General features: G+C 62.3%; 193 protein-coding genes, 5 tRNA genes and 1 pseudogene (2 of these 199 cut by a window edge). 112 read left to right on the top strand and 87 right to left on the bottom strand.

From position 1 onward, the window contains the following. The 3 genes from ACJA3S_RS19435 to gcvA (ACJA3S_RS19425) all read left to right on the top strand — a co-directional run. On the top strand, positions 1-436 hold the final stretch of the coding sequence (locus ACJA3S_RS19435; RefSeq protein ID WP_406819658.1) for a tetratricopeptide repeat protein. Its footprint begins 887 nt before the window's first position; only the last 436 of its 1,323 coding nucleotides appear in the window; the start codon falls outside the window, past its left edge; its stop codon occupies positions 434-436. An 81-nt stretch (positions 437-517) separates the two neighbouring features. Further along, positions 518-1,750 carry an MFS transporter gene (locus tag ACJA3S_RS19430; RefSeq protein ID WP_406819657.1) on the top strand — a complete coding sequence of 411 codons (1,233 nt, stop codon included), beginning with the start codon at positions 518-520 and terminating at the stop codon, positions 1,748-1,750. A gap of 42 nt (positions 1,751-1,792) precedes the next feature. Next, positions 1,793-2,743: a transcriptional regulator GcvA gene (gene gcvA / locus ACJA3S_RS19425; protein ID WP_406819656.1), complete on the top strand. Its 951-nt coding sequence runs from the start codon at positions 1,793-1,795 to the stop codon at positions 2,741-2,743. Here gcvA (ACJA3S_RS19425) and ACJA3S_RS19420 read toward each other — a convergent pair. The 5 genes from ACJA3S_RS19420 to ACJA3S_RS19400 form a co-directional block, all read right to left on the bottom strand. After that, positions 2,728-3,843, bottom strand: coding sequence for a flavin monoamine oxidase family protein (locus ACJA3S_RS19420; RefSeq protein WP_406819655.1), 1,116 nt, complete (start codon positions 3,841-3,843; stop codon positions 2,728-2,730). The two genes, gcvA (ACJA3S_RS19425) and ACJA3S_RS19420, sit on opposite strands and share 16 nt — an antisense overlap. Then, on the bottom strand, positions 3,843-4,514 hold the full coding sequence (locus tag ACJA3S_RS19415; protein ID WP_406819654.1) for a cupin domain-containing protein: 672 nt from the start codon (positions 4,512-4,514) through the stop codon (positions 3,843-3,845). Before ACJA3S_RS19415 ends, ACJA3S_RS19420 begins: the two co-directional genes overlap by 1 nt. Positions 4,515-4,560: 46 nt before the next feature. Beyond that, entirely contained in the window at positions 4,561-4,902 is a 342-nt protein-coding gene (locus tag ACJA3S_RS19410) for a carboxymuconolactone decarboxylase family protein (RefSeq protein ID WP_406822277.1), read from the bottom strand. A 56-nt stretch (positions 4,903-4,958) separates the two neighbouring features. Next, positions 4,959-5,240, bottom strand: coding sequence for a hypothetical protein (locus tag ACJA3S_RS19405; RefSeq protein ID WP_406819653.1), 282 nt, complete (start codon positions 5,238-5,240; stop codon positions 4,959-4,961). A gap of 74 nt (positions 5,241-5,314) precedes the next feature. Then, entirely contained in the window at positions 5,315-6,088 is a 774-nt protein-coding gene (locus ACJA3S_RS19400) for an SDR family NAD(P)-dependent oxidoreductase (protein WP_406819652.1), read from the bottom strand. A gap of 299 nt (positions 6,089-6,387) precedes the next feature. Between ACJA3S_RS19400 and gcvA (ACJA3S_RS19395) the strand changes: the two genes are divergently transcribed. The 6 genes from gcvA (ACJA3S_RS19395) to ACJA3S_RS19370 all read left to right on the top strand — a co-directional run bounded on the left by gcvA (ACJA3S_RS19395) (position 6,388) and on the right by ACJA3S_RS19370 (position 12,605). Next, the gene (gene gcvA / locus ACJA3S_RS19395; protein WP_406819651.1) at positions 6,388-7,302 is read left to right on the top strand and encodes a transcriptional regulator GcvA; all 915 of its coding nucleotides are present in this window, start codon (positions 6,388-6,390) and stop codon (positions 7,300-7,302) included. A gap of 264 nt (positions 7,303-7,566) precedes the next feature. Next, positions 7,567-9,648, top strand: coding sequence for a carbon starvation CstA family protein (locus ACJA3S_RS19390; protein WP_406819650.1), 2,082 nt, complete (start codon positions 7,567-7,569; stop codon positions 9,646-9,648). Beyond that, on the top strand, positions 9,638-9,841 hold the full coding sequence (locus ACJA3S_RS19385) for a YbdD/YjiX family protein (RefSeq protein ID WP_406819649.1): 204 nt from the start codon (positions 9,638-9,640) through the stop codon (positions 9,839-9,841). Before ACJA3S_RS19390 ends, ACJA3S_RS19385 begins: the two co-directional genes overlap by 11 nt. A gap of 109 nt (positions 9,842-9,950) precedes the next feature. Next, positions 9,951-11,297, top strand: a complete 1,347-nt coding sequence (locus tag ACJA3S_RS19380) for a cache domain-containing protein (RefSeq protein ID WP_406819648.1) — start codon at positions 9,951-9,953, stop codon at positions 11,295-11,297. Between the two features lie 30 nt (positions 11,298-11,327). After that, positions 11,328-11,960: a response regulator gene (locus tag ACJA3S_RS19375; RefSeq protein ID WP_406819647.1), complete on the top strand. Its 633-nt coding sequence runs from the start codon at positions 11,328-11,330 to the stop codon at positions 11,958-11,960. A gap of 126 nt (positions 11,961-12,086) precedes the next feature. Beyond that, positions 12,087-12,605, top strand: coding sequence for a carboxymuconolactone decarboxylase family protein (locus tag ACJA3S_RS19370; protein WP_406819646.1), 519 nt, complete (start codon positions 12,087-12,089; stop codon positions 12,603-12,605). Between the two features lie 143 nt (positions 12,606-12,748). Here ACJA3S_RS19370 and ACJA3S_RS19365 read toward each other — a convergent pair whose 3' ends face one another. The 7 genes from ACJA3S_RS19365 to ACJA3S_RS19335 all read right to left on the bottom strand — a co-directional run bounded on the left by ACJA3S_RS19365 (position 12,749) and on the right by ACJA3S_RS19335 (position 22,154). After that, complete coding sequence (locus ACJA3S_RS19365) at positions 12,749-14,047, bottom strand: aromatic amino acid transport family protein (protein WP_406819645.1); 1,299 nt, start codon at positions 14,045-14,047, stop codon at positions 12,749-12,751. A 529-nt stretch (positions 14,048-14,576) separates the two neighbouring features. Next, on the bottom strand, positions 14,577-15,773 hold the full coding sequence (locus tag ACJA3S_RS19360; RefSeq protein ID WP_406819644.1) for an MFS transporter: 1,197 nt from the start codon (positions 15,771-15,773) through the stop codon (positions 14,577-14,579). A gap of 110 nt (positions 15,774-15,883) precedes the next feature. Next, positions 15,884-16,681, bottom strand: a complete 798-nt coding sequence (locus ACJA3S_RS19355) for an AraC family transcriptional regulator (RefSeq protein WP_406819643.1) — start codon at positions 16,679-16,681, stop codon at positions 15,884-15,886. A gap of 76 nt (positions 16,682-16,757) precedes the next feature. Next, on the bottom strand, positions 16,758-18,008 hold the full coding sequence (locus tag ACJA3S_RS19350; protein WP_406819642.1) for a MalY/PatB family protein: 1,251 nt from the start codon (positions 18,006-18,008) through the stop codon (positions 16,758-16,760). Between the two features lie 274 nt (positions 18,009-18,282). Beyond that, the gene (locus ACJA3S_RS19345; protein WP_406819641.1) at positions 18,283-19,635 is read right to left on the bottom strand and encodes a c-type cytochrome; all 1,353 of its coding nucleotides are present in this window, start codon (positions 19,633-19,635) and stop codon (positions 18,283-18,285) included. Positions 19,636-19,646: 11 nt separating this feature from the next. After that, entirely contained in the window at positions 19,647-21,419 is a 1,773-nt protein-coding gene (locus ACJA3S_RS19340; RefSeq protein ID WP_406819640.1) for a GMC family oxidoreductase, read from the bottom strand. 3 nt (positions 21,420-21,422) lie between these two features. After that, positions 21,423-22,154, bottom strand: coding sequence for a gluconate 2-dehydrogenase subunit 3 family protein (locus ACJA3S_RS19335; RefSeq protein WP_406819639.1), 732 nt, complete (start codon positions 22,152-22,154; stop codon positions 21,423-21,425). Between ACJA3S_RS19335 and ACJA3S_RS19330 the strand changes: the two genes are divergently transcribed. Continuing rightward, the gene (locus ACJA3S_RS19330; RefSeq protein ID WP_406819638.1) at positions 22,153-22,323 is read left to right on the top strand and encodes a hypothetical protein; all 171 of its coding nucleotides are present in this window, start codon (positions 22,153-22,155) and stop codon (positions 22,321-22,323) included. The genes ACJA3S_RS19335 and ACJA3S_RS19330 overlap by 2 nt on opposite strands. Before the next feature lie 299 nt (positions 22,324-22,622). Continuing rightward, a complete protein-coding gene (locus ACJA3S_RS19325) occupies positions 22,623-23,813 on the top strand; it encodes a mandelate racemase/muconate lactonizing enzyme family protein (RefSeq protein ID WP_406819637.1) in 1,191 nt (396 codons plus the stop codon). A 160-nt stretch (positions 23,814-23,973) separates the two neighbouring features. Here the strand turns inward: ACJA3S_RS19325 and ACJA3S_RS19320 are convergent, their stop codons facing one another. From ACJA3S_RS19320 to ACJA3S_RS19310, 3 genes are all read right to left on the bottom strand, one after another. Beyond that, a complete protein-coding gene (locus tag ACJA3S_RS19320) occupies positions 23,974-24,306 on the bottom strand; it encodes a carboxymuconolactone decarboxylase family protein (RefSeq protein WP_406819636.1) in 333 nt (110 codons plus the stop codon). Between the two features lie 457 nt (positions 24,307-24,763). Continuing rightward, positions 24,764-25,312 carry an OsmC family protein gene (locus ACJA3S_RS19315; protein ID WP_406819635.1) on the bottom strand — a complete coding sequence of 183 codons (549 nt, stop codon included), beginning with the start codon at positions 25,310-25,312 and terminating at the stop codon, positions 24,764-24,766. A gap of 408 nt (positions 25,313-25,720) precedes the next feature. Beyond that, a complete protein-coding gene (locus tag ACJA3S_RS19310; RefSeq protein ID WP_406819634.1) occupies positions 25,721-26,827 on the bottom strand; it encodes an SAVED domain-containing protein in 1,107 nt (368 codons plus the stop codon). A gap of 287 nt (positions 26,828-27,114) precedes the next feature. Between ACJA3S_RS19310 and ACJA3S_RS19305 the strand changes: the two genes are divergently transcribed. The 3 genes from ACJA3S_RS19305 to ACJA3S_RS19295 all read left to right on the top strand — a co-directional run bounded on the left by ACJA3S_RS19305 (position 27,115) and on the right by ACJA3S_RS19295 (position 28,488). Next, a complete protein-coding gene (locus tag ACJA3S_RS19305; RefSeq protein ID WP_406819633.1) occupies positions 27,115-27,474 on the top strand; it encodes a histone-like nucleoid-structuring protein, MvaT/MvaU family in 360 nt (119 codons plus the stop codon). A gap of 152 nt (positions 27,475-27,626) precedes the next feature. Then, positions 27,627-27,830, top strand: a complete 204-nt coding sequence (locus ACJA3S_RS19300) for an AbrB/MazE/SpoVT family DNA-binding domain-containing protein (protein WP_286110975.1) — start codon at positions 27,627-27,629, stop codon at positions 27,828-27,830. 106 nt (positions 27,831-27,936) lie between these two features. Beyond that, positions 27,937-28,488 carry an exonuclease domain-containing protein gene (locus ACJA3S_RS19295; RefSeq protein ID WP_406819632.1) on the top strand — a complete coding sequence of 184 codons (552 nt, stop codon included), beginning with the start codon at positions 27,937-27,939 and terminating at the stop codon, positions 28,486-28,488. Here the strand turns inward: ACJA3S_RS19295 and ACJA3S_RS19290 are convergent, their stop codons facing one another. The 4 genes from ACJA3S_RS19290 to ACJA3S_RS19275 all read right to left on the bottom strand — a co-directional run bounded on the left by ACJA3S_RS19290 (position 28,489) and on the right by ACJA3S_RS19275 (position 33,160). Next, positions 28,489-28,971 (bottom strand): Mov34/MPN/PAD-1 family protein, encoded by a 483-nt coding sequence (locus tag ACJA3S_RS19290; RefSeq protein ID WP_406819631.1) that lies wholly within the window; start codon positions 28,969-28,971, stop codon positions 28,489-28,491. Continuing rightward, a complete protein-coding gene (locus ACJA3S_RS19285) occupies positions 28,968-30,755 on the bottom strand; it encodes a ThiF family adenylyltransferase (RefSeq protein WP_406819630.1) in 1,788 nt (595 codons plus the stop codon). The genes ACJA3S_RS19290 and ACJA3S_RS19285 overlap by 4 nt, the downstream gene beginning before the upstream one ends. Beyond that, positions 30,739-31,992 carry a nucleotidyltransferase gene (locus ACJA3S_RS19280; protein WP_406819629.1) on the bottom strand — a complete coding sequence of 418 codons (1,254 nt, stop codon included), beginning with the start codon at positions 31,990-31,992 and terminating at the stop codon, positions 30,739-30,741. The genes ACJA3S_RS19285 and ACJA3S_RS19280 overlap by 17 nt, the downstream gene beginning before the upstream one ends. Before the next feature lie 685 nt (positions 31,993-32,677). Further along, positions 32,678-33,160: a hypothetical protein gene (locus ACJA3S_RS19275; protein ID WP_406819628.1), complete on the bottom strand. Its 483-nt coding sequence runs from the start codon at positions 33,158-33,160 to the stop codon at positions 32,678-32,680. 143 nt (positions 33,161-33,303) lie between these two features. Between ACJA3S_RS19275 and ACJA3S_RS19270 the strand changes: the two genes are divergently transcribed. Then, entirely contained in the window at positions 33,304-33,582 is a 279-nt protein-coding gene (locus ACJA3S_RS19270) for a helix-turn-helix domain-containing protein (RefSeq protein WP_406819627.1), read from the top strand. Positions 33,583-33,724: 142 nt separating this feature from the next. Here the strand turns inward: ACJA3S_RS19270 and ACJA3S_RS19265 are convergent, their stop codons facing one another. The 3 genes from ACJA3S_RS19265 to ACJA3S_RS19255 all read right to left on the bottom strand — a co-directional run bounded on the left by ACJA3S_RS19265 (position 33,725) and on the right by ACJA3S_RS19255 (position 38,640). Beyond that, complete coding sequence (locus ACJA3S_RS19265; protein WP_170031641.1) at positions 33,725-34,975, bottom strand: ribonucleotide-diphosphate reductase subunit beta; 1,251 nt, start codon at positions 34,973-34,975, stop codon at positions 33,725-33,727. Positions 34,976-35,491: 516 nt separating this feature from the next. Further along, the gene (locus ACJA3S_RS19260; RefSeq protein ID WP_256665967.1) at positions 35,492-35,623 is read right to left on the bottom strand and encodes a hypothetical protein; all 132 of its coding nucleotides are present in this window, start codon (positions 35,621-35,623) and stop codon (positions 35,492-35,494) included. Between the two features lie 137 nt (positions 35,624-35,760). Beyond that, positions 35,761-38,640, bottom strand: a complete 2,880-nt coding sequence (locus tag ACJA3S_RS19255) for a ribonucleoside-diphosphate reductase subunit alpha (RefSeq protein ID WP_170031639.1) — start codon at positions 38,638-38,640, stop codon at positions 35,761-35,763. Between the two features lie 833 nt (positions 38,641-39,473). Between ACJA3S_RS19255 and ACJA3S_RS19250 the strand changes: the two genes are divergently transcribed. Together ACJA3S_RS19250 and ACJA3S_RS19245 are read left to right on the top strand one after the other, a co-directional pair. Continuing rightward, a complete protein-coding gene (locus ACJA3S_RS19250) occupies positions 39,474-40,172 on the top strand; it encodes a response regulator (protein WP_406819626.1) in 699 nt (232 codons plus the stop codon). Then, positions 40,169-41,776, top strand: a complete 1,608-nt coding sequence (locus ACJA3S_RS19245) for an ATP-binding protein (RefSeq protein ID WP_406819625.1) — start codon at positions 40,169-40,171, stop codon at positions 41,774-41,776. Before ACJA3S_RS19250 ends, ACJA3S_RS19245 begins: the two co-directional genes overlap by 4 nt. Before the next feature lie 3 nt (positions 41,777-41,779). Here ACJA3S_RS19245 and ACJA3S_RS19240 read toward each other — a convergent pair whose 3' ends face one another. Then, positions 41,780-42,481: a 4'-phosphopantetheinyl transferase gene (locus ACJA3S_RS19240; RefSeq protein ID WP_406819624.1), complete on the bottom strand. Its 702-nt coding sequence runs from the start codon at positions 42,479-42,481 to the stop codon at positions 41,780-41,782. Positions 42,482-42,547: 66 nt separating this feature from the next. Further along, positions 42,548-43,339 (bottom strand): dienelactone hydrolase family protein, encoded by a 792-nt coding sequence (locus ACJA3S_RS19235; RefSeq protein WP_406819623.1) that lies wholly within the window; start codon positions 43,337-43,339, stop codon positions 42,548-42,550. Positions 43,340-43,469: 130 nt separating this feature from the next. On the opposite strand from ACJA3S_RS19235, the gene ACJA3S_RS19230 reads away from it, so the two are divergent. The 4 genes from ACJA3S_RS19230 to ACJA3S_RS19215 all read left to right on the top strand — a co-directional run bounded on the left by ACJA3S_RS19230 (position 43,470) and on the right by ACJA3S_RS19215 (position 47,918). After that, a complete protein-coding gene (locus tag ACJA3S_RS19230; RefSeq protein ID WP_406819622.1) occupies positions 43,470-44,075 on the top strand; it encodes an outer membrane protein in 606 nt (201 codons plus the stop codon). Between the two features lie 150 nt (positions 44,076-44,225). Continuing rightward, the gene (locus ACJA3S_RS19225) at positions 44,226-44,903 is read left to right on the top strand and encodes a response regulator (protein ID WP_406819621.1); all 678 of its coding nucleotides are present in this window, start codon (positions 44,226-44,228) and stop codon (positions 44,901-44,903) included. Further along, positions 44,900-46,246: an ATP-binding protein gene (locus ACJA3S_RS19220; protein ID WP_406819620.1), complete on the top strand. Its 1,347-nt coding sequence runs from the start codon at positions 44,900-44,902 to the stop codon at positions 46,244-46,246. The genes ACJA3S_RS19225 and ACJA3S_RS19220 overlap by 4 nt, the downstream gene beginning before the upstream one ends. A 349-nt stretch (positions 46,247-46,595) precedes the next feature. After that, positions 46,596-47,918, top strand: coding sequence for a dicarboxylate/amino acid:cation symporter (locus tag ACJA3S_RS19215; protein ID WP_225778889.1), 1,323 nt, complete (start codon positions 46,596-46,598; stop codon positions 47,916-47,918). A 201-nt stretch (positions 47,919-48,119) separates the two neighbouring features. On the opposite strand, the gene tsaA is transcribed toward ACJA3S_RS19215, so the two are convergent. From tsaA to rimO, 5 genes are all read right to left on the bottom strand, one after another. Next, a complete protein-coding gene (tsaA, locus tag ACJA3S_RS19210; protein WP_406819619.1) occupies positions 48,120-48,812 on the bottom strand; it encodes a tRNA (N6-threonylcarbamoyladenosine(37)-N6)-methyltransferase TrmO in 693 nt (230 codons plus the stop codon). A gap of 6 nt (positions 48,813-48,818) precedes the next feature. Then, positions 48,819-49,280 carry a DUF1456 family protein gene (locus tag ACJA3S_RS19205; RefSeq protein WP_406819618.1) on the bottom strand — a complete coding sequence of 154 codons (462 nt, stop codon included), beginning with the start codon at positions 49,278-49,280 and terminating at the stop codon, positions 48,819-48,821. Positions 49,281-49,329: 49 nt separating this feature from the next. After that, positions 49,330-50,040, bottom strand: a complete 711-nt coding sequence (locus ACJA3S_RS19200; protein ID WP_406819617.1) for an rRNA pseudouridine synthase — start codon at positions 50,038-50,040, stop codon at positions 49,330-49,332. A gap of 77 nt (positions 50,041-50,117) precedes the next feature. Then, complete coding sequence (locus tag ACJA3S_RS19195) at positions 50,118-50,570, bottom strand: GNAT family N-acetyltransferase (protein WP_406819616.1); 453 nt, start codon at positions 50,568-50,570, stop codon at positions 50,118-50,120. Positions 50,571-50,699: 129 nt separating this feature from the next. After that, positions 50,700-52,031: a 30S ribosomal protein S12 methylthiotransferase RimO gene (rimO, locus tag ACJA3S_RS19190; protein ID WP_170031602.1), complete on the bottom strand. Its 1,332-nt coding sequence runs from the start codon at positions 52,029-52,031 to the stop codon at positions 50,700-50,702. 234 nt (positions 52,032-52,265) lie between these two features. Between rimO and ACJA3S_RS19185 the strand changes: the two genes are divergently transcribed. Continuing rightward, on the top strand, positions 52,266-54,176 hold the full coding sequence (locus ACJA3S_RS19185; protein ID WP_406819615.1) for a potassium transporter Kup: 1,911 nt from the start codon (positions 52,266-52,268) through the stop codon (positions 54,174-54,176). Between the two features lie 253 nt (positions 54,177-54,429). Here ACJA3S_RS19185 and ACJA3S_RS19180 read toward each other — a convergent pair whose 3' ends face one another. The 5 genes from ACJA3S_RS19180 to ACJA3S_RS19160 form a co-directional block, all read right to left on the bottom strand. Further along, positions 54,430-55,722 (bottom strand): virulence factor family protein, encoded by a 1,293-nt coding sequence (locus ACJA3S_RS19180; RefSeq protein WP_406819614.1) that lies wholly within the window; start codon positions 55,720-55,722, stop codon positions 54,430-54,432. Then, a complete protein-coding gene (gene mprF, locus ACJA3S_RS19175) occupies positions 55,722-58,364 on the bottom strand; it encodes a bifunctional lysylphosphatidylglycerol flippase/synthetase MprF (RefSeq protein WP_406819613.1) in 2,643 nt (880 codons plus the stop codon). Before mprF ends, ACJA3S_RS19180 begins: the two co-directional genes overlap by 1 nt. A gap of 261 nt (positions 58,365-58,625) precedes the next feature. Next, positions 58,626-58,702, bottom strand: a tRNA-Met gene (locus ACJA3S_RS19170). A 123-nt stretch (positions 58,703-58,825) separates the two neighbouring features. Next, positions 58,826-58,902, bottom strand: a tRNA-Met gene (locus tag ACJA3S_RS19165). Between the two features lie 136 nt (positions 58,903-59,038). Continuing rightward, positions 59,039-59,115: transfer RNA gene (locus tag ACJA3S_RS19160), tRNA-Met, on the bottom strand. A 220-nt stretch (positions 59,116-59,335) separates the two neighbouring features. Between ACJA3S_RS19160 and dinB the strand changes: the two genes are divergently transcribed. Then, positions 59,336-60,394 carry a DNA polymerase IV gene (gene dinB, locus ACJA3S_RS19155; RefSeq protein ID WP_170034257.1) on the top strand — a complete coding sequence of 353 codons (1,059 nt, stop codon included), beginning with the start codon at positions 59,336-59,338 and terminating at the stop codon, positions 60,392-60,394. Positions 60,395-60,554: 160 nt separating this feature from the next. Here the strand turns inward: dinB and ACJA3S_RS19150 are convergent, their stop codons facing one another. The 3 genes from ACJA3S_RS19150 to ACJA3S_RS19140 form a co-directional block, all read right to left on the bottom strand. Beyond that, positions 60,555-61,508, bottom strand: coding sequence for a hypothetical protein (locus tag ACJA3S_RS19150; RefSeq protein WP_170031591.1), 954 nt, complete (start codon positions 61,506-61,508; stop codon positions 60,555-60,557). A gap of 20 nt (positions 61,509-61,528) precedes the next feature. Further along, on the bottom strand, positions 61,529-63,244 hold the full coding sequence (locus tag ACJA3S_RS19145; protein WP_170031588.1) for a proline--tRNA ligase: 1,716 nt from the start codon (positions 63,242-63,244) through the stop codon (positions 61,529-61,531). A 160-nt stretch (positions 63,245-63,404) separates the two neighbouring features. Beyond that, positions 63,405-64,709 carry an OprD family porin gene (locus ACJA3S_RS19140; protein WP_406819612.1) on the bottom strand — a complete coding sequence of 435 codons (1,305 nt, stop codon included), beginning with the start codon at positions 64,707-64,709 and terminating at the stop codon, positions 63,405-63,407. Between the two features lie 679 nt (positions 64,710-65,388). On the opposite strand from ACJA3S_RS19140, the gene ACJA3S_RS19135 reads away from it, so the two are divergent. Together ACJA3S_RS19135 and ACJA3S_RS19130 are read left to right on the top strand one after the other, a co-directional pair. After that, positions 65,389-65,808, top strand: coding sequence for an HIT domain-containing protein (locus ACJA3S_RS19135; protein ID WP_406819611.1), 420 nt, complete (start codon positions 65,389-65,391; stop codon positions 65,806-65,808). 1 nt (position 65,809) lies between these two features. Continuing rightward, positions 65,810-66,016 carry a SlyX family protein gene (locus ACJA3S_RS19130; RefSeq protein WP_406819610.1) on the top strand — a complete coding sequence of 69 codons (207 nt, stop codon included), beginning with the start codon at positions 65,810-65,812 and terminating at the stop codon, positions 66,014-66,016. A gap of 68 nt (positions 66,017-66,084) precedes the next feature. On the opposite strand, the gene ACJA3S_RS19125 is transcribed toward ACJA3S_RS19130, so the two are convergent. After that, a complete protein-coding gene (locus ACJA3S_RS19125) occupies positions 66,085-66,678 on the bottom strand; it encodes a cold shock domain-containing protein (protein ID WP_186687957.1) in 594 nt (197 codons plus the stop codon). Positions 66,679-66,954: 276 nt separating this feature from the next. On the opposite strand from ACJA3S_RS19125, the gene ACJA3S_RS19120 reads away from it, so the two are divergent. The 18 genes from ACJA3S_RS19120 (at position 66,955) to ACJA3S_RS19035 (ending at position 80,620) form a co-directional block, all read left to right on the top strand. Beyond that, a complete protein-coding gene (locus ACJA3S_RS19120; RefSeq protein WP_170031573.1) occupies positions 66,955-67,428 on the top strand; it encodes a Dps family protein in 474 nt (157 codons plus the stop codon). Between the two features lie 236 nt (positions 67,429-67,664). After that, the gene (locus tag ACJA3S_RS19115; protein WP_170031570.1) at positions 67,665-67,994 is read left to right on the top strand and encodes a ribbon-helix-helix domain-containing protein; all 330 of its coding nucleotides are present in this window, start codon (positions 67,665-67,667) and stop codon (positions 67,992-67,994) included. Between the two features lie 92 nt (positions 67,995-68,086). Then, complete coding sequence (locus tag ACJA3S_RS19110) at positions 68,087-68,308, top strand: FmdB family zinc ribbon protein (RefSeq protein ID WP_003254776.1); 222 nt, start codon at positions 68,087-68,089, stop codon at positions 68,306-68,308. 93 nt (positions 68,309-68,401) lie between these two features. Then, a complete protein-coding gene (gene aspS / locus ACJA3S_RS19105) occupies positions 68,402-70,177 on the top strand; it encodes an aspartate--tRNA ligase (RefSeq protein WP_015271474.1) in 1,776 nt (591 codons plus the stop codon). A gap of 114 nt (positions 70,178-70,291) precedes the next feature. Further along, positions 70,292-71,038 (top strand): YebC/PmpR family DNA-binding transcriptional regulator, encoded by a 747-nt coding sequence (locus ACJA3S_RS19100; RefSeq protein ID WP_170031567.1) that lies wholly within the window; start codon positions 70,292-70,294, stop codon positions 71,036-71,038. A 138-nt stretch (positions 71,039-71,176) separates the two neighbouring features. After that, positions 71,177-71,701, top strand: coding sequence for a crossover junction endodeoxyribonuclease RuvC (ruvC, locus tag ACJA3S_RS19095; RefSeq protein ID WP_406819609.1), 525 nt, complete (start codon positions 71,177-71,179; stop codon positions 71,699-71,701). Between the two features lie 109 nt (positions 71,702-71,810). After that, positions 71,811-72,428, top strand: a complete 618-nt coding sequence (gene ruvA, locus ACJA3S_RS19090) for a Holliday junction branch migration protein RuvA (protein ID WP_170031565.1) — start codon at positions 71,811-71,813, stop codon at positions 72,426-72,428. Continuing rightward, positions 72,425-73,471 carry a Holliday junction branch migration DNA helicase RuvB gene (gene ruvB / locus ACJA3S_RS19085; protein ID WP_170031562.1) on the top strand — a complete coding sequence of 349 codons (1,047 nt, stop codon included), beginning with the start codon at positions 72,425-72,427 and terminating at the stop codon, positions 73,469-73,471. Before ruvA ends, ruvB begins: the two co-directional genes overlap by 4 nt. Before the next feature lie 125 nt (positions 73,472-73,596). Then, positions 73,597-74,049 carry a tol-pal system-associated acyl-CoA thioesterase gene (gene ybgC, locus ACJA3S_RS19080; RefSeq protein WP_170031559.1) on the top strand — a complete coding sequence of 151 codons (453 nt, stop codon included), beginning with the start codon at positions 73,597-73,599 and terminating at the stop codon, positions 74,047-74,049. Positions 74,050-74,051: 2 nt separating this feature from the next. Next, a complete protein-coding gene (tolQ, locus tag ACJA3S_RS19075; protein WP_406819608.1) occupies positions 74,052-74,747 on the top strand; it encodes a protein TolQ in 696 nt (231 codons plus the stop codon). Positions 74,748-74,761: 14 nt separating this feature from the next. Continuing rightward, positions 74,762-75,214 carry a protein TolR gene (gene tolR, locus ACJA3S_RS19070; RefSeq protein ID WP_003254760.1) on the top strand — a complete coding sequence of 151 codons (453 nt, stop codon included), beginning with the start codon at positions 74,762-74,764 and terminating at the stop codon, positions 75,212-75,214. Continuing rightward, the gene (tolA, locus tag ACJA3S_RS19065) at positions 75,214-76,323 is read left to right on the top strand and encodes a cell envelope integrity protein TolA (protein WP_170031552.1); all 1,110 of its coding nucleotides are present in this window, start codon (positions 75,214-75,216) and stop codon (positions 76,321-76,323) included. The genes tolR and tolA overlap by 1 nt, the downstream gene beginning before the upstream one ends. 26 nt (positions 76,324-76,349) lie before the next feature. Continuing rightward, positions 76,350-77,621: a Tol-Pal system beta propeller repeat protein TolB gene (gene tolB / locus ACJA3S_RS19060; RefSeq protein WP_189665511.1), complete on the top strand. Its 1,272-nt coding sequence runs from the start codon at positions 76,350-76,352 to the stop codon at positions 77,619-77,621. Between the two features lie 53 nt (positions 77,622-77,674). Next, positions 77,675-78,175 carry a peptidoglycan-associated lipoprotein Pal gene (gene pal, locus ACJA3S_RS19055; RefSeq protein ID WP_015271469.1) on the top strand — a complete coding sequence of 167 codons (501 nt, stop codon included), beginning with the start codon at positions 77,675-77,677 and terminating at the stop codon, positions 78,173-78,175. Positions 78,176-78,181: 6 nt separating this feature from the next. Beyond that, positions 78,182-78,988, top strand: a complete 807-nt coding sequence (gene ybgF, locus ACJA3S_RS19050; RefSeq protein WP_406819607.1) for a tol-pal system protein YbgF — start codon at positions 78,182-78,184, stop codon at positions 78,986-78,988. A 160-nt stretch (positions 78,989-79,148) separates the two neighbouring features. Next, entirely contained in the window at positions 79,149-79,796 is a 648-nt protein-coding gene (gene queE / locus ACJA3S_RS19045; RefSeq protein WP_406819606.1) for a 7-carboxy-7-deazaguanine synthase QueE, read from the top strand. 13 nt (positions 79,797-79,809) lie between these two features. Next, positions 79,810-80,484: a 7-cyano-7-deazaguanine synthase QueC gene (gene queC, locus ACJA3S_RS19040; protein ID WP_406819605.1), complete on the top strand. Its 675-nt coding sequence runs from the start codon at positions 79,810-79,812 to the stop codon at positions 80,482-80,484. Positions 80,485-80,544: 60 nt separating this feature from the next. After that, a tRNA-Lys gene (locus ACJA3S_RS19035) sits at positions 80,545-80,620 on the top strand. A 231-nt stretch (positions 80,621-80,851) separates the two neighbouring features. Here ACJA3S_RS19035 and ACJA3S_RS19030 read toward each other — a convergent pair. The 3 genes from ACJA3S_RS19030 to ACJA3S_RS19020 form a co-directional block, all read right to left on the bottom strand. After that, the gene (locus tag ACJA3S_RS19030) at positions 80,852-81,811 is read right to left on the bottom strand and encodes a cation diffusion facilitator family transporter (RefSeq protein WP_406819604.1); all 960 of its coding nucleotides are present in this window, start codon (positions 81,809-81,811) and stop codon (positions 80,852-80,854) included. A gap of 152 nt (positions 81,812-81,963) precedes the next feature. Then, positions 81,964-84,027, bottom strand: coding sequence for a methyl-accepting chemotaxis protein (locus ACJA3S_RS19025; RefSeq protein ID WP_406819603.1), 2,064 nt, complete (start codon positions 84,025-84,027; stop codon positions 81,964-81,966). 66 nt (positions 84,028-84,093) lie between these two features. Then, positions 84,094-85,446, bottom strand: coding sequence for an APC family permease (locus tag ACJA3S_RS19020; protein ID WP_406819602.1), 1,353 nt, complete (start codon positions 85,444-85,446; stop codon positions 84,094-84,096). A 445-nt stretch (positions 85,447-85,891) separates the two neighbouring features. Between ACJA3S_RS19020 and ACJA3S_RS19015 the strand changes: the two genes are divergently transcribed. Beyond that, a complete protein-coding gene (locus tag ACJA3S_RS19015; RefSeq protein ID WP_406819601.1) occupies positions 85,892-87,400 on the top strand; it encodes a YdgA family protein in 1,509 nt (502 codons plus the stop codon). 327 nt (positions 87,401-87,727) lie between these two features. Next, positions 87,728-88,786: a quinolinate synthase NadA gene (gene nadA, locus ACJA3S_RS19010; RefSeq protein ID WP_170031525.1), complete on the top strand. Its 1,059-nt coding sequence runs from the start codon at positions 87,728-87,730 to the stop codon at positions 88,784-88,786. Positions 88,787-88,894: 108 nt separating this feature from the next. On the opposite strand, the gene ACJA3S_RS19005 is transcribed toward nadA, so the two are convergent. Then, positions 88,895-90,331 carry a M48 family metalloprotease gene (locus ACJA3S_RS19005; RefSeq protein WP_406819600.1) on the bottom strand — a complete coding sequence of 479 codons (1,437 nt, stop codon included), beginning with the start codon at positions 90,329-90,331 and terminating at the stop codon, positions 88,895-88,897. Positions 90,332-90,453: 122 nt separating this feature from the next. Between ACJA3S_RS19005 and ACJA3S_RS19000 the strand changes: the two genes are divergently transcribed. Both ACJA3S_RS19000 and ACJA3S_RS18995 read left to right on the top strand, forming a co-directional pair. After that, on the top strand, positions 90,454-90,693 hold the full coding sequence (locus ACJA3S_RS19000) for a sulfurtransferase TusA family protein (RefSeq protein WP_012273752.1): 240 nt from the start codon (positions 90,454-90,456) through the stop codon (positions 90,691-90,693). A 19-nt stretch (positions 90,694-90,712) separates the two neighbouring features. Beyond that, on the top strand, positions 90,713-91,783 hold the full coding sequence (locus tag ACJA3S_RS18995) for an AI-2E family transporter (protein WP_170031519.1): 1,071 nt from the start codon (positions 90,713-90,715) through the stop codon (positions 91,781-91,783). Positions 91,784-91,899: 116 nt separating this feature from the next. Here ACJA3S_RS18995 and ACJA3S_RS18990 read toward each other — a convergent pair whose 3' ends face one another. Together ACJA3S_RS18990 and ACJA3S_RS18985 are read right to left on the bottom strand one after the other, a co-directional pair. Next, on the bottom strand, positions 91,900-92,373 hold the full coding sequence (locus ACJA3S_RS18990; RefSeq protein ID WP_406819599.1) for a peroxiredoxin: 474 nt from the start codon (positions 92,371-92,373) through the stop codon (positions 91,900-91,902). A 9-nt stretch (positions 92,374-92,382) separates the two neighbouring features. Next, a complete protein-coding gene (locus tag ACJA3S_RS18985; protein ID WP_013973793.1) occupies positions 92,383-92,943 on the bottom strand; it encodes a glycine cleavage system protein R in 561 nt (186 codons plus the stop codon). Between the two features lie 259 nt (positions 92,944-93,202). Between ACJA3S_RS18985 and dapA the strand changes: the two genes are divergently transcribed. The 5 genes from dapA to ACJA3S_RS18960 all read left to right on the top strand — a co-directional run bounded on the left by dapA (position 93,203) and on the right by ACJA3S_RS18960 (position 96,908). After that, positions 93,203-94,090, top strand: coding sequence for a 4-hydroxy-tetrahydrodipicolinate synthase (gene dapA / locus ACJA3S_RS18980; protein ID WP_406819598.1), 888 nt, complete (start codon positions 93,203-93,205; stop codon positions 94,088-94,090). A gap of 15 nt (positions 94,091-94,105) precedes the next feature. After that, the gene (bamC, locus tag ACJA3S_RS18975) at positions 94,106-95,227 is read left to right on the top strand and encodes an outer membrane protein assembly factor BamC (protein ID WP_170031511.1); all 1,122 of its coding nucleotides are present in this window, start codon (positions 94,106-94,108) and stop codon (positions 95,225-95,227) included. Continuing rightward, on the top strand, positions 95,228-95,986 hold the full coding sequence (locus tag ACJA3S_RS18970; RefSeq protein WP_406819597.1) for an MBL fold metallo-hydrolase: 759 nt from the start codon (positions 95,228-95,230) through the stop codon (positions 95,984-95,986). A gap of 30 nt (positions 95,987-96,016) precedes the next feature. Next, positions 96,017-96,727 (top strand): phosphoribosylaminoimidazolesuccinocarboxamide synthase, encoded by a 711-nt coding sequence (purC, locus tag ACJA3S_RS18965; protein WP_004375217.1) that lies wholly within the window; start codon positions 96,017-96,019, stop codon positions 96,725-96,727. Positions 96,728-96,818: 91 nt separating this feature from the next. After that, a tRNA-Ser gene (locus ACJA3S_RS18960) sits at positions 96,819-96,908 on the top strand. Positions 96,909-97,007: 99 nt separating this feature from the next. On the opposite strand, the gene ACJA3S_RS18955 is transcribed toward ACJA3S_RS18960, so the two are convergent. From ACJA3S_RS18955 to ACJA3S_RS18945, 3 genes are all read right to left on the bottom strand, one after another. Further along, the gene (locus tag ACJA3S_RS18955; RefSeq protein ID WP_406819596.1) at positions 97,008-97,355 is read right to left on the bottom strand and encodes an addiction module antidote protein; all 348 of its coding nucleotides are present in this window, start codon (positions 97,353-97,355) and stop codon (positions 97,008-97,010) included. Between the two features lie 230 nt (positions 97,356-97,585). Further along, positions 97,586-97,858: a DUF3077 domain-containing protein gene (locus tag ACJA3S_RS18950; RefSeq protein ID WP_406819595.1), complete on the bottom strand. Its 273-nt coding sequence runs from the start codon at positions 97,856-97,858 to the stop codon at positions 97,586-97,588. Positions 97,859-97,993: 135 nt separating this feature from the next. Continuing rightward, positions 97,994-98,257 carry a hypothetical protein gene (locus ACJA3S_RS18945; protein WP_406819594.1) on the bottom strand — a complete coding sequence of 88 codons (264 nt, stop codon included), beginning with the start codon at positions 98,255-98,257 and terminating at the stop codon, positions 97,994-97,996. A gap of 461 nt (positions 98,258-98,718) precedes the next feature. Here ACJA3S_RS18945 and ACJA3S_RS18940 point away from each other — a divergent pair, with 461 nt between their 5' ends. Beyond that, entirely contained in the window at positions 98,719-98,910 is a 192-nt protein-coding gene (locus ACJA3S_RS18940) for a YhfL family protein (protein ID WP_046616491.1), read from the top strand. A gap of 96 nt (positions 98,911-99,006) precedes the next feature. On the opposite strand, the gene ACJA3S_RS18935 is transcribed toward ACJA3S_RS18940, so the two are convergent. Continuing rightward, on the bottom strand, positions 99,007-99,246 hold the full coding sequence (locus ACJA3S_RS18935; protein ID WP_406819593.1) for a hypothetical protein: 240 nt from the start codon (positions 99,244-99,246) through the stop codon (positions 99,007-99,009). Here ACJA3S_RS18935 and mqo point away from each other — a divergent pair. Continuing rightward, positions 99,239-100,876, top strand: a complete 1,638-nt coding sequence (gene mqo, locus ACJA3S_RS18930; RefSeq protein ID WP_406819592.1) for a malate dehydrogenase (quinone) — start codon at positions 99,239-99,241, stop codon at positions 100,874-100,876. The genes ACJA3S_RS18935 and mqo overlap by 8 nt on opposite strands. Positions 100,877-101,044: 168 nt before the next feature. On the opposite strand, the gene ACJA3S_RS18925 is transcribed toward mqo, so the two are convergent. Next, on the bottom strand, positions 101,045-101,380 hold the full coding sequence (locus ACJA3S_RS18925; RefSeq protein ID WP_406819591.1) for an ArsR/SmtB family transcription factor: 336 nt from the start codon (positions 101,378-101,380) through the stop codon (positions 101,045-101,047). 50 nt (positions 101,381-101,430) lie between these two features. Here ACJA3S_RS18925 and xenA point away from each other — a divergent pair, with 50 nt between their 5' ends. Continuing rightward, positions 101,431-102,522 (top strand): xenobiotic reductase XenA, encoded by a 1,092-nt coding sequence (gene xenA / locus ACJA3S_RS18920; protein ID WP_406819590.1) that lies wholly within the window; start codon positions 101,431-101,433, stop codon positions 102,520-102,522. A 321-nt stretch (positions 102,523-102,843) separates the two neighbouring features. On the opposite strand, the gene ACJA3S_RS18915 is transcribed toward xenA, so the two are convergent. The 5 genes from ACJA3S_RS18915 to ACJA3S_RS18895 form a co-directional block, all read right to left on the bottom strand. Beyond that, a complete protein-coding gene (locus ACJA3S_RS18915) occupies positions 102,844-104,091 on the bottom strand; it encodes an NAD(P)/FAD-dependent oxidoreductase (protein WP_406819589.1) in 1,248 nt (415 codons plus the stop codon). 2 nt (positions 104,092-104,093) lie between these two features. Further along, entirely contained in the window at positions 104,094-105,671 is a 1,578-nt protein-coding gene (locus ACJA3S_RS18910; RefSeq protein WP_406819588.1) for an aldehyde dehydrogenase (NADP(+)), read from the bottom strand. 151 nt (positions 105,672-105,822) lie between these two features. Continuing rightward, a complete protein-coding gene (locus ACJA3S_RS18905) occupies positions 105,823-106,770 on the bottom strand; it encodes a dihydrodipicolinate synthase family protein (protein WP_406819587.1) in 948 nt (315 codons plus the stop codon). 42 nt (positions 106,771-106,812) lie between these two features. Then, a complete protein-coding gene (locus tag ACJA3S_RS18900) occupies positions 106,813-107,739 on the bottom strand; it encodes a 4-hydroxyproline epimerase (RefSeq protein ID WP_406819586.1) in 927 nt (308 codons plus the stop codon). A 23-nt stretch (positions 107,740-107,762) separates the two neighbouring features. Then, a complete protein-coding gene (locus ACJA3S_RS18895; RefSeq protein WP_406819585.1) occupies positions 107,763-109,373 on the bottom strand; it encodes an APC family permease in 1,611 nt (536 codons plus the stop codon). 343 nt (positions 109,374-109,716) lie between these two features. Between ACJA3S_RS18895 and ACJA3S_RS18890 the strand changes: the two genes are divergently transcribed. After that, on the top strand, positions 109,717-110,499 hold the full coding sequence (locus ACJA3S_RS18890) for a helix-turn-helix domain-containing protein (protein WP_406819584.1): 783 nt from the start codon (positions 109,717-109,719) through the stop codon (positions 110,497-110,499). Here the strand turns inward: ACJA3S_RS18890 and ACJA3S_RS18885 are convergent. Then, positions 110,487-111,374, bottom strand: coding sequence for a LysR family transcriptional regulator (locus tag ACJA3S_RS18885; protein ID WP_170031471.1), 888 nt, complete (start codon positions 111,372-111,374; stop codon positions 110,487-110,489). The two genes, ACJA3S_RS18890 and ACJA3S_RS18885, sit on opposite strands and share 13 nt — an antisense overlap. 140 nt (positions 111,375-111,514) lie before the next feature. Here ACJA3S_RS18885 and moaB point away from each other — a divergent pair, with 140 nt between their 5' ends. Further along, positions 111,515-112,054, top strand: coding sequence for a molybdenum cofactor biosynthesis protein B (gene moaB / locus ACJA3S_RS18880; RefSeq protein WP_170031469.1), 540 nt, complete (start codon positions 111,515-111,517; stop codon positions 112,052-112,054). Positions 112,055-112,207: 153 nt separating this feature from the next. Here moaB and ACJA3S_RS18875 read toward each other — a convergent pair whose 3' ends face one another. Further along, positions 112,208-113,107 (bottom strand): bestrophin family protein, encoded by a 900-nt coding sequence (locus ACJA3S_RS18875; protein WP_170031466.1) that lies wholly within the window; start codon positions 113,105-113,107, stop codon positions 112,208-112,210. Positions 113,108-113,127: 20 nt separating this feature from the next. Continuing rightward, a complete protein-coding gene (gene moaA, locus ACJA3S_RS18870; RefSeq protein WP_406819583.1) occupies positions 113,128-114,132 on the bottom strand; it encodes a GTP 3',8-cyclase MoaA in 1,005 nt (334 codons plus the stop codon). Between the two features lie 214 nt (positions 114,133-114,346). Between moaA and ACJA3S_RS18865 the strand changes: the two genes are divergently transcribed. Further along, a complete protein-coding gene (locus ACJA3S_RS18865; protein WP_406819582.1) occupies positions 114,347-116,677 on the top strand; it encodes an FdhF/YdeP family oxidoreductase in 2,331 nt (776 codons plus the stop codon). Positions 116,678-116,761: 84 nt separating this feature from the next. On the opposite strand, the gene ACJA3S_RS18860 is transcribed toward ACJA3S_RS18865, so the two are convergent. Next, positions 116,762-117,220 carry an Lrp/AsnC family transcriptional regulator gene (locus tag ACJA3S_RS18860; RefSeq protein WP_170034253.1) on the bottom strand — a complete coding sequence of 153 codons (459 nt, stop codon included), beginning with the start codon at positions 117,218-117,220 and terminating at the stop codon, positions 116,762-116,764. 92 nt (positions 117,221-117,312) lie between these two features. On the opposite strand from ACJA3S_RS18860, the gene ACJA3S_RS18855 reads away from it, so the two are divergent. Continuing rightward, on the top strand, positions 117,313-118,497 hold the full coding sequence (locus ACJA3S_RS18855) for a trans-sulfuration enzyme family protein (RefSeq protein WP_406822276.1): 1,185 nt from the start codon (positions 117,313-117,315) through the stop codon (positions 118,495-118,497). Positions 118,498-118,637: 140 nt separating this feature from the next. Here the strand turns inward: ACJA3S_RS18855 and ACJA3S_RS18850 are convergent, their stop codons facing one another. After that, a complete protein-coding gene (locus ACJA3S_RS18850) occupies positions 118,638-118,874 on the bottom strand; it encodes a YdcH family protein (protein ID WP_170031457.1) in 237 nt (78 codons plus the stop codon). A gap of 115 nt (positions 118,875-118,989) precedes the next feature. On the opposite strand from ACJA3S_RS18850, the gene ACJA3S_RS18845 reads away from it, so the two are divergent. The 5 genes from ACJA3S_RS18845 to ACJA3S_RS18825 all read left to right on the top strand — a co-directional run bounded on the left by ACJA3S_RS18845 (position 118,990) and on the right by ACJA3S_RS18825 (position 123,743). Continuing rightward, on the top strand, positions 118,990-119,355 hold the full coding sequence (locus ACJA3S_RS18845) for a 5-carboxymethyl-2-hydroxymuconate Delta-isomerase (protein WP_406819581.1): 366 nt from the start codon (positions 118,990-118,992) through the stop codon (positions 119,353-119,355). A 163-nt stretch (positions 119,356-119,518) separates the two neighbouring features. Beyond that, positions 119,519-121,156: a phosphoethanolamine transferase gene (locus ACJA3S_RS18840; RefSeq protein WP_406819580.1), complete on the top strand. Its 1,638-nt coding sequence runs from the start codon at positions 119,519-119,521 to the stop codon at positions 121,154-121,156. A 228-nt stretch (positions 121,157-121,384) separates the two neighbouring features. Then, a complete protein-coding gene (gene rnd, locus ACJA3S_RS18835) occupies positions 121,385-122,518 on the top strand; it encodes a ribonuclease D (RefSeq protein WP_170031448.1) in 1,134 nt (377 codons plus the stop codon). Then, positions 122,515-122,808, top strand: a complete 294-nt coding sequence (locus tag ACJA3S_RS18830; protein WP_170031445.1) for a YcgL domain-containing protein — start codon at positions 122,515-122,517, stop codon at positions 122,806-122,808. Before rnd ends, ACJA3S_RS18830 begins: the two co-directional genes overlap by 4 nt. Positions 122,809-122,810: 2 nt before the next feature. Continuing rightward, positions 122,811-123,743, top strand: coding sequence for a D-2-hydroxyacid dehydrogenase (locus ACJA3S_RS18825; RefSeq protein ID WP_406819579.1), 933 nt, complete (start codon positions 122,811-122,813; stop codon positions 123,741-123,743). 70 nt (positions 123,744-123,813) lie between these two features. On the opposite strand, the gene ACJA3S_RS18820 is transcribed toward ACJA3S_RS18825, so the two are convergent. Further along, a complete protein-coding gene (locus ACJA3S_RS18820) occupies positions 123,814-124,407 on the bottom strand; it encodes a nitroreductase family protein (RefSeq protein WP_406819578.1) in 594 nt (197 codons plus the stop codon). A gap of 144 nt (positions 124,408-124,551) precedes the next feature. On the opposite strand from ACJA3S_RS18820, the gene ACJA3S_RS18815 reads away from it, so the two are divergent. After that, positions 124,552-125,001: a YcgN family cysteine cluster protein gene (locus ACJA3S_RS18815; protein WP_170031436.1), complete on the top strand. Its 450-nt coding sequence runs from the start codon at positions 124,552-124,554 to the stop codon at positions 124,999-125,001. Positions 125,002-125,040: 39 nt separating this feature from the next. Further along, on the top strand, positions 125,041-126,246 hold the full coding sequence (locus ACJA3S_RS18810) for a hypothetical protein (protein WP_406819577.1): 1,206 nt from the start codon (positions 125,041-125,043) through the stop codon (positions 126,244-126,246). A 131-nt stretch (positions 126,247-126,377) separates the two neighbouring features. Here ACJA3S_RS18810 and ACJA3S_RS18805 read toward each other — a convergent pair whose 3' ends face one another. From ACJA3S_RS18805 to ACJA3S_RS18795, 3 genes are all read right to left on the bottom strand, one after another. Then, positions 126,378-126,719, bottom strand: coding sequence for a DUF2892 domain-containing protein (locus ACJA3S_RS18805; protein ID WP_406819576.1), 342 nt, complete (start codon positions 126,717-126,719; stop codon positions 126,378-126,380). A 62-nt stretch (positions 126,720-126,781) separates the two neighbouring features. After that, a complete protein-coding gene (locus ACJA3S_RS18800) occupies positions 126,782-127,252 on the bottom strand; it encodes an RNA methyltransferase (protein ID WP_028693028.1) in 471 nt (156 codons plus the stop codon). Between the two features lie 70 nt (positions 127,253-127,322). Then, positions 127,323-127,694: a YajD family HNH nuclease gene (locus ACJA3S_RS18795; RefSeq protein WP_003259546.1), complete on the bottom strand. Its 372-nt coding sequence runs from the start codon at positions 127,692-127,694 to the stop codon at positions 127,323-127,325. Between the two features lie 132 nt (positions 127,695-127,826). On the opposite strand from ACJA3S_RS18795, the gene ACJA3S_RS18790 reads away from it, so the two are divergent. Beyond that, complete coding sequence (locus ACJA3S_RS18790; RefSeq protein ID WP_406819575.1) at positions 127,827-128,105, top strand: hypothetical protein; 279 nt, start codon at positions 127,827-127,829, stop codon at positions 128,103-128,105. A gap of 94 nt (positions 128,106-128,199) precedes the next feature. Here ACJA3S_RS18790 and ACJA3S_RS18785 read toward each other — a convergent pair whose 3' ends face one another. Continuing rightward, positions 128,200-130,242, bottom strand: a complete 2,043-nt coding sequence (locus ACJA3S_RS18785) for a S9 family peptidase (RefSeq protein ID WP_406819574.1) — start codon at positions 130,240-130,242, stop codon at positions 128,200-128,202. 92 nt (positions 130,243-130,334) lie between these two features. Here ACJA3S_RS18785 and ACJA3S_RS18780 point away from each other — a divergent pair, with 92 nt between their 5' ends. The 3 genes from ACJA3S_RS18780 to ACJA3S_RS18770 are packed head-to-tail and all read left to right on the top strand — an operon-like array spanning position 130,335 to position 132,151. Further along, positions 130,335-130,832, top strand: a complete 498-nt coding sequence (locus ACJA3S_RS18780) for an MFS transporter (protein WP_186687855.1) — start codon at positions 130,335-130,337, stop codon at positions 130,830-130,832. Positions 130,833-130,846: 14 nt separating this feature from the next. Next, positions 130,847-131,620, top strand: coding sequence for a class II glutamine amidotransferase (locus tag ACJA3S_RS18775; RefSeq protein WP_406819573.1), 774 nt, complete (start codon positions 130,847-130,849; stop codon positions 131,618-131,620). A gap of 9 nt (positions 131,621-131,629) precedes the next feature. After that, positions 131,630-132,151, top strand: coding sequence for a DUF2937 family protein (locus ACJA3S_RS18770; protein ID WP_170031417.1), 522 nt, complete (start codon positions 131,630-131,632; stop codon positions 132,149-132,151). 188 nt (positions 132,152-132,339) lie between these two features. On the opposite strand, the gene ACJA3S_RS18765 is transcribed toward ACJA3S_RS18770, so the two are convergent. After that, positions 132,340-133,251, bottom strand: coding sequence for a LysR family transcriptional regulator (locus ACJA3S_RS18765; RefSeq protein WP_225778818.1), 912 nt, complete (start codon positions 133,249-133,251; stop codon positions 132,340-132,342). Positions 133,252-133,379: 128 nt separating this feature from the next. On the opposite strand from ACJA3S_RS18765, the gene ACJA3S_RS18760 reads away from it, so the two are divergent. Genes ACJA3S_RS18760 through ACJA3S_RS18745 form a run of 4 tightly spaced genes read left to right on the top strand, consistent with a single transcriptional unit; the run spans position 133,380 to position 137,052 of the window. Further along, a complete protein-coding gene (locus ACJA3S_RS18760) occupies positions 133,380-134,666 on the top strand; it encodes an MFS transporter (protein ID WP_406819572.1) in 1,287 nt (428 codons plus the stop codon). A gap of 9 nt (positions 134,667-134,675) precedes the next feature. Further along, on the top strand, positions 134,676-135,455 hold the full coding sequence (locus ACJA3S_RS18755) for a 5-oxoprolinase subunit PxpA (protein WP_406819571.1): 780 nt from the start codon (positions 134,676-134,678) through the stop codon (positions 135,453-135,455). After that, positions 135,452-136,138 carry a 5-oxoprolinase subunit PxpB gene (gene pxpB, locus ACJA3S_RS18750; protein WP_406819570.1) on the top strand — a complete coding sequence of 229 codons (687 nt, stop codon included), beginning with the start codon at positions 135,452-135,454 and terminating at the stop codon, positions 136,136-136,138. Before ACJA3S_RS18755 ends, pxpB begins: the two co-directional genes overlap by 4 nt. Beyond that, on the top strand, positions 136,135-137,052 hold the full coding sequence (locus tag ACJA3S_RS18745) for a biotin-dependent carboxyltransferase family protein (RefSeq protein WP_406819569.1): 918 nt from the start codon (positions 136,135-136,137) through the stop codon (positions 137,050-137,052). The genes pxpB and ACJA3S_RS18745 overlap by 4 nt, the downstream gene beginning before the upstream one ends. Positions 137,053-137,166: 114 nt before the next feature. Here the strand turns inward: ACJA3S_RS18745 and ACJA3S_RS18740 are convergent, their stop codons facing one another. The 3 genes from ACJA3S_RS18740 to ACJA3S_RS18730 all read right to left on the bottom strand — a co-directional run bounded on the left by ACJA3S_RS18740 (position 137,167) and on the right by ACJA3S_RS18730 (position 140,508). Then, the gene (locus ACJA3S_RS18740; protein ID WP_406819568.1) at positions 137,167-138,345 is read right to left on the bottom strand and encodes a vWA domain-containing protein; all 1,179 of its coding nucleotides are present in this window, start codon (positions 138,343-138,345) and stop codon (positions 137,167-137,169) included. Positions 138,346-138,358: 13 nt separating this feature from the next. After that, on the bottom strand, positions 138,359-139,204 hold the full coding sequence (locus ACJA3S_RS18735; protein WP_225778812.1) for a MoxR family ATPase: 846 nt from the start codon (positions 139,202-139,204) through the stop codon (positions 138,359-138,361). A gap of 224 nt (positions 139,205-139,428) precedes the next feature. Further along, complete coding sequence (locus tag ACJA3S_RS18730; protein WP_406819567.1) at positions 139,429-140,508, bottom strand: DUF748 domain-containing protein; 1,080 nt, start codon at positions 140,506-140,508, stop codon at positions 139,429-139,431. 134 nt (positions 140,509-140,642) lie between these two features. Here ACJA3S_RS18730 and cysK point away from each other — a divergent pair, with 134 nt between their 5' ends. Next, positions 140,643-141,617: a cysteine synthase A gene (gene cysK / locus ACJA3S_RS18725; RefSeq protein ID WP_406819566.1), complete on the top strand. Its 975-nt coding sequence runs from the start codon at positions 140,643-140,645 to the stop codon at positions 141,615-141,617. Positions 141,618-141,789: 172 nt separating this feature from the next. Then, positions 141,790-142,725, top strand: a complete 936-nt coding sequence (locus ACJA3S_RS18720) for an aspartyl/asparaginyl beta-hydroxylase domain-containing protein (RefSeq protein WP_225778809.1) — start codon at positions 141,790-141,792, stop codon at positions 142,723-142,725. Between the two features lie 224 nt (positions 142,726-142,949). On the opposite strand, the gene ACJA3S_RS18715 is transcribed toward ACJA3S_RS18720, so the two are convergent. After that, on the bottom strand, positions 142,950-144,602 hold the full coding sequence (locus ACJA3S_RS18715; protein WP_406819565.1) for a cyclic peptide export ABC transporter: 1,653 nt from the start codon (positions 144,600-144,602) through the stop codon (positions 142,950-142,952). 27 nt (positions 144,603-144,629) lie between these two features. After that, a complete protein-coding gene (gene azu / locus ACJA3S_RS18710; RefSeq protein WP_406819564.1) occupies positions 144,630-145,079 on the bottom strand; it encodes an azurin in 450 nt (149 codons plus the stop codon). Between the two features lie 181 nt (positions 145,080-145,260). Between azu and ACJA3S_RS18705 the strand changes: the two genes are divergently transcribed. The 5 genes from ACJA3S_RS18705 (at position 145,261) to ACJA3S_RS18685 (ending at position 175,887) form a co-directional block, all read left to right on the top strand. Further along, positions 145,261-146,244: a TauD/TfdA family dioxygenase gene (locus tag ACJA3S_RS18705; protein ID WP_406819563.1), complete on the top strand. Its 984-nt coding sequence runs from the start codon at positions 145,261-145,263 to the stop codon at positions 146,242-146,244. Between the two features lie 181 nt (positions 146,245-146,425). Then, on the top strand, positions 146,426-152,893 hold the full coding sequence (locus ACJA3S_RS18700) for an amino acid adenylation domain-containing protein (RefSeq protein ID WP_406819562.1): 6,468 nt from the start codon (positions 146,426-146,428) through the stop codon (positions 152,891-152,893). Position 152,894: 1 nt separating this feature from the next. Further along, the gene (locus ACJA3S_RS18695; protein ID WP_406819561.1) at positions 152,895-160,718 is read left to right on the top strand and encodes an amino acid adenylation domain-containing protein; all 7,824 of its coding nucleotides are present in this window, start codon (positions 152,895-152,897) and stop codon (positions 160,716-160,718) included. A gap of 1 nt (position 160,719) precedes the next feature. Next, a complete protein-coding gene (locus tag ACJA3S_RS18690) occupies positions 160,720-164,064 on the top strand; it encodes an amino acid adenylation domain-containing protein (protein ID WP_406819560.1) in 3,345 nt (1,114 codons plus the stop codon). Between the two features lie 12 nt (positions 164,065-164,076). Continuing rightward, positions 164,077-175,887 carry an amino acid adenylation domain-containing protein gene (locus ACJA3S_RS18685; RefSeq protein WP_406819559.1) on the top strand — a complete coding sequence of 3,937 codons (11,811 nt, stop codon included), beginning with the start codon at positions 164,077-164,079 and terminating at the stop codon, positions 175,885-175,887. 188 nt (positions 175,888-176,075) lie between these two features. Here the strand turns inward: ACJA3S_RS18685 and ACJA3S_RS18680 are convergent, their stop codons facing one another. Continuing rightward, positions 176,076-178,535 (bottom strand): TonB-dependent siderophore receptor, encoded by a 2,460-nt coding sequence (locus ACJA3S_RS18680; protein WP_406819558.1) that lies wholly within the window; start codon positions 178,533-178,535, stop codon positions 176,076-176,078. Between the two features lie 126 nt (positions 178,536-178,661). Further along, a complete protein-coding gene (locus tag ACJA3S_RS18675) occupies positions 178,662-179,522 on the bottom strand; it encodes a formylglycine-generating enzyme family protein (RefSeq protein WP_406819557.1) in 861 nt (286 codons plus the stop codon). 279 nt (positions 179,523-179,801) lie between these two features. Here ACJA3S_RS18675 and ACJA3S_RS18670 point away from each other — a divergent pair, with 279 nt between their 5' ends. Further along, on the top strand, positions 179,802-179,966 hold the full coding sequence (locus tag ACJA3S_RS18670) for a hypothetical protein (protein ID WP_289131046.1): 165 nt from the start codon (positions 179,802-179,804) through the stop codon (positions 179,964-179,966). A gap of 116 nt (positions 179,967-180,082) precedes the next feature. Continuing rightward, on the top strand, positions 180,083-180,964 hold the full coding sequence (locus ACJA3S_RS18665) for a DMT family transporter (RefSeq protein ID WP_406819556.1): 882 nt from the start codon (positions 180,083-180,085) through the stop codon (positions 180,962-180,964). Between the two features lie 3 nt (positions 180,965-180,967). On the opposite strand, the gene ACJA3S_RS18660 is transcribed toward ACJA3S_RS18665, so the two are convergent. Both ACJA3S_RS18660 and ACJA3S_RS18655 read right to left on the bottom strand, forming a co-directional pair. Beyond that, entirely contained in the window at positions 180,968-181,426 is a 459-nt protein-coding gene (locus ACJA3S_RS18660; RefSeq protein ID WP_406819555.1) for a DUF4265 domain-containing protein, read from the bottom strand. A 13-nt stretch (positions 181,427-181,439) separates the two neighbouring features. Then, positions 181,440-182,315 carry a DMT family transporter gene (locus ACJA3S_RS18655; protein ID WP_406819554.1) on the bottom strand — a complete coding sequence of 292 codons (876 nt, stop codon included), beginning with the start codon at positions 182,313-182,315 and terminating at the stop codon, positions 181,440-181,442. 247 nt (positions 182,316-182,562) lie between these two features. Here ACJA3S_RS18655 and aceK point away from each other — a divergent pair, with 247 nt between their 5' ends. Continuing rightward, a complete protein-coding gene (aceK, locus tag ACJA3S_RS18650; protein WP_406819553.1) occupies positions 182,563-184,278 on the top strand; it encodes a bifunctional isocitrate dehydrogenase kinase/phosphatase in 1,716 nt (571 codons plus the stop codon). A gap of 95 nt (positions 184,279-184,373) precedes the next feature. Here the strand turns inward: aceK and ACJA3S_RS18645 are convergent, their stop codons facing one another. Further along, on the bottom strand, positions 184,374-185,267 hold the full coding sequence (locus tag ACJA3S_RS18645) for a DUF6279 family lipoprotein (protein ID WP_406819552.1): 894 nt from the start codon (positions 185,265-185,267) through the stop codon (positions 184,374-184,376). 131 nt (positions 185,268-185,398) lie between these two features. Between ACJA3S_RS18645 and ACJA3S_RS18640 the strand changes: the two genes are divergently transcribed. Beyond that, positions 185,399-186,235, top strand: coding sequence for a S1 RNA-binding domain-containing protein (locus ACJA3S_RS18640; protein WP_186690556.1), 837 nt, complete (start codon positions 185,399-185,401; stop codon positions 186,233-186,235). Here the strand turns inward: ACJA3S_RS18640 and ACJA3S_RS18635 are convergent, their stop codons facing one another. Beyond that, on the bottom strand, positions 186,236-186,616 hold the full coding sequence (locus tag ACJA3S_RS18635; RefSeq protein WP_406819551.1) for a hypothetical protein: 381 nt from the start codon (positions 186,614-186,616) through the stop codon (positions 186,236-186,238). A gap of 198 nt (positions 186,617-186,814) precedes the next feature. Here ACJA3S_RS18635 and ACJA3S_RS18630 point away from each other — a divergent pair, with 198 nt between their 5' ends. The 3 genes from ACJA3S_RS18630 (at position 186,815) to def (ending at position 188,638) form a co-directional block, all read left to right on the top strand. Next, a complete protein-coding gene (locus ACJA3S_RS18630) occupies positions 186,815-186,994 on the top strand; it encodes a CsbD family protein (protein WP_114168292.1) in 180 nt (59 codons plus the stop codon). A gap of 151 nt (positions 186,995-187,145) precedes the next feature. Then, positions 187,146-188,105: a YihY/virulence factor BrkB family protein gene (locus ACJA3S_RS18625; protein ID WP_406819550.1), complete on the top strand. Its 960-nt coding sequence runs from the start codon at positions 187,146-187,148 to the stop codon at positions 188,103-188,105. Beyond that, on the top strand, positions 188,102-188,638 hold the full coding sequence (gene def, locus ACJA3S_RS18620; RefSeq protein WP_406819549.1) for a peptide deformylase: 537 nt from the start codon (positions 188,102-188,104) through the stop codon (positions 188,636-188,638). The genes ACJA3S_RS18625 and def overlap by 4 nt, the downstream gene beginning before the upstream one ends. Here the strand turns inward: def and ACJA3S_RS18615 are convergent. Further along, positions 188,593-188,961: a GNAT family N-acetyltransferase gene (locus ACJA3S_RS18615; protein WP_406819548.1), complete on the bottom strand. Its 369-nt coding sequence runs from the start codon at positions 188,959-188,961 to the stop codon at positions 188,593-188,595. The genes def and ACJA3S_RS18615 overlap by 46 nt on opposite strands. A gap of 353 nt (positions 188,962-189,314) precedes the next feature. On the opposite strand from ACJA3S_RS18615, the gene ACJA3S_RS18610 reads away from it, so the two are divergent. The 8 genes from ACJA3S_RS18610 to ACJA3S_RS18575 all read left to right on the top strand — a co-directional run bounded on the left by ACJA3S_RS18610 (position 189,315) and on the right by ACJA3S_RS18575 (position 193,684). Continuing rightward, positions 189,315-189,572 (top strand): DUF2790 domain-containing protein, encoded by a 258-nt coding sequence (locus ACJA3S_RS18610; protein ID WP_289131037.1) that lies wholly within the window; start codon positions 189,315-189,317, stop codon positions 189,570-189,572. A gap of 160 nt (positions 189,573-189,732) precedes the next feature. Continuing rightward, positions 189,733-189,960: a type II toxin-antitoxin system HicA family toxin gene (locus ACJA3S_RS18605; protein ID WP_406819547.1), complete on the top strand. Its 228-nt coding sequence runs from the start codon at positions 189,733-189,735 to the stop codon at positions 189,958-189,960. Continuing rightward, positions 189,957-190,289 carry a type II toxin-antitoxin system HicB family antitoxin gene (locus ACJA3S_RS18600; protein ID WP_406819546.1) on the top strand — a complete coding sequence of 111 codons (333 nt, stop codon included), beginning with the start codon at positions 189,957-189,959 and terminating at the stop codon, positions 190,287-190,289. The genes ACJA3S_RS18605 and ACJA3S_RS18600 overlap by 4 nt, the downstream gene beginning before the upstream one ends. A gap of 75 nt (positions 190,290-190,364) precedes the next feature. Beyond that, positions 190,365-190,991 (top strand): LysE family translocator, encoded by a 627-nt coding sequence (locus tag ACJA3S_RS18595; RefSeq protein WP_406819545.1) that lies wholly within the window; start codon positions 190,365-190,367, stop codon positions 190,989-190,991. Between the two features lie 135 nt (positions 190,992-191,126). Beyond that, positions 191,127-191,552, top strand: coding sequence for a YybH family protein (locus ACJA3S_RS18590; protein WP_406819544.1), 426 nt, complete (start codon positions 191,127-191,129; stop codon positions 191,550-191,552). A gap of 43 nt (positions 191,553-191,595) precedes the next feature. Beyond that, the gene (locus tag ACJA3S_RS18585; protein ID WP_170031347.1) at positions 191,596-191,940 is read left to right on the top strand and encodes a YciI family protein; all 345 of its coding nucleotides are present in this window, start codon (positions 191,596-191,598) and stop codon (positions 191,938-191,940) included. A 20-nt stretch (positions 191,941-191,960) separates the two neighbouring features. Beyond that, positions 191,961-192,446 (top strand): SRPBCC family protein, encoded by a 486-nt coding sequence (locus tag ACJA3S_RS18580; RefSeq protein WP_170031345.1) that lies wholly within the window; start codon positions 191,961-191,963, stop codon positions 192,444-192,446. After that, positions 192,446-193,684: an RNA polymerase sigma factor gene (locus tag ACJA3S_RS18575; RefSeq protein WP_406819543.1), complete on the top strand. Its 1,239-nt coding sequence runs from the start codon at positions 192,446-192,448 to the stop codon at positions 193,682-193,684. The genes ACJA3S_RS18580 and ACJA3S_RS18575 overlap by 1 nt, the downstream gene beginning before the upstream one ends. 125 nt (positions 193,685-193,809) lie before the next feature. Here ACJA3S_RS18575 and ACJA3S_RS18570 read toward each other — a convergent pair whose 3' ends face one another. Both ACJA3S_RS18570 and ACJA3S_RS18565 read right to left on the bottom strand, forming a co-directional pair. Further along, on the bottom strand, positions 193,810-194,280 hold the full coding sequence (locus ACJA3S_RS18570) for a MaoC family dehydratase (RefSeq protein ID WP_406819542.1): 471 nt from the start codon (positions 194,278-194,280) through the stop codon (positions 193,810-193,812). A 34-nt stretch (positions 194,281-194,314) separates the two neighbouring features. After that, positions 194,315-195,259, bottom strand: a complete 945-nt coding sequence (locus ACJA3S_RS18565; RefSeq protein ID WP_406819541.1) for an alpha/beta hydrolase — start codon at positions 195,257-195,259, stop codon at positions 194,315-194,317. A gap of 216 nt (positions 195,260-195,475) precedes the next feature. On the opposite strand from ACJA3S_RS18565, the gene fadD2 reads away from it, so the two are divergent. Together fadD2 and fadD1 are read left to right on the top strand one after the other, a co-directional pair. Continuing rightward, positions 195,476-197,164, top strand: a complete 1,689-nt coding sequence (gene fadD2, locus ACJA3S_RS18560; protein WP_406819540.1) for a long-chain-fatty-acid--CoA ligase FadD2 — start codon at positions 195,476-195,478, stop codon at positions 197,162-197,164. Positions 197,165-197,522: 358 nt separating this feature from the next. Further along, complete coding sequence (fadD1, locus tag ACJA3S_RS18555; RefSeq protein ID WP_406819539.1) at positions 197,523-199,220, top strand: long-chain-fatty-acid--CoA ligase FadD1; 1,698 nt, start codon at positions 197,523-197,525, stop codon at positions 199,218-199,220. A 103-nt stretch (positions 199,221-199,323) separates the two neighbouring features. Here fadD1 and ACJA3S_RS18550 read toward each other — a convergent pair whose 3' ends face one another. Further along, positions 199,324-200,631 (bottom strand): NAD(P)/FAD-dependent oxidoreductase, encoded by a 1,308-nt coding sequence (locus tag ACJA3S_RS18550; RefSeq protein WP_406819538.1) that lies wholly within the window; start codon positions 200,629-200,631, stop codon positions 199,324-199,326. 24 nt (positions 200,632-200,655) lie between these two features. Further along, positions 200,656-202,020 carry a glutamine synthetase family protein gene (locus ACJA3S_RS18545; RefSeq protein ID WP_406822275.1) on the bottom strand — a complete coding sequence of 455 codons (1,365 nt, stop codon included), beginning with the start codon at positions 202,018-202,020 and terminating at the stop codon, positions 200,656-200,658. A gap of 534 nt (positions 202,021-202,554) precedes the next feature. Here ACJA3S_RS18545 and hrpA point away from each other — a divergent pair. Both hrpA and ACJA3S_RS18535 read left to right on the top strand, forming a co-directional pair. After that, positions 202,555-206,460, top strand: coding sequence for an ATP-dependent RNA helicase HrpA (gene hrpA / locus ACJA3S_RS18540; protein WP_406819537.1), 3,906 nt, complete (start codon positions 202,555-202,557; stop codon positions 206,458-206,460). Positions 206,461-206,647: 187 nt separating this feature from the next. Beyond that, a complete protein-coding gene (locus tag ACJA3S_RS18535; protein ID WP_406819536.1) occupies positions 206,648-207,769 on the top strand; it encodes a beta-ketoacyl-ACP synthase III in 1,122 nt (373 codons plus the stop codon). A gap of 198 nt (positions 207,770-207,967) precedes the next feature. Here ACJA3S_RS18535 and ACJA3S_RS18530 read toward each other — a convergent pair whose 3' ends face one another. Beyond that, complete coding sequence (locus ACJA3S_RS18530) at positions 207,968-209,212, bottom strand: putative porin (protein WP_289131027.1); 1,245 nt, start codon at positions 209,210-209,212, stop codon at positions 207,968-207,970. 262 nt (positions 209,213-209,474) lie between these two features. Between ACJA3S_RS18530 and ACJA3S_RS18525 the strand changes: the two genes are divergently transcribed. Next, the gene (locus ACJA3S_RS18525) at positions 209,475-210,602 is read left to right on the top strand and encodes a GNAT family N-acetyltransferase (RefSeq protein WP_406822274.1); all 1,128 of its coding nucleotides are present in this window, start codon (positions 209,475-209,477) and stop codon (positions 210,600-210,602) included. A 125-nt stretch (positions 210,603-210,727) separates the two neighbouring features. Here ACJA3S_RS18525 and ACJA3S_RS18520 read toward each other — a convergent pair whose 3' ends face one another. The 4 genes from ACJA3S_RS18520 to ACJA3S_RS18505 all read right to left on the bottom strand — a co-directional run bounded on the left by ACJA3S_RS18520 (position 210,728) and on the right by ACJA3S_RS18505 (position 214,923). Then, a complete protein-coding gene (locus tag ACJA3S_RS18520) occupies positions 210,728-212,560 on the bottom strand; it encodes an ABC transporter ATP-binding protein (RefSeq protein ID WP_406819535.1) in 1,833 nt (610 codons plus the stop codon). 62 nt (positions 212,561-212,622) lie between these two features. Continuing rightward, on the bottom strand, positions 212,623-213,180 hold the full coding sequence (locus ACJA3S_RS18515; RefSeq protein WP_170031323.1) for a peptidylprolyl isomerase: 558 nt from the start codon (positions 213,178-213,180) through the stop codon (positions 212,623-212,625). Further along, on the bottom strand, positions 213,174-213,986 hold the full coding sequence (locus ACJA3S_RS18510) for an alpha/beta fold hydrolase (protein ID WP_406819534.1): 813 nt from the start codon (positions 213,984-213,986) through the stop codon (positions 213,174-213,176). The genes ACJA3S_RS18515 and ACJA3S_RS18510 overlap by 7 nt, the downstream gene beginning before the upstream one ends. A 13-nt stretch (positions 213,987-213,999) precedes the next feature. Continuing rightward, positions 214,000-214,923, bottom strand: a complete 924-nt coding sequence (locus tag ACJA3S_RS18505) for a LysR family transcriptional regulator (protein ID WP_170031319.1) — start codon at positions 214,921-214,923, stop codon at positions 214,000-214,002. A gap of 48 nt (positions 214,924-214,971) precedes the next feature. Here ACJA3S_RS18505 and ACJA3S_RS18500 point away from each other — a divergent pair, with 48 nt between their 5' ends. The 4 genes from ACJA3S_RS18500 to ACJA3S_RS18485 all read left to right on the top strand — a co-directional run bounded on the left by ACJA3S_RS18500 (position 214,972) and on the right by ACJA3S_RS18485 (position 218,656). Further along, positions 214,972-215,286 carry a 3-phosphoglycerate kinase gene (locus ACJA3S_RS18500; protein WP_406819533.1) on the top strand — a complete coding sequence of 105 codons (315 nt, stop codon included), beginning with the start codon at positions 214,972-214,974 and terminating at the stop codon, positions 215,284-215,286. Between the two features lie 108 nt (positions 215,287-215,394). Further along, positions 215,395-215,994 (top strand): FMN-dependent NADH-azoreductase, encoded by a 600-nt coding sequence (locus ACJA3S_RS18495; protein WP_170031317.1) that lies wholly within the window; start codon positions 215,395-215,397, stop codon positions 215,992-215,994. A gap of 319 nt (positions 215,995-216,313) precedes the next feature. Then, a complete protein-coding gene (locus tag ACJA3S_RS18490) occupies positions 216,314-217,189 on the top strand; it encodes a carboxylate/amino acid/amine transporter (protein ID WP_406819532.1) in 876 nt (291 codons plus the stop codon). A 78-nt stretch (positions 217,190-217,267) separates the two neighbouring features. Then, positions 217,268-218,656: a purine-cytosine permease family protein gene (locus ACJA3S_RS18485; RefSeq protein WP_406819531.1), complete on the top strand. Its 1,389-nt coding sequence runs from the start codon at positions 217,268-217,270 to the stop codon at positions 218,654-218,656. 34 nt (positions 218,657-218,690) lie between these two features. Here ACJA3S_RS18485 and ACJA3S_RS18480 read toward each other — a convergent pair. After that, positions 218,691-219,107, bottom strand: a pseudogene (locus ACJA3S_RS18480) (mechanosensitive ion channel family protein); the annotation flags it as partial. A 197-nt stretch (positions 219,108-219,304) separates the two neighbouring features. Between ACJA3S_RS18480 and ACJA3S_RS18475 the strand changes: the two are divergent. The 7 genes from ACJA3S_RS18475 to ACJA3S_RS18445 all read left to right on the top strand — a co-directional run. After that, on the top strand, positions 219,305-219,769 hold the full coding sequence (locus tag ACJA3S_RS18475) for a hypothetical protein (RefSeq protein WP_406819530.1): 465 nt from the start codon (positions 219,305-219,307) through the stop codon (positions 219,767-219,769). A gap of 377 nt (positions 219,770-220,146) precedes the next feature. Next, positions 220,147-221,631, top strand: a complete 1,485-nt coding sequence (locus ACJA3S_RS18470; protein WP_406819529.1) for an AAA family ATPase — start codon at positions 220,147-220,149, stop codon at positions 221,629-221,631. Next, positions 221,628-222,263 carry an HNH endonuclease gene (locus ACJA3S_RS18465; RefSeq protein ID WP_406819528.1) on the top strand — a complete coding sequence of 212 codons (636 nt, stop codon included), beginning with the start codon at positions 221,628-221,630 and terminating at the stop codon, positions 222,261-222,263. The genes ACJA3S_RS18470 and ACJA3S_RS18465 overlap by 4 nt, the downstream gene beginning before the upstream one ends. 125 nt (positions 222,264-222,388) lie before the next feature. Next, positions 222,389-223,441, top strand: coding sequence for a ComEC/Rec2 family competence protein (locus ACJA3S_RS18460; protein WP_406819527.1), 1,053 nt, complete (start codon positions 222,389-222,391; stop codon positions 223,439-223,441). 64 nt (positions 223,442-223,505) lie between these two features. Next, the gene (locus ACJA3S_RS18455; RefSeq protein WP_406819526.1) at positions 223,506-224,735 is read left to right on the top strand and encodes an ABC-three component system protein; all 1,230 of its coding nucleotides are present in this window, start codon (positions 223,506-223,508) and stop codon (positions 224,733-224,735) included. Further along, on the top strand, positions 224,719-225,267 hold the full coding sequence (locus ACJA3S_RS18450; RefSeq protein ID WP_406819525.1) for a hypothetical protein: 549 nt from the start codon (positions 224,719-224,721) through the stop codon (positions 225,265-225,267). The genes ACJA3S_RS18455 and ACJA3S_RS18450 overlap by 17 nt, the downstream gene beginning before the upstream one ends. After that, positions 225,248-227,059, top strand: the 5' portion of a protein-coding gene (locus tag ACJA3S_RS18445) for an AAA family ATPase (RefSeq protein ID WP_406819524.1). 1,317 nt of this gene lie beyond the right edge of the window; the window shows 1,812 of its 3,129 coding nt (coding positions 1-1,812); the start codon lies at positions 225,248-225,250; the stop codon falls past the right edge of the window. Before ACJA3S_RS18450 ends, ACJA3S_RS18445 begins: the two co-directional genes overlap by 20 nt.

Raw genomic sequence — 227,059 nt, 5'->3', positions numbered from 1 at the left:
CTGGGCCGATGCTGCACGTTATGCATCAGGCTATTTCCAACAGCCAGGTTTCCCCTTTGCTGATTTCCATATGGCGATCGTCGACGCCGCATCAGGTAATCAACAAGCACTTGAGCGCCGTGCAGAAGGCCTGAGCACCTTGGTGCTGAATGGTGCCCTACAAGCAGGTGAAGTTGTCCCGGTGCTATGCCATGCCGTTCAAGCGTTCGCGAATGGAGAATATGCTCGCTGCACTCGAATCCTTGAGCCACTCGCTCATGAGGTTGTGAGAATCGGTGGAAGTGGCGCTCAGCGTGAGATAGCTCAGGATATGTTGCTGGTAGCCATGATGCGTTCTGGCGAGGTGGATAAAGCACGGAGGATTTTGGACGAGCGCCTTCACCGCCGACCGTCTCCACGTGACAGCCGTTGGTTAACCGAACTTGCTGCCGTTTGACTCAATTGCTGGGGAGCCTGACGCAGATCTATCCGCCCCCGCACGCAGCCAACCTATCCCCCGCCTGATGGGAAAAGTCTCATGAGTTTGATTGTAAGCGCCAGTTCCTCTGGCGCCCGCGGCTTGTTGCTGCGAACGCTGAGCCCGGTGGCCATTATTGCCATCGCTCAGCTTTTTGGAACCTCCCTGTGGTTCAGCGCCAATGGGGCCGCCGAGTCATTAATGGCCTCATGGCACGCGACGGCCGCCGACATCGGTTGGCTAACCAGCGCAGTTCAGCTGGGCTTCATCATCGGTACTTTGACTCTTTCACTAAGCGGCGCGGCCGATCGCTTTCGTGCGAGCACGCTGTTCGTGATTAGCGCGATTTCTGGAGCTTTGCTCAACCTAGCATTCGCTTGGCTCGCCGATGATCTGCTGATTGGTGCAGTGTTTCGCTTCGGGGTGGGCATCACACTGGCAGGGATCTATCCGATGGGCATGAAGCTAATCGTCGGCTGGGCCCCAGAGCGCACCGGACTCGCATTGGCGCAACTCGTAGCGATGCTCACCCTCGGCACCGCGCTACCCCATGCGTTGCGCTACGCCGGCGCTGACTGGTCCTGGCAATCAGTTATTACGGCATCGTCCGTACTGGCCACCGGAGGCGCTGCTCTGGTTGGGCTGCTAGGAGAGGGGCCGCATGCACGTAAAGGGATGCAGTCGGCACTTCCTTTGCTCAAGCGCGCTGGAGCGATACTAGGCGCATTTCGCATTACCAAGTTTCGTGCAGCGACCTTGGGTTATTTTGGTCATATGTGGGAACTCTACACATTCTGGACGTTGGTTCCCTTGATCATCAGCCGCATCGGGCTAGATACGGTATATCCCAATCTCGGCGTGTCGGGTTTATCTTTTTCCATCATGGCGTTAGGGGCGCTAGGGTCTTTGCTTGGGGGGCTGCTTTCGCATCGCGTGGGGAGTGCAACCGTCGCCCTGTCGGCGCTCTCTATTTCTGGCCTATGTGGCCTGATCTTCGTTGCTTTTGAGTCATCTTTGCCCGTTTGGGGGCAGTTAATTCTGCTCGGGGTCTGGGGCGCGGCAGTGGTCGCGGATTCTCCTCAATTCTCGGCGTTAGCAGCCAAGGCATGCCCTCAGGAGTCGGTGGGCAGTGCACTGGCAATTCAGAACAGCATTGGTTTTGCCATCACCGTCGTATCGATTGCGGCTACAACCTGGTTGTTCAAAAGTGCAGGGATCAATGCCTTGTGGCTGCTGCTGCCGGGCCCAGTATTAGGCCTTTTCGGATTCGCCCTTGCTAACCGGGCTCGTTGATGGCTGTAGCGATTTTACAGTTCACTGAAAATGGAGCCTCAGATGGCAACCCCGGCTTACCTGAATGCGTTACGTGCATTTGAAGCGGCTGCTCGGCATGGCAGCTTCACTGCTGCGGCGGTTGAACTGAATGTTACGCCTGCGGCAGTGGGGCAACAGGTTCGCAATCTAGAGGCCTGGTTGGGAACGCCCTTATTCGTCCGAGTAGGTCGGGGAGCGGCGCAGCTTGAGCTGACGCCCAACGCAGAGAGTGCTCTACCGGATATTCGCGGAGCATTTGAGCGTCTCGCTGTCGGCCTTTCACGTTTGAAAGAAAGCGGGTTGCGTAAGAGGCTGAACATCACGGTCAGTCCCGCTTTCGCCGCCAAATGGCTGTTACCTCGACTCGAGCGCTTTCAACAAGCCTGCCCGGCTTTAGATGTCCGCGTTGATACCAACGCCCGCTCAGTGGATTTCACTGCAGAGCGGGTCGACATTGGGGTGCGCTATGGAAATGGACACTGGACCGGCTTGACTGCCATAAAGCTGCTCAGTGAAACCTTGTTCCCTGTCTGTGCGCCGAGTTATCCGGGATTACAGAAAGGGACTCTCAGTGCCCATGCAATAGCGAACGGCACGTTGATCCATGATCTCTCCATGATTATCGATCCCAACTTCCCTGACTGGCGATCTTGGCTTGATGCCGCGGGATTGAGGAGTGTCAATGCGCGGCACGGGTTGGGCATCAATAATTCCGCTGCGGTGCTTCAGGCAGCCATTGAGTGCCAGGGCATCGCACTGGCGCGGAGCGTGATGGTGCAAGACGATCTCCAGACTGGGCGATTGATTCGACCAGTACTCGAGATGGGGGGCGATCTGCCCCTGGCCCAAGCTTATTACATCGTATACAGGCCCGAGTCCGCTGATGCTTCTCATATTCAAGCATTTCGCAATTGGCTACTCAAAGAGGCAGGATTTGGCGCGGTGGGAATTGATCCTCAGCGGTACAGCTGAAGGCCTCGATCCACAGCATCAATCGCGCCGGCCACGTATCCAGGGAATTGAGGTGACCATTCACTGCCGATACCCACGAGACATTGTTCCCATGGCCCACATGACACGGAAGCAGGAGGGGCAATTGCATGCTCTCCGGCGCCGACAAGATCTGCTGCAACTGCCGTCTGTACATCCATTGCCCAATCTTTGAAGAACTCGGCTTTGGGCACAGCCGCTTGCTGACCGAACATGTGTGTCAGTTGTGCTCGGCACAGCGCTCGGAGCTCGTTTTCGTGGACCGTACGACGGAAAGCGGCTGGCACGCCGACGAAGCCGAAAAGAGCGGCGCTTCCTTGTGGTATCGAGGCGTCATGAATCTCCACTAACGGTCCGACGGAGCTTCGAGCCGATCCTGACAAACCTTGTTCTCGCCAAAATGGTATTTCGTAAATGGCGAAGTATTTGGCATGCGGGGCCATCCACGTGGCAGTTTTTTTCCAGCTCTGGGAAAGCGTTGCCGGCAAGGCGGGCGTAAATTCGATGGAAGCCTGGACCAGCCGTGGGGGCATGGCAAGCAAGACGTGATCCACACTCCAGTTGGTAACAGTTCCCGTAGTGGCCTGAGAGGTGATTTCAACGGCTCTTTCCGAACGCTGTATGTGGGTGACGAGCTGGCCAGTGTGGATTCGATTAGGGTCAAGGTGCGCTTGCAGCGCTGAAACCACGGCGGCCATTCCGCCGCCTATGCGCATGGATGGAGGTGAGCTGCGATACCCGTTCATGCGACTGACGGGCAGCTCGCGTGACCGCTCGACGATCATGTCGCCAGTCTCGTACTGTGGGTAACGTTTCAGTCCTAGCTCGTGAATTACCTCACTCAGGCGAGGCTGATAGCCGGGCCAAAACCAGGAAGGCCCCAGGTCAAAAGCATCTGCAGCGGCATACACCTCGCTTTTCAAGGATGGAGACTGCCCGGGGAAAACGGTATGAATTCTTCCGCCTAAGGTTTCTCTAGCCTCTAGAACCACGTAATCCCAGATACCGCGTTTCTGAAGGGAGTAGGCCGCGTACAAACCGCTCAAGCCGCCGCCAATGATTGCAAACTTCGCCTTGTGCATCACACAGTTACTCCGGGGGAGTCGTTCAAGTGTCCGGTTTTGAGATATACCGTTGCGCCTTCACGCCCGGCTGTGAATCCGGGATTGAGACCTTGGGGCAAGCGCATCCAGCTGCCAGACTTCAATGACTGTTCGCTGCTCTCCACGCAGCCGGCGATTACTAGAAACTCAGCGCTCACGCCTTGTGGAAATTGGATGGCTTCACCAGGTAACAGAGCCTCTAGGCATACCTGTTCCGAGTCGTTCTCGAACAGTCGGCAGGTGCGCCGTCCCTCCAGGTATTGCCAGTTGGATAAGTCTCGAGTGTCGATGCGTACCGAGTCCTTCTCGTCCGGCTTCATCTGCCAGAGTTTTACGAAAATCGTTGCGCCTTCCAAACTTGAGGGTTGATGACTCGAACCGGGTGGGTTTCGGAGGTAGTAACCGGCTGGAAAATTTTCATCCCCCTCCGAAAACGTTCCTGACAGCACAAGAATTTCCTCGCCCCCGGGGTGAGGGTGCTCCGGGAAAAACGATTGAGGGGCGTAGCGTACGATGCTCGTTGCGCGGGCTTTTTCACCGCCACGTCGATCCAGCATGACGCGCTCTACCCCTGCTTGCGGGGAGGCTACCCATTGATAATTTTCAACAGCAACAAGAGCTGGTTGGGAGAAGTCCGCGTTTACGAGCATGTTTGTTTCCGAAAATGGTTACGGGGCCACGAAGGCCCCATAAGATTCAAACTTCAGGCAGTTGGGCATGGGCCTCAAGGACCCGGGCCGAGTACACCAGTGCTGCCCCAGCGTTGAGGGCGATAGCAACACCGAGAGCTTCAGTGATTTCCTCTTTGGAAGCACCCAGCTCCACCGCTTTTTTGGTATGAACGGTGATGCAGCCGTCGCAGCGGGTCGTGACTGCTACTGCTAGGGCAATCAGTTCATGGATCTTAGGCTGCAGATGGCCCGTTTTGGCGGCTGCACCGTCGATCGTACTCAGGCCTCGGACGATGTCCGGACTCTGTTTGGCCAAGTCACCTACGCGCTCGAGCAGGTCGGTGCGGTAGCCATTCCAATCCTTCATCATTGGGAATTACCTCAAAATGAGGTCGAGTGCCTGTGGCGCTCGACCTTCATTGGTCAAGCAGTTTGATAGATACGTACGTCGGGAGCAGCTTCGAGCAACGGTTTCAGGTTCGCTACAACATCGGCGGTGAAAAGATCGCTTTGCAGATACGCGGCAGCATGCTGGGCATTATCAAAGCCGTGCATTACCTGCACATCCTCGTCGCGGACCAGGAGCTCCTTGGATTTGGCGCCTGGAATGGTGTTGAGGAATGACGCTTTGTACTTCTCGTAAACACCTGCTGCAGTGCCACGATTAGCCGGGGCGATCTGAAGGGTGATTTGCAGATATACCATTTGCGTTTCTCCTGAAAAGTTGGGTGACATAACCAACGGGGTCGGTCTGACTGCAATGACGTACGTACTGTGTTTTAGTTGCGGCCAGCCATCACGCCGCCGTCGACATCCCAAATCGCGCCGGTCACCCAGCTGGATTTGTTGGACAGCAGGAAGGCGACGACTTCAGCTACATCCTCAGGGGTACCGACGCGGCCGATCGGGTGGAAGCTGTTGAAACCTTGAAGGGCGCTGTGCACTTCTGCCTTAGGAATGAAGCCTTCGTAGATCGGGGTTTGCACGACCGCTGGCGATACGGCGTTGACGCGGATGTTCTTCGGCGCCAGTTCCATCGCCAAATGCTGAGTCAGGGAGTGCAGACCTGCTTTGGCCATGGAGTAGGCCGAAGATGGGGTGGCAGCAATGGCTTGCTTCGCCCACATAGAACCGATGTTGACGATCGAGCCAGCGCGCTCGTTAGCGACCATGTTCGCGGCGACCTTCTGAGTGATGAAGAAGAAGGCGCGATTCAGCTTCATGTATTGGTCGTAGTCGGCGCCCTGGTGCTCAAGGAACGGTTTGGGGAAGAAAACACCTGCGGCATTCACGAGCAGGTCGATGTCCGCGTGTTCTTTACCGATCGTTTCGATCAGCTTGGCGACTCCTTCCTCATTGGTCAGGTCTGCAGTCAGCGCGGTCACCTGGCCAAGCGCGGACAGATTCTTACGCGCTTCTTCGGTTTTCTCAGGGCGGTTGCCTACGATGACGGCACTGCCGCCACCGGCGAGTACCATACGGGCTGCTTCCAGCCCCATGCCACTGGTGCCACCAACAACCAACAGTTTTTTACCCTTGAATTCATTGCTCATGTCGAACCTCTTTGCACCTTATGATTGGCAAGGTGATGATGGAAAGCTGAACCAGAGCGCTATGCTTTTGCCGGAGGGAGACCCGGTGAACTGGCTAGCGTCTGAATACGGTAGGGTCTTGGCGGGGTGAGAGAGCTGTGCTGGTTCGGAGTGATAGGAAAACTTTTTCAATCTGACCAGGCTCTAACGAAAGAAGCTTCACACCGGGCTGTTTCTACCTTGGCGTCGATTATTCGCGGCATCAGGTGCAGCGACAAACGATATAAAATGTCAGCCATGGAAAGAAAAAGTTTATCGATATGAAGATACCTATACACCTCAATGCCTTGCGTGCTTTCGAGGCAAGTGCTCGCCATCAGAGCTTTTCCGCTGCCGCTGCAGAACTGAATGTCACGCCAGCAGCAGTCGGCCAACTGGTCCGTTCTCTGGAAGACACGCTCGGCAGGCCTCTCTTTCACAGAGCGACCAGTGGTCGGGTCCGGCTGATTGCGACAGAGGCGGCAGAGCACGCTTTGCCGGATATAAGAGCCGGCTTTGATCGGCTTAGCTTGGGTTTGGAAAGATTGAAAGAAGGCACCACGAGTGGGGTGCTCACGGTGACCGTCAGCCCCGCTTTTGCGGCCAAGTGGCTGCTGCCTCGCATCGAGAGCTTTCATGCCGCTTGGCCCGATATGGACGTACGCTTAGACACCAATCTGCGTGTGGTTGATTTCGTCGCTCAGCGGATCGACATCGGCGTGCGTTACGGGGCAGGCCACTGGCAGGGTTTGATGGCCGAGAAATTGATGGAGGAGGAGGTCTATCCGGTCTGTTCTCCTAGCTTGTTAGCAGATCAGAACAGGCTGAAGTCACCAGAGGATCTGGCTCGGGAAACGTTGATTCATGATCAGTCGATGGATGACCGTTCTGACTTCCCGACCTGGACTGCCTGGGTGGAGAAGGCTGGAGTGAGCTGCATCGCGACTGCACGTGGTTTGCAAATCAACAACTCCGCCGCGGTCTTGCAAGCAGCCATTGACGGCCAGGGTGTTGCCTTGGCTCGTAGTGTGATGGCTCACGATGATGTCGCTGCGGGCAGACTCATCAGGCTCTTCCCTGAGATCAAGTTCCAGTCAGCCTTGGCCTACTACGTGGTGTACCGGGAAGAATGTGGAACTCTCCCAAAACTGAAAGCGTTTCGTGACTGGCTCTTCGAAACCGCTGCAAAGCGATGAGGTCTGCTCCGCGCGCGAGGGCAAGGCTGCTCCGAGACTCCTTCGTGCGATCTCGAGGTTCGTTGACTGACTTGGCAGCGATTGGAGTACCGAACGTTTTCACGTAGGGTGGAATCGGGTCAGTAGTACTACGTAGATGCACCCGCGTAGTACTGCGAATTTCCTTATTGGCTTGCGGCGGGGAAAGTGTTGGCGTCCCGAAATGGGCACGAACAACAACAAAAGCCGCCGTCGCCTCTGTCGCCACGGCAGGAGAAAATTCAAATGACCCAATTGGCTACCCGAATTGCCTGGTTCGCCGTTGCCCTGCTTGGCGCATTTGCGCTGGGCACCCTTGCCTTACGTCGTGGAGAGTCCATCAACGCGCTATGGATCGTGACTGCTTCCGTCGCGATCTACTTAGTTGCATACCGCTATTACAGCCTGTTCATTGCTAACAAGGTGATGCAGTTGGACCCAGCGCGAGCGACGCCTGCGGTCGTGAACAACGATGGCTTGGACTATGTTCCAACGAACAAGCACATCCTGTTTGGCCACCATTTCGCTGCCATTGCCGGTGCTGGGCCGCTGGTGGGACCGGTCTTGGCGGCACAGATGGGCTATCTACCGGGAACTCTTTGGCTGATTGCCGGCGTGGTTTTGGCCGGCGCAGTACAGGATTTCATGGTCCTGTTTATATCCACGCGCCGCAATGGCCGCTCTCTGGGTGAACTCGTGCGTGAGGAAATGGGTTCTATTCCTGGCACCATCGCCTTGTTCGGTGCTTTCCTGATCATGATCATCATCCTTGCGGTGCTCTCGCTGATCGTCGTGAAAGCGCTGGCCGAGAGCCCTTGGGGCATGTTCACGGTCATGGCGACGCTACCCATTGCGGTCTTCATGGGTGTCTACATGCGTTATCTGCGGCCCGGGCGGATTGGCGAAATTTCTGTGATCGGGGTAGTGCTGCTACTCGGTTCGATCTGGTTGGGCGGTGTCGTTGCAGCTGATCCGGTATGGGCGCCTGCTTTCACCTTTACCGGTTTGCAGATCACCTGGATGTTGATCGGCTATGGCTTCGTGGCCGCAGTTTTACCTGTTTGGCTCATTCTCGCCCCCCGTGATTACCTTTCTACTTTCTTGAAGGTTGGAACTATCGTGGCGCTGGCGGTTGGCATTCTGTTCATCGCTCCAGAGCTGAAAATGCCTGCCGTCACTCAGTTCATCAATGGATCTGGACCAGTCTGGAAGGGAGCTCTCTTCCCATTCCTGTTCATCACTATTGCCTGCGGTGCGGTCTCTGGCTTCCATGCACTGATCAGCTCAGGCACTACACCGAAGCTGCTTGCCAGCGAGGGGCATGCGCGATACATCGGGTATGGTGCAATGCTCATGGAGTCCTTCGTCGCGATCATGGCGATCGTCGCCGCTTCGGTGATTGAGCCAGGTGTTTATTTCGCGATGAACAGTCCGGCCGCAGTGGTCGGAGCGGATGTTTCAAGTGTGGCCGCCACGGTCAGCAGTTGGGGCTTCGCCATCACCCCGGAAGTACTGCAACAGACAGCCCACGATATTGGCGAACACACCATCCTTGCGCGTGCGGGCGGCGCCCCCACCCTGGCAGTAGGGATCGCCCAAATTCTGCACCAGGCATTGCCTGGCGAGAACACCATGGCTTTCTGGTACCACTTTGCAATTCTGTTTGAAGCGTTGTTCATTCTGACTGCTGTCGATGCGGGTACCCGTGCGGGGCGCTTCATGCTGCAGGATCTTCTGGGTAACTTCGTCCCGGCACTGAAGAAGACAGACTCTTGGACTGCCAACCTCATCGCTACTGCAGGGTGCGTAGCAATGTGGGGTTGGCTGCTGTACCAAGGGGTCATTGATCCGTTGGGCGGTATCAACACCCTGTGGCCACTGTTTGGCATCTCCAATCAGATGCTGGCTGGTATCGCACTGATGTTGGGTTGCGTCGTGCTGATCCGCATGAAGCGTCAACGATATGTCTGGGTAACCTTGATTCCAGCTGTATGGCTGCTGATCTGCACCACTTTCGCGGGCCTGATCAAGCTCGTCGACAAAGACCCGGCAATGGGTTTCCTTGCTCTTGCGAAGAAATACAGTGATGCCGCCGCTGCAGGTCAGGTGCTCGCACCAGCGAAGGATTTGGCACAAATGCAGCACGTGGTGTTCAACGCGTACACCAACGCTGCTTTGACTGCACTGTTCCTGTTCGTGGTACTGAGTATCTTGTGTTTTGCTGTTCAGGTTGGGCGCCGTGCTTGGATGAATGAAGAGCGCAGCGACAGCGAAACGCCATTCCAGCCGCTGCCTAGCGTCGTCGGAGCTCAGGCTGATGTTCAATGATCTGAGCAAGATGGGTAAGTATCTGGGACAGGCCGCGCGAATGCTGGTGGGTATGCCTGACTACGATGCCTACGTCGAGCACATGCAACTCAAACATCCAGGTAAGCCGGTGATGTCTTACGAAAATTTTTTCCGTGAGCGTCAGGAGGCCCGCTACGGCGGGGGAAGCGGACGTCCAATACGTTGCTGCTGATGATTTACTTGCAGGAGGAGCGCCACGATGATCGTGGCGCTTTTTCTTTCAAGCAGGGGCAGGCGACTGTCAATTTCAACGCGCTGTCCTAGCGCGTGACGGAGTGGTCATGCAACTCAAACACAAGATCGTCACCCTCAGTGTTCTGCCACTGATCATCTCGGTGTTCTTCATCTGCGTGCTGGTCTTCGCCCAAAGTCGCAAGCTGGAGGAGGATCAGGCACGACTGGTGGAAAGCAGCATCATGGCGGCCAAAAAAATGGAGTTGCAGAATTACCTTGGACTGGCGATGAGCCTGATTGAGCCGCTGTACGATGCTCCCCACGGTAGCGAAGAGGTAAAGCAGCGTGCACTCCAGATCCTCTCCCGAGCCAATTTCGGAGTCGATGGCTACTTCTTCGTTTATGACCAGAACGGCAAAAACCTCATGCACCCAAGACAGGCTGATTTGGTGGGTAAAGAGCTTATCGGTATGACAGATAAGAATGGCTTACCGGTCATCCAGGCGCTGCTGAAGAGTGCCCGGGGAGGCGATGGTTACCAGCTCTATGATTGGCAGAAACCTTCCACTGGCAAGGTTACGGGCAAGCTCGCCTACGTCATGATGTTGGACAAGTGGGGGTGGATGCTGGGGACCGGGATCTACATTGACGATGTAGAACTCGCGACCTTGAAATCAAGACAAGAGGTTGCATCCGGCGTACTCACCACGGTGCTGGCGATCGCGTCCTTTTCGCTGATAGCGGTCCTGGTGATTTTCGCGGGTGGACTCATGCTCAACGTAAGCGAACATCGGTTGGCCGACCGAAAGCTGTCTTCGCTCAATCAACGGATCGTAGGTCTCCAGGAGGATGAGCGCTCACGAGTGTCTCGAGAGCTGCACGACGGCATCAGTCAGGAGCTAGTCTCGATCAAATTTCAATTCGAGCTCGCGGGGATGGAATTAGCGAGTGGTCGGCCTGGAGGTTTGGACAATCTGCGCAAGGGGACGGCCAGGCTGGGAGCGGCGATTGGTGAAATTCGCCGAATTTCTCATGATCTGCGGCCGTCACTGTTAGACACCCTGGGCCTGTCCCCGGCAATTGAGCAGCACATGCGGGATTTCGAGCATAGGACCGCAATACGTACGCAGTTCGACTGTGGGCTGGATGCCGCTGGGGTCAATGCCGATCTGTCGCTTACATTCTTCCGTATCATTCAAGAGGCGTTGGCGAACGTCGAGCGTCATGCGAAGGCGAGCGCCGTTATTGTTTCGCTATCAAGACACCAAACCATGATGACGTTGAGGGTAGAGGACAACGGTGTCGGTTTTGATGTCAGTGTTGTCGATGAAAGCCACGGTATCGGGCTGAGAAACATTCGTGAACGTGTTGATCATCACCACGGCACATTCTCCATTGTCTCATCCTATGGACGGACGGAGTTGCAGGTACAGATACCACTCCCTGTTGTTTAAATACCGCTGCAGCGCGCATCTGAGGAGCTCATGAGCATTTCCCATCCCATTAAAATCGCACTGGTGGATGACCATGTGCTGGTTCGCGACGGCGTTAAGGCGCTACTCGGGGCGATTCCATACTTCGAAGTAGTGGGCCAGGCCGAATCAGGACAGGAGGCAATCCAACTGGTCAGCTCATGTGCGCTGGACATCCTGCTGGTAGACGTAGGTCTCCAAGACATGAATGGGCTAGAGCTGACGCGACAGCTGCGCAGCCTACACCCCGACATCAAGATTTTGATTCTGAGTATGTACGACAATCAGGAGTATGTTCGCTCCTCCATCACCGCAGGAGCGCTGGGTTACGTGCTGAAAAACGCTCCTTCCACTGAACTGGTGGCCGCCATTGAAGCCATTTCGGCTGGCGGGACGTTTTACAGCCCGGAGATTGCTCGCAAACTGGTGAGCAACCACCGGGATGAGAACGACCTGACACCCCGCGAGCTCCAGGTACTTTCGATGATTGCTAAGGGCTACAACAGCAAGGAGGCAGCGCGCGAGCTCGCGATCAGTGTTCGCACGGTTGAAACGTACCGTTTGAGTATCCGGCGCAAGCTCAATATCGATTCGCCTGCTGCCCTCGTGAAATATGCCTTGGAGCACGGTCTAGTCGCTCTGTAGGGAAAGCTCAAACCCGAGCGGGTGTGAAAGCATAGCTATACCGGGAGTAAAGAATAACTAGATTGTTTGATGGCGAGCGATCAATGAGCATTTCCAATTCACTGAAAAGTGTCTATTGGAGGCACCATGAATGAAGTCAGGGTTACACCGTGGCAGGATGGCGAGCCAGTGCCTGCCGAGCTGCTTTCTGCAATCAGAGCACGTCGTCCCAAGGGCGAACTGATCGGAATTGACAGGGTACTGCTCAAGAGCTTTCCGCTGGCAACAGGATGGAACGAACTACTGGGGCGAGTACGGGCAGAGTTCACATTGCCGTTGGTGCTTCGTGAGATGATCATGCTGCGTGTTGCAGTCTTGAATCAGGCAGAGTTTGAGTGGCATGTCCATTATCCGGCGTACATCCAGGCGGGAGGCACTCCTGCTAAAGCTCAAAAACTGCTTGATAGTGAGATTGCTGACGTTTTCGATGAAAAGGAAGCGGCGTTGCTCCGTCTGACTGATCAGTCAACGCGTAGGGTTGCAGTGGATGAGGTAGTGATTGAGGAGGTGAAGCAGGCTTTTGGCGAACAGCAAACGGTTGAAGCGGTAGCTACTGTGGCCGCTTACAACATGGTTTCCCGTTTCCTTGTGGCGCTTAATATTTGAGTCAGCCGCCTGCTGCAACCATGCCGAGAGACTGAATCTTGGTTTTAAGGTCCAACGAATAGGGCCGACTGTGAGGTCGGCCCTAAGTGTTATGCAACAGCTGTTTGACTGCTAGACGTACTGGCTCTCTATGGATCTAAATTTTAGTTCTCAAAGAGTTTGAATAGTGGTGAGATGAACAGAATCACACCCATGAATGTCACGTAGCTGACACTCAAGCTCTTGTATTTGTTAAGTGCCGGGACACGATACACCAAGTAGCATGGAATCAGGCACGAAACCAGTGCGAATGTGCCCACTGTCCACTGCAGGAAGGCCATGGTGTTGATGTTGGACATTACCCAGCACCACAGCACGCTTACTGCGATGATCTTTACCATCCACGGCACCAAGGCATTGAATGCGTCAGTACGTTTCATGTAGCGATCCGCGATATTGATGATAATCCCCGATAGGGCATCGTTGAAGCCAAGATAGATGCCGAAGAAAGACGTCATGATCGCGGAAATACTCAGCATCACCGAAAGGAATGGAAGAATATGCCCGGGGATGACTTGAGCTACCAACGCGAGTGCGGAAGTATTTTGCGAAATACCTGACCTGGCCTGCTCCTGAGTGATGGAGAACATGAAGGAAAAAGCAAAGAACAGAATGGCTACGAGCAAAATCAGATAAGCAACACGACTAGCACGCAGTGCGCGGTAGGTTGCAACACTCGGGTCGGCCTCGATTTTTCTGTACGCCACGTTCATCGGGTTCAGTACTTGAATGAACACAATGGAGAACAAGGCGAACGGGAGCGACACAATAACGTCACGCACCAGACTGAAAGCGCCTCCATCCACGGAGAAATTCACATTGCTGATATCCCAACGAGGGATCATCAATGCACCGATGGCCACGATCACCAGCAGTTTGAAGACAATGAATGGCGCAGACACCTTGAAAAGCAGGCGCTCGCCACGAGAAGCAATCAATACGAGCGCAGTCAGTAACGCCAAGGGATACCACCAGGAGTCCGACAGCATGCTGGATGTGACGCCAAAATGATGCAAATAGGTAGCTGTGTCGTGGGTGATGGTTGCCGAGTAGCCCAACATTCCCTTGAGCGTGGTAAAGAAGTAGAAACAGCTGAGGAAGGCGCCCCAGTTCTTGCCTAGGTACTGACTAATGATGCCAGCATAGTCACAGCAGTTTTCAGATTTTGAAAGCGAAGCGATATAGAGCTTGGTGAGGTAATAGACTGCAGGGTAAGCGATCAGAAGCGATATTGCTGATGCCCAGAACCCTTTCACTCCCATTTGTAGGGGCATGAAAACAATGCCTGAGCCGATCGCCATCCCGATGCACATCACAACCCAGCCGGCATCATATAGCGTGAAAGGGATTTTATTTGTTTCTACGGACGTAGAGATCTTGGGTAGCGCTTGAGTGCCTATCATTGTGTACTCCGCTAATTTCGCCAGCTTTTGTTTTTGTTAGGAGCTGCAAAGGTTGCCCTTAAGATTGTTTATTTAATTACCTCAGGCAGGCGCTTATTGCCCGTGAATCGGGCTGTCAGCAGGTGTGGATAAGCGATTCAGAAGCCCGGCGATAAATATTGATCAAGGCGGGGTGTCCGTCGCGGTACATCTGAATTGATGTAGTTCAATAATTAAAGCGTGTTTCACATCGGCTGGCTTACGACGAAAGGCCATTATGTGTAGAGCACCTGACATTTTTCTAATGATTGTCAGTAGGCTTCCAGCTCTAAAATCGAGGGGATGAGATGCAAGTGATGAGGGTGTGAAAACCTCTGCTGTAATCATCATTGGCAGACCTCCATCGAAAGAATGGTCTTGAAATAGCCAACCAGGCAGCAGTGCGGTGGGATAAATATCGTCCTGGAAAAACGCCGATCCTTCTCTACCTGGACCTTCAGGGTTAAGACGTGGCCGCCCGATGGGGCGTCGTGACGGCCACTGCTCTACGTTAGGAAGAGACTTGTATCGCACTCATTTGGCGTTGTTGGCGTTGCAGCCACAACAACCCGACAATGGCGATGACTACGGGCGGGAACAGCAGGCCCGACACAGTCGTCCAGCCATAAGCAGCGAGCAGTCCGCCTGAGATGAATGAGCCGACAACCATGCTCCCAAACACGACGAAATCGTTGATTGACTGGATCCGCGGGCCATCTTCAGGGGCGTGGCAACTGAGAACCAGCGCGGAGGCACCAAGAAAACCAAAGTTCCATCCAACGCCAAGCAAAACCAAGGCCAGCCAAAAGTGGCTGATGCTCATCCCCGTCATGCCTACTACTGCGGCAAGCCCTGTCAGTACTAGTCCGCATTGAATAATGATTGGAGCTCCGAAGCGGCTAATCAAACGTCCTGTGAAGAAACTTGGGGCATACATCGCCACGACATGCATCTCAATCCCGAAATTTGAGTGCACGCGCTCGATGCCACACAAGTCCATAGCAAGAGGTGCAGTGGTCATCATGAAGTTCATGGTCATGTAGCTGACGACGCCACACAGCATGGCAATCAGGAACTTGGGCTGCATGACTACTGCACCGATTGGGCGGTGAACCGACGGTTGAGCGCTAGGCTTGCGGTTAGAGAACTTGACGCCCATCAGAATAATGCCTGAAACCACTGCCAGGGCGGCAGAGGCAAGGTACGTCACGGTGTAGGTGTGGGCCGACATATCCATGGTCGAGCTCACCAACTGCGGACCCAAGATCCCAGCGGCTACCCCGCCGGCGAGTACTGTCGACAGCGCTCGAGGTTTTTGAGCAGGATCCACGCACTCAGCCGCAGCAAAGCGGAACGTCAGAACCACGGCGGCGTAGGCGCCACCGAACAACATTGCGATGCAGAACAGAGTGAAGGATTGCAGCTTTAGCGCATAGGCGGCCAAGAGCCCGACAATCACTCCGCAAGTGTTACCCGTCAAGAATGCAGTTCGGCGCCCGAAACGGCGACCGATGTAGCCCATTGGCAATGTGGCAAGCGCCATGCCAATGACAAACACCGAGACTGGAAGGGTGGCGAGTGAAGCCTTAGGTGCCAGCATGTGGCCGATGATGGCGCCGGTGGCGTACACGACTGTGGAGTTGGCGCCTGCGAGTGCTTGGGCAATCGCGAGGCGCACCACGTTGGGGTTGACGCGTGATACGGACATTGTCGAGTTCCTACGGACGTCTGGAGCGTACGATGGCCATTTTTCGCTCAGGAAATTGCTTGTCGCAAAGCAGAAAACGTTTCGATTACGCGAAGAAAAAGTTGCGGAGGTTAGTGAGTGACATGGTGGCTATCCCCTCGCATGTAGGCTTGCGGACTACGTCCAAGCTCTTGCCGAAAGGCGTAGATGAAAGCTGACGTTGAGCCGTATCCTAATTCCAGTGCAGTACGAGTCACATCGAGGCCCCCGCCTAAGAGCTCGATTGACCTAAACAGGCGCAACCTTCTACGCCAGGTCCGCAGACTCATGCCTGTTTCGCTAACGAAGCGACGCGCCAAGGTGCGTTCCGACATGCCTAGCTTTTTGGCCCATGTATCCATCTCAGTCGGATCCGACGGGTCGGCATACAGTGCCTCGCACAAGTTGACCAATGCTCCCGTGCGCGGCCAGGGCAGGGCGGTGGAAACGGGCGTGGCTCGTTGGAGTTGATCAAGAATCAGTTGAGTGATTCGACCAGCATATGCTTCGTCCCTTTCTTCCTCCTCAATTCGCGCAGCCTCGATGATCAGTGCCTTAAGCAAAGGTGAGACACCAAAGAGGGTCGGATGGGAATCAGGCAAGCCAGATGGGATGCTGTCGCTGATCCACAAGCTGCGGAACTCAGCGCCGAACATCGACCCAACTACATGGTTCAGTCCTGTCGGCAGCCACGCTGCTTGTTCGGGAGAGATGACGAATGATCCAGCCGATGTATTGACGGTCAGAACACCTGAAATGGCATAGACCATCTGATGCCAATCATGCGCATGCTCAGGGAAGCTGTGCCGCGCTGGGATGGACTGCGCCCGTACTTTTAATGGAGCAGGGGGTGTCAACCCATGTGGTGCTTCAATAAGATCCCATTTCATTGTTGTTCTCGGGCAATTCGGGATGTCGACTGGTAATGAAGACAACGCCAGTTGTCATCATACCCCCGGTCCATCGTCAGAGCTTTTGAACGGCAAGACTGATACGTCGAACAGCCTCGCTCACTGTACTGCGGCTGCAGCCCAGGTTAGCGCGCATGAAGCCGTATCCCTCGAGCCCGAATTTGTCTCCGCGGTCTAGCCATACCTGAGCCTCAAGCAGCATGAACCGGTTGAGCTCTTCAGGTGACATGCCCAGCGCTGTGCAGTCCATCCACGCTAGGTAAAGCGCATCTGTGGGCAGGACCTTAATTTTTGTGGTTGCAGCATGAATCTCGGCGGCAAAGTAGCTGTGATTACCTCGGATATACTGCAGCAGCTCTTCCAGCCAAGGTTCGCCGTGGCGGTATGCTGCTTCTGTCGCAATCATGCCTAGCGAATTGACGGTCTTGTATACGTTACGGTCGTACTGGCTAGCCATTCGCTCCCGTAGGAAGGCATTGGGAATAATGACGTTGGCAATCTGCAACCCGGGCAGGTTGAAGGTTTTGCTGGGAGCAGTGCACACGATGCAGTTGTCTGCGAATTTCCCACCCAGTGAAGCGAACGGCACATGCTTTTTTTCTGTCGTGAGGATGATGTCCTGGTGAATTTCATCCGATACCACGAGCACATTGTGGCGTGCGCAGATCTCACCCATCGTCCGGAGCTCATCGGCGGACCACACGTTTCCAGTTGGGTTGTGAGGATTGCTCAGGATGAATAAGCGGGTATTCGGCCGGATGGCCTGCTCAAATTTGCCAGCGTCGAACACGTAGCGTTCGCCATCACGTTGCAGTGGTGCATACGCCAGATGCCGGCCATTGACAGTGACATCGTCGTGGAAATGGGCATAAACAGGCGTCTGAATCAGAACCGAGTCGCCTGGCGCCGTGAATGCTTGAATCGCTGTCTTGAGTGCGGTGATGACGCCTGCGGTTTGCATGAGCCATTGAGTGGATACATTCCAGTCAAAGCGCTTTCCCTGCCACTCGGCGACAGCTTGGAGGTAGCTCTTGCTCGGCCCGCCGGTGTAGCCGAATACACCGAAGTTCACGGCCTCAGTGAGCGCATCGATAACAGGTTGAGGAGCTTTGAAATCCATATCTGCCACCCACATGGGCAATGGCGCTGCGGCATGGAAATCTTCGCTGAGAAAACGATCATGATTCCACTTCATCGAGTGGGACTGAGTTCTGTCAATGACAGTGTCGAAGCGGGATTGGCCCTCTGCTGGGCCGCGCAGGGAAGCACCGGTACCGCTGGTGGCGGCTGCAGTTAACTCGATCATCTTGCATCATCCGTTCTGAGAAAGCCCGATACAAAGAATCACGACGTCAAAAAAGGTGTCTGAAGTCGTGAGCCTCGATCCTCGCTGCTGGCAGCATGGTCCGAAGAGATGCAGACCCTGTGAGGCGCAGTGAGGTCTAAAAGCGCACAGCACCAGGCAGTGATGCCAAGTGCTGCGTCTTCATTTAAACGGTTTTACTAGCGTCTGGCTTTCGATCAAAAGCCAAAGCATGTAGAGCAGCGGTCAGCTTGTTGGTGCTGCTCTGTGTCATGAGTCACTGCACGCCGCGTGACAAGACGGCGCCCTCATGTCGATCGAAGTCAGCAGTCTCTAGCATGTCTGCTGGGAGGCTTTGGCGAACTTTCGCTACATCCCCGGGCTTCACCGCTATGCCGTGGTTTCCCCAACCTTTTTGAATGAAGGTAGCCACAGCTGCAACTTCCTCGTCGTTCAGGCGCCAGCCAAAGCCAGGCATGGTGTAGGAGGTTGGGGCTGTCTGAGTGCCTGGTAGCGTGTATCCGCCGAGGATGATGCGAACAGTCGACGTCGCATCTTGAGTGTTAACCACGCCATTTTGACCCAGCGCCGGGAATGTTTGCGCATAGCCTTTACCATCGCTGCGATGACAGGCCATGCAGTTATCGGCATACACCCGAGCGCCAAGGTTGTCGGCGACCTGTAAATTGTGAAGCGTGTTGCTGGTCGGTTCGGATACAACCTGCTTGGCTTGTTCAGCTGAGGCGCCGGAGGGACGGCTCGGAGGCAGTTGCTTCAAGTAACGGGCGATGGCTGTCAGGTCATCGTCTGAAAGATGCTGCAGACTGTGCTCGACTACCTCGCTCATACCTCCAAATGCTGCGCTGAAGTCGTTCCGGCCAGTGCGGAAAAACTGCACTAGATCCGCTTCACTCCAGCGTCCCAGGCCATCATCGTTGTCGCCGCGGAGATTTTTCGCCACCCATCCTTCGAGCGGTGCTCCGCCTGCAAGGTAATGCAGGCTTTCGTCATCATCTAGCGCCTTTTCTTGCATGGTAATGGCCCGGGGCGTGTGGCAAGTGCCACAGTGGCCAAGCCCCTCAACAAGATAAGCGCCGCGTGCTGTCACTGGGTCCGTGGATACCTTCGCAGTTGTCGGAACAACGGCTGGGGCGAACATCCAACGCCAAGCTGCTAATGGCCAACGCATGGACAGCGGCCAGGGAATATCGCTTGGATGGTTCGGTTGCTGGACGGCAGGTACGCCTTTCATGAAATACGCATATAGCGCTTGCATGTCCTCGTCGGTGATCCGCGCATACGATGGATAGGGCATTGCGGGATACAACGAGTCGCCATTCGCCGCGATGCCATGGCGCACAGCTTGATCAAATTGTTCAAAGCTGTACCGGCCAATACCGGTATCAGGATCGGGTGTGATGTTGGTTGTGTAGATGATGCCGATTGGTGTTTCCATCGGCAGCCCTCCAGCGAAGGATTGGCCATGCTTCGCGGTGTGGCACGCCACGCAGTCACCTGCCCGGGCAACATATTCACCTTTCTTGACCAGTGAGGCTTCAGGCGTCTCCGCAGCAAAGAGGGCAGGGGCGGCGACGGTCAGGGTAAGCAGAGCGATAACGGACGTTTTCATCAGCGCGCTCCTCATGCCTGAACCATCGGGCCGGGGTTCTTCAGATACTGGCTACGAATGTTTGCCACCGACCAATAGGTCAGTCCCGCAACCAAGCCTGTCGGGTTGTAGCCGATGTTTTGCGGGAAAGCGCTCGCACCGGTGACGAATACGTTATGAACGTCCCACGATTGAAGGTAACGGTTCACCACGCTGGTCTTCGGGTTTTCCCCCATGATTGCGCCACCAGTGGTGTGAGTGCTCTGGTAGGCGCGGGTATCGAAGTGTGTCCCAGCTTGCCGTAGGTTGACCTCGACTTTGCCTCCCATCGCCTTTCCGATTTCTTCAACTTTTCCAATGACGTGCTTCATCATGGCGAACTCATTGGCGTGCCAGTCAAAGGTCACACGAAGTAAGGGTTGGCCGTTCGCATCTTTGTAGGTCGGATCAAGGCTCAAGTAGCTGTCGCGGTACGACATTACGGAGCCTTGAGCACCGATACCCATGATGCGCTGGTAGCCATCCTGGACTGCAGCCTTCCAACCTTGTCCCCATTGAGGACTGCCTTTTTCTGTTGGGGACTGTTGGATAGGGCGACCGCCGGTCCGCACATGGCGCACAGCCGCGCCGCCGATGAAACCGAGAGGGCCGTGATCGAAGTTATCGCCATTGAAGTCTTCGATCCCGCTGCCTGACGCGCCTGCACCTACGAATGGGTTGAGCTGTGTACCTTTCGGCAGGACTACGTTTACGCCGCTGTTGAGTTGGTAGGCGTAGTTTTTGCCTACTACTCCTTCACCGCTGACAGGGTCATATGGTTTTCCTATGCCTGAAAGCAGCAGGAGGCGCACGTTGTGTAGCTGGAACGCGCAGAGAATGACCATGCGCGCCGGCTGCACGATTTCCTGCCCTTGCGCGTCAACATAGGTAACCCCAGTCGCCAGCTTCCCAGACGAGTCAAGGTTTACCTTCAGGACTTGAGCGCGAGTCTTCAGTGTGAAATTCCGCTGTTGCTTCAGCGCCGGAAGGATGGAAGTTTGCGGGGATGCCTTGGAATACATGTAACAGGCGTATCCCTCACAGAATCCGCAAAAGTTGCATGGGCCGAGCCGCACGCCATAAGGGTTGGTGTACGGTTGTGAGGCATTGGCTGCGGGAACGGGGAACGGTTGATAGCCCAAGGATTGGGCCGCCTTGTTGAACAGCGTAGCGCCATACACGTCTTTGAGCGGTGGCAGCGGGTATTCCTTGGAGCGAGGCGGCTCGTATGGGTTTCCCCCTTGTTGACGTATGCCTTTGATGTTGCCGGCCTTGCCCGACACAGCTGCAACCTCTTCCCAGCGGGTAAAGTGCGGTTCCAGCTCTTCGTAGCTTACCCCGTGGTCCTGAATGGTCATCCCCTCAGGGATGAAGCGCTTGCCATACCGTTCCTCATAGTGGCTACGCATTTTAAGATCAGCGACCTGGGCCCGATACGATAATCCGTTCCAGTGGAAGCCAGCTCCACCGACGCCTGTACCTAACAAGACAGCGCCGTGTTGGCGATATGGCACTGCTACACCACTGACGCTATGGCGGATGGTGAAGGTTTCTTGAGACAGGTCCTGGAACAGCTTTCCGCGAACGCTGTAAGCCAACTCGTCAATAGCGTTCGGGTAATTGCCGGTTGTGGGCGTGTCCTGCATCTCACCACGTTCCAGAGCGAGGATCTCTAGGCCTTCATCCGCCAGCTCTTTGGCCATGATCGCGCCTGTCCAACCGAAGCCGACAATTACTACATCTACAGGTTTATGTGTGACGGACATGGGTTAGCCTCGCTCGCCGTTAATAGATACTGGGCCCAGCGGGTAACGCTGATTGGGGTGATCGATCCAATCCATGTAGTCGGCACGAGCGCCGGGGAAGCCGATCATCTTCCAGCCGGTCATATGGCGGTTGCCCCCGTAGATCGGGTCAGCGAAGTAGCCTTCCTTGCTGTTTTTCAGCAAATAAGCAAAGAAAAGCGGGGACTTCAGTTCCGCGATGGGCACTTCACCGGCCTCCAGCTTACGAAGTACCGCGACCTGTTCGGATGCTGACAGCTGAGAGAAGGTCCGACTGTAGGTTTTCTTGCACCAGGCATCACAACCTTTGATCCCGAAGCGATAGATATCCCGCGGCGTGTGTTTCTGCTGGTAGCCCAGTTCTGGAGCTTGATCGGTGATGAAAGGGCCTTGCATGTACCACAGGCCTCCATGGCCATAGCGGGTATCCATCTGTCGATCGATGAACTCGGGAATGCCGCAATCGTTGGCCCCGGGTCCCAGGTCGTCAGCTGGGATCAGTTGCTCCGTTGCAGCACAAAGGAATGCCCATTCGTCTGAAGAGAAAAAGCGGGGTTGATAGGTCTTGCCTGAACGGGCAGGAGCTAGATGATCATTATTGTTGGAGGACGTGGGTGTCGCGGCTTCAACGCTCAAACCTTGGCTTGCAAGTCCCACAACTGGGATCAATGTTAGTCCGGCTTGTAAAAAGCGTCGACGGGAGGCGTTCTCAGTCATGCACGGTTACCTGAGTTTTCTGGTTATTTTGAAATGGCGCAGGGGCAAGGTTCAGCAGCATTCAGCAGCATTCAGCAGCATTCAGCACATGGCAGTGGTGACCCTTCAAGGCTTGCACATTGTGCGTAAAGATAAAATTTGGGGACACGAAGATATTATTTCCCTATGACAAAGATTTTCTTCTTTGTCAGACGCTTATCACCCGAGTTATCAGTGGATGGCGGGCATTCAATAAGGGCTATTTCTTCATGGCAGACCGCCTTAAAGGGGCCTCCTTATAAGTTTTAGTTTGTGCACTTCAGAAGGTTTAATCACTTTCAGCAGCGTTGGCATGCAGTGAGAAGGGGATGGCTGCTGTTCGATGCAGAATGGCAAGTAGTCGAAATTCAGTCAGGACTTCCGTGCGATAGCATCGAAAGAGGCCCGATTCGAAAAGGGCTCCGTTTATCTCAGCAAGGAGTCACCGTAATGAAAATAACTAAAGTAGAAACCTTGGAAGCGGATCTCTCGGGGCAGGATGGCATCCAGGTTTGGCGGCCGATCCTAGTTCGGGTCTATACCGACGAAGGCATCACGGGTATGGGTGAAGCGGGCCTGGCTTATGGGGCGGGTTCGGAAGCGGTTGCTCCGATGATTCGAGTGCTGGCGGAACGCTTTCTCCTTGGAAACGATCCTCACGATACTGAAACCATTTGGGAGCAGATGCTGAGGCGCTCGTTCTGGGCGCTCGGTGGGGGACCGGTTGTATTTGGTGCGATGAGTGCCCTCGATGCTGCTTTGTGGGACATCAAGGGTAAAGCGGCAGGGCTACCCGTTCACCGGCTCCTGGGCGCTAAGACGCCTGAGCAACCACTGCGCTGCTACGCCAGCCAGATGCATTTCGGATGGGGGCCGGTTCACGCCATGCACGATGCTCCTGAGCTCTATCTCGAAACCGCGCAAATGGCTCGAGAGCAAGGTTATGACTGCGTGAAGGTCTGTCCGGTCTATGTAGCTCCGGGCGGACAGCGTTCAATCAACCATGGCATTTTCACGCCAGCGGAGCGCAAGCTTGCGCGAGCGCGTATGGAGGCTATTCGTGAGGGGATTGGCGCCGATGCCGATATCATACTCGAGCTGAATGGCATTACTTCTGCACCAGGCGCCCTGCAGCTGGCGAACCTTTTCGAGGACTTGGACATTCTCTTCATCGAAGAAGCGACCCATTACAACAGTCCTGAAGCTCACATCAAGGTGTCGCAACGATCACCAATTCCCATGGCGACTGGAGAGCGGCTATACACTCGGTGGGGGTATCTGCCCTACCTACAAGCCGGTGCAATTGACATGATCCAGCCTGATATCGGGCTCGTTGGGGGCATCTCTGAAGGTATCAAGATTGCGCACCTGGCACATGCCTATGATGTGGGCGTTCAAGCGCACATCTGCGCTTCACCGCTGGCCACGGCGATTGCTCTTCAGTTCGAAGCTGCAATCCCCAATTTTGTGATTCACGAGCACCATACCTATAACCTAAAGGCATGTAACCGAAATCTTTTCGAGGAGGATCTGCAGCCGGTTAAAGGCAAGTTCTCGATTCCTACAGCTCCGGGCTTTGGTATGACCCTTAATAAAGATGCTGAGGCGCGTATGCAGAAGGCATCGGTCAGTTTGAAATGAATTAATACAGCTGTCGGGCTAAGCTTGTCACAGCTGGTGGTGGTGAATAAAATCCAGGCCGAAGTGCCTGGTTTTTATTCACCATTGTGTAATTTGCATATGCATTTATCGGGCATAAAAAAACCTTGATCGTAGACCAAGGTCTTTCGCAGCGAAAAAATTACTTGTCGAATGCGTCAACTGCGTCAAGGACGCGAGCGGTGTAAACAAACGCTGCGCCAGCGTTCAAGGCGATCGCGGTGCTCAATGCTTCTGCGATTTCTTCGCGGGTAGCACCATGTTTCAGAGCAGCTTGAACATGAGAGCCGATGCAACCATCGCAACGAGTGGTTACTGCGACGCTCAGGGCAATCAGTTCGTGCATTTTAGGAGACAGGTGCTTCTGAGGAGCACTGCCAAGTGCACGGAATCCACTCATGGCCTCAGGTGCAAGGGCGCCGAACTCACCAGCACGAGCGCGAACGCTCTTCGAATATTCATTCCAGTCCAGCATGATACAACTCTCCTTCTTTGAGAAGTTACCGGCGTAAAGTCACCGGTGTGTGATTGCAATGAGATCGATATGCAGTACTTTTTAATTGAAGCGATGCTTTTGTATAGCTACTCCATCATGGAGTCGCAAGGTTGAATAGCGCTCGATGAGCGTGTAATCAAATATACTAGTGCGTCGCTGAGCTAATTAAATTACGTTTTGGAGGGGGCGTCTCTAGACTATGGGTCAAAAGATGTCGATTAACAGACATTTCACGCTTGACGCCATTTGCGTGCGCATTCTGGTTTGTACTGGCCCAATCAGCAGGTGAGTGTCAAGGGCATCATCGCGATGCGTTCATTGTGGCCGTCGCTGCTGGGATGCGTTTGCGCAGGTATACGTTGATATACCAGGCAGGCCGAAGCGCCATGAATGCTCATGGCGCTTGAATTCAGACTCTTCGGAACTGAGAGTCGTATCAGACAATTTCCAAAGTCGAGTTCATTCGAATAGCTTTGGAAAAATTGGCTAGGTTAGGAGAAGTTTTTGTCACAGCCTGATGCAGTTGCATCACGCGTTCATGGGTAGCGTCGGTGCTGATACGGACCACGTATCGAACATTGTCATAACCGGCGTTGATGCTCTCGTCCAGCCCGAGGAACCCACGAAGATCAAGCTTGCCGTCGGTTTCGATTTCCAGGCTGTGGACAGTGATTCCCATTGCTGCGGCATTCGCTACGTACCCTACGCTCAGACATGCATTGAGCGCTGCCATGAGAAGCTCCTGCGGATTCGGCGCTGTGTCGGCTCCAAGCAGTTGAGGCGGTTCGTCTGCAACGATCTCGAATTTTCGCTGATGGGTCTCGTCGCCCAAGGTAAAGTGATTGACCTGACCTACGGTCCGGGTCTGCCCCTGCCATTGGGTTTTCACATTGAAGTGAACCTGGCCAGTTGCCGGGTTGTTGGCAACCGACTCAGAAAAATGCTTCAGGGCACTGACATCAATGCCGTTCAGTTGGGTATTCATTGCACGCTCCATTGAGGGACCTTCAGGTGACTGCACATCGCGTAGCAAGCACCGGTGAAGCATGTTGAAGCGAGCGTGAGTCTCCGACAAATCAGCATAACTTTCTGTGCGCGACAGAAAATCTTTGCATTCGAAGTGCATGTGCGCATCTCAGACGCCGCTATGGGCTTACTGATTACGCCGGCTGAAATCGTCCTATGGGCACGGGTTCATGCTCGTGCTCATCCCGATCGAGGCACACTGACACGCATTGGTAGCAAGCGAGCCTAGATAGAGATTTGGCTTGAGGATGCTCAATTGTAGGAAGGCTCTCCCTGCGGATGGCATTGCTGTATGGTTGGCCGAATGCGTGAGCGCAAATTAGCTTGCCAGTCGGCCAACATACTCTTGGGAACTCACTCGTGTAATTTAAGAAGCTTGTGTCGCCTCATGTCGAAATATTGAGGGCTCGACTTGGGCGTGGGAGGGAAGGGCAACACCCCAGGGATAGGCCGGACTGGATGACCGTTCGTATTGATAAACAATTGCCGAAGGTAGCAGCCGGCGATCATAGATACGCCCAAGATTGAATACCACGCTGTTTGGCGCGGCGATGATGAGATGAATTGTCTTAGCCCCTTTAGCTGACAGTTCCTTGAGGACTTGCAGGAACTGTTCTGCCAAAGCGCCTTGCTTTTCAAGGGACCAGTGGGCGTTGGACGAAAGATCGTTCATTTTCATGTGCAAAACGGGCAACCCTGGAAAGGTGGTTGCGATGCCGGCCTCGTCCACTGGATAGGAAATCGAAAGCGCCAGGACAACTTCTTCTACCTTGCCGGCGATTGTAGATACGGTTTGAAGTCGCTGATTGTCGTCCACACCGTTCTGAATCAAGCGCCATTGTCCGGCTCCCAGACGGTCCCAATCGAAAACCCTAATTTTGCCTCCCCCGTCATCAATCAGGCAGCCCGTCAAAAACGTGAATGGGACGGCCATGAGTCCGCCATAGACGATCTCAATATCGTTTTGGTTCTGCCCATCAAGGCGTCGGACCAGATCGCCTCTGCCGTCTATCACCTTTTTCAGGGCGGCCTCTGGGTTGGTAATGCGACCCTCGGTAATTCCTTCGCGAATGTCGACAAGGATGGTGTCGACGTTGCCTCCGATGGTGTCCCTTACTGCGGAGTCCAAAGGGCTATCAATTTTGAAGAGTCCTTTCTGCTCGAGGATGATGACGCGTTGTCGAGCTAACTGCTTACGGTCCTGCAGGTTGAGGAAAATCCCTGCCAAAATCATCAGTACGCCAATGCCAAAGGCAGTCAGGCTGATCCAGGTAGCAGGTCCTCCTGACGTGTCTAAGCTGGCTTGTAGCTGGGTAGAGTCGCTTTTATACGCAATCTGTCCGGCTATTCCGCCGGCTAGCGAGAGCCCTATCACCACGGCGCCGTTGCGGATCAGTGTTACGCCTAGATTTTTGGGGCGGACAAACCAGTCGACTAGCTTTCTTCCCCAGTTCAGCAATTCTTCCTTAAGCATAAGTACATCCTTACGTCTGATGGGATACTGCAGTCGCACGACTGACTACAGGTGATTAGTTGATCGAGAGTAAATACAGTGAGCCAATAAAAATTTAACATCCCAACGGCTCGGAAAATCTGTAAGCGCTGGCAGCGCATAATATCAAACTGTCCTCATAGTTACGATGTTTTGCAAGCCTTGGACACGGCTTGTTTCCGTCGGTCGTAAATGGGGACTGCGTCGGCTTGACATGCTAAGCAAGCTAATGATTGAATGTTTTCACTTACTCACTAAAGGTTTTTCCCATGTCTAAACTCGCTGAATTTCGCGCTCTTGAGCAGAAGCTTGCGGCACAGCTGGCCGAGCTGGAAAGCTTGAAAAATGACAACGCGTTGAAACAAGAGATTGAGTTCGAAGGAAAGCTGCGTACTTTGTTGGGAGAGTACGGTTATAGCTTGCGCGACGTGATTCAGATTTTGGACCCGAGCGCTCGCGCAGAAGTAGCCGTCTTGCCGGCCAAAAATGCTCGGAAACCTCGCCAGGTGAAGGTCTTCAAAAACCCCCATACGGGAGAAGTGGTTGAAACCAAGGGCGGGAACCACCGTACATTGAAAGAATGGAAAGCTCAGTACGGCGCCGGCACGGTAGACTCCTGGCTTTCCTGAGTCCCCCACTGATGCTGTTTTCAGCAGAGGGGCCGGATGGGCAGCGGCCCCTGTACACTTCGAGGTTTGAGTGCTGATGCGTTGGTAGAGTCAGGCGCTGAGCAGGACAGGTGTTGTAGGATTTCTAAGGCGTGGCGGGGTTTGGAGTGACGATGAATACCCGATTCAGAGTAACCATTGAAGACTGGGATGGAGACGGAGCAGTCCGTATACCTGATCAAGCCTTGCAAGAGCTTGGCGTTGACGTTGGGGACTCCCTCTATCTGATTGAAGAATTCGTCGGCACCAGTCGCTGTTTGGTCCTGTCGAAGACGCCAAAAATTCCTGATCGGGTGGACGAGCTGTTTGGCGCTTAAATAAATATTGCCATATTTCTGAACGCTCGAATGCTAGCCATTTTTTCTAGTAGGATAGTGAACTGGGCCGCACAGATCGTTAGATTTCTATCCAGGGGGTAGGGGAATGAGTAGTGAAGAACTTTATATTTCTGTAGATATCGAGGCTTCAGGACCAATCCCTGGAGAGTACAGCATGCTTTCCCTTGGGGCGTGTGTTGTCGGGCAGCCAGATCAGGCTATCTACCTGGAGCTAAAGCCAGAAAGCCCAAGACATGATCCTGAAGCGTTGGCTGTAACGGGATTCGATCTGAAGGAGTTGGCAGTTACAGGAACTGCCCCTGCGAAGGCGATGCAGGCGCTTGCAGAATGGTTGGCCGATGTCAGCTCGCCCGACCAAAGAGCGGTATTTGTCGGTCTGAATGCTCCCTTTGATTGGTCGTTTGTCAATTATTACTTTCATAAGTATGTGGGTGAGAACCCCTTCGGGTTTGCGGCGCTTGATATCAAGGCGTATTACATGGGGGCTTTCAATCTCGATTGGAAGCAGACCAAGTCATCACACATGAGTGCAAATTTACTACCGCAGACATCTGCCACACATAACGCGCTAGATGATGCACGCTACCAGGCAGAGCTTTTCCAACTGATGCTGCAGCGCAGGGCTACGCTGGTCTGATCAGTTAGCTAGGGCGGCTTCCACGCACTTTCCATCACGGAATAACCACGCCTTGATGCCGTCGGGGTTGGGGGACAGGCCCACAATCACTGCGATCGGGTGGGGTAGTTCCTGCGCGTAGCGTGCTGCGAATCGAGAGAAGCTTGCTATGTCCGTCGGTGAAATAGCCGGGACGGTTTGTGGGTGAGTATGCCAATACCCCACAAGCCGGAGCCCTTGTGAGTTGGCCAATTCAATTTCTTTCCGGCAACGGTTAGCGTCGAGTTCCAGCCAGGTCCATCCCGCGCGGTCTGTTGCATGTGGCGGTGTGGCGAGGCTCATCGTCAAACCCTCGGGGTTGGCTAGGTCGATAAACAGTTGGCCACCTTGTTCGGTCCTCCACGTCCGTTGCCTGTACTGATCGAGTACATCGGCAACAGCATGCGAAACACGCAAGCGAACATCAATGCCAGGCCATTGCCATGTCCACGCTATCGCACTCACTCCTTACCACTCTCCGCATTTGGCCATTCGCGTTCTAGCACGATGTGTTGGACGCCATCAGCCAAGGTTGGCCCACTGTAAGTGCCCCCATGCTCAGGAATGTCTTGAGGCCGATAAATACTTGTGGTCCACACAGGCATGTCGATCTGCCCAGTCAGCGCCCTCAATGCTACCTGCGTAACCAGAGATGCCACGTTGGCCATACCTGAAGCGTTTCCAGGGATGAAGGTTTGGCCACACGCCGGCAGTGAAACCACTCCGCCACCGTTCGGCCACTCGGTGTACTTGAAGTTGAAATTCCCAGCGTCATCGAACAAGGACCGTCCATCATGCTCACCTTTGGGTGCCAAGAGCGCATGACCAACAAATGAGTGGGGCTCGCTCCACGCTTGCAGGAGACTCCAGCCTGCAGCTTGCGCCTTGCGGAACCAGAGTGCTACTTCCGATGACCAGTCTGCGGTGGTGACGATTACCATGTCTGCGTTTTCGAAAATCTCCGGCATCCTGAGCAGCATGAGTTCAGCGAAATCCATGAAGGCCGTGACCTTAACGGTAGGTAGATCATGCGTAATTTTCTGGGCGAGAGCAGCCGCTTTTGACTGAGCGAGATCGTCTGTGCCCAGTACGTGGCGCCCTAGATTCGCCGACTCTAGGATGTCAGGGTCAATGAGTACGAGCTCTCCTACCCCCGAGCGGGCGAGTTGTAAAGCAACAGTACTCCCTAGAGAGCCGACGCCGACCATCACGACCTTGGACTTTTCCAAGCTCTTCGCAGTACCGCTGAGGTCACGGGAAAGGATCTCGTTCCGATCCAACACATTGAGGAAGGCCCCTCTCACCAGAACAGGCGAGTGGGATGGCTGGTTCTTCCCTGACCATCGCCGAGCTGAGCGGAAACCATACCAGCGGCCATGGTCTGGCTGTTTGCTGTAAGAGCGGACATCTAGGCAGTACAGGGGCGCACCCGAGGGGCCTGGCAGTTCAATTACAAGCCACCGATTAGCCAGTGAGCCCTTACCGGAGAACCAGGCCAGGAATTTCTTGCTATCGTCTGGGCTAAGGTGCGGTGTCAACCATTCCAGTAAGCGATCAGGTTCTGGGAATCGGATATCGGGATAGGTCAGCAACTTCAGATAGAAGCCCGCGACCGCCGGCGCTTGGATTTTCGCGCTTAACTCAAGCGTCCGTTTGCTATGCGTTCTGAGTAATTGCACATCTGGTGCAAGCCAGGCGGTACGGGTGCGTCGGGCTGGACGGGGGTCGCTAGTTGCAAACAGTACTGATGCCGCCTTAGGCCTCTCCAACAGCAAGACATCTTGAGGAGAAACATCAAGCTGCATGTTCCAATACGAGGTAAATTCGTTTTGGAACTCGGCATCACGCAATGCGGGATCTGCATCTGTTCGAACAAACTCAAGAATTGCCCCAAGCCGGACGAGGCAGTCCTGTACCACTGTTTCTGGATCTCCTGTAATTGGCCGCTCTCGGAAACCGTGCAGACAGAGCCCTGATTTCGTGGCATGCGGCCATGCGAGCCAGGGGGACGGCTCGACTTGGATCCTCAGCGAGACTAATGGAAACTGGTTTGGAAAAGCGATGCGCAACTGCCTTTCAATGCCGGTGTAGTCGGGGGGGAGAGGCAACAGAAAGCAGGCAGCTTCGCCTTGTTTTCGATCGGTGGTTCTAAGAATCGAAGTCGCAACTTCCTCGCCTACAAATGCGCGAAGCGCGGCGATGCCACGCTCCACGGCCGGGGACAGATTGGGCTTAACCGAGGCGTTCAACTGGCTTCACATTCGTTTGTGGAGTGGCGTGGCTTGAGCTGCCAAAGATTGCAGTGGCGGCTAGAATATTTTTGGTGGTGCCAACTTTTCGACCAGCCATCGTCCAATGCCCAGGTATTTCGTTATTGACTTCCGTAATCACACTTTGGCCGATCCCAAAGCTTCGCTTCATGACGTTGGCGAATGAATCAGCGCTGTCGTGGGGCTGCAGGCCAAGCATAAAGGCAACCAATGCACTCGCATGCCAATTGTCGAAGGCTTGGCAATATTTGCGTCCTTCCTCAGGCCTATTCCATTTCTCTGCGAAATTCTCACCGGGGTCCCGTGGATTCAGTACATAGTACTGTCCTGCAAAGACTCTGATCTCCTCCGGTATTTTTTCCACTATCTTGAGGATCGCATCGATCGGAGTCAGCGGAGTGTGATGTGACTCCTTTACCACCTTGAGATAGGCATGAGTTGCCAAGGTGGTGATCACCGCAGAGATAGGTCGGTAGTCCTCATTTCGCGTTTCGATTGCCCATTCATCACGGTGCCGTTTAAGCAGCTTGATAGTGGCTCGCAAAGGATCGAGCTTGTCGTATTCCTGATACGAGGGAAGGGGCTCTTGGGTGGCAGAGTCCATCGCCCGACTCTCATTGGCTACAAAGCTCTTGAATAACGCCAGAGAGATCTTTTGTTCTGAAGCGCTATGTAGCCAATCCGCGTAGGGGATTGGGCTGCTGGCCTTCCAGCCGGTGACACGGTCAGGTACCTCAAGTTTTCCTTGACCGTCACTCTCGTCGTTACCTTGCACCGCGCGCGCAGGGGTGACATCAATGTGAAATCCTGGATTCTCGTCAGCGTATTCGATACGAATACCCCGGCGCAACTGGACTATCTCGGATTGCACTCGGCTACCCTCGCGGAAACGCTGCTCTATAGCTGCTAGAACTGTGTCCGCATCTGCACCACCGGCATTTGGAAGCCAGACGATTGCATCAGCATCGATAGTGCCGAGATCTTTGGGAGCATCTTTGACTGGATTGATCGTAGTCCTGAGGCGCATTGAGCCCTGGGGGAAGATATGTGCCCCAGCGAGCAAAGGATTTGTAGAGGCCGAGAGAATTTTCTGCAGCTGTGAATACCTATCCTCGATCACCTCGTATTGACTCGCAGTCAAAGAGATGCTGCTTGCAGCGCGTAGCAGCAGGCGCTCCCAGCTACTGCGCCTGGTCGATTCATCTTGCGTAATCATGGTCGAGTCTCGTCAGAAGTGTGGCCCAAGGTCATAATGCATCTGAATGGCTGCACTAGCTCCATTCTTTCGCGCATACAACGCATATGCTTCCTGATGCTCCGGCGTTGCCAGAACCAATCTCGTTAGATGTGCCGGCAATGAAGGTATTAACGTTTACCAGTTGTAAGTTGTGCGCTTGTAAATCATTTGTGCGACCGCAGAGCGAAATCCCTGAGGTGCCCGCGAAAGTTGCTTGGCTAAAGTTGCCACAGGCTAAAGCTAGTGCTCCTGTGGTGTCCGCTGTCGTATTGGCGGCGATTTTTTGACATCGCTTGGCTGAATATTAAATCCTCACCGCTACACACTAGAGAGGGTCTGGATACTCTGTCTAGGTGAGATTTGATCATGGATTCATTTGGAAGTCAAAGAGGATAAGTTTTGGTGAATCGTTTCATCTGGTATATGTTTTGAAGCAAAGCAAAGTGTTTTCGAGTCGTAACTTGTAATTTTATTTGTATGGGGTGAGTGCGACTTAATATGTGGCACTCGGGTTGCATGTGTACTGTCGTCGAAGTTTTCTCATGTTGAAAAAACTCAACGGCTGAATGGAAAGGGCATGGATCGTGTGCGAACGGAAAGAGCGTGAGTGCTGCAAATAATTTCAAGCGTTGCACGTTTCCGGGGTTTCCGCAGTCGTCACTGGCTAGATGACTACTGCTTGTTCACTTTTCCTGTGGGCAGGGCGCTTTGAGCGCGCTTTGTATACTGTTTTTAAGATTTGCTGACCTTGGTCTTTACGCTTTCCATGCACTCGATCCTCATAGTAGGTTTCGTCAATCGTGCGGTAGACGATCGAGTTTGGCACTTCATTGTCATCGAAGCCTACCTCAAGTTTGATCAGTGTTTCGGTGCGCCAAGCCCTGGACCGGTTAGCGTGAGGAGGGGTTGAAATAATAATTTGTACAATACGTATTTGCTCATCCCGTTGACAGCATTCGAGATAGTCTATGAGTGCTCGCGGTGTCGCCAGCAATATTACGCCGAAGGTGAGCTTGGGATCTCCTTGCTGCTTAGTGTGAACCTGGAAGAAGGTCTCGCTGGTGTCGACTCTAGGCCAACTCTTATGGCTGGGGTCGACCTTGCCTATATGAGTGATGACTTCTTCCTGGGGATCTGAAACAAACACGGCTTGAAACCTCGATCAAAACGGATACGGAGCGGGGGCGTACTGACTAATTGAGAGTACATAGAATTTTCTCATATATGCTGTATACAGCATAGTGTTTGAGTCCGCATCAGGGCTTCATCGTTCCTTTTGTGGGTAACCCGATGGAACGCAAGTTGGCTTTTGGCTCCGCGCTTAAGGAGGTGCGGGTACGAAAGAAGATCGCACAAGAGCAGCTGGGGGCGAGTCAATCTTTCGTTTCCACGGTTGAGCGCGGCATTCGCAGCCCAACGATCGAAAAAATGGAAGAATTTGCTGAGCGACTAGGCGTGAATCCTGCGACCTTGATTGTCTTGATGCAGGTCGGTCAGGAGGGGGATGTGGACTTGGTTCTGGCTAAAATCCGGGATGAAATCAGAGCGCTGAAGCGGGTAGGGGTTTAGCCGTTCTTCGGCATATAAGAAAAAGCCACCTTGGCCATTGCGGCTCAGGTGGCTTTTTTCATTTCATGCGCTTATTTGGTGCGTTCAGTCTGAGATTGCTGAAAAAAGTCTCAGTCATCGTGAAAAGTGAAGGCCCGGACTATCAGTCCCAGCTCAACGCCCCGCCAGTCTGATACTCAATCACACGGGTCTCGAAGAAGTTCTTCTCTTTCTTCAAGTCCATGATCTCGCTCATCCACGGGAACGGGTTGGTGGTCCCCGGGTACTCTTCCTTCAGGCCAATCTGGGTCAGGCGGCGGTTGGCGATGAACTTGAGGTAGTCCTCCATCATCGCCGCGTTCATGCCCAGCACGCCGCGTGGCATGGTGTCACGGGCGTATTCGATCTCCAGCTGGGTCCCTTGCAGGATCATCTGGGTCGCTTCTTCCTTCATCGCCGCGTCCCACAGGTGCGGGTTCTCGATCTTGATCTGGTTGATCACGTCGATACCGAAGTTCAGGTGCATCGACTCGTCACGCAGGATGTACTGGAACTGCTCGGCAACGCCGGTCATCTTGTTGCGGCGGCCCATGGACAGGATCTGGGTGAAGCCGCAGTAGAAGAAGATGCCTTCCAGCACGCAGTAGTAGGCGATCAGGTTGCGCAGCAGCTCCTTGTCGGTTTCGACGGTGCCGGTGTTGAATTCCGGGTCGGAGATGGCGCGGGTGTACTTCAGGCCCCAGGCGGCTTTCTTCGCCACCGACGGGATCTCGTGGTACATGTTGAAGATCTCGCCTTCATCCATGCCCAGCGACTCGATGCAGTACTGGTAGGCGTGGGTGTGGATCGCCTCTTCGAAGGCCTGGCGCAGGATGTACTGGCGGCACTCCGGGTTGGTGATCAGGCGGTACACGGCCAGGGCCAGGTTGTTGGCGACCAGCGAGTCGGCGGTGGAGAAGAAGCCGAGGTTGCGCATGACGATGCGGCGCTCGTCTTCGGTCAGGCCGTCCATGCTCTTCCACAGGGCGATGTCGGCGGTCATGTTGACCTCTTGCGGCATCCAGTGGTTGGCACAGCCGTCGAGGTACTTCTGCCAGGCCCAGTCGTACTTGAACGGGACCAGCTGGTTGAGGTCGGCGCGGCAGTTGATCATGCGCTTTTCGTCAACGCGAACGCGGGCGCTGGAGCCTTCCAGCTCGGCCAGGCCTTCGGCGATGTCGAGGTCGTTCAGGGCAGCCTTGGCGCGCTTGACCGCGTCGGAGTCGTCGGCACTGGCGGCACGGGCTTCCAGGGCAGCGGCACCACCGGCGCTGTCGAGCTTGTCGAGGGTGGCAGCGGCAGCGGCCTGCGCAGGGGTATTGCCTTTGGCGGCGACTTCGCCGTCTTCCTTGTCGAATTCGTCCCAGCTCAGCATGGTTTGGCTCCTGCTTGAGGGTCGCCCTGGGGCAACCGGTTGGATGTTAAGAATGTGATGCCTGACGCAAGGCCGTTACGGCGAATGGACAGCTCGAGAGGCTGACTCTCGTTACATCGGGTATGTTCTGGCTTGTACCTGGCCAGGCCTCTCGGAGGGGCCAGGGACAATTGATAGGTGCCCTTTTCAGAGGGGCCGCAGTATACCGGAATTCGCCTTCGATCGGGACGCGTGTCTGGCGGGCGAGGGTAACTTTTTCGACCGGTGTGGCGTGCATCCGTTCACCAGGCGGGTGTCATTGGGTACGGGAGGAAGTGTAGCGGCAAAATGTGGAGGGCACTATATGTTGTGCCTATTTATTTTTCTGGCACAGGATGTGGGGTTGGCGCGATCTTTGTAGGAGCGGCCTTGTGTCGCGACAAGGCCGCAAGGCGGCCCCGAAGATTCGTCTGGCGGAACTGCCATCCCCGGACGCCTCGCACCCCATCGCGACACAAGGTCGCTCCATTGGCGGTGTTAACTGCGAGGGTTATGCAACGTTTCGACAATGTGCGTCTTGGGATGCTTGCGGGCCTGTTCCACCGAAGTGAAGCGGCCGGTTTCGGCATTGCGGCCGATCTTGCGAGTTGCCACTTTTTTCCGCGCCATGGGTTACGTCCTTTTTGAGTGGTCCTGTTCTTTTACCGAACCGCGCGAACGCAGGGCAAAGGGCAAGGTTTCTTCGGGACGCGGATACAAAAATGCCGCACGGGGCACCGGTAGGCACCCCGTGCGGCACTCAGGCCTTACTGGCAGGCTTCGCAGTCAGGCTCGTCGATCGCGCAGGCCTTTGGCACTGGCGCAGGGCCGGCTGCCTGGACCGGGGCGCTGTCGCCGCCGCTGGAAACGGCGTTGAGCTTGCCGGTGTTGATGGTCGACTTCTCGGTGCTGGTCGCGGCCAGGGCACGGAGGTAGTAGGTGGTCTTCAGACCACGGTACCAGGCCATGCGGTAGGTCACGTCCAGCTTCTTGCCCGAAGCGCCGGCGATGTACAGGTTCAGCGACTGAGCCTGGTCGATCCACTTCTGGCGACGCGAGGCGGCATCGACGATCCACTTGGTCTCGACTTCGAACGCGGTGGCGTACAGGTCCTTCAGCTCTTGCGGGATACGCTCGATCTGCTGCACCGAACCGTCGTAGTACTTCAGGTCGTTGATCATCACCGAGTCCCACAGGCCACGGGCCTTCAGGTCGCGGACCAGGTACGGGTTGATCACGGTGAACTCGCCCGACAGGTTCGATTTCACGTACAGGTTCTGGTAGGTCGGCTCGATCGACTGCGATACGCCGGTAATGTTGGCGATGGTCGCGGTCGGCGCGATGGCCATGATGTTCGAGTTACGAATACCTTTCTTGACGCGCTCGCGTACCGGGCCCCAGTCCAGGGACTCCTCCAGGTTGACGTCGATGTACTTGGCACCACGGGCCTCGATCAGGATCTGTTGCGAATCCAGCGGCAGGATGCCCTTGGACCACAGCGAACCCTGGAAGGTCTCGTATGCACCGCGCTCGTCGGCCAGGTCGCAGGACGCCTGGATCGCATAGTAGCTGACCGCTTCCATCGACTTGTCGGCGAACTCGACGGCGGCATCGGAACCGTACGGAATGTGCTGCAGGTACAGCGCATCCTGGAAGCCCATGATGCCCAGGCCGACCGGGCGGTGCTTGAAGTTCGAGTTGCGCGCTTGCGGCACCGAGTAGTAGTTGATGTCGATCACGTTGTCGAGCATGCGCACGGCGGTGTTCACGGTGCGTTGCAGCTTGGCGGTGTCCAGCTTGCCGTCGACGATGTGGTTCGGCAGGTTGATCGAGCCCAGGTTGCAGACCGCGATCTCGTCCTTGTTGGTGTTCAGGGTGATCTCGGTGCACAGGTTCGAGCTGTGCACCACGCCCACGTGCTGCTGCGGCGAACGCAGGTTGCACGGGTCCTTGAAGGTCAGCCACGGGTGGCCGGTCTCGAACAGCATCGACAGCATCTTGCGCCACAGGTCTTTGGCCTGGACGGTCTTGAACACCTTGATCTTGTTGTACTCGGTCAGGGCTTCGTAGTACTCGTAGCGCTCTTCGAAGGCCTTGCCGGTCAGGTCGTGCAGGTCTGGCACTTCCGAGGGCGAGAACAGGGTCCACTTGCCGTCATCGAAGACACGCTTCATGAACAGGTCAGGGATCCAGTTGGCGGTGTTCATGTCGTGGGTACGACGGCGGTCATCACCGGTGTTCTTGCGCAGCTCGATGAATTCTTCGATGTCCAGGTGCCAGGTTTCCAGGTAGGCACACACGGCGCCCTTGCGCTTGCCACCCTGGTTGACGGCAACGGCGGTGTCGTTGACCACTTTCAGGAACGGCACGACGCCCTGCGACTTGCCGTTGGTGCCCTTGATGTACGAACCCAGTGCACGTACCGGGGTCCAGTCGTTGCCCAGGCCACCGGCGAATTTCGACAGCATGGCGTTGTCGTGGATGGCGTGGTAGATGCCCGACAGGTCGTCCGGCACGGTGGTCAGGTAGCAGCTGGACAGCTGCGGGCGCAGGGTACCGGCGTTGAACAGGGTCGGGGTCGAGGCCATGTAGTCGAAGGACGACAACAGGTTGTAGAACTCGATCGCGCGGGCTTCCTTGTCTTTCTCTGCCAGCGCCAGGCCCATGGCCACACGCATGAAGAATACCTGCGGCAGCTCGAAGCGCACGCCATCCTTGTGGATGAAGTAGCGGTCGTACAGGGTCTGCAGGCCCAGGTAGGTGAATTGCTGGTCACGCTCGTGGTCGATGGCCTTGCCCAGGCGCTCCAGGTCGTAGCCTTTCAGGGCCGGGTCCAGCAGTTCGAACTCGACGCCTTTCTCGACGTAGGCCGGCAGGGCCTTGGCGTACAGCTCGGCCATTTCGTGGTGGGTGGCGCTCTCGGCGACGCCGAGGAAGCCCAGGCCTTCGGCGCGCAGGGTGTCCATCAGCAGGCGGGCGGTGACGAACGAGTAGTTCGGCTCGCGCTCGACCAGGGTACGGGCGGTCATCACCAGGGCGGTGTTGACGTCCTTGATGGCCACGCCGTCGTACAGGTTCTTCAGGGTGTCGCGCTGGATCAGGTCGCCATCGACCTCGGCCAGGCCTTCGCAGGCTTCGCTGATGATGGTGTTCAGGCGGGCCATGTCGAGCGGCGCCAGGCTGCCGTCGGCCAGGGTGATGCGAATGCTTGGGTGCGGCTCGACCACGGCTTCGGTGTTGACGCGGGTGGCACGCTCCTTGGCGCGCTGCTCGCGGTAGATCACGTAGTCACGGGCGACTTTCTGCTCGCCGGCGCGCATCAGGGCCAGTTCGACCTGGTCCTGGATTTCTTCGATGTGGATGGTGCCACCCGATGGCATGCGACGCTTGAACGTGGCGGTGACCTGCTCGGTCAGGCGTGCAACGGTGTCGTGGATGCGCGACGAAGCGGCGGCGGTACCGCCTTCAACTGCGAGGAACGCCTTGGTGATGGCCACGGTGATCTTGTCGTCGGTGTAGGGGACGACAGTGCCGTTACGCTTGATCACGCGCAGTTGGCCGGGGGCGGTGGCAGCCAGATCCTGGGTGGAATCGGCGGCCTGCGGCACCTTGGCCTGCGGGTTCTCGCGAGTCGTATCGGTTTGCATGGGTGGGTGTCTCCACAGTTTCTATATTGTTCAGGCGCCTTTTGGGCGCCCACCGTTCCGTCCACTTGCCCGATGGCCTGGCGGGGGCTGCGCAAAGGCATGCGCATCCGCCCGCACGGGCGTACCGACTTCGGGACAGACTCAGGAATAAGGGGCAATGGCTTGCCGCTCCCTGGCCGAAGTCAAAGGTTCTGGGCCGTGCCCAAAAACTGTTGCTGATGGATGCCAGGCCTGGCCTGCCACATCCATGCCCGAACAAGGCCCTGCAAGGGCTTGCCTCGGTCGCCTCCGCAGGAGCGGTTTGGCTGCTGAAATCACGTGAAGCTCAGCCGAAAAATCGCTTGATTTTGCGGGTTGACTTTTGTGTGTGATTTTGCACGAACCCCAATATCTAGTGGTTCGCTGCGATCGGGATACAAGATAATGCGGTATCGGGGGCTTTGCAAGGCGATCGCCTGTGGATAACTTGTGCGTACTTTGTGAGTGAATGGTGGGTATTCGCTGTAGGCCTTGTGCCAAGTGGTTTGCAGTATTTTTCTGCGTTCTGCTGCCCCTGGGCAGAATTTTTCGGGCGCGAACCCTATCACAAAAAACGGTTCAGTCGAGGGGCTGCCGGGCGGCTTGGCAGTGCCGGGGGCGGGACGTAGTATCCGAGGCAGATGTTGCCTTTTGGTTAAAGGGTCATGTTTCCTGCACTGGTCCTATTCGCGGGCACGCCCGCTCCCCCAGGTACTGTGCAAGCCTTGGAAGCGGCGCGGTCCTGGTGGGAGCGGGCGAGCCCGCGAAGGGGGAAGGCACAGGCCACAGAAAAACAACAAGCAAAGGCACACGCCATGGACCACCCCGCAGCCCGCATCCTCATCATCGAAGACGACCAGCGCCTGGCCGAGCTCACCGCCGAGTACCTGCAGGCCAACGGCTTCGAGGTCAGTGTCGAAGGCGATGGCGCGCGTGCCGCGCGGCGCATCGTCGACGGCCAGCCCGACCTGGTCATCCTCGACCTCATGCTGCCCGGCGAGGATGGCCTGAGCATCTGCCGGCGGGTGCGCAGCCAGTACCCTGGGCCGATCCTCATGCTCACCGCCCGCAGCGACGAGCTCGACCAGGTCCAGGGCCTGGACCTGGGGGCCGACGACTACGTGTGCAAACCGGTCCGCCCACGCCTGCTGCTGGCGCGCATCCAGGCCCTGCTGCGCCGCAGCGAGGCCGCGGACAGCAAAGCCCAGGCGCTGGCCTTCGGTGCCCTGCGCATTGACAACCGCCTGCGCGAGGCGCGCCTGGGCGAACAGCTGATCGAACTGACCGGCGCCGAATTCGACCTGCTCTGGTTGCTGGCCAGCAACGCCGGCCGGGTGCTGACCCGCGAGCAGATCTTCACCGCGTTGCGCGGCGTCGGCTATGACGGCCAGGACCGTTCCATCGACATCCGCATTTCCAAGATTCGCCCCAAGATCGGCGACGACCCGCTCCAGCCAAGGCTGATCAAGACCCTGCGCAGCAAGGGCTACCTGTTCGTCGGCGAGGCGTCATGAACAACTCGATCTTCCTGCGCATCTACGGCGGCATGCTGGCCGTGCTGGTGCTGGTGGCCCTGCTCGGGGCGCTGAGCCTGCACTTGGTCAACGAGGTGCGTGCCGCCCAGCATCGCGAACGCCTGGCCCAGGGTACCTTCAGCCTGATGGCCGACAACCTGGCCTTGCAGAACGACACCGAGCGCAAGCGCTCGCTGCTGATGTGGGAGCGCCTGCTCGGGGTGCCGCTGACCCTGCAGCCAACCACCGCGCGGGCGCTGGATGGCGGCCAGCGGGCGCGTCTGGGGCGCGGCCTGGTGGTCGTCGAAAAGACCGGCCCGCACGCCGCCCAGGTATTGCGCAAGGTTGGCCAGGAGGATGTGCTGCTGGTCGCCGAGGTCCGGCAGGTCAGCGAGCAGCTGGCGCGGGCCACCCTGTACCTGCTGGCCGACGAGCTGGTGCGCTACCCGGTGACGGAACAGCAGCAGCGCCTGGAGCAGCTCAAGCGCGACAAGGGCTTTGGCTTTGGCGTGGCCCTGCAGCGCATCGAGCGGGTGAGCCTGGACGACGACCAGCGGCGCCGGGTCGAGGAAGGCGACACGGTCATGGCGCTGGGCAAGGATGGCGACTCGATCCGCGTTTTCGCCGGCTTGGCCGGTTCGCCCTGGGTACTGGAAATCGGCCCGCTGTACCAGCTCAATCCTTATCCGCCGCAGCTGTTGATCCTGATCGCCTTCCTCGGCCTGTGCCTGATCGGCCTGGTGGTGTACCTGCTGGTGCGGCAGCTGGAGCGCCGCGTGTCGGGCCTGGAGGTGGCGGCCACGCGTATCGCCCAGGGCAGCCTGGACACCCGCGTGCCAGCCGACGGTGCCGACTCGGTAGGGCGCCTGGCGGCAGCATTCAACGGCATGGCCGAGCACCTGCAGCGCTCGCTGAGCATGCAGCGCGAGCTGGTGCGTGCGGTTTCCCACGAGCTGCGCACGCCGGTGGCACGCCTGCGCTTTGGCCTGGAGATGATTGAAAGCGCGCCTACCGAGCAGGCCCGGGCCAAGCACCTGGCTGGCATGGACGGGGATATCCAGGACCTCGACAAGCTGGTCGACGAAATGCTCACCTATGCCCGCCTGGAGCAGGGGGCACCTGCGCTGAAGTTCGAGCGGGTCGACCTGGATGCCTTGTTCGAGCGGGTGATCGCAGAACTGGCGCCGCTGCGGGCCGGGGTACGCGTATCGCGCGGTGAATGCCAGGGCGCCGATGCCGGCGGCGCCTGGGTCGAGGCCGAGCCGCGTTACCTGCACCGGGCCCTGCAGAACCTGGTGGGCAACGCCATGCGCCATGCCGAGGGCGAGGTGCGCCTGAGCTACCAGTTGGGGCAACAGCGCTGTCGCATCGACGTGGAAGACGACGGCCCGGGGATTCCCGAGGGCGTCTGGGAGCGCATCTTCACGCCGTTCACCCGGCTCGATGACAGCCGTACCCGCGCCTCGGGCGGGCATGGCCTGGGCCTGTCGATCGTACGGCGCATCATCTACTGGCACGCCGGCCGGGCTACGGTGGGGCGCAGTGCCGCGCTGGGAGGTGCCTGTTTCAGCCTGAACTGGCCACGGCAGCAGCCACCGGCATGACGATCAGACGCTGACCAGGCTCAGCAGGTGGCCGTCCTGCAGGCAGAACTGGCCCTGCAGCTCGGCACCCTGCCGCCACTGCGGCGACAGGTCGGTGAGCAGGCGCAGGCGGGCCAGGCCTTCGCTGGACCATTCCAGCACTTCGGCGTGCTCGAAATAGAAGCGTTGCTGGGTCAGCGGGTAGAGGGTCTTGAACAGGCTTTCCTTCAGCGAGAAGGTCAGGGTCACGGCCAGGCCGAGCTGGTTGCGGTCCAGGCGTTCGAGTTCGGCCGGGGTGAGGATTTCGCCCATCAGCCGTTCGCCGCGTTCATCGTCCAGCAGCGCCTCCTGATCCAGGCCCAGGCCCTGGCAACTGCCCTCGGCGGCGACCACGGCGGCGGCCCAGCCCTTGCCATGGGTGATCGAGCCGTGGATGTCGGCGGGCCAGATCGGCGAGCGGTCTTCGTGGGTGCCGGGCACGTAGTCCCGGCCGTCCAGGCGCTGCAGTGCAGCGCGGGCGCAAACCCGGCCGGCCAGGTACTCGGCCTGGCGCTTGGCTACCGAGCGCTGCAGGCTGGCGCTTGGCACCACCCCGGCACGCTGGAAGTCGTCGGGGGCCAGGCGGGCGGGGTCGAAGGCGCAACTGACCAGCACCGCGCCGGGCAATGGGCGGGGTAGGGGCCAGTGGTGCTGGAGCGGGGCGCAGCAGGCAGGGAGTGTATTCATGGGGCTATTGTGCCAGCCGAGGCGGCGGCGTGGGAGATGGGGCCGCAAGGCGGCCCCTCGCGTTGTTTACTTGAAGACCTTCTTGAAGAACGCCTGCATGTCCGCCCAGGAGCTTTCATCCGCCGCCTTGTTGTAGCCGATATCCGGCCCGCCATGCTCGCCATGGCTCAAGCGGTCCGCGTCCGGGTTGGTAAACCCGTGCTTGGCCCCATCGATGCTGACGAACTGGTAGTTGACCTTCGCCGCATCCATTTCGGCCTTGAACGCGGCTACCTGCTGCGGGGTCACCATGCTGTCCGCCGCACCATGTTCGACCAGGATATCCGCCCGTACCACCCCGGGCCTGGCCGGGGTCTGCGTGGCCAGCGCGCCGTGGAAGCTCACCACGCCATCCAGCTTCTCACCGCGCCGCGCGGCATCCAGCACCACCTTGCCACCGAAGCAGTAGCCTACCGCCCCCAGTTGATGCTTGTTGGTATTGGGCTGCAGTTTCAGCAGTTCCAGCCCGGCGTCGAAGCGGCGCTCGGCCGCTTTCGGGTCCTTCAGCGCCTCGGTCATGAACGCCTGGGCATCGGCGGGGTGCTCGGTGTGCTTGCCATCGCCATACATGTCGATGGCCAGCGCGTTGTAGCCCAGCGCCGCCAGGTCGCGGGCACGGCGCTTGGCGTAGTCGTTGAGCCCCCACCATTCATGCACCACGACGATGCCGGGGCGTTTGCCTTCGACGGCGTCGTCATAGGCGTAGTAGCCAACCAGGCGATTGCCATCGGCGTCCTGGTAGGGGATCTCGCGGGTTTGTACCGCCGCTTGGGCGAGGGCGGCGCTGCACATCAGGGTCAGGGCCAGCAGGGCGCGCATGGTCACTACTCCTTGTTCTTGCAAACAGTTCGTTCAGCCGGTGTTCAGCCAGGGTTCAGTCGCGGTTCAGGGTGCCCTGCTTACTCTAGCTTCCAGACCGTAACAGCGCACCCAACTGGAGTATCCAGCCATGAAAACCTTCAATACCCTGCTCGCCGCCATGGCCGTCTGCGCCGCTGGCATCACCTCGGCCCAGGCCGCCGACGACAACTTCGCCAGCCTGACCTATGGCCAGACCAGCGACAAGGTTCGCAAGTCCGGCCTGCTGCAGCGCAACACCGACCACCTCGACGCCGACGGCATCATCGGCAAGGATGACACCTGGGGCGTGCGCCTGGGCAAGATCAATGACCAGGGCCGCTACTACATGACCTATGACAACGTCTCGGGCGCCCACAGTGGCCTCAAGCTGCGCCAGGAGAACCTGCTGGGCAGCTATGACCTGTTCCTGCCGGTAGGCGACACCACCAAGCTGTTCGGCGGTGGCAGCCTGGGCGTCACCAAACTGACCCAGGACTCGCCAGGTGCGAGCCGCGATACCGACTACGGCTATGCCTACGGCCTGCAGGCCGGCGTCATCCAGGACATCACCGACAAGGCTTCGGTCGAGCTGGGCTATCGTTACCTGCGCAGCAATGCCGCCACCGAAGTGGGCGCACATGGCGGGCCGAAGGACGGCACCCTGCGCCTGACCAGCAGCGCGCAGACCTACCTGGCGGCTTCCTACAAGTTCTGACGGGCGAGCCGGGTTATCCTGTACCGGCCCTTTCGCGGGCACGCCCGCTCCCACAGGTGCTGCACAAGCCTGGGCGGTTGTGCAATCCCTGTGGGAGCGGGCATGCCCGCGAAAGGGCCGGTACAGGCAATACACATCAAGGAGCTGCACATGAAACTGCTGGTGGTCGAGGACGAAGCCCTGCTTCGCCATCACCTCTTTACCCGCCTGGGCGAAAGCGGCCATGTGGTCGAGGCCGCAGGCGATGCCGAGGAAGCGCTGTACCAGGCCGGGCAGTACCATTTCGACCTGGCCATCATCGACCTGGGCCTGCCCGGCATCAGCGGCCTGGAGCTGATCACCCGGCTGCGCAGCCAGGACCAGACCTTCCCCATCCTCATCCTCACCGCCCGTGGCAATTGGCAGGACAAGGTTGAAGGCCTGGCCGCCGGTGCCGACGATTACCTGGTCAAACCGTTCCAGTTCGAAGAACTCGAGGCCCGCCTGAACGCGCTGCTGCGCCGCTCCAGCGGCTTCACCCAGTCGACCATCGCCGCCGGCCCCCTGGTACTCGACCTCAACCGCAAGCAGGCCAGCCTCGACGCACAGCCCCTGGCGCTGACCGCATACGAGTACCGTATCCTCGAATACCTCATGCGCCATCACCAGCAGGTGGTGGCCAAGGACCGCCTGATGGAGCAGCTGTACCCGGGTGACGAGGAGCGCGACCCGAATGTCATCGAAGTGCTGGTTGGCCGCCTGCGCCGCAAGCTCGAGGGCGAGCGCGGCTTCAAGCCCATCGACACCGTGCGCGGCCTGGGCTACTTGTTCACCGAGCGCTGCCGATGATGCGTTCCCTGCGGGTACGCCTGATGCTGGCGGCTGCGGTGCTGGCGCTGCTGTTCATGCTGGCGCTGTTGCCAGCCTTGCAGAAGGCCTTCAGCCTGGCCCTGCAGGAGTCGATCGAACAACGCCTGGCCTCGGACGTGACCACGCTGATTTCTGCCGCGCGCATCGAGCATGGCCAATTGCAGATGCCCACGCTGCTGCCGGATGAGCGCTACAACCTGCCATACACCGGGTTGCTCGGCTATATCTTCGATCGCGACGGCAACCTGGTCTGGCAGTCGCGGGCCACCGCCGCGCAGAACGTCAACTACCGCCCGCGTTACGATGGCCGCGGCAACGAGTTCGCGCGCATTCGCCAGGCCGATGGCGAGGAGTTCTTCGTCTACGACGTCGAGATCAAGCTGCTGGGTGGCCAGAGCGCGGCCTACAGCATCGTCGCCCTGCAGCCGGTGCGCGAATACCAGCACACCCTCGACGGCCTGCGTGAAAAGCTCTACCTCGGGTTTGGCGCGGCCTTGCTGGTGCTGCTGGCGCTGCTGTGGGCCGGGCTGACCTGGGGCCTGCGCTCGTTGCGCCGGCTCAGCCGCGAGCTGGACGAGGTGGAGGCGGGCGCGCGCGATGGCCTGAGCGGCGAGCACCCGCGTGAACTGTTGCGCCTGACCGGCTCGTTGAACCGCCTGTTGCGCAGCGAGCGCGAGCAGCGCCAGCGCTACCGTGATTCGCTGGACGACCTGGCGCACAGCCTGAAGACGCCGTTGGCGGTGCTGCAAGGGGTGGGCGAAAGCCTGCAGCAGCGCAGCGGCGAGCGCGAGCAAGCGCGGGTGCTGCAAAGCCAGATCGAGCGCATGAGCCAGCAGATCGACTACCAGCTGCAACGCGCCAGCCTGCGCAAGAGCGGCCTGGTTCGCCACCGCGTGGCCTTGCGGCCGGTGCTCGATAGCCTGTGCAGCACCTTGGCCAAGGTCTATCGGGACAAACGGGTCAACGTGGCCCTGCAACTGCCCGATGCGGCGCAGGTGCCGATGGAGCAGGGGGCGTTGCTGGAGCTGCTGGGCAACCTGCTGGAGAACGCCTACCGCCTGAGCCTGGGCCAGGTGCGGGTGAGCCTGGAACAGGCGCCGGGGCAGTTGACCTTGTGCGTCGAGGACGATGGCCCTGGGGTGCCGGCCGATCAGCGTGAGCGCATTCTCGAACGTGGGGAGCGGCTGGACAGCCAGCACCCGGGGCAGGGCATCGGGTTGGCGGTGGTCAAGGACATCGTCGACAGTTATGACGCGGCGTTGAGCCTGGGCGATTCGCCACTGGGCGGCGCGGCGTTCAGGATCACCTTCAACCTGGATTGAGCGCTCGCCTGCAGCGGCCTTTCGCGAGTGAACCCGCGAAAGCGCCGCTACCGGCAAAACCCCAACGGGCGGATTCCCGCCATCGCCCCTGTACAAATCCCGCCAGCGGGCGGAAATCCGCCAGCCTTGCTCAGCCAGATCGCCCTGTCGTTGGGCATTTATCCCCAGCAAATACGGCACCTGCACCCTTGCTGGGCATTTTGGCACCACCCTTGCTATTGATCCTCGCAGAGGCCTGCCCAGGCAGCTCGAACACAACGACAAATCCCTCCAGGTGCAGGAGGGTTAGCGATTCAGGTGCCGCATCGCCCTGGGAAGGGTGAACCGGCACACTTGAGGAAATTTAGCCATGACGACACGTCAGCCGCTGTACAAATCCCTGTATGTCCAGGTGTTGGTCGCCATCACCATCGGCATCCTGCTCGGCCACTATTACCCGGAAACCGGCGTTGCCCTCAAACCCTTGGGTGACGGCTTCGTCAAACTGATCAAGATGGTCATCGCCCCGATCATCTTCTGTACCGTGGTCAGCGGCATCGCCGGCATGCAGAGCATGAAGTCGGTCGGCAAGACGGGCGGTTACGCGCTGCTGTACTTTGAAATCGTCTCCACCATCGCCCTGATCATCGGCCTGGTAGTCGTCAACGTGGTCCAGCCGGGCGCTGGCATGCACATCGACGTCAACACCCTGAACGCCAGCAGCGTGGCTGCCTATGCCGCCGCCGGCGCGCAGCAGACTACCGTCGGCTTCCTGCTCAACGTCATCCCCAACACCGTGGTCGGCGCCTTCGCCAATGGCGACATCCTGCAGGTGCTGATGTTCTCCGTGCTGTTCGGCTTCGCCTTGCACCGCCTGGGCAGCTACGGCAAGCCGGTGCTGGACCTGATCGACCGCTTCGCCCATGTCATGTTCAACATCATCAACATGATCATGAAGCTGGCCCCGGTCGGTGCCTTCGGCGCCATGGCCTTCACCATCGGCCAGTACGGCGTTGGCTCGCTGGTGCAGCTGGGCTACCTGATGGCCTGCTTCTACATCACCTGCCTGCTGTTCGTGCTGGTGGTGCTGGGCGGCATCTGCCGCGCCCATGGGTTCAGCGTGCTCAAGCTGATCCGCTACATCCGTGAAGAACTGCTGATCGTGCTGGGTACTTCCTCTTCGGAATCAGCCCTGCCACGCATGCTGGCCAAGATGGAGCGCCTGGGTGCGAAGAAGTCGGTGGTTGGCCTGGTCATCCCGACCGGTTACTCGTTCAACCTGGACGGCACCTCGATCTACCTGACCATGGCTGCGGTGTTCATTGCCCAGGCCACCGACACCACCATGGACATCACTCACCAGATCACCTTGCTGCTGGTGCTGCTGGTGGCTTCCAAAGGTGCTGCCGGCGTTACCGGTTCGGGCTTCATCGTCCTGGCTGCGACCCTGTCCGCCGTCGGCCACCTGCCGGTTGCCGGCCTGGCGCTGATCCTCGGCATCGACCGCTTCATGTCCGAGGCTCGCGCCCTGACCAACCTGGTGGGCAACGCTGTGGCTACCGTGGTCGTGGCCAAGTGGGTCAAGGAAATGGACAACGACAAGCTGGCCTCGGAGCTGGCCTCCGGTGGTTCGCCGCTGGTCGATAACCGCCCGACCGACGACCTGGGCGTTGCTGAAGGCCCGGCTCGCTGATCGCGCTGCTGTAAAACCAAAAGGCGACCCTAGGGTCGCCTTTTTCATGCCTGCGCGGCCCCTGTGTAGGAGCGGCCTTGCGTCGCGAAGGGGGCGTAGCGCCCCCAGGGTTTCAGCCTTCCAGCAAGATCGCCGGGGCTGCTACGCACCCCTTCGCGACGCAAGGCCGCTCCTACAAAGGGGCTCCAGCCGGGGCCGAGATCAGGCGGGCACCACCTCCAGCACCCGGATCACCTCCGGCTGCGGGTAATGCCAGCGCACCTGCACATCCCAGAACTTCACCCCATACACCCGCTCTGCCGCGGGCAGCTGATAGGCCGGCCGTGGGTCCTGCGCCAGGCATTGCTCGATCAGCTCGACCACCGGCTCACCCAGGCGCAAGGCATGCTCGCGGGCCTGGGGCAGGGCATTGTCGCTCCACTGCACGCTGATTGCGGCGGGGGCTTCGCTGGCCATCTGGTTGCTGGCGCCGGCGATACTGTCGGCGTAGGGCACATAGGGCTTGATGTCCAGCACCGGCGTGCAATCGAGCAGGTCGATCCCGGACAGCAGCAGGCGCCCGGGCTCCACGCCCTCCAGGCGCACCACCGATTGGCCGATGCCATTGGGCCTGTGGGTCGCGCGGGTGGCGAACACACCCATGCTCTTGTTGCCGCCCAGGCGCGGCGGGCGCACCTTCAGGCGTGGCTTGTCCTCCAGCGCCTGGTGGAACAGGAACAGCAGCCAGACATGGCTGACCTGCTCCAGGCCCGCGACCGCATCACCCTGGTCGAACGGCGGCAACAGCTCGAGCACGCCGCGAGCGGCGGGGGCCAGCTGTGGCTGGCGCGGGATGGCGAACTTCTCCTTGAAACAGGAGCGGACGAAACCGACCGGAGCAACCGTATGCTGCATGGCCGCTCAGCCACGTACGCGCAGGGTCAGGCCCTTGAGGAAGTTGCGCAGCAACTGGTCGCCACACGGGCGATAGTTGTCATGGCCGACCTTGCGGAACAGCGCGCTGAGCTCGGGTTTGCTGACCGGGAAGTTGACCGATTTGAGGATGGCATGCAGGTCATCTTCCTTGAGCTCGAAGGCTACCCGCAGCTTCTTCAGGATCAGGTTGTTGGTCACCGGCAGTTCGATCGGCTGCGGCGGGCGGCTGTCATCCTTGCCGCGACGGTGGATCACCAGGCCATCGAGAAAGTGCGCCATGACCCGCTCCGGGCAACGCACGAAGCCTTCCTCGTCTTCCTTCTTCAGGTAGGTGGCCAGCACCAGGGGATGCACGTCGAGGCCGGTTAGCCCGATGATCTCGGCCATCTTGGCGTCGTTCACCTTGAGCATGTAGCGCAGGCTGCGCAGGACGTCGTTGTGGTTCATTGCTGCAGAATCCTGTTCAGGTGCCGCGCCTGCGGGCGCGACGTATTGCTTAGAAACGTTCGGTAGCGGCCAGGTAGCGCCACTGGCCCAGCGGTAGCTTGCCCATCGACACCCCGCCCAGGCGGATGCGGCGCATGCTGACCAGCTCCAGGCGCAGGTACGCGCACAGCTCGGCAATCTGCCCTGGCTGCGGGTTCTTCAGGGCCATGCGCAGGTGGGTCTCGTTCTGCCAGCTGGCCTTGGCCCGGGGCAGCTCGCGGTCATTGCGGCTGGCCCCGCGTGCCAGGCGTTCCAGCGCCTGGGGCGTGGTCTCGCCGCGCACTTCAACGATAAACTCCTGCTCCAGGCGGCGCAGGTCGGCGTCGATCTTGCGGGTTACCCGCCAGTCCTGGGTGAATACCTGCAGGCCGCTGGCGCCGGGCTCCAGCGGTGCCACGCAGGCCTGTCGGGCAAAGTGCCCATGCAGCGCGCGTACGCCTTCGCGGTGGGCCGCGCTGAGGTTGCTCATGTTCATCTCGGCGCGGGCGGCCTCGCTGTTTACCCCTGCCGGCTGGTTCAGCAGCAGGGTGACCGGCTCCAGCGTTTCGGCACGGGCGCCAGGCAGCAACTCGACGCGCTGCTGCGCGACCTTGAACTGCGGCTGTTCGACCACCAGGCCATCGACCGTGACCCAGCCGCCTTCGATATACAGCTCGGCCTCGCGGCGGGAACAGCCAAGCTGCTCGATGAGGCGTTTGGACAGGCGGACGGGTTCGGACATGACGGCGTTTTCGCAAAGGCAGGGAAAGACTGCATTGTACCTGCCTGCGCGGCGCAGGGGCTGGGAATCTGTGTCATTTACGCCGTTTTGCGCAGGCGCATGTGTAGCAACGGGTAGGGCTGGCCCAGGCCATCGGTTGCCGAACGGCCAATTACCTCGAAGCCTTCATGCAGGTAGAAGCCCAAGGCCTGTGGGTTCTGTTCGTTGACGTCGAGGCGTTCGGCATTCAGCTCGTCGATGGCATAGTGCAAGAGGCGCTTGCCAACCCCTTTGCCGCGGTAGTCCGGGGCGACGAACAGCATGTCCACGCGGCCGTTGGCGACCCCGGCGAAGCCACAGATGCGTTGGCGATCCTTGCAGCAGACCAGCATCACCGCATCCAGGTAGCGGCGCAGCACGTGTTCGCGCAGCAACAGGATGTAGCCCTCAGGCAGAAAGTCGTGGGTGGCGCGTACCGAGTCTTCCCACACCTGTACCAGTTCGTCGTAGTCCCTCAAGCGCGGGGTTTGCAAGGTCATTGTCGAAGCCATGGGCAGGATTCCTCGAGGGCACCCTGACAACATAGCAGGCCAACCGTCAGTCAGCGCCTACCCGCTGCCCAGATGCAAAAAAGCCCTGCTCCGGCAGCCGGAGCAGGGCCTTTTCGCGCTATCGCGGGGTCAGATCGGTTCAGCCCAGAGGTCGTACTCGTCGGCATCCACCACCCGGCAACGCACCTTGTCGCCTGGCTTGAAGCCATGATCGCCGTCGATGAACACGCTGCCGTCGATTTCCGGTGCGTCGAAGAAGCTGCGGCCAACCGAGCCCTGTTCTTCGACTTCGTCGATCAGCACGTCGATCTCCTTGCCGATACGCAGTTGCAGGCGGGCGGCACTGATGGCCTGCTGGTGCGCCATGAAGCGGTCCCAACGGTCCTGCTTGACCTCGTCCGGTACTTCTTCCAGGCCCAGGTCGTTGGCCGGGGCGCCTTCCACCGGCGAGTACTGGAAGCAGCCCACACGGTCCAGCTGGGCTTCGCTCAGCCAGTCAAGCAGGTACTGGAAGTCTTCCTCGGTCTCGCCCGGGAAGCCGACGATGAAGGTGGAGCGGATCACCAGCTCCGGGCACTGTTCGCGCCAGTGCTTGATGCGGGCCAGGGTGCGGTCCTCGAAGGCCGGGCGCTTCATGGCCTTGAGCACTTTCGGGCTGGCATGCTGGAACGGGATGTCCAGGTACGGCAGGATCTTGCCGGCGGCCATCAGCGGGATCACGTCATCGACGTTCGGGTACGGGTAGACATAATGCAGGCGTACCCAGGCGCCCAGGCTGCTCAGGGCTTCGCACAGCTCGAGCATGCGGGTCTTGACCGGGCGGCCATTCCAGAAGTCGGTCTTGTACTTGACGTCGACGCCGTAGGCGCTGGTGTCCTGGGAAATCACCAGGATCTCCTTGACCCCGGCCTTGACCAGGCGCTCGGCCTCGCTCAGCACTTCACCGACCGGGCGGCTGACCAGTTTGCCGCGCATCGACGGGATGATGCAGAAGCTGCAGCTGTGGTTGCAGCCTTCGGAAATTTTCAGGTACGCATAGTGGCGCGGGGTCAGCTTGACGCCCTGCGGCGGCACCAGGTCGATCAGCGGGTTGTGGTCCTGGCGTGGCGGCACCACTTCGTGCACGGCGTTCACCACCTGCTCGTACTGCTGCGGGCCGGTGACCGACAGCACGCTCGGGTGCACCTCACGGATGCTGCCTTCCTCGACACCCATGCAGCCGGTGACGATGACCTTGCCGTTTTCCTTGATCGCTTCGCCGATCACTTCCAGCGACTCGGCCTTGGCGCTGTCGATGAAGCCGCAGGTGTTGACCACCACCACGTCGGCGTCCTCATAGGTGGGCACGACTTCATAGCCTTCCATGCGCAGCTGGGTCAGGATGCGCTCGGAATCGACCAGGGCTTTCGGGCAACCCAGGCTTACGAAACCTACCTTGGGGGTGGCGGGCGTGGTGGACATGACTAACCTCGGTATTGAATGCAGGTCGCCCGGCCGGAATCGGGGGCGATCTTGACGGGCGCTTTTGGCGCCTCTGATCAAAAAGTGCGCAATTCTAGCGAGCACTGCGTCGCTTGACCAGCAGAAATACGACGAACGCTGCGCTATGCTTCGCGCCATTGCGCCAGGTTGCAGGCCAGCCTGGGCAGGAATTGAGAATACCAAGGTCTACAAGGCCGTCTGCGGGAGTGGTCGATGGTTCAGGCAAGCAGTCACGCCGAGGGCGGGCACGAGGGGAAGCAGGGCGCGACACGGTCGCTGAGCCTGCTGGTGGCAGCGGTCGGGGTGGTTTATGGCGATATCGGTACCAGCCCGTTATATACCCTCAAGGAAGTCTTCACCGGCGGTTACGGGGTGCCGGTCAACCATGACGGCGTGCTGGGGATTCTGTCGCTGATCCTCTGGTCGCTGTTATGGGTGGTGTCGTTCAAGTACGTGATGTTCATCCTGCGTGCCGACAACCAGGGCGAAGGTGGCACCATGGCGTTGACCGCATTGGCGCGACGGGCGACGGCGGCGTACCCGCGGTTGCGCACGCTGATGGTGGTGTGCGGCTTGATTGGGGCTTCGTTGTTCTACGGCGACAGCATGATTACCCCGGCCGTGTCGGTACTCTCGGCGGTGGAAGGCATGGGCCTGGCGTTCGAGGGCATCGACCACTGGGTGGTGCCGATTTCGCTGGTGATACTGGTGGCGCTGTTCCTGGTGCAGAAGCACGGCACCGACAAGATCGGCAAGCTGTTCGGCCCGGTCATGGTCATCTGGTTCGTGGCGCTGGGCTCGCTGGGGGTGTATGGCATCTCGCAGAGCCCGGAAGTGCTCAAGGCATTCAACCCGATCTGGGCGGTGAACTTCTTCCTGGTCCACCCCGGCATGGGCGTCGCCATTCTCGGGGCGGTGGTGCTGGCGCTGACCGGTGCCGAGGCGCTGTATGCCGACATGGGCCACTTTGGCCGCAAGCCGATCGCCCGGGCCTGGTTTGCCCTGGTGCTGCCGGGGCTGGTGCTCAACTACTTTGGCCAGGGCGCGTTGCTGCTGCAGGATGCGGAGGCCGCCCGTAACCCGTTCTACCTGCTGGCACCGGGCTGGGCGCTGCTGCCGATGGTCGGCCTGGCGACCCTGGCCACGGTGATTGCTTCGCAGGCGGTGATCTCCGGGGCGTTTTCCCTGACCCGCCAGGCCATCCAGCTGGGCTATATCCCGCGGATGCAGATCCAGCACACCTCCAGTGACGAACAGGGGCAGATCTACATTGGCGCGATCAACTGGACGTTGATGGTCGGCGTGGTATTGCTGGTGGTTGGTTTCGAGTCGTCCGGCGCCCTGGCGGCGGCCTATGGCGTGGCGGTGACCGGTACCATGCTGATGACCACTATCCTGGTGTCGGCGGTGATGCTGCTGCTGTGGAAGTGGCCGCCGCTGCTGGCAGTGCCGATTCTGCTGGGGTTCCTGCTGGTCGACGGGTTGTTCTTTGCTGCCAACGTGCCGAAGATTGCCCAGGGCGGTGCCTTCCCGGTGCTGGCAGGCGGCGTGCTGTACCTGCTGATGAGTACCTGGAAGCGCGGCAAGCAGATCCTGGTGGAGCGTATCGACGAAGGCGCGCTGCCGTTGCAGCTGTTCATCAGCAGTATCCGCATCCAGCCGCCGCACCGGGTCGAAGGCACGGCGGTGTTCCTCACCGCGCGCTCCGATGCCGTGCCCCATGCGCTGTTGCACAACATGCTGCACAACCAGGTGCTGCACAGCCAGGTGGTGCTGTTGACGGTGGTCAGCGAGGACCGGCCACGGGTGCCGGAGCAGGAGCGTTTTGAGGTAGAGGCCTATGGCGACGGGTTCTTCCGCGTGCTGTTGCACTTTGGCTTCATGGATGAACCGGATGTGCCGGCGGCGTTGCGCTTGTGCCACCTGGATGAACTGGACTTCACCCCGATGCGCACCACCTACTTCCTCAGCCGCGAGACGGTGATCGCATCGCGGCTGGAGGGTATGTCGCGCTGGCGCGGCAACCTGTTCGCATTCCTGTTGAAGAACGCCAACGGCAACCTGCGCTTCTTCAACCTGCCGTTGAACCGGGTGATCGAGTTGGGGACCCAGGTCGAGATCTGATTTTCAGGGCAGGCGCGGGCGCCTACGGCGGTAACTGTAGGAGCGGATGTATACGCGAACAGGCGGCGCGGTGGCGGGCACCGGCTGTGCCGGTGATCGCGGCTGAAGCCGCGCCTACGGGTACGGTGTTCAAACTGTAGGAGCGGATTTATCCGCGAAGCAGGCGGCGCGGTGGCTGGCACCGGCTACGCCGGTGTTCGCGGCTTCAGTACCTGTGGGAGCGGGCGTGCCCGCGAATGGGCCTCACAGGCTATCAGTTCTGTGCAGCCACGTTCGACTTGCCCTGACGCGTCTCGATCTCGCCGATCAGGCGCTTGGCCAGTGCCGGGTAGTTCTCGTCGAAGTGGTGCCCACCTGGCAGTTTCAGGCGCTCGCCTACCGCAGTCTTGTCGGTGCAGCCGCTCTCGTCGGTTTCCTCGACGCCGTACACGCACACTACCTTGGACGCCGGCAGCCTGGCCATTTCCGGCCCGGTCGGGGCTTCCTGGCCTTCCTTGCCAAGCCAGCCTTCAACTTCGATCTCGAAACTGCCACTGCGGGCAAAGGCCAGCAGCATCACCGCGTCGATACGCTGCTGGTCCTCGACCGGCAGGCGGTTGTAGATCGCCGGCAGCACGTCGGCACCGAACGAATAGCCGGTCAGCACGAAGCGCTTGGTGCCCCATTTCTGCCGGTAGTGCTGCATCAGCTCGGACAGGTCGGCGGCGCTTTGTTCCGGGGTCTTGTGCTGCCAGTAGTAGCGCAGCGTGTCGATGCCCACCACCGGGTAGCCCAGCTTGGCCATTTCCCCGGCCACGTCACGGTCCAGGTCACGCCAGCCGCCGTCACCCGAGAGGAACAGGGTGACCGTGTCGGTGGTCTGTCCGGCAGGTACCTCGACCACCGGGATGGCCAAGGCGTTGCCGTCGTGGCCGACCAGGGCCTGGGTCAGTTGCGCCTTGAGCACCTGGGGCAGGTGAATGTCGTAGTCGCTGATGCTGGTTTCAGCATTGGCCTGGTCACGCACGAAAGCGGCGCTGGCGTCATCCGGGTTGTCGTTCCAGGCGACATTCCAGTGGCCGTGGGCGGCCGATTTCGGCAGTGGCGCCTGGCAGCCGGGTTGTTCCAGGTTGAAGTCCACGGAAATCGCCCGCGCCTTGTCGTCGTTCTGGCTGGCCAGCCAGCGCCAGGCCTGGGCCGCGCCAGGGCCGATACCGGCAACCAGGGTCGGCTTCTGCGGCAGCTGGGCCAGGGCCTGGTCCATGGCCTGCTGCTGCTTGCCGCAGTCATTGGGCGGCAGGATCACCTGCACCAACTGCGCTTCGCCGGCCTTGGCCAAGTCCAGCAGCTGCTTGTCGGTCAGTGCCTGGTCCTGCGGCACACCGATGGCTACCCGGGCCTTGGGGTGCACGCCTGGCGTCACGCGGGTAATCGGGGTGTCATTGATGCTCAGTTGCTCCAGGCGCGCCTCGGGGGCAGGGCGCGTCCACAGCCAGAACGCCAGCGCACCCCCCAAGGCGGCCAGCAGCAGGGGAATCAGCAAGTACAGCCAAAAGCGACGGGTCATCAACGTTTCACCAATCCAGTCAAGCCGCCTGCGATCAGGGCGGCGGTGTCGGCCAGTGCCACCAGCGGGTCAAGCCCGGCCGGCACGGCCATGTAGCGGGGTTCCCAGTCCGGTTGGAATTTGTCCTTGAAGCGCCGGAGCCCCTGGAAGTTGTACAGCTGCTCGCCGCGGCGGAACACCATCGAACCCAGGCGCTGGGTCAGCGGCGCGCCACGCCGCGGCTGCAGCCCGGAAAGCGGCACCATGCCGAGGCTGAAGCGGGCATAGTCATGGCTTTTGTAATGCAGGATCAGGCCGATCATCATGAATTCCATGGTCAGCTTCGGCGCCTCGGGGTGCGCGCGCATCAGGTCGAGGCTGGCCAGCTCCTTGCCGTGGGTTTCCAGCAGGTTGGCAAAGGCCACCGGGCGGCCCTGGAAGCGGATCAGGGCAATGCGGAAGTGCTGCAGGTACTCAGGGCTGAAGCGCCCCAGCGAGAAGCCTTTCTCGCGGACGTTCTTGCCGCCGAGCCAGGCATCGGAAATTTCCTTCAACTCTGCCAGCGGGGCGTGGCCGGGTTCGTGGATTTCCAGGCTCAAACCGTCACGGCTGCCGCGGTTCCAGGTGTAGCGCAGGTCCTTCATCTCCTTGCCCTTGGCTTCCAGGTCGAAACGGCGCAGGTCGACCCGGGCTTCTTCGCCCAGCTTCAGCGCGGTCAGGCCGATGTCCATGTAGAACGGCAGGTTCTCGGCGCGCACCTGGTAGAACACCGGCCGGGCGTGGTGCAGGTCGCACAGGTCACGGAATTGCCAGATCATCTCGGCGCGTTCCTGGGCCGGGCCGATCGGGTCATACAGGGCCACCAGGCTGCGGCCACGGCGCGCGTACATGAGGAAGGCGTTGTCGCCCGGGTGGAACAGCAGCGCCTTGTCGCCGGTCAGGGCCAGGCCGCCATCGGGCTGGTCAGAGGCCAGTAGAATGCGGTTGGCGCGCTGCAGTTCCTGTTCATCGGGCAGGTGGATCACAGGTGGTGCGGTGCGCAGCAACCAGGTCAGGGCCACGGCCGCCAGCAGCAGTGCGCTGCCCATGGCGGCGCGCAGGCCACGTGGCGCGTCGGCATCAAGGGTGAACTGCCACCACAGCTGGTGGCTGTAGGGCACATCCTGGTAGGCGAACAGCAACAGCCATACCGATGCCCCGACCACGCAGGCGCTGGCCACCAGGAACACTGGCGAGAACGGCAGTTCCAGCAAGCGGCTGGGGCGATAGAAGGAACGGCGGAACAGGGCGAGCAGGGCGGCGGTGAAGGTCAGCAGGCTGGCTTCTTCCCAGTCGAACCCCTTGAGCAGCGACAGCAGCGCGCCGACCAGCAACAGTACCGTGGTCAGCAGCCAGGCGGCGGACAGGCGGCGACGCAGGCCTTGGGCCAACAGCAGGCACAGCACGCCGATCAGGCTGGCGCCGAAGTGCGAGGCATCGATCAGGCGGTGCGGCACCAGGAAACCCATGTGCTCCAGGCGCGTGTCGATCTCGGGCGTGGCCCCGGAAAACAGCAGCACCACCCCGGAGAGGAATACCAGGATCGACAGCACCGGCGCTGCCAGCCCGGAAGCCGCCTTGATCGCCTGCTGCGCGAACAGCAGGCGCCGTGCTTCGTTGGCCAGCAGCAACACGCAGGCCAGCAGCAGGGGCAGCACGACGTAGATCAGCCGATACAGCAGCAAGGCCGCCGCCAGCGGGGCCGCGCCGAGCTGGTCGGCAAAGGCTGCCAGCAGGATCGCTTCGAATACCCCGACGCCGCCGGGTACGTGGCTGAGCACACCTGCGGCCAGGGCCAGCAGGTAGACCAGGACAAAGGCGCCGAACGGCGGGGCTTCGGGTAGCAGCAGATACAGCACGGTAGCAGCCGCGGCGACATCCAGCGCAGTGATCAGCAGTTGCATGGCGGCCAGGCGCGCGCCGGGCAGGCGCAGCGTGCGGCGGCCCAGCTGTACCAGCAGGTTGTCGGCCAAGGGCTGCTCGGCCAGGCGTCGGCGGTACAAGCCGACCACCATTACCCCGCACAGCAGCAGCACGGCGCTGGCAATAGCTGCCAGCAAGCCAACTGGCAAGCCCAGGGCGGCCGAGGCCGCCGGCAGGTCGGTCAAGGTCGCCAGGGCCGCCAGCGGTGGCAGCGCGCAGCCCAGTGACAGGCTGGCGAAGACGGTCATCCGTGCCACTTCGCCTGCGCCCACCCCTTGCCGTGCATACAGGCGGTAGCGCACCGAGCCACCGGACAGCATCGACAGGCCGATGGCGTTGCCGATGGCAAAGGCACTGAAACCGCCCAGCACCAGGCTGCGCGCCGGCAGCTGCACGCCGGCATAGCGGCTGGCCGACCATTCGTAACCCAGCAGGATGACGAAGCCGAGCACGGTAGCCAGCAACGCACCCAGCAATGCCTGGGCTGGCACGCTGAGCATCGCATCGTGCAGGGCATAAATGTCCAGCTCGCTCAGCAGGTGGCGGCAGGCGATCAAGGCCATGGCGAACAACACCAGGGTCACCACCAGGCCAATCGGCTGGCGATAGCGGCTCAGGCGTTCGAGCAAGGGCAGGCGCTGCGCGGCATTGGGCAGTGCAGCGGCGAGCGGTACCGGCGTTTCGGGATTGTGCGAAGTCATGGATTGCCCCGGGCTGGCAGCGCGAGGTGAGCGGAAGAGATGGCCAAGTGATAGTCCCTTAGAAAAACGTATCCAATGTTACTCCGGCCTCCGGCATTTTCAGCGGGCTGGCAGGGTTAAAGATAGTTCATCCTCGGTGCGAGCTCTCAAGCGTGCGGGGTGGCGGCAAGGCGTGGGAAACGGGAGCGACGAAAAGCAGGGGAGGGAAAAGCAACAAACCCCGCGCTGCTGTTACACAGGCGGGGTTTGTTCTGACGAATATGGTTGCGGGAGCCGGATTTGAACCGACGACCTTCGGGTTATGAGCCCGACGAGCTACCAGGCTGCTCCATCCCGCGTCAGAGGGGCGCATTCTACAGCGTGAGCGGTTGCTGTCAAGTTTTTTGCGTTTCAGGCTCGCGATACACATTTCACGGGCAAAGAAAAAGGCCACTGTGGTTACAGTGGCCTTTTCTTGAATCTGGTTGCGGGAGCCGGATTTGAACCGACGACCTTCGGGTTATGAGCCCGACGAGCTACCAGGCTGCTCCATCCCGCGTCAGTGGGGCGGATTCTACAGTGTGTGGCGGGTGTGTCAAGCGCTAACGTTTGATTTCTCGAGCATTTTTGCTGGCAGAGGTTTTCTGCGCACAAAGAAAAAGGCCACTGCGTTAACAGTGGCCTTTTCTCGAATCTGGTTGCGGGAGCCGGATTTGAACCGACGACCTTCGGGTTATGAGCCCGACGAGCTACCAGGCTGCTCCATCCCGCGCCTGTGAGATGGAATTCTACGGATTCGCTTCCCGTTGTCAAGCAAATGTTGCGGAAAAACCTTTTTTGTTCAAACCCTTAGCGTCTTCAGTCGCGTGCAGCTCAGGCACGACGGGGCTTTCAGGCCGATTATCGCGTACCGACACGGGTGAGCTGTTTCCTAACAGTACGCATGCGATACTATCTGTATGAATTTACAGTGCTGACGGTCATCCATGTCCTTGCGCAAGATCATCCATGTCGACTGCGATTGCTTCTATGCCGCCATCGAAATGCGTGACGACCCGCGCCTGGCCGGACGGCCCATGGCCGTAGGGGGCTCACCGGATCACCGTGGGGTGATTGCCACCTGCAACTATGAGGCGCGCGCCTATGGCGTGCGTTCGGCCATGTCCTCACGGCATGCCCTGAAACTGTGCCCCGACCTGTTGATCGTCAAGCCGCGCTTCGAGGCCTACCGTGAGGCCTCGCGGGAAATCCATACGATCTTCCGTGACTACACCGAGCTGATCGAACCGTTGTCGCTGGACGAGGCATACCTGGATGTGACGGACAGCCAGTGGTATTCGGGCAGTGCCACGCGCATCGCCGAGGATATTCGTCGCCGCGTCGCTCGCACCCTGCATATCACTGTCTCGGCTGGCGTGGCGCCGAACAAGTTCCTGGCCAAGATCGCCAGTGACTGGCGCAAGCCCAACGGGCTGTTCGTGATTACCCCGGGCGAAGTGGAAGCATTCGTCGCGGCCTTGCCGGTGGCCAGGTTGCACGGGGTGGGCAAGGTGACGGCAGACAAGCTGGCGCGGCTGGGGATCGACACTTGCCTGGAGCTGCGCGAATGGTCGCGGCTGGCGCTGGTGCGTGAGTTCGGCAGTTTTGGCGAGCGCTTGTGGGGGCTGGCGCGCGGTATCGATGAGCGTGCAGTGCACAATGACAGCCGCCGCCAGTCAGTCAGCGTGGAAAACACCTACGACACCGACTTGCCGGATTTGGCCAGTTGCCTGGCTCGGTTGCCCGAACTGCTGGCCAGCCTGGACGAGCGCATCGCCCGCATGGACAGCAGTTACCGGCCGGAAAAACCCTTCGTCAAGGTCAAGTTCCATGACTTCAGCCAGACCACCCTGGAGCAGGCCGGGGCGGGCCGGGACCTGGAAAGTTATCGGCAATTGCTGGGGCAGGCGTTTGCCCGTGGCGGCAAGCCGGTACGCTTGCTGGGGGTGGGGGTGAGGTTGCGCGATTTGCGCGGCGCGCATGAGCAGCTGGAGCTGTTCCCGCCTCGATAATTGGCCCGCCAATTTAACGCGGCCCCTGTAGGAGCGGCCTTGTGTCGCGATGGGCTGCGAAGCAGCCCCATGATTTCAGCCTTGATGCATGAATTGCCGGGGCTGCTTCGCAGCCCATCGCGACACAAGGCCGCTCCTACCAGGTAGTGCGTGATGCCGGTTATTGCGCGCCAGGGTCAGCGACCAGGCGGCCAGTGGCCTTGGTCAGCGACTGCAGAAACTCCTGCTGCAGCTCCGGATCGTTGCGGGTCAGCTCGATCAGGCTCTGCTCCATTTCACTGGCTTCTTCTTCCAGGCCCAGCTCGGACAGGCGCTTGACCCGGTGTACCCATTGGCCGACGTCGTCATCCTCAAGGTCATCGAAGATCAATTCGTGGGCCTCGAGCAACTTGTTGCGCAGGGTGGCGCTGACCAGCAGGCTGGCATCGCCACGTACCGCGTTGTCCTCGTCGACCACCTGCAGGTGCAGGGTGCCGATGTGGTTGAGGTTCTGCTCGGAGAACGGGCTGTCGAGCAGGTTCAGGCGCAGCACGCCATTCCTGTCGGTGGTCAGCTCGTGGGTCATCCTGCCGGCCTTGACTTCGACCAGGCGCTCGCTCCACGGTACGCTGGTGGATTCCTCGCGCTTGCCCTTCTGCACTTCGCTGATCCCGGCCAGGTTCTGCTGGGCACGACCGTTGGACGGCACGTTCATGAACGGGTTGAGCCCGTCCACACCATAGCTGAGCCAGTCGTGGGTGATGCTGTCCGGCAGATTGCCCAGGGCGAAGACGTTGACCACGTTGGCGCCGACGCCCGCCACCACGGCCACTGCCCCCAGCGGGATCTCGTAGATCTCCCGCCAGGGCTGGTAGGGCGTATAGCGGTCATAGCGGCGGGTGACTTCGAACTCGGTGACTTCGAAGCGCTGCTGCTCATGCACACGCACACGGCGTTGCGGAAGCTCCATCACCTTCGGCTCGCCGACATCGATCTGCAGGGTGTGCTCGAGCAGTTTGCGCTCGACGCGCTCCTCATGGTCGCTGCGCTGGGACATCTGGTTGGCGCAACCGCTGACGAGCAGGGCGCCGCACAGTGCGGCGCCCCCCAGGGTAAAGGTACTTCGCTTGTACATGATCACTCGTGCATTGGTTATCAGCGGCGAACGCGGGCCTGCAGGAAGGTCAGCACTTCGGCGAGCGGCAATGCCTGGGCGTCCTGCTCGGTGCGGTGCTTGTATTCCAGGTTGCCTTCGGCCAGGCCGCGATCGCTGACGACGATGCGGTGCGGGATGCCGATCAGCTCCATGTCGGCAAACTTGATGCCGGGGCTGGTCTTCTTGTCGCGGTCGTCCAGCAGCACTTCGTAACCGGCGGCGGTCAACTCGGCATACAGCTTGTCGGTCGCCTCGCGGACCACGTCGGTTTCGTAGCGCAGCGGTACCAGGGCGATCTGGAACGGGGCCAGGGCGTCATTCCAGATGATGCCCTTGTCGTCGTGGTTCTGCTCGATGGCAGCGGCAACCACGCGGGATACGCCGATACCGTAGCAGCCCATGGCCAGGGTGACCGGCTTGCCGTTCTCGCCCAGTACCTGGCACTTCAGTGCCTCGCTGTACTTGGTGCCCAGCTGGAAGATGTGGCCCACTTCGATGCCGCGCTTGATCACCAGGGTGCCCTGGCCGTCCGGGCTCGGGTCGCCTTCGACCACGTTGCGCAGGTCGGCAACCTGTGGCACCGGCAGGTCGCGCTCCCAGTTCACGCCGAAGTAGTGCTTGTCGTCGATGTTGGCACCGATGCCGAAGTCGCTCATCAGGGCAACCGAACGGTCGATGATGATTTCCAGCGGCAGGTTCAACGGGCCGAGCGAACCGGCGCCGGCACCGATGGCCTCGCGCAGTTCGGCGTCGCTGGCCATGACCAGCGGGTCGGCTACCTGTTCCAGCTTGGCTGCCTTGATTTCGTTGAGTTCGTGGTCGCCGCGCACGATCAGCGCAACCAGCTTGCCCTGTTCCGCGCCATGCACGATCAGGGTCTTGACGGTTTTTTCGATCGGCAGGCCGAAGTTTTCCACCAGCTGGGCGATGGTCTTGGCGTTCGGCGTGTCGACCAGGCGCAGCTCCTCGGTAGGCGCAGGGCGCACGGTTTCCCGTGGGATGGCCTCGGCCTTCTCGATGTTGGCGGCATAGTCGGAGCTGTCGCTGAAGATCACGTCGTCTTCGCCAGACTCGGCCAGCACGTGGAATTCGTGCGAGTAGCTGCCACCGATGGAGCCGGTGTCGGCCTGCACTGGGCGGAAGTCCAGGCCCAGGCGGGTGAAGATGTTGGTGTACGCCTGGTGCATGCGGTCGTAGGTTTCCTGCAGGGAAGCCTGGTCGGCATGGAACGAGTAGGCGTCCTTCATGATGAATTCACGGCCGCGCATCAGGCCGAAGCGCGGGCGGATCTCGTCACGGAACTTGGTCTGGATCTGGTACATGTTGAGCGGCAGCTGTTTATAGCTGGACAGCTCGTTGCGGGCCAGGTCGGTGATGACTTCTTCGTGGGTCGGGCCGACGCAGAAGTCGCGCTGGTGGCGGTCCTTCAGGCGCAGCAGCTCGGGGCCGTACTGTTCCCAGCGGCCGGATTCCTGCCACAGTTCGGCGGGCTGGATGCTGGGCATCAGCACTTCCAGGGCGCCGGCGGCGTTCATTTCCTCGCGCACCACGGCCTCGACCTTGCGCATCACCCGCAAGCCCATCGGCAGCCAGGTGTACAGGCCGGAGGCCAGTTTGCGGATCATGCCGGCACGCAGCATGAGCTGATGGCTGATGACCACTGCGTCGGCAGGGGTTTCTTTCTGGGTGGCGAGCAAATATTGACTGGTGCGCATGGTGAGCCGTGTCGATTGCCTAAGACATTGAAATGACCCCGCATTGTACGGGGGCGAAACGAAGGCGTACAGGATGCCCCAGGGCGTGACGCTTGTCAGCCAAGAAAAAGCCCGGCGTGATCGCCGGGCTTTTTCAGGTGCGGGGCACTGCAAGCCAGGCTTACAGGATGCTCAGCGGGTATTCCACGATCAGGCGCAGGTCGTTGTTGTCTGCGGCGTACTCGGCTTCGTACGCATCGTTGGCGCGGTACACGGCATAGCGTACGCGGAACGACAGGTCCTTGGCCGGGCCTTCCTGGATCACGTACTTGGACTCGACGTTCAGTTCGTGTTCCTTGCCTTCGGTGTTCGCTGCGGTCTCGATGTTGTCACCGTAGACATAGCGAGTCATGAAGCTCAGGCCAGGCACGCCGTAGGAAGCCATGTTCAGGTCGTAACGGGCCTGCCAGGATTTTTCTTCACGGCCGACGAAGTCGGAGATCTGGATGGAGTTGGACACGAAGATGGTGCCGTTACCATCGACGCCGTAGAGGTAGCCGGTATCGCCGCTGGAGCGCTGATAGGCCAGGGTGAATTTGTGGCCGCCGAGGCTGTAGGCAGCTGCCAGGCTCCAGAGTTTGTTGTCCAGCTCGCCGTACAGGGCCTGGCCCTGGTCTTTGGAGCGGTAGCCGTTGAAGTCGAAGTTCAGCGCCTGGCTGTCATCGATCGGCAGGTTGTAGTTGAGGTTGATGTACTGCTTCTTGAAGTAGTCATCAACGTCAGAGGCTGCCAAGGTGCCGATGAAGTTGTCGGTGAACGAGTAGGTCGCGCCGGCAATGTTGGCCGAGGTCAGGCCTGGCGTGTGCTTGCCGTTGATGCTGTCCTTGCCCATGCCGGTCTGCGAGCTCAGCGCGGTGAAGCGACCTGCGGTCAGCTCGAGGCCTTTGATTTCCTTGCTGGTGATCAAGGTACCTTCAGCCACTTCTGGCAGCAGGCGGCTGTCGTCGGTAGCGAAGACCGGGCTGGCCACGAACTGGCGGCCGTACTTCAGGGTGGTGTCGGACAGGCGGAACTTGACGGCTGCGCCGCCTTTGCCCTGCGAATCTTCCGGGTGGCCGTCGCTGTCGGTACGGAACAGGCCGTTACCTGCAGTGCCCTTGCCGCCGTCGAACTTGACGCTGCCCATGGCCATGACGTCGAGGCCGACACCGATGGTGCCCTGGGTGTAACCGGATTCGAAGACGCCCAGCAGCGAGGCGCCGCTATCTTCGCGGTGGCCGCTCTTGAAACCGCTGGATTTGCTTGGGTCGGCGATGTTGCCTGCGCCGTGCTTGAAGTCGCGGTTCATGTACATGGCGCGGGTCTTCAGGTTCAGCGTACTGTCTTCGATGAAGCCTTTGGACTCGTCCTGGGAAGAGGCCAAAGCCAACTGCGAGGTGCCTGCCGCAACGGCCAGGGCGATCATGCTCCACTTCATCACGCGCATCGTGATTTGCTCCTTTGGTTTTTTAGGAAGAGTACCGCTGCGCCCATCTGTTTTAGTTATATGGTGCAGCTCTTTCTTGTTATGTCGGCGAAAATGTATAGCACGCTGACTGTTGTTGGCGATATGGCTATATGCATCCTTTACGGAACTTTTTTGCCATGTCGCTTACAGGTGTTTCCATGTCGCAAATCACGCCCCGGTAAAGGGTCGTACAACGCCAGCGTTGTTTCCGTCGCCGTCTTGCATTTGTACATGCAGGCTGGCGCGGCAAACTCCCTGGTAACCAATGCCGCTGTTGTCATTTGTCGCGTACAGCTGCCGTAGCAGATGTCGTGCCGACTTGGCGTGGAGGGAATGCAACAAGCGTGCTCAAAATACGCAACACTTCATGAAATTTTCACAAAATCCGCTACTGGGGGTCGGAAGGTGCCGTAAACACGGGGCGAAGCGGGTTACGAGGCTGTTGCAGTCGAGAATCATTAAAAACAAAAAAGCTGTCATGAAAGTCAATGTGTTACCGCAACTAGTTCAACCAGAGTCATTTATGGGGGCTGAGTGAGGTGTCGCAGGCCTCATTTTGGTGCGAAAAGTAGCGCTGTGTTACCGGGAGCGTGCAAGGTATCCTTGCCGCCCTGGATTCCGCGTGTAGCGGGTGGGTTCTGCCTGAAGGAGATGTGCCGTGTTCGTCCTCGATTCGCGTTTGCAGCAGGATTGCCTGGTGCTGGGAAATTTTCCGCTGTGTCAGTTGCTGCTGAGCAACGATGCCAACTATCCCTGGTTCATCCTGGTGCCTCGGCGCGCGGGTATCCGTGAGGTGTTCGAACTGGATGCGGCGGACCAGCAGCAGTTGTGGCAGGAAGCCAGCTGCCTGGCTGGGGCGCTGAAGGCCAGCTACAACGCCGACAAGATGAACGTTGCCGCCCTTGGCAATGTGGTCAGTCAGCTGCATGTGCACGTAATCGTGCGTCACCACCACGACGCTGCCTGGCCTGCGCCGGTGTGGGGCAAGCACCCGGCAGTGGCCTATGGCGACGAGCAGGTGCAAGCCATACGCCAGCGCCTGCGTGAATTGAAACTCGAAGGTTACCTAGAGGCCTGATATGTCGTTGGAAATGCGAGTGGTCGAGCTGGAAACCCGCCAGGCGTTCCAGGATGACACCATCCAGGCGCTGAATGACGTTGTGGTCGAGCAGGCCCGGGTGATCGAGCGCCTGCAATTGCAGATGGCCGAGCTGATCAAGCGTTACGAAGAGATGGTCGGCCAGTGCGGCAACGAAGGGGAAGAGGCGCCACCGCCTCATTATTGAAGCCGATACGGCTGGATGAGCAGCAGCCCTGCAAGGCCGGCAAGCCGGCCTTGCAGGGATAACCGTGATCAGCGGCGGGTCACGGCGACCACGTCTTCGGCCTGCAGGCCCTTGTCGCGGTGCATCACCGAAAACTCCACGCGCTGGCCCTCGACCAGGATGCGGTGGCCTTCGCCGCGAATGGCGCGAAAGTGCACGAAGATATCATCGCCCGAATCGCGGGAAATGAAGCCGAAACCTTTCGACGTGTTGAACCACTTGACGGTGCCGGTATCACGGTTGCCGGAGTCCTGCGTGGCGGGCTGGCTGGCGCGTGCCTTGCGCGGGCTGCGGGCCAGGCCTGCGGCCAGGTGCGCGGCCACGGCCAGGGCGGCGCAGACCAGTGCGGCGAGGTTGCCCATTTCCGGGCGGGCCAGCAGGGTCAGGGTCTGCACTACCACCGCCACCACCAGCAGCGCGCAAGCCAGGTGCTGCAACTGCTGGCGGGCGCCGCGGTAGTACAGCGGCAGCACCGGGGCCAGGATCAGGTTGAGCAGGCCGAGCAGGGCCAGGTAGACCGCATCGGGTTGTTGCAGGAAGGGAGTTGCATCGGTTTTCAGGCTGGGTATGAGCGATAGCAGCAAGGCTGCCACGCCCGTCACCAGATGGACGATCTTGAACATGGGTTGGCTCACAGTTGATAAGGCTGGTCACAGGAAGAGCCGGCGGCGCGGTGCGCATGAGGTGTAGAGCGCGAACACGTGACAGGCCGGCCTATGCACCCGGCAATGACAGTCCGCACGGGTGGCACGCTGCCTATTTAACAGTAAAGCCGCAGGCTACTCAAACCACAGGCTGCCAAGCGCTATGCTGCGCCATGTCGCATGCACCCTGCGCCAAGTGTTGCTAAAGTGGTCGGCACCCGCTTGAGTCTCAAGCCTTATGGAAAGGGGAACTTCATGGCAATCGATATCGGTATCAGTGAAGAAGATCGCAAGTCCATCGTCGATGGGCTGTCCCGCCTGTTGTCGGATACCTATGTGCTGTATCTGAAAACCCATAACTTCCATTGGAACGTCACCGGTCCGTCGTTCCGCACCCTGCACCTGATGTTCGAGGAGCAATACAACGAGCTGGCGCTGGCGGTCGACTCGATCGCCGAGCGCATTCGCGCCCTGGGCTTCCCGGCGCCGGGGTCCTATGCCTTCTATGCGCGGCACTCCTCGATCAAGGAGGAGGAAGGGGTACCGCCTGCAGACGAGATGATCCGCCAGCTGGTGCAGGGCCAGGAGGCTGTGGTGCGTACCGCGCGCAGCATCTTCCCGGTGGTGGACAAGGTCAGTGACGAACCGACCGCCGACCTGCTGACCCAGCGCATGCAGGTACATGAGAAGACCGCCTGGATGCTGCGAGTGCTGCTCGACGGCCAGTAATCGCCAGTCTGTCTGTAGGAGCGGCCTTGCGTCGCGATGGGCTGCGCAGCAGCCCCAAGGTTCAGCGTAAGTGCACCAATCGCCGGGGCTGCTGCGCAGCCCATCGCGACGCCAGGCCGCTCCGGCCTGGCGCACATCCGCCGTGGATTCTGATCAGGAACATTTTGCCGCTGCTCTCACCGCGCTCGTCAGCGCTTCATAGGCCACCTGCTACCTGTGACGAGGAGAAGTGGCGCATGATGCAAGCGAGCAAGCGTGTGGCTGGCCAGGGGCGCTGGCCCGGTAAACAGTGCATCGATCCGTTCAAGGCGGATTTCGACATGCAGCAGACCCAGCCGGTGTCGCGTTCGGTCAGGCTCAACGGTTTTTCCACGTGCCTGCGCCTGGAAGCCGTCTACTGGGGTATCCTCGAACGCATCGCTGCGGCCAACCGCTGTTCGGTCAGCGCCGTGCTGTCCTACGTCGACCGCGAAGTGCACCTGCGCCAGGGTGGGGTGCGCAACTTCAGCGGGTTGATCCGGGTGATCTGCGTTGCCTGGCTGCAGGACCCGCCAAGCGTGCGCTGATCGCCGGGCGGGCTGCGCAGTGCTTGCTAACCATATATAATCCCGCTTTTTGCTGCCCCGGCAGCCAGCGTTATGGTTGACGAGAGACACCCATGCCCCTTTATGACTATCAATGTGCATCCTGCGAGCACCGCATGGAAGTGCTGCAGAAGATCAGCGCCGCGCCGCTGACCGATTGCCCGGCCTGCCAGGCGCCGGCGCTGAAGAAGCTGCTGTCGGTGCCAGGCTTCCGCCTGAGCGGTAATGGTTGGTACGAAACCGACTTCAAGACCGGGGCGAAAAAGAATCTGGCAGGCGGCGACAAGGCCGACTGAGTTGAATGCTGTGACCGGGTCTTGCAGTATTAGCCCTCCGGGCGGCCAAGGCCTCCACCGAATACACGAATCACGAGAAGCGAAACCACCATCATGATGCGCAGCCATTATTGCGGCCAACTGAACGAGAGCCTGGACGGCCAGGAAGTCACCCTTTGCGGCTGGGTCCATCGTCGCCGCGACCACGGCGGGGTGATCTTCCTCGACATCCGTGACCGCGAAGGCATGGCCCAGGTCGTGTTCGACCCGGATCGCGCCGAAACCTTCGCCGCTGCCGACCGCGTGCGCAGCGAGTACGTCGTGCAGATCACCGGCAAGGTGCGCAAGCGCCCTGAGGGTGCGGTGAATGCCAACATGGCGTCCGGTGCCATCGAGATTCTCGGCTACCAGCTGAACGTGCTCAACGAAGCGGAAACCCCACCGTTCCCGCTCAACGAATACTCCGACGTCGGCGAGGAAACCCGCCTGCGTTATCGCTTCATCGACCTGCGTCGCCCGGAAATGGCCGACAAGCTGCGCCTGCGTTCGCGCATCACCAGCAGCATCCGTCGCTTCCTCGACGAAAACGGCTTCCTCGATGTCGAGACGCCGATCCTGACCCGGGCCACCCCGGAAGGCGCGCGTGACTACCTGGTACCAAGCCGTACCCACGCCGGCAGCTTCTTCGCCCTGCCGCAGTCGCCGCAGCTGTTCAAGCAGCTGCTGATGGTCGCCGGCTTCGACCGCTACTACCAGATCGCCAAGTGCTTCCGTGACGAAGACCTGCGGGCCGACCGCCAGCCGGAATTCACCCAGATCGACATCGAGACCAGCTTCCTCGATGAAAGCGAGATCATGGGCCTGACCGAAAGCATGATCCGCAAGCTGTTCAAGGAAGTGCTGGACCTGGAATTCGGCGAATTCCCGCACATGACCTTCGAAGAAGCCATGCGCCGCTACGGTTCCGACAAGCCGGACCTGCGTATCCCGCTGGAGCTGGTCGATGTCGCCGACCAGCTGAAGGACGTGGATTTCAAGGTGTTCGCCGGCCCGGCCAACGATCCGAAGTGCCGCGTTACCGCCCTGCGCCTGCCAGGCGGTGCCAGCATGCCGCGCAGCAAGATCGACGAGTACACCAAGTTCGTCGGCATCTACGGTGCCAAGGGCCTGGCCTACATCAAGGTCAACGAACGCGCCAAGGGCGTCGAAGGCCTGCAGTCGCCGATCGTCAAGAACATCCCCGAGGCCAACCTCAATACCATCCTCGACCGCGTTGGTGCGGTTGACGGCGACATCGTGTTCTTCGGTGCCGACAAGTTCAAGGTGGTCAGCGAAGCCCTGGGCGCGCTGCGTATCCGCCTGGGCCACGACTTCGAGCTGCTGACCTGCGAGTGGGCGCCGATGTGGGTGGTCGACTTCCCGATGTTCGAAGAGAACGAAGACGGCAGCTTCACTGCGCTGCACCACCCGTTCACCGCGCCGAAGTGCACCCCGGAAGAGCTTGAGGCCAACCCGGCCGCAGCCCTGTCGCGCGCTTACGACATGGTCCTGAACGGTACCGAGCTGGGTGGCGGTTCGATCCGTATCCACCGCAAGGAGATGCAACAGGCCGTGTTCCGCCTGCTGGGCATCGAAGCGGCAGAACAGGAAGAGAAGTTCGGCTTCCTGCTCGACGCCCTGAAGTTCGGCGCTCCGCCTCACGGTGGCCTGGCCTTCGGCCTGGACCGCCTGGTCATGCTGATGACCGGCGCCCAGTCGATCCGTGAAGTGATCGCCTTCCCGAAAACCCAGAGCGCCGCGTGCGTCATGACCCAGGCCCCTGGCATGGTCGACGCCAAGGCCCTGCGCGAGCTGCACATCCGACTGCGCGAACAGACCAAGGTCGAGTAAGCGGTCCTCGGGCGCATCCACAGGGATGCGCCTTTGCGTTTCGGCGCAGGCAATTTTCCGTCCCGCCCCGTACAGGGGCGGGGCTGTTTGTGATTCAAAGGATTCGGAGTCGTTATGGCTGGTCATTCCAAGTGGGCGAACATCAAGCACCGCAAAGAGCGCCAGGATGCCAAGAGAGGCAAGATCTTCACCAAGTGGATCCGCGAGCTGACGGTCGCCGCCAAGCAGGGCGGCCCTGACCCGGCCTCCAACCCGCGCCTGCGCCTGGCGCTGGACAAGGCCCTGGGCGCCAACATGAGCCGCGACATCATTGACCGCGCCGTGGCCCGTGGTGCTGGCACCAACGAAAGCGACAACGTCGAAGAGCTCAGCTACGAAGGCTACGGCCCGGGCGGTGTGGCGATCATGGTCGAGGCCATGACCGACAACCGCAACCGCACCGCAGCCGCCGTGCGTCATGCATTCACCAAGTGTGGCGGCAACCTCGGTACCGACGGTTCGGTGGCGTACCTGTTCGAGCGCAAGGGGCAGATCAGCTTTGCCCCCGGCGTGGAAGAAGACGCGCTGATGGAAGCGGCGATGGAAGCCGATGCCGATGACGTGGTGGCCAACGATGACGGCTCGTTCGAGGTGTTCACCTCGTTCAACAGCTTCTACGCCGTGCGCAATGCCCTGGAAGAGGCGGGGTTCAAGGCCGCTGACGCGGAAATCGTCATGCAGCCCACCACCAGCGCCGAACTTGACCAGGACGGTGCCGAGAAGGTGCTCAAGCTGATCGACATGCTCGAAGACCTGGATGACGTGCAGAACGTCTATTCCAATGCGCAGATCTCCGACGAGATCATGGAAAAACTCGGCTAAGATTTTTGCTTGGCCTTTCGGGCCTATTCGCGGGCAAGCCCGCTCCCACCGGGAGCGCACCAGGTTCAGGCCTGGCGCGTCCCCTGTGGGAGCGGGCTTGCCCGCGAATAGGCCGGTACATTTGAACACGCAGGCGCTATGACTCTGATTCTTGGTATCGACCCCGGCTCGCGCATCACCGGTTATGGCGTGGTGCGCCAGACCGCCCGCGGTTGCGAGTACGTGGCGTCGGGCTGCATTCGCACCGGCAGCGGCGAGCTGCATGAGCGGTTGCAGGTCGTTTTCCGCGGCGTGGGTGAAATCATTGCCCAGCACGGGCCGGTGACCATGGGCATCGAGCGGGTGTTCATGGCGCGTAATGCCGACTCGGCGCTGAAGCTCGGCCAGGCCCGTGGCGCGGCCATCGTCGCTGCCGCCGAGGCCGGCCTGGAAATCGCCGAGTACAGCGCTACCCAGGTCAAGCAGGCGGTAGCCGGCACCGGCGGGGCCAACAAGGAACAGGTGATGATGATGGTCATGCACCTGTTGAAACTGACGCAAAAGCCGCAGATCGACGCCTCCGACGCCCTGGCCATCGCCCTGTGCCATGCGCATACCCGCTCCAGCCTGGTGCCGCACGGCCTGGCCACGGCGCGGCGACGCGGCGGGCGCTTGCGTCTGTAGGCGCTTCATGCCCTGATACACATTTTGTGCGGGTGATACGTGCACCCGCCGCATTTGCTGATAGGGTTGAGCGGTCTTTGACCGGCTCCCCGAGAGGAAGGATCGGAACGTGATTGGACGTTTGCGCGGCACCCTGGCGGAGAAACAGCCGCCGCACCTGATTATCGACGTCAACGGCGTGGGTTACGAGCTGGAAGTGCCGATGACCACGCTGTACCGTCTGCCCAAGGTGGGCGAAAGCGTCACCGTGCACACCCACCTGGTGGTGCGCGAAGACGCCCACCTGCTCTACGGTTTTGCCGAAAAGCGCGAGCGCGAGCTGTTCCGTGAGCTCATCCGCCTCAATGGCGTGGGGCCGAAGCTGGCGCTGGCGCTGATGTCCGGCCTGGAAGTCGACGAGCTGGTGCGCTGTGTGCAGGCCCAGGACACGTCGGCGTTGGTGCGCGTGCCGGGGGTCGGCAAGAAGACCGCCGAACGCCTGCTGGTCGAACTCAAGGACCGCTTCAAGGCCTGGGAAACCTCGCCGGCCATGTTCACCCTGGTCTCCGATGGGCCGCTGCCGGTCAGCAGCAGCTCCACGGCCGAGGCTGATGCCGTCAGCGCCCTGGTTTCGCTGGGCTACAAGCCGCAGGAAGCCAGCAAGGCGATCGCCGCGATCAAGGACAAGGCTGGCCTGAGCAGTGAAGAGCTGATCCGCCGCAGCCTGAAAGGGATGATTACCAAGTGATCGAAGCCGACCGCCTGATCGCCGCCAGTGGCCGCGACCGTGAAGAAGTCCAGGACCGTGCGATCCGCCCGCTGCGGCTGGACGAATACATCGGCCAGCCGGTGGTACGCGAGCAGATGGCGCTGTTCATCCAGGCCGCCCGTGGCCGCAGCGAGTCGCTTGACCATACCCTGATCTTCGGGCCGCCGGGTCTCGGCAAGACCACCCTGGCCAACATCATCGCCCAGGAAATGGGCGTGTCGGTCAAGAGCACCTCGGGGCCGATCCTCGAGCGCCCGGGCGACCTGGCGGCCATGCTGACCAACCTCGAGCCGCACGACGTGCTGTTCATCGACGAGATCCACCGCCTGTCACCGGTCGTCGAAGAAGTGCTGTACCCGGCAATGGAAGACTTCCAGCTCGACATCATGATCGGCGAAGGGCCGGCGGCCCGCTCGATCAAGCTCGACCTGCCACCGTTCACCCTGGTCGGGGCCACTACCCGTGCCGGCATGCTCACCAACCCGCTGCGCGACCGCTTCGGTATCGTCCAGCGCCTGGAGTTCTACAGCGACAGGGACCTGGCCACCATCGTCAGTCGTTCGGCCGGCATCCTCGGCCTGGCCATCGAGGACCAGGGCGCCTACGAGATCGCCCGCCGGGCCCGTGGCACGCCGCGTATTGCCAACCGCCTGCTGCGCCGCGTGCGCGACTACGCCGAGGTGCGCGGCAAGGGCCAGATCACCAAGGCCGTGGCCGACATGGCGCTCAACCTGCTGGACGTCGACGAGCGCGGTTTCGACCATTCCGACCGCCGCCTGCTGCTGACCATGATCGAGAAATTCGACGGTGGCCCGGTGGGGGTGGACAACCTGGCCGCCGCCATCAGCGAAGAGCGTCATACCATCGAGGATGTACTCGAACCGTACCTGATCCAGCAAGGCTACATCATGCGTACCCCGCGTGGCCGTGTGGTCACCCGGCATGCCTACCTGCACTTTGGCCTGAATGTGCCCGGGCGCCTGGGGGAGGGTGGGGATTTTTCCGAAACGGGCGATGACTGACAGATCGAAAACGGCTTTTCGTGGTCCTAGCGCTGGCACGCCGAGGGTGCGCTGGCAATAAGACATTAATGAAGAAAAAACAGTTGCCACAGCGGATTGGCAAGCTGAGGAGTAAGCACTAGAGTATGCGCGCGCAAAATGGCCTGGAACCGTTCGCACACCGTTGTCGCGTCTATTACGAAGATACCGATGCCGGTGGCGTGGTGTATTACGTCAACTACCTGAAATTCATGGAACGTGCGCGCACCGAGCGGCTGCGGCACCTGGGCTTTTCCCAGGCGCAACTGGCCGGGGAAAACCTGTTGTTCGTGGTCCATTCCAGCGAAGCGCGTTACCACGCGCCGGCGCGCCTGGACGACGAGCTGCGGGTCACCGCGCATGTCACTGAACTCAATCGCGCCAGCCTGCGCTTCGTGCAGCAGGTCTGGCGGGAAAAGGATGAAACGCTGCTCTGCGAAGGGCAGTTCCTGGTGGCCGCCGTGCGCGCCGACACTTTCAAACCCCGAGCCATACCCCCGGAGCTGCGCGACGCCTTTGCGGCGGACGGCTCGGGTAATCAATCGAACGCAGGAGAATAAGCGTGGAAGCTAACGTCGTCGACCATACCTCCATGTGGAGTCTGGTCAGCAATGCCAGCATGGTGGTACAGCTGGTAATGCTGACCCTGGTGGCCGCCTCGGTCACTTCATGGATCATGATCTTCCAGCGCAGCACCATGCTGCGCGCCGGTCGTCGTGCGCTGGATGCCTTCGAGGAGCGCTTCTGGTCGGGCATCGACCTGTCCAAGCTGTACCGTCAGGCAGGCAGCAACCCGGACCCGGATTCCGGTGTCGAGCAGGTGTTCCGTGCCGGCTTCAAGGAATTCTCGCGCCTGCGCCAGCAGCCGGGGGTTGACCCTGACGCGGTCATGGAAGGCGTTGCGCGTGCCATGCGCGTGGCCATTTCGCGCGAGGAAGAAAAACTCGAGCAGAGCCTGCCGTTCCTGGCCACCGTCGGTTCGACCAGCCCGTACATCGGCCTGTTCGGTACCGTGTGGGGCATCATGAACTCCTTCCGCGGCCTGGCCAGCGCCCAGCAGGCCACCCTGGCCACGGTCGCCCCGGGTATCGCCGAAGCGCTGGTCGCCACTGCCATCGGCCTGTTCGCGGCAATCCCGGCGGTCATCGCCTACAACCGCTTCTCGGCGCGCAGCGAAGTGCTGATCGGTCGTTACTACACCTTCGCCGACGAGTTCCAGGCGATCCTGCACCGTAAAGTGCACACCAGCGAAGAGTAATCAGGTAGAAGCCCATGGCCCGAGTTCGCCACAAACGCAAGCCCGTCGCCGAGATGAACGTGGTGCCCTACATCGACGTGATGCTGGTGCTGCTGGTCATCTTCATGGTGACGGCGCCCATGCTCAACCAGGGCGTGAAGGTCGACCTGCCCAAGGTTTCCAGCGAAGCCTTGCCGCAGGACAACAACGTCCAGATCCTCACCATCTCCATCAAGGCCGACAAGACCTATTACTGGAACCTCGGCAGCGAAGTCGATACCGACAAGCAGATGGACAAGGCCATGACCTTGCCAGCCATGACCGACGCAGTGACCAAGATCATTGCTGCCGGCCGTGACCAGGGCAAGCAGACCCAGGTGTTCATTCGTGGCGACAAGGCTGTCGACTATGGCGCGGTCATGGGTGCCATGGGCGGGTTGCAGAAGGCCGGTGTCGGTAACGTTGGCCTGATTACCGAGGCGCCCTGATGCAACAGCGAGAGCCATCCGCCTCGGAAAGCTACTTCTGGCCCAGTATCTGGGCCATCGGCCTGCATGTGCTGGTGTTCGCCCTGCTGTTCGTCAGTTTTGCCATGACGCCTGAGCTGCCGCCCTCCAAGCCGATCGTTCAGGCTACCCTGTACCAGCTCAAGTCCAAGAGCCAGGCGACCACCCAGACCAATCAGAAGATTGCCGGGGAAGCGAAGAAAACCGCTTCGCGCCAGACCGAGGTCGAGCAGCTGGAACAGAAGAAGGTCGAGCAGGAGGCCGTGAAGGCCGCGGAACAAAAGAAAGCCGACGCCGCTCAAAAGGCCGAAGAGGCCCGCGAGGCTGCCGAAGCCAAGAAAGCCGAGGCCGCTGCCGAAGCCGCCAAGGCTGCCGAGGCCAAGAAAGCCGCCGAAGCCAAGAAGGCCGAGGAGGCGAAGAAGGCCGCCGAGAAGCAGCAGGCTGATATCGCCAAGAAGAAGGCCGAGGAAGAAGCCAAGAAAAAAGCCGAAGAAGAGGCCAAGAAAGAGGCCGCTGAAGAGGCGAAGAAACAAGCCGCCGAGGACGCCAAGAAAAAGGCGGCCGAAGAGGCCAAGAAGAAAGCAGCCGAGGACGCCAAGAAGAAAGCGGCAGCCGAGGAAGCGAAGAAAAAGGCAGCTGAAGAGGCCAAGAAGAAGGCCGCTGCAGACGCCCAGAAGAAAAAGGCACAGGAAGCGGCCCGCAAGGCGGCGGAAGACAAGAAAGCCCAGGCCCTGGCCGAGCTGTTGTCCGACACCACCGAGCGGCAGCAGGCGCTGGCCGACGAGCAGGGTGACCAGGTAGCCGGTGACTTCGACGACCTGATCCGCTTGCGCGCGGCCGAGGGCTGGGCACGTCCGCCTTCCGCGCGCAAGGGCATGACGGTGGTCCTGCAGATCAACATGTTGCCGGACGGTACCATCACCAACGTCAGCGTGGCCCGGTCCAGTGGTGACGGCCCGTATGACAGTTCGGCGGTGGCTGCGGTGAAGAACATCGGTCGCCTGACCGAAATGCAGGGTATGAAGCCGAGCGATTTCAACCAATATCGTTCGTTCAAGATGACATTTACACCTGAGGATCTAGCGTTGTGATTAAACGTCTGAGAGGGCTGCTGGTCATGCTGTGCTGCGTGGCAGGCATGGCCGTGGCAGAGGAAAAGAACATCCTGGTCACCAGCGGCAGCGACCGGGCCACGCCCATCGCGGTAGTGCCGTTCGGTCTGCAGGGCGGCAGCGTGCTGCCGGAAGACATGGCCGACATCATCGGTAACGACCTGCGCAACTCCGGCTACTACTCGCCGATTCCGCGGCAGAACATGATCAGCCAGCCGTCGCAGGCCAGCGAAGTGATCTTCCGTGACTGGAAAGCACTGGGCGCACAGTATGTGATGGTCGGCAGCATCGTGCCGTCGGGCGGTCGCCTGCAGGTGCAGTACGCGCTGTTCAACGTCGCCACCGAGCAGCAAGTGCTGACCGGCAGCGTGGCGGGCAGCGTCGACCAGCTGCGCGACATGGCCCACTACATTTCCGACCAGTCGTTCGAGAAGCTCACCGGCATCAAGGGGGCGTTCTCCACCCGCATGCTGTACGTGACGGCCGAGCGTTTCTCCACCAACAACACCCGCTACACCCTGCAGCGTTCGGACTACGACGGTGCACGGGCAGTGACCCTGCTGCAATCGCGTGAACCGATCCTGTCGCCACGCTTTGCGCCGGATGGCAAGCGTATCGCCTATGTCTCGTTCGAGCAGAAGCGCCCACGCATCTTCATCCAGCACATCGATACCGGCCGCCGCGAGCAGGTCACCAACTTCGAAGGCCTCAATGGTGCACCGGCCTGGTCGCCGGACGGTACCCGCCTGGCGTTCGTGCTGTCGAAGGACGGTAACCCGGACATCTATGTGATGAACGTGGCCTCGCGCCAGATCAGCCGTGTCACCGCCGGCCCGGGTATCAATACCGAGCCGTTCTGGGGCAAGGACGGCAACACCCTGTACTTCACCTCCGACCGTGGCGGCAAGCCGCAGATCTACAAGCAGTCGGTCGGGGGCGGTGGTGCCGAGCGCGTCACTTTCGTCGGTAACTACAACGCCAACCCGAAACTGTCGGCGGACGAAAAGACCCTGGTGATGATCCATCGCCAGCAGGGCTTCACCAACTTCAAGGTTGCGGCCCAGGATTTGCAGCGCGGAAGTGTAAAGATTCTCTCGGAGACGAGTCTTGATGAGTCTCCCACTGTTGCGCCAAACGGCACCATGCTAATCTACGCCACCCGCCAGCAGGGCCGGGGAGTCTTGATGCTCGTGTCGCTGAATGGACGCGTGAGGCTCCCACTTCCTACCGCTCAAGGCGAAGTCAGAGAACCGTCCTGGTCCCCTTACCTGAACTGATTGCGGCGTAATACTTTTGCTTAACACACTGGGGTTTCATTAGGAGTTTCACGATGGAAATGCTGAAGTTTGGTAAATTTGCTGCGCTGGCTCTGGCCATGGCCGTAGCTGTAGGTTGCTCCTCGAAGGGCGGTGACAACGCAGGCGAAGGCGCTGCTGTAGACCCGAACGCTGGCTACGGTGCCAACGCTGGTGCTGTTGACGGCTCCCTGAGCGAAGAAGCTGCTCTGCGCGCAATCACCACCTTCTACTTCGAATACGACAGCTCGGACCTGAAGCCAGAAGCCATGCGCGCTCTGGACGTTCACGCCAAGGACCTGAAAGCCAACGGCAACCGCGTTGTTCTGGAAGGCAACACCGACGAGCGCGGCACCCGCGAGTACAACATGGCTCTGGGTGAGCGTCGTGCCAAGGCCGTCCAGCGCTACCTGGTTCTGCAGGGCGTTTCCCCTGCTCAGCTGGAACTGGTCTCCTACGGTGAAGAGCGTCCGGTTGCCACTGGCAACGACGAGCAGTCCTGGGCTCAGAACCGTCGCGTAGAACTGCGTAAGTAAGTTCTCATGCGTATGGGCCGCCGTGTAGTAACCGTCCTCGCACTCAGCCTGCCGCTTGCGGCCTGGGCTGAGGTTCCTGTAGTTGATGACAACGGGGGCAGTTATCCGCCCGCGGGTTATGGCACGAGCGGCGCCTATGCCGGGTCAGGGGCTTCGGCCCCTGCCTCTGCACAGGGCCAGCTGTTCATGCAGCTGCAGCAGATGCAGGATCAGCTTTCCCGCCAGCAAGGCATCATCGAAGAGCTGCAGAACGATGTGTCGCGCATGAAGCAGGAAAACCTGGAGCGTTACCAGGACCTGGACCGTCGCATCAACAGTGGCGCCGCGCCTGCCGCGACCCCTGACAATTCCTCCGGTGGTGGTGCCTCCAGTACCGCCCCCGATGCAGCAGCAGGTGCTGCTGCGCAACAACCGGCCGCCAGTAGCGAGCCCGGTGATCCGGCGAAAGAAAAGCTCTACTACGATGCCGCTTTCGACCTGATCAAGCAGAAAGACTTCGACAAGGCCAGCCAGGCGTTCAACGCCTTCCTGCGCAAGTACCCCAACAGCCAGTATGCCGGCAATGCCCAGTACTGGCTGGGTGAGGTGAACCTGGCCAAGGGCGACCTGCCAGCCGCCAGCCAGGCCTTCGCCCAGGTCAGCCAGAAGTATCCGAAGCACAGCAAGGTACCGGATTCGCTGTACAAGCTGGCCGATGTCGAGCGCCGCATGGGCCACACCGACAAGGTCAAGGGTATCCTGCAGCAAGTCATCAGCCAGTATCCCGGCACCTCCGCCGCGCAACTGGCGCAACGTGACCTGCAGAAGCTCTGAGCCGTACCGTTTGAAAGAAACCCGCGCCTGTCGCGGGTTTTTTCGTTAGAATCACTGCCCTTTTTTCGTAAACACGCTGTTGCGGATAACGCTATGTCGAGTCCGCGACAGTGCCTGACGGAGGCGGACAGCCTGTTTAGCTGTCACGCCCGTGGCGAGCATGCAAGACACATTACGCATCACCGAAGTCTTTTACTCTTTGCAGGGTGAAACACGAACGGCTGGGTTGCCCACGGTATTCGTGCGCCTCACCGGTTGCCCCCTGCGCTGCCAGTACTGCGACAGTGCCTATGCCTTCAGTGGCGGCACCCTGCGCACCCTCGATTCGATCCTGGAGCAGGTCGCCAGCTTCAAGCCGCGCTACGTCTGCGTGACCGGTGGCGAGCCATTGGCCCAGCCCAACGCCTTGCCATTGCTGCAGCGCCTGTGTGACGCCGGTTACGAGGTTTCGCTGGAAACCAGCGGTGCGCTGGATATTGCCGGCACCGATACCCGGGTCAGCCGTGTGCTCGACCTGAAGACCCCCGGCTCCGAGGAGGCGCACCGTAACCGCTACGAGAACATCGAGCAGCTGACCCGCAACGACCAGGTCAAGTTTGTCATCTGTTCCCGCGAGGACTACGACTGGGCGGTTTCCAAACTCATCCAGTACAACCTCGCCGAGCGTGCCGGTGAGGTGCTGTTTTCGCCCAGCTACCACCAGCTGAGCGCCAGCGAGCTGGCCGACTGGATTGTCGCCGACAACCTGCCTGTGCGCTTTCAGCTGCAGCTGCACAAGCTGCTGTGGAACGACGAACCCGGACGTTGAGGAGCAACTACACATGAGCGAGAAACGCGCAGTCATCCTGTTGTCCGGTGGCCTGGACTCGGCCACCGTGGTCGCCATGGCCAAGGCCGAAGGCTATAGCTGCTATACCATGAGCTTCGACTATGGCCAGCGCCACCGCGCCGAGCTGAATGCGGCCGCCCGCGTTGCCCGCGACCTGGGCGTGGTCGAGCACAAGGTGATTGGCCTGAACCTGAACGGCATCGGCGGCTCGGCATTGACCGACAGCAGCATTGATGTACCGGAAGTTCCGGGTGAAGGCATCCCGGTCACCTATGTGCCGGCGCGCAACACCGTATTCCTGTCGCTGGCCCTGGGTTGGGCAGAAGTGCTGGAAGCCCGCGATATCTTCATCGGCGTCAATGCCGTGGATTATTCCGGCTACCCGGACTGCCGCCCCGAATTCGTCGAAGCCTTCGAGCGCATGGCCAACCTGGCGACCAAGGCCGGTGTCGAAGGGCAGGGCTTCCGCATCCAGGCACCGCTGCAGAACATGAGCAAGGCGCAGATCGTGCAGGCTGGTATCGCGCGCGGTGTGGACTACAGCCTGACCGTTTCCTGCTACCAGGCCGACGATGACGGCCGTGCCTGCGGCAAATGCGACAGCTGCCGCCTGCGTGCCGAAGGCTTCAAGGCCGCCGGCGTTGCCGACCCGACGCGATATTTTTAAAAAAGTTGTGGTGGGGTGTTGATTTCCCGTTAGAAATCAGTATTATACGCGCCATCCAACGGGTCGTTAGCTCAGTTGGTAGAGCAGTTGGCTTTTAACCAATTGGTCGTAGGTTCGAATCCTACACGACCCACCATACGCAGTACGTCAAAGCCCGCAACCGGCAACGGTCGCGGGCTTTTTCGTTTTCCAATGCCTAGATGCGATCGATCGGCTTGCGCCCGCTTGTAGGAGCGGCCTTGTGTCGCGATCGGGCCGCAAAGCGGCCCCAGCAGATCATGCGCTGCTGCTGAAGCCCGCGGGCTGTGTTGCATCCCTATCAGGACACAAGGCCCCTCCTGCACCGGGCGAGTAACCGTCAACTGCTTTACTCGGCCCACTCCGGGTCCCCGGTAAACACCACCGTCAGCCAACGGTCCGGCCCTTCACCACCGACCGCATCCCCGATCTCGTTGCGCCACGCGTCCCATTCATCGATGGTCTTCGCCGCCATGCCCTTGGGCACGATGAAGTACAGCTCGATCTCCCGCGAACGCCCGACCTTGGCCACGTAGGCGCGGTACGACTGCAGCCCGTGGCGTGCGACGAAAGCCTTGGCAACTTCATCAACATGCAACTTGAGGTCGCCCGGCGTCACCAGGAAAATCTCCGAAAGCGCCTGGCGCACCACCGACATCGGCAGCGGCACGATCACCAGGCACACCAGCGCCAGCACCGCCGGGTCGATGTACGGCGACAGCCACTCCCATGGCGTGCCTTGCACGGCGTAGCCAAAGCAGAAGGCGATCAGCAGGGCGGCGGTGATGCTGGCCGACATTACCCAACCCTTGACGTCCATGCGCACGAAATCCGAGCCCAGCCTGCGGTTGGCGCGGGCCTCGATGACGGCAATGGTCACGCAGGCGATGACAGTCAGCACCGCGTAGACCATGGCGATGCCAAACTCCAGGTGGCGCCCGCCTTGCAGCAGGCTGCTGATGGCGTTGATCAGTGCGTAGATGGCCACGCTGCTGAGCAGGATGCCGTTCAGTGCCAGCACCATCGGCTCCAGGTGCCAGAAGCCCATGGTGAAGCGCTCGCGCAGCTTGCGTGACATCTGCACGCTGGTGGTGTGCGCGGTGATCAGCCTGACCACCACCAGCGACAGCCCGCTCATGCTGGCGTCGGCCAGCGAGTAGACGCCATCGAAGATGATGGAGAACGAGCCGGAGGCCAGGCCGAAGGCAATACCGATAAGGGCAATGAACAGGGTCACGGCGATCGAGGTGCGCAGCAGGCCCTGCTCGCTGGTGAGGTCGAAGAAGGTGGAGCGGGTTGCGGTTTGCATAAGATGTGCTCGGTAAAAACATTGATTCTGTATCGCCTGTCAGGGCCTCTTCGCGGGCTCGCCCGCTCCCACAGGTCCGGTGCTGCCTTCGGAGTCGGTACACAACCTGTGGGAGCGGGCAAGCCCGGGAAAAGGCGCATTGGCCCTGCAGGTTAGACGCGGAACTGCTCCATCAGCGCCTGCTGCTGGTTGGCCAGCCGGTTCAGGGCCTGGCTGATGCGCGCCGATTCGTCGGCCTGGCCCGCCAGTGATTCGGTCACATCACGAATGCCAGCCACGTTGCGGTTCACTTCCTCGGCCACCGCACTCTGCTCTTCGGCGGCCGAGGCAATCTGCAGGTTCATGTCGCTGATCACCGCCACCGCCTCGCCGATGCGCAGTAGCGCCGGCAGCGCCTGTTCCATGCGCGAGGCGCTGTCCTGGGCCTGACGCTGGCCTGCATGCATGGCATCGACGACATCCTGGGTACCCTGCTGCAAGCCTTCGATGACCTGGCGGATTTCCTCCACCGAGGTCTGCGTACGCTGGGCCAGGCCGCGCACTTCATCGGCGACCACGGCAAAACCACGCCCGGCTTCGCCGGCACGGGCTGCCTCGATGGCGGCGTTGAGCGCCAGCAGGTTGGTTTGTTCGGCAATGCTGCGGATCACCTCCAGTACCGAACCGATCTGCCCGCTGCGGTCTTCCAGTGCTCGCGCTTCGCCCATGGCGGCGTCCATGTCGGCGGTGAGGCGGTCGATACCCTGGCGCGTACTGTCGATCAGTTGCAGGCCTTCGCGGCTGGCCTGGTCGGCAGCGCGTGCGGCCTGGGCTGCCTGCGAAGCGTTATGGGCGACATCCAGGGCGGTGGCGCTCATTTCGTTGGCCGCAGTGGCCACCTGTTCGATTTCACGGTGCTGTTGCTGCATGCCGTTGCTGGTCTGGCTGGCGATATCTGCCGACTGGTCGGCGGTGTCGCGGGCTTGTTGCAGTGAACCTTTGACCTGGGCGATCACCGGCTGCAGCTTGTCGAGGAAGCGGTTGAACCAGCCGGTGAGCTGGCCCAGCTCGTCCTGCCGGGCGTAGTCCAGGCGCCGGGTGAGGTCGCCCTCACCGCTGGCGATGTCTTGCAGGCGCGCGGCCACCGCCAGGATTGGCCGGGACACGCCGCGGGCAGTCAACCCGACCAGCAACAAGCCGGCTAGCGCAGCGCCCAGGCCCACCAGCAGGCTGATCAGGTTGGCGCTCTGGTTGTGCTTGCCCAGGCGCTGGTTGAGGGCGACGGCGGGGGCCTGCAGCGCGCTTTCCGGCACGTCCAGCAACACTTGCCAGGGAGCAGCGCCGGGTATCGGTGTGAAAGGGTGGGCCACGCGCAGCAGGCCTGCGGTGACCGTCTTGTCCATCGGATTGCCGAGCGTGCTGGCGTCGCGGCTGTTGCCAGCCAGCAGGCCTGTGGCGCTGGCAATACTGACCTGGCCCTGGCCGTCGAACAGTTCACTGCGGCCGTCCAGGCTCAGCTGCTGCAGGTTGGCCAGGCCGATGTCCAGGCCGACCACGCCGACCACCTTGCCATGCTCCAGCAGCGGCAGGGCGATGCTGGTCATCAGCACCTGGCGGCCATTCACCTCGTCGAGGTAGGGCTCCAGCACGCAAGCGCTGGCGGTGTCCTGCGGGCACGTCAGCCAGCGGTTCTTGGCCACGCCATTGCTGCCGATGCCGGCATCGCCGAGCATCGATTCCGGCATGGCTTCGAGCTCGAGGGTGCCGGGGCGGGGCTGGGACCAGTACAGCGAGAAGCGCCCGCTGTCATTGCTGCCTGCGGCATCCTGGCCGACATACTGGCTGTCCTGGCCAAGGGCGTCGGGCTGGAACACCAGGTACAGGCCGATCACGTCCGGGTTGGCGCCCAGGCTGGCCTGCGCCTGGCGCGTCAGTTCGGCGCGCAGGTCGCTGCCGCCGCGGGCCTTGAGCACCTGCACCAGGCGGGCGAAGCCATTGGCGTATTGATAGGCGTCCATGAAATAGCGCTGGATGCGCAGCGCCTGGTTTTCGGCGAGGGTTTGCAGGCGCAGGCGCGCGCTGCTGTCGAGCATCTCGCTGCTGGCCTGGTTGACCAGTGCCGCGCTGCGCCGGGCCTGGGCCAGCGAGTTGGTCACCAGCAGGGCGACGATAGCCAGCAGGCACAAGCCGGCGAGCAGGGTGATTTTCCACTGGATGGAGAGGCGACGCAGCGGCATCAGGGCTTTCCTTTTCGAGCAAATGCAACGCCCGCGATCAGGCGCGGGCGTTGGCGGCAGCATGGGTCATTCAGCGATGTAGTTGGGCGGCGCGTCCCGGAACGCCTTGGTCAGCCAGGCCAGGTACAGCAGGCCGAGCAGCGCCCAGACCCCACCGAACAGCAGCGAGTTGGCATTCAGGTCGAGCCACAGCGAGACGATGATGCAGAAGCCGATGGTGGGCACCACCAGGTAGGTCAGCTGGTTGGCCAGGCCCTGGCGCTTGCCTTCGCGCAGGTAGCAGTGGTTGATCACCGACAGGTTGACGAAGCTGAACGCGACCAGTGCGCCGAAGTTGATGATCGAGGTGGCGGTGACCAGGTCGAAGAAGATCGCCGACAGCGAGATCAGCCCGACCACGGCAATGTTCAATACTGGCGTCTTGTAGCGCGAATGCAGGCGGGCAAACAGGCTGGCCGGGATCACGTTGTCGCGCCCCATCACGTACAGCAGGCGCGACACGCTGGTTTGCGAGGCCAGGCCCGAGGCGATGGTATTGATTACCGTGCAGGCGATGAAAATCGACTGGAACAGCTTGCCGCCGACATACAGGGCGATTTCCGGCAGGGCCGCTTCATGGTCGTGGAAGCGTGCCATGGTCGGGAAGTAGGCCTGGATGAAGTACGACACGGTGATGAACACCACGCCACCGATCAGGGCGGTGAGGAAGATTGCCCGCGGGATGGTCTTGCCCGGGTCGCGGGTTTCTTCGGACAGGCAGGTGACGGCGTCGAAGCCGAGGAACGAGAAGCACAGGATGGTCGCGCCGGCGGCCAGGGCGCTGAGCTGGGTCTGGTTGTCGGCGAACGGCAGCAGGCTCCAGGCGGTACCCAGCCCTTCACCCTCGCCAAGGCCGCGCACGCACAGGTAGATGAACACGGCGATGATCGCCACCTGCACCGCCACGAACAGCAGGTTGAAGTGCGCCACCAGGTTCACGCTGCGCATGTTGATCAGGCTGATCAGGGTGACGAAACCGGCCACCCACATCCACTCCGGTACTTCCGGGAACATGGCCGAAAGGTACAGCTTCGCCAGCAGCGCGTTGACCATCGGCAACAGCAGGTAGTCGAGCAGCGACGACCAGCCGACCAGGAAGCCCATGTGCGGGTTGATGGCGCGCTGGGTGTAGGTGTAGGCCGAGCCCGATTGCGGGAAGCGTTTGACCAGGGTGCCATAGCTCACGGCGGTGAACAGGATCCCGGCCAGCGCCAGGATGTAGGCGCTGGGTACGTGGCCGGCGGTAATCCCGGAGACGATACCGAAGGTGTCGAACACGGTCATCGGCGTCAGGTAGGCCAGGCCGATGATGATCACGTGCCAGAGGCGCAGGGTTTTGCGCAGTTGGCCGTTGCCGGAAACGCTGTAGTCAGGCTGCATGCTGGCATGGCTCCTGCGACGGGGCGTAAACGACGGGCACGGGGTATTGCGCATGCGGCAAGGGCGAGCGGGTGGGCTCCATGTTGTTCACCTTTTATGTCGGAGCGGCGGGAGGCGCGTGGGGAGCGCGCAAAGTGGTGAAAATAAAAAACGATGCGTAGGTTGGTGTCAAGTTAAACATGACAAGATGTTACTGATTTGAAATGGGTGTCGATCAAAATAGGTTGTTGTTCGGTTTTTGCGCGTTTTTTTGCGATTTTGATCAATTTGTGTGTTCGTAAAAATTTACAAGAATTGGACCGCCCTGCAGCGAATGTCAGGCTTTTCCCAAAACGCAATTTCTCCAGCTGGCCCAGCGCCATGCCTGGGTTTGCAGTGGTACTCTTGGCGTCCTGCGGCCCAGGGCCGCATATGAACCCCTTACGGACAGCAATCGGTTCCATTCATGAAGAAATCAGTTGGCATCCTTTCCGGCCTGGCTATCGCCATTGCCGTCGCAATCCCCGCTGGCGCCTGGTACACCGGCAAGCAGCTTCCCACAGAGCTCGACAACGCCCTGTCGCGCAGCAACGCCGAACTCAAGAAGGCCCTGGTGAGCACCGGCGGCAGCATGAGCATCGAGCGGGTGTCGCTGGAGCAGCATTGGTTCAGCAGTACCGCCCAGTACCGGCTCACGGCCCGGGACATCCGCCTGGGTGATGGCGAGGTGCTGAACTTCGATGTAGGCGTGACCGACCAGATCGAGCACGGCCCGTTCCCCTGGTCGCGGGTCAAGGCGTTCAAGCTGATGCCGGTGCTGGCATTCAGCAGCAGCACGCTGCAGAAGGACGACGCCACCGCGTCGTGGTTCGCGGCTGCCGGCGAGCAGGCTCCGGTCAGCGCGCAGACCAGCCTGGGTTACGGCGGCAATGTGACCAGCCTGATCCAGCTGGCGCCGGTCAAGCTTGATGAAGCGGACGGCAGCCGCCTGGACTTCTCGGGCATGCAACTGCAGGTCAGTGGTGACCAGCAAGGCAAGGCCTCGACCTTCAGCGGCCAGGCCGACCGTTTGCTGATGAAGCTGGTAAGCGATGACCAGCCGCCAGCCACGGTCGAGCTCACGGGCCTGAAGGTCGATGGGCAGTTGTCGGCTACCGCTCACGAGGCCATCTATGTGGGCAACGTCGACCTGGCGCTGGCCGAAACCAAGGTCACCCTGGGGCCCAAGCAGCAGGTGCTGCTGGTCAAGGGCTTGCAGCAGAATGTCCGGCAAACCCTGGAAGGGGCGGACACTGTCGGTGGCCGCGTGGAGTACAAGGTCGAGGATATCCGCTGGGATGACCGGGCGGTGGGCAAGGCGCAGATGGCGGTAAGCGTCTCTTCGCTCAATGCGCCGGCGTTGCAGGCGTTGTCGGCGTGGTACCAGTCGCACCTGCCGGAGCTCGAGGCCGCTGCGGCCGCCGGCGAGCCAATGCCGGAAATCCAGATGGACGAGGCAGAAAAAGCCCAGTTCCAGGCCGACCTGCAGAAGCTGCTGGCCGCCAAGCCGCGGGTGGCGGTGGAAAACCTGTCGTTCAAGACTGCCAATGGCGAAAGCCGCTTCGACCTGTCGATGGGCTTTGCCGCCCCGGCCAGCTTCGACCTGCCACCCGATCAGCTCGGCAAGCAGCTGATCACCGAGGTGAAGAGCAAGCTGTCGCTGTCCAAGCCGATGATTGGTGACCTGGCGACCTTGCAAGCGCTGCTGGACGGCCAGACCGACGCCCAGGCCATCGCCCTGCAATCGAGCCAGGCCGGGGAAATGGTCGGCGTGATGGCGCTGCAGAGCGGCATGGCCACGGTGCAGGGCACCGATGTGGTGAGCAGCCTGCACTATGCCGACGGCATGGTCGACTTCAACGGCCAGAAGATGACCGTGGAAGAGTTCGCCATGCTCATGGCCTCGCACCTGGGCGCCCTGTCGCCGCAGGGCTGATATTGGTACCTCATCCTGCAGGAGCGGCGGAAAGGGCTGCGTAGCAGCCCCGTCAATCTTGCAGGATGGCTGGGATCCTGGGGCCGCTGCGCGCCCCGTCGCGACACCAGGCAGCTCCTGCAGGAAGGCGGTGCAGGTCGCTAGCTCGGCAACACAAAAACCGCTTTAGAAATCGCTGGATTATCTGTAGCCTTCGGCCTCCGATAATAATCCGCGCCCGCAGAGGGCCGTGGCGGCCTGCGTGCCGTCCGGCACCCTTGGCCGATCTGCCAGGGCCGGGTGATACACTCGATTCGACGCGCGCACGCGCCTGCAGGTCCAGCGATCATGACCCAGATTTCCGAACGCCTGTTGGTTCAGGCCCACCTCGACGCCAAGCAGCCCAACCCGCTGACAGCCGAGCAGGAGGCCGAATACCGTGCGGCCATTGCTGCCGAGCTCAAGGCGCAGAACGCCGTACTGGTCGCCCATTACTACTGCGACCCGGTCATCCAGGCGCTGGCCGAAGAAACCGGCGGCTGCGTGTCCGACTCGCTGGAAATGGCCCGCTTCGGCAAGAACCACCCGGCGCAAACCGTAGTGGTTGCCGGTGTGCGTTTCATGGGCGAGACCGCAAAGATCCTCACCCCGGAAAAGCGCGTGCTGATGCCGACCCTGGAGGCTACCTGCTCGCTCGACCTGGGTTGCCCGGTAGAGGAGTTCTCGGCCTTCTGCGACCAGCACCCCGAGCGCACCGTGGTGGTCTATGCCAACACTTCCGCGGCGGTGAAAGCCCGTGCCGACTGGGTGGTGACTTCAAGCTGTGCGCTGGAGATCGTCGAGAGCCTGATGGACAACGGCGAAACCATCATCTGGGGCCCCGACCAGCATCTGGGCCGCTACATCCAGAAGCAGACCGGCGCCGACATGCTGCTGTGGGACGGTGCCTGCATCGTTCACGAAGAGTTCAAGTCGCGCCAGCTGGCCGACATGAAAGCGCTGTATCCGGACGCGGCGATTCTGGTGCACCCTGAATCGCCCGAGGCGGTGATCGAGCTGGCCGATGCGGTCGGTTCCACCAGCCAGCTGATCAAGGCTGCCCAGACCCTGCCGAACAAGACCTTCATCGTCGCCACCGACCGTGGCATCTTCTACAAGATGCAGCAGCTGTGCCCGGACAAGGAGTTCGTCGAGGCTCCGACCGCCGGTAACGGCGCGGCCTGCCGCAGCTGTGCGCACTGCCCGTGGATGGCGATGAATACCCTGGAGCGGGTGCTGGATTGCCTGCGCAAGGGTACCAACGAGATCTTCGTCGACCCGGCACTGGTGCCGAAGGCGATCAAGCCGCTGAACCGCATGCTGGACTTTACCCAGGCCGCGCGCCTGAAGTTGTCCGGTAACGCCTGACGCCAGACCGCGTCGCTTTCTTCGCGGGCACGCCCGCTCCCACAGGTACTGCACCGCCCTTACAAGCGGTGCAGTACCTGTGGGAGCGGGCGTGCCCGCGAATGGCCCTCAGCGCCCCATCATCTCCCGAACCATGCGCTGCTGTTCCATGATCTCGCGCTGGCGCTGGTCAATCTGCGCCGCCAGCGGGAAGTTGCCGCCAGCCCGGCGCTTGGCGTAATCCAGCTGCTGGATCGCCTGGTCAAAATCCCCCACCAGCGTGAAGTATTCGGCCCGCGCCCGGTGCAAGCCGATGGTATTGCCCGACAAGCCGCGCACTTCGGCCATGTCGTACCACACGTCCGGGTCATCCGGGCGGCTTTTCACCAAGTCATTCAAGACCTTTTCAGCCTCGGCAGGCTTGTTCTGCTTCACCAGCAGGTCGGCACGTACCTGCTTCAACGGGTAGTTGCCCGGGTACAGCCCCTGCATGCGCTCGGCCCGCTGCTGTGCGTCGGCCAGGCGATTGTTGGTGATGTCCAGGTCGATTTGCGCCAGGTTATAGGTGATGTCGTTAGGCGCTTTGGCCAGCAACGGCTTGAGGTTCTCCCGCGCTTCGTTGAGCTGGCCGCCCTTGATCTGCGCCAGGGCCAGGCCGTAACGCGCTGCGTCCAGCTTCGGGTCTTCATCCAGCTGGGCGCGGAAGCGCTTGGCCGCCAGCCCTGGGGTGCCTTCGTAGGTCAGTGCCACCCGCGCGCGGATCAGCTGGTAGCGCATGCTGTCCTCGACGCCGCCCTTGGGCGCCTGCTCGGCACGGTTGCGGGTGTCGGCGATACGCGATTCGGTCACCGGGTGGGTCAGCAGAAACTCCGGCGGCTTGGCGTCATAGCGGTATTGCCGCGCCAGGCGTTCGAACATGGTTGGCATGTTGCGCGGGTCGTAGCCGGCCTTTTCCAGGTTCTGGATGCCGATGCGGTCGGCTTCCTGTTCGTTCTGCCGCGAGAAGCGCCGCTGTTCCTGGATCGCCGCCGCCTGGGTGCCGGCGATCACGCCGATACCGGCATCGCCACCGCCGCCGGCCGCCAGCACGATGCCGGCCAGCAGTGCCGCCATCATCGGCAGCTGCATGCGCTGCTGGGCCTCGACGCCGCGAGCGAAGTGGCGTTGCGACAAGTGCGCCAGTTCGTGGGCCAGTACCGAGGCGTATTCGCCTTCGGTCTGGGCGTTGAGGAACAGCCCGCCGTTGACCCCGACGATACCGCCCGGGGCCGCGAAGGCGTTCAGTTCACGGCTGTCGATGAGGATGAATTCCAGGCGCCGGTCCTGTAACTGGCTGGTTTCGGCCAGGCGGTACACGCTGGTTTCAACATAGTCCTTGAGTTGCGGATCGTTCAGCTGGTTGACCTGGCCACGCAACAGGCTCAGCCAGGCGCGGCCAAGCTGGTGTTCCTGTTGGGGCGAGACGATTGCGGAACTGGCGTCGCCCAGTGAAGGCAGGTCGTCTGCATGGCCAGGGAGGGCCAACAGGCAGGCCAGCGTCAGCAGGGTAGGGCGCAGTAGATTCATGCATGAAACTCGCGTCGGTCAAAGATACCTACTGTAGCGGGCTCACACGTTGGCGACCAGTGGCGCTATCCTAGCCGACCCAACCAGGCCGCAGCCTGGCAACGCCTTTGGAGAGCCGCGCAATGAGTGACACCCTGACCTGTGACGCCGAGCTGGACGCCAGCGGGCTGAATTGCCCGCTGCCGCTGCTCAAGGCCAAGATGGAGCTCAACCGCCTGGCCAGCGGCGCGGTGCTCAAGGTGATTGCCACCGACGCCGGTTCGCAACGCGACTTCCGCACTTTCGCCCAGCTGGCCGGTCATACCCTGCTGCAGGAGACGGCCGAGGCTGGCACCTACACTTACTGGCTGCGCAAGGCCTGAGTCTTTCCAAGGATCGTCAATGTTCAAAGTGCTTCGCGACTGGATGCAGCGCTACTTCTCGGATGAGGAAGCGGTGGTGCTGGCGGTCTTGTTGTTCCTGGCTTTTACCGCAGTGCTTACCCTGGGTGGCATGCTCGCGCCGGTACTGGCAGGCATGGTGCTGGCGTTCCTCATGCAGGGGCTGGTCAATGCCCTGGAGCGCCTGCGGGTGCCGACCCGGTTGGCGGTGCTGCTGGTGTTCGCCCTGTTCATGGGCGCGCTGGCCGTGTTCATGCTGGTGCTGGTGCCGCTGCTGTGGCATCAGCTGATCACCCTGTTCAACGAGCTGCCGGGCATGCTCGGCAAATGGCAGTCGCTGCTGTTGCTGTTGCCCGAGCGTTACCCGCACCTGGTGTCGGACGAGCAGGTGCTGCATGCCATCGAGTCGGTGCGCGGGGAAATCGGCAAGTTCGGCCAGTGGGCACTGACCTTCTCGCTGTCCAGCCTGCCGCTGCTGGTCAACGCCATGATCTACCTGGTGCTGGTGCCGATCCTGGTGTTCTTCTTCCTCAAGGACCGCGAACTGATCGGCCGTTGGGTCAGTGGCTACCTGCCACGCCAGCGCACCCTGCTGAACCGCGTGGGCAGCGAGATGAACCGGCAGATCGCCAACTATATCCGCGGCAAGGGCATCGAGATCCTGATCTGCGGCATTGCTACCTACATCGCCTTTATCAGCCTCGGGCTCAACTATGCCGCGCTGCTGGCCCTGCTGGTGGGGCTGTCGGTGGTGGTGCCGTACGTGGGTGCAGTGGTGGTGACCGTGCCGGTGACCCTGATTGCGTTGTTCCAGTGGGGCTGGGGTGACCAGTTCATCTACCTGATGACGGTATACGCGATTATCCAGGCGCTGGACGGCAACGTGCTGGTACCGCTGCTGTTCTCCGAGGCGGTGAGCCTGCACCCGGTGGCGATCATTTGCGCGGTGCTGCTGTTTGGCGGGTTGTGGGGGTTCTGGGGGATCTTCTTCGCGATCCCGCTGGCGACCTTGATCAAGGCCGTGCTGGATGCCTGGCCACGGCAGGAGCCTAGTGTTTCGCCGATGCTTTGATGCAATTGGGGCCGCTTTGCGGCCCTTCGCGGGCACGCCCGCTCCCACAGCTTCCGGCTCGATTTCTGTGGGAGAGGGCGTGCCCGCGAAGGGCTGCAAAGCAGCCCACAGCAATCTCAAGCCTTGTTCAGGGCCTGGGCAGCAGTCAATACGGCATCCACATGCCCCGGCACCTTCACCCCGCGCCATTCCTGGCGCAGCACACCGTGCTTGTCGATCAGGAAGGTGCTGCGGTCGACGCCCAGGTATTCCTTGCCATACAGCTTCTTCAGCTTGATCACGTCGAACAGCTGGCACAGCGCCTCGTCCTTGTCGCTGATCAGCTCGAACGGGAAGCCTTGCTTGGCCTTGAAGTTCTCATGCGACTTGATGCCGTCGCGCGACACGCCGAACACCACGGTGTTGGCCGCGGCAAAGGCGTCATGCTGGTCACGGAAACCCTGGCCTTCGGTGGTGCAGCCCGGCGTGCTGTCCTTCGGGTAGAAGTACACCACCACCTGGCGGCCCTTGAGTTGGCCCAGGCTCACGGTTTGCCCGCTGGTGGCCTGGGCCTGGAAATCGGCGACCGGTTGGTCGAGTGCTACGGCCATGGTGGCTCCTTACATGGGGTTCTGTGGGCGCCAGGGCTCGATCAGCGCGTCCAGGTTCAGCGCATCGGCAAAGTCCAGGAACTGGTCACGCAGCCAGCTGATCTGGGTGCCGGCCGGCAGGATCACGGTGAACTGCGCGTTGAGCATGCTGCTGCCGGTTTGCGGCGCCAGGTAGGTGTCGCAGGTCATGGCTTCCAGTTCGACGCGGTGGTCGAGGAAGAACTGGCACAGCTCGTTGATGATGTCCGGGCGGTAGGCGGCGCTGACGTAGGCCACGTAGGGCAGGGCCTGCGGGCGCACTTCCTGGTCGGCGCTGCGCACCACGTCGAGGGTCAGGCCGTGCTTCTTGCCCAGGCCCGGCAGCATGGCTTCGAGGCGTGCCAGGGCATCCCAGCTGCCGCCCACCTGCAGTACCAGGGCGCTGGTCTCGCCGTGGCGGCTCAGGCGCGAGGTAACCACCGCGCAGCGGTTCTCGAACGCAGCGCGGCTGAGGACGTTGGCCAGTTCCATGGGGTTCGGGCCCAGGGCACTGATGACAAGGAATTGTTCGCGGACGGTGGGGGTGGACATGCAGCATTCCTAAAGCGATGAGCGGTCGGCACAGGACGGGCGAAAGCCTCCTGTCGGCAGGGCCCGGGGCTCGCATGCGAGGTCGTGGACGCTGGCGGGGAGCAAGGTCGACGGCCCGGCGGGCCGCGCTGCACCGATCAAAGCATCAAGGGTAGCGAAATAAGGCGCCGAGGGGAATGCTCCGCCCGCCTGCTTCGCTTGTGCAAGGCCGATGCCCCCAGTACCATTACCGCTCTCTTTTTCCGGCAGGAGCAGTTACATGATTGCGGGCAGTATGGTGGCGTTGGTCACTCCCATGGATGCACAAGGGCGTCTTGACTGGGACAGCCTCGACAAACTTGTAGACTTCCACCTGGAAAACGGCACCCACGCGATCGTCGCTGTCGGCACCACTGGCGAGTCGGCCACGCTGGATGTCGAAGAGCACATCCTGGTCATCAAGCACGTGGTCGAGCGGGTCAAGCGCAGCAGCCGCCGCGTGCCGGTCATTGCCGGCACCGGTGCCAACTCCACTGCCGAAGCCGTGCACCTGACCCAGAACGCCAAGAGCGCCGGTGCCGATGCCTGCCTGCTGGTCGTGCCGTACTACAACAAGCCGACCCAGGAAGGCCTGTACCAGCACTTCAAGCACATTGCCGAAGCCGTCGACATCCCGCAGATCCTCTACAACGTACCCGGCCGCACCTCCTGCGACATGCAGGCCGAGACCGTGATCCGCCTGTCGAAGGTCAAGAACATCATTGGCATCAAGGAAGCCACCGGCGACCTGGCCCGCGCCAAGGCCATCCTCGATGGCGTCGACCGCGACTTCATCGTCCTGTCCGGTGACGACCCGACCGCCGTCGAGCTGATCCTGATGGGCGGCAAGGGCAACATTTCCGTCACCGCCAACGTCGCCCCGCGCGAAATGGCCGACCTGTGCGAGGCCGCCCTTGCGGGCAATGCCGAGAAGGCCCGCGCAATCAACGAAAAACTCATGCCGCTGCACAAAGACCTGTTCTGCGAGTCCAACCCGATTCCGGTGAAATGGGCACTCGTCGAAATGGGCCTGATGCAAAAAGGCATTCGCCTGCCGCTGACCTGGCTGAGCGAAGGCTGCCACGAAAAAGTCCGTACTGCCTTGCGCCAGTCCGGCGTACTGGTTTAAGAGGAAGTACACCGCATGAAGCGACTGGCTGGTCTTTCTGCCCTTGCCCTGATCATTTCCAGCACCAGTGGGTGTGGCTGGCTGTGGGGCGAGGATGGCTATTTCCGCGACCGCGGCAGCGATTACCTGCAGGCGCACCCGACCGCGCCGATGCAGCTGCCGCCGGACGCCAGCAACATCAAGCGCCTTGACCCGCTGCTGCCGATTCCGCGTAACGTCGCCGACGACAACGCCACGGGCGAGTTCGAGGTGCCGCGCCCGCAACCGTTGACCGGCGGCGCCGCCCAGGTCACCGACTACAGCCTGCAGCGCAGCGGCAGCAGCCGTTGGGTACTGGCCCAGCACTCGCCGGCTGAAGTGTGGCCGGTGGCGCGCCAGTTCTTCGAGGACAATGGCTTCCGCATCGCCGAAGAGCGCCCGCAGACCGGTGAATTCAACACCACCTGGCAGCGTTTCGACGAGCTGTCGGCCGCCCTCGGCCAGCGCTTGGCCAGCACCGCCAGCAGCAGTGACAGCGAAGTGCGCGTGCGGGTGCGCATGGAGCCTGGCGTGCAGCGCAACACCTCCGAAGTGTACGTGGTCAGCGTCGAGCGCCCGGCCGGCAGCACCGCCGAGCCGGACTTCCCGTCCAGCTCCAGCAATACCGCAGCTGATGCCCTGCTGGTCGACGAAATGCTCGCCAGCATGAACCGCAGCGCCGAGAAGGGCGGTTCGGTATCGCTGCTGGCCGCGCGCGACTTCGACGCACCCAGCCGCGTCAGCCTGAGCGAAGATGGCAGTGGCAACCCGGTGCTGTACCTGGGCGCCGACCTGGACCGTGCCTGGTCCAGCGTGGGCCGTGCCCTGGAGCAGGGCGGCCAGTGGCGCGTCGAGGACATCAACCGCAGCCTGGGCCTGTACTACATCAACCTGTCGGAAAAGCCCGAAGACAAGCAGAACGAGCCTGGCTTCTTCGGCCGCATGTTCGGCAGCGAACCGACCAAGGAAGAGCGTGAAGCCCGTGCCGAGCGTTATCAGGTACGCCTGAGCAAGGTGGGTGACAGCGTGCAGGTCACGGTCGAGAAGAACATCAACACCGTGGCTCCGGCCGATGTCGCCCGCCGCGTGCTCAGCGCCATTCAGGACCACCTGGGCTAAGTGCGCTTCGCGGTACTCGGAAGCGGCAGCCAGGGAAACGGCACGCTGATCGCCAGTGGTGACACGTTCATCCTGGTCGATTGCGGCTTTTCCCTGCGCGAGACCGAGCGGCGCCTGGCGCTGCTCGGCGTGTCGCCGGCCCAGCTCAGTGCGGTACTGGTCACCCACGAACATGCCGACCACGTGCATGGGGTCGGCTTGCTGTCGCGGCGCTACAATGTACCGGTCTACCTCAGCCAAGGGACCTTGCGCGGCTTGCGCAAACCGCTGGAGGTGGCCGGTTTTCTCGCCTGTGGCGACAGCCTGCGTATCGGCAGCCTGGAGGTGAGCGCGGCACGCGTCGAGCACGACGCCTACGAACCACTGCAATACGTGGTCGGCGACGGCCAGCGGCGCTTCGGCATGCTGACCGACCTGGGCTCGTACGACGCCCGCCTGCTGGAGCGTTACCAGGGCCTGGATGCACTGCTGATCGAGGCCAACCACTGCCGCGACCTGTTGGCGCGTGGCCACTACCCGGCCTTCCTCAAGCGGCGGGTGGGTGGCCTGCAAGGGCATTTGAACAATCACCAGGCCGCGCGCCTGGTGCACGAGTTGGGCTGGAGCAACCTGCAACACCTGGTGCTGGCCCACCTCAGCAGCAAGAACAACCTGCCACACTTGGCTCGCCAGTGCTTCGTCGACACCCTCGGGTGCGACCCGGACTGGCTCCAGGTGGCGAATCAGGAACACGGGCTCGACTGGCGTGAAATCGCCTAGCCCAACACCTCAAGCAAGCGGAGCCCAATCATGGAAAAACGCGACGAACTCTACCGCGGCAAGGCCAAATCGGTTTACAAGACCGACGACGCCGACCGCTTGATCCTGCTGTTCCGTAACGACACGTCGGCGTTCGACGGCAAGCGCATCGAACAGCTCGACCGCAAAGGCATGGTGAACAACAAGTTCAACGCCTTCATCATGCAAAAACTCGAAGAAGCCGGCGTGCCGACCCAGTTCGACAAGCTGCTGGGCGACAACGAGTGCCTGGTGAAGAAGCTGGACATGATCCCGGTCGAGTGCGTGGTGCGCAACTACGCCGCCGGCAGCCTGGTCAAGCGCCTGGGCGTGGAGGAGGGCATCAAGCTGGAGCCGTCCACCTTCGAACTGTTCCTGAAGAACGACGAGAAGGGCGACCCCTTCATCAACGAATCCCACGTTGTCGCGTTCGGCTGGGGCACCGCCGAGCAACTGGCGGAAATGAAAAAGCTGTCGCTGAAGGTCAACGAAGTGCTGAGCAAGCTGTTCGATGACGCCGGCCTGCTGCTGGTCGACTTCAAGCTGGAGTTCGGTGTATTCCACGGCCAGATCGTGCTGGGCGACGAGTTCAGCCCGGACGGCTGCCGCCTGTGGGACAAAGAGACCCGCAAGAAGATGGACAAGGACCGCTTCCGCCAGGGCCTGGGCGACGTGATCGAAGCCTACGAAGAAGTTGCCAAGCGCCTGGGCGTGCCGCTGTAAGCGCTACGTTCACGCAAGCGCCTGATACCACGCGATTTTTTTGAAAAAAAGATTTGCCTTTCAAAAGAACGCTGGTATGATGCGCGGCATTGGAGAGATGCCGGAGTGGTCGAACGGGACGGATTCGAAATCCGTTGTACTGGCAACAGTACCTAGGGTTCAAATCCCTATCTCTCCGCCATACAAGATGAAGCCCCTGGAAGCGAAAGTTTCCAGGGGCTTTTTCGTTGTTGGACCGGCAACCGATTTGGCGTTCTGCTTGCCTGTTGGGCGGCTCCTATTAAGAAGCTGGGAGCTTCTGAAGTGGCCTCACTGTCAGCTCAACCCCCAAAGCCAGCATCAGCTTCTGAATAGTTGAGAAGCGTGTCTTATCGCCACCCCTCAAAGTCTTGTAAAGCGATTCACGGTTGACGCCCGCCTCTTGTGCAAATTGGTTCACGCCCTTGGCTTTCGCCACTTCGCCCAACGCATGCATCAGGGTTTGAGCGTCGTTAGCTTTCATTGCTTCTGCCAGGAAAGCTGCGATGGTTTCGGGGCTGTCTAGAAACCGGGAAGCCTCGAACCGCTTGGTATTGCTCAAGTCCAGCTCAAGGATGGACATGTCCTCGGGGGTGAATTTGTCGCTCATCGTTGTTTACCTCTTACAGCATCAAGGATTTCCTTGGCTCGCTTGATGGCTCTGTGTTGTCCTTGTCGATAAGTGACCAAGTGCTGCGCGATGAGGCTAAGCGGGCGGGTTGAGCACAGGCAATAGTCAGAGCAGGTTTGGCGTAGATTTGGGAAATGGACTACATGGCATCGAATGCGATAGATGGACCCCCTGGATGTTCACCTCTCCAGGGGCTTTTTCGTTGTGGCTTATTTTTTCATCATCCCCAATTCGGCATCGTCCAGCAGCGCCTTGGCCATCGCACTGAGGTAATGCGAAGCCCAGATCAGTTTCTGGTCGCCGTCCATCAGGCCGGTGATAATCAGGTCGCGGACGTAGCCCATCAGTTCGGAGGCCTGTTCGCGGGCGTCCTGGCAGGGTATGCCGGGTGCGATGCGGAACAGCGGGTGGGTGTTGTTTTCGCCTTGGTAGAAGCAGGTCTTGCCGGCTGTGGTGGGTTGCTTTGTGTCGTCGGTGGGCATTGTTTTACTCCCTGGAATCTTGGGTCTCTGGGCCGGTCTCTTCGCGGGCGCGCCCGCTCCCACAGGTACGGCGCAGTCTCGAGTGCAATGATTACCCCGGTGGGAGCGGGCGTGCCCGCGAAGAGGCCAGGCCTGCTAGTGCAAAGTTCGTGGATCAGCCGGTAAATGGGCCTGCATCTGCAATTGCATCAATGCCGTTTCGACCAGGCCCTGTACCGCCTCCATTTCATGGATAACGGCCTGCATCACGATCGAACTTGGCGCAGCGGGTTTGAGTTGCACGGACTGGCGAGCGACGAACAGCGCGCAGAGTACGTACTCTGAGGATTGGACCAGGGTGTCTTGCAGCGCCTGGGTAGAGTCGAGGGAGTGGGGTGGATCGGGGACCATCTTGCGCATACACATCTCCAGGATCATTGGAGCCGCCGCGAACTTGCTGTCAAACAAGAGGGTGGCAGCTGTACATGGGTTGACAGACCGAGGATCCCGGAGTAACTCGGCGCACACGAGGTGCCCCACGTACAGCCGCCATAAACAGTGCACGTGTGCGGGAAATTGTCGGCCTGTCAAAGCCGGTCGTTGAATTCGCAACGACAAGCCGAGACTAGAGCGCGACTTAATCCGTCGCAACAGTTTGAGCGGTTTGGCAGTATGTTTGGGAAATTGCCTACATGGAAGGGGATTATTCTGAGTTTCGGTTGTAGACCGGGGGCCGCTTTGCGGCCCATCGCGACACAAGGCCGCTCCTACAACAGCAACAAGCCAGCGCACATTGCGACTTGGATCCAAGGCTCGGGTTCTGTATCATCCCCGCGCCATCAGAATGATGGCCGAAGATGATTTCATATAAAGGATTTAGTATGAAAAAGCTGTTCAAGGCTACCGTAGCCGTTGCTGTCGTTTCGGGTGTTGCCCTGCTGTCGGGTTGCACTGGCCAAGTTTACAACCAGCCGAAAAACTGCAGCTACGACTACCTGTTCCACCCTTCGGTTTCCATCTCCAAGATCATCGGTGGCTGCGGCCCGATCGATAAACTGCCTCAGCAGCAGTAATCTTGGCGGTACCCTGATCGCGACGCTTGCGGCGTGATCCAAGGCCCCCGGTCATGTACATGGCCGGGGGTTTTTGTTTGCCGGCGCGGCAATCCGTCACTGGGGCAACCCGCCGCCTTGACGCGCCGGGCGGCAATTTGTTTGTGCTGGCAATTCGGTTACAATCCAGAAAAACGATTCAGCGCTGTCGGTCAATTCGACAAAAGGCCGGGTCGTTTTCTGGTTCTCTGGCTGCTGAACAATGATCACAACAAGCCTGCGCTGAAGAACACGCGTCACCTGGGCCAGCCACAGGCCCGCCCTCCGTTCTCCTGACTGGAATTGATCAATGTTCAAGAAAGCTGGCAAGACCTTGCTGGGCCTGGCTGTCGCTGCAAGCTGCATGCAAGCGTACGCCGCAGAAACCAAGAAAGTAGACGTGCTGCTGGTCGGCGGCGGCATCATGAGCTCCACCCTGGCCGTGTGGCTGCACGAGCTGGAGCCAAGCTGGTCGATGGAAATGGTCGAGCGCCTGGACGGCGTGGCCGAAGAAAGCTCCAACGGCTGGAACAACGCCGGTACCGGCCACTCCGCACTGGCCGAGCTGAACTACACCCCGGAAGACAAAGACGGCAACGTCAACATCAGCAAGGCCATCGAAATCAACGAAGCCTTCCAGATCTCCCGCCAGTTCTGGGCCTGGCAGGTGCGCCAGGGCGTGCTGAAGAACCCGCACTCGTTCATCAACACCACGCCGCACATGAGCTTCGTGTGGGGCGATGACAACATCAAGTTCCTCAAGAAGCGTTACGACGCGCTGCAGGCCAGCCCGCTGTTCCGCCCGATGCAGTACTCCGAGGACCACGCGCAGATTGCCAAGTGGGTCCCGCTGATGATGGAAGGCCGCGACCCGAACCAGAAGCTGGCCGTGACCTGGACACCGATCGGTACCGACGTCAACTTCGGCGAGATCACCCGCCAGTTCGTCGGCCACCTGAAAACCCAGGAAAACTTCGACCTGAAGCTGTCCAGCGAAGTGCAGGACATCACCCGCAACAAGGACGGCTCCTGGCACGTCGAGTACAAGAACCTGAAGGACGGTAGCGAGTCGGCCACCGACGCCAAGTTCCTGTTCATCGGTGCCGGCGGCGGCGCACTGAAGCTGCTGCAGAAGTCGGGCATTCCTGAAGCCAAGGAATACGCAGGCTTCCCGGTGGGTGGCTCGTTCCTGGTGACCGAGAACCCGACCATCGCCATGCAGCACATGGCCAAGGCCTACGGCATCGCCTCGACCGGCGCGCCACCCATGTCGGTACCGCACCTGGACACCCGTGTGCTGGACGGCAAGCGGGTGATCCTGTTTGGCCCATTCGCTACCTTCTCGACCAAGTTCCTGAAGAACGGCTCGTACCTGGACCTGCTGAGCAGCACCACCACCCACAACGTGTGGCCAATGACCAAGGTCGGTATCGACCAGTACCCGCTGGTCGAGTACCTTGCTGGCCAGCTGATGCTGTCTGACGATGACCGCTTCGAAGCCCTGCGTACCTACTTCCCGAACGCCAAGAAGGAAGACTGGAAACTGTGGCAGGCCGGCCAGCGCGTGCAGATCATCAAGCGTGATGCCGAGAAGGGCGGTGTGCTGAAGCTGGGCACCGAAGTGGTTGCCTCCGAAGACCGCACCATCGCCGGCCTGCTGGGCGCATCGCCAGGTGCTTCGACCGCTGCGCCGATCATGCTGAACGTGCTGGAAACCGTGTTCAAGGAGAAGGTCGCTACCCCAGAGTGGCAGGCCAAGATCAAGCAGATCGTGCCAAGCTACGGCACCAAGCTGAACGACTCGGCAGCGGCCACCCAGAAAGAGTGGAACTACACCGCTGAAGTGCTGCAGCTGGAGAAACCACCGGTGATCGACGCCAGCGTCGGTACCACGGTTGCACCGAGCCAGCCGGCGGAAAGCAAGCCTGAGAACGACATGGCGCTGTAAGCGGCCATCGTTGTGCAAGAAGCCACGGGGGAAACCTCGTGGCTTTTTTTGTTGCCTGTTCGAGCCCTTTCGCGGGTAAGCCCGCTCCCACAGGGATAGCGCCAAGCCTGTGGCCGACGCGGCCCGTGTGGGAGCGGGTTTACCCGCGAAGAGGCCGGCACAGGAAAATCAATGCTGCCGCAGAATGCAGTCCAGCAACCCGGGAAACCGCTCCCCCAGCATCTCGCTACGCAGCGAATTCATATGGGTGGTGCCGACATTGCGGGTATGCACCAGCCCCGCGTCACGCAACACGCGAAAGTGGTGGGACATGCTCGACTTCGGCCGGCCGCCGTCCAGCTCGCCGCAGCTGGCTTCGGCCACGCCCGCCAGGTGGCGCACGATGCCAAGGCGCACCGGGTCGCTCAGGGCATAGAGCAGGCGTTCGAGGGTCAGGTCTTCGGAATTGGGATGTTGATAGGCTCGCATGAGCGTCATGATAACGGGGCTATCATTAATTGCCATAGTTCGATTATGATCGAACAATCGTAATCACATAGCCCGGGAGCTTGCCCATGTCCGCTCTGTTCGAACCCTACACCCTCAAGGACGTCACCCTGCGCAACCGCATCGCCATTCCGCCCATGTGCCAGTACATGGCCGAAGACGGCATGATCAACGATTGGCACCATGTGCACCTGGCCGGCCTGGCCCGCGGCGGTGCCGGCCTGCTGGTGGTCGAAGCCACTGCAGTGGCGCCGGAAGGGCGCATCACCCCCGGTTGCGCCGGGATCTGGAGCGATGCCCACGCCCAGGCCTTCGTGCCGGTGGTGCAGGCAATCAAGGCCGCGGGTGCCGTGCCGGGTATCCAGATTGCCCACGCCGGGCGCAAGGCCAGCGCCAACCGCCCGTGGGAAGGTGACGACCACATTGCCGCCGACGACGCGCGCGGCTGGGAAACCATCGCCCCGTCTGCCATTGCCTTTGGCGCGCACCTGCCGAAAGTGCCGCGGGAGATGACCCTGGCCGACATCGCCCGGGTCAAGCAGGACTTCGTCGATGCCGCGCGGCGTGCGCGTGATGCCGGTTTCGAGTGGATCGAGCTGCACTTCGCCCATGGTTACCTGGGCCAGAGCTTCTTCTCCGAACATTCCAACAAGCGCACCGACGCCTACGGTGGCAGCTTCGACAACCGCAGCCGCTTCCTTCTGGAAACCCTGGCGGCAGTGCGCGAAGTGTGGCCGGAGAACCTGCCGCTGACCGCGCGCTTCGGGGTGCTGGAGTACGATGGCCGCGATGAGCAGACCCTGGAAGAATCGATCGAGCTGGCGCGCCGTTTCAAGGCTGGTGGCCTTGATTTGCTGAGCGTGAGCGTCGGCTTTACCATCCCCGAGACCAATATCCCGTGGGGCCCGGCGTTCATGGGGCCGATTGCCGAGCGCGTGCGCCGTGAGGCGAAGCTGCCGGTAACGTCGGCGTGGGGCTTCGGTACACCGCAACTGGCGGAAGCGGCGCTGCAGGCCAACCAGCTGGACCTGGTGTCGGTAGGCCGGGCGCATCTGGCGGACCCGCACTGGGCCTATTTTGCAGCGAAGGAACTGGGGGTGGAGAAAGCCGCCTGGACCTTGCCGGCACCTTATGCACACTGGCTCGAGCGTTATCGCTGAGGCATGAAGGGGCTGCTTTGCAGCCCATTCGCGGGTAAACCCGCTCCCACAGGGTCTCCACTGCCCTCAAGGCCTGTGCGATCCCTGTGGGAGCGGGTTCACCCGCGAAGAGGCCAGCACAGGCTAAAACCGATCCAACCGGTAAGCCACCATCTCCGGCCCACCGGCCATCTCAGCCAACCTTCCCACCCATTCCGCCGTCAGCGCCGCCTGGGTCAGCCCCAGGTCGCGGGTAAACCCGCTCCCACAGGTTCTCCACTGCCCTCAAGGCCTGTGCGATCCCTGTGGGAGCGGGTTCACCCGCGAAGAGGCCAGCGCAGGCTAAAACCGATCCAACCGGTAAGCCATCATCTCCGGTCCACCGGCCATCTCAGCCAACCTTCCCACCCATTCCGCTGTCAGCGCCGCCTGGGTCAGCCCCAGGTGCTGATGCCCGAACGCCAGCAGCACCCGCCCATCGCACACCCGGTCGATCACCGGCAACGAATCCGGCAGCGAAGGCCGAAAGCCCATCCACGGGGTTGCCCCTTCGGCACTCAACTCGCGTTGGAACAAGCCCTTGCTCAGGCGGTGCAACTGCCAGGCCCGCTGCATGCTTGGCGGTGCCTCCAGCCCGGCGAACTCGACCGTGCCCGCCAGGCGCAAGCCCTCGGCCATGGGGGTCATGATGAACTTGCGCTCCAGGGAGGTGACCGCAAATGGCAAACGCTGCTGCTCGCCAGGCAGCATCAAGTGATAGCCGCGCTCGGTATCCAGCGGCACACGCTTGCCGGTCAGCGCGGCGGTCAGCCGGGCAGAATGCGCACCGCAGCTGATCAACACCTGGCGCGCACGGAGTGTCCCCTGGCCGCTGGCCAGGCTGACCCCGCCGCTGTGCAACTGGCCGCCCTCGACTTGCGCCTGGACAAAACGCACGCCGCTGGCCTTGGCCGCTTCGAACAGCTCGCACACCACCCGGTAAGGGTCGATGAAGTGCCCGGTACGCGGAAAGAACAACCCACCCAGCAGCGACGAGCTGAGCTGTGGCGCCGCTGCGCGCACGCTTTGCGCCGACCACAAGTCGACTGGCACCGCCTGCTGTTGCATGCGGGCGCGCAAGGCCTCCAGTGCCGCGCGCGATTCGGGCCGCTCGAACACCAGCAACGAGCCATCTTCGCGGAACAGTGCGCTGCGCCCGATCGAGCCCAGCAGCCGCTGCCAGGCGCCCAGGCTGCCTTCGTTCAACTGGCGGATACCGGCCACGCTGCGCTGGAACGGCGCCGGGCGCAGGTTGAGCAGCAGCCGGGTGAACCAGGGCATGGCCCTGGGCAGGTACTTCCAGTCCAGGCGCAGCGGGCCCATCGGGTCCAGCAGCATGCGTGGCAGGCGCTTGAGGATCGACAGGTCGGCAATCGGGAACACCTGCTCGGTAGCCAGGTGCCCGGCATTGCCGTAGGACGCGCCGTGGCCGGGTGCCTGGCGGTCGATCAGCATGACCCGGCGCCCCTGGCGGGCCAGTTGCAGGGCGCAGGCGACACCGACAATGCCGGCGCCGACCACGGCGATATCGCTTTCACGGTTATCGAGCATGCTCAGCTTTCCCGTTTACCGTCGAGCAGGCGCCGCAAGTGCAGCGGGTTACCCTGCTGCAGCGCCTGCGGCAACAGGGCATCGGGGAAGTCCTGGTAGCACACCGGGCGCAGGAAGCGCCGGATCGCCGCCGTGCCCACCGAGGTGCTGCGGGCATCGGAGGTGGCCGGGAACGGCCCGCCGTGGACCATCGCGTCGCACACCTCGACGCCGGTCGGCCAGCCATTGACCAGCAGGCGCCCGGCCTTGCGCTCGAGGGTTGGCAACAGTTTGCGGGCACTGTTGATGTCGCCATCGTCCAGGTGCAGGGTGGCGGTCAGCTGGCCTTCCAGATGCTCGGCTACCTGGCGGACCTGCTCGTCGCTGGCGCAGGCCACCACCAACGATGCGGCGCCGAACACTTCGGCCTGCAACGCCGGGTCGGCGAGGAACGTTTCGGCCTGGGTGACGAACAGCTGCGCCTGGCACTGGTTGGGGCCTTGCCCGGCCTGGCCAGTGGCGGCGACGCGGGCATTGGCATTGGCGGCCAGGGCAGCGACGCCGGCCTGGTAGGCAGCGAAGATGCCAGGGGTGAGCATGGTTTGCGCAGCAGCCTGGGCAACCTGCTCGCCGGCGGCGGTGATGAAACGTTGCAACGCCGGCCCCTGGCGGGCAATCACGAGGCCTGGGTTGGTGCAGAACTGGCCGGCGCCCTGGGTCAGCGAGGCGACGAAGCCTTGCGCCAGCGCTTCGGCGCGTGCCTGCAGGGCGGCGTCGAACAGGAACACCGGGTTGATCGAGCTCATTTCGGCGTACACCGGGATCGGTTCCGGGCGCGCTTGCGCGGCCTGGCACAGCGCAATGCCACCGCTGCGCGAGCCGGTAAAGCCAACGGCCTTGATTCGCGGGTCGCTGACCAGGGCGATGCCCACTTCCCGACCAGAGCCGTACAATAGTGAAAACACCCCGGCTGGCAGGCCGCACTGCTGTACCGCGCGGGCCACCGCCTGGCCGACCAGCTCGCTGGTGCCCGGGTGCGCGCCATGGGCCTTGACCACCACTGGGCAGCCGGCGGCCAGGGCCGAGGCGGTATCGCCGCCGGCTACCGAGAAGGCCAGGGGGAAATTGCTGGCGCCGAACACCGCCACCGGCCCCAGCGCCACCTGGCGCTGGCGCAGGTCGGCACGGGGCAGGGGCTGGCGCTCGGGCAGGGCGTTGTCGACCCGTACGTCCAGCCATTCACCGGCCCGTACCACGCGGGCGAAGGTACGCAGCTGGGTACAGGTGCGGCCACGTTCGCCCTGGATCCGCGCCTGGGGCAGGCCGGTTTCGGCCACGGCGCGGTGGATCAGCGCATCGCCCAGCGCTTCGATCTGCGTGGCGATGCTTTCAAGGAATTGCGCCCGTTGTTCGAGCGAGGTTTCGCGGTAGGCATCGAACGCGGCCCAGGCCAGTTCGCAGGCCTGGGCCACGTGTTCGCCGCTGCCGCCGAGGTAGGCCGGCTCCAGCGCCTGGCCAGTGGCCGGGTCGATGGCACGGATGGCATCGCGGCTGCCGGTTACCGGCGTCCGGCCGATCAGCAGGTTGCCTGTGAGGGTCATGGAGCCTCCTTGGAAATCACATGCAGTTGCAAGGGTGTACTAGGTACCCTGTGGGAGCGGGCGAGCCCGCGAACACCGGCAGAGCCGGTGCCAGGCACCGAGTCGCCTGCTTCGCGGGCACGCCCGCTCCCACAGAGAAAACCGTGGCTGCTTAGGCCAGGTTCTGCTCGGCCGACCAGCTGGCATACCAGGTGCGGAACAGCGCGTACTGCTGTTCGGCATAGTTGCGCTGAGCGTCGGTCAGGGCGTCGGTCTCGTTGAAGTGCAGGCTGTATTCGCGGTCGCCGTTCAGCACCATCAGGTGCTTGTAATACAGCACCAGGTCGCAGCCTTCGTCGAACGACGACAGCACCGCCAGCGCCGCTTCCAGCTCGCGCGCCAGGCGCCGGGCCTTGGCATCGCCCTTGGCCGCTTGCTTGCTCAGGCGCACCAGGTGCAGCACTTCGCGTGGCAGGGCGTTGCCGATGCCGGTGATGGCGCCAGTGGCGTTGCAGTTGACGAAGCCATGCACCACCTGGGTATCGACGCCGACCATCAGGGTGACGTCGTCATCCTGGGAGGTGATGTGCTCGGCGGCGTAGCGCAGGTCGGCGCCACCGCCGAACTCCTTGAAGCCGATCAGGTTGGGGAACTCGCGGCGCAGTTCGAAGAACAGGTCGGCGCGGGTGGCGAAGCCGTAGTACGGGCTGTTGTAGATCACCGCCGGCAGCTGCGGCGCGGCAGCGAGGATCGCCGAGAAGTGGTGCTTCTGGGCAATCAGCGAGGCCCCGCGGCTGAGCACGCGCGGGATGACCATCAGGCCGGCGGCGCCCACCCTGGCCGCGTGGGCGGCGTGGGATACGGCTTCACGGGTGTTCATCGCACCGGTGCCGACGATGGTCGGGATGCCGGCGGCGACCAGGCGGGCCACGCCTTCCTGGCGCTCGGCTTCGGTCAGCAGCGGCCAGTCGCCCATCGAGCCGCAGTACACCACCGCGCTCATGCCGAGGTCGATCAGTTCGCGGCCCTTGCGCACCAAAGCATCGAAGTCTGGCTTGCGCTCGGCGGTGCAGGGGGTCATCAGGGCGGGCATGGTGCCGGTGAAGATATTGCTGGTCATGGTGTTACTCCTGGCGGTATTCAGTCTGGGAAAAAACGGGGCTCAGATGCCCCAGGCGAACGGGTCCTGTTCGTCGATCAGCAGGGTGCTGTCGGCGGTCATGTAGGCGCGGCCGGTGATGAACGGGCGAATGCGGTCGCCGTCGCGCTGGTAGCGGCCGTGGAACTGGCTGCCAGTAATGCTGGCCTGCACCCAGGTCTGGCCTTCAGCGAGCTTGCCGTCGGCGGCCAGGCAGGCCAGCTTGGCGCTGGTGCCGGTGCCGCACGGCGAGCGGTCGTAGGCCTTGCCGGGGCACATCACGAAGTTGCGGCTGTCGGCATTGGCGTCGTCGGCAAACAGCTCGACATGGTCGATCGGCGCCCCGTGCTCGCCGGTGATGCCCTGGGCTTCGAGGGCCTTGAGCATGGCCCAGGTGTAGTCGGTCAGTGCCTCGCGGTTGTCCAGCTCGATGCGCTGGCCGTGTTCGGAAACCAGGAAGAACCAATTGCCACCCCAGGCGATGTCGCCGTGCACCACGCCATGCCCGGGCACGTCCACCGCCACGTGTTGGCGATAGCGGTAGGAGGGCACGTTGCCGACGGTGACGGCGCCGTCGGCATGCAGGGTGGCAGTGACCTGGCCGACCGGGGTGTCGATCTTGTGTTCGCCCGGGTTAATCAGGCCCAGGTGCTGCAGCGAGGCGACCAGGCCGATGGTGCCGTGGCCGCACATGTTCAGGTAGCCGGCGTTGTTGAAGAAAATCACCCCGCAGGTGGCGTCGGCCGAGGTCGCTGGGCAGTACAGCGCGCCGACCAGCACCTCGTTGCCGCGCGGTTCCAGCAGGCAGGCGCGGCGCCATTGGTCGTGCAGCTCGCGCAGTTCGTCGCGTTGCTCGGCCATGCTGCGCCCGTGCAGGGTCGGGAAGCCTTTCATCACCAGGCGGGTTGGTTCGCCGCCGGTATGCGAGTCAATGACGTGGATGTGTTTCATGGGCTTGTCCATTGGCTAGGGATTCAGGAAGCGACAGCGGGACGGCTGCTGTAGGTTTCAACGCCAGCTTCGCTTTCATCCTCGCCCTCCAGGCGCACCTGGTGGGCCGGCACACCGCTGGCTGCGCCCCAGTAGTAGATGCCCAGGGCGCAGGCGGCCACGGCCACGGTGTCGAACGGGTGGCCGAGTACCCCCAGGCCGCCGAAGCTGCCCAGCCAGGACAGCAGGATGGTCACGGCGTAGAAGCCAATCAGCCACGCCGACGAGCGCACCTGCTGGGCCAGCGACAGGTGCTGGGTCGGCACGAAGCGGCCGCACAGCAGATACAGCACGAACATCACGATCTGCAGGGCCAGCAGCCACGACACGGTGTTCCAGCCGGACCAGTACACAATCAGTGCGGCGATGATGAACGACAGTGGGCCGAGCACGCCCATGCCCTTGACCCGGAACGGGCGCGGCATGTCGGGGGCATTGCGGCGCAGGGCGGCGACGGTGACCGGGGCCACGGCGTAGCTCAGTACCAGGGCCGCGGAAACCACGTTGATCAGCGCTTCCCAGGACGGGAACGGCAGGGTCCAGAACACCGACAGGGCAAAGGTCAGCCACAACGCCGGGCGCGGGATGCCCGACTCGGCATCGATACGGGTGAAGTACTTGAAGAAGGTGCCGGTCTGCGCCCAGCCATAGACCACGCGTGGGGTGGCGTTCATGTAGATGTTGCCGCAGCCGCTGGGCGAGATCACCGCGTCGGCCACCACCAGGTAGGCCAGCCAGCCGACACCCAGGGCCAGGGCGATGTCACGGTAGGGCAGGGCCAGTTCCTTGCTCACGCTGGCCCAGCCGTTGGCCAGCATTTCGGTTGGCACGCTGCCGAGGAAGGCCAGTTGCAGCAGGGCATAGATGGCGGTCGACAGCAGCACCGAGAGGATCAGCGCGATCGGGATGGTGCGCTGCGGGTTCTTCACCTCGCTGGCGACCGAAATGATGGGCGTCAGGCCCAGGTAGGCAAAGATGATGCCGCCGGCCGAGACCGCCATTTCCACCCCGGAAAGGCCGAACGGCGCAAAGCCCTGGACCTCGAAGTTTTCCGGCTTGAAGAAGGTGAACAGCACGCCGATCACCAACAGCGGCACGATGAACTTGAACACGCTGACCAGGTTGTTGGCCTTGGCGAAGGTTTTCACGCTGCGGTAGTTGAGGAAGAAGAACAGCCCCAGCAGGGCGAACTGCACCAACCAGCCGAGCACGGTCGGGTCGCTGGAGCCGGCCTTGGTCAGCCCGGGGAACCAGGCGGCGGCGTACTGGCGCGAGGCGACCACTTCGATGGCGATCAGGCTGGAGAAGGCGATCAGGGTGATGAAGCCCATCAAGTAGCCCAGCAGCGGGCCATGCGAGTACACCGGGTAGCGCACCACGCCACCGGCGCGCGGCAGGGCGGCGCCCAGTTCGCAATAGACGATGCCCAGCAAGAGCACGGCGAAGCCGCCGAGGAACCACGAGAGGATGCCGGCCGGGCCGGCGATGGCCGAAACGTGGCTGGCGGCGAACAGCCAGCCGGAGCCGAAGATGGCACCTAGGCCGATGAAGGTGAGGTCCAGCAATGACAACTGTTTCTTGAATTTGCCTGACATGGGGGCGCCTTTTTGTTGGTTATTGGATAGGCAGTTCTGATGTCACGTGATGCGGCTTGCGTGGGGCATAGAGTGGACCGATCAAGGCGATGGTTCTTGATGGTTTTCTGCAGGGTGGATGACGAAATCGGCACAGTTGGAAAAAGCAGTGGCTTGGGGAAAGGCGGCTGGATAGGCTGTAAGCCATACAGGGCAAGGGCTTGAGAACTGCAGTGGCGGTGCCGGCCCTTTCGCGGGTGAACCCGCTCCCACAGGGACCCCACCGCCCTCAAGATCTGTGAAGCCCCTTGTGGGAGCGGGTTTACCCGCGAAGAGGCCGGCACAGCAAACCGAGACAGAGCAGATGACCGACACCGCCCTGGCAACCCTGTACCAGGCCCTCGACCAGCACCGCCCCGCCAGTCTCGAGGCCCTGCTGGCCGGTGTGGCCCTGCTGTTGCCGATCCTCGATGCCATCCCCAACGCGGCGATCTTCATCAAGGACCCGGCTGCCCGCTACGTGCTGGCCAACGACACCCTGGTCCGGCGCTGCGGCCTCAAGCGCCTGCAACCGCTGCTGGGCAAGACCAGCGCCGAGGTCTTCCCGGCACAGCTGGGCCCCGGTTATACCGAGCAGGATCGACGTGTGCTCAAGGAAGGCCTGGTGCTGGAAGACCAGCTGGAACTGCACCTGTACGGCAGCCGCGAGCCCGGTTGGTGCCTGACCCACAAGCGCCCGCTGTACAACCTGGCAGGCGAGATCATCGGCCTGGTCGGCATTTCGGTCGACCTGCAGTCAGCCGCCGACACCCACCCGGCCTACCAGCGCCTGGCCGCGGTGGACGAGCATATCCGCCAGCATTTCCACCAACCGATCAGCATGCGCGAGCTGACCCGGATAGCGGGTATTTCCGTGGCCCAGCTGGAGCGCTACTGCAAGCGGGTATTCCACCTCACGCCACGGCAGATGATCCACAAGGCGCGCCTCGAACATGCCCATCGCCTGCTGCACTCGGACCTGCCCATCACCGAAGTGGCCATGCGCTGCGGCTATACCGACCACAGCGCCTTCAGCCGCCAGTTCAAGCAGCTGACCGGCTTTACGCCGCGGCAGTATCGGCAGGCGACCAGCAATCAGCCGCGCTGAAACAACGCCCGCGCCTCGGCAAAGCACTGCTCGGCAATCGCCGAACGTGGCTCGCTGCGGCGCAGCAGCAGGCCTACCGGGCTGTGGATGGCGGCGTCGGCCACCGGCAGGATGCGCAGGTGCTCGCTGAGGTCTTCCAGGCCGCAGTCCAGTGGCATGATCGCGCAGCACATGCCGGTGTTGATGGCCTGGATCAGCTGGAAACTGGAGTCGCTTTCCAGCACCGCATTCGGCTCCAGGCCGCGGCTGCGGAAACTCAGGTCCAGCGACTGGCGGTAGTGCATGCCCTTGCTCAACAGGCCCAGCGGAATGCCACCGAGCTCGTCCCAGCGCAGGGTGTCGCTGGCGAACTGGAAGTGCCGGGTATCGTGCAACAGGCCCATGGTGGTGGTGCCCAGTTCGATCACTTCGAAGAAGCTTGTATTGACCTGGTCCAGGTAGCAGATGCCCAGGTCGAGCTGGTTGCGGCTGAGCCCGTCGATAACCTGCTCCGAACTCAGCGAGCTGAGCTGGAAGTGTAGCTCGGGGTATTTCTCACGCAGCGGCAGCAGCAGGTGCATGGGGTTGAAGCTGGCCAGCGGCACCGTGCCCAGGCGCAGGCTGCCGACCACCTGGCCACGGCAGCTGGCGGCCTCGGCCTGCAGGCCGTCATGGGCGGCGAGCAGGGTACGGGCCCAGGCCAGGATGCGCTCGCCGGCTTCGGTGAAGCCTTCGAAACGCTGGCCACGCTTGACCAGCACCAGGTCCAGTTCGTCCTCCAGGTTGCGCAGGCGCATGGACAGCGTTGGCTGGGTAATATGGCACAGCGCTGCGGCCTGGCCGAAGTGGCGGGTCTGGTCGAGGGCGATGAGGAACTTGAGCTGCTTGATGTCCATGAAAGTGCCTGGTATCGGGTTGTGCAGACCTTAACCCACGTCTGCGATAGATGTCATTGATCAGCCGGTACGCCATATCGATTGGACGCCCCCGGGCCATGCCTCTAGCGTGGCTGCAATGCCACTGAAGGAGCTTCGCCGTGCGCGTCCAAGCCGACGCGGTCTTCGTACCGCTCAACATCGCCGTGCTGACTGTCAGCGACACCCGTACCTTTGACAACGACACCTCCGGCGAGCTGCTGGCCAGCCGTTCGGTGGAGGTCGGCCACCGTCTGGTGGCGCGGGCGCTGCTCAAGGACGACCTCTACAAGATCCGCGCCCAGGTGGCTACCTGGATTGCCGACGACCAGGTGCAGGTGGTGCTGGTCACCGGTGGTACCGGTTTTACCGGGCGCGACAGCACGCCGGAGGCGGTCGAGTGCCTGCTGGACAAGCGCATCGACGGGTTTGGCGAGTTGTTCCGGGCCTTGTCGATCCTGGATATCGGCACCTCGACCGTGCAGAGCCGCGCGTTCGCGGGGCTGGCCAACCGCACCCTGGTGTGTTGCCTGCCAGGCTCCACCGGGGCCTGCCGGACGGCCTGGGAAGGGATCCTGGCGGAACAGCTGGATGCGCGGCACCGGCCGTGCAACTTCGTCAAGCACCTGCTGCCGATCGAGGCCTGCGCCAGCCGGGGCTGATTCGCTCACGGCTGGCTGACGCGTGTAGGAGCGGCCTTGTGTCGCGAAAGGGCTGCGCAGCAGCCCCGGCAATCTTTGCATCAATGCGCAGGTACTGGGGCTGCTGCGCAGCCCTTCCGCGACACAAGGCCGCTCGGCCCTGCGATGGCAGTTTCAGCTCAACACATACCCCACCGGCAACAACGCCGGCGGCAGCTGTCGTTCGCCCAATCCGGCCAGTACATCGCGCTCCACGGTGCGCACCATGGCATCGGTCGGCAAGTCGTTTTCATCGCGCCCGAACGGGTCTTCCAGCTCGTTGCCAATTGCATCCAGCCCGAAAAAGGTATACCCCACGATGGTGGTGAACAGCGGCGCCAGCCAGCCCAGTGGTTCGGCCAGGGCAAACGGCAGCAACAGGCAGAAGATATAGATGGTGCGGTGCAGCAGCAGCGTGTAGGGGAACGGCAACGGCGTGCCCTTGATCCGCTCGCAGGTGGCCTGCACCTCGGTCAGGCCCACCAGGCGCTGTTCCAGCAGGCTGTAGCGCCAGTCACTGATGTGCTGTTGTTCCGCCAGCCGCGAGCAGTGCCCGCCCACTTCGCGCAGGATGGCGTCGCACACATTGTGGCTGCCGAGCGTTTCGGGCCGGGCCAGCCAGGGCCGGGCAGCCGCCAGTTCGTCCTCGTTGCGCAGGTGCGCATTCAGCGCATGGGCAAAGCCGCACAGGTTGCGCAGCAGCTCGGCGCGCAGGGCCGGGTCGGCGATGACCTGGCTCTCGCGCACGAACGAGCGGGTTTCGATGATCAGCTTGCCCCAGGCCTTGCGCCCTTCCCACCAACGGTCGTAGCAGGCGTTGTTGCGAAAACTCATGAAAATCGACAGCGACAGGCCGAGCAAGGTGAACGGCGTGGCGCTGACCGGGTAGAAAAACGCCGGGAAATGCCGCTCGACCAGCACGATCAGCGCGGCCAGCAAGGTGATCATCAGGCAGCGCAGGGCAATGCGCTTGACGATCGAGCCCTTGAGGGTGAACAGCACACGCAGCACATCAGGAGTGGGGTGGACGATCATGGCAATCCAGAGACCGCGGCCTAGCCGCCGGTCATGTTCATGAAGCGCAGGATCTGCACGTCGCCACCGACTTCGAAGTGATGGCGGTAGGGTTTGAGCTGCAGCGAATCGCGAATGGCCTGTTCTAGGCGTTCGGCGTTGCCCGGGTGGGCGCGCAGCACCTGCTTGAGGTCCACCGAATGTTCATTGCCCAGGCACAGCAGCAGGCGGCCTTCGACGGTGAGGCGCACGCGGTTGCAGGTGGCGCAGAAGTTGTGGCTGTGCGGCGAAATGAAACCGATGCGGGTGTTGCTGGCTTCAGCCAGGCGCCAGTAGCGCGCCGGGCCTTGCGACGATTCGGTCGATTCGACCAGGGTGAACTGCTCGGCCAGGCGTGCGCGCACCTCGTCGCTGGAGCAGAACGACTCGCCGCGTTCATGCTCGTCGATCACGCCCAGTGGCATCTCCTCGATGAAAGTGATGTCCAGCTCGCGGTCGATGGCAAAGCGCACCAGGTCGACCAGTTCGTGGTCGTTGCGGCCCTTGAGCACCACGCAGTTGAGCTTGGTGCGCTGGAAACCGGCGTGGCGCGCGGCGTCGATACCGGCGATCACCTGGTGCAGGTCACCGGTACGGGTCAGCTGCCTGAAGCGCTCGGCATTCAGGCTGTCGAGGCTGATGTTCAGGCGCGTCACGCCGGCGTCGAACAGCGGCTGGGCCAGGCGCCCGAGTTGCGAACCATTGCTGGTCAGGCACAACTCGCGCAAACCGGGCAGGGCGGCGATGCGCCCGCACAGGTCGACGATGCCCTGGCGCACCAGCGGTTCGCCACCGGTCAGGCGGATCTTGCGGGTGCCGAGGGCGACGAAGCGCTCGGCCACCGCGAACAGCTCTTCGAGGCTGAGGATTTGCTGGCGTGGCAGAAACTGCATGTCTTCGGCCATGCAGTACACACAGCGGAAGTCGCAGCGATCGGTGACCGACATCCGCAGGTAGTCGATTTTCCGGTTGAAGCCGTCGATCAGGGCCCGGCTGTTCTGTTCCACGTTCGCGCTCGAATGGGTTGGGACTGCACTCCAAGCTATAACCTGGGGGCAAGGCCGTCAAATTGCTTTGCCCGACCATTTGATCGACCGCTTCTATCATCACCCCCGGCGCGTGATCGAAAGCGCTTATCACGCCGTAAGATCTTTCGATTGGACGGCTCTACCCCGCGCTCCATAGGCTGAAAAAAAGCATCGAAGCGTGAGGATTCAGCGCATGAGCCAGGACCGACATATCCGCGACTACAAGGGCGCCGCCGCCGGCTGGGGGGCGCTCAAGAGCGTGACCAAAAGCTGGCTGGGCAGTGACAATGCCTTCAAGAACCTGCGCGCCATGCTCAAGACCAACCAGAACGGCGGCTTCGACTGCCCCGGTTGTGCCTGGGGCGAGTCGCCGGAAAACGACATGGTCAAGTTCTGCGAAAACGGCGCCAAGGCGGTCAACTGGGAGGCCACCGGCCGCTCGGTGGACCCGGCGTTCTTCGCCAGGTACAGCGTCAGCGCGCTGGCCGCGCAGAGCGACTACTGGCTGGAGTACCAAGGCCGGCTGACCCACCCGATGCGCTACGACGCGGCCACCGACCACTATGTCGAAACCAGCTGGGAAGAGGCGTTCGCCCTGGTCGCCCAGCACCTGCAGGCGCTCGACTCGCCCGACCAGGCCGAGTTCTATACCTCGGGGCGGGCCAGCAACGAGGCGGCGTTCCTCTACCAGCTGTTCGTGCGTGCCTACGGCACCAACAACTTCCCCGACTGCTCGAACATGTGCCACGAAGCCAGTGGCGTGGGCATGGCGGAAACCCTCGGCGTGGGCAAGGGCACGGTAGTATTCCACGACCTGGAACTGGCCGATGCGATCTTCGTCATCGGCCAGAACCCCGGCACCAACCACCCGCGCATGCTCGAACCGTTGCGTGAAGCGGTCAAGCGCGGGGCCCAGGTGGTCTGCTTCAACCCGCTGAAAGAGCGCGGCCTGGAGCGCTTCCAGCACCCGCAACACCCGTTCGAGATGCTCAGCAATGGCTCCGAACCGACCAATACCGCCTACTTCCGCCCGGCCCTGGGCGGCGACATGGCGGTGTTGCGCGGCATGGCCAAGTACTTGCTGCAATGGGAGCGCGAAGCCCAGGCCAACGGCGAACCGGCGGTGTTCGACCATGCCTTCATTGCCGAGCACACCAGTGGCATCGACGCCTACCTGGACACCCTGGACGCCACGCCATGGGCGCACATCGTCGAGCAGTCGGGGCTGACCCAGGCCGAGATCGAGCTGGCTGCGCGCATGTACCGCAAGGCCGAGCGGGTAATCATGTGCTGGGCCATGGGCGTTACCCAGCACCGCCACTCGGTGGCGACGGTACAGGAAATCGTCAACCTGCAACTGCTGCGCGGCAACGTTGGCAAGCCCGGTGCCGGGCTGTCGCCGGTGCGTGGCCACAGCAACGTGCAGGGCGACCGCACCATGGGCATCGACGAAAAACCCAGGCCGGCGCTGCTCGACGCCCTGGAAAAGCGCTTCCGGTTCCGCGTGCCGCGCGCCCATGGGCACAACGCGGTGCTGGCGATCAAGGCCATGGAAGAAGGGCGGGCCAAGGTGTTCATCGGCCTGGGCGGCAACTTTGCCCAGGCCACGCCGGACACGCCGCGCACCCATGCGGCGCTGCGCAACTGCGCGCTGACCGTGCAGATTTCCACCAAGCTCAACCGCTCGCACCTGGTCACTGGTCGCGATGCCCTGATCCTGCCGTGCCTGGGCCGTACCGAAATCGACCTGCAGGCCAGCGGGCCGCAAGGCGTGACCGTGGAGGACACGTTCAGCATGGTGCACCTTTCCCACGGCCAGCTGCGCCCGCGATCGCCCCACCTGCGTTCGGAGCCGTGGATCATCGCCGGCATGGCCCAGGCGACCCTGGGCAAGCGGCCGATCGACTGGGAATACGCGGTCGCCGATTACGGTCGCATCCGCAGCATGATCGCCGATGTGATCCCCGGCTTCAGCGATTTCAACCAGCGTCTGCAGCACCCGGGCGGCTTCCACCTGGGCAACCATGCCGCCGAGCGTAAATGGCGCACGGCCACCGGCAAGGCGCGCTTCAGCCCGCACTGTTTGCCGGAGCAACTGGTGAATGCCAAGGTGCTGGCACGCGGTGACAAGCCCGACCTGATCCTGCAGACACTGCGCTCGCACGACCAGTACAACACCACCCTGTATGGCCTGGACGACCGTTATCGCGGGGTGTTTGGCCTGCGTGAGGTGGTATTCGTCAACGAGGTCGACATCCGCCGGATGGGCTTCGAGCCGGGCGAGCATGTGGACCTGGTGTCGCTGTGGGAGGATGGTGTGGAGCGGCGGGTGTCGGGCTTCCGCCTGGTGGCCTACGACGTGCCGCAAGGGCAGGCGGCGGCCTATTACCCGGAAACCAACCCGCTGGTGCCGCTGGACAGCTATGGCGAGGGCACCTATACGCCAACCTCGAAGTTCGTCGCGATCAGGGTCGAGAAGGCCCAGGCCGGGAACCGGATTGCAGCGCTCAACACTACAAGCTGAATGGCGCGTTTGCACGCGCCTGCAGGACGGTGCGATCCCTGTGGGGCGGCCTCGCGTCGCGAAAGGGCTGCACAGCAGCCCCAATTACCGAGATACCGGGTACGCCGTGGTGTACTTCATCTGTTCCATGGCAAAACTGGAGGTGATGTTGGAAAGCCCCTCGGTGCGGGTGATGAGCTTTTTATAGAAGCGGTCGTACGCTGCAATATCGCCCACCACCACCCGCAGCATGTAGTCCCAGTCCCCCGACATGCGATAGCACTCCATCACTTCCTCGAACCCGGTCACGGTTGCGGCAAACTGCTCCAGCCAGGCGCTGTCGTGGCGCTGGGTCTTGAGCTGGACGAACACCGTCAGCCCGAGCCCCAGCCGTTGCGGGTCGAGCAAGGCCACGCGGCCAACAATGTAGCCTTCTTCTTCCAGGCGCTTGACCCGTTTCCAGCAGGGGGTGGTGGACAGGTTGACGGCCTCGGCCAGGTCCTTGAGCGAGATCGCCGCGTCGCGTTGTAGCAGGGTGAGAATGTGCTGGTCGAAGCTGTCCATGTCGCGTGCGGGCCGTGCAGGAAAATATTTCACAGATTACCCCAAGGCCAGACGATTTGGGTTGTGCGATAGTGGCAACTTTCACTCTGCCAATGGGCCTGACCATGTCCGACAAGCCGCGTAACTTCGCCACCCGTACCATTCATGCTGGCGAGCAGTTCAGCGTTGCCGAGAATGCCATTTTCCCGGCGATCGTCACCGCCAGCTCGTTCACCAAACGCAGCCTGGATGACAAGCCGGAATATTCCTACAGCCGGGTGGGCAACCCCACCCGGCATGCCTACGAAACCTGTGTCGCCGCCCTTGAAGAAGGTGCAGGCGCGGTGGCCTGTGCCTCGGGTGTTAACGCCACTGCCACGGTGCTGGAGTTGCTGCCCAAGGATGCCCATGTGGTGGTGATGAACGGCGTGTACGGCGGCACCTTCCGTATCCTCGAAGACTACCGTAGCCGCAGCTCGGGCCTGACCACCACCTACGTCGACCTCAACGACCTCGAGGCCGTGGCCGCTGCCATCCGCCCGGAAACCCAGCTGATCTGGATCGAATCGCCGACCAACCCGTTGCTGCACCTGGTCGACATCAAGGCCGTGTGCGACCTGGCCAAGGCGCGCGGCATCCTCACCTGCATCGACAACACCTTTTGTTCGCCATGGAACCAGCGCCCCATCACCCTTGGCGTGGACCTGGTCATGCATTCGGCCAGCAAGTACATCGGCGGCCATTCCGACCTGACCGGTGGCGTGGTGGTAGCCGCGAATGAGGCGCTGCTGGCGCGCCTGCGCCGGATCAGCATGGCGATTGGCGGCGTGCAGGGGCCGTTCGACTGCTACCTGGCCCTGCGCGGGCTGAAGACGCTGGATGTGCGCATGGAGCGCCAGTGTGCCAACGCTCTGCAGGTGGCGCGCTTCCTCGAAAGCCACGCGCAGGTCGAGCAGGTGTACTACCCGGGGCTGGAAAGCCACCCGCAGCATGAACTGTGCAAGCGGCAGATGCGCAGTGGCGGGGCGGTGGTGGCGATGAAGGTCAAGGGCGACCGGGCTGCGCTCAACCGCCTGGTGGAGGCGCTGCAGATCTTCGTGCTGGCCGACTCGCTGGGCGGGGTGGAAAGCATGATCAACCACTCCTGGAGCATGTCGCACTGCTCGCTGAGCCCGGAGCAGAAGGGCGTGATGGGCATCAGCGAGAACCTGCTGCGGTTGTCGGTGGGCATCGAGGATTACCGCGACCTGGTCGAGGACCTGGATGGTGCGTTGAACGCGCTGGTTGCTGGCGTGTGATGAACAGACTGTAAGAGCGGCCTTGTGGCGCGATGGGCTGCGCAGCAGCCCCAAATTTACGGCGAAGGCAGAAAGTTTTGGGGCTGCTGCGCAGCCCATCGCGACACAAGGCCGCTCCTACACGGGCCCGTGGAGGCCGGTCAGGATTTGGGCGGATGAATGATCCGTTCGATCTTGTCCTTGATCAGCAGCCGCTCCTTGCGCAAGCGGTTGACGGCCTCGTCGTTGGTACCGTTGCCTTCGGCGGCCAGCACCTCCTTGTCCTTGGCGTTGTATTCCTTGTGCAGCGAATGCAGCGTCTGGTCCTTGTCCATGAGCGCCTGGAATGCATCGGCGGTAACGTGCAGGTCAGCGAGCAGATCATGCGGAACTGGCATTTCTTCACCTCTGTCGGGGTTGGCGAATGGTCCTGACCTTTGAGGATAGCCGGCTTTGCGCAGGTAGGGGACTGGGGTAGGCTGTCGCATCTCCCCGTGACCCGGAACCTGCGCCATGCCTCACCTCAACCTGGAATACAGCGACAACCTGCGCGAGCTCAACGTCGATGTGCTGTTGCTGCGCCTGAACCACGCCCTGGTCGGCAGTGGCCAGTTCGCCGACGAGGCGGACATCAAGAGCCGTGCCGAAGCCTTCCGGCACTTCCGGGTAGGGACCTCGCCGGGCGAGCGGGCTTTTGTCCATGTACGCCTGGCCATCCTCAGCGGGCGTTCGCCGGAGGTGAAGGCGGTGTTGTCCAGCAGCCTGCTCGAGGTACTGCGCGAAGCCATCCCCGGGCGGCCAGGGGTGGATATCCAGCTGTGCGTGGAAGTGCTGGACATCGATCGGGAACCTTACGCCAAGCTGCGCCTGCCAGGCTGAACCGCGCTTTCATGAACTTCTTTTAATGTTCAAGGCGCCGGCTAACGGATTTGTTGGCGTCTTTTTCACAAAAAATTGATGGTGCGCTTTCTAGAGTTCGGCCAAGTTTCCGCGGTGCCGCCCAGGCCCTCGGGCTGGTCCTTACCCTTGAATGCGAACACTGATGCCGAACTTCAAATCCCTGCGGACTGAATGGGTCACGCTGCTGGCCAGCCTTTACCTGCTGATCGGCTTCAATGTCTTCCTCTGGCAACATCTTGAACAGGTCGTCCCCCCCGGTCTGCCGGGCCTATGGCTGATCCTGGCGTTTGCCGTGATGATGCTGTTCGCATTCAACCTGATTCTTACCCTGTTGGCCTTCCGCTTCATATTGAAGCCGATACTCATCGTGTTGTTCCTGAGTGGCGCCGGTGTTGCCTACTTCATGAACCAGTATGGCGTACTTATTGATGCGGGCATGTTCCGCAATATTGCCGAAACCAATGTGGCGGAAGTGCGTGACTTGCTCTCGCTGAAATTTGCCTTGTATATCCTCGGCCTGGGGGTATTGCCGTCGATCCTGGTATGGAAAGCGCCGATCGCCTACCGCGCCTGGCACCGCGAGCTGTTCGGCAAGCTGGTGGTCGGCGGTGCCTGTGTCGTGGCGCTGGGTTCGGTGGCGCTGGTCAACTACCAGGGCCTGGCGTCGCTGTTTCGCAATCACCACGAACTGCGCCTGATGCTGACCCCCAGCAACATCGTCGGGGCGTCCTTCGGTTATGTCAGCGAGCGCGTCGGTAGTGCTGCGCAGCCATTCCAGCATTACGGCGAAGATGCCAGGCGCGATGCCGCCTGGCAAAAGCATGAGCGCAAGTCGCTGACCGTGCTGGTAGTGGGCGAAAGTGCGCGGGCCGACCATTTCGGGGTGCTGGGCTATGACCGCGACACCACGCCGAACCTTGCCCGCGAGCAGGGCCTGCTGGCGTTCTCCGATGTGCACTCCTGCGGCACGGAAACCGCCGTTTCGGTGCCGTGCATGTTCTCTGGCATGCCGCGCAAGGACTACGATGCCCGCGTGGCGAAGAACCGCGAAGGCTTGCTGGACATCCTCCAGCGTGCCGGCCTGGCCGTGCAATGGCGCGACAACCAGTCGGGCTGCAAGGGCACCTGCGATCGCGTGCAGTTCATCGACGTCAGCAACCTCAAGGACGCGCAACTGTGCGCGGACGGTGAGTGCCATGACCAGATCCTGCTGCAGGGCCTGGGCGAGCTGATCGACAACCTCGACAAGGACACCGTGCTGGTGCTGCACCAGATGGGCAGCCATGGCCCGGAATACTTCAAACGCTACCCGGCTGCCGACCAGCGCTTTGCCCCGGTGTGCCAGAGTAATGCCCTGGACCAGTGCAGCCAGCAGGAAATCATCAACGGCTACGACAATACCCTGGCCTACACCGACAAGGTGCTGGCCGCGCTGATCGACACCCTGCGCAGCAAGCAGGACAAGGTCGACACGGCGATGATCTACCTGTCCGACCATGGCGAGTCGCTGGGTGAATACAACCTGTTCCTGCACGGCACGCCCTACGCCATCGCCCCCGAGCAGCAGAAGCACGTGCCATTGCTGACCTGGTTCTCCGACAGCTACAAGGACGACTTCGGCATCGATACCGACTGCCTGGCCAAGCTCAGCGACGCCCCGCTGTCGCAGGACAACCTGTTCCACTCGATGCTCGGCCTGTTGCAGGTGCACACCGAGGTCTACCAGCAGTCGCTGGACCTGTTCGCCAGCTGTCGGCCGTGGCTGGCGGCGAAGCAGTGATCGGGCAGGTGGCTGCGGCCCTGTGGGAGCGGGCGTGCCCGCGAACACGGGCGAAGCCCGTGCCAGCCACCGTGGTGCCTGCTTCGCGGGCTTGCCCGCTCCCACAGTGATCGCGCGATCTTCTGAGTATGCACAACAGCACCACTGATCGATATCAAGGATGGCCCGGGTTTCACCAGCAGTGCCCGCGCCGTATATACTGCGCGCCAATGTTAGTGGGAGAGCCTCGTGGCCATCGAAATACACTGGATCCGTGACGACCAGAGCCTGGCCGAACACTGCCGGAACTGGCACGAACTACCCTTCGTCGCCGTCGATACCGAATTCATGCGGGTCGACACCTTCTACCCCAAGGCCGGGCTGATCCAGATCGGCGACGGCCAGCGTGCGTTCCTGATCGACCCGCTGCTGATCGGTAACTGGCAACCTTTGGCCGAGCTGCTCGAAGACAGCAGCGTGGTCAAGGTGCTGCATGCCTGCAGCGAAGACCTCGAAGTGCTGCTGCGCCTGACCGGCAAGCTGCCACAACCGCTGTTCGACACGCAATTGGCAGCCGGCTACCTGAACCTGGGCTTCTCCATGGGCTATTCGCGCCTGGTGCAGGAAGTGCTGGGCATCGAGCTGCCCAAGGGCGAAACCCGCTCCGACTGGCTGCAGCGCCCGCTCTCCGAGACCCAGGTCAGCTACGCTGCCGAGGATGCCGTGCACCTGGCCGAGCTGTTCAGCGTGTTGCGCCCACGGCTGTCCGACGACAAGTACGCCTGGGTGCTGGAAGACGGTGCCGAGCTGGTCGCCCAGCTGCGCCGCGAAGTCGAACCCGAAAGCCTGTACCGCGACGTCAAGCTGGCCTGGAAGCTGGCCCCCCAGCAACTGGCGGTGCTGCGTGAACTGTGCGCCTGGCGTGAGCGCGAAGCGCGCAACCGCGATGTGCCGCGCAACCGCATCCTCAAGGAGCACTCGCTGTGGCCGATGGCCAAGAGCCAGCCGAACAACCTGTCGGCGCTGGCCAAGATCGACGAGATGCACCCGCGCACCATTCGCCAGGATGGTGAGTTCCTCATCCAGCTGATCAAGCGTGCCGCCAGCCTGCCACCCGAGCAGTGGCCGCCGGCCTTGCCCGAACCGCTGCCGATCGAGGCCGCCGGCATCCTCAAGCGGTTGCGCGCCATCGGCCAGGCCGAAGGCGAGCGGCTGGGCATCGCCCCCGAGCTGATGCTGCGCAAGAAAGCCCTGGAAGCGCTGCTCAAGAGCGGCTACCCCAATGGCCCTTATCAACTGCCCGATTCGCTGCGCGGCTGGCGCCGTGAGCGCATGGGCCAGGCCCTGCTGGATAGCCTGGCAGGCGCCGGAGAGACCCGATGAAACGCATTTGCTCGATCTACAAGAGCCCACGCAAGAACGAAATGTACCTGTACGTGCTCAAGGCCGATGGCCTGCAGCGCGTGCCCGAAGGCCTGCTGCCGTTCTTCGGCACCCCGATGCACGCCTTCGACCTGGTGCTGACCCCCGAGCGCAAACTGGCCCGCGAAGACATCGCCAAGGTGCTGGAAAACCTCGACAACCAGGGCTACCACCTGCAAATGCCGCCCCCCGAAGACGACTACATCGAGCACCTGCCCGAAGAGTTGCTGCGCCGTAACGACCCGGCCTGATCATGCGCGTACTGATTGCTGAGCATGATCATGCTCGTTACGCCGAAATCCTGCGTGCCGCTGCGCCTGAGCTGGAAGTGCTGACCAGCGGCGACTCCGCCGAACTGGCCCGCCAGGCACCGCAGTGCCCGGTGTGGCTGGGCCAGCCGGACCTGCTGGCCAGCCTGCTGCGCCAGGGCCACAAGCCGGCCTGGATGCAATCCACCTGGGCCGGCATCACTCCGCTGCTGGCCGAGGGCCTGCCGCGTGACTATCGCCTGACCCGCGCCGTGGGCATCTTTGGCCAGGTGATGGCCGAGTACATGCTCACCTACATGCTGGGCCACGAGCGCGAGGTGCTGTCGCGCCTGGTCAGCCAGGTCGAACGGCGTTGGGACGACCGCCCGGGGCGGACCCTGGAAGGGCGCAAGGTGCTGATCGTCGGCACCGGCGACATTGGCCAGCGGGTGGCCGAGTTCCTGCAGCCGTTTGGCGTGATCCTGTACGGTGTCGCCAGCAGCGCGCGGGAACAGGCGCCGTTTGTCGAAGTGGCCGCGCTGGCCGACCTGCCGCGCCTGGTTGGCCAGGTCGACTATGTGCTCAACCTGCTGCCGGACACCCCGGCTACCCACGATCTGTATGACATGGCGCTGTTCAAGTGCTTCCAGCCCGGCGCGCTGTTCATCAATGCCGGGCGGGGTGCGGCGGTGGTCGACGCCGACCTGGTCGCGGCGTTGAAGGACGGCCACCTGGCCGGGGCGGTGATCGATGTCTGCCGCCAGGAGCCACTGCCCAGGCAGCACCCGTTCTGGACCGCCTGGGGCCTGTTGCTGACCGGGCACAGCTCGGCGCCCACCTCGCCGTCGGCGATGGTGCGGTTGTTTGTCGAGAATCTGCGGGCGTATGCCGCGGGGCAGGGGTTGCGCGGCGAAGTGGACTTTGCCCGTGGCTACTGATTGGTAATGCCTGTGCGGCCTCTTCGCGGGCAAGCCCATGAAGAGGCCGGGTGCAGCAAAAAAGCAGGCCTTACAGGCTGAAATCACCCTCGGCCGCCAGCTCGCTCAGCGGCTTGCGCGGGCTTGGCACTTCGCGCGCCTGCAGGGCCTCGTCCAGGCTGGCCTTGTCGCCCAGCTTGCCGATCGCCACCATGGCGTGCAGCACATAGCCTTCCGGCACTTTCAGCTCTTGGCGAGCCAGGGCTTGGTCGAAGCCGGCCATGCCATGGGTGTGCCAGCCGCTGATGCTGGCTTGCAGGGCCAGGTGACCCCAGGCCGAACCGGTGTCGAAGGTATGCCACAGCGCTGGTTTTTCTTCCGTGGCACCGGGGGCGGCGAAGGTGGTCTTGGAGATGATCAGCACCAGCGCCGAAGCGTGCTGCGCCCAGCTGCGGTTGAACGGTACCAGCAGGTTCAGGTAGCGCTCCCAGTTTGGCGTGTCGCGACGGGCATACAGGAACCGCCACGGCTGCGAGTTGTACGCCGACGGCGCCCAGCGTGCGGCTTCGAGGAAGCTCAGCAGGGTTTCTTCGCTGATGGGCTCGGCGGTGAAGGCACGTGGCGACCAGCGGTTGATGAATTGTTCGTTGATGGCGTAATCGGCAATGCGGGGGTTGGCGCTCATGGCGGTTCCTGCAAACGGACGGAAAACCCGCACGCTACTGCCTTGCGTCGCCACTGACAAGCGGTCTGGCTTTGCCGCGGGCCAGGCTCTAGACTGGCGCCGCCGCGCGCCGCGGCGCCAAGATGAATGCAGGATATCCGTGTCATGATCGCTGAAAACGCACCGTTCTGGCGGCGCAAGACCCTTGAGCAACTCAGCCCGCAGGAATGGGAGTCGTTGTGTGACGGCTGCGGCCTGTGCTGCCTGCAGAAGCTCGAGGACGAGGACGACAACAGCGTCTATTACACCCGCATCGCCTGCAAGCTGCTGGACCTGAACAGCTGCCAGTGCAGCGATTACCCCAACCGTTTCGCCCAGGTGCCAGATTGCATTCAGCTCACCCCGGGCAAGGCCGACCAGTTCAAGTGGCTGCCGAGCACCTGCGGCTACCGCCTGGTCAGCGAAGGCAAGGACCTGCCGGCCTGGCATCACCTGGTTTGTGGTGACCGCCAGCAGGTGCATGAACAGCGCATTTCCCAGGCCGGGCGTATGCTCAGCGAGCACGAGGTGCACGAAGACGACTGGGAAGACCACCTGATTTTCCGCGCCAGCTGACCGGCGCTGCCCGCTGTGCGGGATACAAGGAGTTTCGCTATGCGTTGCCAGCTGTTGTTGCTGTTGGGCCTTGTCGCCTGCTCGCCAGCCTGGGCGAAGAAGGTCGACCTGGACTACCAGGTGCGCCTGCTGCCGGCCACTGGCCAGGCGGAAGTCCGCCTCACCTTGGCCGACGGCAGTGCCGTGCGCAGCCTCGACTTCGACCTGGGCAAGGCCGGGGCCTACAGCGGTTTCCAGGCTGACGGCAAGTGGCAGGCGCAGGGCCAGCGTGGCGTGTGGCAGCCGGCTGCCGGCAAGACCAGCCTCAGCTACCGTGTGCAGCTGGAGCAGAAGCGCGGCGGTGCCTATTCGTCGCGCATCAACCCACATTGGGCGCTGTTCCTCGGCGACCAGTTGGTACCGCCGGCGCACCTCGACCAGCAGGATGGCACCGAACTGGTGGCGCGCCTGGCGTTCGACCTGCCCGAGGGCTGGAACAGCGTCGAAACCGCCTGGCCACGCATCGGCAAGGACAAGTTCCGCATCGACAACGTATCGCGCCTGTTCGACCGCCCGACCGGCTGGATGCTTGCCGGCGACCTGGGCAGCCGCCGCGCGCGCCTGGGCGATACCGAGGTGACGGTGGCCGCGCCGGTGGGGCAGGGCATGCGGCGCATGGACAGCCTGACCTTGCTCACCTTCGTCTGGCCGCAATTGCAGGCGCTGTTCCCGCGTAACCCGCCAAAACTGCTGCTGGTCGGCGCCCGTGATGGCATGTGGCGCGGCGCCGCCGCGGCACACGGGTCGTTGTACCTGCACAGCGGCCGGCCGATGGTGAGCGAGAACGGCAGCAGCCCTCTACTGCGCGAAGTGGTGCAACTGTTTGCGCAGATCCATGGGCGCGACGGCAGCGACTGGCTGGTGGAAAGCCTGACCGACTACTACGCCAGCGAGCTGCTGCGCCGCTCGGGCGGGATAAGCGATGACCGCTACCAGGCCTGGCAGGCGCGTTTGAGCAAGCAGGGCGCCAAGGTCACTCGGCTCAAAGGCGAGCATGCCAGCCCGGCGCAGGTGGCGCGCGGGGTAATGCTGTTGCAGGCGCTGGACACGGAAATTCGCATCCACACCCAGGCCAGACGCTCGCTCGACGATGTGGTGCGCGGGCTGATGCGCCTGCCCGATGTCAGCACCGAAGACTTCGTGCAGATCAGCGAGAACGTGCTGGGGCGGCGCTCCGAGGTGTTGCAGAGCAAGGCGTTGCGCTAGGCCTCTCCATTGCCTGTGTTGGCCCTTTCGCGGGCATGCCCGCTCCCACAGGACCGCGCAGGGCTAAGGGGCAATCCAGTACCTGTGGGAGCGGGCGCGCCCGCGAAAGGGCCAACACAGGCAGTGCAGGATCAACTGCCAGCCAACGGGTCCTTCCCGGTCACCGTCACCCCGCGCGTCGCCGCCTCGGCACTGGCCTTCAAGGCCTGCAGTTCGGAGGCACTGCGCTCGATGTCTGAGCGCAAGCGGTGATATTCCTGCCGGTGGCGCTGCCACCAGGCCTTGGTCGCGCAGTGCCCGGTGAAGCCGCGGGCCAGCGCCAGTCCGCCCACGGCAACCTGCAACAGGCCGACCAGGCCGCCGTGGCGCAGCCCCTTGCTGACCATCAAGGCGCCGCCCGCCAGCGAACTGGCGCGCTCAAGCCCATGAACGTTGTTGTCCTGCGATGTTGCAGGCGAATGGATATCCAGCATGGCGAGGCCTCCGTGTGACGTGTAAGCAGCTGACCTGCCGGCTGCCGCCATCGTTCAGTCGGCTATTTGAACTTGGGCCCCGAACGGGTATTCAGGCCCTTGGCCATGCGGTCATACAGCACTACGTTCACTGTCGCCGCCAGGTTCATGCAACCTTCGGTCGGAATGTAGATGGTCTCTTCACACCAGCCCCGCACATCCTCGCTCAACGAGCCATCCTCGGGCCCGAAGATGTAGATGGCCCGGTCCGGGTGGGTGTATTCCGGCAATGGCCGCGCACCTTCCACCAGCTCCACCGCCACCGGCGTGCAGCCCAGCGGGATGATGCGTTGCAGGTCGTCGATGCCGATCAGCGGGATGTCATAGTGCACGCGCTTGGTATCGGTGACGAAGTCACGGGCGCGTTCGTAGCGTTTGCCGGTATAGAACACCGAGTTGACACCGTAGCAACCCGCGGCGCGCATGACCGAGCCGACGTTTTCCGCCGACTTGGGGTTGAACAGGCCGATGCAGCTGTATCGTTTGTTTGCCACGTACCGGGGCCCTTCGCAAAAAACCGCGATTATACGGGCTGCCCGGTAGCAGCGGGGGGCCAATCGATGGTCAGTCCTTCTTCAGCATGCCTGCCAGCCCGGCGAACGGGTTGTGGGTGGCCTTGGCAATGCTCGGGGTGCTGGTGGAGCCTTCGCTGAAGTACTGCTGGTCGGTGTAGCGCGAATGCTCGTTGTCGTGGCAATACAGGCACAGCAGCTCCCAGTTGGAGCCGTCCTGCGGGTTGTTGTCGTGGTTGTGGTCGCGGTGGTGCACGGTCAGTTCGCTCAGGCGCTTGCCGGAGAACTCGCGGGCGCAGCGGCCGCACACGTGCGGGTACATTTTCAGGGCCTTGTCGCGGTAGCCCATTTCCTTGTCGCGCTTGGCATCGGCCAGGATGCGGTCCAGGCGCGCAGTAGCGGCGGCGGAAGAGGTGGAGCTCATGGTGTTTCCTTCGTTCTGGTCAGGCAAATGACGGTTATGCCCCTGAGTCTAGCGCGCTTGCACGGCTGGCGGACAGGCGAAAACCGGAATATCGGCGTAGCCTGTAGGAAGGTTCCCGACAGGAGGTTGCTGATGTTTCGCGCGATCCTCGCCGTGCTGGTGCTGGCTGGCCTGCCCATGGCCGAAGCTGCCAGCACACCGCCCCGGTTGACCACGCCAGTGCCCGGTGCACCGGGTACGCCCACGCCCACGCCCTACCCGCAGATCACCCCGAGTACACCGCCCAAGGCCTACGACAGCCAGCCGGGGGCACCGTTGTTGCCGCCCATGCCGGTACCCGGGCCGCCGAAGGACCAGCCTTTGCCGGGGTTGCGGCAGGAGCCGCAGAAGCCGGTGGCACCGGATGATTGACTTGGGGGGGCGGGCCTGGGGCGCAGCTCAGGATTGCGATCGGTTGTAGGAGCGGCCTTGTGTCGCGATGGGGCGCAAAGCGCCCCCAGCCAGCTCAAGCTACACCCAGCTGGCCAAACACGAACGCATATTCCAGGGCCACATCCTTCAGCCCCTGGTAGCGCCCGCTCATCCCGCCGTGCCCGGCGCCCATCTCGGTCTTGAGCAGCAGCAGGTTGCTGTCGGTCTTGCGCGTGCGTAGCCGCGCCACCCACTTGGCCGCTTCCCAGTACTGCACGCGGCTGTCGTTGTAACCGGCCACCACCAGCATCGCCGGGTAGGCCTGCGCCTTCACGTTTTCATACGGCGCGTAGGCCTTGATCCGCTCGTACACCTCTGGTTCTTCAGGGTTGCCCCATTCGTCGTACTCGGTCACGGTCAACGGCAGCTCAGGGTCGAGCATGGTGTTGAGCACGTCGACGAACGGCACTTCGGCAACCGCGCAACGGAACAGTTCGGGGCGCAGGTTGAGCACCGCGCCCATCAGCAGGCCACCGGCACTGCCGCCGCTGATGGCCAGGCGATCGGCGGCGGTCACGCCCTCGGCGATCAGGTGCTCGGCACAGGCGATGAAGTCGCCGAAGCTGTTGTGCTTGTGCTCCTGCTTACCGGCGCGGTACCAGGCTTCGCCCAGCTCGCCACCGCCGCGCACGTGGGCAATGGCAAAGGCCACGCCACGCTCCAGCAGGCTCAGGCGCGCATGCGAGAACCACGGGTCGAGGCTTTCGCCATAGGCGCCGTAGCCGTACAGGTACAGCGGCACGGTCTGGCCCAGGTCCTGCCGGCGGCGGACCAGGCTGATCGGCACCTGGGTACCGTCCGCTGCCGTGGCCCACAGGCGCTCGCTGACATAGTCATCGGCGTCGAACGGCCCCAGTACCGGGGTTTGCTTGAGCACCACCTGGGCGCCTGTGGCCAGCTCCAGCTGGCGCACCTGGGCCGGGCGGTTGAGCGCTTCGTAACGCAGGCGCAGGCGCGGGCTGGCGAACTCCAGGCTGTCCTGCACGTACAGGCTGTAGGCCGCGTCGGGCAGCTCGACACGGTAGGCCGGCAGGCCCTGGGGGCGTACCTCGATGATCGGCAGGCCGCCTTCGCGCAGGCTCAGGGTCAGTGCCGTGGCATTCAGGCTGAGGCCTTCGAGCATGATCGCCTCACGGTGCGGCACCAGCACCTGCCATTGCGCGCGGCTTGGCACCGGTGTGGCCGGCGCGTGGTACAGGGCGAAGTTGATGCCGTCCTGGTTGGTGCGGATGAACCAGCGCCATTGGCCGTCAAGCTGGCCGTGGTCGGGGAAGTACTCGTGGCCCTCGACCCGTGGCGCCAGGCAGGTAAAGGGCGCCAGCGGCGTTTCGGCATCCAGTACCCAGGCTTCGCTGGTGGTCTTGCTGTTGAGCAGCAGCACCAGCTGGCGCTCGGAGCTGGTGCGGTAGCAATGCAGGAAGAAGCGCCCGTCGGGCTCTTCGAACACGGTCTGCGCGCCATCGCTGCCCAGGGTGTGGCGGCGCAGGCGCCAGGGCCGGTGGGTGTCGTCCAGTTCGGCGAAGAACAGCGTCTGGCTGTCGTTGGCCCAGGTCAGGCTGCCGTCGCAGTCGTCGAAGGGCAGGGTGGTGACGTTGCCACTGGCCAGGTCCTTGACGTACAGGGTGAAGATTTCATCGCCGCTGGTGTCGAGGCTGTAGGCCAGCAGGCGATGGTCAGGGCTGACGTTGAACGCGCCCAGCGACAGGAAGCCGCCATTGGCCAGGGCGTTAGGGTCGAGCAGCAATTGCTCCTGGCTTGCATCGACGCTGTTGGAGTCATCGGCCGGGCGCGGGCAGCGGTAGTGGCGCGGGTACTCGTCGCCGGCGGTGGTGCGGGTGTAGTAGAGGTAGGGGCCCCAGGGCGTCGGCAGCGACAGGTCGGTTTCCAGGATGCGGCCCTTGATCTCTTCGAACAATTGCTCGCGCAGCACTGCCTGGTCGGCCAGGCAGGCTTCCTGGTAGGCGTTTTCGGCCTGCAGGTAAGCCAGCACCTCGGGGCTGTCGCGCTGTTGCAGCCAGGCATAGGGGTCGGTGGCGTTGTCGGCATGGGCAATGGGTGGCTGAGGCTTGTTCGGCATCGGGGAACTCTTGGCTGGGGACAGGGAGACGCTGTCTGCGCCCGGAAAAGTGTTTATCATAGGCATCTCTTTGCCTGGCTTGCACGAACACCATGACCGAGAACGACTACACCCTGGCCTGGGGCCTATACGCGGTTGCCGCCCTGGGCTGCCTGCTGGTGGGCTTCAAACTCACCGGCTGGATGTGGCGCTGGCTGCGCGAACCGTTGCGGGTGGTGCTGGCGGTGCTGCTGCTGACCCCGACCATTGTCGACCCGGCCAAGGACAGCTTCGCCCCGGCCATCGCCATTACTGCGCTGGACATCGCCTTCAAGGTCGGTAACAACGCCTGGCGCGCGGTGTCGGACTTTGCCATGTACGGCATGTTCGCCTTCAGCCTGTACTTCCTGTTCGTGGCGCTGCGCTGGCCGCTGGAAAAACGCGCCCGCGAGCGCCGCGCCCAGGCCGAGACCGCGGCCCAGCGCCAGGCTGCCGAAGACGACGCGCTCGCGGCCCAGGCGCCGTTGGCCGCCGAGCGCCGCGACCGCTATCTTGACGACCCACGCCCTGCCGCCTTGCGTGGCGGTGGCCGGGTCGAGCCCCGTCTGTAAGCGGAGACACGCCGATGTGCGAACTGCTGGGCATGAGTGCCAACGTTCCCACCGATATCGTTTTCAGCTTTACCGGCCTGATGCAGCGCGGTGGCCGCACCGGCCCGCACCGCGACGGCTGGGGCATTGGTTTCTACGAAGGGCGTGGCCTGCGCCTGTTCCAGGACCCGGCCGCCAGCAGCGAGTCGGAAGTGGCCAACCTGGTGCAACGTTACCCGATCAAGAGCGAAGTGGTCATCGGCCACATCCGCCAGGCTAACGTCGGCAAGGTGTGCCTGGCCAACACTCACCCCTTCGTGCGGGAAATGTGGGGCCGCAACTGGTGCTTCGCGCACAATGGCCAGCTGGGCGACTTCAAGGGCCAGGCTGGTTTCTACCGGCCGGTGGGCGACACCGACAGCGAAGCGGCCTTCTGCGACCTGCTCAACCGCATTCGCGGCAGCTTCCCCGAACCGGTTGCGGTTGAACAGCTGCTGCCGGTGCTGGTCGAAGCGTGTGCCGGCTACCGGGCGCTTGGCGTGTTCAACTGCATGCTCAGCGACGGCGACTGGCTGTTCTGCTTCTGCTCGACCAAGCTGGTGCACATCACGCGGCGTGCACCTTTTGGTGCGGCGCGGTTGAAGGATGTCGACCTGATCGTCGACTTTCACACCGAAACCACCCCCAACGACGTGGTCACGGTCATCGCTACCGAGGCCCTGACCGAGAACGAGACCTGGCAGCGCTACGCGCCGGGACAATGGGCCTTGTGGCGGCACGGCGAATGCGTGGCGCACGGCCAGAGCTAAGGACGCTGCATGTTCAGAAGTTACCTGCGGTTGCTGCTGTTCACCTTCGGCCTGCTGGCCGGCATCCAGGTCCCGGGGCTGGTCAAGGATTACAGCCAGCGGGTCGAGGCGCACCTGTTCGAGTCGCGCGAGGCGCTCGATGGCTTCCGGCAGACGGCCGAGCGCTTCTTCAACGGTGACTTGCAGGCGCTGCTGCGGCACTACCGCAGCAGCGACGACCCGGTATTCCTCAGTGATGCCAACAGCATCGAAAGCCTGATGATCCGTAACGAACTGCTGGAAAACGAATGGCAGGCGTTGCAAGGCTCATGGGCCGAACGTACCTGGCACGTGCTGGTGCAGGCCGACCCGCAACTGCGGGAAGAGACCCTGAACAGCTACAGCTATCAGATACTGCTGGTGCCCGAGGCGGTTGGCTGGGGGCTGGGTGCGGGGTTCGTGCTGGCTTTCGTGGTGGAGAGCCTGCTGCTGGGGATTGGCTGGGTGATCCTGGGGGGGCGGCGCAGGGCGGTGAAAGAGAGCTGGCGCTGATTCACCTGCACTCATCCGTGGCCTGGCGCGGTCCCTGTAGGAGCGGCCTTGTGTCGCGAAAGGGCCGCAAAGCGGCCCCAGGGGCTCAGCAGCGATGCAGCGATTGCCGGGGCTGCTTTGCAGCCCTTTCGCGACACAAGGCCGCTCCTACAAGGATCGTGTCAGCCGGCCTCGAGAAAGCCAAACGCTCAGACCAACACGATCCGCTGCCCGCCCACATCCCGCGCATACCCTTGCAGCACCTGCCGGCACACCCCGACCACTTCATCCACCAACGCCACCCCGGTCTGCCAGGCCACTACCAGTTCAAGGCTTGGCGGCGGTTGCAGCCCTTGCAGCAACACCAGCTCACCGCGGCTCAACTCGGCATCCACCAGCGCCGGCGGCAACGCGCCAATGCCAAAGCCGTCGCGCAGCAAACGGGTAATCGCCGCCACCGAGTTCACGCAGTTCAACCGCGGCGTTTCGGCACCCGCGGCTTGCAGCAGGCTCAGCACCTCCTGGTGCGGCCGTGAGTTCTTCGAGAAGGTGATGATGCGCTCACGCCCCAGTTCGGCCAGCGAGGCATAGTCGCGCTGCTGCAGCGAGCCTGCCGCCACGATCCAGCCCATCGGGTAACGCGCCAGGTCGAGGCTGCGGATCGATTGCTCGCGCACCAGGTCGGTCTGCAGGATCACGTCGAGAAAGCCCTTCTGCAACTGCTCGCGCAGATTCAGCGCGGTATCGGCCACCAGTTCGATCTCCACCTGCGGGTAGCGTTCGCTCAGCTCGGCCACCAGCGCGCTCATCCAGGTGTGGATCACCGTGTCCATGACCCCGATGCGGATGCGCCCGACCTTGGCTCGGTCGCTGTCCAGTGACTGCTTCATGGCCTTGGCGGTTTCCAACATGCGCTCGGCATACTCCAGCACCTTGCTGCCTTCCGGGGTCAGGCTGACCCCGCGCGAGTCGCGCAGCAGCAGCTTCACGCCCAGGTCGGCCTCCAGTGCGGCGATACGGCTGGACACCGAGGCCTGGGTGGTGAACAGCTTTTCCGCAGTCAGGCGGAAGCTCTTGAGCCGGGCAACCCAGACGAAGGTTTCGAGGAAACGAAGGTTCATGATCAGTTTTTCTTGTTCCAGACCGGCGGTTTTTCTCGTTGGACGCAGCTGGCGTGGCCTCTGAACAATGATGCCCAGGCCGCGACCCTGTGTCGCCCGTAAAACAATACCAACAAGCCGAGGCAACCATGAACCCCACCGGCGTGCAGCAGCAGGTCAGTCCCTCCTCATCGACCGGGCCATTCGCCTGGTACCGCGACATCGATTCCCAGCAACGACGCACCTTCTGGAGCTGCAAGATCGGCTATGGCCTGGATGGCATGGACACGCAGATGCTCAGCTTCGTCATCCCCACGCTGATCGTGCTGTGGGGCATCAGCACCACCGAGGCCGGGCTGATCCACACCAGCACACTGATCGCCTCGGCCGCCGGCGGCTGGATTGCCGGCATCCTCTCCGACCGCATCGGCCGGGTGCGCACCCTGCAACTGACCGTGCTGTGGTTCGCCTTCTTTACCTTCCTCTGCGGCTTCGCCCAGAACTACCAGCAGCTGCTGGTCGCTCGTACCCTGATGGGCTTTGGCTTCGGCGGCGAATGGACCGCCGGCGCGGTGCTGATCGGCGAGGTGATCCGTGCCCAGGACCGTGGCAAGGCGGTGGGCATGGTGCAATCCGGCTGGGCCCTTGGCTGGGGCCTCACCGCCATTCTCTACGCGCTGCTGTTTTCCTGGCTGCCGGCAGAGCAGGCCTGGCGTGCGCTGTTCCTGTTGGGCCTGGTGCCGGCGATCTTCGTGATCTTCGTGCGCCGCCTGGTCAAGGACCCCGAGGTGTATCGCGAGGCCAAGGCCGTGCAAGACGCCGAGGCGCCTTCGCGCTTCTACGAGATCTTCGCCCCGGGCATGCTCTGGACCACCGTGCGCGCGTCGCTGCTGACCACCGGTGCGCTGGGCGGCTACTACGCCATCACCTCGTGGCTGCCGACGTTCCTCAAGAGCGAACGCGGCCTGAGTGTACTGGGCACCGGCGGCTACCTGGCCATGGTGATCGTCGGTTCCTACATCGGTTATGTGGTCAGCGCGTACTTGTCCGACCTGCTCGGGCGCAAGAAGAACTTCATCCTGTTCGCCGTGGGCTCGTTCGTCATCGTGCTGCTGTACACGCAAATGCCGGTCAGCGATGGCGTGATGCTGTGGCTGGGCTTGCCGCTGGGCTTCTTCGCCTCGGGCATCTTCAGCGGCATGGGCGCGTTCCTCACCGAGCTGTTCCCCACGCGCATCCGCGGTTCGGGGCAGGGCTTCTGCTACAACATCGGCAAGGTCGTGGCGGCGCTGTTCCCGCTGCTGATCGGCGTGCTCGGCCAGAAGGTGCCGCTGGGCCTGGGCATCGGCGTGTTCTCCGCGGTGTCCTACGGCGTGGTGATCCTGGCCGCACTGAGCCTGCCGGAAACCCGCGGCAAACAGCTGCAGGCGCGGTAAGGTAGGCATATGAACAACCACATGGGAGGCCGAGCGGTGAAACGCCTGCTACTCAACTGCGACATGGGCGAGAGTTTCGGCAGCTGGCGCATGGGCCTGGATGCCGAGGTCATGCCGTTTATCGACTGCGCCAACATCGCCTGCGGCTACCACGCCGGCGACCCTGGCATCATGCGCCGCACCGTGGCCCTGGCGCTGGAGCACGGGGTCACCATTGGCGCACACCCGGCCTACCCGGACCTGGTCGGCTTCGGTCGCCGTTCCATGGCCTGCAGCGCGGAGGAAATCCGCGACCTGCTGCATTACCAGATCGGTGCGCTGGACGGTATCTGCAAGGTGCAGGGTGGCCGCGTGGCCTATGTGAAACCCCACGGCGCGCTGTACAACGACATGATGGCCGACCCGCTCAAGCTGCGCAGCGTGCTGGAAGCCGTGGCGGCGTACGGCGGCGACCTGCCGCTGATGCTGATGGCCACCGCCGACAATCGTGCGGCCCAGGCGCTGGGCGATGAAATCGGCGTGCCGCTGTGGTTCGAGGCGTTCGCCGACCGCGCCTACACCGCCAGCGGCCACCTGCTGTCGCGGCGCCTGCCCGGCGCGGTGCACCACGACCCGGCATTGGTAGTGGACCAGGCGCTACGGCTTGCCCGCGGTGAAACGCTGGTGGCCGACGACGGCAGCGCGCTGCAACTGGAGGCCAGTACCCTCTGCGTGCACGGCGACAACGACAGCTCGGTGGCGGCGGTACGGCAGATTCGCCAGGCCCTTGAAGCGCTGGAGTCGCCATGAACCCACGGATCGAGGTGGTGGCCGTCGACAGCCTGATGGTGCGCCTGTTCGAACGCATCGACGAGGCCAACATGCCCTGGCTGCTCGCCGCCAGCCAGCGCTTGCGCGCGGCGTTCGGCGAGCACCTGCTGGACCTGGTGCCGTCCTATACCACGCTGATGGTGCAGTTCGACCTGCCACCGGGGGAGGCGAGGGCGCTGATCCTTCGTGCACTGGAAGGCGTGCTGCCAGACACCGGCAGCGCTGGTCGCCGCCATGAGATCCCGGTGTGGTACGACGCCAGCGTCGGCCCGGAACTGCCGCTGCTGGCGGCCCGCAGCGGCTTGAGTGAAGCCGAGGTGATCCGCTTGCACAGCGCGCGTGAGTACCCGGTGTTCGCCCTGGGGTTCGCCCCTGGTTTCGGCTTCATGGGCCTGGTGGACGAACGCCTGGCCAGCCCGCGCCTGAATACCCCGCGCAAGCGCGTGGCGGCCGGCAGTGTCGGCATTGCCGAGCGCCAGACGGCGGCCTATCCGGCGGTGTCGCCAGGTGGCTGGAACCTGATCGGGCGTACCCCGGTGCGTCTGTTCGACCGTGAGCGCGAGGGCTACAGCCTGCTGCAACCCGGCGACCGGGTGCGCTTCGTGCCGGTTTCGCGCAACGAGTTCGTGGCGTTGGGCGGTGATGTGGAGGCGCAAGGATGAAGCAATTGCAGATCGAGGCCGGTACGCAGCTGTGCCAGTTGCAGGATGGCGGGCGCTTCGGCGTGCGCCATCTGGGCGTGACCCAGGGCGGGGCACTGGACTGGGTGGCGATGTACTGGGCCAATTGGCTGCTGGGCAATCCCCTCGCTGCGCCGGTGGTGGAGGTGGCGCTGGGTGGTTTCTGCGTGGTGGCGGAAAAGGATTGCGTGCTGGCGCTGGCCGGTGCCGACCTGGATGCGCGGGTCGATGATCAGCCGCTGGCGCCGTGGCGCAGCTTTGCCTTGGCCAAGGGGCAGCGGTTGACCCTGCAGCAGCCGAAGCAGGGCGTGCGGGCCTACCTGGCGGCACCTGGCGGGTTCCTCGGGGCGGATGTGCTGGGCAGTTGTGCCACGGTGGTGCGCGAAGCACTGGGCGGCATCGATGGCCGCGGGGCTGCGCTTGGCAAGGGCCAGTTGCTGACTTTCACCGGTAGCGCCACGACGCTGCGCGAGGTGCCGCCAGCGCTGCGGCCGCAATACCGGCAAAAGCCAGTGCTCGATCTGGTGATGGGCGCGCAGATTGGCGAGTTCAGTGGTACCAGCCTGTTCGAGGCGTTCAATCGCGAGTGGACGCTGGACAGCCGCGCCGACCGCATGGGCATCCGCCTGCTGGGGCCGCAGCTGGTGCATCAGGGTGCGCCGATGATTTCCGAGGGCATCCCGCTGGGCGCGGTACAGGTGCCGCCGGACGGGCAGCCGATCGTGTTGCTCAATGACCGGCAGACGATTGGCGGCTATCCGCGGCTGGGGGCGTTGACGCCGCTGGCGTTGGCACGGCTGGCGCAGTGCATGCCGGGGGCTGTGGTGCGCTTCCGGGCGGTGGTGCAGGACGAGGCCTGGCGGGAGCAGCAGGTTTACCTGGGCCGTTGGCGATAAGGCTGCCGGCCTCTTCGCGGGTGAACCCGCTCCCACAGGTACGGCGCAAGCCTTGAGGCCTGTGCGGGACCTGTGGGAGCGGGTTTACCCGCGAAAGGGCCGGCACTGGCAAAATCACTTGGACAGGTAACGCATCCCTTCCTCCAACCCCTGCAAGGTCAGCGGGTACATCTTGTCTTCGATCAGGTCGCGCACCAGATGGGTCGATGCAGTGTAGTCCCAGGCCTGCCTCGGGTACGGGTTGATCCAGATGATCTTGCGGAATTTCTCCCTGAAGCGCTGCATCCACACGTAGCCGGCTTCTTCGTTCCAGTGCTCGACGCTGCCACCTGGCTGGGTGATTTCGTAGGGCGCCATGGCCGCGTCGCCGACGAACACTACCTTGTAGTCATCGCCGTACTTGTGCAGCAGGTCGAAGGTGGAATACCGCTCCGAGGTGCGGCGCAGGTTGTTCTTCCATACCGACTCGTACACGAAGTTATGGAAGTAGTAGTACTCCAGGTGCTTGAACTCGGTCTTGCACGCCGAGAACAACTCTTCGCAGACCTTGACGTGGGCATCCATCGAACCGCCGATGTCGAACAGCAACAGCAGCTTGACCGTGTTGCGCCGCTCGGGGCGCATCTGGATGTTCAGCAGCCCGGCATCGCGTGCGGTGTGGTCGATGGTGCCGTCGATGTCCAGCTCCTCGGCGGCGCCTTCGCGGGCGAACTTGCGCAGCCGGCGCAACGCCAGCTTGATGTTGCGCGTACCCAGCTCGACCTGGTCGTCAAGGTTCTTGTACTCGCGCTGGTCCCACACCTTCACCGCCTTGCCCTGGCGCTTGCCGGCCTCGCCCACGCGGATGCCCTCGGGGTTGAAACCGCCCGAGCCGAACGGGCTGGTGCCGCCGGTGCCGATCCACTTGTTGCCGCCAGCGTGGCGTTCCTTCTGCTCTTCGAGGCGCTTCTTGAACTCCTCGATCAGCTTGTCCAGGCCACCGAGCGACTGGATCTGCGCCCGCTCTTCGTCGCTCAGCGAGCGCTCGAATTCCTTGCGCAGCCAGTCGTCGGGGATCAGCGCCTCGATGTGCCGGTCGAGGTTTTCCAGACCCTTGAAGTAGGCCGCGAAGGCCCGGTCGAACTTGTCGAAATGGCGTTCGTCTTTTACCAGGATGGCGCGGGCGAGGTAGTAGAACGCGTCCATGTCGGCGAACACCACGTGCCGCTGCAGGGCCTGGTGCAGGTCGAGCAGTTCGCGCACCGACACCGGCACCTTGGCCGCGCGCATTTCATTGAACAGGTTGAGCAGCATGGCCCGGCTCCTGTCAGCGGTTGCCGCGCCGGCTCATGAAGGCCAGGCGTTCGAGCAGCTGTACGTCCTGCTCGTTTTTCACCAGGGCACCGGCCAGCGGCGGGATGGCCTTGGTCGGGTCGCGTTCGCGCAGTACCGCTTCACCGATGTTGTCGGCCATCAGCAGCTTGAGCCAGTCGACCAGCTCGGAGGTGGAGGGCTTTTTCTTCAGGCCTGGCACCTTGCGCACGTCGAAGAACACATCCAGCGCTTCGCTGACCAGCGCCTGGCTGATGTTGGGGTAGTGCACGTCGACGATCTGCTGCAGCGTGGTGCGGTCGGGGAAGGCGATGTAATGGAAGAAGCAGCGCCGCAGGAAGGCGTCCGGCAGTTCCTTTTCGTTGTTGGAGGTGATGATGATGATCGGGCGCTGCCTGGCCTTGATGGTCTCGTCGATTTCGTAGACGTAGAACTCCATCTTGTCGAGTTCCTGCAGCAGGTCGTTGGGGAACTCGATGTCGGCCTTGTCGATTTCATCGATCAGCAGGATCACCCGCTCTTCGGCCTCGAACGCTTCCCAGAGCTTGCCTTTCTTCAGGTAGTTGCGCACATCGTGGACCTTGTCCACGCCCAGTTGCGAGTCGCGCAGGCGGCTGACCGCATCGTACTCGTACAGGCCCTGGTGGGCCTTGGTGGTGGACTTGATGTGCCAGGTGATCAGCCGTGCGCCGAACGAGGCGGCCAGCTGCTCGGCGAGCATGGTCTTGCCGGTGCCGGGTTCGCCCTTGACCAGCAAGGGGCGTTCGAGGGTGATGGCCGCGTTTACCGCCAGTTTCAGGTCGTCTGTGGCGACGTAGTCGCGGGTGCCTTCGAACTTCATGGGGTCTGTCCTCTGCTGGAAGCCTGCACCGGCCCTTTCGCGGGTAAACCCGCTCCCACAGGTATTCCACAAACCTCAAGAAAGGTGGGTTACCTGTGGGAGCGGGTTTACCCGCGAAGAGTCCAGCACAAGCAGTACATATTTTGATTTGTCACCGACTATAACGCGGGGTTCGCCGACTGGAAACGCAGACCGGCTATTCAGTCCCTGAATGCCCCGTCACGTCAGCCTCGGTCAGAATCCGGCGCGTCACGCTCGTAGCGCGCATTGAATGCCTGGATAAACCCGTTGCGCAGGATCTGCAAGAACGCCTCGAAGGCGCTGATGTCCTGCTTGCGTACGCTGCCACTCAATTCCACGCGGGTCGCGAACTGGTTCTTCGGCTGGTTTTTCAATGCCGTCTCGGTCGCGCCCACCAACGCCTCCCAGACCGAGCGGAAGAAGCCTTTGTCCTTTTCCTCGACATCCTGCTGCCAGTCGAATACATCCACATCGCGCAACAGCGGCTTGATGTAGCCATTCAAGCGGCCATCGGTGGCCTCGGCCTCTATCACCACGTCGCCGTGCCCGGCATTGAAGTCGAACTTGCCGTAGGCACTGGCAAAATCATTGAGCTTGCGCAGCTCGATACCGGTGGCGCGCAGGCGGAACTCGAAGTCGTCGAAATTGCTGAACGGGTCGAACGTGGCGCGGCTTTCCACCTTGGCATCGCCCACGATCAGCGCCGTGCCATCGAAACTGGCGTCGCGTCGGCCTTGCTCGTCGCGGATGTTGGTGAGGTTGCGAATGCTCGCGTTCAACTGGGTGGCCTTGAGGTTGACCGGTGGCTTCGAGTTGAAATTGCGGAAGGTCAGCACGCCATCGTCGATGCGTACCTCGTTGAGGGTGATGGGCAGCAGTTTTTCCAGTTGCTGGCGCCAGTCGGTGCCCTGGCCAGTCTGCGAGTTCTGCCTGTTGCCGCCGTCGACGAAGTTCAGTTCAGGCCGGTCGAACACCACTTCGGCTACCACCGCGCGGTCGTACCACAGGGCGTGCCAGCTTACCGACAGGTCGATCAGCGGGGCGTCGAGGAACGGCACCGGCACCTTGCCGGTGGTCTTGACGATCTTCAGCCCGTTGATCTGGTAGGCGCCGCGCCACCAGGCCAGGTCGACGTCGGTTATCTGGCCACGGTAATCGCCCATGTCGGCCAGCTTGTCATTGAGGTAGTCGCGCACCAGGTAGGGCAGGGCCAGGTGCAGCGCCAGCAACAGCACGATCAGGCTGGCCAGGCCGATCAACGGCCAGCGGTAACGGGCTCTCATCAGCGTGTCTCCAAGGCAGCGTGTGCGGTTGACCGCAACGCGGCTCGCTGAGTTCGAACGGGCTTTACGGGCTACCGGGGCGGGCTTACCCTTGAGGTCTTTCCCTGCTGTCTTTCATGCCAAGGACCCCTGCCATGAGCCGTATCTATGCAGACAACGCCCATTCCATCGGCAACACGCCGCTGGTGCAGATCAACCGCATCGCCCCACGCGGCGTGACCATCCTGGCCAAGATCGAAGGGCGCAACCCGGGCTACTCGGTCAAATGCCGCATCGGCGCGAACATGGTCTGGGAAGCCGAGAGCAGCGGCAAGCTCAAGCCGGGCATGACCATCGTCGAGCCCACCTCGGGTAACACCGGTATCGGCCTGGCCTTCGTCGCCGCTGCCCGTGGCTACAAGCTGGTGCTGACCATGCCCGCCTCGATGAGCCTGGAACGGCGCAAGGTGCTGAAGGCGCTGGGTGCCGAGCTGGTGCTGACCGACCCGGCCAAGGGCATGAAGGGCGCCATCGAGAAAGCCGACGAAATCGTCGCCTCCGACCCGGCCCAGTACTTCCTGCCCGGCCAGTTCGAAAACCCGGCCAACCCGGCGATCCACGAGAAGACCACCGGCCCGGAAATCTGGAACGATACCGATGGCGCGGTCGATGTGCTGGTGGCAGGGGTGGGCACTGGCGGCACCATCACTGGTGTGTCGCGCTACATCAAGCTGACCCAGGGCAAGGCGATCACCTCGGTGGCCGTGGAACCCCTGGCCTCGCCGCTGATTACCCAGACCCTGGCCGGCGAGGAACTCAAGCCCAGCCCGCACAAGATCCAGGGTATCGGCGCCGGCTTCGTGCCGAAGAACCTCGACCTGTCGATGGTCGACCAGGTGATGACCGTGACCGATGAGGAAGCCAAGGCCATGGCCATCCGCCTGATGCAGGAGGAGGGCATCCTTTGCGGTATTTCCTGTGGTGCGGCGATGGCAGCGGCGGTGCGCCTGGCCGAAAAGCCGGAAATGCAGGGCAAGACCATCGTCGTGATTCTGCCCGACTCCGGTGAGCGTTACCTGTCCAGCATGTTGTTCGCCGACATGTTCAGCGAGCAGGAAAACCAGCAGTAAATGGCCTGTCGCTGACCCGGCGCAACGTTCGCTGGCCGGGTTCATTGCAAAATCTTCATCAATGAGTTGCCGCCCAGGCTGTTTTTACACCGGCGGCAGCGGTTTATGATGGCAGGATGATTTACAGGAGTGCAGGGCCCCTGGCGCTGTCTCGTCCTCAAGGAGTGAAAGCATGACCTTTTCCTTTGCAGCCAAGGCGGGTGTCCTGCTGGTGTTTTTCGGCAGCGTGCTGTTCGTGCACCTGCGCGGCAAGGCTCGCCTGCCGGTGTTGCGCCAGTTCGTCAACCATTCGGCGCTGTTCGCCCCCTATAACAGCCTGATGTACCTGTTTTCCGGTGTGCCATCCAAGCCTTACCTGGATCGCCAGCGCTTCCCCGAGCTGGATGTGCTCAAGGACAACTGGCAGGAAATTCGCGAAGAGGCCATGCGCCTGTTCGACGAAGGCTATATTCGCGCCGCCGAAAAGGATAACGACGCCGGTTTCGGTTCGTTCTTCAAGAAAGGCTGGAAGCGCTTCTACCTGAAGTGGTACGACAAGCCGCTGCCCTCGGCTGAAACCCTTTGCCCGCGTACCGTCGAGCTGGTCAGCAGCATCCCCAACGTCAAGGGCGCGATGTTTGCCCTGCTGCCCGGCGGCAGCCACCTGAACCCGCACCGCGACCCGTTCGCCGGCTCCTTGCGCTACCACCTGGGGCTGTCCACGCCCAACTCCGACGCCTGCCGCATCTACGTCGACGGCGAGGAGTACGCCTGGCGTGATGGCGAGGATGTAATGTTCGACGAAACCTACGTGCACTGGGTGAAGAACGAGACCGACGTCACCCGGGTGATCCTGTTCTGCGACATCGAACGCCCGCTGAGCAGCCCCTTGATGACCCGCATCAACCGCAAGGTCAGCGCCTTCCTCGGCCGTGCTACCGCTCCGCAGAACACCGACGACGAGCGCGTAGGCGGGATCAACCAGGCCTATGCCTGGAGCAAGCGCTTCAGCAACCGCATCAGCGCCCAGGTGAAGCAGTTCAAGCGCGCCAACCCCAAGGCCTACCGCGTATTGCGGCCGGTGCTGGCGGTGCTGGTGGCCTATCTGCTGTATCGCTGGTTGTTCTGATTCTGCCTGTTGGGGCTGCCTTGCAGCCCATCGCGACACAAGGCCGCTCCCACAGGTGATCGCATACTCCTGTGGGAGCGGCCTTGTGTCGCGACAGGGGCGCAAAGCGCCCCCGGCGTCCTCTCAGGAAACCGCTCTGGTTCGGCGTTTATAGGGAATTATAGACCGACTATAGAGCGATTATAGATTGTGGTTGATGAGGGGGCGCAGCCCCCTTTGCCGTATCAAGCCGGCTCCAATGCCTCGACTACCTTCCCCCGGCTAAGGTGCACCACTTTGTCCGCCGTATCGAAATACCGGTCATCATGCGAAATCACGATGATGGTCTTGCCCAAACGCTTCAGGTCCGGCAGAAGCTCGGTGTAGAACACCCGGCGGAAGGTCGGGTCCTGGTCTGCCGCCCATTCGTCGAACACCAGCACCGGCCGCCCGTCCAGCCAGGCGTTGACCAGCGCCAGGCGCTTGCGCTGCCCGGTCGACAGGTCGGTGGTGGTGAAGGCGCCATCGCGCACGCTCACCTTGTGGGCGATTTCCAGGCGTTGCAGGTAGCGCGTGGCATCGCCGGGCAGGCTGTGTTCGTGCTCGGGCAGGTCGTCGAACAGGTAGTAGTCGGCGAACACCGTGGTGAACAGTTGGCGATAGTCGTCCAGCCCCTGCGGGTTCACGGCCTGGCCGTTCAGGCGCACTTCGCCGCGCTGCGGGGTATACAGGCCCAGCAGCAGTTTGATCAGCGTGGTCTTGCCGCAGCCGTTCTCGCCGACGATGAACAGGATCTCCCCCGGCTCGATGCTCAGGTTCACCGGCCCTACGCGGAACGGTTCGTGGCCGTCCACCGCAGGGTAGCTGTACTCGACGTTGTGCAGCTCCAGGTGGGCGCTGGGTGGGGCGGTGCGTTCGGCCGGTGGCTCCAGCAGCAGGTGGGGCTCGGGCGACGAGAAGCGTTCGGCCAGGTCGGCAATACGGCGGAACGCCACCTGGGCACGGCCGAGGATCGGCAGGTTGCTGATCAAGGTTTCCAGCGGGCCTTTCATGTACAGCAGCACCAGCACGAAGCCGCTCATCACCGCCGGGTCGTTGCTTGGCCACAACGACTGCAATGCCAAGGTCAGGCCGATGACCACGAAGAACAGCATCGAACCCAGGCTCTTGGCCACGACGAAAATGTTGATGGCGCGGATATGCGTGCTGGCGATGAAATCGGCGCTGCCCTGGATGTTGCGGGTCAGCATGGCGTGGCGGCGGCGGCGGTCGATGCGCAGTTCCTTGGCCCCTTCGGCGATGGCCGAGTAGTGCTTCTGCAGGTTGTCCTCGGCATCGCGCGCGGCGTTGAAGCCGGCCACGCCTTTTTGCCGGGCGATGTACTGCACGCCGCTACCGATGCCGATCGCCGCCAGGGTAATGAGGAAGATCGGCCACGACAGCCACGCCAGGTAGGCCAGGCAGCCGGACACGGTGGTGAGCGAGATGGCCAGCGGGGCGAAGGCAAAGGCGAAGTCGCTGATGGTGTCGACGTCGCGGGTCAGCACCGGGATCAGGCGGTGGCTGCGGTAGCGCTCGATCTGCTCGATCGGCGCCGACAGCACCTTGGCGCCGAGGTCCTTGCGCAGCCGGGCGATGACCTTCTGGCCGACATAATTGGTGCCGCTGTCAGCGGCCACGCTGCTGACCAGGGCCAGCAGGCACAGGCCGGCGAAGGCCAGCAGCAGGCCCTGGCTCATGCCGCCCGATGCATGCAGGCCCTGGTTGACGGTGGCCAGCAGGGCGGTCACCGCCAGGCCGCCGAGCATGCCCAGCAGTACCGAGGTCAGCACCGCCGTGCGGTAGGGTTGAAGCAGGCCCAGCAGTTCGCGGATGGCCCCGGGAGAAGAGGTTTTCATGAAGCGTGATCTCGCTGGTGGAGTGGGTCAGCTGCCGAAGGTCAGGGTGCCCTTCATCAAGGTGCTGTGGAACGGGAACGAGCAGTAGAAGCTGTAGGCGCTACCGGCTTTCAGCAGCTTGGTATCGAAGGTGACGCTGTCCTGCTCGCCGCCGCCGATCAGGCGGGTGTGGGCGATCACCCGGCTGTCGCCAGGCTTGATGTAGTCCTGCACCTCGCCAGCCTTCTGGCCGTCGTCCAGTACGCCCTGCATGTCGGCCTGGGTGCTCAGCACCCAGTTGTGGCCCATCACGTTCTTCGGCATCGCGCCAGGGTGAGTGAGGGTGACCGTGAACGAGCTGCAGGCCGCCGGCACGCTGATGGCGGGCTTGTCGAACGTCATCTGGTCGGTGCCATGGATTTCCACGGCGCATCGTTGCGCCGACCAGGCGGCCGGGGCAGCAGCGAGCAGGGTGAGGAGCAGGAGCTGGCGAGTCATGTACGGTTCCTGGGCGATAAAAGTGTGCACATCGTTCAGACGAACCGGCGCGCCGTGGCTTTACCTGCGGCTGCGGGGCTGGTGAATTTCCCGCAGGGCCGCTCGTTCATCTAGTCAGGCGCTGCCATGGCGCACATCCCGATTTCGCCGCCAACGCGGCCCTGGCTTGAGGTGACCGGACATGAGTGAACTGCTGAGCTTCGCGATCGAACCCCTGGACGCCGCGCGCGGCAACCTGCCGTTGCTAGTACGCGCGCCGGAGCCGGGCATCGACCTGCTGGATGCGTTTGTCGAGCTGCAGCCGCTGGTGGACCGCCACCTGCTGCAGGCCGGCGGCATCCTGTTCCGCGGCTTCGAGGTGGCGGGCGCCGAAGCCTTCCGCCAGTTCGCCGCGGCCTTTGGCCACCCGCTGCTCAACTACGAGTTCGGCTCTACCCCGCGCAGCAACGTGACCCAAGGCGTGTACACCTCCACCGAGTACCCGGCGCACCAGCGCATTCCCCTACACAACGAGCAGGCCTACACCCTGGAATGGCCAATGAAGATCTGGTTCTACAGCGTGATCCCCGCCGAGACCGGTGGCGAGACACCGATTGCCGACAGCCGCGAGGTGTACCGGCGCATGCCGGCGCGCATTCGTCAGCGGCTGGTGGAAAAAGGGCTGATGTACGTGCGCAACTATGGCAACGGCCTGGACGTGGAATGGTCGCAGGTGTTCAACAGCGAAGACCCGCGCCAGGTCGAGGCTTACTGCCGGGCGCATGCCATCGAGTGCATCTGGAAGGACGACGGTGAATTGCGCACTCGCCAGCGCTGCCAGGTGGTGGCGCGGCATCCGCTGACCGGAGAGGACGTGTGGTTCAACCAGGCGCACCTGTTCCATGTGTCGAACCTGCAGCCAGAGGTGCGCGAGTCGTTGATGGACATTGTCGAGGAAGAGGACCTGCCGCGTAACGTGTATTACGCCGACGGCACGGCCATCGAGGATTCCTTGCTCGATGAAGTGCGCGGGGTGCTGGATGACTGCACCATCAGCTTCCCCTGGCTGCCGAATGATGTGCTGATGCTCGACAACATGCTTGCGGCGCATGCGCGGTCGCCGTTTACCGGCAAGCGCAAGGTGGTGGTGGCGATGGCGCAGGGGCATCGTGAGGGGTTGGGCTGACAGGTGCATGGCTGGGGTTTTGTGGTGCCCGAGCGATCGAGCGCAGCTCGCGATGCGCCATGCGGGCGGCGCTCGATCGCCCTGGCGCCACACCCCCCAAGCCGATCACCCGCCGCCCCTAAATCAGCCCCCCATGCCTTCGTCTGACAGTTACCGCTCGACTGCCAGGACACCGCTCGACATGAATGCTGATCAAACCCTCCAGCTTGCCCGCCGCTTCATCGCGCTCGCTCCCGACAAGCGCCGCCTGTTCCTCAAGGCACTGCAGGGCGAGGGCATGGACTTCTCGGTGCTGCCGATCGCGCCAGGCGTCGAAGTGGCCGAGCGTGACCAGCTGTCGTACGCCCAGCGGCGCATGTGGTTCCTCTGGCAGCTCGACCCACAGGGCGCGGCCTACAACCTGCCGCTGGCCGTACGCCTGCACGGCCCACTGGAGTTGGCCGCCCTGCAACACGCCTTCGATGCCCTGGTGGCCCGCCACGAAACCCTGCGCACCCGCTTCGTCGCCGACGGCGATGACGTCCGCCAGCAGGTGGACGCCGTTGCAGCCCCACTGCAGCTGCGCCAGGATGCCCTGGCCGAGCTGGACGAGGACGCCCGCCAGGCCGCCATCGAGACCATCGCCGAAGCCGAAGCCCTGGCCCCGTTCGACCTGGCCAGCGGCCCGCTGCTGCGCGTGCGCCTTCTGCAACTGGCTGCTCAGGAACACGTCCTGCTGCTGACCCTGCACCATATCGTCGCCGATGGCTGGTCGATGAATGTGCTGATCGACGAATTCCTGCGCCTCTACGACGCCGCCGTGGCCGGCACCGATGCCGCCCTGCAACCGTTGCCGATCCAGTACCGCGACTACGCCCTGTGGCAGCGCAGCTGGCTGCAGGCTGGCGAGCAGGAACGCCAGCTGGCCTACTGGCGGGCGCACCTGGGCGACGACCATGCGCCGCTGGAGCTGCCACTGGACCGCAGCCGCCAGGGCCGGCCCAGTTATCGCGGTGCGCGCCACGAGTTCGTCATCGCCGCCGATGTCGCCGAGCGCCTGCGCGGCCTGGCACGCAAGCACAACGTCACCCTGTTCATGACCCTGCTGGCCGCCTTCAAGCTGCTGCTGCAGCGCTACAGCGGCCAGTCGGCGATCCGCGTCGGCGTGCCCATCGCCAACCGCAACCGAGCGGAAAGCCAGGGGCTGATCGGCTGCTTCATCAATACCCAGGTGCTGCACACCGAGATCGACCCATTGCTGGACATTGCCGGCCTGCTGCAGTGCGTGCGCGAAACTGCGGTAGGCGCACAAAGCCACCAGGACCTGCCGTTCGAACAGCTGGTGGAGGCCCTGGACCTGCCGCGCAGCAGCGACAGCCCGCTGTTCCGCGTGCTGTTCAACCACCAGGCGCAGGTGGCCGATGTACAGGCCATCGAAACCCGCAGCGGCCTGAGCCTGGCGCCGATCGCGCTGGCCAGGCAAAGCGCTCGCTTCGACCTGGCGCTGGACACGCACGAGCGAGCGGGGCAACTCCATGCCGCGTTCACCTATGCCACCGATGTGTTCGATGCGGCCACCATCGCAACCCTCGGCGAACAGTGGCAGGCCCTGCTGCAGGCCCTGGCTGACGAAGCGGTTGGCGCCGTCGGCGAGCTGCCGTTGCCCGGCCTGGCCGCTGCCATTGACGCGCCTGTGCAGGCTGGCGAAACCCTGCTGGTCCACCAGCGCTTTGCCGCCGCCGCCAGCCGTCACCCCGAACGCCAGGCGGTAATGGCCGCGGGCGAGCAGGCCAGCTTCGCCGAACTCGACAGCCGAGCCGAGGTCATCGCCAACCGCTTGGTCGAAGCCGGGGTCGGGCCGGACACGCTGGTTGGGATACTGGCCGACCGCAGCGTCGGCATGCTCGCCAGTATCCTCGGTGTGCTCAAGGCCGGTGGCGCCTACCTGCCACTGGAGCCCGGGCAACCTGCCGAGCGCCTGGCCTACCTGCTCACCGACAGCGGTACGCAACTGCTGCTGGCGCCCGGTGACTGGCAGGCGCAACTTCCCGGCGCGGTGCAGCGCCTGGACTGGACGCAATCCGCCAGCGGCAGCGGTACCCGTGTCGCCCCGGCCCCGGGCAACCTCGCCTATGTCATCTACACCTCCGGTACCACCGGCCAGCCCAAGGGCGTGGCGATCAGCCACGCGGCCCTGGCCAACTATGTCGATGGCATCGCCGCGCGCCTGCCGGTCGAGCGTATCCGCAGCATGGCGCAGGTCTCGACCCCGGCCGCGGACCTTGGCCACACCATGCTGTTCGGCGCCTTGTGCGGCGGCCATACCCTGCATTTGCTGTCACGCGAGCAGGTCCTGGATGCCGAAGGCTTCGCTGCCTACCTGGCCGAGCATCAGGTGGATGCGCTGAAGATCGTGCCGTCGCACCTGGAGGCGATGCTGGCGGCTGGCCGTTCGGCGTTGCCGGCGCAGTGCCTGGTGCTCGGCGGCGAAGCCTGCGGCCCGGGCCTGCTGGCCAAGGTTCGCGAGCTGGCGCCGGCGCTCAGCGTGTTCAACCACTACGGCCCGACCGAGACCACCGTCGGTGTCCTGGTGGCCGAACTGAACGGGCAAGCCAGCCTCGGCCAACCGCTGGCCAACACCCGCGTTGCGCTGCTCGACCCTTGCCTGCAGCCGCTGCCGGCCAAGGCCAAGGGCGAGCTGTACATTGGTGGTGCCGGCCTGGCCCGGGGTTACCTGAACCGCCCCGCACTCACCGCCGAACGATTCGTCCCCGACCCGAACGGCAGCCATGGCCAGCGCCTGTACCGCAGCGGTGACTGGGTGCGCCAAGGCCGCGAGCTGCAATTTGCCGGGCGCATGGATGGCCAGGTGAAAATCCGGGGCTATCGCGTGGAACTGGGCGAAATCGAAAACCAGCTGCGCACACTCGACGGCGTCGCCACCGCCCTGGTCCGCGTCCATGGCCAGGCGCCGCACCTGCAGCTGGCCGCCTGGCTGGTGCCCAGCCAGCCACCGGCAGACAGCCTGGCCTGGCAGGACGCGATCCGTGCCACCCTTGCAGGCCTGTTGCCCGAGCACATGGTGCCGAGCCACCTGATGCTGCTGGAGCACCTGCCGGTCACCGCCAATGGCAAGGTCGACGTCAAGGCGCTGCCGGAGCCGGGCGCCAGCCACAAGGCCTACCAGGCCCCGCAGACCCCGCTGCAAGTACAGCTGGCGCAGATCTGGGCCGAGGTGCTGCACGTGCCGCAGGTAGGCCTGGGCGATAACTTCTTCGCCCTCGGCGGGCATTCGCTGCTGGCCACCCAGGCCGTGTCGCGGATACGCAAGCAACTGGGTCTGGATATTCCGTTGCGCAGCTTGTTCGACACTGTCGACCTGCAACGCTTCGCCCAGGCAGTGGCCGAGGCTGAGCAGGGCGCCGGCCTGGACATCGAAATCCTCGACCGCAGTCAACCACTGCCGGTGTCCCGCTCGCAGCACCGCCAGTGGCTGTTCTGGAAGCTCAACCCGCACAGCCTGGCCTACAACACGCCGATGGCGGTGCGCATGCAGGGCAACCTTGACCGTGCGGCGCTGCAGGCAGCGCTGGACGCCCTGGTGGCCCGCCACGAATCGCTGCGTACGGTGTTCGTGGAAGCAGATGGCCTGCCCTGGCAGCGCATCCTGCCAGCAACCCCGGTGGTGATCGGTTTCGAAGACCTCGGCGGCCAGGACCACGCCGCGCAGATACGCAAGCTGGAAGACGAGGCCTTCGTGCCGTTCGACCTGGCGAGTGGCCCGCTGCTGCGTGCGCGCCTGTTCAAGGTGCAGGAGCAGGAGCACCTGTTGTCGCTGACCCTGCACCATATCGTCTCCGACGGCTGGTCGATGAGCTTGCTGGTGCGCGAGTTCGCCGCCGCCTACAACGCCGCCGCCAGCGGCCAGCTGCACACCCCCGAACCGTTGCCGGTACAGTACGCCGACTTCGCCGCCTGGCAGCGCAAGTGGCTGGCCGAAGGGCAGATGCAGGCGCAGATCGATTACTGGAAGATGCGTCTGGAAGACGACTTCGAGGTGCTCGAACTGCCGGCCGACCGTGTTCGTCCACAGGCCAGGAGCTACCGTGGCAGCCGCTTCGACGTGCGCCTGCCGCAGGCCCTCAGTGAGCGTTTGCGGGCATTGGCGCTGGCCGCCAATGCCACGCTGTTCCATGTGTTCCTGGCGGCCTATGCCATCGTGCTGGCGCGCTACAGCCGCAAGGGCAGGCTCAACATCGGCGTGCCGGTCACCAACCGCAACCGCGTGGAGCTGGAAGGCCTGATCGGCTTCTTCATCAACGTGGTGGTGGCCCGCATCGACGTCGATGGCAGCCAGCCGTTCGCGCAGCTGCTGGCGGCGGTGAAGGAAACCACCTTGCAGGCCCAGGCCAACAAGGACGTGCCCTTCCTCGAGGTGGCCGAGGCGCTGTACCCGGAGCGCAAGCAGGGCGTGAACCCGTTCTTCCAGGTGCTCTACAACCACTTGCGCGACCTCGGCGAGCAGGTGGCCAGCGATGCGTTGCACGGCTTGCAGGTCAAGGAAGTAGACCTGCCGGAGCCGGGCGCGCAATACGATATCTCGCTCAACACCCTGGAGCGATCGGACGGGGTGACGGCATCATTCAACTACTCGACCGACCTGTTCGACGCAGCGCGCATCGAACGCATGGCCGGGCACTGGCTGGCGCTGCTGGAGGCCATCTGCGCCGAGCCACAGCGCTGCATCGGTGAACTGGGCTTGCTCGGCGCTGCCGAGCGCCAGCAACTGGTCTACGGCTGGAACCCGCCACGCCAGGCCGCCAGCGGCCTGTGCGCGCACCAGCTGCTGCAGCGCCAGGCGCGGGCACGGCCCGATGCGCCAGCGCTGATCTGCTCCGATCAGCAACTGTCTTACGCCGAACTGGACCGCCGCAGCAACCAGCTGGCGCACCGCCTGCGGGCTTTGGGCGTGGGGCCGGAACGCCTGGTTGGCGTGGCCGTCGAACGTGGCCTGGGCATGGCCTTGGCGTTGATCGCCATACACAAGGCGGGTGGCGCCTACGTGCCGCTGGACCCGGATTACCCGCAAGAGCGCCTGGCCTGGATGATCGAAGACAGCGGCGTCGGCCTGCTGCTGGCCGATGCGGCCTCGCGTGAGCGCCTGCAAGCGGGCAGGCAGCTGCCCTGCGTGCTGCTGGAGACCGGTAGCGAGTGGCTGCAGGCCTGGCCCGCCGAGCCGCTGGCCAACCTGGCTGCGCCGCACAACCTGGCCTACCTGATCTATACCTCCGGCTCTACCGGCCTGCCCAAGGGCGTGGCCATCGAGCATCACACGCTGGCGCTGTTCTGCCAGGTGGCTGCGCAGTATTCGCGCCTGGGCCCGGACGACCGCATGCTGCAGTTCGCCACCTTCAGCTTCGACGGGTTCATCGAGCAATTCTTCCCACCGCTGGCCCAAGGCGCCTGCGTGGTCCTGCGCGACGCGCGGGTCTGGGACACGGCCACCTTGCTGGCTGAGATCAACCGCTACGGCGTGACCGTGGCTGACCTGCCGGCTGCCTACTGGCGCCTGCTGGCCCTGGAGCGCCGCAGCCCCGAGGCCTATGGGCGGCTGAAACAGATCCATGTCGGCGGCGAAGCGGTACCGGAAGACGCCTTGCGTGCCTGGCTGGCCGATGGCCCGCCAGCGGTGCGCCTGCTGAACACCTACGGCCCGACCGAAGCCACCGTGGTCGCCACCACCTATGACTGTTCGCAGATGACTGCGGCGCAGATCGGCCAGGGCGGTGTGCCCATTGGCCGCGCCTTGCCGGGCCGCACCCTGTATGCCCTGGACGAGGGCCTGGCACCCACCCCGAGCGGCGTGCCTGGCGAGTTGTTCATTGGCGGTGCCGGCTGCCTGGCGCGTGGTTACCACCAGCAGCCGTCGCTCACCGCCGAGCGCTTCATCCCCGACCCGTTCGACCCGCTGGGCGGCGGCCGCCTGTACCGCACCGGCGACCTCGGCTACTACGACGAGAACGGCCAGCTGGCCTATCGCGGCCGCGTCGATCACCAGGTGAAGGTGCGTGGTTTCCGGATCGAACTGGGCGAGATCGAGCAGTGCCTGCGGGCGCACCCGGGCGTGCGCGAAGCCACCGTGGTGGCCATCGACCTGCCCGGCGGCAAGCAGCTGTGTGCCTATGCCGTGCCGGTCGAGGGCCACGACGGAGACCTGCGCCTGGCGTTGCAGCAGCACCTCAGGGCCAGCCTGCCGCACTACATGGTCCCGGCCTGCCTGGTGACCCTGGCGGACATGCCGTTGACCCCCAGCGGCAAGCTCGACCGCAAGGCGCTGCCCATGCCTGACCTGGGCCAGTCGCAACACGCCTACGAGGCGCCGCAGACCGCGCGGCAACAGCAACTGGCGAGCCTCTGGGCGCAATTGCTGAACGTTGACCGGGTTGGCCTGAACGACAACTTCTTCGAACTGGGCGGGCACTCGTTGCTGGCTGCCCAGGTGGTATCGCGGATCAACCTGGAGCTGGGGCTGGACATGCCCCTGCAGCTGATCTTCACCCACCCCGAGTTGCGCGCGTTCGCCCAGGCACTGGACGAGCAGGGCCTGTCGCTGACTGACGACGGCCTGAGCGATATCGAACACATGATGAACGCATTCTCCGAGGCCTGACATGGAACTCACTGCAGCACAACGCATCGCCCAACGTTTCGTTGGCCTTTCCGTGGAGCAACGCCAGCAGATCCTGGCGCAGATGCAGGCCAGTGGGCAGAGCTTCCGCCTGCTGCCCATCGTGCCGGCGCGCCAGGGCCTGGCGCGCATTCCGCTGTCGTACGCCCAGCAGCGCCTGTTGTTCCTTTGGCAACTGGAGCCCGACAGCCCGGCCTACAACGTGCCGCTGGCCGTGCGCCTGAAAGGCGCGCTGGACCCGGCGCTGCTGCAACAGGCGCTGGATGCGCTGGTGCAGCGCCACGAGTCGCTGCGCACGCGCTTTGCCGCGCAGGAGGGTGAGTTCTACCAGGACATCCTCGACCACTGCCCGCTGCCGATCGAGTGGGTGGAATTCGCCGAGACGCCCAGCGAAGCGTCGCTGAGCGAAGCCGTTGACGCTGCCCTCAAGCAGCCTTTCGACCTGCAGGCCGGCCCGCTGCTGCGGGTGACCCTGCTGCGCGTGGCGGCTGAGCACCATGTGCTGGCGCTGAGCATGCACCACATCATCGCCGACGGTTGGTCCAGCGATGTGCTGGTGCAGGAGTTCATCCAGCTGTACAGCGCCCTGGCCGAGGGCCGCCAGGCGCAACTGCCAGACTTGCCGATCCAGTACGCCGACTACGCCATCTGGCAGCGCGCCTGGCTCGAAGCCGGTGAGGCACAGCGCCAACTGGCCTACTGGCGGGCGCAACTGGGCGACGAGCAGCCGCTGCTGAGCCTGCCGCTGGACTTCGAGCGCCCGGCCACGCCCAGCCAGCAGGGGGCAGTGCTGCGCGTGGACATCCCGGGCGCGCAGGCCGAAGCCCTGCGCAGCCAGGCGCGCAAAGGCGGCTACACCGTGTTCGTGCTGCTGCTGGCGGCCATGGCGGTGGTGCTGTCGCGCTACAGTGGCCAGGCCGACATCCGCATCGGCGCACCCAACGCCGGGCGCAACCGCAAGGAGCTGGAGGGCCTGATCGGCTTCTTCATCAATACCCAGGTGCTGCGCGTGCAAGTGGATGAGCGCGCCACCTTCGCCGCCTTGCTCGCCCAGGTACAGGCGGTGATCGGCGCAGCCCAGTCGCACCAGGAGCTGCCGTTCGAGCAGCTGGTCGATGCCTTGCTGCCGGAGCGCAACCTGGCCCACAACCCGCTGTTCCAGTTCAAGATCAACCAGCACGTGGCCGCCCGCGACGCGGGGCGCAAGCGCCTGGGTACGCTGGAGGTGGAAGGTTTCGCGCGGAACGATGGCGATGCCCGCTTTGACCTGGCATTCGACTTTTCCGACAAGGCCGACGGCATCGAAGGCTACTTCACCTATGCCACCGAGCTGTTCGAACAGGCCACCATCGAACGCATGGCCGGTTCGCTGCGGCGGGTGCTGGATGCACTGACCGGCGACCTGCAGCGGGCAATTGTCGATAGCCCGGAACTGCCGGCGCTGACCCCGGCACCCACGCAGGCTTACCCGCACGGCGATGTGCTTGCCCTGTGGCGCCAGGCCATGGCGCGAGGCCAGGCTCATGGCGGTGTACGCGCCGGTGACCGGTTCATGACCCAGGCCGGGCTGGAGGCGGCGTCCAACCGCCTGGCCGATTACCTGCGCCAGCGCGGTGTCGGTGCTGGCAGCATCGTTGCCTTGTGCCTGCCGCGCTCCATCGAGTGGGTCAGTGCCTTGCTGGCGGTGCTCAAGACCGGCGCCGCCTATCTGCCGCTGGACCCCCAGCAGCCCCAGGAGCGCTTGCAGCAACTGCTTGCCGACAGTGGCGCTGCCGTATTGCTGCACGAACCAGGCGAGCAGCGCTTCGCCGGCCTTGATGGCATACAGGTTGTCGCTTGCGACCCTGCCCAATGGGCAGCCTGCAGCGACCAGCCGGTAGCACTGGCCATTGCCGCTGAGCAGCCAGCCTACCTGATCTACACCTCGGGCTCGACCGGCCAGCCCAAGGGCGTGGTGGTCAGCCATGGGGCCCTGGCCAGCTACACCCAGGCGCTGCTCGAGCGCCTGCAACTGCCGGCTGCAGCGAGCATGGCGATGGTCTCCACCACCGCCGCCGACCTGGGCCACACCGTACTGTTCGGTGCCCTGGCCTCGGGCCGCCTGCTGCACCTGCTGCCACAGGAGTTGGCGTTCGACCCGGACGGCTTCGCCAGCTACATGGTGCAGCATCAGGTCGGCGTGCTGAAACTGGTGCCGAGCCATCTGCAAGGCCTGCTGCAAGCGGATCGCGCTGCCGACGTGCTGCCGGCCGCAGCGTTGATCCTCGGCGGCGAGGCGTGCAGCTGGGGCCTGCTGGAAAAGGTTCGCGCGCTGCGCCCGGGCTGCCGGGTCATCAACCACTACGGCCCGACCGAAACCACCGTCGGCGTGCTCACCTTCGAGCCGGGCCAGCCATTGCCAGGCTGCCGCACGGTGCCGGTCGGGCGCCCGCTGGGCAACGCCTGCGCCCAGCTGCTGGACGCTTACCTCAACCCGCTGGCGGCGCAGGTGACCGGCGAGCTGTACCTGGGCGGGCAGGGCGTCGCCCAGGGTTACCTGGGCCAGCCAGCGCTGACTGCCGAGCGCTTCGTGCCGGCCGAGGGTGGTGCCCGTCTGTACCGCTCCGGCGACCGCGCACGGCTTACGGCCGATGGCCTGATCGAGTTCATCGGCCGCGCCGATGACCAGGTGAAGATCCGCGGTTATCGCGTGGAACCCGGCGAAATCGGCCGGATGCTGGCTGGCCTGCCCGCTGTCAGCGAGGCCGTGGTGCTGGCCTTGCCGCTGGAGGGTGACGCCGAGCGCCTGCAGCTGGTGGCCTACGTGGTCGCCGCAGCGGGGGTGACCGTTGAAGCGTTGCAGGCGCTGCTGCTGGCACGCTTGCCGGACTACATGGTGCCGGCGCAGATCGTATTGCTGGAACGCCTGCCGCTGACCGCCAACGGCAAGCTCGACAAGCGTGCGTTGCCGGTACCCGGTGCCGTCAGCCGTGGCTATGTGGCGCCGCAGGGTGATATCGAGGAAACGCTGGCGGCGGTGTGGGCCGATGTGCTCAAGCTGGAGCGGGTCGGTAGCAGTGACAACTTCTTCGAACTGGGCGGCGACTCGATCCTCAGCCTGCAGATCATCGCCCGGGCCAAGCGGCAGGGCATCCGCATCAGCCCCAAGCAACTGTTCGAACAACAGACCATCGCCCAGCTGGCGCAGGTGGCCAAGCGCATCGAGGCCAAGCCAGCGCCTGCTGCGGCAGCCGAGGGCGCTCCCCTCAGCGGTGAGGTGGGGTTGTTGCCAGCCCAGGCGCGGTTTTTCGAGATGCACATCGCCCAACCGGCGCACTGGAACCAGTCGGTACTGCTCAAACCAACCAGCCCGGTGCAGATACAGCATCTGCAGGCCGCGCTGCGCGCCGTGGTCGCACAGCACGACGCCCTGCGCCTGCGCTTCACTCGCGCCGCCGGCCAGTGGCAGGCGCGCTTCCAGCCATTGGACGACGCAGCGCTGCTGCAACAGCGCAAGCTCAATGCGCTGGGTGAACTGGACGCTGCCGGCAACCAGGTGCAGGCCAGCCTGAACCTGGAGCACGGGCCGCTGCTGCGTGGCGTACTGTTCGACTTTGCCGATGGCCAACAGCGCCTGCTGCTGGTAATCCATCACCTGGTGGTCGATGGCGTGTCATGGCGCGTGCTGCTCGAAGACCTGCAAACCGCCTACCAGCAGCTGCTGGCCGGCCAGGCCGTGAACCTGCCGGCCAAGACCACCTCGGTGCAGGCCTGGGCCGAGCGCCTGGCCAGCCATGCCAGCAGCCCGGCGCTGCAGGCACAGCGCGACTACTGGCTGCAGGCCTTGGCTGGCGAGCACGCCGAACTGCCGCGCGACAACCCGCAGGGCAGCCTGGCCAACAGCCATGCCCGTACCGCCACCACCCGCCTGGATGCCGAGCGCACCGCCAGGCTGCTGAGGCAGGCCCCGGCCGCCTACCGTACGCAGGTCAACGACCTGCTGCTGACTGCGCTGGCGCGGATCTTGTGCCAGTGGAGCGGGCACGCCGAAGTGCTGGTGCAGGTGGAAGGGCACGGTCGCGAAGACTTGTTCGACGACCTCGACCTCAGCCGCACCGTGGGCTGGTTCACCAGCCTGTTCCCGGTGCGCCTCACGCCCGGCCACGAGCTGGGCCAGTCGATCAAGACGATCAAGGAGCAACTGCGCGCGGTCCCGGACAAAGGCATCGGCCATGGCCTGCTGCGCTACCTTGGCGATGCCGATGTACGTGACCAGCTTGAGCGTGCTGCCCAGGCCCGTGTCACCTTCAACTACCTGGGCCAGTTCGATGCCAGCTTCGATGCCGAAGCCGGCGCCCTGTTCACCCCTGGCAGGGAAAGCGCAGGCCGTACCCAGTGTGCCGGCGCACCGCTGGGCAACTGGCTTGGCATCACCGGCCAAGTGTATGGCGGCGAGCTGTTCCTGGAGTGGACCTACAGTGCAGACGTTCACCACCCGGCGACCATCGAAAGCCTGGCCCAGGCCTACGAGCAGGCCTTGGCAGAGCTTGTCGAGCACTGCTGCGATGGCTGCCATCTGGGCGTGACACCGTCGGACTTCCCGCTGGCCGCGCTGACCCAGGCGCAACTGGACAGCCTGCCGCTGGCGGCGGGGCAGATCGCCGATGTGTACCCGCTGTCACCGATGCAGCAGGGCATGCTGTTCCACACCCTCTACGACCAGCAGGCCGGCAACTACATCAACCAGCTGCGCGTGGATGTGGACGGGCTGGATGTGCAGCGTTTCCGGCAGGCCTGGCAGGCCACGCTCGACGCCCACGACATCCTGCGCAGCGGTTTCATCCTGCAAGGCGAACTTGGGCAGGCCGTGCAGGTGGTACGCAAGGCCGTCGAACTGCCGTGCAGCGAGCACGACTGGCGTGGCCAGCCGGCACTGGAACAGGCATTGCAGGCCCTCGCCGAAGCTGAGCGCCAGCACGGCTTCGACCTGTCTGCCGCGCCGCTGCTGCGCCTGGTACTGGTGCGCACGGGCGATACCCGCCACCACCTGATCTACACCAACCACCACATCCTCATGGATGGTTGGAGCACCTCGCGCCTGCTGGGCGAAGTGCTGCAGCGCTATGCCGGCCTGGCACCGCAAGCGCAGGCCAGGCCTTACCGCGACTATATCGCCTGGCTGCAGGGCCGGGACGTGGCGCTTGCCGAAGCCTTCTGGAAGGCCCAGCTTGCGGCCTTGGACGAGCCGACCCGTCTGGCCCAGGCCATCGCCGGCAGTGCGGGCTCGCGCGGTAGCGGCCAAGGCAACCACCGCCTGGCCTTCGACCCTGAGCAGACCGCACGTATCGAAGCCTTCGCCCGGGCCAACCGGGTCACGGTCAACACCCTGGTGCAATCGGCCTGGCTGCTGCTGTTGCAGCGCTGCACGGGCCAGGCCAGCGTGTGCTTCGGCGCCACGGTCGCCGGCCGCCCGGCAGACCTGCCGGGGGTAGAGGAACAGATCGGCCTGTTCATCAATACCTTGCCGGTGATCGGCGCACCGCGTGCCGAGCAGACCGTGGCCGAGTGGATCGGCCAGGTGCAGGCCGGCAACCTGGCCGTGCGCGAGTTCGAGCACACGCCGCTGTACGACGTGCAGCGCTGGGCGGGGCAGGGCGGTGACGCCTTGTTCGACAGCATCCTGGTGTTCGAGAACTACCCGGTGGCCGAGGCGCTGCAACAGGGCGCGCCCGCTGGCCTGCGCTTTGGCGACGTGGCCGTGCAGGAACAGACCAACTACCCGCTGACGCTGGTGGTGGAGCTGGGCACGACGCTGTCGATGCAATACAGCCACGACCGTGCGCTGTGGCGCGACGAGACCATTGGCCGCCTGGCTGGCTACTTTGCCAACCTGCTGCAGGCGCTGGTGGCGAATGCTGACGCGGTGATTGGCGAGCTGCCAATGCTGGGGCTGGCAGAACAGAAACAGATGCTCGAAGACTGGAACGAGACCGGCGCGACGTACCCGAACGAGCGCAGCATCCACCAACTGATCGAAGCCCAGGTGTTCGCCACCCCGGACGCCCCGGCGCTGGTGTTCGGCGAGCAGACCCTGAGCTATGCCGAACTCAACCGCCGTGCCAACCAGCTGGCGCATCGGTTGCGCGAGCTGGGCGTGGGGCCGGACGTGCTGGTCGGCATCGCCATGGAGCGCAGCCTGGAAATGGTCATCGGCCTGCTGGGCATCGTCAAGGCCGGCGGTGCCTACGTGCCGCTGGACCCGGAATACCCGCAGGAACGCCTGCGCTACATGTTCGACGACAGCGGCATCGCCTTGCTGCTGAGCCAGTCGCACCTGCGCGACACGCTGCCGGTTCCGGCCGGGCTGCGTTGCCTGGAGCTGGATACGGAAGACCTGAGCGACTACCGCGATGCCAACCCGGACATCGATGTAGCGCCGCTGAACCTCGCCTACGTGATCTACACCTCCGGCTCCACCGGTCGCCCGAAAGGCGCTGGCAACAGCCATCGGGCGCTGGTCAACCGCCTGTGGTGGATGCAGAAGGCCTATGCACTGGACGCCAGCGACAGCGTGCTGCAGAAAACCCCGTTCAGCTTCGACGTGTCGGTGTGGGAGTTCTTCTGGCCGCTGATGACCGGCGCGCGCCTGGTCGTGGCCCAGCCGGGGGCGCACCGCGACCCGCAGCTGCTGGTGGACACCATCAACCACCACGGCATCAGCACGCTGCACTTCGTGCCGTCGATGCTGCAGGCATTCATGACCCACGAGGCGGTGGAGCGCTGCGTCAGCCTCTGGCGCGTGGTGTGCAGCGGCGAAGCACTGCCGGCCGAACTGGCCCGGCAGACCCTGCAACGTTTGCCGGCGGCGCGCCTGTACAACCTGTACGGGCCGACCGAAGCGGCCATCGACGTCACCCACTGGACCTGCCAGCCGGATGAGAGCATCAGCGTGCCGATCGGCCAGCCGATCGACAACCTCAAGGCCCACATCCTCGATGGCAGCCTGCAACCGGCGGTGCGCGGCAGTGCCGGTGAGCTGTACCTCGGCGGCGTGGGCCTGGCCCGTGGTTATCACCAGCGCCCGGCACTGACCGCCGAACGCTTCGTGCCAGACCCGTTCAGCACCGATGGTGGCCGCCTGTACCGCAGCGGCGACCTGGCGCGCTACCGCGCCGACGGGGTGATCGACTACGCCGGGCGGATCGACCACCAGGTGAAGATCCGCGGCCTGCGCATCGAGCTGGGCGAGATCGAAGCGCGCCTGCTGGAGTTGCCGAGCGTGCAGGAAGCGGTGGTGCTGGCCCAGGACGGGCCGAGCGGCAAGCAACTGGTGGCCTACGTGGTGCCCGCCGACAGCACGCAAGAGCAGGGCGCTTTGCGCGACAGCCTGCGTGCCGCGCTCAAGGCCGGCGTGCCGGATTACATGGTGCCGGCGCACCTGCTGCTGCTCGAGCGGCTGCCGCTGACGCCGAACGGCAAGCTCGATCGCAAGGCCCTGCCGCAGGCTGATGCCAGCCAGTTGCAGGGTGAGTACGTGGCCCCGCAGAGCGCGCTGGAGCAACAGATCGCGGCGATCTGGGCACAGGTGCTGAAGCTGGAGCAGGTCGGCCTGACCGATAACTTTTTCCAGCTCGGTGGGCACTCCCTGCTGGCCACGCAAGCGGTCGCGCGCTTGCAGATGGAATTGGGCGCAGACACACCACTGGCGCTGCTCTTCCAGACCGAAAACCTTGGCGATTATGCCACCGCCGTCAGCGCTGCAACCCGCGACCGCACGGCAGACCTGGACGAGTTCCACGACTTCATGAATGAGCTTGAGGCAGTTTGAGATGAGCACCGATACCCGCAATGCCGACCTGGTCCAGCGCTTCATTCGGCTGCCGCTGGAGCAGCGCAAGCTGTTCCTCGAAAAGTTGGCGTCCAAGGGCAGCAGCCTGGCGCAACTGCCCATTCCGCCGGTGTGCGGCGACTTCGCGCAGTTGCCGCTTTCCTATGCTCAGCAACGCCAATGGTTCCTCTGGAAACTGGACCCGGACAGCGCGGTATACAACATTTCCTCGGCCCTGCGCTTCACGGGCAAGCTGGACCTTGCAGCCCTGCAGCGTGCCTTCGACGGCCTGCTGGCCAGGCACGATGCGCTGCGTACCACCTTCCATCAACAAGGGGAGCAGGTGCAGCAGGTGGTTCACCCACGCCTGGTGTTGCCGGTGGCCCCTGAACCGCTGGATACGCCGGGCGAGGCAGCCTTGCGCGAGCAGGTGGAGCGAGAGGCGCGCCAAGGCTTCGACCTGGAGCGAGGGCCACTGCTGAGGGTCAGGCTGCTGGCGCTCGATGCGCACGAGCACGTGCTGGTGCTGACCGTCCACCACATCATCGCCGACGGCTGGTCCATGCCATTGATGGTGGAAGAGCTGGTGCGCCTGTATGAGGCCTACAGCCAGGGCCGCGAGGCACAGCTGCCTGCGCTACCCATTCAATATGCCGACTACGCCATCTGGCAGCGGAGCTGGATGGAGGCTGGGGAGCAGGCGCGACAGCTGGCCTACTGGACCGGCCAGCTGGGCGGTGAGGACCCGCTGCTGGAGATGCCATTGGACCACCCGCGGCCAACGCTCAGCAGCCTCAAGGGGGCACGCCTGGCCATCGACCTGCCGGCAGACCAGGCGCGAGCGCTCAAGCGGTTCGCCCGGCAACAGGGGGTGACGCTGTTCATGTTGCTGCTGGCCAGCTTCCAGGTCCTGCTGCACCGCTATTCAGGGCAGGCGGATATCCGCGTCGGTGTGCCGGTGGCCAACCGCAATCGGGTGGAAACCGAGCGCCTGGTCGGCTTGTTCGTCAATACCCAGGTCCTGCGGGCCGAGTTCGATCTGCCGCTGACCTTTGCTGACTTTCTCGGCCAGGTCCGGCAGCGGGTGGTCGAGGCCCAGGCCCATCAGGACCTGCCTTTCGAACAACTGGTAGAAGCCCTGCAGCCAGAGCGCAGCCTGAATCACAGCCCATTGTTCCAGGTGATGTACAACCACCAGACCCAGGCCAGGGGCGAGCGCCACACGCTGCCGGGCTTGGAAGTGAGCGCCGTGGCGTGGGACAACCACACCGCCAAGTTCGACCTGACCCTGGAAACCTTCGAGCACGAGACCGGTATCGGTGCTGCGCTGGTCTATGCCACCGACCTGTTCGATGCCGCGACTGCCCGCACTCTGGCCCGGCACTGGCAGAACCTGCTGCACGCCGTGGTCGAGCAACCCAACCAGCGTATCGCCGAGCTGGCCCTGCTGGACGACACCGAGCACCAGCAGATCGTCGCAGGATGGAACGCGACTCAGGCCAGCTACCCGGATGCCAGCTGCGTCCACCAGCTGTTCGAGGCGCAGGTAGCGCGAACCCCGGACGCCCCGGCACTGATCTTCGGCGCGCAGACGCTGAGCTATGCCGAGCTCAACTGCCGGGCCAACCAGCTGGCGCACAAGCTGCGCGAACAGGGTGTGGGCCCGGATGTGCTGGTGGGCATTGCCATGCAGCGCAACCTGGAGATGGTCGTCAGCCTGCTGGCCATCCTCAAGGCGGGTGGCGCCTATGTGCCGCTGGACCCGGAATATCCGCAGGACCGCCTGGAGTACATGCTTGAGGATAGCCAGGCGATCCTGTTGCTGTCGCAGACCAGCCTGATTGAGCGTATCCCGGAGCAGTTCCGCTCGCGCACGCTGCTGCTGGACCAGGTGCCGCTGGACGGCTACCCGGACACCGACCTGGCCTGCCTGAGCAGCGCCCGCAACCTCATCTACTGCATCTACACTTCAGGCTCGACGGGCAAGCCCAAGGGCGTGCAGATCGAGCACCGCAGTGTGGCGGCACTGATCGGCTGGTCGCTATCGGTATACCACCAGGCAGACCTGTGTGGCGTGCTGTTCTCCACCTCGATCTGCTTCGACCTGTCGGTGTGGGAGCTGTTCGTCACCCTCTCGGCAGGTGGTTATGCGGTGTTGGCCGGCAATGCCCTCGAACTGCCGAACCTGGCGGCGAAGGACCGGGTGCGGCTGGTGAACACCGTGCCATCGGCAATCAGGCAACTGTGCGAAACCGGCAATATTCCCGCGTCGGTGAACACCATCAACCTGTGCGGCGAACCGCTGAAGCAGTCGCTTGTCGATGACCTCTACCGCCTGGCGCACGTGCGCAAGGTGTACGACCTGTATGGCCCGTCCGAGGACACCACCTATTCCACCTGCACGCTGAGGGTGGCCGGTGGCCAGGCGAACATCGGCCGACCTTTGCACAACAGTGCTGCCTACGTGCTCAGCGGTGCCTTGCAGCCGGTGCCGGTGGGGGCCGTCGGTGAGTTGTACCTGGCCGGTGCCGGCTTGGCCCGCGGTTACCTGAAGCGCCCGGGGCTCAGCGCCGAGCGTTTCCTGCCCAACCCCTTCGATGCCCACGGCGGGCGCATCTACCGTACCGGTGACCTGGCCCGCTATCGGCCGGACGGGGTGCTGGAGTATGTCGGCCGGGTGGACCACCAGGTGAAGGTTCGCGGCTTCCGCATCGAGCTGGGCGAGATCGAGGTGCGCCTGCAACAGCAGGCGGTGCGCGAAGCCGTGGTCATGGCCGTTGATGGCCCCGGTGGCCAGCAGCTGGTGGCGTATGCCGTCCCTGACGAGCCTGGGGTGATGGCCGATGCCGCTGCGCAGGCAGCCCTGCGCGAGCAACTGCGCAGTGCGTTGCGCAGGCAGCTGCCGGAATACATGGTGCCTTCTTACCTGGTGCTGCTGGGCAAGCTGCCCCTGACGCCGAACGGCAAGCTGGACCGCAAGGCGTTGCCGCGCCCGGACCTTGCCCTGGCGGAGGAGGCCCACGTGCCACCGCGTACGCCCTTGCAGCAGCAGGTGGCGGCGATCTGGGCGGATGTGCTGAAAGTCGACCGGGTTGGCCTGGGCGACAACTTCTTCCTGCTGGGTGGCCACTCCCTGATCGCCACCCAGGTGACCAGCCGCGTGCAGGAGCAGCTCGGCTTGGCGGTCGGCCTGAAAGCGCTGTTCGAAAGCCCCGATCTGGGCGGCTACTGCGCGCAGCTTGAGCAGCTCACGCCACAGGCGGACCCTGTGCAGAATGAGCTGGCTAAATCCCTGGAGGCCCTGAAACGTCTAACTACGGAGGAAATTGAAAAGCTGGTTTCTTAGGAGATTTTCACTGTGCAAGAGCTGCTTGAGTCTGTAAAGCTACTGTCCACCAAAGAGCGCCAGGCCCTGGCAGCCTTGCTCAAGCAGCAGGGGGTGAACCTGTATGGGCTCACCCCGATCTTCAGGCGCGAGCCTGCAGCCCCTGTGCCCCTTTCATACGCCCAGCAGCGGCAGTGGTTTCTCTGGCAACTTGAGCCTGCCGCGCCGCTGTACAACATCCCGGCGGCCTTGCGCCTGCAGGGCCATCTGGATGTCGAGGCGTTGCAGCGCAGTTTCGACGCGCTGGTGGCCCGCCACGAAACCTTGCGCACCAGCTTCAGCGATGACGGGCAGGGCGCCGTCCAGGTCATTCACCCCGAGCACAGCGTGGCGTTGGTGATGCAGACGCTGGCCGGCGCCGATGAACACAGCGTGCGCGAGCACGTCGAGGCCGAGGCACGCCGCCCGTTCGACCTGGAGCACGGGCCACTGTTGCGGGTCAGCTTGCTGCGCCTTGGGCAGGACGAGCATGTGCTGCTGGTGACACTGCATCACATCGTCTCCGATGGCTGGTCGATGCCGCTGATGATCGATGAGCTGATGCAGCTGTATGCCGGTTATAGCCAAGGCCAGGCGCCGCAACTGCCGGCGTTGCCGGTCCAGTATGCCGACTACACGATCTGGCAGCGGCAGTGGATGGAAGCGGGCGAGCGCGAGCGGCAACTGGCGTACTGGAAGGCCGAGCTTGGCGATGAGCAGCCCGTACTCGAGCTGCCCAGCGATCGCCCGCGTGCTGCGTCCAGCAGCCACCGCGGCGCCCGGCATGAGGTTCGCCTGCCGCAAGCCCTGGTGCATTCGCTCAGGCAGCTGGCCCAGCGTCAGGGGGCGACGCTGTTCATGGTGTTGCTGGCCAGTTTCCAGGCTTTGCTGCACCGCTATTCCGGGCAGGCGGATATCCGCGTCGGGGTACCGGTGGCCAACCGCAACCGGGTGGAGACCGAACGGTTGATCGGCTTTTTCGTCAATACCCAGGTTTTGCGCGCCGAGTTCGACCTGCCGCTGACCTTCAGCGACCTGCTCCAGCAGGTCAAACAGCGCGTGCTGGGCGCGCAGAGCCACCAGGACCTGCCGTTCGAGCAACTGGTGGAGGCCCTTCAGCCCGAGCGCAGCCTGAGCCACAGCCCACTGTTCCAGGTGCTGTACAACCACCAGGTGCAGGCCAAGGGCGGGCAGCGCAGCGTGCCCGGGCTGCAGGTGGAGGGGCTGACCTGGGCCCACGATACGGCCCGCTTCGACCTGACCCTGGACACCTTCGAATACGAGCATGGCCTCGGCGCCGCCCTGAGCTACGCGATCGACCTGTTCGATGCCGCAACCATCGAGCGGATGGCACTTCACTGGGTCAACCTGCTTGAGGCGATCGTGCACCAGCCCGGGCAGCGCGTGGCCGACCTGCCGCTGCTCAGCCAGGCGCAACAGAACCAGGCCGTACAGGCCTGGAACCCGTCACCGATGCAGTTCCCTGCCGAACAGCCGCTCCATCGCCTGTTCGAGGCCCAGGTCGAAGCAGCACCGGATGCGATAGCGTTGGTCTGCCGCGAGCAGACCCTGAGCTACGCCGAGCTCAACCGCCGGGCCAACCAGCTGGCGCACAAACTGCTGGAGCTGGGGGCCGGGCCGGATGTACTGGTCGGCCTGGCCGTCGAGCGCAGCCTGGAGATGGTTGTCGGCCTGCTGGGCATTCTCAAGGCCGGTGCTGCCTACGTACCGCTGGACCCGGCGTATCCACAGGACCGCCTCGCCTATCTGTTCGAGGACAGCGGTATCCGCCTGTTGCTGACCCAGCAGCACCTGCGTGACACCCTGCCAATACCGGCCGGCGTGCAGGTGCTGGAGCTGGACGGCGATACCGGCCTCGGCCGCTACAGCGAGGTCAACCCTGCCTGCCAGGTGAATGCCGACAACCTGGCTTATGTGATCTACACCTCGGGCTCCACCGGCAAGCCCAAAGGTACGCTGCTGCCGCATCGGAACGTGGTGCGCCTGTTTGCCGCCACCCGGCACTGGTTCCATTTCGCTGCCAGTGACGTATGGACGGTGTTCCACTCCTACGCCTTCGACTTCTCGGTATGGGAGCTGTACGGCGCGTTGCTGCATGGCGGCAAGGCGGTCATCGTGCCCACGGATGTGGCGCGTTCCAGCGAAGACTTCCACGCCTTGCTGGTACGCGAGCAGGTTACCGTGCTCAACCAGACGCCCTCGGCGTTCAAACCGCTTGTTGCGGTTGCCTGCGAGGCGGCGAAGGCGGGGCAGCAACTGGCCCTGCGGCATGTGCTGTTTGGTGGCGAGGCCCTGGAGGTCAGCAGCCTGAGACCCTGGCTGGAGGTGTTTGGCGACCACCAGCCGCGCCTGATCAACCTGTATGGCATCACCGAAACCACCGTACACGTGACCTACCGGCCGATCACCCAGGACGACTTGCACAACGGCGCCAGCAGCCCGATCGGCGAGGTCATCCCCGACCTGTCGTGGTACTTGCTCGACGCAAACCTGAAGCCGATCCTGCCGGGTTGCACGGGGGAAATGCTGATTGGCCAGGCGGGCCTGGCGCGAGGCTACCACGGCCGCCCCGGGTTGACCGCCGAGCGCTTCGTACCCAACCCCTTCGATGACCAGGGTGGGCGCCTGTACCGCTCGGGCGACCTGGCCCGTTACCGTACCGATGGGGTCATCGAATACGTCGGGCGTATCGACCACCAGGTGAAGATCCGCGGTTTCCGTATCGAGCTGGGCGAGATCGAAGCGCGCCTGCTCGCACAGCCTGCCGTGCGCCAGGTTGCGGTGCTGGCGCTGGATGGCGCCAGTGGCAAGCAGCTGGTGGGCTATGTGGTGCCTGCCGATGCTGGTGTGCTGGACAGTATCGAACAGCAGGCGCAATTGCGTGACAGCCTGCGTGCCGAACTGAAGGCCAGCCTGCCTGAGCACATGCTGCCCGCGCATCTGCTGTTCCTGGAGCTGCTGCCCCTTACCGGCAACGGCAAGCTCGACCGCAAGGCCTTGCCGGCGCCAGATGCCAGCGTGCTGCAGGGTGAGTACATTGCGCCGCAGACCGAACTGGAGCAGCAGATAGCAGCCGTCTGGGCCGACGTGCTGAAGCTGGAGCAAGTCGGCCTTGCCGACAACTTCTTCGAACTGGGCGGCGATTCGATCATGTCGTTGCAGGTGGTCAGCCGTGCCCGCCAGCTGGGGATCCGCTTCACCCCCAAGGAGCTGTTCCAGCACCAGACAGTACAAGGGCTGGCTGCGGTCGCCCGACAAGAAACCGGCACGGCGATCGATCAGGGGCAGGTCGAGGGCAGCATGCCGCTGACACCGATCCAGCAGTGGTTCTTCGCTGCGGACGTGGTTGAGCGGCATCATTGGAACCAGTCGCTGATGCTACTCACCCGCGAGGTGCTGGATGAACGCCACCTGCAAGCGGCGTTGCGCTGCGTAGTCGACCATCACGACGCCCTGCGCCTGCGCTTCAGCCACGCCGAAGGCGGCTGGCAGGCCGTGTTCGGCAGCGCGCTGGATGAACTGCTGTGGTGCCGCCAGGTTGAACATGCTGAAGCACTGGAGCAGGTCGGCAACCAAGCCCAGCGCAGTCTGGACCTGGAGCAAGGGCCTCTGCTGCGGGCAGTGTTGGGCGAGTTGCCCGATGGCAGCCAGCGGTTGCTGTTGGTCATCCACCACCTGGTGGTGGATGGTGTGTCTTGGCGGGTGCTGCTCGAAGACCTGCAACAGGCTTACCAGGCCCTGGCCGCCGGCCAGACCCCGGTATTGCCCGCCAAGACCAGCGCGTTCAAGGCCTGGGCAGAGCAGTTGCAGGGCTATGCGACAACGCCCGCGCTGCAGCAAGAAATGGCTTACTGGCACGAGCAGTTGCAAGGCGTTGACGATGCGCTGCCCTGTGACAACCCGCAAGGTGCCAACCTGCAGCGTTGCGCGGCCTCTGTCGCGACGCGCCTGGACGCAAGCTGGACGCACAAGCTGTTACATGAAGCGCCGGCGGCCTATCGCACCCAGATCAACGACCTGCTGCTGACCGCGCTGGCACGGGTGATCGCGCGTTGGACCGGTCGGCCACAGGTGCTGGTGCGCCTGGAGGGGCATGGCCGCGAAGACCTGTTCGACGGCATCGACCTGAGCCGCACGGTAGGCTGGTTCACCAGCCTGTATCCGCTCAAGCTCAGCCCACAGGCGCAATGGGCGGGTTCGATCAAGACCATCAAGGAACAGTTGCGCGCCGTTCCCGACAAAGGGATTGGTTATGGCGTATTGCGTTACCTTGGCGGAAGCGAGGCTCGTCAGCTGCTTGGCCAACTACCGGCAGGCGAGATCGTCTTCAACTACCTGGGCCAGTTCGACAGCAGTTTCGACGCGGCAACCGGGCTGCTGACGCCGGCGCCGGAAAGCGCTGGCCAGAATCACGATGACGCTGCGCCCCTGGGCAGCCAGCTGGCCATCAATGGCCAGGTCTTTGCCGGGGAACTGAAGCTCAACTGGACATTCAGCAGCGAACGCTTCAAGCCGTCGACCGTCCAGCGTCTTGCCGATGCCTACGCAGATGAACTCAAGGCCCTGATCGAGCACTGCTGCCAGGCGCATAACCGCGGGGTGACCCCTTCGGACTTCCCGCTGGCCGGGTTGACCCAGGCGCAACTGGACAACCTGCCGGTGGCTGCCGCGCAAATTGCCGATGTCTATCCGTTGTCGCCGATGCAGCAAGGCATGTTGTTCCACAGCCTGTACGAGCAAGGCAGCGGTAACTACATCAACCAGATGCGGGTCGATGTCGACCACCTCGACCCGCAGCGTTTCAAGCAAGCCTGGCGGGATGTACTGGCGGCCCACGACATATTGCGAACCGGCTTCGTGTGGCAGGCAGAGCTGGAGCGAGCGGTGCAGATCGTGCACCGCACCGTCGGCTCGCCATTCACCGAACTGGACTGGCGCGACACCCCGCAGCTGGAAGCTGCATTGCAACAGTTGGCCGATGACGAGCGCCAGCGTGGTTTCGACCTGGCCGAGGCGCCATTGCTGCGCCTGGTACTGGTGCGTACCGACAGGCATCGGCACCACCTGATCTATACCAACCACCATATCCTGATGGATGGCTGGAGTACCTCGCGCTTGCTGGGGGAGGTGTTGCAGCGTTATGCCGGGCAACCGATGCCGGTGCAGGCAACCCATTACCGCGATTACATCGCCTGGTTGCAGCGTCAGGATGCGGGCGCCGCTGAAACATTCTGGAAGGGCCAACTGGCAGACCTGGAGGCACCCACCTGCCTGGCGCAAAGCATTCCTGGCCTTGGCCTGGGCGGTTCAGCATCTGGCCAGGGTGAGTACCTGCAGCGCTTCGACCGCCAGCAAACCCGGCAGATCGAGGCCTTCGCCAGGGCTAATCGGGTCACGGTCAATACCTTGCTGCAGGCTGCCTGGCTGCTGTTGCTGCACCGCTATAGCGGCCAGCCCAGCGTCTGCTTCGGCGCTACGGTAGCTGGGCGGCCGACGGACCTGCCCGGGGTGCAAGAGCAGATTGGCCTGTTCATCAACACGCTGCCGGTGGTCGGCACGCCACGTGCGCAACAGACCGTCGCGCAGTGGCTGGCCCAGGTGCAGGCGAGCAACCTGGCGGCGCGCGAGTTCGAGCATTCCCCGCTGTACGACGTGCAACGCTGGGCCGGGCAGGGCGGTGACGCGCTGTTCGACAGCTTGCTGGTGTTCGAGAACTACCCGGTGGCCGAAGCGCTGCAACAGGGCGCGCCCGATGGCCTGCGCTTTGGCGAGGTGGCCAATCGCGAGCAGACCAACTACCCGTTGACGCTGTTGGTGAGCCCGGGGGCGACTTTGTCGATCCAGTACAGCCACGATCGCAGCCACTGGTCTGGCCAGGCGGTCGAGCAGGTGGCGCAGCACCTGGGCAACCTCATCAGGGCCATGCTGGCAGATGCCGGCCAGGCACTGGCCGAGCTGCCGATGCAGGGCCCCGATGAGCAGCGCCAACTGCTCCAGGAATGGAACGCTACAGATGCGCTGTTCCCGAGTGATAGCAGCATTCACCAGTTGATCGAGGCCCAGGTGTGCGCCACCCCGGATGCGCCGGCGCTGGTGTTCGGCGAGCAGACCCTGAGCTATGCCGAACTCAACCGCCGTGCCAACCAGCTGGCGCATCGGTTGCGCGAGCTGGGCGTGGGGCCGGACGTGCTGGTCGGCATCGCCATAGAGCGCAGCCTGGAAATGGTCATCGGCCTGCTGGGCATCGTCAAGGCCGGCGGTGCCTACGTGCCGCTGGACCCGGAATACCCGCAGGAACGCCTGCGCTACATGTTCGACGACAGCGGCATCGCCTTGCTGCTGAGCCAGTCGCACCTGCGCGACACGCTGCCGGTTCCGGCCGGGCTGCGTTGCCTGGAGCTGGATACGGAAGACCTGAGCGACTACCGCGATGCCAACCCGGACATCGATGTAGCGCCGCTGAACCTCGCCTACGTGATCTACACCTCCGGCTCCACCGGTCGCCCGAAAGGCGCTGGCAACAGCCATCGGGCGCTGGTCAACCGCCTGTGGTGGATGCAGAAGGCCTATGCACTGGACGCCAGCGACAGCGTGCTGCAGAAAACCCCGTTCAGCTTCGACGTGTCGGTGTGGGAGTTCTTCTGGCCGCTGATGACCGGCGCGCGCCTGGTCGTGGCCCAGCCGGGGGCGCACCGCGACCCGCAGCTGCTGGTGGACACCATCAACCACCACGGCATCAGCACGCTGCACTTCGTGCCGTCGATGTTGCAGGCGTTCCTGACCCACGAGGCGGTGGAACGCTGCGTCAGCCTCAGGCGCGTGGTATGCAGCGGCGAAGCGCTGCCGGCCGAACTGGCCCGCCAGGCCCTGCAGCGCCTGCCGGCGGCGCGTCTGTACAACCTGTACGGGCCGACCGAAGCGGCCATCGACGTCACCCACTGGACCTGCCAGCCGGACGAAAATATCAGCGTGCCGATCGGCCAGCCGATCGACAACCTCAAGGCCCACATCCTCGATGGCAGCCTGCAACCGGCGGTGCGCGGCAGTGCCGGTGAGCTGTACCTCGGCGGCGTGGGCCTGGCCCGTGGTTATCACCAGCGCCCGGCACTGACCGCCGAACGCTTCGTGCCAGACCCGTTCAGCACCGACGGCGGCCGTCTGTACCGCACCGGCGACCTGGCGCGCTACCGCGCCGACGGGGTGATCGACTACGCCGGGCGTATCGACCACCAGGTGAAGATCCGCGGCCTGCGCATCGAGCTGGGCGAGATCGAAGCGCGCCTGCTGGAGTTGCCGAGCGTGCAGGAAGCGGTGGTGCTGGCCCAGGACGGGCCGAGCGGCAAGCAACTGGTGGCCTACGTGGTGCCCGCCGACAGCACGCAAGAGCAGGGCGCTTTGCGCGACAGCCTGCGTGCTGCGCTCAAGGCCGGCGTGCCGGACTACATGGTGCCGGCGCACCTGCTGCTGCTCGAGCGGCTGCCGCTGACGCCGAACGGCAAGCTCGATCGCAAGGCCCTGCCGCAGGCGGATGCCAGCCAGTTGCAGGGGGAGTACGTGGCCCCGCAGAGCGCGTTGGAGCAGCAGATCGCGGCGATCTGGGCGCAGGTGCTGAAGCTGGAGAGGGTCGGCCTGACCGATAACTTCTTCGAGCTGGGCGGTGATTCGATCGTATCCTTGCAACTGGTCAGCCGAGCGCGCCAGGCCGGGCTCGAGTTTACCCCCCGGGAGCTGTTCGAGCATCAGACCGTGCAGCGCCTGGCCCTGGTCGCACGGCAACAGCGTACCGCGCAGGATGGCGACCCGCCTGCAGCCTCGGCAGCGGATGCGTTGGCGGCGCTGACCCAGGCACAACGCCAGCGACTGCCGGTCCCGATGGAGCAGATTGCTGACCTCTATCCGCTTTCGCCGATGCAGCAGGGCATGCTGTTCTATACCCTGCAAGGGCCCGAAGCCGGCCTTTACATCAACCAGACCGCGGTCTCGGTTGCCGGGCTGGACATTGACCGCTTCGCCGATGCCTGGCGGCAGGTGATTGCCCGGCATGACATTCTGCGCACGGTCTTCTGGTCCGACCCGCAACTGCACGAGCCGATGCAACTGGTGCTGCACGACGTGGCCTTGCCGTTGCAGGTGCTCGATTGGCGGCAGCGAGACTGCGCGCCGCAGGCACTCAAGGCATTGGCGGCAGAAGACGCTGCCCGAGGCTTCCAGTTGGCGAGTGCGCCGCTCATGCGCCTGACGCTGGTGCGCCTGGAAGATGGCGGCGTGCACCTGATCTGGACGCGCCATCACATCCTGATGGACGGCTGGAGCGATTCGCGCCTGCTGGGCGAGGTGCTGCAGGCCTATCACGGGCAAGCGCCGGAACGCCCGGTGGTGCAGTTCGGCAACTACATCCGCTGGCTTGGCGCGCAACCCCAGGCACAACTCGAACGGTTCTGGAGCGCCACACTCGGCGGCCTGGAAACCCCGACCTTGCTGACTGGCAGCGTGCTGCCTCGCCCTGCGCCTGAGCTGGACGGCCATGCAGCGCTGTACCTGCGCTGGGACAGGCCCAGGACCCAACGCCTGCGTGACCAGGCGCAAAGGCTGCGGGTGACCCCGAACACCCTGATACAGGCGGCCTGGTTGCTGGTGTTGCAACGCTACACCGGGCAGTCCACGGTGTGCTTCGGCGCGACGGTGGCAGGGCGCCCACCGAGCCTTGAGGGCGCCGATGAAATGCTGGGGTTGTTCATCAATACCTTGCCGGTGGTGCAGACGCCCGAGCCCGGGCAACGGGTCGAGGCATGGTTGCAGCAGCTGCAGGCGTACAACGTCGAGATGCGCGACCATGAGCACGCAGCCCTTGCCCATGTCCAGCGCTGGGCCGGGCGCCCGGGCCAGGCGTTGTTCGACAGTATCGTCGTGTTCGAGAATTTCCCGGTCGATGAGCGCCTGGCAGAAAACAGCAGCGATTCCCTGCAGTTCGGTGAGGTCAGTGCGCGCGGCGTCACCAACTACGCCATGGACTTGTGCGTGGAGCTGGGCAACACCCTGGTGGTGGAGTTCATGTACCTGCGCAGCTGCTTCAGCGAGGCCGCTACCGAGGCATTGCGTGACAGCTTCGAGCGCTTGTTGGATGCGATGCTGGATGACCCGCAGGCTACGCTCGGTAGCCTGGATATGTTGACCCCGGCGCAGTTGCAACAGGCCGCCACGCGTAACCGCCTGGCCGGCAGCCCGCAGCGCGAGCCGCTGCTGGCCGAGCAGATTGCCGTGCATGCCACGGCTTGCCCCGATGCCGTCGCGGTGGTCTGCGCAGGGCAGCAATTGACCTATCGCGAGCTGGAGGAAAGAGCCAATCGCCTGGCGCATCGGCTCATCGCCCTGGGGGCGCGGCCAGAGGCCACCGTCGGCATCGCCCTGGAGCGTTCGGTCGAGGTCATCGTGGCGTTCCTCGCGGTGATGAAGACCGGTGCGGCCTATGTCCCGCTGGACATCGATTACCCCCAGGAGCGCCTGCAATGGATCGTCGCTGACGCCGGCATGCACGCGTTGATCACCACCCGCGAGCTCCGGCCGCGTTTCGCCCAGGTGCAGTGCTGTGTCGAGCTGGACACCCAGGTGCTCGACGCCTTGCCGCTGACGCCGCCGCAAGTGAACCTGCAGCGGGACAACCTGGCCTACCTCATCTATACCTCTGGCTCTACCGGCAAGCCCAAAGGGGTAGCGGTCAGCCACGAGCAGATCCGCATGCACTGCCAGGCGATTGCCTCGCTGTATGACATGGATCGAAGCACCCGCGAGCTGCTGTTCATGTCATTCGCCTTCGATGGTGCCCAGGAACGCTGGCTGTCGACCTTGTCGTCCGGTGGCTGTCTGGTGGTGCGTGAAAACCGTCTGTGGACGGCAGAAGAAACCTGGCAGGTGCTGCACGAGCAACGCATCGACATTGCCTGCTTCCCACCGGCCTACCTTCAGCAACTGGCAGAATTCGCCGAGGGCCAGGACCAGGCCGCGCCCCCGGTGCGGGTGTACTGCTTTGGCGGGGACGCGGTGCCGAATGCGCTGTTCGAGCAGGTCAAGCGCAGCTTGCAGCCGCAGTGGCTGACCAACGGCTATGGCCCGACCGAGACGGTGGTTACCCCGCTGTTGTGGAAGGTCTCCCGCGAGCAGGCATGCGAGGCGGTGTTCGCACCGATCGGCACGCGTGTCGGTGAGCGTACCCTGTACGTACTCGACCCGCATCTCAATCCGCTACCTGATGGTGTCGCCGGCGAACTGTACATTGGCGGCGAAGGCGTGGCGCGTGGGTATCACCAGCGGCCGTCACTGACTGCCGAGCGTTTCGTCGCCGACCCAGCTGGCCAGGGCTTGCGCCTGTATCGCACCGGTGACCGGGTGCGGCGCCGTAGCGATGGCGTGATCGACTTCATCGGGCGCATGGACAACCAGTTGAAGGTGCGTGGTTTCCGCATCGAGCCCGGCGAAATCGAAGCGCGCCTGCGTGATCTTGGCGAGGTGCGGGATGCCGTGGTGGTCGCGCGCGACACAGCCGCAGGCAAACAGCTGATCGGCTACGTGGTTACCCGCGACCAGCACGGCTGCGCCCAGGCATTGCGTGAGGCCCTGGCTGCCGAATTGCCGGATTACATGGTGCCTGCGCAACTGGTGCTGATACCGGCATTGCCGCTCACGCCAAACGGCAAGGTCGACCGCAATGCGCTGCCGGCGCCCGAATTTGTCGGCCAGCGGCTGCAGGTTGCACCGCGCAACGCGATCGAGCGGGCCTTGGCGGACATCTGGCAGCAAGTGCTGGATGTGCCCAGCGTGGGGGTCGAAGACAACTTCTTCGAGCTGGGCGGCGATTCGCTGCGGGTGCTCAAGATGCTGTCCAAGGTCCGCGCCTGCGAGGCGTTGCCGATCGAACTGAAACTGCGGGATGTGATCGCCAGGCCGACCATTGCCGAATTGTCTGGTTACGCCGACAACGAGGCCAGCCTGGATCCGCTGCTGCTGCTCAACAGCCGTGTGGCCGGTGCGCCACCGTTGTTCTGCCTGCACGCCGGCTTCGGTACGGTGTTCGACTACGAGCCGTTGGCGCGCCGCCTGGATGGCCGCTGTGCCGTCTACGGCGTCCAGTGTCGCATGCTGCTGGAGCATGCCTGGGAGGATGATTCCCTGCAGGCAATGGCGATCGACTATGCCCAGTACATCCGCCAGAAACAGCCGCAGGGGCCTTACCAGTTGCTCGGGTGGTCGCTCGGTGGCGCGCTTGCGGTGCTGGTGGCCCATGAGCTGGAAAGCCAAGGGCAGCAGGTTGCGCTGCTGAGCCTGGTGGACAGCTTCATTCCTCAGCCGGGCCAGGTGGCACCTGACACTGATTGGCGTGACGACCTGCACGGCTTCCTGGGGGTGATGCTTGGCGCAGACAGAGAACGTCTGGTTGTGCCTGCAATAGCGGCTGATTGCGACAGCAACGGGTTGGCGCAGATCATTGACGCGGTGCGCGCGACCCAGGCCGGGCAGTCAGCTTATGCCGAGATCGGCAGCGCGGAGCTGGCCCACACTTTTGTCGTCGCGATGAAGCTCAAGGCACTGTCGCAGCAGATGGCCGCATTGCCGGTTACTGCTGCGGAGGCTGCGTGCTGGTGGGCAGGTGCCGGCAACTTCGACGAGCGGATTGCCGGCCCTGCCCGGCATGCCTCTGTGGATGCCGGGCATTACGACATCCTCAGGCATCCGGAGGTACTCGACGGTCTGGTCGCCTTGCTGCAACGGCGGGACCTGGTCGGCGGCTGAGGCTGGCCGCCCCGTTGCGGGGCGGCTGCCTGCATGAGGGCCCGTTGCGTACCCCTTGGGGTGGCAACGGGCTTTTTCATGACTACGGCTCGCCCGGGCATGGCCGGGCAATGAAAAACGGCGCTCCCGGGTGGGAAGCGCCGTTCTGCCAGCCGGCTTGCGGCAAGTGTGGCGGGATTGCTGTCAGGTCAGAAGTCGTAGCGCAGGTTCAGCATGGTGTTGCGCGGGGCGCCGTAGTGGGCGTAGCTGCCGGCCATGCCTGCGTAGTATTTCTCATCGAACAGGTTGTTGACGTTGACGGTGGCCGACAGGTTGTCGTTGATCTGGTAGCGAGCCATCAGGCTGGCGACGGTATAGTCGTCTTGCGTGACCCGTGCACCCAGGCGGGCGTAGGTGAGCGACGAGCTGGAGTTCCAGCTTGCACCGCCGCCAATGGTCAGCTTGTTCCAGTCACCCTGAAGACGGTAGGTGGTCCAGAGGCGGAAGGTGTCCATGGGCAATTGCGTGGTCAGGCGGTTGCCATCGGCGTCCTCGGTACGCGAATGGCTATAGCCGGTCTGCAGGTTCCAGCCGGGCAGCACCTCACCGGACAGTTCCAGGTCGATACCTTTGGTTTCCGCACCGTCGACAGCGCGGAAAGCCTGGGTACGATCAGGTGTCCGGTTATCGCCATCCTCTTCGGCAAGGTTGTCGCGCTGGATCAGGTAGACAGCAGCGTTGGCATTCAACCGGCCCTCATAGAATTCACCTTTCCAACCCAGTTCGTAGTTTTTGCCCACCACAGGCTCCAGGGTCTTGCCGGAAACATCCTGCGCGGACTGCGGTTTGAAGATGTCGGTATAGCTGACATAGACCGACTGCTCCGGGGTCAGGTCGTAGACGATCCCGGCATAGGGCGTGACCACGCCGTTCTCGCGCATCTTGGTGGTCGGGGCGCGGGTGGGCAGGATGCTGAGGTTGTAGTCGTAGCTGTATTTCGAAACCCGGGCGCCGAGAATGAAGTGCAGCTCGTCAGTGACGTTGAAGCGACCGGCCAGGTAGTAACCGCTCTGCCGGATAGCGACGTTGTAATCGAGGAACGGGACGTAGCTGTCGTCCGCTGGCCGGGCCATCTGGTTGTCCCAGTTGTAATAGTCGATCGTGGTCGACGGCGCATCGTCTTCGTCGTGCTGGTTCTCGTACTCCTGGAAGTTGTAGCCGACGATCAGCTCATGGCTTTGCCCGAGCAGTTCAAACGGGCCCTGGAGCGTCACATCGATGCCTTTCTGCGTCTGGGTTGCCTTGGCCTTGGCCGGGATGATCGGTATCGCACCGGTGGCCTGGTTGATATAGGCCACGTTGGTGGTGGTACGCAGGTAGGCAGAATCGGTATCGCGGTCGACGTCCATGTAGTTGGCGGCGATCTTGAACTGCCAGTCATTGGCCAGAGCCTGTTCCAGGCCGAAGGTGTAGTTGGTGGTTTCGATTTCGTCGTACATCCAGCGCGCGCCGGCGCTTTTCGAGCGGGAGAAATCGGTGGGTTGGCCGTTGCTGAACAGCACCGGGACGCCGGGGGCACCATCGGCCCGGTACTTCTGGTGGTCGATGCTGAAACGGCCAACGGTGCTGTCGCTCAGGTCTGCTTCGACTACCCCATAGACCAGGTCGCGTTTCTGGCTGTACCAGTCCATGAAGGTGTCGTTGTCTTGCTTGGCTGCGACGAAACGGCCGCGAACGTTGCCGTTTGCCGTCAGCGGCCCGGAGATGTCTGCTTCGGCGCGGTAGTAGTCCCACGAGCCAACCCCGGCCTGGATATGCGACTTGAACTCGCGGGTTGGCCGCTTGCGGATCAGGTTCACCACGCCGCTCGGGTCACCCGCCCCGGTCATCAGGCCGGTGGCACCACGGATGATCTCGACATGATCATAGAGCGCCATGTCCAGCAGGGTGCTGGGCATGTTGCGGGTCTGGTTTTCCTGGGTGGTGGTCACGCCATCGATCTGGTAGGTGTTGATCGCACTGCCACGGGAGTAGATGTTGAAACGCTCACCGCCGTCCTGGGACATGGTGATGCCGGGCGTCTGGTTGAGCACTTCGGTCATTGTCGCCAGGTGTTGGTCGTCCATGCGCTGGCGGGTGATCACGCTGATGGTTTGCGGCGTTTCGCGGATCGACAGGTTCATCTTGGTGGCGGTGTTGGTCACCCCGGTGGTGTACGACCCCGTGCCTTCGGTGGTGGCCCCCAGGCCCGTGCTACTCACGTTGGTCGCCGAAAGCTCGACCTGGCCGTCCTTTGCGCTTGAAGCTGCGCTGACGGTCACGGTGTTGCCGTCGATCTGGTAACGCAGCCCGCTGCCACCCAGCAGGATGGCCAGTGACGAAGCCAGATCGTGCTGGCCCTTGAGGGCGTTGGAGCGCAACCCGCCGATGTCCTCCGGGCTGTACAGCAACTGGGTATCGGTCTGTCTGGCCAATGCCTGCAATGCCGAGTTCATCGACTGCGCGGGAATGTCCAGGGTCCATTCCTGCGCCTGCACCTGGGCGACGATGGCGGTGGACATCGCCAGGCCCAGGCCGACGCGTGTCAACGCATCCCGGGGGCGAAAGGAGTGACGGATCAGTAACGCTTTGGCCAGTGGGTTGAGCGGGCCGGGCAGGGGCTTGGACATCTATTGCGGTCTCGTTGGCAGAGGGTTTTTATCGGTGTCAGCAATAGGACGCAGTACCTGGTAAAAACCGGAACGATTCTTATTGCCGATTTTTTGTCAGGCTGCTGCGCCAACCGCGTCACAACTTCACAATTCACGTGCTACGCGGAAACCGAGGAAGTCGCCGCGGGTGGTCTTGAGGCGGTCGTTGCGGTTGGCCGAGCGAGAGAAGATCGGCGGCTCGCCCCAGTCGTTGCCACGCATGTGCGCGCGGATGCACTGCGGGTCCTGGACCCAGGCGCTGCCGTCGGCAGGGGCGCCTACGTAGCTGTCGTGGTAGCAATCGGCGACCCATTCGTAGACGTTGCCGTGCATGTCGTACAGGCCGAAGGCATTGGCCGGGTAGCTGCCCACCGGGGCGGTGTAGGTGTAACCGTCCTTGGGGCCGTAGGTGTTGGCGTGCTTGCTGATCTGGTACTTGCCCGGTTCGTCGAAGAGGAACGGGAACGGGCCGCTGGAGCCAGCGCGGGCGGCGTATTCGCGTTCGGCCTCGCTGACCATGCGGTACGCTTTGCCGGTGGTTTTCGCCAGCCAGCGGGCGTAGCCCTGCACTTCGGCGTAGTCCACGCACACCGCCGGTTGGCGGGGGCCTTGCGGGTAGCTGGGTTTGCTCGCTTCGCACCAGCGGCCGGGGCGCTCGTCGCCGCTCTTGATCACGGTGCCGGTGGCCTTGATGTAGGCGTCCAGTTCGCCAGCGGTCACCTGGTAGCGGCTCATGGCGAAGGGTTTGGCGAAGGTCACGATGTGCAGCGGGCCCTCGTCGGGCTGGCGACCGACTTCGTCGTCGGGGGCGCCCATCAGGTAGCTGCCGGCGGGCAGCACGACCATTTCCGGGCAGTCCTTGCAGTCTTTGAACACGTCGCCGGGTTTGGCGGCGTGGGCATGGGCGCTGACCAGCAGCAGGCAGGTGATCTGGGCTGGCCGGCAGAGCCAGGTGGAGAGGTTCATCGGCGGTCCTCGGAACGGGTGAATGCGGGCTGCGTTTCGCATTCAGACGAGCCGAGGCGGTGAAAAATTAACCAGTGTTGTAGGAGCGGCCTTGCGTCGCGATGGGGCGCGAAGCGGCCCCGGCAATATCGGCGTGAATGCAAAGAAATGGGGCCGCTTCGCAGCCCATCGCGACGCAAGGCCGCTCCTACAACGGGAGCGTGGGCGGCGGGGGGAGTTGCCAGCCAGAAAACACCGGGCTATAGTCCAGCCCATTGTCCTCTTCCCGAAGACCTGCTCATGCCAGCCAGCCCTTCCACCACCTGCTTTGCCATCGCGCCAGTCGCGGGCATGGTCGTGCGTGGCAGCCAGCAGCCGGTCATGATCAGTCACTATCCACCACCACCTGTCAGTGGCGTCGTGGGCGGCGTAGCTCCGCCTCGCTGCGTGGTCGTGCTGGGCTGATCGGCTGCTGGCCGCTGCCCTTCGCACACGCAACCTACTGAACACGGTCGGCGACTTCCCTCGCTGAAGCGCACGTCGTCCGTCTGGCTTATTTGCCTTATATCAGGTGGCAATCCATGTCTGTCTTTAGCAAAACCTCCGTGGCCTCGGCGGCCACTACCTGCCTGTTCGTCCTGCTGTGGAGCAGCGGGGCGATCGTTTCCAAGCTGGGCCTGGCGCAGGCCAGCCCGTTCGCCTTCCTGCTGCTGCGCTCGGCGCTGGCCCTGGCCGGCGTGCTGCTGGTCGGGCCGCTGCTGGGGCTGCGCTGGCCGCGCAGTCGTGGTGCCGTGCTGCGGGCCCTGGGCACCGGCTGCGTGCTGCTCGGCGCCTACCAGATCTTCTACATGCTGGCGCTCGACACCCAGGTCACCCCGGGCATCATGGCCACGGTGATGGGGGTACAACCGATCCTGACCGTGGTGCTGATGGAGCGCCAGCGCTCGTGGAGCCGCCTGTTCGGCCTGGGGTTGGGGCTGGCGGGCTTGGTCATGGTGGTCTACCAGGGCATCAACCTGGGTGGGGTATCGCTGGCCGGGATGCTGTTCGCCCTGCTGGCGCTGGCCTGCATGACCTTCGGTTCGATCCTGCAGAAGCGCATCACCGACAACCCGATGGGCACCCTGCCGCTGCAGTACCTGGCCGGCTTTGCCATGTGCGCACTGTTCGCGCCGCTGCAACCACTGCATGTGCAGTGGAGCGGCAGCTTCGTCGGCGCGCTGCTGTGGATGGGCCTGGTGGTCTCGCTGCTGGCGACCTTGCTGCTGTACCGGCTGATCGCCAAGGGCAACCTGGTCAATGTCACCAGCCTGTTCTACCTGGTGCCGGCCGTGACTGCAGTGATGGACTTGCTGATCTTCGGTAACCGCCTGGCACCGCTCGGCCTGCTGGGCATGGGGCTGATCGTGGTGGGCCTGCTGTTCGTGTTTCGCAAGCCCGCCGCGCGCCTGGCCGAGGCCTAGGCCCTAGCGGAATTCTTCGGGGATCGCGTGGCGCAGCACGCCTTCCTCGAAGTCCAGCAGGCCGGCGTCGCGCTGGGTGAGCAAGTAATAGAGCAGGGTATCGAGCGAACGCTGCGGCGGGACCTCGAGCGCCAGCATCTTCACCGCTTGCTCGGTCTCGCAGTTGCAGCCGAAGTCTTGCAGCGCCGCGCGTACCTGGTCCAGGGTTTCCGGGGGCTTGACGATGACCCGGAACACCGAGCTGCCGCCGCTGCGGCGCAGTTCGGCAAACCAGGTTTCGCCGGCTTGTTCACGGGTGGCGATCACGTCGCCCGGGGCAATGCCGTAGACATGGAAGGGAATGTTGTCGACGGCATAGCCACCGTCCACGGCCTTGGCCCACAGCCCCTCGACCGAGGCTGGTGGATAGCCGTTGGCGTCCTGCTCCAGGCGGAACAAGACCTTCTTGTATGCGCTGTTCACGGTCTGCTCCGCTTCACCTGCGCGCCGGGCGCAGTACCAGCCACAACGCCGCGCCAATCAGCAGGCCGCCGTACAGGTGCGCCATCGATAGCGGTTCGTCCAGCAGCCACGCCCCCCACACTACGCCGAACACCGGGATCAGGAAGGTCACGGTGCTGGCCTTGACCGGGCCGATTTCTTCCAGCAGGCGGAAGTACAGGATGTAGGCGAATGCCGTACACAGCAAGCCCAGGCCCAGCAGCGACAGCCATACCTGCCAGCCGCCCCAGCTGGCCGGGGGCTGGCTCAGTGCGCTCCAGGCGAACAGCGGGCTGAGCATCAGGGTGGCGCCGAGCATGCTGCCCAGGGCCGACAGGCGGCTGTCCAGGCCGCTGACCCAGCGGCGGGCGAGGAAACCGGCAAAGCCGTAGCAGGTGGTGGCTGCCAGGCAGGCGAGGGCGCCCTGCAGCAGGGCCAGGTCGAGGGCCACCGGGCCGGCACCGCTGAGGATGCCGACGCCGAACAGGCCGAGGAAGATGCCGCACAGCTTGGCCAGGGTCAGCGGCTCGCGGAAGAACAGCGCGCCGACCAGCACACCCATCAGCGGCGTGGTGGCGTTGAAGATGGCCGAATAACCGGCCGGTAACACCTGGGCGGCCACGGAATAGAAGGTGGCCGGGATGCCGGAGTTGATCATGCCCAGCACCAGGCAGGCGCCGAGCTTGCCCTGGAAGTCCCAGCGCACCCGGGCGGCGGCAAACAGCGCGACCAGGCCCAGGCAGGCGATGGACACGCGGAAAAACGCGGTCGGTACCGTGCCAAGCGCCGGGGCGATGATGCGCATGAACAGAAAACTCGCCCCCCAGACGGCAGCAAGGGTCAGCAGGCGGGCTAGGGCGATGGGGCTCACGACGGTCTCCGGCGGCAGGGCAGGGCGCGAGTGTACGCCACGGGGCGGGGGGATTCTTGTGCTTTCTTGCGGTGTAAACCTGTGCTGGCCTCTTCGCGGGCATGCCCGCTCCCACAGGTTCTCTGCAATGCTCGGCCCTGTGGTAATCCTGTGGGAGCGGGCGAGCCCGCGAAGAGGCCGGCACAGGCTCCGCAAAAACCAAGAGGCGACTAAGCTCTGTAACTCAACACCGCACCGAGGTCTTCGTATGCCCCAACCCTGGCCCGCCGTCGAAATCGCCCGAATGATCCTCGCCGGTTTCGACGACTACCGCGACCACTTCCAGCGCATCACCCTGGGCGCCCGCAAGCGCTTCGAGCAGGCGCGCTGGCAGGAAATCCAGCGTGCCGCTGCTGCCCGCATCAACCTCTACGAGGAAAAGGTCGCCGAGGTCAACGGCTGGCTGCGCCAAGGGTTTGCCGAGGATGTGTTGCTGGACGTGGCGCAATGGCCGCTGGTGAAGAACGCCTACATCCACCTGATCGACCCGCGCCTGGACGACGAGCTGGCCGAGACCTGGTACAACTCGCTGTTCTGCAGCCTGTTCAGCCACGACCTGATCAGCGACGGCTGCATGTTCATCCACACCACCCGGCCGTCGATGCGCGGCCGCGAACGGGCTGCGCAAACTCGCACCTATCGACCTGACGGTGGCCTGAAGGGCTTGCTGCGGGCGGTATTTGCCGACTACCCGTTCGATGTCGCATACGGTGACCTGGAGGGCGACCTGGCGCGCCTGGAGGAGCAGTTGCGCGACTGCCTGCCGGACTGGGTGTGCAAGGACCCGGCCCTGGCCCTGGAGTTGTTCGTGCCGGTGCTGTACCGCAACAAGGGGGCATACCTGGTCGGCCGGCTATACAACAGCGACGAGCAGTGGCCTTTGGTGATTCCGCTGTTGCACCGCGAAGGGCACGGCATCGAGGCCGATGCGCTGATCACCGACGAGGCCGAGGTATCGATCATCTTTTCTTTCACCCGCTCGTACTTCATGGTCGATGTGCCGGTGCCGGCGGAGTTCGTCAACTTCCTCAAGCGCATTCTGCCGGGCAAGCACATTGCCGAGCTGTACACCTCGATCGGGTTCTACAAGCACGGCAAGTCGGAGTTCTACCGGGCGCTGATCAACCACCTGGCCAGCAGTGACGACCGCTTCGTGATGGCGCCCGGGGTCCGCGGCATGGTCATGAGCGTGTTCACCCTGCCGGGCTTCAACACCGTGTTCAAGATCATCAAGGACCGTTTTTCGCCCTCGAAGACGGTCGACCGCGCCACGGTGATCGACAAGTACCGGTTGGTGAAGAGTGTCGATCGGGTGGGGCGTATGGCCGATACCCAGGAGTTTGCCGATTTTCGCTTTCCGCGCAGCAAGTTCGAGCCGGAGTGCCTGGCCGAACTGCTGGAGGTGGCACCCTCGACCGTGGCGCTGGAGGGCGACACGGTGCTGATTCGCCACTGCTGGACCGAGCGGCGCATGACGCCCCTGAACCTGTACCTGGAGCATGCCAGCGAGGCCCAGGTGCTGGAGGCGCTGGAGGATTACGGCCTGGCCATCAAGCAGCTGGCGGCGGCGAATATCTTCCCTGGCGACATGCTGCTGAAGAATTTCGGCGTTACCCGGCATGGCCGGGTGGTGTTCTACGACTATGACGAAATCAGCTTTCTGACCGAGGTGAACTTCCGCCACATTCCACCGCCGCGCTACCCGGAAGACGAGATGTCGGGCGAGCCGTGGTATTCGATCGGGCCGCATGATGTGTTCCCCGAAGAGTTTCCGCCATTTTTGTTTGCCGATATCGGCCAGCGCCGGCTGTTCAGCCGCTTGCATGGGGAGCTGTACGACGCGGATTACTGGAAGCGGCTGCAGGCGGCGATACGCGACGGCAAGGTGATCGATGTGTTCCCGTATCGGCGCAAGGCGCGGTGACTGTGCTTTAGCAGGCCCGGCCTCTTCGCGGGTAAACCCGCTCCCACAGGCACCCCACTGGTTTCGCATACTGTGCCGTATCTGTGGGAGCGGGTTTACCCGCGAAGAGGCCGGGCCTGCTTTTCACCGCCACCCTTCAAGCACTTCAACTCACTGAAATTGGTGCGCACCTGGCCCAGCCGTTCCAGCAGCAATCGCCGCTGCTGCGGGGTGCTCTGTTGCACCAGGTCGACCAGCAGGCTACGCGCCTGGCGCTCGGTATTCTCGAATGCCGCGCGATATTCCGGCGTCCACAAGCTCTCCTTGCGCTGCAGCAGGGTCGCCAGGCGCGGCTCGAAGCTGGCGTCGTTACGCTGGTTCATTGTCAGCAGCAGTTGTTGCTGCCAGTGGGCGCGGTTGGCGATCCATGCGCGGTTCTGGTCGCCCAGCGCCTCGGACCAGGCCCGGACCCGTTGCTGCTGCACCGGGGTCAGCTCGCCAAACCAGGGCGTGAGGCGTTTTTCCATGCGTTCGGCGCGGCGGGCGATCTGTTTCGACAGCGGCGTATCGACATACTGTTTCTGCCGTTCGGCGATGTCGTCGCGGAATGCCTCGCGCATTTCCGCCACCTGCGCATCGCTCATGCCGCGCAGCAGTTCAGTGGCCGACGGAGTGATTTCCTCGGCCACCCGGCCAATCGCCTCGCGCGCTTCGCGGGTGCGTTGCTGCAGGGCCTGGTCGGTTACCTGGCCGTCTGCCACCATGTCGCGTATGCGGTCCAGCCAGTCGAGGTAGCCAGGCAACTGGGTCTGGCAATGCCAGGCCAGGTGCTCGCGCAGGCGGTCGTCGAGCATGGCCTTCTGCTCGCGGTTCATGTCCAGGTAATCGCCCAGCGACCAGGGCACCAGGCGGTCGAGGTTGCGGTAGGCCAGGTCGATGCGGCTGCAGGCGGCCAAGGCCAGGGCGAAGCCGATGGCGATGAGCAGGGCTTTGGACAGGCGTAGCGGCATGGGCTGCTCCTTGCTGAGGCTTGCCAGACGGTAGACGCAAGGGGGCGGCTGGCGGTTCCACTGCATCAGCGGTCGGGCGGCGCGCTGGCTTCAGGTGTAGAATAGCCGCCTTGTCTTGAGGATCATCGGAAATGGCTCTGCTTGGGCGTTACAACAGTTTGCAAATCGTGAAACACGTGGACTTCGGCCTGTACCTGGATGGCGGTGCCGACGGCGAGATCCTGCTGCCCGCGCGCTACATCCCGAAAAACGCCGAAACCGAAGTCGATGACTGGCTGAACGTGTTCATCTACCTGGACAGCGAAGACCAGCTGATCGCCACCACCGAAAAGCCCAAGGTGCAGGTCGGCGAATTCGCCAGCCTCAAGGTCAAGGACATCAACGGCGCCGGCATCTTCCTCGACTGGGGCCTGTCCAAGGACCTGCTGATGCCGTACTCGGAAGAGGCGCGGCCATTGAAGATCGGCGACTACTGCGTGGTGCACGTGTACCTCGACAAGCGCACCCGCCGCATCACCGCCACTTCGCGCCTGGACCGCTACCTGGACCGCACCCCGGCGGACTACCAGGCTGGTCAGCCGGTCGAGCTGCTGGTGGCCGGCGAAACGCCAATGGGCTTCAAGGCCATCATCAACAACCGCCACTGGGGCCTGATCCACAAGAACGAGGTGTTCAAGTTCCTGCGTTCCGGCATGCACGAAAAGGGCTTCATCAAGGAAGTGCGCCACGACGGCAAGATCGCCCTCAGCCTGCAGCCGGTGGGCGCGGCCCTGGCCGACAGCCTGCAGGAGCAGATCATGGCCCGCCTGGAGGCCGAAGGCGGGGTGCTGGGGGTGTGCGACAAGAGCGACCCGGCGCTGATCAGCAAGCTGTTCAACGTCAGCAAGGGCAACTTCAAGAAGGCCATTGGCGGCCTGTTCAAGCAGGGCCGTATCGTCATCCATGACGATCGGATCGAGAAGGCCTGATCAGGCCTGCACGAAGGTACTGAAGTCCAGCTGCTCGCCACCTGGGCGGGTGTCGCGCAGCAGCGAATCGCGGTCGGCACTGAGCGCCAGGCTGATGGTCGAGCGACGCTTGCCGGGGTTGCGCACTTCCATCTGCTCCTGGTGGGCGCGCAGGAAGTTGGTCGGCACCTTCAGGTGTTGCAGCTCGTCGCTGTCCGGGGTGTGCAGCAGCAGGTTGACCCAGTCGGGCTGGCCCTTGCGCAGCAGCGCCACCGGCACCTCGAACCACCACAGGTTGCGCTTGCGGTCGAGAATGGCGAACAGGGTATTGGCGCTGGTCAGCACCGGCCGGGCCAATGCTTGGTTACGCCGGGCGATGGCGGCGGGTTTGTCGAGTTTCATGCAGGTTCCTGCGGGTTGACGCTACGAAGGCCTGCATTGTGAGGGGTGGCACCGGGCGCGGCAAGGTTTGCCGTCTGCCATGCCTGCATTGGTGCCGCTTGGCTCAGGCGCGCGTGATTCATTGAAACTCCTGGCAGAGGGCCTGGGTCCACCGACTGTCGACACGGTCCATGTGTCTCCAGTTACAGGAGTTTTGCCATGAGCGGTACCAAAGACAAAGCGAAGGGGTTGGCCAACGAAGCGATCGGTAACGTCAAGCAGGGGGTTGGCAAAGCCACCGACAATGACAGGCTGCGGGCCGAGGGCGAGGCGCAGGAATTGAAAGGTGAGGGGCAACAGATCAAGGGCAATGTGAAGGATGCAGTGAAAAAGCCTTGATGTGATTCGCCAAGCGGCCTCTTCGCGCTGGCCCGCGAAGAGGCTGATACTGCTGTAGGAAAATTCTTGCAGTATTGCCGGGAGCAGCACAGCGCCGACAGGGTCTATTAGACTTGTCCGTTGAACCGATCAAGCGGCGAAAGGAGACGCTATGATTTTCCCCGACCTGCGCGGCCTGCCCTTGCACCGCGTGCTGGTACGTACGGTCAAGGAATTCCTTGACGACGAGATGTCCACCTACGCCTCGGCAATGGCTTATCAGGCGCTGTTCTCGCTGTTTCCTTTTCTGCTGTTCTTGATAGCGCTGATCGGCTTCCTGCATCTGCCGGACTTCTTCTCCTGGCTGCGCCTGCAGTCGGAACTGGTGCTGCCGCCCCAGGCGCTGGAGCAGGTGAACCCGGTGATCGACCAGTTGCAACAGTCCAAGGGCGGGCTGCTGTCGGTAGGTATCGTGATTGCCCTGTGGACCGCCTCGGCCGGTGTGCGCCTGATGATGAGCGCGATGAACGCCGCCTACGACGTGCCCGAGGGGCGCCCGGCCTGGAAGCGCCTGCCCCTGTCGATCATCTACACGGTAGGCTTGGCCGGCATGCTGCTGGCGGCGGCGGCGCTGATGGTGCTGGGCCCGCAGGTAATGGAATGGATCGCGGCGCAGGTTGGCATGCAGGAGTTCATCGTCACCTTGTGGACCGTGCTGCGCTGGCCGGTGATCGTGATTCTGCTGATGGTTGCAGTGGCGGTGATCTACTACGTGATGCCGGATGTGAAACAGGAGTTTCGCTTCATCACCCCGGGCTCGGTACTGGCGGTGGTGGTGTGGATCGTCGCGTCGCTGGGCTTTGCCTACTACGTGAAGACCTTTGCCGACTACAACGCCATGTACGGCAGTATTGGTGCAATCATCGTGCTGTTGCTGTACTTCTATATTTCCGCTGCGGTGTTGCTGCTGGGCGCGGAAATGAACGCCGTGATCGAGCATATGTCCAGCGAGGGCAAGAACCCGGGCGAAAAGGAAGCTGCCGAGCACACCCCCCACGCCACCATTACCGTGCTGGGCCATGAACACCCGGTACCCAGCGAGCACCCACCTACCGAGCCGAACCCCCGATGATCCGCGACATTCTCAAGATGGGTGACGAACGCCTGCTGCGCATCGCGCCGCCCGTACCCCAGCACATGTTCGGCAGCGCCGAGTTGCAGCAACTGATCGACGACATGTTCGAAACCATGCATCACGTCGGCGGTGTCGGCCTGGCGGCGCCGCAGGTCGGCATCGACCTGCAACTGGTGATCTTTGGCTTCGAGCGCAGCGAGCGTTACCCGAATGCCGAGCCGGTGCCGCAGACCATCCTCCTCAACCCGGTGATCACGCCAACCTCCAGCGAACTGGAGGACGGTTGGGAAGGCTGCCTGTCGGTACCTGGCCTGCGCGGCGTGGTGCCGCGTTTCAAGCATATCTGCTATACCGGCGTCGACCCCCAGGGCAAGCCGATCGAGCGCTTTGCCGAAGGCTTTCATGCCCGGGTGGTGCAACACGAGTGCGATCACCTGATCGGCCGCCTGTACCCGTCACGCATCCAGGACTTCTCCCGGTTCGGCTACACCGAAGTGCTGTTTCCCGGGCTTGACCCCAGCGACGACTGACCCCGCTGCAGGGCCACCAGGCGTTTGCTGCGCTGGTAGCGCTGCAGGCGGCCAGCCAGGGCTTGCGGCAAGTGCCCGGCAGTGGCGAAACCCAGGCGCTGGTAGAAGGCTGCAAGGTCCGGATGGCAGAACAGCCAGGTCGGGCCGCCTGCCTGCGCCAGCGCCGCCTCGATCAAACGCCCGGCTACCCCCTGGCCGCGGTGCTGCGGGGCGACGAACAGTCCGGTCAGCCAGAAGCCGTTGTCTACCGGGCTCAGGCTCAACCCGGCGATGATCCCCGGCGCCCTAGCCACCCATAGTTGCCCGTCGCCCGCAGCACGCATGCGCGTGCCATGCTGGCGGTAAAAATGGTCCAGTAGCCGGCGTTCGCTGGCCGACAGTGGCAAACACTGCAGATTGAGTGAAATGGTGGGGCCTGCCCTGAAAAGTGACCAAACGCTCTGGCCTGACTATTTGCGGCCACGTTGTCGCAGATTGTTGCAAATACTGCAAGGCTGAATATCCGACTGTGGGGTTCAAGTATTCAGGGCCGGGAGTAGACTTTCACTCATCCCCCCTGGCAGTACGAAGCGGGATCGGTACTTCGTGCCATCTTCAGCGTAGATGGCAACTTCTCCGCGCCGTCACGGCAATAGAAGTCAATCGATCAGCTTGAACGCGTGAAAGGCAGACTCACATGAAACCACTACTGATTCTTGCATTGGTCGGTATGTCCTCGTTCGCCCTCGCCGATGAGGCCAAACCCGTCAACAGCGAACCCGTGGCCCAGCAATACGACTATTCGATGAACCTGGATATCAAGCGGGTGATCAACCTGTCGACCATCCCCAACGTGTGCGAAGTGGTCCCGGCGACAATGACCTACGAGGACCACCAGGGGCAGGTACATACTATCCAGTACCGCGCCATGGGTGAGGGTTGCCAGCAGGGTTGATCAGCCGTTGCCAGATGTCGGTGGCCCTGCGGCGGTCTGCCCCGGGGCCAGCCGCGCATGCTTTTCGAGCAATAGAAAAATCCTGAATGAATATCGAGGAAAAGCGCTATCTTATTTTGATAGCATTTTTCGATGAACACTCGATACCGCAAGATCCTCGATGCCATTTTTTCGCACGCCGACTACGGCGTCGTTGGCTTTTTCCGAAATCGAGGCATTGACGCTCCACTTGGGTGGCCAGGTACTAGAGCGGAAAGGATCCAGGGTCAAGCTTGTGCTGGGTGGCCAATGCTGGCGATGCCACCGGCCTCATCCTGGTAAGGAAGCCAAGCGGTATCAAATTGAAGAGGCTCGCGAATTCCTGTTGCGGGCAGGAGTCAGGATATGAGTTGCATGCGCTATAAAGGCTACGCTGCCCGTATCGAGTATGACGAGCGTGACGATATCTTCGTCGGCCGAGTGCTTGGTATGCGTGACATCATCGGTTTTCACGCGAGGTCGGTGCCGGAGCTGCATGAGGCTTTCCGCGATGCGTTGGAGGATTACCTGGCCGATTGTGCAGAGCAGGGCATAACGCCAGAAAAACCTGCCTCTGGCAAAATCATGCTGCGCATCCGCCCCGAAGTCCATGCCGCGGCGAGTATCGCCGCACGCGCCGCCGGCAAGAGCTTGAACCAATGGGCGGACGAAGTCTTCGAGCAAGCCGCCATGGCCTGAACCCGCGCACTTCCCAACCGCTGCGCAGTCATGGCACGCTCTAGGCCGCTTTCTTGAGCCGCAGCCGAGCCTTGCATGCCTTTCTCCAATGGTTTTCTCCTCAGTCTCTCCCTGTGCCTGGATATCGGCATCGCCAATATCGCCATGATTACTTTGGCCATGCAGCGTGGTTTCCTCCAGGGTTTCTGGCTGGGCCTCGGCACCTGCGTCGGCGACCTGCTGTATGCCATCGCCGCACTGGCCGGAATGACCGTGCTGCTGCAGTTCGAAAGCGTGCGCTGGGCGCTGTGGCTGGGTGGCTCGGTGTTGCTGGTGTGGTTCGCACTGAAAATGCTCCTGGCTGCGTGGCGCGGCGGGCACATGGAGGCGCGGGGCGAGGTGGTGGTGGAGTCGGGGTGGCGCGAATTCCTGCGCGGTATCTTTCTGGCCATGTCGTCGCCCAGCGCCATCTTGTGGTTTGCTGCGGTGGGTGGCGTGCTGATTTCCCGTTCCGGCGGCGGCAGCCTGGTGGAGGCCGGGTTGTTCCTCGGCGGCTTCTTCGCCGCCGGGCTGGTTTGGTGCATTGGCCTGTGTGGCATTGCCAGCCATGGCGGGCGCTTGCTGGGTGACCGGCTGCTGACCTGGTCGTATCTGCTGTCGGCGGCCATTTTCTGTTACTTCGCGGTGTATGTGATCGTGTCGGGATATCGGGAATTCGTTTGAGCAGGTCGGTCCGTTGCCGGCTTCGCTGGCAGAAATATTTCCAGGCCTTGTCGATTCCCCCGCCCTCGGTTCGACCATAGGTGAAGGCACGCTGCCGGCGTTGCCACCACCCATGACCTGTCGGAGCAACCCCCGATGAGCACTACAGCCGAAACCGAGATCCGCCAACTGATCGCGCGCTGGATGCAGGCCGTGCGCGACCGCGACATCGCCAACATCATCGCCCCTTATGCCGACGACATCGTTGCCTTCGATGCCATCCAGGCCCTGCAATTCAAAGGCAAGGCCAATTACCAGGCGCACTGGGAAATGTGCATGGGCCTGTGTCCCGGCCCGATGGTCTTCGAACTCGCCGAACTCACCGTGCATGCCGCTGGCGACCTGGCCCTGGCCCATTGGCTGAACCGCTGTGGCCCGGCCGACAACGAAAGCCAGTGCGGCTTCATGCGTGCCACCGTAGGCTATCGTCGTCAGGGCGGCCAGTGGCAGGTCATCCATGAACACTGGTCGGCGCCATTCGACATGCAGACCCAGAAAGCGCTGTTCGATCTCAAACCCTGAGCGGTTATCGCCAAACATACGTTGCCAATGCCTGGAGGCGACCATGAAATACCTGTGCCTGGTCTATTGTGACGAGGGGCTGCTGCACAGCCTGCCCGACAGCCCGGAAGACGCCGAATGCATGGCGTACGCCGAATCCATCCAGGGCTCCGGGCGAATGCTGGCGGCCGAGGCGCTGAAGTCGGTGCAGACCGCCACCACGGTACGCATGCGCAACGGCCAGATGAGCCTGACCGATGGCCCGTTCGCCGAGACCAAGGAGCAACTGGCCGGCTTCTACCTGGTGGAAGCCCGCGACCTGAACGAGGCGCTGAACATCGCCAAGGGCATTCCCGCTGCGCGGGTTGGCAGTGTCGAGGTGCGGCCAGTGCGTGAACTGCAACCCTGACAGCGACGGAGAGCCTGAGCATGACCCTTGCACTGCCTGCGCAAGCGCAACACGAATTGTCCATCAGCCGCCTGATCGACGCGCCACCGGCCAAGGTGTTTCGCGCCTGGACCGAACCTGAGTGGTTGATGCAGTGGTGGGGCCCGCACGGCATGACGACCCCGGAGTGCGAGATGCAGTTGTGGCCCGGGGGCCTGTTCCGCACCCTGATGCGGGCACCGGACGGCAGCGAGTACCCGAACCAGGGCGTGTTCCTGGAAATTGCCGCGCCGCGGCGGTTGGTATTCACCGATGCCTTCGGCCCGGGCTGGGTGCCCTCGGACAAGGCCTTCATGACCGCCGTGATCAGTTTCGACGAGGAGCAGGGCAAGACCCGCTACACCGCCCGTGCCTGGCACTGGAGCGCCACCGACTGCCGTGCCCATGAAGAGATGGGTTTCCACCAGGGATGGGGAGAAAGCCTGGAGCGGCTGGTGGAGGTGGTGACCCAGCGGATGCCCGACTGATGCTGGCCGTGGCCCAGGTGCGCGCCGAGGTCGAGGCGGTCTACCGGCAGGAGTCGCGCCGCATCCTGGCGACGCTGATTCGCCTGCTGGGCGACTTCGACCTGGCCGAGGAGGCCATGCACGATGCCTTCTTCATCGCGGTGGAGCGCTGGCAGCGCGACGGCATACCCGCCAACCCACGGGCGTGGCTGGTCTCCACCGGGCGCTTCAAGGCCATCGATGCGCTGCGCCGGCGGGCCCGTTTCGACCGCTCCCAGGCAGACCTGAGCATGCTCCTCGACGGCCAGGTGCAGGACCCCAGCGAAGAAGAACTGCTGGCGGACGACCGCCTGCGGCTGATCTTTACCTGCTGCCACCCGGCGTTGTCTGCCGATGCCCAGGTACCGCTGACCCTGCGCGAAGTCTGCGACCTGACCACCGAACAGATCGCCCGTGCCTTCCTGCAAAGCCCGGCCACCATCGCCCAGCGCATCGTGCGTGCCAAGGCCAAGATCCGCGATGCCGGCATCCCCTATCAGGTACCGGAGCTGAGCGAGTTGCCTGAGCGCCTGGAAAGCGTGCTACGGGTGATCTACCTGGTGTTCAACGAAGGCTATTCGGCGTCGTCGGGCGAAGCGCTGTTGCAGCAGGCGCTGAGTGACGAGGCCATTCGCCTGGCGCGGCTGCTGGTGCAGTTGCTGCCTGACCCGGAGGCGGTCGGCCTGTTGGCCTTGATGCTGCTACAGGCGTCCCGCCAGCGCGCGCGTACCGATGGCCAAGGCAACCTGGTGGTGCTGGAGCAGCAGGACCGCAGCCTGTGGGACCAGCAGCGCATTGCCGAAGGCTGCCAACTGGTGCGCCAGGCCCTGCAAAGCCGGGCATTTGGTGCCTATACCGTGCAGACGGCGATTGCCGCGGTGCATGCCGAAGCGGCCACGGCCGAGGACACCGACTGGGCCGAGATTGTCGGGCTGTATGATGTCTTGCAGCGGCACTGGCCGTCAGCCGTGGTGGCGCTGAACCGCGCGGTGGCGCTGGCGAAGCGGGATGGGCCGGCGGTTGGCCTGCGGGAAATCGAACGGATTCTGGCGCGGGGAGAACTGCAGGATTACCACCTGGCGCATGCGGCGCGGGCCGAGCTGCATTTTCAGCTAGGGCAGGTGGAGCAAGCGCGTGCGGCCTGGCGGCAGGCGCTGGCGCTGACCCGGCAGGAGCCGGAGCGCAGGCATATCGAGCGGCGCCTGCAGGCGATCGAATGATTTTGCTTCAGCGGCCCTGTCGTCGGCCAGCCAGCCCTCACAGGATTACCACAATGCCCAAGCCTGTGGCGGTGCTGTGGGAGCTGGCTGGCCGGCGACAGGGCCGGTACTGGCTACATCCGACTTCAGCTAGCCACGAAGTTCGGCGGCGACACCAGCTCGACGGTCTGCTGCTTGCGCGGTGCCAGGATCTCGGCTTCACCTTCGACCACCAGCTCATCGTTCTGGTTGTACACATTGGTGGCGATGCGCACCTTGAACTTGGGCAGCTTCTCGAGGATTTCCAGGCGCACGGTCAAGGTGTCGCCAATTTTCACCGGCTTCTGGAAGCTCATTTGCTGGCCGAGGTAGATGGTGCCCGGGCCGGGCAGGGTGCAGGCCACTGCAGCGCTGATCAGCGCGCCGCTGAACATGCCATGGGCAATGCGCTCGCGGAACATGCTCTTGGCGGCGAACTCGGCATCCAGGTGCACCGGGTTGTGGTCGCCGGACATCGCGGCGAACAGCTGGATATCACGTTCTTCAACGGACTTCTGGTATTCGGCCTTCTGGCCGACTTCGAGGGCTTCGTAGGGCGTGTTGCTGACCTGGGTCATCGGGGCTTCCTTAAGGGGCGGGCGAGGGCGCCTTTCATTCGCTGCGGGCAGGCCGGCCAAGGGCCAGCGCCTGTTCGAGCCAGGCGAGAATATCGCCAGTGACCTCGTCTCGATTGAGTTCGTTGAGCACTTCATGCCGCGCCTCGGGGTAGACGCGCAGCTGTACATGTCGATTGCCGGTCGCGCGCAGGGCGTCGGCCAGGTGGGTGAGACGCTTGCCGGCACTGACCGGATCACATTCACCCCCGATCACCAGCAGCGGCAGGTTTGGATCGATCTGCGCGAGGTTACCCGGCTGGCTGATCTGCGCCAAGCCTTGCAGCAGGTCGAGCCACAACTGGTTGCTGCAGCGAAAGCCGCATAACGGGTCGTTGAGGTACAGGTCGACCTGCGCCGGGTCGCGGCTGAGCCAGTCGAATGCCGTGCGGTTGGGCTTGAAGGCCTTGTTGAACGAGCCGAACGACAACCATTCGAGCAGCGCGCTCTTGCCCAGCGGCCCCTGGCGCCAGGCTTCCAGCCGGGCAATCAGCCGCGCCACGCGGTAGAGCATCGCCGGCTGGTAGTTGGAGCCACTGAGGATTGCCCCATGCAGGCTGCCGCTGTGGTGCAGCAGGTACGCCTGGGCAATGTAGCTGCCCATGCTGTGGCCGAACAGGAATAAGGGCGTGCATGGGTACTGCTGGCCGATGTGCTGGGCCAGCAGCCCGAGATCATTGACCACGGCATCCCAGCCATGATGGCGGGCGAACAGGCCGAGGCTGCCCAGTTCGGCGGTGCGCCCGTGGCCGCGCTGGTCGGCGGCGATCAGGGCAAAGCCCGCCGCGCGGAGGGCCTCGCCCAGCGGCTGGTAGCGCCCGGCATGCTCGGCCATGCCGTGGGCCAGCAGCACCACGGCCTTGACCGGCGTGGCCGGCAGCCATTGGTGCACGTACAGGCTGCAATGCTCGCTGGCAGGCAGCCAGAAGGCGTCGTGAGGCATGGCGGGTCCTTGTGCGCACGGGTACCCGAACAGTGTATGCACAACCGGCCGGATTGCAGGAAGGGCACAAATAAGATTCACAATGTTAATGGCGGCACTTGGCGTATATGCCACCTCGGGCTTACCTGTTAACGTCGGGCCAACGCCTTTTCGCTCTTGGGCGGGCAGGTAAAAGGACAGGACACTCAGCGGGTCCAGGCAGAGGAACAATAATAAATGCAAGCCGATTTCTGGAACGACAAGCGCCCGGCGGGCGTACCCTCCACCCTCGATATCAACGCCTACACCTCGGTTGTCGAGGTGTTCGAGCGCTCCTGCAAGCGCTTTGCCGATCGCCCGGCCTTCAGCAACCTGGGCGTGACCTTGACCTACGCGGACCTGGAGCGCCATTCGGCGGCCTTCGCCGCCTGGCTGCAGCAGCACACCGACCTCAAGCCGGGTGACCGCATCGCGGTACAGATGCCCAACGTGCTGCAGTACCCCATCGCCGTGTTCGGCGCCCTGCGGGCGGGCCTGATCGTGGTCAACACCAACCCGCTGTACACCGCGCGCGAGATGCGCCACCAGTTCACCGACAGCGGCGCGCGCGCGCTGGTATACCTGAACATGTTCGGCAAGCACGTCCAGGAGGTACTGCCGGATACCGGCATCGACTACCTGATCGAGGCCAAGATGGGCGACATGCTGCCCGCCGCCAAGGGTTGGCTGGTCAACACTGTGGTCGACAAGCTGAAGAAGATGGTACCGGCCTACCGGTTGCCGCAGGCGATACCGTTCAAGCAGGTGTTGCGCCAGGGCCGCGAGCTGTCAGCCAAGCCAGTGCCGCTGAGCCTGGACGACATCGCCGTGTTGCAATATACCGGCGGTACCACTGGCCTGGCCAAGGGGGCCATGCTCACCCACGGCAACCTGGTGGCCAACATGCTGCAGGTACTGGCCTGCCTGTCGCAGCACGGGCCGGACGGGCAGAAGCTGATCAAGGAAGGCCAGGAGGTGATGATCGCGCCACTGCCGCTGTACCACATCTACGCCTTCACCGCGAACTGCATGTGCATGATGGTCACCGGCAACCACAACGTGCTGATCACCAACCCGCGGGATATCCCCGGCTTCATCAAGGAGCTGGGCAAATGGCGGTTCACTGGGCTGCTGGGCCTGAATACCCTGTTTGTTGCGCTGATGAACCACCCAGGCTTCAGCCAGCTGGATTTCTCCGCGCTTAAAGTCACCAACTCGGGCGGCACTGCGTTGGTCAAGGCCACTGCCGAGCGCTGGGAGAGCCTGACCGGCTGCCGCATCGTCGAAGGCTACGGCCTGACCGAAACCTCGCCGGTGGCCAGCACCAACCCCTATGGCCAACTGGCGCGCCTGGGCACGGTGGGCATCCCGGTGGTGGGCACCGCCTTCAAGGTGATCGACGATGACGGCAACGAGCTGCCGCTGGGCGAGCGCGGCGAGTTGTGCATCAAGGGGCCCCAGGTGATGAAGGGCTACTGGCAGCAGCCCGAGGCCACCGCCCAGGCCCTGGATGCGGAGGGCTGGTTCAAGACCGGCGATATTGCGGTGATCGACCCGGACGGCTTCACCCGCATCGTCGACCGCAAGAAGGACATGATCATCGTCTCCGGTTTCAACGTGTACCCCAACGAGATCGAGGACGTGGTCATGGGCCACCCCAAGGTGGCCAACTGCGCAGCCATCGGCGTGCCGGACGAGCGTTCCGGCGAGGCGGTGAAGCTGTTCGTGGTGCCGCGCGAGGGCGGGGTGAGCGTGGAAGAGCTCAAGGCCTTCTGCAAGGCCAACTTCACCGGCTACAAGGTGCCCAAGCACATCGTGTTGCGCGACGCCTTGCCGATGACGCCGGTGGGCAAGATCCTGCGGCGGGAGCTGCGGGATATAGCTTGATACCGGGTTGGCTTGTTCGCGGGCTTGCCCGCTCCCACAGGTACTGCACAGCATTCGAGAACTGTGAGGCCCCTGTGGGAGCGGGCAAGCCGGCGAATGCCGTGGAACCGCTCTAACAGGCTGCTTACAGCCCGATCTGCGACATTTTGGCTAAATACTCTAAAAATGACTTGTATTGTTCATTGAGTCATTTTTGTGACTACAAGGCCTGTTTTGGCCCCTAGGCGACCCCAGGTAAAGCTGATACTCTCGGCCCGCTTTCAGATGATCCGGTTTGCAACGAGCCGTCATCTCATATCAATAATAAGCGCATCGACGCGTGAATCGAACTTCGCTGTTGCTGAAGGAGTGGGCTTCCATGATCGAACATTTTTGGAAGGATAAGTACCCAGCCGGGATTACGGCGGAAATCAATCCTGACGAATTCCCCAATATCCAGGCGGTACTCAAGCAATCCTGCCAACGCTTTGCCGATAAACCGGCCTTTAGCAACCTGGGCAAGACTATCACTTATGGCGAGCTGTATGCGCTGTCGGGGGCGTTTGCCGCCTGGCTGCAACAGCATACCGACCTCAAGCCGGGTGACCGCATTGCCGTGCAGCTGCCCAACGTCCTGCAATACCCGGTGGCGGTGTTCGGTGCCATACGTGCCGGGCTGATCGTGGTCAACACCAACCCGCTGTACACCGCACGCGAGATGGAACACCAGTTCAACGACTCCGGTGCCAAGGCCCTGGTGTGCCTGGCCAACATGGCCCACCTGGCCGAGAAGGTGGTGCCCAAGACCCAGGTCCGGCATGTCATCGTCACCGAAGTGGCCGACCTGCTGCCGCCACTCAAGCGCCTGCTGATCAACAGCGTGATCAAGTACGTGAAGAAGATGGTACCGGCCTACCACCTGCCGCGTGCCGTACGTTTCAACGACGCGCTGGCGCTGGGCAAAGGGCAGCCGGTGACCGAGGCCAACCCGCAGGCCAACGATGTGGCGGTGCTGCAGTACACCGGTGGCACCACCGGCGTGGCCAAGGGCGCGATGCTCACCCACCGCAACCTGGTGGCCAACATGCTGCAGTGCCGGGCACTGATGGGCGCTAACCTGCACGAAGGTTGCGAAATCCTCATCACCCCGTTGCCGCTGTACCACATCTACGCCTTTACCTTCCATTGCATGGCAATGATGCTGATCGGCAACCACAACGTGCTGATCAGCAACCCGCGTGACCTGCCGGCGATGGTCAAGGAGCTGGGCAAGTGGAAGTTCAGTGGCTTCGTCGGCCTCAACACGCTGTTCGTTGCCCTGTGCAACAACGAGGCCTTCCGCGCCCTGGATTTCTCCGCGCTGAAAATTACCCTGTCCGGCGGCATGGCCCTGCAACTGAGCGTGGCCGAGCGCTGGAAGGCCGTCACCGGTTGCGCCATCTGCGAAGGCTACGGCATGACCGAGACCAGCCCGGTGGCCGCGGTGAACCCGTCGGAGGCCAACCAGGTCGGCACCATCGGTATCCCGGTACCCTCGACCCTGTGCAAGGTGATCGATGACGCCGGCCACGAACTGCCGTTGGGCGAGGTGGGCGAGCTGTGCATCAAGGGCCCGCAGGTGATGAAGGGCTACTGGCAGCGCGAGGACGCCACGGCCGAGATCCTCGACAGCGAGGGCTGGCTGAAGACCGGCGATATCGCCGTGATCCAGCCGGACGGCTACATGCGCATCGTCGACCGCAAGAAGGACATGATCCTGGTCTCGGGCTTCAACGTGTACCCCAACGAACTGGAAGACGTGCTGGCGGCCCTGCCGGGCGTATTGCAGTGTGCGGCCATCGGGGTGCCGGACGAGAAGTCGGGTGAGGTGATCAAGGTGTTCATCGTGGTCAAGCCGGGCATGACCGTGACCAAGGAGCAGGTGATGGAGCACATGCGCGCCAACGTTACCGGCTACAAGGTGCCACGCCAGATCGAGTTCCGCGACGCGCTGCCGACCACCAACGTGGGCAAGATCCTGCGCCGTGAGCTGCGTGATGAAGAGCTGAAGAAGCAGGGCCTGAAGAAGATCGCCTGATCGACCTTGCTGAGCTCTTCGCGGGCACGCCCGCTCCCACAGGTATTGCGCCGAGTCAGAGGGCTGCGTGGTACCTGTGGGAGCGGGCGTGCCCGCGAATGCTTCAGCGCAGTTTTTCCAGCATCTGGTAGTACCACATCCCCGCCGCCAACAACGGGTTCCCCAGCACGTCGCCCATCGGCACCCGCACATGCCGGCACTGGGCAAAGGTGTCGAACTTCTCCAGTGTCCCGGTCAACGCCTCGGCCATGATCTCGCCCATGATGTGGCTGGTGGCAATGCCGTGCCCCGAATAGCCCTGGCAATACCACACGTTGTCCGACAGCTTGCCCAGCTGCGGGATGCGGTTGACCACGATGCCCATCGCGCAGCTCCACTGGAACTCGATCGGCACGCCCTTCAATGCCGGGAAGGTGCGTTCGATGCATGGGCGCAGTTCGCCTGCGATATCGCGTGAGTCACGGCCGGAATAGTTCGCGCCGCCGCCGAACAGCAGGCGCTTGTCGGCGGTCAGGCGGTAGTAGTCGAGGACGAAGCGGCAGTCGTAGACCGCCAGGTCCTGCGGGTTGATCTGCTCGGCCAGCTGCCCCAGCGGTGCGGTGGTGACGATGCCGCCCATGGCCGGGAAGATCTTGCCCTTGAGCTGGCGTTGCTCCAGTTTGTGATACACATCGCCGGCCAGCATCACCTGGCGCGCCTCGACCCGACCGTGGGCAGTGACCACCGCCGGGCGCGGGCCGTGGACGATGTCCAGCACCTCGGAGTTCTCGAAGATCAGCGCCCCCAGGCCATGGGCGGCGCGGGCTTCGCCCAGGCACAGGTTGAGCGGGTGCAGGTGCAGGTTGCGCAGGTTCTTCAGTGCACCCAGGTACAGCGGGCTCTGCAGGTGCTCGGCCACGCCGTTGCGGTCCAGCAACTGCACCTGCTCGCCCATGCCGCGGCGCCGGGCCTCGGCCTCGAATGCGCGCAGCTCGTCCATGTGCGAAGGTTTCATCGCTGCATGCAGGTGGCCGCGCTTGAGGTCGCAGTCGATGCCGTAGCGCGCCACGCGTTGTTCGATCAATTGGTGCCCGCGCCAGCGCAGCTGCCAGATGAAATCGTCGACTTCGGCCCCCAGGCGGTTGCGCATCTGCGTGCGCATGGCTTCGTCGCCCGACAGGCTGCCGGTGACCTGGCCGCCATTGCGGCCGCTGGCGCCCCAGCCAATGCGGTTGGTTTCGACGATGGCCACCTTCAGGCCGCGCTCGGCCAGTTCCACTGCCGTGGCCACGCCGGTGAAGCCGCCGCCGATGATCGCCACGTCCACCTGCACGGTACCTTTTAGCTGTGGGTACGCGGTGTGGTCGTTGAGGGTGGCGCTGTAGTAGGACGGCGCGCGCTGCGCCGGGCCTTGGTTCAATGCTGCATTCATGGGTGTTCCTTGTTATTCGGGGGCTCAGGCCTGGTGCAGGTACCAGCGCCAGTCCTGTTCGCTGACTTCGGCCATGAACTGGCGGTACTCGGCGCGCTTGACCTTCAGGTACACGCCGAGGAACGGCTCGCCAAAGGCTTCACGGGCCCAATTGGAGTGCTGCAGGGCGTCGAGCGCGGTCAGCCAGTCGGTGGGCAGGTGTTCGCTGGCCTGGGCATAGCCGTTGCCTTCCACCGGCGCACCAGGGTCAAGCTGTTCGCGGATACCGCGGTGGCTGGCGGCGAGGATCGCCGCCGCTGCCAGGTACGGGTTGGCGTCGGCGCCACAGATGCGGTGCTCCACATGCCGGCTGTTGGCCGGGCCGCCCGGTACGCGCAGGCTCACGGTGCGGTTGTCCACGCCCCAGGTGGGCGCCAGCGGCGCGTAGCTGTTGGCCTGGAAGCGGCGGAACGAGTTGGCATTGGGGCAGAACAGCAGCAGCGAGTCGTGCAGGTGGCGCAACATGCCGGCCACGGCCTGGCGCAGCAGCGGAGTGCCGGCCTTGTCGTCGCTGGCGAACAGGTTGTTGCCGGCGTCGTCGGCCAGGCTCAGGTGCATGTGCATGCCGGTGCCGGCCAGGTGGGCGAATGGCTTGGCCATGAAGCAGGCCTGCATGCCGTGGGCATGGGCCACGCCTTTTACCAGGCGTTTGTAGCGCACCGCCTGGTCCATCGCCTGCAGCGCGTCGCCGTGCTCGAGGGTGATTTCCACCTGGCCGGGGGCATATTCCGAGATCGCTGTGCGGGCCGGGATGCCCTGGGCCTTGCAGGCGGCGTAGAGGTCGGCGAGGAACGGCTCGATCTGCTCCAGTTCGCGCAGGCCATAGACCTGAGTGCTGCGTGGGCGGCCGCCATCGTTGTCCAGCGCCGGTTGCGGGCGGCCGAAAGCGTCACGCTGCTGGTCGAGCAGGTAGAACTCCAGTTCGCAGGCCATCACCGGGTGGTAGCCGTCGGCCTTCAGCGCATCGATGGTGCGCAGCAGCACATGGCGTGGGTCGGCGATACTGGCCGGCAGGCCTTCGCTCGGGTGCATGCTCACCTGTACCGCGGCAGTCGGCACGCGCCGCCAGGGCAGGCGCACCAGGCTGCCTTCCAATGGGTAGGCGCGGCAGTCGATATCGCCCACGTCCCACACCAGGCCGGAGTTCTCCACATCGTCGCCGTTGAGGGTCAGGCCAAGGATGGTGCTGGGCAGCGGCCGACCGCTCTGGTACACGGCCAGCAGCTCGTCGCGGTGCAGCAGCTTGCCGCGCGGTACGCCGTTGGCGTCGAGGATGAACAGTTCGAACAGCTCGATATCGGGGTTGTCGGCCAGGAAACGCCTGGCTTGCTCTACAGGTGCAAAGTGCATGATGGATTCGCTCATGGGCGCACGGGGCCACCGCACAGGCAGGCGGCCCAGTTGAATCAAACGGGCGGACGACGTCCGGGTTCGGTCATGAAAGCGTGCGCGAGCCATCCGGTGGGCGGGCGTGACGGCAGTGCCACAGGGCCCAGAAGGCGAGGATGATGTGGACCAGCGGATTCTCACCGGCACGGCGCCTGGCCTTCGGCAGCGAAGGGCGGGGCGAGGGTGGGGCGATGGGCTGGACGGGAGTCATGCGTTGGATACTCACATGCAGGCTAAGGTTGATTAAAGCAGTGAATGGCAACCTTTACGTCGCGGTTGGCTAAACATATGTGCTGTTGCAACTGGCCTCTTCGCGGGTGAACCCGCTCCCACAGGATCGCATCAAGGCTGAGGCCTGTGGGGTACCTGTGGGAGCGGGTTTACCCGCGAAGAGGCCGGCACAGGCAGCAGACAACCGGCAAATCTGCGACAATCGCGCATCCTTCGAATGCCGATCATGAAAAAGCAGGCTCACCTGCATCACTAAAAAGCCCCATGACTGACCACGCCATCGACAAACTGCTGCAAAACCTCGACCACGCCATGATCGCCGACCGCCATCGCCTGCGCCGGCAATTGCACGACCTGCGCAAGCGCCCCGATGAGGCGAAGCTGGCGCAGTGGGTGGACAAGGTCCAGGCCTCCTGCGCCCAGGTCACCGCGCGCCAGCAGAGCGTGCCTACCGTGCGCTACGACGACAGCCTGCCGATCGCCGCCAAGCGTGACGAAATCAAGAAGGCCCTGGCCGAACACCAGGTGCTGGTGATCGCCGGCGAAACCGGTTCGGGCAAGACCACCCAGTTGCCGAAAATCTGCCTGGAACTCGGCCGTGGCAGCCATGGCATGATCGCCCACACCCAGCCACGCCGCATCGCCGCGCGCAGTGTGGCGGCGCGGGTCGCCGAAGAGCTGGGCACGCCGCTGGGCGGGCTGGTCGGCTACCAGGTGCGCTTCGAGGACCAGAGCGACGCCAACACCCTGGTCAAGCTGATGACCGACGGCATCCTGCTGGCCGAAACCCAGCACGACCGCTTTCTCGAACGCTACGACACGATCATCGTCGACGAAGCCCACGAACGCAGCCTGAACATCGACTTCCTGCTCGGCTACCTGAAGACCCTGCTGCACCGCCGCCCCGACCTGAAGCTGATCATTACCTCGGCGACCATCGACCTGGAGCGTTTCTCCCAACACTTCGACGGTGCGCCGATCATCGAAGTATCCGGGCGCACCTTCCCGGTGGAAACCTGGTACCGCCCGCTGACCAGCGAGCAGGACGAAGAAGGCAACCAGATCGAGGACGACCTCACCGTCGACCAGGCCATCCTCGCCACCCTGGACGAGCTGGCGCAGCACGAGCGCAGCGTCGGCAAGGGGCCGGGCGATGTGCTGATCTTCCTGCCGGGTGAGCGGGAAATTCGCGATGCCGCCGAGATCCTGCGCAAGGCGCAACTGCGCCACACCGAGATCCTGCCACTGTACGCGCGCCTGTCGCCGGCCGAACAGCAGCGCATCTTCCAGCCGCACAGCGGGCGCCGCGTGGTGCTGGCCACCAACGTCGCGGAAACCTCGCTGACCGTGCCGGGCATCCGTTACGTGATCGACACCGGCACCGCCCGTATCAGCCGCTACAGCTACCGCGCCAAGGTCCAGCGCCTGCCCATCGAGGCCGTGTCGCAGGCCAGTGCCAACCAGCGTAAAGGCCGCTGCGGGCGGGTCGAGCCTGGCATCTGCGTGCGCCTGTACAGCGAAGAGGATTTCAACAGCCGGCCGGCGTTCACCGACCCGGAGATCCTGCGCACCAACCTGGCGGCGGTGATCCTGCAGATGCTCCACCTGCGCCTCGGCGCGATCGATGCCTTCCCGTTCATCGAGCCGCCGGATGGCAAGGCCATCAGCGATGGTTTCAACCTGCTGCAGGAGTTGTCGGCGGTCAACCGCGAAAACCAGCTGACCCCGATCGGCCGCCAGTTGGCGCGCCTGCCGATCGACCCGCGGCTGGGCCGCATGCTGCTCGAAGGCGCACGCCTGGGCAGCCTGCAGGAAGTGCTGATCGTGACCAGCGCGCTGTCGGTGCAGGACCCGCGCGAACGCCCGCCGGAGCGCCAGCAGGCCGCCGACCAGGCGCACGCGCAATGGAAGGACGTCGACTCCGATTTCGCGGCGCTGGTCAACCTCTGGCGCGGTTTCGAAGAGCAGCGCCAGGCGCTGACCGCCAACCCGCTGCGCAACTGGTGCCGCAAGAACTTCCTCAATTACCTGCGCCTGCGCGAGTGGCGCGATGCCCATCGCCAGCTGGCGCTGATCTGCCGCGACCTGCAGTTGACGGTGAACAAGGAGCCGTCCGACTACCCGAAGATGCACAAGGCCATTCTCAGCGGGCTGCTCAGCCAGATCGGCCAGAAGACCGAAGAGGGCGACTACCAGGGGGCGCGCCAGCGACGCTTCTGGGTGCACCCGTCCTCGGGCCTGGGGCGCAAGCGCCCCCAGTGGGTGATGGCTGCCGAACTGGTCGAGACCACCAAGCTGTACGCGCGCATGGTGGCCAAGATCGAACCGGACTGGATCGAGCCGCTGGCCGGCCACCTGGTCAAGAAGAACCACTTCGAACCGCACTGGGAGAAAAAGCGCGGGCAGGTGGTGGCCTACGAGCAGATCACCCTGTACGGCCTGATCCTGGTCGGCCGCCGGCCGGTGCATTTCGGCCCGATCGACCCGGTCATCTCGCGCGAGCTGTTCATCCGCGAAGGCCTGGTCGGCGGCGAAATCCAGTCGCGGGCCAAGTGCCTGGCGGCCAACAAGCGCCTGCTCGAACAGCTCGACGAACTGGAGGCCAAGGCGCGCCGCCGCGACATCCTCGCCGACGAAGAAACCCTGTACGCCTTCTACGAAGCGCGCCTGCCAGCGGAAATCCACCAGACCGCGACCTTCGACAGCTGGTACCGCATGGGCAGCCAGAAGGACGCCAACCTGCTGATCATGCGCGAGGAAGACGTGCTGGCCCGCGAGGCCAGTGAAGTGACCGCCGCGCAATATCCCGACAGCCTGCAAGTGGGCGACCTGCGCCTGCCGCTGAGCTACCACTTCGAGCCCGGCCATCCCCGCGATGGCGTGACCGTGCGGGTGCCGGCACCGCTGCTGCCGAGCCTGCCGGGCGAGCGCCTGGAGTGGCTGGTGCCGGGCCTGCTGGAAGCCAAGTGCGTGGCGCTGGTGCGCAACCTGCCCAAGGCCCTGCGCAAGAACTTCGTGCCGGTGCCGGACTTCGTCAAGGCCTCGCTGGCGCGCATGACCTTCGGCCAGGGAGCGCTGCCGCAGGCCCTGGGCCAGGAGCTGCTGCGCATGACCGGTGCGCGGGTGCCCGACGAGGCCTGGGACGAGTCGGTCAACCTGGTCGAAGGCCACCTGCGCATGAACATCGAAGTGGTCGATGGGCAGGGCAAGTTCCTTGGTGAAGGCCGCGACCTGGCTGAGCTGACCGCGCGCTTTGCCGCCGCCAGCCAGGCTGCGCTGGCCGTGCCGCGCGACGCCAGCAGCGAACAACCGGTACAGGCCAAGGCCTTCAGCGAAGTGAAGCAGACCGCCCAGCAGAACATTGCCGGCCTGTCGATGACCGTATACCCGGCGTTGGTGGAAGATAACGGCAGCGTGCGCGAAGGGCGTTTCTCGACCCAGGCCGAAGCCGAGTTCCAGCACCGCCGCGCCTTGCAACGCCTGTTGCTGCAGCAGTTGGCCGAGCCGGCCAAGTTCCTGCGTGGCAAGCTGCCGGGGCTGACCGAACTGGGCCTGCTGTACCGCGAACTGGGCCGCGTCGAGGCATTGGTCGAAGATATTCTGCTGGCCAGCCTGGACAGCTGCATCCTCGACGGCGAACAAGCGCTGCCGCGCGACGGTGCCGCATTGGCCGGGCTGGCGGAGCGCAAGCGCGGCAGCTGGGCCGAGCATGCCGAGCGCCTGGCCCGGCAGACCCTGGAAGTGCTGAAGCTGTGGCACGGCTTGCAAAAGCGTTTCAAGGGCAAGATCGACCTGAGCCAGGCGGTGGCGCTGAACGACATCAAGCAACAGCTGGGCAACCTGGTGTACCCGGGCTTCGTGCGCGAAACCCCCGCTGCCTGGTTCAAGGAATTGCCGCGCTACCTCAAGGCGGTGGAACTGCGCCTGGAGAAGCTCGGCGCGCAGGTGCAGAAGGACCGGGTGTGGAGCGCCGAGCTGGGCAACCTGTGGGCGCAGTACAAGGCGCGTGCCGACAAGCATGCCCAGGAAGGCAAGCGCGACGAGCAGCTGACCGTCTACCGCTGGTGGCTGGAAGAATATCGGGTATCGCTGTTTGCCCAGCAGTTGGGGACCAAGGTACCGATTTCCGACAAACGTTTGAGCAAACAGTGGAGCCAGGTGGAGGGCTAAACTTCCCTGTTTGTGGCACTATTAGGGCAATTTGGGGTCGCGTTGCGACCCTGCGCGGGCGAGCCCGCTCCCACAGGCGCAGCGCACGAGGGAGCAGCTTTGCCTTTGAATTGGCACTAAAGTGCCATTAACTTGCCATATTCCAGCCAGCGCCCCGTGGCGCTGGCCTTTTACCAGAGGAACGACCGTGCATAACGTCGTGATCAGCGGCACCGGCCTGTACACCCCGGCCCAGAGCATCTCCAACGAAGAACTGGTAGCCTCCTTCAACACCTGGGCGCAGCAGTTCAACCAGGACAACGCCGCGGCCATCGAGCGTGGTGAGATCGAAGCGGCGCCGTTGTCCGACGCAGCCTTCATCGAAAAGGCCTCAGGCATCAAGAGCCGCTTCGTCATGGACAAGGCCGGCATCCTCGACCCACAGCGCATGAAACCACGCTTGCCGGAGCGCTCCAACGACGAGCCATCGGTACTTTGCGAAATGGCCGTGGCCGCGGCTCGCCAGGCACTGGAGCGCGCCGGCCGCAGCGCCGCCGATGTCGACGGGGTGATCGTCGCCTGTTCCAACCTGCAGCGTCCGTACCCGGCGATCGCCATCGAAGTGCAACAGGCACTGGGCATCCAGGGTTTTGCCTTCGACATGAACGTGGCCTGCTCATCGGCCACCTTCGGCATCCAGACCGCTGCCAACAGCGTGGCCCTGGGCCAGGCCCGTGCGGTGCTGATGGTCAACCCGGAGGTGTGCACCGGGCACCTGAACTTCCGTGACCGCGACAGCCACTTCATTTTTGGCGATGCCGCCACCGCGGTTCTGCTCGAGCGTGCCGACAAGGCAACCTCGGCGCACCAGTTCGAAGTTGTCAGCAGCAAGCTGTGGACCGAATTCTCCAACAACATCCGCAACAACTTCGGCTTCCTCAACCGCGCGGCGGAAGAAGGCGAAGGTGCAGCGGACAAACTGTTCATCCAGGAAGGCCGCAAGGTGTTCCGCGAAGTGTGCCCGAAGGTGGCCGAACTGATCGGTGAGCACCTGCAGGAAAATGGGCTGCAGCCGAGCGATGTGAAGCGTTTCTGGCTGCACCAGGCCAACCTCAGCATGAACCAGCTGATCGTCAAGAAACTGCTGGGGCGTGAGGTGGCCGAGGAAGATGCACCGGTGATTCTCGACCGTTATGCCAACACCAGCTCGGCGGGCTCGGTGATTGCCTTCCACCTGTACCAGGACGACCTGGCCAAGGGCTCGCTTGGCGTGTTGAGCTCGTTTGGTGCGGGGTATTCGATTGGCAGCGTGATCCTGCGCAAGCGCTGATTCATCGGGCGCCCGTTCCGGCCTCTTCGCGGGTAAACCCGCTCCCACAGGTTCGGCACAGCTTTTGAGCACTGCACGGTACCTGTGGGAGCGGGTTTACCCGCGAAGAGGCCGGCGCATTTCTGCCAGGCAAAAAAAGCGGGAAACGCCGGATGGGGTCGGCATTTCCCGCTTCAGGTGAAGCGCAATCGGTGTTGCTTAGAACTTGGCTTCCAGGTCGACCTGCAGGGTATCGACATCGGCATCGCTGTTGGGCAATTGCGACAGGTCGGTCTTGGCCATCAGGTAGGCAGCGCCCAGCGAGAAGTTCTTGTCGATTTCATAGCCAACCTTGAACTTGTGCCCGCGCGAACCGGTAAAGCCGTTGCCAAAGTCGGAGTCGGTGAACAGGCTGACCACCGCGTTACGCTGCACATCGCGGTAGTTGTAGTCCAGGCTCCAGGCGCCGACCTTGGTTTTCAGGCCTGCCAGCCAGGCCTGGTCTTCGCCATCGGTGCTTTCGGTGTTCTTCACATACTGGCCGTAAGCCGACAGCGGGATGGCAAAGCCGGTGAAGTCCAGCTGGCCGAAGCCTTCCACCAGGTTGAACTCGTTGGTGGTGTTGCCGAACGACTGCAGGATGGTGGCTTCCTTGTCGTTGTCGTAGCCATAGATACTGGCACCTACGGTCAGCTTGAGCGCGTCTGCCGGGGCGAACTTGGCGCCCAGCTGGCCGTGATAGACCTGTGCATCATGCTTGTACTGCACACCGTCGCCATCGACGTTGTCCTTGAGCGTGTACTGGCCGGCGCTGGCAAACACTTCGGCGCCACCCAGGTCGGTCTTGTAGGTAGCGGCCACGCCTTCCGGGTTGATGTCGCTGTCCCAGATGATGTCGCCCATGCTCACCCACGGCTGGGCCATCTTGCCGCCAATCAGGTGCAGGTTGGGGACGGCGGTGGGGTGCCAGTCGAGGTAGGCCTGGTCGACCCACAGCGACTTCTTGTCGAAGTAGTTGTCGAAGCTCTGGTTGGTCGAGCGGCGGTCGGCGCTGCTGCCGGTGGCGATACGGATGCCCGCGTCCACCTGCGGGTTGATTTCGCTGTAGAAGCCGACACGGGCACGCACGCGCTGGCGGTCCTGGTTGCCGCTGCTGCTGTTCGGGTTGTCGACGTTGACGTCTTCGTAACGCAGGCGCAAGTCACCCTTGACCTGGGTCTTGGCGGCCCATGCCACTTTCTGTTCAAAGGAGCTCATCCGGTCGGACTGAGCTTTCTGAGCGGCCTTTTCCTTGGTTTCCTGAGCCAGGTCTGCCTGCAGTTCGTTGTACTGCGCCTGGTTGATCGAGCCATTGGCGCGGAGCATTTCGAGCAGCTTGGCGTCGACAGCTGCACTGGCCGGAGTACTCAGAGCCAGCATCATGCCGGTGAGGCTCACTCCGGTAAGTGTAGAAACAAGACGCATAAGGTTCTCCCTGTTGAATAAGATGGGGGAGGCTCAGGCGCCCACCCCTGTATTGGCATGTCTTCGGAAAGGGCCTGAATAGACAGGTTCTGGGGTTCCGGAAAACAGGCGCAAGTATTGCGGGGGCGAATGACAGATTAATGTCGAATTAGTGGCACTGCGGTTAAGTAATTGAGAATAAAAGGATCGCCACGGCCTTGGTGAATTGAGTGGCGGGCCTTCCTTGGGGATACTGGGTACCTTGAAACAGCGAGTCGAAACCGTGACCAGCCTGTACAGCCTTGCTCATCTGCGTGACCTGCCGGCGGCTACCTGGGATGCCTTGGTGCCGCCCGGCCAACCGTTCCTGCGCCATGCGTTTCTCAGTGCCATGGAGGACAGCGGCAGCGTCGCGCACAACACCGGCTGGGCCGCCGAGCACCTGGTGCTGGAGCGTGACGGGCAGGTGCGGGCGCTGCTGCCGGCGTACCGCAAGTGGCATTCGTTTGGCGAGTATGTGTTCGACCATGGTTGGGCCGATGCCTGTGAGCGGGCCGGCATCGCCTACTACCCCAAGCTGCTCGGTGCCGTGCCGTTCAGCCCGGTCAGCGGCCCGCGCCTGCTGGCCGCCGACCCTGCCGACGCCTTGCTGGTGCTGCAGGCGTTGCCGGAGTACCTGGGCAAGGGCGGGTTGTCCGGGGCACACATCAACTTCACCGACCCGCAGCTGGATGCGCAGATGGCCGCGGTGCCGGGCTGGATGGAGCGGCTGGGTTGCCAGTTCCACTGGCGCAATCATGGCTACCGTGACTTCCAGGACTTCCTCGACAGCCTCAGCTCACGCAAGCGCAAGCAGATGCGCAAGGAGCGTGAGCAGGTAGCCGGGCAGGGCATCGATTTTCGCTGGTACCACGGCGCGGAGCTGGACCAGGCGCAGTGGGACTTCGTCTACCGCTGCTACGCCAACACCTACGCAGTACGCCGGCGTGCGCCTTACCTGACGCGCGAGTTTTTCAGCTTGCTGGCGGAGCGCATGCCCGAGGCACTGCGCGTGGTGATGGCGCGGCAAGCTGGGCGGGACGTGGCGATGGCCTTGAGCCTGGTGGGCGGCGACAGCTTGTTCGGGCGTTACTGGGGCTGCCTGGACGAGTTCGACCGGTTGCATTTCGAGACCTGTTTCTACCAGGGCATGGACTTTGCCATCGCCGAGGGCCTGCAGCGCTTCGATGCCGGGGCACAGGGCGAGCACAAGCTGATACGCGGGTTCGAACCGGTGCTGACGCGGTCGTGGCACTACCTGCTGCACCCGGGGCTGCGCCGGGCGGTGGAAGATTTCCTGGCGCAGGAGCGGGAAGGGGTGCGCGCGTATGCCGAGGAGGCCCGGGGGATGCTGCCCTATCGCCGGGACTGATCCATTCATATTGCCTGTGCTGGCCATTTCGTGGGTGAACCCGCTCCCACAGGTACTGCACAGACCATGAAATTTGTGCGGTCCCTGTGGGAGCGGGTTTACCCGCGAAGAGGCCGGTGCAGGCGTCAGTCGACCCCGACAAAGCCCCCGGTCTGGTGATGCCACAAGCGGGCATACAGGCCTTGCTGCGCGAGCAGTTCACTGTGGCTGCCACTCTCGACGATGCGCCCCTTGTCCAGCACCACCAGCCGGTCCATGCGCGCGATGGTCGACAGCCGGTGGGCAATGGCGATCACCGTCTTGCCCTGCATCAGCGTCTCCAGGCTTTCCTGGATGGCGGCCTCGACTTCCGAGTCCAGCGCCGAGGTCGCTTCGTCCATGATCAGGATCGGTGCATTCTTCAACAGCACCCGGGCAATGGCGATGCGCTGGCGCTGCCCGCCCGACAGCTTGACCCCGCGCTCGCCCACGTGGGCATCGAAGCCGGTGCGGCCCAGTGCATCCGACAGCTGCGGGATGAACTCGTCAGCCCGCGCCCGGCGCACCGCTTCGAGCAGCTCGGCCTCGCTGGCACCCGGGCGGCCGTACAGCAGGTTGTCGCGAATCGAGCGGTGCAGCAGCGAGGTGTCCTGGGTGATCATGCCAATCTGCGCGCGCAGGCTGGCCTGGCTGACCTGGGCGATGTCCTGGCCGTCGATGAGGATGCGCCCGCCCTGCACGTCGTACAGCCGCAGCAGCAGGTTGACCAGGGTCGACTTGCCGGCCCCGGACGGGCCGATCAGGCCGATCTTCTCGCCCGGGCGAATGTCCAGGTTCAGCCCTTCGATCACGTTGGCCGCCTGGCCATAGTGGAAATCCACGTCATCGAAGCGTACCGCGCCGCGGCTGACCTGTAGCGCCGGCGCGTTGGGCGGGTCGGTGACGGTAACCGGCTGGGCGATGGTCTGCAGGCCGTCCTGGACCATGCCGATGTTCTCGAAGATGCCGTTGACCACCCACATGATCCAGCCCGACATGTTGACGATGCGGATCACCAGGCCGGTGGCCAGGGCGATGGCGCCGACCGTGATCAGCGACTGGCTCCACAGCCACAGGGCCAGGCCTGTGGTGGTGACCACCAGCAGGCCGTTGAGGGTGGTGATGACCACGTCCATGCTGGTGACCACGCGCGCCGCCAGCTGGGTTTTCTCGGTCTGTTCGCTGATCGCTTCGCGAGCGTATTGCCGCTCGTGGTCGGTGTGGGCGAACAGCTTGAGGGTGGCGATGTTGGTGTAGCCATCGACGATACGGCCCATCAGCTTGGAGCGCGCGTCGGAGGAAATCACCGAGCGTTCCTTCACCCTGGGCACGAAGTAGAACAGCGCGGCGATATAGCCGACGATCCACAGCAGCAGGGGCAGCATCAGGCGCCAGTCGGCCTCGGCGAACAGCACCAGCGAGGTGATGGCGTAGATCAGCACATGCCACAGTGCATCCACCGCCTGCACGGCGGAGTCACGCAGCGAGTTGCCGGTCTGCATGATGCGCTGGGCGATACGCCCGGCGAAGTCGCTCTGGAAGAAATTCAGGCTCTGCTTGAGCACGTAGGTGTGGTTCTGCCAGCGGATCAGGCTGGTCATGCCGGGGGTGATGGTCTGGTGCACCAGCAGGTCGTGCAGGCCGAAGAACAACGGCCGCAGCAGCAGGATGACCACCAGCATCCAGACCAGCTCGCCACTGTGCTCACTGAAGAAGTTGGCGTTGGGCGTGCCCTGGGCCAGGTCGATGATGCGGCTGAGGTAGCTGAACATCGCCACCTCGATCAGCGAGGCGAACAGGCCGACCACCAGCAGGGCCAGGAAGCTCGGCCAGACCTGGCGCAGGTAATACAGGTAGAACGGCCATACCCGGCTGGGGGGCGCTTCGCTCGGCGCGTCGCGAAAAATGTCGATCAGTTGCTCGAAACGGCGGTACAGCATGGGTGACGACACTCCTGTTCCATCCGACCCCAGGCGGTTTCACGTCCCTGTGAAGCCTGTGGTCAGTCGATGCGTTTGGCCGACTTGATGTACACCGGGTCGGCCGGTACATCGCGCATGCCTTTCTTGATGGTGGTCGGCGAGTTGACGATCTGGTCGACCACTTCCATGCCCTTGGTCACCTTGCCGAACACGGCATAACCGGCGTCACGGCCCGGGTTGAGGAAGTCGTTGTCGGCTACGTTGATGAAGAACTGGCTGGTGGCCGAATTCGGGTCCGAGGTGCGCGCCATCGACAAGGTGCCGCGGGTGTTCTGCAGGCCGTTGCTGGCTTCGTTCCTGATCGGGTCCTTGGTGGGTTTCTGCACCATCTGCTCGGTGAACCCGCCGCCCTGGACCATGAAGCCCGGAATCACGCGGTGGAAGATGGTGTTGTTGTAGAAGCCGCTGTCGACATAGCTGAGGAAGTTCTTGGTACTGATCGGCGCCTTCTCGGCATTCAGCTCGATTTCCACCTGGCCGAAGCTGGTGTCCAGCACAACGTGCGGGGTCTTGTCGGAGGCCATGACGCTGGTGGCAAAGGCGACCGAGCAGGCGGTGAGCAGAAGTTTTTTCAGCATGGGCTCAAAGATCCTTGAGAGGTGGAAGCGGCTGCAAGGAATTGCAGCAGGGTCTGGTTGAAGACCTCGGGTTGGTCGAGGGGCGTAGCGTGCCGGGAATCGTCGATGACCACCAGCCTGGCGTGGGGCATCAGGGCGACATAGCGTTGTTTCAGTTGTATCGGCGTGTAATCGTGGTCGGCGGCGATCACCAGGGTAGGACAGTGAATCTGCCCGATGCGTTCCTGCACGCCCCAGTCGACGATGGCGTCGAAGCTCTTGAGGTAGGCGCGTTTGTCGTTGCGTGCCCAGCGCTGGGCCATTTCCTGGCGCAGTTCGGCCTGCTCGGGCTTGGGGAACAGCCGTTCGGCCAAGCCCTTGCCGACGGTTTCGACGCTGAGCAGGCGCGCCAGGCCCCAGCGCTTCAACCACCAGGCCCAGTCACTGCTGCTGCGGCGCTTGACCTCGGGGGCGCTGTTGACGATGCACAGGCTGCGTAGCCATTGCGGATGGTCCACGGCGAACTGGAAGCCGATCATGCCGCCCATGGACAGGCCGACGAAGTGCACCGGGCCGGTCTCCAAGTGTTCGAGTAGGGCCAGCAGGTCGGCACTGAAGGTGGCGATCTGGTAGCCGTCGCGGGGCTTGTCGGAGCGACCATGGCCGCGGATGTCCATCAGGATGACCTGGTAGTGACGGCTGAGCGCCGGCACCTGCATCTCCCAGTCCTGGCAGCTGGAGCCCAGGCCATGCAACAGCACCAGCGGTTGGCCCTGGCCAAAAACCTGGTAATGCAGTGCACATCCTTCGTGTTCGAAATAGGCCATGGGCGCGGTCCTCTCAGGCTTGTGCGGGGGCTGCGAAGGGCACGTCCAGTGGCGCGGTGTCGAAATTGCGCAGCAGGTCGATGAGGATCTGCGTCGCCGGGCCCAGGGTCTTCTCTTTGCTGGAATAAAGGTAGAACAGTGGGTGGCGGCTGCCACCCTGGTCCAGTGGCAACGGCTTGAGCACGCCTTCGCGCAGCTCGCGCTCGATCATGTGCCGGGGCAGCCAGGCAAAGCCCAGGCCGCTGCTGACGAAGGTCGCGGCGGTGCCCAGGCTGCCGACTGTCCAGCGCTGCTCGGCACCGAGCCAGCCGACGTCGCGCGGCTGGGCGCGGCCGGAGTCGCGGATCACCACCTGCAACTGGCTTTCCAGGTCCTGGAAGGTGAGCTCGCGGCCCAGGCGGTGCAGGCTGTGCTCCGGGTGGGCGACGGCGACGAACTCTACTGCGCTCAGTTCGGCACCCAGGTAGCCGCCGATGCTGTAGCTGCTGATGGCCAGGTCGGCGATGCCTTCGTGCATCACTTCCTCGACCCCGGACAGTACTTCTTCACGCAGGCGCACCCGGCAGCCACGGCTCTGCGGCATGAACGCGGCCAGGGCGCGCACCAGGCGGGCGCTGGGGTAGGCGGCATCGACCACCAGGCGCACCTCGGCCTCCCAGCCCTGTTCCATGTGGTGAGCGAGGTCTTCGAGCTGGCTGGCCTGCTTGACCAGGTGGCGCGAGCGGCGCAGCAGCACATTGCCGGCCTCGGTGAGCACGGCCTTGCGGCCATCGATACGCAGCAGCGGCACGCCCAGTTGCTCCTGCATGCGCGCCACGGTGTAGCTGACCGACGACTGCGAACGGTGCAGTGCCTCGGCGGCCTGGGCAAACCCGCCGTGATCGACCACTGCCTGCAGGGTTCGCCACTGGTCAAGGGTTACGCGCGGCGCTTTCATGTTTCGCTCCTGTTGTCCTAAGCTGCGCTCTTTCAAGGAGAGCGGCCCATGAAGAAATGTTGTGCGGCAATACTGATGTGCCTGCCCCTCGGGGCCATGGCGTATCCCATCGATGTGGAAAAGGAACTGACCGGGGTCAAGCTCGACTACACCGCCTACGACACGGCTTACGACATTGGCGCCATCACCCTGAACAACTATGGGCAGGTGCCGGCTGCATGCAAGGTCACCTTCCGCAACGGCCCCGAGGCACCGCGGGTACGGCGGGTGAATGTACCGGCCGGGAAAAGCGTCGACGTCACCGTCAAGTTCAACCGGCAGATCATCAAACTGCGGATCGCCTTGAGCTGTAGCGCGGAATAAACTGATAAATCGATTGATTGCACCCACTTTTTACGCTTTTTTATCGATAGGTCAAGCCTTAATCTCACCTCCATCGAATCGCAACCCTTTTTGCCGATGGAGGCACCCATGTCCCGCGTACTGATCATCGAAAGCAGCGCCCGCCAGCAGGATTCCGTTTCCCGCCAGCTGACCCGTGACTTCATCCAGCAATGGCAGGCCGCCCATCCGGCCGACCAGATCAGCGTGCGTGACCTGGCGGTGAACCCGGTGCCGCACCTGGACGCCAACCTGCTGGGTGGCTGGATGAAGCCCGAAGAGCAGCGCAGCGCCGCCGAGCTGGAGGCCCTGGCCCGCTCCAACGAGCTGACCGATGAACTGCTCGCTGCCGACGTGCTGGTGATGGCTGCGCCGATGTACAACTTCACCATCCCCAGCACGCTCAAGGCCTGGCTGGACCACGTGCTGCGTGCCGGCATCACCTTCAAGTACACCCCCACCGGCCCACAGGGCTTGCTGACTGGCAAGCGTGCCATTGTCCTGACGGCCCGTGGCGGCATCCACGCCGGCGCCAGCAGCGACCACCAGGAACCGTACCTGCGCCAGGTCATGGCCTTCATCGGCATTCATGATGTCGACTTCATCCATGCAGAAGGCCTGAACATGAGCGGCGAGTTCCACGAGAAAGGCGTGAACCAGGCCAAGGCCCGGCTGGCAGCGGTGGCCTGAGGCGCAACGAATTCCCAACCCTGACACCTGGTTTTGCTCCTTTGGGTGTACCTGCCCGGCCATTGGCCGGGCTTTTTTATGTCTGTGCACATGCGCTCTGCTGTGGCTCTGTGTAGCGGCCTTGTGTCGCGAAAGGGCTGCGAAGCAGCCCCGGCGATTTGTGCTGCTGTGCTGAGATCCTGGGGCTGCTTCGCACCCCTTTCGCGACACAAGGCCGCTCCTACAAAGGCCGCGTGCGCTGCCGTCCTTACATTCCTCATGGTTGAACTCATCCCCCGCAACCCGCTAAGGTCGCGCCCTTGATCCCCGAGAGGCACCCATGGGCTACCTGATTATCGTCGCGCTGATCCAGGCGTTTTCCTTCAGCCTGATCGGCGAGTACCTGGCCGGGCACGTCGACAGCTACTTCGCCGTGCTCGCGCGCGTGGTGCTGGCTGGCCTGGTATTCCTGCCACTGACCCGCTGGCGCCAGGTCGAACCGCGCTTCATGCGCTCGATGCTGCTGATCGGCGCGCTGCAGTACGGCATCACCTACGTCTGCCTGTACCTCAGCTTCCGCGTGCTTACCGTCCCGGAGGTGCTGCTGTTCACCATCCTCACGCCATTGCACGTGACCCTGATCGAAGATGCCATGAACCGCCGCTTCAACCCCTGGGCCCTGGCGGCAGCGCTGGTGGCGGTGGCCGGTGCTGCGGTGATCCGCTTCGACACCATCAGCGGCGAGTTCTTCATCGGCTTCCTGCTGCTGCAACTGGCCAACTTCACCTACGCCGCCGGCCAGGTGCTCTACCGCCACCTGGTCGCACGCCACCCCAGCGACCTGCCGCACTACAAGCGCTTCGGCTACTTCTACCTGGGCGCGCTGATCGTGGTGTTGCCAGCCTTCCTGCTGTTCGGCAACGCCCAGCACCTGCCGAGCACCCACGTGCAGTGGCTGGTGTTGCTGTTCCTCGGCCTGTGCCCGACAGCGCTGGGGCTGTACTGGTGGAACAAGGGCGCCTGCCTGGTTTCCGGCGCGACGCTGGCGGTGATGAACAACCTGCATGTGCCGGTAGGCTTGCTGCTGAACCTGCTGATCTGGAACCAGCACGAGCCATTGGGCCGGCTGTTGCTCGGTGGGGCGGTGATCCTGGCGTCGGTGTGGATGAGCCGCCTGGGTAGCCTGCCGTTATCAGGCAAAGCATGGCGCAGCTAGCTATGACACGTTCGTTACTGGGCCCGAAACCCGTCGGTGGCTACCCGATAATCAAAAAAATAAAAACCGGAGACCGGCGTGAAGCTAGAAACGCGAAGTATCGAATTTGTCCCACACGCTGAGCGTTATGGTACGCCCAAACGGTTGTTCACCATCTGGTTCAGCTCCAATTTCCAGATAACCGCCCTGATGGTCGGCACCCTGGGCGTCGCCTTGGGGCTGAGCCTGGGCTGGACCTTGCTCGGCCTGTTGGTCGGCAACCTGATCGGCACCGTGTTCATGGCCGCGCACTCTGCCCAGGGCCCGCACCTGGGCGTGCCACAGATGATCCAGAGCCGGGCCCAGTTCGGCGTCCATGGTGCGGCGCTTCCGCTGTTGGTGATGGTCACCGCCGCAGTCCTGTTCCTCGCCGCCAGCGGCGTGCTGATGCGCAATGCCCTGCAGGCCCTGGTGCCGATGAGCGATGACCAGGCCATCGTGGTGGTCGGGGTACTGACCTTTGTCATCGGCTTTGTCGGCTACGAACTCATCCACCGCCTGGGGGCGTGGATGAGCCTGTTGTCCACGCTGGTGTTTGCCGGCGCCCTGGTGCTGATCCTGCTGCACCCTGGCGACATGGCAACCACGACGGCGGTGAGTACCGGCTTTTCGTTCACTGCGTTCAACCTGATCGTGGCCCAGTCGGCCTCGTGGACGCTGGGCTATGGCCCCTATGTGGCTGATTACTCGCGCTACCTCCCGGCCAACGTCAACCCACGCGCCACGTTCTGGGCCACCTACTGCGGTTGTGCGCTGGGCTCCTTCGCCATGATGGCACTGGGCGCGCTGGTTGCCGTGGAACTGCCCTCGGCCCTGGGCCATGACCCGGCCACAGCCATCGCCGCCCTGTTTGGCCCGTGGGCGCCGTTGGCGCTGGCAGTGATTGCGCTGGGGGTGATCCAGTACAACGTCCTGTGCCTGTACAGCGCCTATATGTCGTCGGTCACGATCTTTGGCGCGTTCAAGACCATCCGCCGCGTGACTGCGACGGCCAAGGCCTTGGTAATGGCTGGCCTGACCGCAGCGGCAACGGTGATTGCCGTCGCCACCCAATACAATTTCGATACGTTCTTTGCCGACATCCTGATCGGCCAGCTGTACCTGCTGATCCCATGGAGCGCGATCAACCTGGTGGATTACTACTGGGTGTGCCGTGGCCACTATGATGTGGGGGCGCTGTATGACGCCAAGGGGCGTTATGGCTGCTTCAATCGTCGGAGCCTGGCGGTGTATGCGGTGTCGATCATCGGTACCATCCCGTTCATGAAGCTGTCGTTCTATACGGGCTTTGTGGCTGAGTGGCTGGGGGCGGATATCAGTTGGGCGATGGGGTTGATTCTGGCTGGCGCGTTGTACTGCATGGTTCACAGCCGGGAAAGCAAGCCGCTTTTGGCAAACAAGGAATGCGGTTCCCTGACGCGGCCTTGAAAAGGGAAGGGGCTGCAAAGCAGCCCCGGTAAACTCAAACCTCGTTCATTTCTTCAAGGCGGCGCGGCATTGGCTCTGGCGTCGCACGCCCCGCCAACCCCACCCGCATGTCATTGCCACTCGGCTGCTGATACAAGCTCAGCCCAAACTCCGGCAACACCGCCAGCAAGTAATCGAAGATATCCCCCTGGATCCGCTCGTAATCCGCCCACACCGTGGTAGTGGTAAAGCAGTAGATCTCCAGCGGCACGCCCTCGGCGGTGGTCTGCATCTGCCGCACCATGCAGGTCATGTTCGGGTGCACGTTGGGGGGGCTTCAGGTAGGCCAGGGCAAAGGCGCGGAAGGTGCCAAGGCCTCGTTCCAGTGCTGCAGCTTCTGGCGCTTGCCGGCCAGGTAGGCGGCCAGCAGATGCACCTGGCTCAGGCGGTGTTCTTCTCGGTTATAGCGAAATGCGTAGAAAGATTTCACCCACGTGCTGTTTTGACCAATGACGAGAAGTCGGACTGGGGCTATGCACCGTCCATTCAGACGGCCCCAATGTGCTCAATGGCATAATCAGCAAGCCAAAGTCGCACAACTGATACGATCAGACTCCCGCAATTCTTAAGCTCGATACCATTCTGAAACTAGCGGTATCCGGCAACGTCATGGTTCGTTTTAGGGCGAAATATCTATCAGGCTGCATGTGGCAACGCTCACAAAGCAATGGACTTCATGCTCAACCTCGACTTGAAACTGAAGAAATTGCCAGACTGGTCTCGAATTATGTGCTGGCAGGCATCGTTTATGAAATCTACGTCAACGGTCTAGGTGAGTTGCGGGAAACACCCAAGGCCGGGGAGTTCGCAAGGCCGTTGGCCTTTGTCGCCAAAGAAAAATACGGGGATGTGAGGGACTTCATTCGCGCCAAGCTTGACGCGGCCCCTGCGAATTTCTTCTTCTCGCCTGAAGATCAACGGTGCTGTCTGGTCGAGGTGCGATCGGAGCCCGCAGGCGGGTCACACGCTGATTATGATGAAAAGCGGATGCTGACCTCGAGTACCTTGGATGGTCAGGAGATTTTGGTGGCAGCGGAGCCTGGAGACGATGATTTTTCTGTTCGGTATCGATAGCCTTGCCGGGCTAAAGACATCCTATGACAACATTGCCATCAGCTGTCAATTCCGCATTGAGTGCTGGGCTTGAAGCGTTAGCGCTTGTGAGAGCCGAGGCTCATTTCTACATTCCTGACAATCGCTGGATTAACCTTGGCGTGGAGCTGGATGTACCCCCAAGTGGGCTGAATAGGTGGGTCCGATTTGCACTTGAACGCTGCTAGCAGCGAGATGCATCGCTGCTGGTCGTCTGCTCTCTGTCAAGGCTCGCTTCCAAGAGCAGCCAATTCAATGTGCTTCGGCACTCTAAATAGGTAACTCTGGCTGGCCTAAGGTAAAAAAATCCTGTCTAATGGTGGCTTGAAGCCATCACAATTTACACGTCGGGTAATACAATGCAAGGACGTAAAAGCAACAGTTTTCGGCTATTGGATGCAACTGTTCATCTGGTTTCCCAAAATCACTATACACGTGACGAAGCGCCATCAAATACGATCCGCTTTTCATTAAACGAGAACGATAATAATGATTCAACTTGGGTAACTATACTAATTGGACGAAATGGAATAGGAAAAAGCCGATTCCTAGCAGCCATTGCGGATGTTTTTTATAGGCTGTCTGAGTCAACAAAAATTCCATCTCGTAACAGGTCTGAGGTGGTTTTGCGATATTTGGCTAATGGTGCTGAAGTTTGTTTGAAATCATTGAATGGTAAGTTCAAGATTCATGTGAATGGAGAACCTGTGAGTGATCTCGGAAAAGTTCCAGTTCCGAGTAAGGTTATAGCCATTACCACGACGCCCTTTGATAAATTTAGGATCTCGAATTTGAGGGCGAATGCAGTTTTTGGGTCTTCATCAAACTGTTATGAATATCTTGGTCTTCGTGATCGCTCCGGCAGAGCTTATGCACTAGCACCTCTAATGAGAGCGGTTGAAGGACTGTTCAACTTATCGAGCGAGCGAGCTAGGCGACTGGATCGAATTGCGGGGGTTTTTAATTTTCTAGGGTTTGAACCTCGAATAGAAGTGACATACAGGGCAAAGGCTAGTCTTTTATCGGAACTATTGGAAGATGATCCATTAAAGTTTAGTAAATCGCTCAATCAGTATGCTCCTTACGGCGGGGGTGTCAGCGATGAGGACTACCAGGCGTTAATAAAAGCAGCAAGGATTTTTGTCGCTAAAAGCTTAGATGGGCATACTGTTTCGATAGGCTCAGACTTTGAGACGCATGAAAATGATGGAGGGTTGTATTCTCTTCTTGAGCCGCTAAGAAAACTTAGGGTCATCTTGCCTGTTGGCGTTTTGATCAATCGCCAAGACGGAATTAAAGTCGATCTCTTGAGCGCCAGTTCGGGGGAGATGAGTTTAGTAACTGCATTTCTTGGCTTGGCTTCAGTGATCCAGGATGGCAGCTTGATTTTAATTGATGAGCCTGAAGTGAGTTTGCATCCTGAGTGGCAGTCGGGATATATTGATCTGTTGCAGAAAACGTTTGCGGACTACAAAAACTGTCACTTTGTAATCGCCACGCACTCGCCTTTAATAGTCGCCGATATTGATGCGAGCAACTCCAACGTGGTAGTGATGGAGCGCAATGCGAGTGCTGATATCGAATCTACGGATATATCTGGAAAATCCTCAGATCATATCTTGGCAACAGCTTTCCAGACCCCAGGGAAAAATAACCTTTACCTTCGGCAAGAAATCATTAAAGCACTACGCCTGGCTGCCGACGGCGAGGTACGATCAGAAGAGTTTCAATCTACTGTTGACTGGCTGGTTGGCCTGCTGCCAAAACTTGACGATGAGCCATCCGTCTCAAGAGTCATAATGAACTTACAAGAAGTGGCTATCGATGCAGGGGATGAGAAATGATCATTCCAATTGATTATTGTGAGGCAGATCAAGCCATAGTCACAGCTTTTAGCAACTTGGCGGATGATTGCAAGGATCCAGGCTATTGGTCGGATAAGGGCTTAGAAAAGCTTAAGAGCCGAATCAAAGATCATTATATTACGGTGCAAAAGACGCGGTGCTGTTACTGTAATAATCTCATTCTCTCTAGGAATCATAGGGTTTGGGATGTAGAGCATATAGCTGCCAGAGCCAAGCACGTTCGCTTTATGTTTGAACCCCGAAATCTTGCAGCCTCGTGCCCAGATTGCAATTTGAGTAAAGGCGATAAGGAGGTTTTGGTAAATCCTAGTAGAAAGACCTATCCGACCGCCTCCAAGGATTTTAAGATAATTCATCCTCACTTTGATAGATATGAAGATCACATATCCTGTAGGGAGTTTATATATATCCCATTTACAAATAAAGGGAAGTTTACAATATACGCATGCGATTTGTTGAGGTTCACAGTTGATTTTATGGGAATGAAAGGGAGCGCAGCAGATAAAAGCTTTGAAGAGGAGGTTGATGCAGCCTTCAATGCGAAAAATGAGCCCGGTCTAGCCGACATTGCTCTCGAACTGATAATGCTTCAGATTCCAACAAATCAGTGATATTACACCGTTTATATGGCGTCAATATGGAATTTCTATCGGACTCTTGGCAGTTCTCTTAGCACGACTTATGCTAATGTCATTTTGACAGCCTGGCAGAGTCAGGCAGCGACAGGGGAGTCCTGATGGCCATCATCGTACGCGTCCTCAAAGCGAGGCATGGAGACTGCATCCTCGTTAGCCACGAAGGGCCTAATGGCGTCTTCAATCTTCTGATAGACGGCGGAACATCGACAACCTTCAGGCACGGGCCTCGACAGCTCTATGCTGGTGCGCTGTGCGTAACCCTTGATGAATTGAAGGCCAAGCAGCAGAACATTGACCTGGCAATTTTGACCCACGTTGATGACGATCATATCAATGGCCTAATCAAGGCTTTTGAGAAGCCTGGTTATCTAGGTAAAATGGTCAAATCTATTTGGTTCAACTCTTCGCGATTGATTACTCGCTATTTCAATGTTTCCGAAATTCCCGAGAATGACATAAAACTTCTTGATGATTCTCCCCTGACATCGGTAAAGCAAGGGAAGGATCTGGAAGAGCTACTCGACAAGATTGGCTGCGTTCGTACTCCTCTGGTAATGGCTGGGCAAACCCATGAGGTAGGCCCTTATAACTTAAAAGTTCTGTCTCCTGACCGGAAACAGCTTGAAAAGCTATTGCATGTGTGGCCGACAGAAGTTGATTCGGGTAAGACTTCATCCCATGATAATGACTATCAGTTGTCGCTGGAAGAATTCTGGCAAGATGATAAATTTCAGTCGGATACTTCAGTATACAATGGAAGCTCAATTGCTTTCTTGCTCGAAGCTGATGATAAACGTATGCTTTTTTTGGGCGATGCTCATGAAGGTGTGGTGTGTGAAAATTTACGGGCGAGTGGGCACAGCAAAACGAATAAGCTTAAGTTGGATCTGGTGAAGCTGTCGCATCACGGTAGCCAATACAATACCAGTAGCGAGTTACTGCAACTGCTGGAGTCTCCGATTTATATTATTTCCACTGATGGAACGAAGCACGGACTTCCAAACAAAAGGACAATTGCTAGGATTATTAAAGACACGCAAGGCAAGATACTTTTTAATTATGGGCATGTAATCGCGCCGCTGCTTTTGGAAAATGAGCTTGAGGAGTATTCCTCTCGTCTAGAAGTGCTCGATAATGATATTAGACTCTAATAATACAGTTTCGGAGATTATGCAGTCATACTGCGTAATGGTAAATGGCGGCAGTGGTGTTCTGATGAACGCTATGACGCAGGAATATTCTTATGTGCTTACAGCCCGGCACGCTATTGTTGCGGAAGCAGTCCGAAATATGGTAGTAGACCATAATGGCCATAAGATTGAAGTACTAGATGTATTGGTTTTTCCGAAGGTAGGTCAGGAGGAGCCACTAGATTGCGCCATACTGAAAATCACTCATCAAGCCGGGTTGTCGCAAAAAACTTGGAATGCCTCGCATTTGCCTCAGGAAGCCAACCTGACCTTAGTGGGACTCCCTGAAACCGAAAGGACAAGCGCAACGCCAATTAAACAATGGATTGGACACTCCGCCAGTGTAGCCAATGAACTGATAATACTCGCGTTAAGAGGCATTCCACCCAAGGATGTAATTCAAGGCATGTCCGGAGGTGGGGTGTACCATGTAAGTAATGGTTACCCGTATCTTGTTGGAGTTGAATTCGAGATGGAGGCTACTCGACTGGATCAGCAGTTCGGTCGTGTGAAATGCTACAGTCTCATAAAGTACAAGGAGCTCGCCGCTCTGCATTCAAGCGCGCCAATAATTCCACCGTATATGGCCTGCTTCTCAGAAGTGCGTGAAATGATTTTCTCTTTTAATGTTATTGATCCAGTCAACGTGCATCATTTGAAAGCTGCATTGAATGGTTTCGCTGAATCTTTAATTGCAAATGGAATGCCACCTCCTTTTGAAATCATGAAACAGTACGACGCCCAGCTTCTGATGGGGGGCCGATCCCCTGGTGAGCTAGAGGGGCGTGAGCTATGGGTAGCCTATTTAGAGTTTATCGTGATTTCCGCGCTCATCGATGGTGCTGGAATCGCTGATATCGATTATATCACCGGAATTGAGAAGAAGCGTCGCCTCTTATATACAAGCGATAACTCTAATTGGATTGGCCGTTTGGATGAAGTCCTTAGAATAGCGCGTAAGCTACTTGACAAGAATGGCACCCTGATAATCGCTTCGCCTGACGCAGCAGCAAAGCCCTTTCCGCCAGGTTTTTTACTCAAAAATGTGATTAATAATATTGCGACTGTCCCGAGCCAAGGCCCGTTTTCAATTAGCGAGGTTGAAAGCTCAATTTATACCAGCTATAAGCTGACTCACCTTGAAGGGCTTCGTACTCGGTGCGTAATTGATAACGAATATGAGTACCGAGGCTTAGCTCCTGGCAGGGATCAGTTGCAGATGTTCAGGGATAAGTTGAATGAGATTATTACCTAGAGGCTATGATTTTGATTTTATAAGCTCTGAGTTTGAGGATATTGATTTTCTCATGTTTTGCTCAGATGATTCGCTTTCTTTTATTTCCTGTATCGTATGTTTGTGCAAAGACCCGTCAGCAATCGTGAAAAGCTGGCGGGTAATCCAGAATCTTGTTTCGGTTCACCACCAGCCACCTGGAAATCTTGCCGCGTGGAACGTCTACATCGCTTTTGTGACTTGCGGAAAAGTTCCTATTTGGGACAAATATCTAATAGAAAATAATAAATACGCTGCTCGCAAATTGATCGTTGATGGCCTTCCTAAATTACCCACGCTTAAGCAATTGACTAAACTTCTGCAGGAGCAACTGCTTGGCGCAGATTTGACCCTTGATCCGCGTGCCACGCAGACCCGAGAACCATTGTTGTCGCTGGATGAGTTCGTGCGAGGCACGCCATTAGATCAGAAGGTTGAATCCAAAGAAAAGCGAGCGGCAATGATTAATAAAATTATAGAATCTTTAAATAAAAATGAAAATCAAAAAAGTTGAAATAGAAGCGTTTCGCGCTTACAAGCTGAAGTCAGAAGGAACGTTTGACTTTACGAATGGTGGCGATATTCCTGCTGATTTCGTTGCGATATTTGCCCCGAATGGTTTTGGTAAAAGTTCATTTTATGATGCGGTAGAGTGGGCCGTCACGAATCATTTGGAACGTTTAGGTGGGGAATACAATAGAGTTAATTACGAAGGTGCAGCCCGCGCAACTAAGGAGCTTGAGAAGGGGCAGGAGATACTTCGGAATAAATACGTCGACAAAAAAGTAAGAACTCGGGTAGTAGTGTCCACTACTCGACCTAAGCCCTTTGCACGAGAATTGGGCACAATACGGACAAACGGGCGCGACCTGCGCTTTAGTGACAGAGGTCGTGAGAACGATTATTTTCGGCGTGTCATTTTAAGTCAGGATGAGATTGATAGGTTTCTCCGAGAGGAGAAACCTCACGGTCGTTATACCAAGTTTATGGAGAGTTTCGGTGGAGAGACTGAGGAAGCTCGCAAGGAATTGACCGCACTCATAGTTGACAACAAGGCTGAATTGTTGGCCCTGGAAAGCCAGCGTGAGGCCATGATCTTAGAACTTAATCAGCCGGTTGATTTATCTATTTTTGAGAGCTTCAATGCTTTGGCATCGCAGCTAAACGCTGCTGGTGAAAGCATTCTCCTTGCCGACGAGAGTTTTTCCGCTCAAACGGAACACGCACTCAACGCGAGCCTCGTGTCCAGGCAGCATGAGTTGAGCGTTGAGCAGGATACGAACGCACGGGCGGTAAATACTCTCGCGGATAGGTTAGCCAAAATACCCGAAATTGAACTTCATAGCAAACTTCTGTCGCATCAAACAGCTAACCTGGCTCGGCTTTCTCAAGGCGTCATCGATGCTGATAGTTATCAAACACTCCTAAATGGCCATGCCAAGAGTACTACTGATCTTCAGGAAGCCAGTCAAAGCTTGGCGCGCGTCAGGGAAATTACAGAACATTCTGGTATTTACCTGCAGTCTGAATCACGCCTTCAGGAAATCACGCAGCGGTTAAAGACGCTGGAGGAAAGTCGGGCAGGTGATCGTGCTCAGTTGTCAGGGCTCGCTAAAGCCCTAGAGAACACGAAAAAAGAACTTATAACAGCTGATGAACGAACTGCATTTCTAAGAAATTCCATTGATAATGCTGGGCCAACTTATGCAGAGTTAGCAACCCAGCGTGCGCGAGTGGAGGTTGTTTCACAGCAGATTGCTGAGAAAGAAGTAGCGATTCGGCTAGATCAATCAAAACTCGATGCAGTCGTATTTGATTTGGGTCAGATGTCTGGCTTGAAAATAACTGCGGAATTTGTTCTGTCGGGAGGTGAAGGTGCCAAATATCTAGATATGGAAAATCTAGAGCGTTTGACGAGATGCTTCAGTGAGCTGAAATCCATCGAAACCCATAACAAAACTGTGCATGCCACACAAACAGCTTTAGCAGAGCAGATGGGTGTTCACGAGCGCTTAATTTCTGCAGGTCTTGAGTACCTCAGTGCATGGCCGTCTAATATTTGTCCGTTGTGCAATGCGCCTCACGAAGATGCAGGCCGGCTCAGGGAAAAAGTTAAATCCCAGACTTTATTGTCGCGCCTCAGTCAGGAAAATAGCGATCTGCTGGCACGTTCTGAAGCACGTCGCAAGCACCTTTTGAAAGAGATGCAATCTATCATTCGAGTTGCAGAGGAGTCGCACGTAAGGCAACTAGCTGATATTCAAGTTAAATCGACAGAACTGAGCAGTAGACTCGCTCTGATAGCC

It is taken from the genome of Pseudomonas sp. KnCO4, assembly GCF_045344305.1.
GTDB lineage: Bacteria > Pseudomonadota > Gammaproteobacteria > Pseudomonadales > Pseudomonadaceae > Aquipseudomonas > Aquipseudomonas anuradhapurensis.
The sequence above is the reverse complement of the archived record's forward strand: the minus strand, read 5'-3'. Positions and strand labels throughout refer to the sequence as shown.

What these genes read in the sequence shown, in the direction of transcription:
- ACJA3S_RS18810 (WP_406819577.1), top strand. Translation starts at nt 125,041, where the DNA reads ATGCGTTGCCAGCTGTTGTTGCTGTTGGGCCTTGTCGCCTGCTCGCCA.
- ACJA3S_RS19340 (WP_406819640.1), bottom strand. Translation starts at nt 21,419, where the DNA reads ATGTCCGTCACACATAAACCTGTAGATGTAGTAATTGTCGGCTTCGGT.
- azu (WP_406819564.1), bottom strand. Translation starts at nt 145,079, where the DNA reads ATGACTCGCCAGCTCCTGCTCCTCACCCTGCTCGCTGCTGCCCCGGCC.
- ACJA3S_RS19145 (WP_170031588.1), bottom strand. Translation starts at nt 63,244, where the DNA reads ATGCGCACCAGTCAATATTTGCTCGCCACCCAGAAAGAAACCCCTGCC.
- ACJA3S_RS18470 (WP_406819529.1), top strand. Translation starts at nt 220,147, where the DNA reads ATGCAAGGACGTAAAAGCAACAGTTTTCGGCTATTGGATGCAACTGTT.
- ACJA3S_RS19255 (WP_170031639.1), bottom strand. Translation starts at nt 38,640, where the DNA reads ATGCAAACCGATACGACTCGCGAGAACCCGCAGGCCAAGGTGCCGCAG.
- ACJA3S_RS19375 (WP_406819647.1), top strand. Translation starts at nt 11,328, where the DNA reads ATGAGCATTTCCCATCCCATTAAAATCGCACTGGTGGATGACCATGTG.
- ybgC (WP_170031559.1), top strand. Translation starts at nt 73,597, where the DNA reads ATGCGCGCGCAAAATGGCCTGGAACCGTTCGCACACCGTTGTCGCGTC.
- ACJA3S_RS18990 (WP_406819599.1), bottom strand. Translation starts at nt 92,373, where the DNA reads ATGGCCGTAGCACTCGACCAACCGGTCGCCGATTTCCAGGCCCAGGCC.
- gcvA (WP_406819656.1), top strand. Translation starts at nt 1,793, where the DNA reads ATGGCAACCCCGGCTTACCTGAATGCGTTACGTGCATTTGAAGCGGCT.
- ACJA3S_RS19265 (WP_170031641.1), bottom strand. Translation starts at nt 34,975, where the DNA reads ATGCTGAGCTGGGACGAATTCGACAAGGAAGACGGCGAAGTCGCCGCC.
- ACJA3S_RS19320 (WP_406819636.1), bottom strand. Translation starts at nt 24,306, where the DNA reads ATGCTGGACTGGAATGAATATTCGAAGAGCGTTCGCGCTCGTGCTGGT.
- hrpA (WP_406819537.1), top strand. Translation starts at nt 202,555, where the DNA reads ATGACTGACCACGCCATCGACAAACTGCTGCAAAACCTCGACCACGCC.
- ACJA3S_RS19310 (WP_406819634.1), bottom strand. Translation starts at nt 26,827, where the DNA reads ATGCTTAAGGAAGAATTGCTGAACTGGGGAAGAAAGCTAGTCGACTGG.
- ACJA3S_RS19115 (WP_170031570.1), top strand. Translation starts at nt 67,665, where the DNA reads ATGATGCAAGCGAGCAAGCGTGTGGCTGGCCAGGGGCGCTGGCCCGGT.
- ACJA3S_RS18850 (WP_170031457.1), bottom strand. Translation starts at nt 118,874, where the DNA reads ATGCCAGTTCCGCATGATCTGCTCGCTGACCTGCACGTTACCGCCGAT.
- ACJA3S_RS18825 (WP_406819579.1), top strand. Translation starts at nt 122,811, where the DNA reads ATGCGCGTACTGATTGCTGAGCATGATCATGCTCGTTACGCCGAAATC.
- ACJA3S_RS19280 (WP_406819629.1), bottom strand. Translation starts at nt 31,992, where the DNA reads ATGATTACGCAAGATGAATCGACCAGGCGCAGTAGCTGGGAGCGCCTG.
- ACJA3S_RS19430 (WP_406819657.1), top strand. Translation starts at nt 518, where the DNA reads ATGAGTTTGATTGTAAGCGCCAGTTCCTCTGGCGCCCGCGGCTTGTTG.
- pxpB (WP_406819570.1), top strand. Translation starts at nt 135,452, where the DNA reads ATGAACCCACGGATCGAGGTGGTGGCCGTCGACAGCCTGATGGTGCGC.
- ACJA3S_RS18840 (WP_406819580.1), top strand. Translation starts at nt 119,519, where the DNA reads ATGCCGAACTTCAAATCCCTGCGGACTGAATGGGTCACGCTGCTGGCC.
- ACJA3S_RS18600 (WP_406819546.1), top strand. Translation starts at nt 189,957, where the DNA reads ATGAGTTGCATGCGCTATAAAGGCTACGCTGCCCGTATCGAGTATGAC.
- ACJA3S_RS19315 (WP_406819635.1), bottom strand. Translation starts at nt 25,312, where the DNA reads ATGAATACCCAACTGAACGGCATTGATGTCAGTGCCCTGAAGCATTTT.
- ACJA3S_RS19330 (WP_406819638.1), top strand. Translation starts at nt 22,153, where the DNA reads ATGCACGGTTACCTGAGTTTTCTGGTTATTTTGAAATGGCGCAGGGGC.
- ACJA3S_RS18645 (WP_406819552.1), bottom strand. Translation starts at nt 185,267, where the DNA reads ATGCCGCTACGCCTGTCCAAAGCCCTGCTCATCGCCATCGGCTTCGCC.
- ACJA3S_RS19015 (WP_406819601.1), top strand. Translation starts at nt 85,892, where the DNA reads ATGAAGAAATCAGTTGGCATCCTTTCCGGCCTGGCTATCGCCATTGCC.
- ACJA3S_RS18640 (WP_186690556.1), top strand. Translation starts at nt 185,399, where the DNA reads ATGGCTCTGCTTGGGCGTTACAACAGTTTGCAAATCGTGAAACACGTG.
- ACJA3S_RS19100 (WP_170031567.1), top strand. Translation starts at nt 70,292, where the DNA reads ATGGCTGGTCATTCCAAGTGGGCGAACATCAAGCACCGCAAAGAGCGC.
- ACJA3S_RS18950 (WP_406819595.1), bottom strand. Translation starts at nt 97,858, where the DNA reads ATGCCCACCGACGACACAAAGCAACCCACCACAGCCGGCAAGACCTGC.
- ACJA3S_RS18770 (WP_170031417.1), top strand. Translation starts at nt 131,630, where the DNA reads ATGTTCAGAAGTTACCTGCGGTTGCTGCTGTTCACCTTCGGCCTGCTG.
- ACJA3S_RS19325 (WP_406819637.1), top strand. Translation starts at nt 22,623, where the DNA reads ATGAAAATAACTAAAGTAGAAACCTTGGAAGCGGATCTCTCGGGGCAG.
- ybgF (WP_406819607.1), top strand. Translation starts at nt 78,182, where the DNA reads ATGCGTATGGGCCGCCGTGTAGTAACCGTCCTCGCACTCAGCCTGCCG.
- ACJA3S_RS19390 (WP_406819650.1), top strand. Translation starts at nt 7,567, where the DNA reads ATGACCCAATTGGCTACCCGAATTGCCTGGTTCGCCGTTGCCCTGCTT.
- bamC (WP_170031511.1), top strand. Translation starts at nt 94,106, where the DNA reads ATGAAGCGACTGGCTGGTCTTTCTGCCCTTGCCCTGATCATTTCCAGC.
- ACJA3S_RS19400 (WP_406819652.1), bottom strand. Translation starts at nt 6,088, where the DNA reads ATGAGCAATGAATTCAAGGGTAAAAAACTGTTGGTTGTTGGTGGCACC.
- ACJA3S_RS18495 (WP_170031317.1), top strand. Translation starts at nt 215,395, where the DNA reads ATGTCCCGCGTACTGATCATCGAAAGCAGCGCCCGCCAGCAGGATTCC.
- purC (WP_004375217.1), top strand. Translation starts at nt 96,017, where the DNA reads ATGGAAAAACGCGACGAACTCTACCGCGGCAAGGCCAAATCGGTTTAC.
- rimO (WP_170031602.1), bottom strand. Translation starts at nt 52,031, where the DNA reads ATGTCCACCACGCCCGCCACCCCCAAGGTAGGTTTCGTAAGCCTGGGT.
- ACJA3S_RS18715 (WP_406819565.1), bottom strand. Translation starts at nt 144,602, where the DNA reads ATGAAAACCTCTTCTCCCGGGGCCATCCGCGAACTGCTGGGCCTGCTT.
- ACJA3S_RS19025 (WP_406819603.1), bottom strand. Translation starts at nt 84,027, where the DNA reads ATGCCGCTGCGTCGCCTCTCCATCCAGTGGAAAATCACCCTGCTCGCC.
- ACJA3S_RS19335 (WP_406819639.1), bottom strand. Translation starts at nt 22,154, where the DNA reads ATGACTGAGAACGCCTCCCGTCGACGCTTTTTACAAGCCGGACTAACA.
- ACJA3S_RS19370 (WP_406819646.1), top strand. Translation starts at nt 12,087, where the DNA reads ATGAATGAAGTCAGGGTTACACCGTGGCAGGATGGCGAGCCAGTGCCT.
- ACJA3S_RS18775 (WP_406819573.1), top strand. Translation starts at nt 130,847, where the DNA reads ATGTGCGAACTGCTGGGCATGAGTGCCAACGTTCCCACCGATATCGTT.
- ACJA3S_RS18815 (WP_170031436.1), top strand. Translation starts at nt 124,552, where the DNA reads ATGATCGCTGAAAACGCACCGTTCTGGCGGCGCAAGACCCTTGAGCAA.
- cysK (WP_406819566.1), top strand. Translation starts at nt 140,643, where the DNA reads ATGAGCCGTATCTATGCAGACAACGCCCATTCCATCGGCAACACGCCG.
- ACJA3S_RS18500 (WP_406819533.1), top strand. Translation starts at nt 214,972, where the DNA reads ATGAAGAAATGTTGTGCGGCAATACTGATGTGCCTGCCCCTCGGGGCC.
- ACJA3S_RS18615 (WP_406819548.1), bottom strand. Translation starts at nt 188,961, where the DNA reads ATGCGTGCTGCGGGCGACGGGCAACTATGGGTGGCTAGGGCGCCGGGG.
- ACJA3S_RS19130 (WP_406819610.1), top strand. Translation starts at nt 65,810, where the DNA reads ATGTCGTTGGAAATGCGAGTGGTCGAGCTGGAAACCCGCCAGGCGTTC.
- ACJA3S_RS19305 (WP_406819633.1), top strand. Translation starts at nt 27,115, where the DNA reads ATGTCTAAACTCGCTGAATTTCGCGCTCTTGAGCAGAAGCTTGCGGCA.
- ACJA3S_RS19345 (WP_406819641.1), bottom strand. Translation starts at nt 19,635, where the DNA reads ATGAAAACGTCCGTTATCGCTCTGCTTACCCTGACCGTCGCCGCCCCT.
- ACJA3S_RS18635 (WP_406819551.1), bottom strand. Translation starts at nt 186,616, where the DNA reads ATGAAACTCGACAAACCCGCCGCCATCGCCCGGCGTAACCAAGCATTG.
- ACJA3S_RS19415 (WP_406819654.1), bottom strand. Translation starts at nt 4,514, where the DNA reads ATGCTCGTAAACGCGGACTTCTCCCAACCAGCTCTTGTTGCTGTTGAA.
- ACJA3S_RS19230 (WP_406819622.1), top strand. Translation starts at nt 43,470, where the DNA reads ATGAAAACCTTCAATACCCTGCTCGCCGCCATGGCCGTCTGCGCCGCT.
- mprF (WP_406819613.1), bottom strand. Translation starts at nt 58,364, where the DNA reads ATGACTTCGCACAATCCCGAAACGCCGGTACCGCTCGCCGCTGCACTG.
- ACJA3S_RS18720 (WP_225778809.1), top strand. Translation starts at nt 141,790, where the DNA reads ATGACCTTTTCCTTTGCAGCCAAGGCGGGTGTCCTGCTGGTGTTTTTC.
- gcvA (WP_406819651.1), top strand. Translation starts at nt 6,388, where the DNA reads ATGAAGATACCTATACACCTCAATGCCTTGCGTGCTTTCGAGGCAAGT.
- ACJA3S_RS18910 (WP_406819588.1), bottom strand. Translation starts at nt 105,671, where the DNA reads ATGACCCTCACAGGCAACCTGCTGATCGGCCGGACGCCGGTAACCGGC.
- ACJA3S_RS18790 (WP_406819575.1), top strand. Translation starts at nt 127,827, where the DNA reads ATGTTTCGCGCGATCCTCGCCGTGCTGGTGCTGGCTGGCCTGCCCATG.
- ACJA3S_RS18595 (WP_406819545.1), top strand. Translation starts at nt 190,365, where the DNA reads ATGCCTTTCTCCAATGGTTTTCTCCTCAGTCTCTCCCTGTGCCTGGAT.
- def (WP_406819549.1), top strand. Translation starts at nt 188,102, where the DNA reads ATGATCCGCGACATTCTCAAGATGGGTGACGAACGCCTGCTGCGCATC.
- ACJA3S_RS18865 (WP_406819582.1), top strand. Translation starts at nt 114,347, where the DNA reads ATGAGCCAGGACCGACATATCCGCGACTACAAGGGCGCCGCCGCCGGC.
- ACJA3S_RS18820 (WP_406819578.1), bottom strand. Translation starts at nt 124,407, where the DNA reads ATGAGCGCCAACCCCCGCATTGCCGATTACGCCATCAACGAACAATTC.
- ACJA3S_RS18830 (WP_170031445.1), top strand. Translation starts at nt 122,515, where the DNA reads ATGAAACGCATTTGCTCGATCTACAAGAGCCCACGCAAGAACGAAATG.
- tolR (WP_003254760.1), top strand. Translation starts at nt 74,762, where the DNA reads ATGGCCCGAGTTCGCCACAAACGCAAGCCCGTCGCCGAGATGAACGTG.
- dapA (WP_406819598.1), top strand. Translation starts at nt 93,203, where the DNA reads ATGATTGCGGGCAGTATGGTGGCGTTGGTCACTCCCATGGATGCACAA.
- ACJA3S_RS19245 (WP_406819625.1), top strand. Translation starts at nt 40,169, where the DNA reads ATGAACAACTCGATCTTCCTGCGCATCTACGGCGGCATGCTGGCCGTG.
- ACJA3S_RS18745 (WP_406819569.1), top strand. Translation starts at nt 136,135, where the DNA reads ATGAAGCAATTGCAGATCGAGGCCGGTACGCAGCTGTGCCAGTTGCAG.
- ACJA3S_RS18570 (WP_406819542.1), bottom strand. Translation starts at nt 194,280, where the DNA reads ATGACCCAGGTCAGCAACACGCCCTACGAAGCCCTCGAAGTCGGCCAG.
- ACJA3S_RS18860 (WP_170034253.1), bottom strand. Translation starts at nt 117,220, where the DNA reads ATGGACAGCTTCGACCAGCACATTCTCACCCTGCTACAACGCGACGCG.
- ACJA3S_RS19020 (WP_406819602.1), bottom strand. Translation starts at nt 85,446, where the DNA reads ATGCAGCCTGACTACAGCGTTTCCGGCAACGGCCAACTGCGCAAAACC.
- ACJA3S_RS18765 (WP_225778818.1), bottom strand. Translation starts at nt 133,251, where the DNA reads ATGAACCTTCGTTTCCTCGAAACCTTCGTCTGGGTTGCCCGGCTCAAG.
- queC (WP_406819605.1), top strand. Translation starts at nt 79,810, where the DNA reads ATGAGCGAGAAACGCGCAGTCATCCTGTTGTCCGGTGGCCTGGACTCG.
- ACJA3S_RS18695 (WP_406819561.1), top strand. Translation starts at nt 152,895, where the DNA reads ATGGAACTCACTGCAGCACAACGCATCGCCCAACGTTTCGTTGGCCTT.
- ACJA3S_RS19195 (WP_406819616.1), bottom strand. Translation starts at nt 50,570, where the DNA reads ATGGCTTCGACAATGACCTTGCAAACCCCGCGCTTGAGGGACTACGAC.
- ACJA3S_RS18490 (WP_406819532.1), top strand. Translation starts at nt 216,314, where the DNA reads ATGGGCTACCTGATTATCGTCGCGCTGATCCAGGCGTTTTCCTTCAGC.
- ACJA3S_RS18520 (WP_406819535.1), bottom strand. Translation starts at nt 212,560, where the DNA reads ATGCTGTACCGCCGTTTCGAGCAACTGATCGACATTTTTCGCGACGCG.
- ACJA3S_RS18875 (WP_170031466.1), bottom strand. Translation starts at nt 113,107, where the DNA reads ATGATCGTCCACCCCACTCCTGATGTGCTGCGTGTGCTGTTCACCCTC.
- ACJA3S_RS19385 (WP_406819649.1), top strand. Translation starts at nt 9,638, where the DNA reads ATGTTCAATGATCTGAGCAAGATGGGTAAGTATCTGGGACAGGCCGCG.
- ACJA3S_RS18755 (WP_406819571.1), top strand. Translation starts at nt 134,676, where the DNA reads ATGAACAACCACATGGGAGGCCGAGCGGTGAAACGCCTGCTACTCAAC.
- ACJA3S_RS18585 (WP_170031347.1), top strand. Translation starts at nt 191,596, where the DNA reads ATGAAATACCTGTGCCTGGTCTATTGTGACGAGGGGCTGCTGCACAGC.
- ACJA3S_RS19150 (WP_170031591.1), bottom strand. Translation starts at nt 61,508, where the DNA reads ATGTACAAGCGAAGTACCTTTACCCTGGGGGGCGCCGCACTGTGCGGC.
- ACJA3S_RS18505 (WP_170031319.1), bottom strand. Translation starts at nt 214,923, where the DNA reads ATGAAAGCGCCGCGCGTAACCCTTGACCAGTGGCGAACCCTGCAGGCA.
- ACJA3S_RS19000 (WP_012273752.1), top strand. Translation starts at nt 90,454, where the DNA reads ATGAGTGACACCCTGACCTGTGACGCCGAGCTGGACGCCAGCGGGCTG.
- ACJA3S_RS18565 (WP_406819541.1), bottom strand. Translation starts at nt 195,259, where the DNA reads ATGCCTCACGACGCCTTCTGGCTGCCTGCCAGCGAGCATTGCAGCCTG.
- ACJA3S_RS18735 (WP_225778812.1), bottom strand. Translation starts at nt 139,204, where the DNA reads ATGAAGTTCGAAGGCACCCGCGACTACGTCGCCACAGACGACCTGAAA.
- tolA (WP_170031552.1), top strand. Translation starts at nt 75,214, where the DNA reads ATGCAACAGCGAGAGCCATCCGCCTCGGAAAGCTACTTCTGGCCCAGT.
- ACJA3S_RS19180 (WP_406819614.1), bottom strand. Translation starts at nt 55,722, where the DNA reads ATGACCCGTCGCTTTTGGCTGTACTTGCTGATTCCCCTGCTGCTGGCC.
- ACJA3S_RS18905 (WP_406819587.1), bottom strand. Translation starts at nt 106,770, where the DNA reads ATGACCAGCAATATCTTCACCGGCACCATGCCCGCCCTGATGACCCCC.
- ACJA3S_RS19140 (WP_406819612.1), bottom strand. Translation starts at nt 64,709, where the DNA reads ATGCGCGTGATGAAGTGGAGCATGATCGCCCTGGCCGTTGCGGCAGGC.
- ACJA3S_RS18760 (WP_406819572.1), top strand. Translation starts at nt 133,380, where the DNA reads ATGAACCCCACCGGCGTGCAGCAGCAGGTCAGTCCCTCCTCATCGACC.
- ACJA3S_RS19380 (WP_406819648.1), top strand. Translation starts at nt 9,951, where the DNA reads ATGCAACTCAAACACAAGATCGTCACCCTCAGTGTTCTGCCACTGATC.
- ACJA3S_RS18700 (WP_406819562.1), top strand. Translation starts at nt 146,426, where the DNA reads ATGAATGCTGATCAAACCCTCCAGCTTGCCCGCCGCTTCATCGCGCTC.
- ACJA3S_RS18510 (WP_406819534.1), bottom strand. Translation starts at nt 213,986, where the DNA reads ATGGCCTATTTCGAACACGAAGGATGTGCACTGCATTACCAGGTTTTT.
- ACJA3S_RS19355 (WP_406819643.1), bottom strand. Translation starts at nt 16,681, where the DNA reads ATGAAATGGGATCTTATTGAAGCACCACATGGGTTGACACCCCCTGCT.
- ACJA3S_RS18900 (WP_406819586.1), bottom strand. Translation starts at nt 107,739, where the DNA reads ATGAAACACATCCACGTCATTGACTCGCATACCGGCGGCGAACCAACC.
- ACJA3S_RS18885 (WP_170031471.1), bottom strand. Translation starts at nt 111,374, where the DNA reads ATGGACATCAAGCAGCTCAAGTTCCTCATCGCCCTCGACCAGACCCGC.
- ACJA3S_RS18945 (WP_406819594.1), bottom strand. Translation starts at nt 98,257, where the DNA reads ATGCGCAAGATGGTCCCCGATCCACCCCACTCCCTCGACTCTACCCAG.
- ACJA3S_RS18575 (WP_406819543.1), top strand. Translation starts at nt 192,446, where the DNA reads ATGCTGGCCGTGGCCCAGGTGCGCGCCGAGGTCGAGGCGGTCTACCGG.
- ACJA3S_RS19405 (WP_406819653.1), bottom strand. Translation starts at nt 5,240, where the DNA reads ATGGTATATCTGCAAATCACCCTTCAGATCGCCCCGGCTAATCGTGGC.
- ACJA3S_RS18730 (WP_406819567.1), bottom strand. Translation starts at nt 140,508, where the DNA reads ATGAGAGCCCGTTACCGCTGGCCGTTGATCGGCCTGGCCAGCCTGATC.
- ACJA3S_RS18545 (WP_406822275.1), bottom strand. Translation starts at nt 202,020, where the DNA reads ATGCACTTTGCACCTGTAGAGCAAGCCAGGCGTTTCCTGGCCGACAAC.
- ACJA3S_RS19220 (WP_406819620.1), top strand. Translation starts at nt 44,900, where the DNA reads ATGATGCGTTCCCTGCGGGTACGCCTGATGCTGGCGGCTGCGGTGCTG.
- ACJA3S_RS18670 (WP_289131046.1), top strand. Translation starts at nt 179,802, where the DNA reads ATGCCAGCCAGCCCTTCCACCACCTGCTTTGCCATCGCGCCAGTCGCG.
- ACJA3S_RS18925 (WP_406819591.1), bottom strand. Translation starts at nt 101,380, where the DNA reads ATGGCAATTAATGATAGCCCCGTTATCATGACGCTCATGCGAGCCTAT.
- ACJA3S_RS19225 (WP_406819621.1), top strand. Translation starts at nt 44,226, where the DNA reads ATGAAACTGCTGGTGGTCGAGGACGAAGCCCTGCTTCGCCATCACCTC.
- ACJA3S_RS19365 (WP_406819645.1), bottom strand. Translation starts at nt 14,047, where the DNA reads ATGATAGGCACTCAAGCGCTACCCAAGATCTCTACGTCCGTAGAAACA.
- ACJA3S_RS18915 (WP_406819589.1), bottom strand. Translation starts at nt 104,091, where the DNA reads ATGCTCGATAACCGTGAAAGCGATATCGCCGTGGTCGGCGCCGGCATT.
- ACJA3S_RS18450 (WP_406819525.1), top strand. Translation starts at nt 224,719, where the DNA reads ATGAGATTATTACCTAGAGGCTATGATTTTGATTTTATAAGCTCTGAG.
- ACJA3S_RS18590 (WP_406819544.1), top strand. Translation starts at nt 191,127, where the DNA reads ATGAGCACTACAGCCGAAACCGAGATCCGCCAACTGATCGCGCGCTGG.
- pal (WP_015271469.1), top strand. Translation starts at nt 77,675, where the DNA reads ATGGAAATGCTGAAGTTTGGTAAATTTGCTGCGCTGGCTCTGGCCATG.
- ACJA3S_RS19205 (WP_406819618.1), bottom strand. Translation starts at nt 49,280, where the DNA reads ATGAACCACAACGACGTCCTGCGCAGCCTGCGCTACATGCTCAAGGTG.
- ACJA3S_RS18475 (WP_406819530.1), top strand. Translation starts at nt 219,305, where the DNA reads ATGGTTCGTTTTAGGGCGAAATATCTATCAGGCTGCATGTGGCAACGC.
- ACJA3S_RS19300 (WP_286110975.1), top strand. Translation starts at nt 27,627, where the DNA reads ATGAATACCCGATTCAGAGTAACCATTGAAGACTGGGATGGAGACGGA.
- tsaA (WP_406819619.1), bottom strand. Translation starts at nt 48,812, where the DNA reads ATGCAGCATACGGTTGCTCCGGTCGGTTTCGTCCGCTCCTGTTTCAAG.
- ACJA3S_RS18895 (WP_406819585.1), bottom strand. Translation starts at nt 109,373, where the DNA reads ATGTCAGGCAAATTCAAGAAACAGTTGTCATTGCTGGACCTCACCTTC.
- ACJA3S_RS18740 (WP_406819568.1), bottom strand. Translation starts at nt 138,345, where the DNA reads ATGCTGCTCAACCTGTTCAATGAAATGCGCGCGGCCAAGGTGCCGGTG.
- ACJA3S_RS18940 (WP_046616491.1), top strand. Translation starts at nt 98,719, where the DNA reads ATGAAAAAGCTGTTCAAGGCTACCGTAGCCGTTGCTGTCGTTTCGGGT.
- ACJA3S_RS19260 (WP_256665967.1), bottom strand. Translation starts at nt 35,623, where the DNA reads ATGGCGCGGAAAAAAGTGGCAACTCGCAAGATCGGCCGCAATGCCGAA.
- ACJA3S_RS19185 (WP_406819615.1), top strand. Translation starts at nt 52,266, where the DNA reads ATGGTTCAGGCAAGCAGTCACGCCGAGGGCGGGCACGAGGGGAAGCAG.
- ACJA3S_RS19200 (WP_406819617.1), bottom strand. Translation starts at nt 50,040, where the DNA reads ATGTCCGAACCCGTCCGCCTGTCCAAACGCCTCATCGAGCAGCTTGGC.
- ACJA3S_RS18675 (WP_406819557.1), bottom strand. Translation starts at nt 179,522, where the DNA reads ATGAACCTCTCCACCTGGCTCTGCCGGCCAGCCCAGATCACCTGCCTG.
- ACJA3S_RS18630 (WP_114168292.1), top strand. Translation starts at nt 186,815, where the DNA reads ATGAGCGGTACCAAAGACAAAGCGAAGGGGTTGGCCAACGAAGCGATC.
- ACJA3S_RS18795 (WP_003259546.1), bottom strand. Translation starts at nt 127,694, where the DNA reads ATGAGCTCCACCTCTTCCGCCGCCGCTACTGCGCGCCTGGACCGCATC.
- ACJA3S_RS18680 (WP_406819558.1), bottom strand. Translation starts at nt 178,535, where the DNA reads ATGTCCAAGCCCCTGCCCGGCCCGCTCAACCCACTGGCCAAAGCGTTA.
- ACJA3S_RS18465 (WP_406819528.1), top strand. Translation starts at nt 221,628, where the DNA reads ATGATCATTCCAATTGATTATTGTGAGGCAGATCAAGCCATAGTCACA.
- fadD2 (WP_406819540.1), top strand. Translation starts at nt 195,476, where the DNA reads ATGCAAGCCGATTTCTGGAACGACAAGCGCCCGGCGGGCGTACCCTCC.
- ACJA3S_RS19110 (WP_003254776.1), top strand. Translation starts at nt 68,087, where the DNA reads ATGCCCCTTTATGACTATCAATGTGCATCCTGCGAGCACCGCATGGAA.
- ACJA3S_RS19350 (WP_406819642.1), bottom strand. Translation starts at nt 18,008, where the DNA reads ATGATCGAGTTAACTGCAGCCGCCACCAGCGGTACCGGTGCTTCCCTG.
- ACJA3S_RS19420 (WP_406819655.1), bottom strand. Translation starts at nt 3,843, where the DNA reads ATGCACAAGGCGAAGTTTGCAATCATTGGCGGCGGCTTGAGCGGTTTG.
- ACJA3S_RS19005 (WP_406819600.1), bottom strand. Translation starts at nt 90,331, where the DNA reads ATGAATCTACTGCGCCCTACCCTGCTGACGCTGGCCTGCCTGTTGGCC.
- ACJA3S_RS18805 (WP_406819576.1), bottom strand. Translation starts at nt 126,719, where the DNA reads ATGCTGGATATCCATTCGCCTGCAACATCGCAGGACAACAACGTTCAT.
- ACJA3S_RS18690 (WP_406819560.1), top strand. Translation starts at nt 160,720, where the DNA reads ATGAGCACCGATACCCGCAATGCCGACCTGGTCCAGCGCTTCATTCGG.
- ruvC (WP_406819609.1), top strand. Translation starts at nt 71,177, where the DNA reads ATGACTCTGATTCTTGGTATCGACCCCGGCTCGCGCATCACCGGTTAT.
- ACJA3S_RS19240 (WP_406819624.1), bottom strand. Translation starts at nt 42,481, where the DNA reads ATGAATACACTCCCTGCCTGCTGCGCCCCGCTCCAGCACCACTGGCCC.
- ACJA3S_RS19120 (WP_170031573.1), top strand. Translation starts at nt 66,955, where the DNA reads ATGGCAATCGATATCGGTATCAGTGAAGAAGATCGCAAGTCCATCGTC.
- ACJA3S_RS18995 (WP_170031519.1), top strand. Translation starts at nt 90,713, where the DNA reads ATGTTCAAAGTGCTTCGCGACTGGATGCAGCGCTACTTCTCGGATGAG.
- nadA (WP_170031525.1), top strand. Translation starts at nt 87,728, where the DNA reads ATGACCCAGATTTCCGAACGCCTGTTGGTTCAGGCCCACCTCGACGCC.
- ACJA3S_RS18580 (WP_170031345.1), top strand. Translation starts at nt 191,961, where the DNA reads ATGACCCTTGCACTGCCTGCGCAAGCGCAACACGAATTGTCCATCAGC.
- fadD1 (WP_406819539.1), top strand. Translation starts at nt 197,523, where the DNA reads ATGATCGAACATTTTTGGAAGGATAAGTACCCAGCCGGGATTACGGCG.
- ACJA3S_RS18785 (WP_406819574.1), bottom strand. Translation starts at nt 130,242, where the DNA reads ATGCCGAACAAGCCTCAGCCACCCATTGCCCATGCCGACAACGCCACC.
- ACJA3S_RS18550 (WP_406819538.1), bottom strand. Translation starts at nt 200,631, where the DNA reads ATGAATGCAGCATTGAACCAAGGCCCGGCGCAGCGCGCGCCGTCCTAC.
- mqo (WP_406819592.1), top strand. Translation starts at nt 99,239, where the DNA reads ATGTTCAAGAAAGCTGGCAAGACCTTGCTGGGCCTGGCTGTCGCTGCA.
- ACJA3S_RS18530 (WP_289131027.1), bottom strand. Translation starts at nt 209,212, where the DNA reads ATGCGTCTTGTTTCTACACTTACCGGAGTGAGCCTCACCGGCATGATG.
- ACJA3S_RS18955 (WP_406819596.1), bottom strand. Translation starts at nt 97,355, where the DNA reads ATGAGCGACAAATTCACCCCCGAGGACATGTCCATCCTTGAGCTGGAC.
- ACJA3S_RS19360 (WP_406819644.1), bottom strand. Translation starts at nt 15,773, where the DNA reads ATGTCCGTATCACGCGTCAACCCCAACGTGGTGCGCCTCGCGATTGCC.
- ACJA3S_RS18665 (WP_406819556.1), top strand. Translation starts at nt 180,083, where the DNA reads ATGTCTGTCTTTAGCAAAACCTCCGTGGCCTCGGCGGCCACTACCTGC.
- ACJA3S_RS18610 (WP_289131037.1), top strand. Translation starts at nt 189,315, where the DNA reads ATGAAACCACTACTGATTCTTGCATTGGTCGGTATGTCCTCGTTCGCC.
- ACJA3S_RS18780 (WP_186687855.1), top strand. Translation starts at nt 130,335, where the DNA reads ATGACCGAGAACGACTACACCCTGGCCTGGGGCCTATACGCGGTTGCC.
- ACJA3S_RS18890 (WP_406819584.1), top strand. Translation starts at nt 109,717, where the DNA reads ATGACCGACACCGCCCTGGCAACCCTGTACCAGGCCCTCGACCAGCAC.
- ACJA3S_RS18515 (WP_170031323.1), bottom strand. Translation starts at nt 213,180, where the DNA reads ATGCTGAAAAAACTTCTGCTCACCGCCTGCTCGGTCGCCTTTGCCACC.
- ACJA3S_RS19410 (WP_406822277.1), bottom strand. Translation starts at nt 4,902, where the DNA reads ATGAAGGATTGGAATGGCTACCGCACCGACCTGCTCGAGCGCGTAGGT.
- ACJA3S_RS18705 (WP_406819563.1), top strand. Translation starts at nt 145,261, where the DNA reads ATGAGTGAACTGCTGAGCTTCGCGATCGAACCCCTGGACGCCGCGCGC.
- ACJA3S_RS19125 (WP_186687957.1), bottom strand. Translation starts at nt 66,678, where the DNA reads ATGTTCAAGATCGTCCATCTGGTGACGGGCGTGGCAGCCTTGCTGCTA.
- ACJA3S_RS19235 (WP_406819623.1), bottom strand. Translation starts at nt 43,339, where the DNA reads ATGCGCGCCCTGCTGGCCCTGACCCTGATGTGCAGCGCCGCCCTCGCC.
- ACJA3S_RS18625 (WP_406819550.1), top strand. Translation starts at nt 187,146, where the DNA reads ATGATTTTCCCCGACCTGCGCGGCCTGCCCTTGCACCGCGTGCTGGTA.
- ACJA3S_RS18855 (WP_406822276.1), top strand. Translation starts at nt 117,313, where the DNA reads ATGGGCCTGACCATGTCCGACAAGCCGCGTAACTTCGCCACCCGTACC.
- aceK (WP_406819553.1), top strand. Translation starts at nt 182,563, where the DNA reads ATGCCCCAACCCTGGCCCGCCGTCGAAATCGCCCGAATGATCCTCGCC.
- ACJA3S_RS19295 (WP_406819632.1), top strand. Translation starts at nt 27,937, where the DNA reads ATGAGTAGTGAAGAACTTTATATTTCTGTAGATATCGAGGCTTCAGGA.
- ACJA3S_RS19250 (WP_406819626.1), top strand. Translation starts at nt 39,474, where the DNA reads ATGGACCACCCCGCAGCCCGCATCCTCATCATCGAAGACGACCAGCGC.
- ACJA3S_RS18605 (WP_406819547.1), top strand. Translation starts at nt 189,733, where the DNA reads ATGCCATTTTTTCGCACGCCGACTACGGCGTCGTTGGCTTTTTCCGAA.
- queE (WP_406819606.1), top strand. Translation starts at nt 79,149, where the DNA reads ATGCAAGACACATTACGCATCACCGAAGTCTTTTACTCTTTGCAGGGT.
- ACJA3S_RS19215 (WP_225778889.1), top strand. Translation starts at nt 46,596, where the DNA reads ATGACGACACGTCAGCCGCTGTACAAATCCCTGTATGTCCAGGTGTTG.
- ACJA3S_RS18985 (WP_013973793.1), bottom strand. Translation starts at nt 92,943, where the DNA reads ATGTCCACCCCCACCGTCCGCGAACAATTCCTTGTCATCAGTGCCCTG.
- ACJA3S_RS18455 (WP_406819526.1), top strand. Translation starts at nt 223,506, where the DNA reads ATGAACGCTATGACGCAGGAATATTCTTATGTGCTTACAGCCCGGCAC.
- tolB (WP_189665511.1), top strand. Translation starts at nt 76,350, where the DNA reads ATGCTGTGCTGCGTGGCAGGCATGGCCGTGGCAGAGGAAAAGAACATC.
- ACJA3S_RS18460 (WP_406819527.1), top strand. Translation starts at nt 222,389, where the DNA reads ATGGCCATCATCGTACGCGTCCTCAAAGCGAGGCATGGAGACTGCATC.
- aspS (WP_015271474.1), top strand. Translation starts at nt 68,402, where the DNA reads ATGATGCGCAGCCATTATTGCGGCCAACTGAACGAGAGCCTGGACGGC.
- ACJA3S_RS18845 (WP_406819581.1), top strand. Translation starts at nt 118,990, where the DNA reads ATGCCTCACCTCAACCTGGAATACAGCGACAACCTGCGCGAGCTCAAC.
- ACJA3S_RS19270 (WP_406819627.1), top strand. Translation starts at nt 33,304, where the DNA reads ATGGAACGCAAGTTGGCTTTTGGCTCCGCGCTTAAGGAGGTGCGGGTA.
- ACJA3S_RS19030 (WP_406819604.1), bottom strand. Translation starts at nt 81,811, where the DNA reads ATGCAAACCGCAACCCGCTCCACCTTCTTCGACCTCACCAGCGAGCAG.
- xenA (WP_406819590.1), top strand. Translation starts at nt 101,431, where the DNA reads ATGTCCGCTCTGTTCGAACCCTACACCCTCAAGGACGTCACCCTGCGC.